We start from the raw sequence: 230,686 nt of genomic DNA, 5'->3' as shown, positions 1-230,686 counted from the left end.
CACGAGGGCGCCGGGTCGCCCAGCTCCCGCCATCCCATGGGCGGCTCGGCGCCGAACGGCAGCAGGGCGAGCAGCGGGATGGTGAACTCGGCGAGGGTCGCCCCGCCATGGTAGCCGGCCTTCAGCGCGGTGTACCGGGTGTCATGGTCCCGTAGCGCGACGATCTGTGATCCGGGCTCCGGCCAGACCACCCGCGGCCCGGCCAGCTCGATCTCGGCCGGTGTGACGGGACCGCCGGGGTTGCGGTGACGGGCCGAGCCGATCGTGGCGCCGGTCACATCAAGTTTGCGGCTGCGTCGCTCGATCACATGGCCGTGGTCGGAGGTGAGGAGCACGGTCATGTCGTTGGCGCGGGCGGCTCGCAGCAGCGGCTCCAGGCCACCGATCTCCTTTGCCTGCCATGTGCCATCACCAAGTTTCTGCTCCTGGGCGAGCCGGTCGTCCACGGTGTTGAGGACGACCGCGACATGGGTGTGCCCGTCGGCGAGCGCGTCGGTGAGAGCGGTGGAGAAGGGCGAGCCGGTATCGGGGCTGCGCAGGTCATCCTTATGGAAGATGGCTGCTGGGGCCCCGTTCCAGCAGGGGTGCTGGGGGAACAGTCGCTTCTCGTCGTTCTGGTCGCCGTTCATCAGGGTGCCTGCGAACAGCGAGGTGCGGGAGACTGCGGTCAGGGTGGGCAGCGCAGCGGCCACGGCACGCCGGGCCGGTACTCCGGTCGTCTCCTGCAGCGGATCGAACTCGGACCAGTGACCACGCAGTTCTTCGCCCAGTTCGGCTGCAATCGCCGCGCTCATCCCGTCGACGAGGAGGAGCAGGACGCGTCGGCCGGGGCAGGTCACGACAGGCGCGACGACCCGTTCCAGGAAGCTCTCCACGGTGAGCATGGCGCCGGGAGCGGTGCCGTCCGCAGTCCACACCGCTAGCCGTTCGGAGAATGCGTGGTCCAGCTCGCGGCGCTTAGCTCGCACCTGTGCGCCGATCTGGCTGTAGGCGTCGGCGAGTGCGTTGTCCGCGTCACCACCTGCTTCCAGGTGTTCCAATGCCCTGTCCACCCAGCCGAGTTCGCTGATTTGGCGGGCGGTACCGTCGGCCACCGAGGCGATGGCGGAGTCAGGCTGGGACGCGAGCCATCGCCGCAGCCGCGCCGCCATTCGAACCCGTTCGATACGAGCCTGGGTGGTCCTGTCGGAGGCCAGAGCGTGCTCGGCCAGCGCGGTGACGGCGGCCGTGACCTTCTCGGTACCGACATCGGCGAGGGCACGTCCCGCGGCGGTGAAGCGGGCGTCGAGTCCGGCCACGAGCAGCGGGCTGGCAGCAGCGGCGGTCTGCGCCCCGAACTGGGCAACGAGCTGCGCAGCCCTGTTCAGGACCGGGTCGGCGAGCCGGTGCTCGCCCCGGTCGACGAGGCCGCGGACGTACGCCTCGCCGTTGCGCCCGAAGGAAGTCAGGAGTCTGTCGAGTTCGTCGCCCTGGGCGGGCGGCTGATCGCCGAGCCATCGCTCGGCGCGCCCGCGTGCCCGGTACAGGTCGTGGTCGGCCTCTGCGTGCCCCCACAGAGCCGCGCAGACGACCGCGTATGCGGCCGCGTCCGCCCCGTGCTCGGCGTCCACCAGGGCGGTGACGATCCTGCCGGTGGAGCCTCCCTGCTCGGGTTCGGCGAGGAAACGTGCCAGGCCAGCTCGCTCCGGTCCGCGCAGGTCACGCAGGAGGTCAGGGCCACCGGCGGTGAGGGTCCACCGGAACAGTGCGACGGGGTCGATGCGGTCTCCGTCGTCTTGTGCGGCCGGCCCGCCCAACGCGTCCGTGTCGTGGCGGCCGAGCCTCAGCCGTCGCCTGGCCAGCCGCGTAAGGGCTTCGTCTCGGGAGAGCAGTCCCTTGCCGAGCGAGGGCCAGCCGCGGGTGGCCGCTGCGTCGAGGAGCGCTTCGGCCGCCCAGGTCTCGCTGCGAAGCCGCCCGTCGAGGCCGCGCGCGTCGAACGCCACCTGTACGACCTCCCAGTTGTCGACGGACCGTATCCTTCCGCCGTAGACGCGGGCGAGCAGCCCCGGGTCGAGGTCAGTGTCCTCGACGTCGGTGAGAACGACCAGGACCTTGGGGTCGGGGAAAGCTGCCGCATCGAGATGGCCCAGGATCTGCTCGTGCACGGCAAGGACCGACGGCGCGACGGCCACCCGCGCCTGCAGCCCGCCCGCTGTGCGCTGCACGGCCGGCCCGTCCCAGACGGGAGCGGCTCGCAGGAGCAGTACGCGGACCGCGCCGTCGCCGAGTCGGCTGCGGGCGGCGAGGTACTGGCGGACGGTTCCCGCGGACAGCCGGGCGGGGCCGGCAGTCGCAGAAGTTGTGGTGACGGTGTCGGGCATCAGTCGACGACCTTCCAGATGACCTCGACGGTGGCATTCGGGTGCTCGGCCGCGAGCGCCGCGATCTCCGCCTGCAGTTCGGCGGCGGCCCGTGCGGCGGTGGTCCGTCCCCCGCCGGAGCGGGCCGCGGGCCGCGACGATGTGCGCGGTCCCGGCCGCTGCGTCGACTCCGGCAGCACCAGCGGATGGGCGGAACCGCCGTTCAAGTCCACGCTCTCCGAGCTCGGCGGAGGAGTGGGCGACGGCTGGGGGCGCTCGCCCGTGCTCTGGCGAGACCTCAGCAGGGACAGCACTTCCCGGCCGCTGGCCTGCAGCACGCCCGGCAGGTCCGGGTAGTCGCCCGGGTCGCCAGCGGCGGCATCCCGCACCCGCTCCAGGACGGCCGCGCCGTTCACGCCGAGGGTGTCGGCCAGGCCCAGCTGATCCCAGCTGGTGCTCTGCAGCGCGCCGGCGACCTGCCCGGCGCTCTTCAACGACATGCCGCACCGGTGGGCGGAGAAATCGCCGAGATCGAAGCGGGCGAGCCGCTCCACGACAGTCTTTGCCTCGATGCCGGCTTCCGTCACCTCCTTGACCAGCTCCTGCGCCCGCCGTGCGAGGACGAGCCGGGGTGAACCGTCGTTCAGCTGGAGGAAGTCGCGATGCTTCTCCAGCTCCGCGACGAGCCGTCCTGCGTCCTGGGCGAGTGCGGCGGCGGCCCGCTTGATCTGCCCGGCGAACTGGTTGACGATCCGCCCGCGCCGCAGCTGCGGTGCTCGGTCGCCGAAAACGGTCTCGAACCGCTTGCGCGCCTCCGCCCAGTCGCTCTCGTCGGGCAGTTGCTGCTCGCGCAGGGCGTAGTCCCGCTTCAGCTCGTGCGGTGCCGGCGCGGGTTCGACGGGAACGCCGCCGCGCACCCACACCCGGTCGGTCATCTCCGCGTACGCGGCGGCGAGCAGCCGGCGCAGCGGCTCGGGCAGTCCGCGCGGCTCGGGAAGATCGCTCCAGTCGGAGAGCTTGACCAAAGTCGGCTCAGCGGTGCTGTTCCGGCGGGCCTGCGTATTGAAGTGGTCCGACCAAGCGGTGGACTGCCGGTAGTACGCCTCCCTCATGGCGCCGAGCCCGAGGCCGCCCGCTATCCGTGCCATGGTCTTGCGGTCCTTGGAGTCGACCTCGACCTGCCCGTCGCGGTCCTCGGCGGCCTTGCGCACGTACTCGAAGACGGTCCTGATCTCGGCAGCCTTTACGGGTTTACCCGTGCCGTCCGGGTCCAGGTCGGGGTGGGCAGGGTACTGGTGGGCGAGCAGCTTGCCGGCCAGGTCACGAGCGGCGGCATCCAAGGGCGCACCGAGCGGAAGCTGCAGCTCGGGGACGTCCTGCTGGGCGACCAGGTGGGTGTCGAAGCTGAGGTCGACGACCCCTTCCTGCTTCTGTGCGAGCCCGTACGCCTGCCGCAGCGCCTGGGTGACGCGCTCGGTGAGGATGGCCAGCTGCGACTGAAGCATGCCCTTGGCGCGTGCCTTGTCGTCAGCGTTGAGACTGCGTGCGAAGTCGGAGTCGAAGCGGACCTCGTCGGCGAGGGCCTTGTCGATGACGACGAGGCGTTCGAAGTCGCCGCGCGATGCATCGGTCAGGTGGGTGGGCAGCCAGGCCAGGGTGCGCGAGTCGCCGCCCGGCTTCTCCCGCAGGGCGCGCAGCCGCTGCAAGTCGTCCATCGGCCCGAACTCGCCCTCGTCGTACGGGAAGTCGACAACGAGTCGCCAGGCGTCGTCCTGGCTGGGCCGCAGGGTCGCCTCGGGCAGCGAGTCGACCTCGGCGACGTTACCGAAGACCACCTCAACCTGCCGTTCGGTTCCCCTCCACACCAGGTTGAGCACGTCGTACGCGTCGAAACCCCCGGGCCCATCGCTGACGCCGAGCGCCTCCTTGATCAGGCTGCGCATCTTGGCACGCCGGTTGCCCTGGTTGTTGTGGACCTGGGCGTTCGCGAGGACGGCGTCCAGGTCGACACCGGTGAGCTCCAGGCGCACCACCGCGCCGGGCCCGGTACCGATGACCTTAATCTCAGGGAAGGTCGCTGCCCACTCCTTGGCCTTCTGCTCGAGGCGGCCGACCTCGGTGCCCGCGATGCGGGTGGTGATGGAGCCGTGGTTGAGGGCGTGCAGCCGCGCCAGGGTGAGGTCGGCCAGCGCGGGCACGCTGGGCGCGAGTTCGGAGAGCAGCAGGGTCTGCAGCAGCCGACTGTCGCCGGTGAAGTCGCGGCAACGGGCGGCGAGCTGCGGGTCGTCGAGGGTTTCGGGACGGCGTCGGTACGCCTCGACCTGGTCCTCGGTGACCTGGTTGGTCTTCAGCAGGTACGGGCGAAGCTTGTCCCGGTACAGCTTGTCGGCGGCTTCGAAGTGAACACTGGTCTCGCCGCTGAACGCCTTGTCACCGCCGCCCGCGATCGCCGGGTACAGATCGCCCAGCGGTACGAGCTGCCCGAGCCGCCAGTCATCGCGGTGGTCAATGAGCAGCTGGCTCATCAGCTTCAGGCCGGTGCGTGAGCGCTGCAACGCGGCAGAAATGTGCACCAGGGTGTCCATGAACGCCGGCGGGAACGGGTACGTCCGCCTGAACGCACCCTCGTCCGCACCAGTGGTGGACTTGTCGTGGCCGAGCAGGGTGTCCCAGACGTCCGGGCCGAGCTTCTTGGCCTCGGCGAAGGCCGCCTCCACCTTCGCCTCGGCCTCCGGGCCGGTGGGCTGGAGCAGGCGGGCCTGCGCGATCTGCGGGAGGTTGCGGTCCTCCAGGACGATCTTGTCGAACCGTCCGCCGCTGAGCTTCAGGCTGTCCTGGACGGCGGCCTCGGCGGCCCCCGACATCTCCTCACCGACCAGCTCGCGCAAGTCACGCTGGCGGGCGATGAACGACACCACCGGGATGGCGCGCCGCTCGTCGCCACCCTCCACGAAGTTCGTGATCTTGTCAGCCTCGCGTGAGACGAATCTCTGATCGTGGATGCGGGAGGCCAGCCACAGGATCAGCTCGTCCATGAAGAGGACAAGACCGTCGTAGCCAAGGGACTTGGCGTGTGCGGCTATGATGCCGAGCCCCTTGTCCAGGGAGACGAATCCGTCGGCATCCTCTGAGGCGTTACGCGAGAACGACGGGAACAGGGTCTGGGTGAGGTCCTGCACGAGACGTGCCCGCAGTTCCCGCGGCGTGGAGGGATTCTCCAGGTCGAGGTCCTTGGTGTTCTCGTGCTCCTCCGGCGCGTTCACTGCTTGGTCGAGCAGTTCGGTGGTCCAGGCGAAGGAGTCACCCCACTCGTCCTCCTGGCCATCGCCGGCGTCGGCGAGCTGCTCGATCACCCGGTCGTCGCCGTTGCGGCGGCGCTGCTCGGCGAAGTCCTCGAAGAGTCCGTCGGTCCGGTAGACCTGCGGTAGCGGGCAGTCGGGGTGCAGTTTGCGTACGTGCTCCACGTACTTGCCAAGCACGCGCTGCTCCAGGGACTTGGAGCCCAGCATGTGGTAGGGCACCAGCAGGAACTTGCGGTCGTCCGCATCCAGCCAGGAGTGCCGGGCCCGCACCGGGTCGAAGTCGCTGCGCGCCCGGACGGCCTGGTTCCGCGACAGCAGCGCATAGAGCACCGCCATGAAGTGCGACTTACCGGAACCGAACGAGCCATGCAGGTAGGCGGCCTTCGACGAATGGCTGTCCAGTGCCGACTTGATCAGGTCGAGGGCCTCGTCGAAGTTGCCGAGCAGCCGGTCGGTGACGACGTAGTCCTTCAGCGCCGCCTCGGCCCCCTCGGGAGTGACCGCCTCGTTCAGCTTCAGCACGAAGTCGGAGGTGGACACCGACTCCGGAATGTCGATCAATTCCCGCAGTAGCGGGCGGTCCTCGGGGCGAGGGTTGTTCCTGCTCATGAACGCCATGGTGTGTCTGCTCCTCGCCCTGCTCAGGGGGACTCTGTGCCGCTGACGGCATCGGTGGTGAAGGATGTCTGGATGGCGGCCTTCGTGCCCGTGCGCTGCTTTGGCACAGCGGATTTCTTCGTGCCGCGTCCGCGCGTGACCGCGGACGGGCGCCAGGCCTGCAGCGCATCGTCGGTCAACCCGAACTCACCCTGTTTCTGCTGCCGGAACGCCAGGATCTCGGCGGCCGGCGACGCCCCGAACTCCGGGTCGTACTCGCCGTACCACTGCTCCAGCCACGGCTGCAGCTCAAGCAGTCCGGCCAGGTAGGGCACGAGCTCGTCATCGCCGAGCCCGGCCTGCTGGATGTACGAGGCGAGGGCGAGGGCTTGCTCCAGGTGGTCCCAGCCGGCCCAGCCATAGAGCTCCGGTGACTGCACGTTGACAGTGCCGTATGAAATGAACCGCTCCTTGGGCACGTCGAGCTTGCCACGCGCACGCCAGTAGCTCGGCTTCAGGAAGTCCGCCGAGGTGTACTTCGGCGGCACGGGCGTCCGCTCACGGACCTTCCGCTTCGCGGGCTCGTCGGGCGCGGCGTCTTCCTCGCGCTGGAGGTCCCACACGTGCTCCCAGTCGGCACGCTTCTTCAGACCGGTCGGCTTGTACCGCAGTGCGGACACGAACGGTACGTGTTCCTCGGACAGCAATTCGCGCACGGTCTTCGCGAGGTCCTGTCGGGGTGCGTACAGCTCGGCAACGGACGCGAAGTCCTCGTCAGTCGAGAGGTTTTCGGCAAGGCGGGCGAGGGTGGTGATGGTGGGGTTGCCACTGGCGTCGAACCAGTTCCTGCGGTCCTCGACCCGGTCGAGCAGCCAGCACTTCAGCGCCTTCTGCTGCATCGCATCCCAGCCGTCGCTGGCCCAGCGCCGCTTGTACTCAGGACGCTCCACCATGCCGATGGCGCGGTTCGACTCGATGACGTCGATCCGCTTCTGGACGAGGGCCTGGTAGTCGGAGGGCCAGTACGCGGGGATCTCCGTGATCGGAGTGGAGCCGTGCCGCTTGAACCACTCGTTGCTGGCTTCTCCAGCGGCAACCCGGCGCGCGAGCACGATCTCAAAGGCGCGCTCACCTAGGGCAAGTTCGGGGACCGTGGAGGCATCGGGCATACGTAGGTCCTCGGAGTGCAGGTTGTATAGGAAGTACACCTGCCAGTCCAGCTCTTCCTGGAGGGCGATCATTCGGGCACGCAGGAAGTCGTAGCGGGCTTCGGCGCCACGGAGGGCGTGAGCGGTGGGGACCGCTTTGGCCGTGAGGGCAGCGGGGGTCACTTCGGAAAGTTGCTGGGCGAGAGACTCCAGCTCGACCGCGAGGGCCGTGGGGTAATGGGCCGGGAGCGAGAGCTCGCCAACCTTGGCCCCATTGAACTGGTAAAAGTCTTCGAACGGCAACGTGGACTGTCGCGCCCCCTGCGTATCCACGGTGCTTCCCATATTGTGGCTTACCATCTTTAGCCACATCCCGACTGTGGAGCTATTGAGCAAGCCAAGCAGATTAACGTGGTCGACTTCGGTTGCATCCTTGTGTAGCTTAATGACCAGGGCCGACTGCTTGAATACCTTACCGCCTCGATCTAGTACGAAATGGTTGTGTGTAGCCACGAATGCGTATGAGATAGACCAGGCGTGACTCTTGGGGCTCGACGTTACTTGATGCCATTCATACCAAGGACGACCATCTGAGAAATAGGTTCCCTTCGAGAAGGTCGCACGGTTTCCCAGTGTGGTGCGTCCGGGCCACACCCATTTGTACGCGGCGGACGCCGGGTCCAGCGGAACAAGCTCAAAGTTTCCGCGCCGTTCCTTGTATGGAAAGAAGGTGTGAGTTTCCTCCGTGTGTACCCAATCGCGCAGTTCATCGCCCAGTACTACGGTGCAACCAAGCTCTGGCTCTCCGCCTCTACGAAGCCAGCTGCTCCGCGTGGTGAGCATGATGCTGTCAGCGTTCGTTTGGCCCGTATAGCCGATTCGCTGTGCGACCGCACGCAGTTTAATTCCGGTAGCCTCAAGTGAATTGGAGATTTCCTGGCCGCCGGCATTTAGAATCCAAGGGTGGAGCGCAAAATGATCGTGGCGCTTCAGGTCGTCAACCGCTACCCACTTGCTCGTGGAGCCTGGCGAATCGATCTGCTCAACGATTGCCTGCCATACCAGCCCTTCTTCCGCCTTCTCCGGCGCCGAAGGCTCCCCTTGTACGCCGCGCGCCGTCCGGATCGTCGCTTGCTGCTTCGATCCGTCCCTCGGTCGTCCCACAAGAATTACAGTCGGTGTCCCATGGCCGGGAATGTACGCGCCTGACGTGTCGATTACTTCGGTGAGCTCGACCTTGTGGGCGAAGTAATCCTCGATTAGCTTGGCGCCGAACTCGCGCTTCATAAAGGAACTCGCCGTGATCTGGCCGACCATGCCGTAGCCGTTCCCGTCGTCCCCTCCCTGCTTGGCCAGTTCGAAGAACCGCTGGGCGAAGGGGACGGACAGTGCGTACGTCCCCGCGCACGCGTCGTACAGTTCCCGGTACAACTGGTTGAGCTTCTTGTCCTTGACCGTGATGTACGGCGGGTTGCCCACCACCACGTGGTAGCGACCCTGCTCCAGGATCCCGGGGTACTCGTGCACGTCCTCCGTCGCGTACGAGAAGTCGGCCAGCGGGTCACCGGTCGCGTTGCCGCCCTCCTCCTCAAGAGCGAGGCCTAATTGCAGCTCCAGCTGCCGGTCCTTGATGAGGGAGTCGCCTACGGCGAGTTGGATGGGCCACTCGTAGCGCCGGGCCTCCTCGAAGGTCCGCATGCCGCTCGCGGCCATCGCCGCGACCAGCAGCCGGAAGCGGGCCACCGCAACCGCGAACGGATTGAGGTCCACCCCATGCACAGACTCCAGCGTCGCTCGCACCCGCTCGTACGGGCCCACCTCGGGCCGCTGCTCAGCCCACATCCGCACTAGCCGCCGGAATGCGCCGAGCACGAAGTGGCCGGACCCGCAGGTCGGGTCGATCATCTTCAACTCTTCGAAGCCGAACTCCCGCACCGCCGGGGTCATCGTCCGGTCGAGGATGAACTCCTCCACGAATTCCGGTGTCTGCAGCAGCGCGTATGTCTTGCGGGCTGCCTCGCTCAGGTCCTGGTAGAGGTCACCCAGGAACCGGGTGTCCCAGCCTTCGGTACCGTCCTCGCTCAGAGGGTCACTGAAGTCGTGCACGAGGACCGGACCGCTCGCCCCTTCGTCCCCGCTGCCCTCGCCGGCGCGCTGCTCCCGCCAGAACGCGAGCAGCGCGCCCGCTCCGTCGTGCGAGAGCGGGATCTGGTAGAGCGGGTTGTGGTCGCGGTCGAAGAGCAGCCGCCCGGCCTGACCGGCGCCCAATTCGGCGAACGCCGTCTCTAACCAACCTCGGTACGTCGGGTCGGCGTCCTTCTCCAAGTACTCCTCGTACCGAGCCTGCGCGGTCTCCCGCCCCGCCACATCGGGGGAGGTGATGTACGGCTCGGGGATCAGCCGGTTGTCCTCGCTGAACCGCACGAAGACCGTGCCGAGTACCCAGGCCACCGCGACCTGGGTGATCCGCTCACCAAGCCAGGCGTTCCACGTCGCCGCCGTACGGCCCAGCTTCCGGGCCTGCTCATACTCGCCGCGCAGCCGCTTCCCGACCTCGGGGACGGCTTTGACCTGTCGCTCAAGGTCGATCTCTGCCGCCTTGACCTGCTTCTGCAAGTCGGCGAGGAGGTTCTGACGGTCGATCACGAACGGCTCCAGTCGGGAATGAGAGAGGAAGGAGAAGATCAGGAGAAGGGCAGGAGACGGGTCAGGCGTTCGGCTCGAGATGTTTGCGTGCGACCCAGGCGTCGGGCACGACGATCCACTCGTCGAACCCCGCCTGGTACGGAACGCTCTGTCCGGACAGCCGTGGCGCCCGCGCTGGATCGGACTGGGCAACGAGCAGCCACAGCGGGCTGCCACCCTGCCGAGCCCCCTCCGCGAGCCGCTCGAGCAGGTCGAGCGCGTCATACCGGGCCAGGACTGCGGTGTCGGTGAGGAGCAGCGGGCCATGTCCCTCCGCCAACAGCTCCCGCAGCCTCGGCTCGATCCGCCCCCACGCCTTGTCGGTGCGGATACGCAGCTGCTGGTGGGCCCGGCTGCCCGGCTCGGCGGCGTCCGCCTTGAGGACGGTCTCCCAGGTCGGACGGGCGGCCTCGCCGACCACGCCACGCAGTTCGGTCACGAACAGCCCGGTCAGCGATACCGGCCGAGCCCCGTACGGCTCGCCGGTCAGCCACCGCACCGCATCCTCGGCACGCCGCTGGGGCACGGTCAGGACCCGGAAGCCGTCCTGCTGCGCCGAGTGGGTAAGCCGCTGGTCGGCCTTGACTGCGGCGGCGACGGCCGCGTCCGCGTCGTACTGAGTGGGAGCCGAGCGGCGCGCCGCCGAGGTGCCCCAGCTCGCCGAGGTGAGCCCGGTGGTGGCGTCTCCGTACGGGCGGTCCGGGACGAGCCGGAGCACCTTGTCGTAGCGGGTGGCGAGCTTCAACTCGAAGCCGGCCTGCTTCAGGTCGCGGACCAGGGCGCTGCCCGTGGGCAGCTCGCGCGGCGTCAGGGGATCGGTGCCCAGGTCGGGAAAGCGCGTGGTGACCCGTTTGTGCAGAGCCTCTACCGTCAGGCCCGGCTGCCGCTCCTCCTCGATGCCCGGCTGCACGGCGACGACACCGGCCTGGGTGATCCGCAGGGCGCGCACCAGGTCCAGGTCGCGCGGGTAGATCTCCAACCGCGGGGTGAGTGCGGCCCGGGTGGACGCGGCAACCGCGATCTCGGCAGTGCGCCGCTCGTCCCAGCCCAGGCTGCCCGGCGGCCGGCGCACTGCGTCCAGCTCGGTGAGGACCGTGCTCGCCGTCGGCAGGGACTCGAGTGCCGCGAGCCGGTCGGCCCGCGCGCCGAGGTTCAGCGCATATTCCTGAAGCGCGGGCAGCGCCGGGGTGTCCGGGCCGTCCACGTCCTCCCGGACGTCCAGGGCGAGCAGGCCGAGTACCGGATCGGCGCCTTTGGGCATTCGGGCGTGGAAGTAGCGGAAGAGCGGTGGGGACTCGTTGTCGTAACTCTCACGCTCCACCACCGCACGCAGCAGCGACAAGGCGAGCGCGCGCCGGTTACGCCGCTCCACGTGCTGAGTGCCGCGTCGAGCGATGAGCGCGTCGGCGAGCTCGATCACCGGGGCTACCCGGCCGCGCTCGACGAGGAGCTCCACCACCTGCTCACGCAGCAGCGCGAGGGCGGGGTCGTTGTACCAGCGCTCCCGCGCTTTCTTCACGATCTGCGGGATTCGGCCCGCGGTGAGACCCACCGCATCGGCGACGTCTAGCTGCCGGACCCACGCCAAGCCCCCGGGTAGCGTACCCGCGTCGTCGGGCAGCCGCAGCAGCAGCCGGACCGCTTCGCGCTCCTTGGCATTGGAACGGGCGCTGCCGCTGGACGGCTTCGGCACCAAGCGGGCGGCGAGCGCGTCCAGGCTCAGGCCACCCAGTACCTGCGGGTCGGTGACGTCGGCGTCGGCTGCGGCGATCGACTCCGCGACCGCCCGCTCCAGGTCGGAGAGCTCCTGGCCCGCCGCCTTGCGGGCCTCCGCGCTGAGCGGTGCGGGAGCCGCCTTGCCCAGGCGTGTGTTCCATTCCTTCTGCCGGCGTTGGATCTCCTCCCGGGTACGCGAGCCCATGCCGGGCGCAGTGAGGAACTTCTTCGCCGAGTACTCCAGGACGTCCCCGACGGTGTTCAGCCCCATCGCGAACAGCTGCGACTGCGCCGCGACCGTCAGACCGGCCACTGATAGCGGCGTCTTCCGGTCGGCGCGCTCGGCCTGCTGGTCGCGGACCCGCTCAGCGGAGACGTCGTCGTCCTCCCGCCCGATCCGCGGCTCCGCCGCTGACCCGGCAACCACGTCCGTGTCGCCTGTCGCTCCGCGCGCCGACCTTTCACCGTGCCCAGTGCTCGGAGCCGTCGTCTGCTGTGCGTCCAGGAAGATCTTCTGCCAGGCACGCTCCATCGGCTTCAGATCCGGGAAGCGGTCCTTCACGTCCCGGGCCAGGGCTTTGCGGAAGAACGCCACGAGGCCATCCCGGACGGCCGGCTCGAAGGCGTCGGCCGCAAGCTGCGGGTACGGCCACTCCTCCGCATCCGTCTGTCGGGCCGTGACCGAGCCATCACCCCAGCGGGGCAGCTCGTTCGACGCCATCTCGTGCAGTGTCACGGCCAGCGCATATCGTTCGGCGTGTCCGTCGTACGAGCCGCGCTTGATGATCCCTACGAAGGGGTCGAGATAGCCCTCGGTGCCTGCCTCGATCTCCTTCGCCGGATATCCGGCGAGCGAGAAGTCGATCAGCACCAGCTGCCGGGTGCCGTTGGGGCGGATCCGGATTGCGATGTTGTCCGGCTTCAGGTCGCGGTGCCAAATCCCCTCCGCCTCGAGGTGCTCCACCGCGCCGAACAGGTACTTCCCGTACGCCTCCAGCTGGTCCATGCCCAGTCGGCCGTTGTCCCGCAGCTGGCGGGCGACGGTGTCCTCACGGCGGCGCGGCCCCTTGCTCATACCCCCGTCCTGGTCCTTCACCTCCCGGCTGTCGCCCACGTACTCCAGGACCAGGACCCTGCGCCCGCCCAGCGTCAGCGGCTCCGCCTCGTACAGCGAGATGATGCTGGAATCCCGGTGGATACGGCCCAGGACCTCCGCCTCCCGATCCAGGACTGCGTGCTTGGCCTCGCTCAGCGCGACCTTCAGCACGGCCACCGGTAGGGAGCCGCTACGCCGCGGCTCGCCCTCCAGGTCCCGCACCAGGAATGCCCGGGCGGTCGAGCCCGTACCAAGCCGGCGCACGACCTCCCAGCGCCCGGCCAGCACATCCCCGGCCACCGCCTCCAGCGGATCCTTCTCCGGCTCGAGCCGCTTCTCGCCCCCGGCTGTGGCCGAACCGTCGTCCCCGCCTGCACGTGCAGCCGTATGCCTGTCGTCCGGGGCCTCCTCGACGAACGCCTGCTCGACGTACTCCAGCATTTCCAGGAAATCGTCGACCGTGGACAGACGCCGACCGGGTTCATACGCAGTGGATGCTTCCACCAGATCGTCGACGTCCGGATGGAGACCGTCGACCAGCGCGCTCGGACGCAGACTCTCGCCGGCCTCCAGACGTGCCATGACCTCGCTCTGGCTCGCGCCTGGTGCCTGCCCGGTGACCAGCAGGTACGTGAGAACGCCGAGCCCGTATACATCGAGGCGCACCGGATCGGCCTTCGGGATCCTCAGCTCCGGAGCCAGATACGGATCGGCCTGCTCCGCGATATGGAACCCCGACACATTGGTCGGAGCCAAGGTCAGCGGCCGACCGCGGCTGGTGCTTTCCCCGGTGGCGATCTGCCAGTCCGCGATCTGCGGCCACGGGCGCAGCCAGCGCTGCTCTTCGCTGAGCTCCCGCCCGCGTAGGCCGCGGTCACGCGGAATCACATGCACCGCATGCGCCGACAGCGTGCGGTGGTGGACCCGCCGGGAGTGCGCGGAGCGCACGGTCTCGGCAAGCTGCCGCACCAGGGCGAGGCGAGCCTTCAGGTCCAGACCGGCTCCGTGCTGGACCAGGTAGTCGTCCAGGCGCAGCGTCTCCGGGTGGTAGTCGAAGAGGATCGCGGGCCCGGCGGGGTGCCCCGACGGCAGATAGTTCTTCAGCTGCACTGCGCCCGGATGACGAAACCGGCTCAGTACCGATGCTTCGCGGGCGGCGGCTCGCTCCACCGAGCGCCGCTCGTCGTCGGAGGCGCCACGCTCGCTGAGAAAGACCCGCACCCGCGCCAGGTCATGCAGCTGGGAATGGCGGCCCAGATAGTCAGCCCAGGTAAGCCCGGAGTCGAATGCCTTCGCCTCCAGGAGGTAGGAGCCCACCTCGTACTGGCGGCGGATCGGCGCGATACGGAGCTTCTTCAGGGCCGCATCGACAAGGCGGGACGTCGCGGCTGTGGTCTGGTACCGGGCGTCTCCCGGCGGTATGGCCAGCATCTCCACGAGCTGTTTGACCGTGAACACGCCGTTCATGTCGGCGGCCGGAAGGTTCACCCGAAGCTTGTCGTCGGTGAAGCAGACCGCTTCACCCACCCAAATCTTCGTTCGATCCGCAGGTGGACCGGAGACACCGTTGATCAGACCGGACAGCTCCTTGGCCTTCCGGTTCGACAGGTGCAGCGGGTTGCCGTGCCGACGGCTGGTCCCGCCTGGCGTGGTCTGCACCCAGTCGTTGCCGCCGCCGTGGACCGAGCCGTGCCAATCCTTGAGCTCGACCAGGAACACTCCGGCCGGCGCTACGACCAGGAGATCGACCTCACGGACGTGCCCGCTGTTCGCGGTGAACTGGAAGTTCGCCCAGGCGCGCCACGGCTCCTCGTTCGGCAGGCGCTTGCGGATTGCCTCAAGACCGCGGCGCTCGTGCTCGTACTCGGACTCGGTGACCGTCGTCCACCGGCCTTCCAGCATGCGGCCCCCCGCCTGTGTCTGCTTGTGCGCGTGTGTGCAGCGTTCCTGTCATTGCGTCAGGAAGCCTGTCTCAACCGCCGGATGAATCTTAAAGGGTGATACTGACGCCAAGGGCGGCCTGAGCTTGTTGCGAGAGAGGCTCTGCAGCCCAGACCTGGCGGGGATGGATCGGGGCGGAGGGCGCGGCGAGAGGATTCGGCCAGGTGGAACGGAGTGATTTCTCAGCCTGCACGCACGGTTGTCGCCCGCCGCACGCAGCCAAGTCCTGCTGATGAGGGCTGTCAGTTACAGCAGGACGCCTCGCGGCCCAGCAGCTTAGTCGAACAGCGGATCCAATGCGTCTTTGCCGGAGAGGATTCGCCATGCCGCCACCCGCACTGTCCGATTGACCGGACAAGGCTTCGCCCCGTGCCCGCCGGACGGCAGTCCGGCCAGGAGGTCACCTCGTGCGTGCGTCAATCGAAGGTGTCGTGCCGGGTCCTGTCCGGACAGCGGACCCTGATCGATAAGCACGGCGGTGTTGCGGCCTGCTTCGGTGAACAGCAGGTCCACCGTGTGCCCACCGACCACGGCAGCCCGTTCCATGTCCGTGATGCCACGTGTACTGAGGTACTGCTGGAGCCGGTCGGCGAGCTCTACCTGGAAAGGGTCCGCTTGGACCGACATTGCGCCCGCAGGAGTGCCTACATCCTTGTACGTTTCCGTCTGGAGCAGCGCTGACCGTCGCGCCAGCAACGCGGGCAGCCCGGCCCGCTCCTGCCAGAAGGTGTTGCTGCCCACTGTGATGAGCTGAGATTTCGCGCGCGTGACGGCAACGTTCCACAGATTGACCTGGCTCGACACCCAATGCGTGGTCCCAGAAGGCATGTTGTCGGTCGCTACTGGGCTCAGGAGCATGATGTCCCGCTGCCCACCTTGGAAGGCATGCACCGTACCCACCCGTACCCGGTCGTCTCTCAGTACTTTTTCAAGTGCTTCCTTCTGCGCCCGGAACGGCGTGACGACTCCCACCGTGGCGTCCTGCGGAAGGTCCACGAGTAGCCTGCGCACCACGCGTCTTACTGCCTCGGCTTCCTCGGCATTGCGCCATGACTTGCCACCGGAGCCCCGCGCCGATTCGCCGTACGGTACGTCCACCCAGCCCAGCACAGGCGCCGGAGCGGCCGCTCCTACCGGATCAAGCGCCGGAATCTGTCGTCGTACATCCGTCAGTACCCGCAACTGCCCCGCGTAGCAGTAGCGGTTGATCACGTCCGCGATTGTCGGATGGCAACGGTAGTGCTCGTCGAGAAGCAGCGCGGAATCGCCGTGCTGAGCAGCAGCGTGGTACGAGGAGTACACGTGATAGGCGAGCCGGTGGTCCTCCAGCTGTGCCGCGCTCAGCCCCGTCCGGAGCCGGGCCTGGTGCTCCTGCTGTGGTGAAACGCCCGCGATGTGCCCCAACTGCATCGGATCACCGATGATCAGTGCCCGCCGGGCGCGGAAAAGCAGCGGCAGGACCGACGGAATGGAGCACTGGCTCGCCTCGTCAATGACGACGAGGTCGAAGAGCTTCGGCGTCAGCTCCAGCTGGCGCACCGAGTGGGTACTGATGGCCCATGCCTTGATGTGCGCCATGAGGTTCTTCTGGCTCTTCTGGAACCCCGAGCGGCGCCGCAGGGCCTGCAGCCGTTGCGTCATGAGCGCGTGGCCATGTGAGATCGCTTCGGTAGACACTGCCTGGGACAGCTCTGTCGACAGCTCCGACAGCATATGCGAGGTCGCCAGCCGTGAACGCTTCAGCGCCTCCTCGTCCCGGCCGAGGTGAACGGGCGTGAGCTCACGCAATTCCCGCTCGGTGCCGAGCATCTCGGCCAGCGAGGTCAGCAACTCGACGGACACCGGTCGTTCGGACAGCCACTCCGGCCGCGAAGTCCCGGGGTACAGCTCCGCGACCAACGCCCTGAGCGCCCGGCCCCTGCGCCAGCGTCCGACCCACCCCCTTGCTGCGGCTGCCTTGTGGGCCCGTTGCTCCCAACGGGCTAGGACGGAAGTGTTTTCACCTGCCCAGACTTCCGCCAGAAGCGCCACCGGCAGCCCGAGCGTGTTCGCCTGCTCCTGCCGCTTCGTGAGCAGTTCCAGCAGTTGCCCCTCCTCTTGAACGAGACGTGCCGCCTCCTCCTGCTGTCCGAGTGCCCGTCCGCGAGTGTTGCGCAGGTCCCCGGCCACGGTCGCCGATCCACGCCGCGGAGCCCGCACGGGCTCACCGAGGATCTGCTCCAGCTTTGCGGCCTCGCGCTCCAGAGCCTCCGCATTGCCGGTACGCAACATCAGACCTGGTGCGATGCTGTCGCAGCGCTCGGCGACGACATTCACCGCCTCGTTATTGGTCGAAGCGACGAGGACGGACTGGCCGGCAGCCACACAGGTGGTCACGACGGCCGTGACGACCTCGCTCTTCCCCGTGCCCGGCGGACCGGTGGCCACGGTGAGCGCTCTCGTCATCGCGGACGAGACGACCAGCTCCTGGCTCTCATTGCACGGTCCCGCAGCCACCACGACAGGAGCTGGCCCCTCCGTGCCCTCGCCACGGCCGGACAGCAGCGTGCCCAGCGCTGTGCCGGGAATCTCCCCGGTGCGCGCCGACATCTCCAGCAGGTTCCCTACCAGGGCATCTGTGGCAAAGCGCTCGACGCCTGAAGGGGCCAGCAGCACGGCCGCGTTGTGCGCACCCGGCCGCAGCGCCTGCATCACCGACTGGTCGCTCAGGGCGGAGGGGTTCAGAGGTTCGAGCTCCGGAAGGCCCAGTCTCTGCAGCAGCTCCCGTACAGCTCGTAGCATCTGTGTGTCGTTGCCCTCCTGCCACATCGGCTGCCAATGGGCGATGAGGTCGGCTGCCTCCTCCTCCGCGAGGAGCTGAGTGATGACACCTGTGTGAAGCGAAGGCACCCCGCTCGGGCGAAGCATGTCGCGACCGTCTTCGTCCGGCGCGAGTTCCATCTGCTGGATCAGCAACGGCGCAAGCTGCACGGTGGTGCCCCGCCCACCAGTTCCGCCGCGCGCGGGCAGGGTGACCGCCGGATAGCCGTACCAGTACTCGTGCTGGGCGCTTGTTCCGGACACCGTTCCGTTCGTCCCGACCGTCCTGCCCTTTGTTCTGGGCAGCAGCGGAGGGGCGGACAGCGTTCCGGCCCGTCCCGACTGGATCGTCTCCTCGCCGCTCTTGAGCAGGAAGTATTGGGAGTCGCGGCCCCTATCACGGTCGGGAAGCATCCCGGCGGCTGCCTCTGCGGTAAGGCAGTAGGCGTAGTAGCGCAGCAACCGTTGCCAGTCGATGCCGTTCCGGGCGTCGACGGCGGCCAGTTCTTGAGCTTTGAGCAGGGCGGAGGAGCGCTGCGCGGCCTCGGTCGCATCACCGGGAAGGGTCGGCAGGTGCACCGGACGTGCCACTGAACGTGCGAAGGGCAGGCTCTGTGTTGCGCGGATCGTGGACTTGGTCGGACGTTGTTCCTCTGGGACGCCCTTCCTCACCATCTGTGCCGTCAAGTACTCGAAGAGGTCGTCCGGTGTGATCCAGCCGCTGTCCTTGATCCGCCCGTTGCGCAAGCCCTCCACGATCTCTCCGGTGAACCGGGACGTGCCGAGCGAGGATCCGACCGGTGCCATGGCGGAGGCGCTCTGCAGGGCGTCCGACGCGGTGATGAAGTACACGCCGGTCGGTCGCAGCAAGGTGCTGGCGCGGGCCGCTCGTCCGTGTTCGGGGCACCCTTGGCTGTCCAGCCCTGTACGACGGAGCCGCTGGAACAGCAGTCCAGCAGCACGATCTTGGAGGATGCCCGGCAGGACTGGAGCATCCGCTCCAGAAACTCCGCAGGCACGGCTGTGCCCGGCAGGTCGTCGGGGGCGGTGTCGCGGGTCAGGAAGTACAGCTGGCCGTCGGCTTCGCAGAACTCGCCGTGTCCGCTGAAGTACAGCAGTGCCGTCTCGCTCTGCTGCCGCTCCTCCAGAAACGACTCGATGGCGTGCAACATCTCGGCGCGCGTCGGCTCGGCCACCATCGAGCAGTCGTTGTCCATGCCGATCTCGGTGCTCTCCAGCACCGCCTGCATGTAGTGCAGGTCTGCCCGGACCGGAGGGAGGTCGTGGTAGGCGTCGCTGTCGTACGTGGATACGCCGATGAGCATGGCGTACCGGTCGTTGTCGCTCATCCCGCGATCAGTCCATCGAGCCGTCAGCGCCGTCACCACTGCTGGTGTTGTGCCCACCGTCACCGCCTGCAAGGAACCGTTCGATCCGCTCGTCATCCGTGCGGGCCTCGCGGCCGGTGATGCGCAACGTTGAGCCGTCGGGCCGGGTGGCGATGATTGTCCGCTGGGGAACCCGGGCCAGCCAGACCTGCACGGCGGCAGCGACCAGCGAGCCTGCATTGAACACCAGTCCGACGGTGTCGACGATGTCCACACCCTTGCCCGTGTCGCCGGGTGCGTGCTGCCGGGGTATGTCCAGGGCGGCAGCGGCGTCGGTGCCGGCAACCTCACCCAGCAGCTCCCGGGCCTCACGACGTGCCCGCAGGGGGTCATCGTCGTTGATCGATATCCGATACCGAGCCCGGCTCTCCTGGGCGATCTGCACGCTTACCCCCTTGTTCCACCGTGCAGCGAACGCACGGGGCTGCGAGGCTAGTCGCGGTGGTGGGGTGCCGGGGCCCCGGATTCTTAAAATAAGTTTGTTATTGGCTTGAAATATGCGTGTCGAGGTCAGCACTCCGCATCGCGGGACCGGCTGCTGGAAGCTTTGACCCGTGGGGGCCGCTCGTGGCGGGACCGACTCGTCGTGCTGACGCTCGAATGACGCTGTTGGCCTTCCGGCGGCTTCTGGCTGAGCGCTGACCTCAGTGCCCCAGCCGCTCCAGGGCCTGGGCCGGGTAGCGGTCGCCGGCCACGGCCTCCTCGGGGACGGCCGCGCGCAGGAGGTCGAGGTCGGCCGGGGGCAGGGCGAGGTCTGCCGCGGTGGCGTTCTCCTCCAGGTACCGGCGGCGCTTGGTGCCGGGGATCGGGATGATGTCGTCGCCCTGGGCGAGCAGCCAGGCCAGCGCCGCCTGGGACGGGGTGCAGCCGATCCGGGTGGCGACCTCTCCCACGGCCCGGACGAGGGCCAGGTTCCGGTTGATGTTGTCGTCGGCGAACCTCGGCCAGCGGCGGCGGTTGTCGTCGGGGCCGAGGTCGTCGCGGGAGGACAGCGCCCCGGTGAGCATGCCGCGTCCCAGGGGGGAGTAGGCCACGACCGCGATCCCCAGCTCGCGGCAGGTGTCGAGGAGTTCGCCCTCCACCACGTTTCGGGTGAACAGCGAGTACTCGACCTGCACCGCGCTGACGGGGTGGACGGCGTGCGCCGTGCGGAGCGTGGCGGCGCTGACCTCGCTCAGGCCGACGTGGCGCACCAGCCCCTCGTCCACGAGGCGGGCCAGGGCGCCCATCGTCTCCTCGATCGGGGTGTCGGGGTTCCTGCGGTGCGCGTAGTAGAGGTCGATGTGGTCGATGCCCAGGCGCTGCAGGGAGGCGCGGCACGCCACCGGGACGTAGGCGGCCGAGGTGTCGACATCGCCCACCCGGCCGGTGGCGGCGTCGTGGCGCAGGCCGAACTTCGTGGCCACCACCACCCGGTCCCGGTCGCCGGTGTGCCGGTGCAGCCAGCGGCCCAGCAGTTCCTCGTTGAGGCCCTGCCCGTAGGCGTCCGCGGTGTCGAGCAGGGTCATGCCCAGCTCCAGGGCGCGGTCCAGGGTGCGCTGGGACTCCTCCTCGTCGGGGACGCCGTAGGCGATCGACATGCCCATGCAGCCCAGGCCGATCGCCGACACCTCGGGCCCGTGGGCGCCGAGCTTGCGGTACTTCATCGTTCGTTCCTTTCCAAGGCGGGAAGAGCGGTGTACTCCCGGGCGACCTTCAGCAGCCACGCCAGCTCGTCGGCGTAGCCCCCGCCGCCGGCCGCCTCGGGGCCGACGGGCGCGGGCTCCCCGGCCGGCTGCTTCCGGTTGTCGCGTTTGGCGCGCAGGGCTGCTGCGAGAGAGACGGCCTGGACGCGGGCGCGCAGCGCGTCGCCCGCCAGCCCCGCCTCGTGCGCCGACCGCTGGGCGGCGGAGACGACGTCCGGGGACATGTAGGGCCGCAGGGCGCGCAGGCCGTCCTGTATCTCGATGACCCTGCGGTAGAGCCGGAAATCGGTGTCCCTTGGCAGCAGACGGGCCAGGGGGTTGCCCGACTGGGGATCGAGCGCGATGCCGGGCACCGCCGTGGACAGCGCGTGCCACAGCGGATGCAGCCGCTGGTACGCGACGAAGCTGCGGGCCAGACGCCGCCCCTCGGACAGCCGGGGGCCCCACGAGGGCATCGTCAGCCCCGCCACCAGGAAGAAGATGCCCGTGCCGTTGGCGATCGGCGTCAGCAGCTCCCAGTCCAGCGGGTCCAGTCCGCACTGGACGCTGATCAGGACGAACAGGCGGTTCAGGCAGTAGACGAGGCACGCGCTCGCGCCGATCGCCGTGGTGTGCAGCCCCCTGCGCAGCCATTGCCGGCCCGCCACGCGCCCGTACCGCAGGCACAGCCGGATGATCTCGATCATCCCGGCGCCGAAGGCACTGACGTACAGCAGTAGATAGGCGGCCACGGCCGGGCGGTTCGCGTTCTGCAGGAGGTAATGGGCGCTGCGCTGATGGCTGCCGTTCTTCGCGGCGATCCACAGACCGACCATCACGACGGCCACCACGACCGCGGCCAGGAGACGGACGAGCGCCCGGCGACGCGCCTCCTCACGCGGGTACACCCAGTAGACGATCGCGGTGAGGAACGCGGCACTGGAGGCCACGCCGCCGAAGAGATGGATGCCCAGCGCCCCCAGATCGTTCACACCCACGGCGACGTCCACCGCCTGCGCGACGAGCGGCGTGGAGAGCGTGAAGGAGACGCCCTTGCAGAAGAAGGCGACGAGCAGAGCCCGCAGCGCAGGATCGTTCCGCCGGTGCCGCAGGTCGCGCACCTTGTAGAGGAAGGCCAGCGCACACAGGGCCGCACACGCCGGGAACACCACGGCCTTCACGTCACCCATGACAGCTCCCGCCGCCGCTTTGGCCGTTCCTGCGGCTCGGCAAGGTCAGCCGGAAGCGGACGTGCTGTGCACGCGCGAACCTCGCGACATGTCATTGTCCCTGACACACCAATCCACTGACGACGCTGCCCCCGTGCGACTGTCTGGCTGTCGGCGATAGTAGCTGGCAACTCCGACGACTCCTCGGTCGATCAGAGCCTTCACTTCTCCATGCATCGCACAGGTATTCTTGGGCTGATCTCGTCACTGCGGCCCGCCGGGCTTCCGGTCCGCCCGTCCTGATGCGGGCGTAACGGACACGCCCCCACCCGCACGAGTCTCTTCGTGCTGCTTGGGGGGCATTTCTTGTTGTTCCGTGCGTCCGCCGAGACCGTCGCCGTCATGGCGTTGGACGGCTCGCTCTTTCTGCACCTGAGCGAGCAGTACTTCCACGTGCTGGGGCACCGCCCCGGGCCGTCGGAGGCGCGCTCGTGGGAGCGGAGCATCCCCGTGCTGACCGCGGCCCTCAACGATGCCGGGCTCGGTGACGTCGAGGTCGTCCTCGAGTACGCGCTTCCCCTGAACAGCAGGCGTGTCGATGCGGTGCTCGCCGGAGTGCACCCCGTCACCGGCGCACCTTCCTATGTTGTGGTGGAGCTCAAGCAGTGGAGCCAGGCCATGCCGGACGAGGACGACGCCTCCCTGTGCCATGTCGACAGGTATGCACGGCCCGTTCTCAATCCCATCGAGCAGGTGCGCCGGTACTGCCAGTACATCGCCAACTTCAACGGAGCCGTGGCCGGGCATCCGGAGCGCGTCAGTGGCGTGGCGTACCTCCACAACGCCACCGAGTTCGGTGTCGCCGGGCTGCGCGACATCGAGTGTGACGATCACGGGCAGTTGTTCACCGCCGGCCGGCGCGGCGAGTTCCTCGACTATCTGCGCGCCAAGCTGAGCCCCACGGTTCCAGGTGCGCGAGCGGCCGACGAGCTGTTGAGCGGGAAGACGGCTCCGTCCCGCCAGCTGATGTCCGTCGCGGCGCAGGAAGTGCGCGAGCGAGAGCAGTTCGTTCTCCTGGACGAGCAGCAGGTCGCGTACCGGATGGTCCTCAATGCCGTACGCAAGGCGAAGGAGGCCGATCACAAGGAGGTCGTCGTCGTCACCGGTGGGCCGGGGACGGGCAAGAGCGTCATTGCGCTCTCCCTGCTCGGAGAGCTGTACAGGCAGGGGGTGCCGGCGCTCCACGCCACGGGTTCGCAGTCCTTCACCACCACCATGCGCAAGGTCGCGGGCGCGCGCAAGCGTGAGGTGCAGGATCTCTTCAAGTACTTCAACAGTTTCATGACCGCGGGCAAGAACAGTCTCGACGTCCTGATCTGCGACGAGGCGCACCGCATCCGCGAGACCTCCGCCAACCGGTACACCCCGGCCGCCCACCGCACCGGCAGGGCCCAGATCGAGGAACTCATCGACGTGGCGCGGGTACCCGTCTTCCTCCTGGACGAGCACCAAGTCGTGCGTCCGGGCGAGATGGGGACGGTGGCGGACATCCGGGCCGCTGCAGCGGTGAAGGGCCTGGGCTGCAGCGTGGTCCACCTCGACGGCCAGTTCCGGTGCGGCGGCAGCGAGGCCTACCTGCGCTGGGTCGTACGGCTCCTGGGACTGGAACCGGGCGGACCGACGCTCTGGGAGCCCGACGACCGGATGCAGCTGTGGGTTGCCGGCAGCCCCGAGGAGCTGGAGGAGTTCCTCGAAGAGCGCCGCGCCCAGGGGTACGGGGCGCGTATCTCCGCGGGGTACTGCTGGCCATGGTCGCAGGCACCGAAGTCGGGGGAGCCGCTCGCGGCGGACGTGGTGATCGGGGAGTGGGCCCGTCCCTGGAATGTGCGCGGTGACCGGGGTGTGGCCGGCGCGCCGCCCGCGGCCCTCTGGGCCACGGACCCGGCCGGATTCGGCCAGGTCGGATGCGTCTACACCGCGCAGGGCTTCGAGTACGACTGGTCGGGTGTCATCATCGGACCCGACCTGGTGTGGCGGGGCGACAGGTGGGTCGCGGACCGTACGGCGTCCAAGGACCCCGTGTTCAAGAAGTCGACTTCCGACGCCGATGTCGACCGCCTCATCCGCAACACGTACAAGGTGCTGCTGACTCGCGGGATGGTCGGCACCGTGGTGTACTCCACCGACCCCGAGACACGCGACAAGCTGAGGGAACTCGTGGGATCGAGGGAGGTTGTCGCAGCGCTGTGAGGCACGGCTGAGCCCGTCCTTCCTCCTCCGGCCGCGCGACTCTCTAAGATCGTCGCCATCGGTTGCGGCCCGACGGGCTTCCTGGACAGGACATGCCCCCACCCGCGCGAGTCACTCGTGCCCTGGGGGAACCACCTCGTGTCCATGCTCCTGCTGAAGCTCTCGGCCAATGATCTCCTGACGCTCAACACCAGGCGACGCATGGTTCCTCACTTGGCCGCACGGTGGCAGCACTTCCGCGGGAGCGAGGCGTCGGTCACCGAGCGGTTGGCGTGGGCCGAGAGCCTCGTTGCGCTGGCCGAGGACATGGTGGCCGCCGGCCGGGGAAACGTCGAAATGATCGTCGAGTGCTCGGCGACCGTGGAGGAGCCGGACGACCCCGAGGACAGGCACATCATCGATGTCGTGCTCGTCGGGCGGCACCCGGAGAGCGGTCATCTCTCGGTGCAGCTCGTCGAGCTGAAACGTTGGTCGACCGTCACGCGCGTGGAGGCGGCCGCATCCGACATGATCCATGTTCCTGGAATGGAGCCGAAAAAACATCCGGCCTTGCAGCTGGCTGCGAGCTTTGCGGCATTCGGCGGTGAGGAGGGCCCCCTTCACGGCCTGCCGTTCGAGTGCGGGGGGTTCACTTATCTGCACAATGCGACCGAGAGCACGGTGTGGCCGCTCATCGCTCCCGGCGCGCCCACCGGAGCCTACTCGCGCATCTACACACGGGACAGGCGCGACCGGTTGATGCAGGACCTGCGCCGGCACTTCGTCCACGACGAGGGGCAGTCGCACGCCGAGATTCTGCTCGCCCGTATGAACCTGCGGAACACGCCCCTCCTCGATGCCGTGATCAAGTCGAGGGGCGAGGACACCGTCTTCGCCCTGCGCAAGCAGCAGCGGGAAGTGGCGGACCACGTCATCGAGGCCTCCACCATGGTGCTCGACGGTCCCGATCAGGAGGCGCTCGTCCCGAACCCGAGGCGCGCGGTGTTCGTCATCACCGGAGGAGCGGGAACGGGCAAGAGCGCCATCGGTCTGCATCTCAAGGCGCAGTTCGAAGCCGAAGGGCGAAGCGTCAAGTACGCGAGCGGATCGCGAGCCTTCAACGGCGCCATGCAGGACCACGTGGGCTACGGCGACCGTGAGTTCAAGGAGAGCTTCACGTACTTCAGCAGCTTCGTCACCACCCCGGACGAGCCGCTGGACGTCCTGATCTGCGACGAGGCGCACCGGTTGCGGGAACGTTCCACCAACAGGCGTTGGCCGGCGGAGAAGCAGGGGAAACGCCCTCAGGTGGAAGAGCTGCTCGATGCGTCCCGCCTCAGCCTTTTCTTCTTGGACGAAGGGCAGTCCGTTCGGCCGAACGACGTCGGCACCGTGGCCCTGATCAAGGATGCCGCACGACGACGTGGAGCCGACTTCGCCCACTACGACCTCCGCCGGCAGTACCGGTGCGGCGGTAGCGAGGCGTACGTGCGCTGGGTTCAGGACCTTCTCGGCATCTCCGGCCGGGAACCCGGGCAGTGGGTGCCCGACGGGCTGATGCACATCGAGGTGGCGGACACCCCCGAGGAACTCGAGCGGATCATCGTGCAGGAGGCCCGGGCCGGGGCCTCCGCGCGCATGGTCGCGGGGTTCTGCTGGCCGTGGACCAAGCCCCGCGGAAAAGAGAAGCGCCTCGAGGCCGACGTCCGCATCGGGGACTGGCACAGGCCCTGGAACGCCGACAGCGAGAGCTTCTGCGAGAACGGCGCGCCCCCGTCCAGGATCTGGTCGGTGCACGAGGGCGGTCTCGGTCAGATCGGCTGTGTCTACACCGCTCAGGGCCTCGAATGGGACTGGTGCGGGGTCATCATGGGTGACGACATGGTCCGACGCGACGGTCGCTGGGTCTTCCGGAGGGGGAAGCAGCGCAGGGACAAGGAGGCGGGAGTCAACCGCGTTGCGGTCCCCGGTTCGCTCGACCCCGAAGTGCGGAAAAAGAACCTGGACGACGAAGACTTCGCCCGTTGCGTACGCCACGCGTACAACGTGCTGCTGACCCGCGCGAGCCGTGCCACGGTGCTGTACTCCACGGACGCGGAGACCCGGGAATATCTCGAGTGCATGGTCGGCGATGTGCAGATCCACGGTCTTCGTCCTACGTGGGACAGCCTTCCGCCCGAGGCTCGCGTGCCGCATCAGGGGCGTCCCGGCCGAGGCAGGGGGCGGCGGGCGCGGCGCAGGTCGCAGGCGAAGAAGGGACAGCAGACGCTGTTCTGAGAAGAAGCAGGGCGAGGTGGTGTGGCGGGCTCCCGGGCCCGCCACTGGCCTGGCTCAGAAGAGCAGGCGCGCTGCCGATGCCAGCACCGCCGCCAGAAGACTGGAAGCGGCGCCGGTCGCGACGTCGACCAGGATCCTACGGAACCGGATGCGACACTCGCACTTGTACTCGTCCAAGTTCATGCTTGGCCACTCCTGACAGTGAGTTGGGAATGGCAGGGACAGCCCCACCGGGCATCCGCACTCACGTCGCGTGCACGCACACGACGGATGACCATCCCTCACTCACGACCGGGCGAGCCAGCGCGTGAACGTGGACTGCGTACCCCTCCGGGTAGGCGGGCAGCGCAAGTGATCCTACCTCGAACGGAGTTGGGGCGCAGGCAGCGGCCTCTTGCTGGTGGTGGAGGGCCGCTGGTGCGCCCTCGACGCCCGTGGCCGGTCGGCCGGCTCCCGGAGGCGGCACCGAATATGCAGCCGGGGCTTTTCGCTCGCTCGCGTAATTCAATTTATCGCGCCCGCTTATCGCCTCGTTATCGGCCTCCTAAAGAATTCTCGGGGCGTTTTATCGGGCTGATCGGTGTTGACTCCGCAATCCGTGATCGTGTTAAGTACTGGTCATGAGCCACGGGGGGTGCGGCTCGCCGAGTGCGGTTCCCTCTGGTGCTCCGTCCCAATCAATCAAGACGGAAATGAGGTCCATCATGGACGCCACCATCGAGTTCGACGAGTTCGCCATCGACGAGATTTCCACCGAGGAGCTTCCCGACACCACCGGCCTGCCGGCCATGGGTGCTTCGAAGGGTGCTTCCTGCTGCGCGGCCAGCTGCTCCTGCTGCTCCAGCAGCAGCTGAGGTGTGACCCGGGGGCGGCGTTCGGCCGCCCCCCGGGCGCTTTTTTGGATGGAAGCCGCCGGATCTAGTGCAGGATGCCGTGGAATTCAGAGTCGATCAGCGTGTGGTGGTCAGGGCCAATCCGGTTCCTTTCGAGCACCTTGCACCGTCGTCCCACCGGAGTGCCTGGGAAGCTCTGGGCGCCGCCCATGAAGAGGTTCTCCGGGCCGCCGACGCGGCCGATGAATTCCTGCACCGGCGCATCGGGGAAGTCGGCGAGGCCGGTGATTCCGGTGTTCGTGCGGAGCTCGTGCGGTTGCGGCGGCGGATTCGGCAGAAGCCGGGTTCGGCGTTGGCCGCTTCCGTGGCCGGTATGGGGGAGCCCGTCGCCCGGTGGGAGTCCGCCGTTCGGGAATTCGCCGCGCTGCTCCAGCAATTCCTCTCCCGCATTCCCGATGTCACCGACTCCGAGCGTGCGCAGCTCGCCGCCGTGTGCCGGCACCAGGACTTCGCCTCCTCCCTCGCTCTCGTCAGCCTCGACCTGGACACCGCCCGCGCCCGTTACGCCGGCAACGTCGGGCGTTGGTCCCGCGGTGACCGCAAGAGTGAGGCCGGGCTTGTCGCCTATGCCCACCGGGCCATGCTGCGGACCAGTCCTCGGGCCCGGTTCACCGGGGTCGGGTTCGGTATGCCGGGTGCGGACCATGAAGAGCCGACTTCGCCCACCGTGCTCGTCAGTGCTTTCGACGTTCAGCGGGGGGCCGTTCAGACCATCAGTGAGAGTGCGCTCGACCTCGGCTCCGCCGCGTGCGTGCGTCTCGCCCCGCTGTTGCCCGCCGGTGACGGCCGGCTCGGGTTCCTGCGGGTGGGGGACGAGGGGCCGCGTCGGGTGACCGTCGGGCGTACGCCCCCTCTCGATGCCCTCGTCGCCGTTGCCCGTTTCGGCGTGCACGAGCGTCGTGACGTCGTCAAGCGGCTGGCCGTACGCCTCGGTTGTGCCGAGGGCGCGGCCGAGCGGGTCGTGGACGGCGCGCTGCGCGCCCAGGTCCTGCTGCCCGCGCTGCCGGTCGACGAGCAGTCGCCCCGCTTCCTCGACGACACCGTGGACGCCCTGCCGGACGGCTCCGAGGTGCGGGAGCCGCTGCAGCGCATCGCCGCCGCCGTCGGCGCGCTCCCCGAGCAGCGCAGGGCGCTGCTGGAGGACGTCGCGCAGGCCGCCCGGCAGTTGCCCCACGCACAGCAGCTGGGACTCGGGTTGTACGAGGACGCCGCGGTGGCCGTCGGTACGCCGCCTAAGCTGCCGGCATCCCTTCGGCACAGCATCGGCACGCTCCTTCCCGTCCTCAGCGCCTTCGACCTCAAGCACGATCTGCGGCTGGCGCTGCACGACGCCGTGCGCGCCCGCGGGACGCGGCTGTCCCTGACCGCGACCGCCGAGGACCTGGCCGCCGAGGCCGCCCGTGCCGTCACCGGTACCCTCACGCCCCGGCTCGCCGACCCCGCGCTCAACGAGGCGCTCGGACAGTTGTGGCGCTTCCGGCAGCGCGTGCTCACCGACATCGCCGAGCTCATCGGCGACAGCACGGACCACGACGACACGCACCACGACGACGTCGCCCTGCCCGACTCCCTCGTCGCCGCCTGGCGTGCCGCGCTTCCCGCCTGGACCGACCGGCCCGACGCCTCCTACGCCCTCATGCTCCAGCCCGCCACCACCGGGCCGCAGTGGGTCTGCAACGGCATCTTCGCCGGTGCCGGCGCCACCCTCGCCCGCTTCCTGCACCTGGACTCCCTCGCCGGGGGCCGGGCCACGCAGGAGCTCCGCGAGCGCCTGCACCGCTTCCTCGGCCCGCGCGTCCTGGAGGACCGCGGCTGCCACGGGCTCAACACCGGTGTCCATCCGCCGCTGCTGCGCGAGGCCATGACGGCCGACGACTGGGCGGACGCGGTGATCGAGAGCGGTGACGCCCCGGGCGACGTGCGGATCCGGGTCACCACCCGGGACGGCCACCGGCCGGTGGTGATCACCTCCACGCGCTGGGACCTGCTGCCCGCGCCCAGCCGGATCGCGCTGTGGCTGCAGGGCGGCGGGCTCGTGCAGCCCACCTTCGACCAGTACGTGCCCCGCACCGCCGGCATCACGCGCGTACCGCGCATCCGCTTCGGCGACCTCGTCCTGCAGCGGCGGCGCTGGTACCTGCCCGACCTGGACCTCCTGACCGGCGCGGCGGACGGCAGCGAGGCGGGGGTGCGCCGGCTGCTGGCCCTCGCCACCGAACACGGCGTGCCCGGCGAGGTCTTCTGCAAGCAACTCGCCGCATGGCAGCGCGCCGGCGGCTCGATGCCCGACCTGACGACGACCGCGCCCCTGCAGCCCAAGCCCCGCTATCTGCACCTGGCCAGCCCGCTGGGCCTGAAGTCGCTGGCCCGCGACGCGGCCGCCTTCACCCACCCCTTCCTGGAGGAGTGCCTGCCCGCGCCCCGCGAGGGCGCGCACGCCCGGGAGTACGTCTACGAGTTCGACCGCACGACAGGAGGCGCGGCATGCTGACCGTTCTGCGCGCGTACCACTACGCCCCGCGCAAGGCAGGGCTGCTCACCCGCGCGGTGCTGCCCCTCCTGGACGACCTGCGGCGGACGGACGGCCACGACGTCGCCTTCGTCACCCGCCACTGGGACGGCGGCTCCCACCTCGCCCTGCACCTCGGCCCCGGCCCCGTTCGCGCGGACGCCGCGGCCCTGCTGGGCGAGCGGGTGGCGGCGCTCGGCGAGCCGGGGGAGACCTGGAGCGAGGCGGAGTACGCCGCCCGGCGGCGGGAGTACGAGGCCGCCGAGGAGCGCACCGCCCGTCACGCGTCGCCCTTTGCGCACGGCACGGTACGCATGGAGGAGGCGGGCGACCCCGCACCGCTCGAAGCCGTACGGCACACGATGCTGACCGGCCTCACCCGCGTGCTCGCGGACGCCGCCGAGTCCGGCCCGGGCCTGGTGCTGCAGCTGCTGCTGGCGGCCGGTTCCGTCTTCCCCGGCGGGCTGCGGTTCGGTTCCCTGTCGTACCGCTCGCACGCCGAGGCGTACCTGGCCGCCTCACCCCACGAACACCCGCTGCGGGAACGCTTCGAGCAGGCGTACCAGCAGCGCGCCGAGGCACTGGACCAGCTCGTCGCCGACGCGCTCGCCACCCCCGCGGCGCTCCCGGCGTACGGGACGTTCGCGCAGGCGTACGCACGGCTGCGCGAGCCGGACATGGACGGCCCCGTCCGCGCGCTGCTCGGCGCCGCCGACGAGGCCGCCGCCCTGCCGCAGCCCGGCCGGATGAGCGCCTTCCACGCCACCTTGCAGCACAGCGGCTTCCACAGCAGGCCGCCCGAGGGCTTCCTGCCCTACCGCGTCCTGGTCAACTGGCTCTACGAGCTGCTCCCGGTGCTGGACGTCACCACTGTCCACCGTTACCTGTACTGCTACTGCACGGCCCGCGCCGTCGACGAACGGCTCGGCGAGGCATGGCAGGACCGCCTGAAGACGAGGCCCACCCGACATGCACCCCACTGACACACGGCGGCTCAAGCTGCGCCCGAGCATCCTGTACGGCACCACGGAGACGTCGGTGTTCGTGCAGTCGCCGCGGGGCGCCTTCACCCTCAACCTGCCCGCGCCGCTGATCGATCCGGTGGCCGCCTGGCTGGAGGCCCTGCAGCGGCCGGCCACCGAGCAGGAACTGCTCGCCGCCGCCGGCGGGCCCAAGGCGGCGCCCGCCCTGGAGAAGGTGCTGCGGCACCTGCGGGGCCACGGCGTGCTGCTGGACCTCCCCGCGCAGCCGGCACCCGAGCACGTCCCCGCCGCCGCGGTCGCCTACGCGGAGAGCCACTGCCCGGGCGACCCCTACGCCGCCCTGCACCGCCTGGCGCGGACCACGGTGACGCTGCGCGGCGAGGCGGACCTCGTCCGCGCCGCCGCCGACGCCCTGGCCGGCCGCGGCATCGCCCACACCACCGAGAGCCACACCACCGAGGGCGACGGCGACCGTGCGGGCCTGACCGTCCGCGACGCCGCCGGCCGCCTCGCGGTGGAACTGCGGTACGCCGGCGAGCGGCTGTGGGTCGCCTCCAGCGACCTCGGCGCCGACCCGCAGGCCGTGGCGGAGCTGGAGCGCCGGCTCGCCGTGCCGGGCCGGCCCCGGCCCGCCGCCCGCCGCCTGGCCGCCGGCCTCGCCGCCGAGCAGGCCTTCCGCGAACTGCTGGAGCTGACGGAGGCGTCCGGCACCGTGCACGTCGTCGACTCCGCGCCCCTGGGCTGGCGCAGCCGGCGCATCGAGCGGGCCGCGGGGCCGGTCGAGGACGTCCTCGACGCCCTCGACGAGCACGCGCACCCCGGCGCCGACGACCTGGTGGGCCGCTACCGCTGGGACACCCCCGACGACTGGCAGCAGATCCCCCTGGCCCTGGCCCGCGTCGTCCCCGGCCCCGGTACCGGCGCTGTCGAGCGCACGCCGGCCGCCGGCTGGGGCGTCATCCGCAACGAGGCCAAGGCCCGGGCCCTCGCCGCCTTCCTGCGCGGCGACGCCCCCCGCCGCGGCGCGGGCGTCACGCTGCAGGCCGCCGTCGTGGACGCCGCCCTGCGCGAAGCCGCCCGCCGCCTGCTCGACGCCCCGGACACCCCCTGGCACGAGGACGCGCCGGTGCCCGTCGTGGCCGCCGACGTCACCGGCCCGGCCTGCCGTACGTACCGGGGCCCGGCCGGGCTCGTCCTGGCCGAGGCCGCCGGGGAGCACGGGCGCGCCGCGGCCTGGGCCACCGACGCCGCCACCGCCCTGGACCACGCCGCCTGCGCCTACCTGGCCCTGCGTCAGGGAGCCGACGGCAACGGCGTGGTGCTCGACACCACCGGCGCCGCCGGCGTCACCGCCACCGCCGACGAGGCGTACGCCCTCGCCCGGACGCTGCTGGGCGCCCCGGTCGCCTTCCACCCCGACGCCGAGGACGTGCTCACCGGCCACGCCCCCCTGGTCGCGGGTGACTTGGCGGTACAGGAGGCCCGAGCATGACCGGTACGAGCAGCACCCTCACCGCCGCCGACGTGCACCTCCACCCCGCACTCCGCCTGCCGCCCGGCCTCGTCGAGGGCTGCCGCGCCCTGGCGGACCGCGACGACGCCCGCGTCCTGGTGATCGCCGGCCACGACCTCGCCTGGGAGTCGGAGGCCGTGCACGCGGCCACGCGCGACGGCCGCGCCCTGCTGACCGTCCGCATCTGGTCCGAGGAGGCCGAGGTCGGCCCGCTGTGGTCGCCCGGTACGGCCGTCGGCTGCCCGGTGTGCCAGGTCACCGCCCAGTTCCGCACCCGCGGCAAGGAGCAGGCGCCCACGGTGCTGCGGGCCTCCGGCGGCACCGCCGAGGCCGCCCACGTCCTGCTGCGCGACGCCCTCGCCCTCGCCGCACAGGAACCGCTGCCGCAAGGGGGCACGCTGACCGTCTCCGCGACCGGCAGCGGCCGGCACCGCCTGCTGCGCCAGAGCGGCTGCCCCGCCTGCACGCCCGCCGGCGCGACGGGAGCCACCGGACAGCCGCGCCTCGGCGACCTCGACGCCGAACTGCGCCACGTCGACGGCCCGGACCTGTCCCTGGAGCACCTGCGCCGGCAGCTCGTCGACCTGCGCTACGGCCCCGTCCTCGCCCTGCGCCCCATGCCCGACGTGCCGGCCGCCCTCGTCGGCGCCATGCACTCCCGCGAGGAGCGGGCCAAGGAGACCGCGGGGTACGGCCGCGGCCGCACCCTGGGCCGTGCCTCGCGCCTGGCGCTGCTCGAACGCCTGGAGCGCGCCGGCTCGCAGCACGTCGCCCGCACCGCCCGCCCGCTGGTGGCCGCCTACCGCGACATCGCCGAACAGGCCGTCGACCCGCGCCGCCTGGGCATGCTGTGCGCCGAGCAACTCGCCCACCCCAGCTGCCGCGTCGACCCCTTCACCGAGGACCAGCCGATGTCCTGGACGCGGGCCCGCGTCTGGGCCACCGGCCAGGAGCGCTACGTACCGCTGGAGTCGGCCTCCTACCACCTGCACCCCCGGCCGGTCCCCGGCCAGCGGTGGGGGCGTGTGGTCTACGAGTCCTCCAACGGCTGCGCCCTGGGCGCGAGCCTCGACGAGGCCGCCGTGCACGCGCTGACGGAGGTGGTCGAGCGCGATGCGTTCCTGCACACCTGGTGGTCCGGGCGCCCGGTCCCGCGCATCGACTGGCGGTCGGTGACCGACCCGACGAGCCGCGAACTGCGCGGCCTGATCCGCCGGGCCGGCTACGAGATCCATCTGTGCGCCGTCACCCAGGACATCGCGCTGCCCGTCGTGTGGGCGCTGGCGGTCAACCCCGCCTCCCGCGACAAGTACAGCCTCACGGCGGCCGCCGCCCACCCCGATCCGGTGAGCGCGGTCCGGGCGGCCGTGACGGAACTGGCCCCCATCGTGCTCGGCGACCTCATGGCGCCCGACCGGCAGCGCGCCCTCGCCCTGCGCGAGGACCCCTGGCAGGTGACCGACCTCGACGACCACGTGCGCTGGTACTCCGTGCCCGAGGCGGCCCCGGCACTCGAACCCTTCCTGTCCGGCCCCCTCGGCACGCTCGACGACGCCTTCCCCACCGCGCACCGGCTGCCGCGGCGCCGCCGGCCGCTCGCCGAGGTCCGCGAGGACCTCACCGCCCGGCTGGCCGCGGCGGGGCTGGGGGAGGTGCTGGTGCTCGACCAGACCGGGCCCGAACACCGGGCGGCCGGGCTGCACGCGGCCCGCGTCCTGGTCCCCGGCGCGATCCCGCTGTCCTTCGGCTACGCGCACCAGCGCGTGTTCGGCCTGCCCCGGCTGCCCCGGTTCGCCGGACCGCAGGACGGCGCGCTCGCCGACCGGCTCACGGTGCACCCCTTCCCGTAAAGCCCGCTGACGACCGTCCAGCCCGCCCGTCCCGTAGGAGCAGCGCAGACCATGTCCCACCCCACGCATCCGCCGTCCGGCCGCGTCCGGGCGCTGCGGGAGATCCTGGGCGCCCGGCCCAGCGGCGACACCCGCCGCGACCCGCAGGCGGCGCCCCACCTCAACCCCGTCCGCCGGGCCGTGGCCGGCGCGGCAGCGGGGCGCGACCTGCCCGCCCCGCAGCCGCGCTGGGACCTGCTGGACGAACTGCCCTGGCCGCAGCCCGGCCCGCAGCGCGCGGTGGACCTCGCGGACGTCGTGGCCACCGCCTGCGCGCCCGTCCGCTTCGAGACCGACAACCCCTACCCCGAGCACCGCCCCTACCCGTCGCCGCGCGCCAAGTTCCCCGTACGCGTCGTCGCCGACGGGCAGTTGCTGGCCCCCGAGGCCGACGCCTACCTGCCCCTGCCGCAGGACGTCCGGCCGCAGGGCCGGGCGATCGAGACCGGCTCCGCGCTGCGCACGCTGCCCGGCTTCTACGGGCCGCTGCGCCGGGTGCTGGCCGGGCTGGAGACCGGGCACCTGCTCGCCTCCGTGGCGCTGCTGGGCGCCGCCCTCGGCCGGCCGGTCGAGGTGACCGGCCGGGCGGGGGAGCAGTGGGCCGGCTGGCTGGAGGCCCTGACGGGCGGGGAGGTCGTACCGGGCTACCGCATGACGGACGCCGTCCCGCCCGCGTCCGCCGGCCCGGCCGGCTCCGGGCCGAGCTGGGCGCGAACGGTGTGGGCGCGCAACAGCGGCCGGGTGCCCCGGGGTTACGCCGGCTTCACCGCCACGCGCACCACCGTGCCCGGGGACGCCTTCCGCCGGGCGCTGGCCGCGCTGTCCGCCGCCGGCACCGGCCTGGGCGTGCTCGCGCAGGCCCGGTCCGTGCTGCACCTGTACTGCTGGGTGCGCGGCGTCGAGGGCCTGCGCGACGGGCTGTACCGCGTCGACGGCACCGAGGCCCACCGCGTGGGCGACTGCGCGCCCGCGAGCGGCGGGCTGCTGATCGACGCCGCCCCCGTCCCCTCGCTCGCCTTCGACCTCGACCGGTGCACAATGGTGTGGATGTTCGTCGCCGACCTCGACGCCGCCGCCGGCCTGCAGGCCACCGGCGCCGGGTCCGCCGGCACCGACCCCGACCCCGACCCGGCCCGCGTCGCCGACGACGTGCTGGCCGCCACCGGATGGCTGGCCCAGCACCTGTCCCTGGCCGCCGCGGCGCACGGGATGTTCGCCCGGCCGCTGCGCAGCTTCCACGGCGACCGCGCGGCCGACGCGCTGGGCCTGCCCCCGCACCACCAGGCGATCTACCAACTGGCCTGCGGCGTCGGCCGGTTCGACGAACCGGGGCTCGATGCCCGCCCCACGACCCTCGAAGGAGCAACGGCGTGAGCGTCGTTTCGTCCGAGCAGCGACCGGCGCCGGGATGGCTGTCCTGGCACGTCCACGTGGCCGCCGACCCGACCGGCACCGACCACCTCGCCCCGCTGATAGCCGGCCCCCTCGCGGAGCTGATCGCCGCCCAGCGCGCGGCGGGCCGCGTCCGGAACTGGTTCTTCATCCGTTACTGGGAGGGCGGCCCCCACCTGCGCCTGCGCATCCTGCCCGCCGCGGCGGACGACGCCGGCCCGCTGGACGCCGCCGTGCACGCCGCCTTCCGCGACGTGCCCACGGCCGGCCACGACCCCGCCGTCTACCTCGACGGCGTGCGCGACCTCGCCCGCGCCAGCCTGCGCGCCGACCCCACGGTCGACCCGCACCTCGCGGGCCTGGTGCGCGAGCCGGGAGTCCACCGCGCCGTCTACACCCCCGAGACCGACCGCTACGGCACCGGCGAACGGCTGGCCCTCTCCGAGGCCGCCTTCGCCGCCTCCAGCGACCTCGCCGTGCACTCCGCCGGGCAGTCCCCGAGCGCGGTGCAGCTGCGCCTGCTGGGCATCGAGACGATCTGCAAGGCCGCCCACCGCGCCCGCCCGCACGACGTGGACGGCTGGCTGCAGCGCTACGCCGCGTACTGGCGTACGTGGGCCGGGCCCGGCCCCACCGCCGTCTTCCCCGCCGACCGGCTGGCCACCGAGGCGGTCCAATGGGCCACCGTCCTGCGCGAGCGCGCCGGCGTCACCGCCGACCGGCTCATCCGGCGCGGCGGCCCGCTGGCCGCCTGGGACACCGCCCTGGCCGCCGTCCTGGACGGCGTCGCCGACGGGCCCGAGGCCGCCGCGCGGCGGGAGAGCCTGTGCATCTCCCACAGCCACATGACCCTCAACCGGCTCGGGCTGCTCGTGCACGACGAGTTCGCGCTCATCGAGACGGCCCGCTGCCTGCTGCCGGTGCCCGCGGGGGCCTGAGCCCCCGGCGCACCGACCGCCCCTTCCGTACCACCGACCGCAGGAAAGCTCCCCCATGCCTCCTTTGCTCCAGGCCGAAGACCTCACCGTCCACTACGGCGGCGCCCCCGTCGTCGCGGGCGTCAGCCTGCAGGTCGAACCGGGCAGATGCGTGGCCCTCGCGGGCGCGAACGGATCGGGCAAGTCCACCGTGCTGCGGGTGCTGGCCGGACGGCAGGAGGCCGACACCGGCACCGTGCTCCTCGACGGCGAACCCGTACGCGAGAGCGACCCCCGCTTCCGCCGCGACGTCGCGGTGTCGATGGACGGCGGCGAGTGCTTCCCCGACCTGACCGTCGCCGAGCACGTCCGCATGGTCGCCGCCGCCCACGGCCTCGGCCGCCGCGCCGCAGAAGCCGCCGCCGACGTCCTGGACCACCTCGGGCTCGCGGCGCACCACGACGCCTTCCCCGGCACCCTCTCCGCAGGGCAGCGCCAGGCCCTGCTGCTGAGCGCCGCCCTGGTGCGCCCGGCCCGGCTGCTCATGCTGGACGAACCCGAACAGCGCCTGGACGCCCGCGCCAAGGAACGGCTCGCCGCCGTCCTCGACGCGGCGAAACGGGCGGGCACCGGCATCGTCCTCGTCTCCCACGAACGCTCCCTGGTGGAGGCCGTCGCCGACCACGTCGTCCTGCTCGCCTCGGGGCGCTGCGTCGCCGAGGGCGAACCCGCCCGCGTCCTCGCCGAGGAGGCCGCGCCGTGGCGGTGAAGAACACGACCAGGACCTCCCCGAAGAACAACCGGAAGAACCACCCGAAGAACAACCTGAAGAACAACCGGAAGAACACGCAGTACGCCGCACCCGGAGCCCCCGATCCGCTGCTCGACCTGACCGGCGCCACCGCCGAGGCGCTGCGCGGGGTGCGCGACGCCCGGCGCGAGCGCGCGGGGCGCTCCGGCCGCCCCCGGTTCGCCGGCGGCTGGCAACTGCTCCTCGCCCTCACCGCCTTCGTGCTCGTCGCGGCCGGCGTCCTGCACACCGCGCCCGGCGCGGGACGGGCCGTGGGCGCCCCCGCCTCGGCCGCCACCGCCCTGGCCCTGACCACGGGCACCGGCGCGCTGCTGACGGCCGCCGCGATGTGGCTGGCGACCTGGCTGGGCCCGGTGCTGCTGAGCAGCCACGAGGTCACCTGGCTGCTGCCCCTGCCCGGTGACCGCGGCCGCATGCTGCGGCCGCGGCTGCTGGCCGGCCTCGGCGTGGCCGCCGCGACCGGCGCCGTCGGCGCCGTCCCGCTCGCCGCCGCCGCCCAGGCGGCCCTGGGCGCGGCCGAGCCGGCGGCCGTCCTGGTCGACGTCCCGGCGACGGTGGCCGGGGCCCTGCTCGCCGCCGCCCTCGGCGTCCTCACCCAGGCACGGCCCGCCCGCTGCCGCACGCTGCGCACCGCCGCGGCGCTCGTCGCCGCCCTCGGCGCGGTCACGGCCGCCACCAGCGCGTCCTTCCCGCTCCTCGGGAGCGTCCTCGCATGGAGCGGCCCGTGGGGCTGGACCGGCCGGGCGGTGGCCGACGCCGCCCGCGGCGACCTCCTGCCCGCCGCCCTCCTCACCACGGCCGTCGTCGGCAGCGCCGCAGCACTCCTGGCCCGCGCCTTCCGCCTGCTGGGCGAGCTGCCCGCGGCCGAACTCGCCGCCCGGGCGCAGCACGGCTCCCGCGCCGGGCAGGGCGCCGTCCTGCTGGACGTCCGCGGCATCGCCCTCGTCGCCCAGTCGGTGGCACGCGCCGGACGCGGCCGGGCCCGGTTCCGTCTGCCCCTGCCGGCCGGCCACCCGCGGCTCGTCCTGCTGTGGCGCGACGCGCTCGCGCTGCTGCGCCGGCCCGCGCGGATCGCCGCGGCCGTGGTCTGCCAGGCCGCGGGCGTGCTCCTGCTGCACCTGATGCAGCAGTGGGGGCAGGCTCCCGACCATCCGTCGGTGAGCGCCCCGCAGGCCGCGCTGTTCGGCTGGATCCTGGTCCTTCCCCTCTACCTTGCCGCCTGCGCCCTGACCGAGGGCGCCCGCCAGGACACCGACAACCTCACCCGCACCCGCCTGCTGCCCTTCGCCCCGCACACGGTGGCACTCGGTCACTTCGTCGTGCCCACCGCGGCCCTGTGCCTGCTCGGCCCCGCCGTCTCCTGGGCCACCTGCCTGCTGACGGGCCTGCCGGCATCCGCCTGGCACCTGTGGGCCCTGGTCAGCGCGATCGGCGCCCCGGCCGCGGTCGGTGCCGCGCTGATGACGGCGTACCGCGGCGCCATGCGCTACGACCTGATGTTCCTCTCGCCGGACTGGTACGCCGTCCTGCCCTTCCTCATCTGGTACGCGGCCCCCACCCTGATGTGCACGGCCGTCGCCGCGCCGCTGCTGTGGCAGTCCGTCGTCTCCCCGCACGCCGCGCTCACCGGCGCCGTCGTCCAGCTGGCGATCGCCTCCGGCCTGGCCCTCGCGCTGAGCGCCTGGCGCGTGCGCGCCCAGGCCCGCGCGATGAGCGGGACGACGCCCGCCGGCTGATACCGGCGGGCACCTTTTCAGAGGCGGGCCCGTTCCAGGACCTCGGTCAGGAGCGAGCCGATCAACCGGACGCCGTCCTCGGTGAGCACCGACTCGGCGTGGAACTGCAGGGAGGCGAAGTGCGGGCCGCGCAGCGCGTGCACCTCGCCCGTACCGGTGTCCCGGCTGATCTCGACCACGCCCACGCCCGGCGGCTCGGTCTTGTCCTCGGTCGAGCGGACGGCGAAGGTGTTGTAGAAGCCGACGCGTTCGCGGGCCCCGAAGAAGTCGATCTCCCGCTGGACGCCCTGGTTGGGGGCGTCCCGGCGCTCCAGCGGCAGGCCGAGCCGCAGCCCGAGCACCTGGTGGCTCAGGCAGACCGCGAGGAAGGGCCGCCGCTCGCGGAGCAGGGTGTCGATCGCCGAGGTCAGGTGGGCGATCTTGGGGTGGTCCGTGGCGCGGGGATCGCCGGGGCCGGGGCCCATCACGACGAGGTCGTGGCCGTCGAAGGCGTACGGCTCGTCGAAGCGCCGGACCGTCACCGCAAGGCCCAGCGAGCGCAGCTGGTGGTCGATCATCGAGGTGAAGGTGTCCTCGGCGTCCACGACCAGCACCCGGCGGCCGGCCAGCGCCGGATCGGGACGGTGCCGCCGCTGCTGCTCGGTGAGCCAGAACCCGGCGAGCGTCGCGTTGCGGCGTTCCAGGGCGGCGCGCACGTCGGGGTGCCCGCCGAAGCGGAGGGGGCCGTCCGCCGGCGCGGCGGGCGCCGGCTCGCCGCGCAGGGCGGCGAGCAGCCCGGCCGCCTTGGCGGTGGTCTCGGCGACCTCGGAGGCCGGGTCGGAGTGGCGGACGAGCGTGGCGCCCACCCCGATCCGCACCCGGCCGCCGGCGTCGATGTCGGCGGTGCGGATGAGGATGGCGGAGTCCATGGCCCGCTCGCCGTGCGCGTCGCGGCCGACGAGGGCCAGCACGCCGCTGTAGTAGCCGCGGCCCTGCGGCTCGTACCGGCCGATGACGCGGCACGCACTCTCCAGTGGGCTGCCGGTGACGGTGGGGGCGAACATGGCCTCGCGCAGGATCGCGCGCGGGTCGCGGGAGCTGCGGCCCTCGATGACGTACTCGGTGTGGGCCAGGCGCCCCATCTCCTTGAGGCGGGGCCCCACCACCCGGCCGCCCGCGTCGCAGAACCGGGCCGTCATCTTCAGCTCCTCGTCCACGACCATGTACAGCTCGTCGGCCTCCTTGCGGTCGGCGAGGAAGTCCATGACCCCCTGCAGGTCCGGCCCCGCCGGCGGGTAGCGGTAGGTGCCGCTGATGGGGTTCATCACGGCGGTGCCGCCGGTGAGGCTGACATGGCGCTCGGGCGTGGCGCCCACGAAGGTGCGCGAGCCGGTGTGGACGACGAACGTCCAGTACGCACCGGACTCGCCCTGCAGCAGGCGCCGGAAGAACGACAGGGCGCTGTGCGGCGTGTAGCCGGTGATGTCGGTGACGAACGAGCGCTTGATGACGAAGTTCGCGCCCTCGCCGCGGCCGATCTCGTCGGCGACGACCCGGCGGACGGTCTCGGCGTACGCGTCGTCGTCGACGTCGAAGCGGCCGCCGGACACCGTGATCGGTACGTCCGGCAGGCGCCGCAGCGCCTCGGGCACCGGCAGCAGGCCCTGGCCGGTGACGCTCATGGCGATCAGCGGCTCGCCGTCGTCGGCGCAGGCGAAGCCGCGCTCGGCGATCTGCCGGTACGGCACGAGCGCCAGCAGCTCGTGCCGGGCACCGCCGCCGGGGGCCTGCCCGGGCAGGGGGAGGTCGGCGAGCGCCGCCGGCGTGGAGATCTCGCCGACCAGGACGTCCAGGTGCCCGGGGCCGGTCGCCTCGGGGCGGTGGAGCAGGGCGAACGCGGGCGGGTCGGGGGACAGGACGCGCGCGAGGAGGTCCGCGGCCGCCCCGGGGGTGCCGGTCACGCGCCCACCTCCATCGCGGCCTGCGCATCGAGCCCGGCCAGCAGGGCGTCCGTCGTGCAGACGACGGCACAGCGCTCGGCGGCGTACTGCAGGGCCATCCGGTGGTGCTCGGCGGAGAAGTCCGCGACGGCGTCCGCCACCAGGAAGGTCTCGATGTCGTTGGTGAACGCCTCGACCGCCGTCATCAGGACGCCCACGTGCGCGTACACGCCGCACAGGACGAGCTGGTCGCGGCCGCGCCCGCGCATCCAGCGCAGCAGGCCGGAGCCGAAGAAGGCGCTGTAGCGCCATTTGGTGAACACCATGTCGTCGCCGCGCGGCGCCAGCACCTCGGCGACCTGCCGGTCGGCGGCATCCACGCGCATGCCCGGCCCCCAGAAGTCCTTGAGCAGACCGCGCTGTTCGTCGGTCATGCCGCCGGGCTGCGCCGTGTACGCGACGGGCAGGCCGGCCGCCGCGCCCCTCTCGCGCAGGGCGGTGGCGTTGCGCACGAGCGGGTCGCGGACGGCGGCGGGCAACGGCCGCAGGAAGTAGCGCTGCATGTCGTGCACGAGCAGCACGGCACGCCGCGGATCCACGCTCCAGGCGGCGGTGTTGCCGGGCAGGTCCCGCGCCGAGGGCAGGGGGTAGGGCTCGATGGGGGGTATGCCGGCCATGGCGGTGCTCTCCTTCGCTGTCGGGGGCAGGGGCCCGGGGGCCGGGGGCGGTGCGCCGGGTCAGGCGGCGGCGGCCGGGGCCGTCCGGCCGGCCGCCCACCAGGCGGAGACCACGGACAGGGCCTGGGCGGGGTTGAGCCGGGGGTCGCAGAAGCTCGTGTAGCGCTCGCCCACCCGGCCGGCCTGCTCCGCGCCGTGCACGCACTCGGTCACGTCGTCGGGGGTGGTCTCCAGGTGCAGCCCGCCCGCGACGCCGCCCGCGGCCAGCACCGCGCCCCGGAACTCCTCGGCCTCGCGCGCCACGGTGGCGAGGAAACGGGTCTTGAAGCCCTCCGGGGTGGCGACGGTGTTGCCGTGCATGGGGTCGGTGAGCCAGATCACCGGGTGGCCCGCGGCGCGGACGGCCGTGACGAGCGCGGGCAGGTGCCCGGCCGCGGTGCCGGCGCCCATCCGCGCGATGAGGGTGAGCCGGCCGGGCTCGCGGCGGGGGTCGAGGCGCTCGCACAGGGCCAGCAGCTCGCCGGGGGTCGTGCGCGGACCGACCTTGCAGGCCACGGGGTTGGCGACCGCGGCCAGCAGCCGCACGTGCGCCCCGTCGGCCTGCCGGGTGCGCTCACCGATCCAGGGCCAGTGCGTGGAGGTGAGCAGCAGCCGGTCCCGCTCGTCCCGGCGGACCATGGGCAGCTCGTAGTCGAGCAGCAGCGCCTCGTGGCTCGTCCACACGGGCGCGCCGATGCGCGCGGGCCCGCCCGGGCCGTGCCAGCCGAGGTGGCCCATGACCGCGCGGGCGGCCTCGTAGCCGGCGAGCAGGCGCTCGGGGTCGGGGCGCCGCACGGCGGGGTCGGGCTCCGGTCCGTTGACCATGTGACCCCGGTAGACGGGCAGGTCGGCGCCGCCGACGCGCTCGGTGGCCTTCGAGCGGGGCTTGCCGTACTGGCCGGCCATCCGGCCGGCGCGCACCACGGGCCGGCCCGTGTCCAGCTGCAGGGCGCCGGCGAGCAGGTTGAGCAGCCCCGCCTTGCGGGCCACGGCGGCCCGGGTCGACTCCGCGGGGTCCTCCGCGCAGTCGCCCGCCTGGACGACGTGGGCCTCTCCCGCGGCGACGCGGGCCAGCTGGGCGCGCAGCACGTCCACGTCGCCGGCGCCGACGAGCGGCGGGCGCATCGCCAGCTCCTTGCGCACCTGCCGGACGTGCTCGGCGTCCTCCCACGGCGGCTGCTGCAGCGCCTGTTCGTACCGGATGCCGGGAACGGCGTCGTCCACTGTTTTCTCCAATCGCGAAAGGGTCGGTGAAACAGCCGCACTCGGAGGGCGGTGAACCGGGAAATCGCAGGAAAGGACGGGAAGGAAGGACGGAAGGGAAGGACGCGCGCGGGGGCGAATGCCGGGAACCCGCCGCGACCGCGATCCTCCTCGACAGGACGCGGGGCGCCAAGCGGGCCGGCCGTACTCCGTCAGGTGATACGGCATGCGTCAGGTGACCGGTCATGCGTCAAGTGACCGGGCATGCGTCAGGTGCGCGGGTGTTTGTCAGGTGGACGGCAGTCCGTCATGTCGCAACGGGCCCCGCACGGGCCCCGAAAAAGCAGCAGGCAGACGGTGCGAGAACCGTCTGCCTGCAGAACCGGGGGAATTGCGGGGTGAATTGCCGGGGAAAGGTCGCCTAACTGCCGTTCGCGAGGGCGACCACCGCGTGGGCGGCCGAGGCGAGGGTGACGTGCCGGTGCCATCCGCCGAACGAACGGCCCGTGAAATCCCGGATCCCCACCCGGTCCGCGATCTCGGTGAAGTCCTGGTCCACCTTCCGGGTCAGGCGCGTCAGCCGGGCCAGGGACGCCGGCGAGGTCGTGGTCAGGTTCGTCAGCCACAGGCCCCCGGGCCAGGGGCCGCCCTCCTCCCCGACACCCAGCAGCACCAGCTGCTCGCGCGCGGCGGCGGCCGGGGACAGCGGCGGCAGCCCGACGCGGACGGCGGCGGCGAACCGCCGGGGCCGCGCCGCGCCGCCGGCGCGCTCGGCCTCCACGAGCGGCCGGCGCATGTCCTTGGCCAGGCCCATGATCTGCTGGGCGGACAGCGCCCGGCGGCCCCGGACGGGCAGGGCGGCGTCCGCCACGTCGAGGAGGAGGTCGCCCCGGATGCGCATCAGCAGCGGCACGCCGGCGGCGCCGAGCCGCTCGAACATCGTCGCCGTGTGCGCCTCGCAGGCGTCCAGCACCACCGGCCGCAGCGGCAGCTCCCACTCCGCCGAGGTCTCCCGCAACGCCTCGATGACGCACTCGGTGAGCGTCTCGACGTCCGCGGCGTCCGGGATCGAGACCTGGCTGCGCCGGATGTCGTCCTTGAGCCACGCCTTGGGCAGGTGCAGCCGCCAGTTGACGGGGGCGCTGACGTCCTCGGAGGCCGCCCAGACGCCGACGGCGCGCTGCGCGTTGAGCACTTGGCCCAGGTTGGGGAAGTAGTGCTTGTCGACGCCCACGGAGTGCCGTCCGGTCTTGGGGATGATCATTGTCCTCACCACCCAGGCCCGCGGGGGGAAGGCGCCGGTCAGGTGGTGGGCGAGGGCCCGGCGCAACGGGACCCAGTCCCAGGTGGAAGCGGAAATGAAATGGTGGAGGTTCTGCTCGGACACCTGCTCGCCGGCCAGCGTCGCCGCGATGTTGCGGACGGACTTGCGCCCCGGGGTCCGCAACAGACCGCGTATGTATTGCATTCCCTTTCGGCACTGGTCGCTGCGCGTCAGGGAGGTGAACAGCGTCGAGGAGAGTTCGGCGAGGACCGCGTCCTGGGAACCGGACCGCAGGGCGGACGCCGGAATGCGTGGTGCGGGATGCGCGAGGCGCAGGTCGGGATTGAGCATGGGTTCTCTTCACTCCTGCCCGGGCCGAATGCGTGGCCATTGCCGGAATGGCTCAGGTCCGTGCGGGACGGCCTGTCATTCCTTCACCCCCGTGGCCCGTGTCGGTGCTGGGGAGCCTGCGCCCGACAGTAAGGACCGGTGCCCGGGGTGACCACTGTCCGTCCTAGGAGAGTGTCAAGTTACCGGACGGTAGTTCTGTTGTTGTGGCCACCACCACCAGATGGGCCACCGAGGCGAGCGTGATGTGCCGGTGCCAGCCGGGGAACGAGCGTCCGGCGAAGTCCCGCACCCCCACCCGCTCGGAGACGGCGGCGAAGTCGCGCACGACGACGTCCGGCAGCCGGGTCAGCCGCAGCGCCGGAACGGGGGAGGGGGCGGCGGTGTTGGTCAGCCACAGCCGCCGCCGGCCGGCCGCGGTCCACTCGCACAGCAGCGTCATCCCCTCGACCTCCGCGGGCGCCGGCACCACCGGTATCGCCGCCGTCGTCGTGGGGCCGTCACCGGGGTCGACCCGCCGCCGCAGGCGCGGGAGGAACTCGGCGAGGTCCCCGGCGGTGCGCTCCAGGTCGCCGTAGCGGGGCAGTTCGGCGCGGTCGAGCCGCAACGGCGTCGACCGCCCCACGCGCACGAGGAACGGAAGCCCCAGCGACGACAGGAAGCGCGCGGTCGACGCGCCGTCCAGTCCGGGGATGTCCACGACGACCGGCAGGCGCAGTCCACCGTCGATGCCGAGGATGCTGACGACCGTCTCGCGCACGCACTCCTCGGTGCTGCACACCGCCGCGTCCTGCGGAACGCTCGCGCGCCGCCGCAGCGGATCGGCCATCCAGCGCTCGGAGAGGTGCAGTTGCCAGTCGACGGGCACGGCGGCCCGCGGCGAGACCAGCCAGGAACCCACCGCCCGCTGGGCGTTGACGCTGCCGTACGGCGTGGACTGCTGGTCCACGCCGACGGAGTGCGAGCCGACCTTGGGGATCAGGGTGGGCCGGATCACCCACGCCTCGGGCGCCAGCGTCCGGTGCACGTGACGGGCCAGCGCGTGTCGCACCGGCGTCCACTCCCAGGGGGAGGCGCTGATGAAGTGGTGCACGCTCTGCTGCGCCGCCGCACCGTCGAACTGGGCGGCGATGCTGCGCAGCGTCTTGCGGCCGGGCACCGACAGCAGGCCGCGCACGTACTGTTCGGCCTTTGCCCGTTGCCCGCTGCGCTGCAGCGAGGCGAACAGGTGCCGGCCGAGCGCGTCGTCCAGGGCCGCCGGTGCGTGCATCCCGGCCGCGGCGCGCGTGCGTCCACCCAGGTCTGGCATCGTGTAACCCCCCGTTGCCCGCCACCCGGCGGGTGGACGGAACGCCGTGCCGCCCGGTGCCGAAGACCCCGGGCGCCCCGAAAAACCGGACTCACGTCCTGTTTATTTATACCGGGACTTTGCCATGAGGGACCGAACCATTCAGGCCACGCGGGCGTCAGGGGCGCCCGGTCGCGGGGGAGCCGGCCTCCGGTGCCAGCAGGTGCGCCGCGCGCGTGGGGGAGGTGTCCAGCTTCGCCAGCACCCCGGGGCGGGCGATGTTGGGCAGCGTGAGCCGCAGGAAGCCGGAGACCTCCGTGGACAGGTCGCCGTCCGGCAGGGTCTCGGTGACCAGTTGTATGCCGGTCCAGGCGGCGACGAACATCCGGGCCGTCTCCTGCGGATCGACGTGCACGAGCAACTCCCCGCGCTCGCGGGCCGCGGTGAGCAGGTCCTGGCCGACGGCGATCCAGTCGGGCCAGCGGGTGCCGAACATGCCGCGCGCCTTGACGTCGACGGACAGCCGGATGGAGGCGCTGAGCAGCGGTTCCCTGGGCAGGCGGTGGGCCAGGAGCAGGGCCAGGTCCACCCACTCCTGCAGCTTGAACGTCTGCGGGGCGAGTCCCTCCATGGTCACCGCCTCGTCGAGCACGGCACGGGCCAGCTCTTCCTTGGAGGTGAAGTGGAAGTACAGTCCACCGCGGGTGAGCCGGGTCCGGTCGATGAGGCCGCCGATGGTCGTGGCGTCGTACCCGAGTTGGTCGAACATCTCGGCCGCCGTCTCAAGGATGATTCGGCGGGTCTGGATCGCCCGCTCCTGCCTCGGCACCGCACGCCTCCTGGACATTCCTTTACTAGTGCTTGAACTCACACTTACTCAAGGTCAAAACAGACCGGAGGGCCGGTACTTTAACAGCCCAAGGTATGGAGTTGCGCAGACCTGGCACACCTAGGGGGGGGCCTTGCCCGACGTCACTCTGGAACCACCGGCCACTGTGGAAGCCCAGTCCTCCACGCCACCGTCGCAGGCGCTCCTCGGGGCGTACGCACACCTCAGACGCCCGGAATCCCTCCTGGTCACCGACTGGGAACCCACCGGCGCCCACGAGTTCGCCCTCGCCGTCCGCTGGCCCGCGGCCGGCGGACCCCTTCCGTACGACCCGCGCGTGCTCGCGCAGACCGTCCGGCAAACCGGACTGGTCGTCGCGCACGGCGCCTACGGCGTCCCGCTCACGCACCAAACGATGCTCAGCACCCTGGAGTTCACCGTCGCCCCGGGCCTGCGCGCACCCGAACGGCCGTCCGCGCTCGCGGTCGAGGTCACCGTCGCGGAACCGGTCGACAACCGCAGCGCGGCCCGGAGCCTGCGCATGGGCTTCCACATCCTGCGCGACGGCGTGACGGCGGCCCGGGCGCACACCGAATTCCGCTGGATCCCGCCGCGGGTCTACGCGCGGGTGCGCGGCTCGCACGCGACCGTCGACTGGGGCTCCTGGCCGCTGCCCGAGCCCATATCCGCCGGCCTCGCCGGACGGGCCTCGGCCGCCGACGTCGTCCTCGCCCCCGGGGACGCGCCGCACCGCTGGCTGCTGCGCAACGACACGGCCAACACCGCGCTGTTCGACCACCCCGTGGACCACGTACCGGGGCTGGCCCTGCTGGAGGCCGCCGACCAGGCCGCCCACGCGCTGCTCGCGCCCGTCACCCCGGTCACCCTGAGGATCGCCGCGAGCTACCGGAAGTACGTCGAGTTCGACCGGCCGTGCCGCATCGAGGCGACACCGCTGCCGGCGGCCGCGCCGGGCCGCTACGCCGTGCGCGTCACCGGCACGCAGGACGGCGAGGAGGCCTTCGCGGTCGACTTCAGCGGGGTGAAGGGCAGTTGAGGCAACGGCTGCGGCCCCCGGCGCACACGAGCGTGCGCCGGGGGCCGCAGTGCCGGGGGATGCGTCAGGCGGGCAGGACCTCGAAGAGCTTGTACGTGACCTGCTCGCCCGCCAGCTCCCGGTCGGCCGTGCCCAGGGGCGCGAGCCGGGTGCCCGCCTGCGCGGCGACCCCGGTGATCCGGTCGGCGTCGCCGAAGCTGTTGAAGGTGACCAGCGCCCGGCCGCCGGGCAGCAGCCGCCCGTGCACCTGGGAGAGGTAGCGGCCGAGGGCGGAGTAGCCCCGGTCGAAGATCGCCCACTCGAAGTCCCGGGTGAACTCGAAGTCGGCCGGGGCCTCGAAGACGCTGCAGTTCCAGAAGACGGCGTCGAAGCGCTCGTCCGGGCCGAGCTCGTCGAACAGGTCGCTGCGCAGGGCCCGTACGCGGTCCGCGACGCCGTGCCGCGCGGCGTTGAGCAGGGTGGAATCGACCGCGCTCTGCACGATGTCGGTCGCGGTCACCTCGGCGCAGCCGTGCAGGGCCGCCCAGATCGCGGTGACGCCCGCCCCGCAGCCGATCTCCAGGAAGCGGCCGCCGGAGGGGTAGGGGATGGCGGTGGTGTACCACTCGGTGCCGGTGCCCGGGTGGGGCGCGTACGTCCCGGGGACCACGTCCCACTGCTTGCCCAGGAGGTCGAAGGCGGTGGGCCCGGGGCCGTCGGCGCCGCCCAGTTCCTCGACGAGCTTGCGCCCGAGGCGGTACCGGTCGGCGAAGTCTTCCGTGTGCTGCTCGGCGGACTGCATGGCTCTCCCTGTGCGATCGGGTCGGGTGCGGTTCAGGCGGACTTCAGGTGCTCCAGGTCGGCGGCGTACTTCGCGATGAGGGACGGCGTCAGGTGCGGGATGTCGCCGCCGGGGCCGAGCCCCGCGGCCCGTACGGCGGCACGGAAGCGGTCGGAGGGGACGACGGAACCGGCGACGGCCTCCTCGGGCTGCGCGAAGCCGTGCAGCAGCGGCAGCGCCGAGTGCCGGCGCTGGGCCTCGGGCAGTGCGCGCAGGGCGGCCTCGAAGCGGGTGAGCCAGTCGCCGTGGTCGTCGATGCGCGTGATCCTGTGGCCGGCGCCTTGGAGCCAGTCGACGAAGGTGTCGAGGGATATCCCGTCGTCGTGCGGGTTGACCAGGCTGAACGTCCGGTAACCGGGGGCGGCGGTGCTGCCGAGGGCCACGACGGCCGCCGCGGTGAAGTCGACGGGCAGGCCGTCGTAGTGGGCCCGCGGACGGGTGCCGCCGGCGTCCGAGCGGTAGAAGGAGCGCGGGGCCAGGCCGGTGGCGATGACGCTGAACAGCAGGCGGCTGAACATGTCCGGGACGTTCAGCTGCCCGCCGTACCGGCTGTGCGCGAGGATCATGTTCGACCGGAAGACGGTGACGGGCAGGCCGTGGCGGTCGTGGGCCTCCCGCAGCAGGACCTCGCCCGCCCACTTGCTCGTGGCGTACCCGGCCGCGTACCCGCCGTCGACCGGCTGGACGGGCAGGGCGGTCCGCACGTCGGCGTCCTCGCCGAGGGCCCCCTTCCCGGGCAGCGAGGTGGCGACGGCCACGCTGGAGATGTAGGTGAACGGCTTGATCCGCTCGGTCAGCGCGAGCCGGACGAGCTCGGCGGTGCCCAGCACGTTGGCGTCGAAGAGGTGGTGGTACGGCAGGACGTGGTTGACCAGGGCGCCCGCGTGGACGATCAGGTCGGTCTCGCGCGCCAGCCGCTGCCACGTCACCTCGTCCAGCCCCAGCCGGGGCTCGGCGACGTCGCCGGCCACGACCTCCAGGTGCCCGGCCAGCGCCTCGAAGGCGCGCACGAGGCCGGCGTCGCCGCCGGCGAAGGCGCCGGCGAGCCGCTCGCGGGCCGCAGCGGCGTCCTTGCCGCGCACCACGCAGGTCAGCCTCCCGCCCGTGGCGGCGAGCTTGTGCAGCCACTCCAGGCACAGGAAGCGCCCGAGGTAGCCGTTGGCCCCCGTCAGCAGGACGTGCCGGGGCTCCCCGGAGGGCCGGGGCAGCCCGCTCGCGCCGGCGAGCGTCGGCGCGTCCAGGAACGCCTCGAGCGTCAGGTCCGCGGCGCGGACCTCGGTGGCGTCCGCGCCGTGCACGGAGGCCGCGGTGGGCCTTTCGCTCCCGGCCGCGCGCCGGGATTCGATGTGGTTGGCCAGCTGCTGCAGGTCGTACGCCGGGCTGATGATCATGTCGACCGGGACCCGGACGGCGAAGATCTCCTGGAGCAGGTCGGAGAAGGACACCGCCGACAGGGAGTCCCCGCCGAGGTCACGGAAGCGGGCCGCCGGGCCCACCTCGGTCGTGGAGGTGCCCAGCAGCGCCCGGGCGGCGCGCTGCACCGTCTCCAGTACGGGCCGGTCCGCGGCGCCGCGGCGCACCTCCAGCAGCTCCTCGGCCTCGCGCTCGGCCGTCCGGACGTACAGCTCCTCCAGGCGCTCGCGGTAGCGCTCCAGCAGCTGGGGCCGCAGCAGCTTGCGGTGGTCCGACAGCAGGCCGTTGGCCTGGCCGAAGGGCTCGGTCTCGATCAGCAGGCCCCGCGGGACCTCGTAGGAGTTCAGCCCCGCGTCCTTGGCGATCTGCTGGAACGATGCGCTCAGCTGCTGCTCCAGGCTCTCCGGCGCAGCCCCCGCCTCCGCCAGGGCCTCGGCGGTGGGGACGACCACCGCGAGGAGGTAGGAGCGCTCGCCGTTGCCGTAGACGAAGATCTGCCGCACCAGCGGGCTCGCGGCGAAGACGGCCTCCAGCGTCGCGGTCGCCACGAACTCGCCCTGCGAGAGCTTCAGCACGCTGGAGCGGCGGTCGACGACGGCGAGCCGGTCGGGGCCGGTCTGCGCGACGATGTCGCCCGTCCTGTAGTAGCCGTCCTCGTCGAGGATCCCGGCGGACAGCTCGGGCTGCTTGTAGTAACCGGGCACCAGGGCCTCGGTCTTCAGCAGGAGCTCGCCGCGCGGATGCGGGGAGTCGGTGCGGAAGTAGCCGAGCTCGGGCACGTCGGCCAGCTTGTAGTCGGTCACCGGCGGGCGCAGCAGCACGCCGTCGACCCAGACGGCCGCCGCCTCCGTGGAGCCGTAGATGATGTGCAGCTCGATGCCCAGGAGGGACTCGACGAACGCGGCCAGCTCCGCCGACAGGGGCGCCGAGCCGCAGCTGGCCCAGCCGATGCGGCCGCCGAGGACGGCGGTGCGCATCTCCGCCTTGACCTCCTCCTCGGCCGCCTCGCGGTCGGCGCCGGCCAGCACCCGCCGGTCGAGCTCGCTGCGGTATTTCTGGTGGAGCATTTCGCAGACGCGCGGCACCAGGGACAACTCCGTGGGCCGGGCCAGCGCGATGTCCTCGAAGAAGGTCGAAAGGTCGCTGCTCGCCGTGAAATAGGTGATGCCGCCGCGGGCCATCGTGTTTTTGAGGGAGGAATGCCCGGCGACGTGGCTCATCGGCATGTAATGGAAGGTGATCGCGTGCTCGTCCGAGAAGAGTTTCGCCCACGCGCCGCCCCACATCGCCGCGGCCAGCCGGTTGGTGTACATGGCACCCTTGGGCGTTCCGGTGCTGCCCGAGGTGTAGACGAGCATGGCCAGCGGATCGTCGTCGTCCGCGGGGGTGTACAAGGGGGCGTCGGGCAGACCGGCGCCGCGCGCGACGAGGTCCGGCAGGACGTCGACGGGCACGTCGCGGCCGGCCCGGGCCAGGCGCTCGCGCGCGGCCGACAGCGTCTCGCGGTCGGCGTCGACCTGCTCGTGGAAGTCGAAGACCACCAGGCGCCGGACGGAGGCGTTCTTCAGTGTCAAGGAGACCGCGGCGTCCAGGCGTTCGAGGCTGGAGGCGACCATGAAGGGCTCGGTCTCCGCCACGATCGCCTCCAGCTGCGGCATGGGCGCGCTGGTCTGCAGGGGTACGGTGACCGCGCCGAGGTGGACGCAGGCCAGGTCGACGGTGGCGTAGTCGCCGCTCGCGAAGCCCAGGAGGGCGACGCGCTCGCCGGGTGCGAGGGGGTGCTCGCGGTGGTGGTGCCACGCGCGGGCCACGGCCCGTACGCGGCCCAGCACTTCGGCGAAGCTGGTCGTCTCGTACCGGGGCAGGAGGCGCAGCGAGACGCGGCCGGTCGCCGGGTCCGTCACGAATTCCTTGGCGCGTTCGCCGAGGGCGGGCCGCTCCGCGTAGCGCTCCAATACACTCGCCATCATTTGCGCAAGCCGCATTCCGCATCTCCGCATCGCATCAATGGCCGACTTCTGGGCTCGGAAAAGGACGGACGTGCGCCGGCGGAAGGAAGTCCGGGGGCGCGGCAGGATTCGGGAACGGATTGCCGTTGCCCTGTCCGTCGGGCGATGCTAACCACAGCCGGGGCGGGGCCAGGAGGAATGGAACGACGATCTGTCAGGTCGCGGAAGATACGTCAGACAGGGTCGTGAATACGGGCCGGTAATGGCGCGGGGAATGGGCTATGCTCCGTCGGCGGCCACCGGCCCGCGGCCGGGCCGGTGTCGCCACGGGCCGCGTCGCGTCAGTCGGTGGCGCGCAGGGGAAGGGACGTCAGGGCGTCGGCGAGCGGCGCCAGTTCCGGCAGGGCTCCGGCCCCCTCCAGGGCCTCGGCCAGCGATGCGTCGTGGGTCGGCCGGGCCCGGTCGAGCGCGGCGTGGCCGTCCGCGGTGACGCGCGTGTAGATGCCGCGGCGGTCCTCCTCGCAGATGTACCGCTCCAGCAGGCCGCGTTGCTCCAGCCGGGTCACCAGCCGGGTGGTGGCGGACTGGCTGAGCACCACGGCCTTGGCGAGCTGGTTCATCCGCAGGCGGTAGCCGCCCTCCTGCGACAGCGTCTCCAGGACCCCGTACTCGCTGACGGACAGGCCGTGTTCACGCTGCAGCGCCCGTTCGAGCGCGTCCTCGATCCGCGCGTGCAGTGCGGCCAGCGTGCGCCAACCCTGCGCGCGGGCCAGGGCTGAGTCGTCGTTGATCGACATCGGGCCCGACACCCCCTTGCGAAAGTCTGCCTGGATGCGCCAACATCAGGCTCCTGAAAAATAACGCGCGCGCAACTATCGCGGACGCGGGTTGTTGTGCGCTCTCCGGATCAGTCTATGGGGAGAGGACGTCCCACATGTCGGGCAGCTCGGCTCCGAGTGAACAGAAAACGGGAGGCGAGGCCTTGGCGGCTCCCGAGGCAGCGGCTCCGGGGCTCCAGGGCCCCGTGCGGTGGTCGGCCCGCTTATGGGTCTCACTGCTCATCTTCAGCGGGGTGATCCTGCTGGACGGCCTCGACGTCTCGATGATCGTCGTGGCCATCCCCGAGATCCAAAGCGAGTTCGGGATGAGCGCGGGCACCGCGCAGTGGCTGGCCGGCGCCTACATCCTGGCCTTCGGCAGCTTCCTGCTGCTCGGCGGGCGCGTCGCCGACCTCTTCGGCCGCCGGCGGGTGCTGGTGCTGGCCATGGCCGCCTTCGCGGTCGTCTCCACGCTCGGCGCCCTCGCCGACGACTCGACCCTGCTGATCGTCTCGCGGTTCGTCAAGGGCATGGCGGCGGGCTTCGCCGCCCCCGCGGCCATGTCGCTGCTGACCACGACCTTCCCCGAAGGCCCGCAGCGCAACAAGGCCTTCGGCATCTTCAACGTCTTCGAGGCGTCCGGCTACTCCTCCGGCCTGCTGGTGGGCGGCCTGCTCGCGGCACTGGACTGGCGCTCCATCTTCATCCTGCCGATCCCCCTCTCCCTGCTCATGCTCTTCGGCGCCCTGCGCATCCTGCCGCCGGACCCCCCGCGCACCGAGCGGCAGCGCCTCGACCTCGGCGGCGCCGTCACCCTGGTCGGCGGCACCCTCACGCTGGTCTTCACCACCGTCCGGGCCGCCGAGGTGGGCTGGGCGTCGTGGCGCACCATCGGCGGGTACGTGCTCTCCGCGCTGCTGCTCGGCGGCTTCCTGCTGATCGAGCGCACCGTCAAGGAGCCCCTGATCCGCCTCGACCTCTTCCGCAACCGGGGCCTGGTGACCGCGAACATCAGCATCGGCGTGCTGTACGGCGGTGCGATGGGCTTCCAGTTCCTCCTCGGCCTGTACCTGCAGGACCTGATGGGCTGGAAGCCGTGGCAGATGGCCCTGGTGCTGCTGCCGGCGGGCCTCATGGTGGTCGTCATCGGCCCCAAGCTGGGCGCGCTGATGGACCGGTTCGGTGTCACCAAGGTGCTGATGACCGGGCTCCTGGCCTTCCTCCCGTGCTACGTGCTCATGCTCTTCATCGGCTCCGAGCCGAACCTGTGGGGCGTGCTGCTGCCCGCCTCCGTGCTGTGGGGCGTCGGCTTCGCGCTGAGCATCGCCACGCTGATGGTCGCCGGCACCAACGGCGTGCCGGACGAGGAGCAGGGCCTGGCGGCCGGACTGCTCAACAGCTCGCTGCAGGTCGGTGGCGCCTTCGGGCTCGCCGTCGTCACCGCGACGATCCTGCCGGGCACCGAGCTGGACATGCTCTACCCGGGCCTGTGGCTCATCCTGGCCCTGGCCGTCCTGACGATCCTGGTGCAGCTCTCCCACAGGCAGAAGTGACGTCTCCGCGCCGCGGACCGGTGCCCGGCCCCCTGCGGCCGGGCACCGGTCCGCGGGCGGTCACTCCTGCAGCAGGCGCTGGAAGGCGACGGTGTCGAAGACGTCCTCCATCCGTACCGCCTTGCCGTCACGGACGGTCCACACATGCAGGAACTTCAAGGTCCGCGTGCGGCCGCGCTTGTTCGTCACGTCCCGGAGGCCCAGGACGACGACGCGGTCGCCGGAGACGATGAACTCCTGCGGGTCGAGCACCATCCCGCCGACGTGCTGCGGGACGCGGGCGAGGAACTCCTTGATGCCGGCGTGGCCCCGCTGGGTCCCGCCCAGGCCGTAGTCGGCCATGCCGTCGGGGTGGACCCACTCGGCGTCGGGGGCGAAGACGCCGAGGAAGGCGTCGAGGTCACGGTCGCGATGGGCGGCGTAGGCCGCGCGGACCAGTGCGAGGTTCTCGGACGAGGACAGGGGTGACATGGGTGGCCTTCCTCCTAGCCGGCGGTCGCGAGGCTGCGGACGTACCCCGGGTACAGGGCTTCGAGGGTGCTGCGGATCCCCTCGCGCCAGCCGACCGTGCACGGGCCGGTGAGCGAGCGGCGCAGGGTGGGGTCGAAGCGGTACGTCTCGCGCGTGACCGCGCTCGGCACGAGATGCGCATCGACGCCGGTGAGCTCCTGCAGATGACGTACGCAGTCGGTCATCCCCATCGCCTCGTCGCCGCCCCAGTTGACGAGCGTGGCCGGGATGCCGGCGGCCCGCCACAGGTGCGGCACCTGGGCCACGAGGTCGTCGGTGTGCAGGGGCGAGCACCAGTTCTGGCCGGTCAGAGGCACCGCGATGGGCTCGCCGGCGAGCATGCGGGCGAAGTACAGCATCGGCACGCCGCCGTAGCCGCCGGGGCCGTAGGCGATGTTCAGCCGGGCGATGGTGGTGGGCAGGCCCAGGACGCGGGCGAACGCACGGGCCGCGCCCTCCGCGGCGATCTTGCCGACGGGGTAGGCGGGCAGCCAGTCGGCGACGCCGTCGATGGGGTCGGACTCGGTGTAGGCGTGGTCCAGGGTGCTGCGGGCGTACAGGGCGCCGGTGGAGACGTACAAGAACGCCTCCGCGGTGCGGCAGTGGGTCATCAGGCGGCCGGTGGCCACCGCGTTGATCTCGACGGCGGCGGTGACGTCGCCGTCCTCGCCCCGGTGCACGGCGGAGTGCAGGACGTGGGTGAAGTCCTGCGGGACGCCCTTGAGGGCGTCGGGGGAGGCGTCGGCCATGTCCCAGTACCAGGTGGTCACGCCCTGCCGGGTCAGCTCCCGGGCCACGCCGGGGGTGCCGAAGCGGCCCAGGCACCACACCTCGTTGTGCCGGGCGAGGGCCTCGGCGACGGGGCGGGCGACCTGCCCGGTGCCGCCGGTGATCAGGATCTTCTTGCCGGTGAGTGCGGAGGTACCGGTGAGTGCGGAGAGGTTCATGCGGGCTGCCCCATGCGGTCGGCGTCGGCGGCGGCCAGGGCGCGGTCGAGCTCCCGGCGCAGGATGGACTGGAACGCGGCGACGTGCCGCGGTCCCATCAGGGTGTAGTGCTCCCCGGGGATGTCGAGGTAGCGGTTGGGGCCGGTGGTGAAGTCGTCCCAGCGGCGCAGCTCCCGCTCCACCCACTCCTGCTTGGTGCCCCGCAGGGGGACGGCGCAGAAGACGGTCATGGAGCGCACGCGCCCGCCGGGCTCGTAGCCGCGGCCGAGGTCGGTCAGGGCGTCGGCCAGCTCCGCCCAGGTGCCGAACCGCTCCTCGTCGAGGTCCAGTTCGGCGAGCCGCTCGGCGGGGGCGAGCTGCAGGATGCGGCGGGTCTGCTCCTCCCGGGGCAGGCCGCGCAGCGTGCCCGGCAGCTCCCGGGCCGTGCGCCGGTCGACCAGGTCCAGGAAGAGGGCCAGGTTGGCGGCGGTCTCGGGGAAGTCCAGCTCGTTCATGCGGTACTTGATGTGCGGGGGCAGGTTGAAGCTGCCGAGGAAGTCCACCCGCTCGCCGGCCGCCTCCAGCACCTTGGCGATCTCGAAGGCGACGGCGGCGCCGAAGGAGTAGCCGGCCAGCGCGTAGGGGCCGTGCGGCTGCCGGGCGCGGATGGCGTCCACGTAGGTGTCGACCATCTGCTCGAAGGTGGCGAAGGGCTTCTCGTGCTCGCCGAAGCCGCGGGCCCGCAGGGCGTAGAAGGGCCGGTCACCGGTGAAGTACTGGGCGAGGTTGGCGAAGACCAGGACCTCGCCCACCCCCGGGTGCACGCAGAACAGCGGCGTCCCGCCGCCGGACGTCTGCAGCGGCACCACCGGGTCGTACGCCTGCCCGGCCGCCTGCTCCGGCGTGCTCAGGCGGGCGGCGAGCGCCCGGACGGTGGGGGCGGTCAGCAGGGTGATGATCTCCGGCCCGGCGACGCCCAGGCGCTGGGAGACCTTGGCGCGCAGCCGCAGCAGGTCGAGCGAGGTGCCGCCGAGGTCGAAGAAGTTCGCGGTGGCGCTGACCGCGGCGGGCTCGGTGCCGAACAGCTCGGCGTAGATCTCCGCCAGGATCCGCTCGGTGCGCCCCTCGGGCTCGGTGTGCCCGCCGAGCATGCGCTCGGTCAGCTCCGCGACCGCGCGCTGCTCGGCGGCGTAGGCCCCCGACTCCAGCCGGCGGCGCATCAGCGCGCGCTGGATCTTGCCCAGGCTGGTCTTGGGGAAGGCCTGCGCGGGCAGCGGCAGGACGAGGGCGGGGCGGAACCCCCAGTGCATGACCACGGTGCTGCGCACGGCGATCAGTACGCGGTACAGCGCGCCCGGGTCCCCGGCGGGGACCTCCGGGTGGAAGGCGATCACCAGCTGCTCGGTGTCGCTGCCGGCCGGGCGCAGCGGGAAGGCCGCGACGTAGGAGGCGGCGACGCCGTCGAGCCGTTCGAGGGCGGCCTCGATGTCGTGGCTGAAGTAGTTGACGCCGTTGACGATGACGCTGTCCTTGCTGCGGCCGACCAGGGTGAGCCGGCCGTCGTCGAGGCGGCCCAGGTCGCCGCTGCGGAACCAGCCGTCGGCGGTGAACGCCTCGCGGGTGGCCCGCTCGTCGTTGTAGTACCCCGGGGTGATCATCGGGCCGGCCAGCTGGAGTTCGCCGGTCTCGCCGTCGGGCAGCGCCTCGTCGTCCTCGCCGGCGATGCGCAGGCGCAGGCCCTCGACGGGGGTGCCCAGGCAGGCGAACTCCCTGCCCCGGTCGACGGCGGGGAAGTCGCGGGAGTAGACGCTGCCGGCGCAGGTCTCGGTCATGCCGAAGGCCGGCCACAGCGCGTCGGGGGCCAGCCCGTGGGCCGCGTACCGGGCGAGGAACGCCTCGCCGGTGGCGCACACCACGGCCTCGCCGCCGCTGATGATGTGCCGCAGCCGGCCCAGGTCGAGGCGTTCGCCGCGGGCGTCGAGGCGCTCGGCGGCGGAAGTGAGCAGCCCGATCAGGAAGTTGGGCGCGAAGGTCATGGTGACCTGGTGCCGGGAGGCCAGGCGCAGGAACTCCAGCGGCTCGCCGAGGATCACGGGGGCGGGCACGTGCAGCTGGCGGCTGCCGGTGGACAGCGGCAGCAGGTGGCACTCCAGCAGTGCGGCCACGTGGTCGAAGGAGACCCAGTTCAAGGTGGTGTCGGCGGGGCCGAGGCGGTGGTGGCCGTTCTTGCCGGCCATGGAGGCCAGCAGGTTGGCGTGGCTGAGCATCACGGCCTTGGCCGCGCCGGTGGAGCCGGAGGTCAGGAAGAGCACCGCGGTGTCATCGGGGGCGGCGGCGTACGGGGTGGGGGTGCCGGCGGCGGGGCGGTGGCCCTCGCCGGTGGCCTGCAGCGCGCTCAGGGGGACGGCCACCAGGCCGTCCACGGCGGGCAGTTCGGCGGCCAGGTCGTCACCGGCGATCAGCAGGGGACCGTCGAGCAGCGCGGTGACGTGCGCCAGCTGGGCGGCCCAGCGCTCGGCGTCGCCGCGCAGCGGAACCAGGGGGCAGGGGACGAAGCCGCCGAGCACGGCGGCCCAGAAGGCGGTGAGGAAGTCGCGGGGGCGCTCGAGGACGAGGGCGACCCGGTCGCCGGGGCGCAGGCCGCGGGCGCGCAGCCCGTCCAGCAGGTGAGTGGCGTCGTCCAGCAGCTGGACGTGGGTCTGGTCCTGGTACTCGGCCCCGGCGCCGCCGGAGCAGTAGCGGATCCCCGTGTCGGGATGGTGCCGTGCCGCGTCGAGGAGCAGGTCGGCGACGCTCCGCGGGTGTGCAGTTGTCATGTTTTCCCCGTTGCTTCAAGGCGCGCCGGGACGTGCGGGTCCCGCGCGACGTCGAAGGAAGTGCTCTTCCGGTGATTGCTTTGGTCAACTACTCCGGAAGGAACCGAAAATGGCCACTGGTTGAATTCCGAATGTGGCTTGAATCAATCGGTGTGTTGCCGCTGATTCCGCACCACCGGACCGGATGGGCCCTCCTCGGGCCTGCGGTTCCGCGGACTTCGCCGGGCCGCTGTGGACTGCGGCGGTGTCGTGGTCACACCGCGACTGTAGGCGACACGCGGCCAGTATCAGCATGTGGATGGCCTTTACCGGACAGTGAAGTCACGGTGTGTGGTGGGGTGTTCGACGCCTCGTGACCCAACCGGCAAGGGGAGGTACCGCTTCCGAGGGTGCCGTGCAGCTTGTTGTCAGTGGGGATGGGAGAGGCTGGTGGGAACGTTGGGAAAACCTGCTTCACTGACCGGAATCCGGCCATCCCCATGATGGCTCGTTGACTGGGTCTCGCAATGCGAACTAATGTCTGCCCAGATCAAGACGATCTTCTCGTTGCCGCCGCCCGAAGCGAAAAGCCGTCATTCCGGTTGTCTGCGTAAAGGGGTGGGAAAACGTTCCCCGCCGAGTCCGCACCACGGCACTGCGGCGTCCACGCGCGGCTGCGGCGACGGGAGCGCCTGGGCACGCGAGGGGGACGTATGACAGGCTTGACAGTTGAACCACCATCGGGCGTCCGCGGGCCGGACGCCGGGACGGCCGCACCGGCCACGGTGGACGAGGAGCACGCCGCCCACCTGGAACAGGCACTGCTCCAGGCCCGCGCCCTGATCGAATCCACCGTCTCCCTGTACCGGCAACGGGCCGGCGCACCCTCCGCCGTCGAGCACACCGACGCCGCACTCATCGGCCACTCCCTCGACGAACTCATCGGGCGCGCCCGGCACACCGTCTGCGTCGCCCTCACCGGCGCCGGGGAGTTCGCCGACGCCGTCCTGCGCTCGCTCGCAGCGCTCCCGCCCCGGGTCTCCGTACGCGTGCTGTGCACCGCCGAGGCCCCCGACAGCGCACTCGAACGGCTCGGCCGGCTCCCGGAGAACCGCGTCGAGGCCCGCGTCTCCGAGCGGGAGCTGCGCGAGGTCCTCATCGTCGACGGCACCACCGCCCTCGTCCGCGCCGGCGCCGCCGGCCGCGAACAGGCCGCCGTGGTCAACGACACCGCCGCCGTCCGCGCCCTGGAACTGCTCTTCGCCGGTGCCTGGTCCCGCGGCCGCGACCTGACCGACCACCTGCGGCTCAGCCCGCGCCTGCGCACCGAGCTCGCCCGCAGCATCCTCGAACGGCTGCGCGCCGGCAAGACCGACGAGACCGCCGCCCGGGAACTGAACGTCTCCCTGCGCACCTACCGGCGCCACGTCGCCGAGATCATGCGCGAACTGGACGCCAACTCCCGCTTCCAGGCGGGCGTACGGGCCGTCGAGGCCGGTCTGCTGTCGGAGTGAGCAGCGTCCGCCGCAAGGGAAACGCCGACGGGCACACGAGAAAACGGATGGTGAGAGCAGGACGTGTCCAGCAGTGCAGAGGACGAACTGGAGCATGCCCTGCTCCAGGTACAGGCGTTGATCGAGTCGACCGTCGCCATCCACCGCGACCGCAGCTTCCAGGAACAGCTCATCACCGTCGTCGACAACGACTACGGCGTCGTCCTCGACACCGCGGAAGCACTCATCCGCGGTGCGCGCGAGAGCATCGACATCGTGCACGCCCGGCACCTGGCGGCCGAGGAGCAGACCGGCCGCTCGGAACGGGGCCTGATCTACGGCGCCACCGAGCGCATCACCGTACGGCTGCTGAGCTCGCCCGCCCTGCTGGACGAGGAGTTCGTGCGCGAACAACTCGCCCGTGAACGGCCGGTGGCCATCCGGGTGGCCAGGGTGCCGCCCCTGCAGGCCCTGGTCGTCGACGGCCGGGCCGCCCTCGTGGTGGCCGAGTCGGCCGTCGGACGGCGGGCGTCGGTGATCCGGCTGCCCGAGGTGCTGCACACCCTGCAGACCCTCTTCGAGAGCGTGTGGGCCAACGCCGTGCCCGCGGGCGAACCCTTGGTCTTCGGCGACCGCGACCGCGCCGCCCTGGCCCGGCAGGTGCTCGGCGCCCTGCGGGCCGGGGTCACCGACGAGGTCGCCGCCCGTGAACTGGCCGTCTCCGTGCGCACCTACCGGCGCTACGTCGCCGAGATCATGGCCCTGCTCGGCGCCAGTTCCCGCTTCCAGGCCGGCGTGCGCGCCGCCGAACTGGGCCTGCTGCCGCCCGCCGGCAGCCAATTCGGCGGCAACCGCAGGTAAGCACTGGCAGCTTCCTGTGCGCTGGCATCTTCCTGAAAGGGACGTTGCCGCGGGAGAGCACCGGCCAGTTGTATGACCCGTCAGGAAAGGGAGAGCGACGCCCCGCGGACGCCGTGCACACCGAGCACGCCCGAAGGGCCGCCTTCCTTCCCCGGCGGCTGATTCCCCCGTTATGCCGTCGGCGCACGGGGGCCGGATACTCCGGCGACGCACGTATCCGGCCCCCGTGCCTTTCGGCGGAACACCAGCGGGAAGAACCAGTGGAGGGCGTTCCATGAATCAGCTGCCGATCGGTCTCGTGTTCCCGGGCCAGGGAACACAGAAACACAACATGGGCGAGCCCTGGCGGGAGACCCCGTCGTGGGAGCTCACCGCGGAGATCTCCGCCGTCACCGGCGAGGACCTCCCCGAACTCCTCCTGGCCACCCCGGCCGAGCACCTGCGGCGCACCGACCTCGCCCAGATCACCGTCTTCACCGTCTCCTTGATCGCCCACGCCGAGGCCGTGCGCACCGGCTTCCTCGCCGGCCCCGTGGCCGCCCTGGCCGGGCACAGCCTCGGCGAGTACACCGCCCTGACCGCCGCCGGCGCCCTGACCGTCGCCGAGGGCGCCGCCCTGGTCGCCGCCCGCGGCCGGGCCATGCGGGAGGCGGCCCGGCACCGCGAGGGCACCATGGGCGTCCTGGTCGCCGCCCCCCTGGCCGAGGCCGTCGCCATGGTCCGCGAGGTGCGCGAGGAAGGCGCCGACGTGTGGGTTGCCAACGTCAATGCCCCCGGCCAGACCGTGGTCTCCGGCTCCCCCGAAGGGGTCGCGGCCGTCGCCGCCAAGGCGCCCGTCGTCGGCGCCCGCATGCTCGCCCTGCCCGTCGGCGGCGCCTTCCACAGCCCGTACATGGCCCCCGCCGCCGCGACCCTGAGCGGCGCCCTGCGCGCCGCCCGCTTCGCCCCCCGGCACCTGCCCGTGGTCGCCAACGCCGACGCCCGGCCTTACGACGGCGACTGCGACTGGCCCGAACTCGGAGTGCAGCAGCTCACCTCGCCCGTGCTGTGGGAACAGAGCGTGCACACCCTCACCGGACAGCTCGGCTGCCGCCGGCTCGTCGAGATCGGCCCCGGCCGCACCCTGGCCGGACTGATCCGCCGCATCGTCCCGGACACCGAGGTGACCAGCGTCGACGGGCCCGGCGCCCTGGAGCGGGCGGCGGTGCCGGCCCGATGAGCGTCACGACGACCCGGCAGCCGACCGTGAGCGGAGTCGGCGTGCTCGACAAGGCGTCCCTGCTGCTGAGCGTGGTCGAGAAGGGCCCGGCGACGCTCGCGGCCATGGTCGCCCACACCGGGCTGGCCCGCCCCACCGTCCACCGCATCGCCCTGGCCATGGAACGCCTGGACCTGCTCACCCGCGACGCCCGGGGCCGCTTCGTGCTCGGCGCACGCCTGAGCAGCGCCGCTGCCGAGGTCCAGCGGGACCGGCTGGTCCGCGCCGCGGGGCCCGTCCTGAACCGGCTGCACGCCCTGACCGGCCTGGACGCCCTGCTCTTCCGGCGCCGCGGCGGCATGCAGATCTGCGTCGCCGCCTCCAGCGACCCCCTCACCGGCGCCGAGGCCGTCCCCGTGGGCTCGGCCCAGCCGGCCACCGCCGGGCCCGTCGCCCAGGTGCTGCTGGCCTGGGAGGACCCCGAGGAACTCTACGAGGGCCTGCGCCGCGCCCGCTTCACCGCCGCCACGCTCGCCCTCGTCCGCCGCAACGGCTGGGCGCACGGCCCCGACACCGCCGTGCCCGGCGCCGTCGCCATCGCCGTACCGGTGCGCCCCGAGGGCACCCGCGGTGCGGCCGCCCTCGCGCTGACAGGGTCGCCCGCCCGGCTCGCCGTCACCCCCAGCCGGGTGCTGCGCGGGGCCGTCATCGACGCGGCGTGCGAGCTCGGCGACGCCACCGTGCGCGCCAAGGGAGCCCGCGACCGCGACTGAGGCCGCACAGCGCACCACGTACTGCACCACCACGTACTGCACCACCACGCACAGCCGCAACAGGTACGTCCGAAACAGGTACATCCGAAACGGGGTGAAGGTGTGTCCACTGCCGTGTGCGACGAGCCGGTGAGCCGTCCCATCGTCGGGATGGGGGCCGTCGCGGCCACCGGCGCCGGCGTCGACGAGCTCTTCGAGAGCCTGTGCGCCGGCCTGAGCGGCCGCGCCGAGTTCCGCGGCTTCGACGGCAGCCGCTTCCGCGGCCGGCACGCCTACGAGGTCGACGACCGGCCCGCCGCCGGCTGCGACGTGCCCGGGCGCGCCACCCGGCTGCTGCTGGACGCCGTCGGCCAGGCCGTGGCCGACGCCGGCCTCGGCGAGGACCTCGCCGGCATCCCCGTCCTGGTCGGCACGGGCATGCGCGAGCTGCGTTCCCTCGAACTGTGGTGGCGCGACGGCTCGCCCTTCGCCGACTCCGGCCTGGACTTCGGCACCGCGCTGCGCACCCGCTTCAACGCCGACGTCACGCACACCTTCTCCAACACCTGCGCGGCCTCGCTGTACGCCCTGGCCCTGGCCCTGGACCTGCTCGGCCAGGACGGGGAGGACGCCCCCGAGGTGGTGGTCGTCGCCGGGGTCGACGTGCTCACCGAGTCCCTGTACGGACTGCTCGAACGGGTGCGCCCCGCCGGCGGGCGGGCGGTGCCCATGGGCGACGGCGCCGCGGCGGTCGTGCTGCGCCGCACCGGCGACGGCGCCCTGCGCGTGCACGGCCGCCTGCGCGGCGTCGCCGTCAACTGCGACGCCCACCACGTCACGGCGCCCTCACCGGCCGGCATCGCCGAGGCCATGCGCGCCGCGCACCGCATGGCCGGCGTGGGCCCCGGCGACGTCGACCTGGTGATGCTGCACGGCGACGGCACCCTGGGCGACGACGAGGCCGAGGCCGTGGCCCTGGCCGACGTGCTCGGCGACGCGGCGGGCGGCCCGCTGATGACGGCCGTGCAGTCGATGACCGGGCACACCTCCGGCGCCTCCGGCCTGATCAACCTGATCGTGGGGCTGCGGGCGCTCAACGAGGGCCGGGTCCCGCCCACCGTCGGGGCGCGCCCCGCCTCCGGCCCCGCCGCCCCCTTCCGCTTCGTCACCGGCACCCCCGCCGGCGGGCAGCGGCTGAACGTCGCCCAGCTCAACGCCTTCGGGCTCGGCGGCATCAACGCCGTGGCCATCGTCGAAGGGGCGTGCTGAGAGAAGAGGCGGAACGCACCGGTGCCCCGCGGCGGACTCGCCACGGGGCACCGGCCGTACTGGGATCGGATCACTCGCAGCCGCGCTGCCAGTTCCAGCCGATGAAGGTGTGCCGCAGGTCCACGTCGAAGGTGCACGTCGCGGTCGCGTCCGGGTTGAGCTTGACGTACGAGTGGTGCGTGTTGGCGTACCACTTGCCGGTCACGTCGAAAATGCCCTTGTAGGCGAACTCCGCATGCGCCTCGGAGTTGACCACCGAGCAGTCGGTGAGGCAGTCGTCCTTGTGGTCGGCCGACTTCACCGACCAGCCCGCGTCCCACGGCTCGCGGTTGAACTCCTGGCGCGCCTCGGTGGACGCGCTGGTGATGCGGCCGTCCGCCGTGTTGACCGTCGAGGTCGTGTACAGGCCCGTCATCCGGATCTTGCAGCAGTCGAACATCTCGTTCCAGCTGCGGATCTGCCGCGTCGTGCCCGCGGCCGCGGCCACCGACTTCGCCCCGGCGGCCGCCTTCTTGGCGGCCGCGCCCGAGGCGGGCACGTACTGCACGGGGCCCAGCACCGGCTTGCAGTCCTCGCCGATCGTCACCTGCTGGGTCACCGCCATGCCGGCGGGCGGCGCCGGCAGAGTGCCGGACAGCTTCACGCCGTCACAGGACTTGGCGGCCGCGTCGGGGGCCCCCTGCGCCGTCTGCGCCTGGGCCGTGCCGCCCATGAGCGCCACCAGACCGGAAGCGGCCACCACGACGGATGCGAAACGCTTGCTCAATTCACGTGCCTTTCTTGATGTGCGTCGGCAGGAGCGTAAACGCCGAATGGTCCCCTCCAGCGGGCGCGAAGAAAGGTTGCATCTTCCTGCCATTTCTCTTGGCGCAGTTCAGGGGAGCCCGACATCGTTGCGCAGCACACCACGATTCCTAAAGGGGTTTCCCCGTGGGCCTGATTCACATGGACCCGGCCGCCGCAGCCGGTCCGGTGCCGCACCGTTCCTCCGGTATTCTCGGGCAACTCACGCTCGACGACGAGGAATTCGAAACAGCGATACGCGAGGGCCTGGCCGCCGCGGAGAAGGCCCTGCAGGACTGCGTGCGCAGCGCCCCCGACCCCCGCGTCGCCGACCTCACCGGCCACATCGCGGCCGCCGGCGGCAAACGCATGCGCCCCCTGCTCGTCCTGCTGGGCGCCCAGTTCGGCGAACCGTGGGACGAGGGCGTCACCGTCGCCGCCGTCGTGGCCGAGCTCGTCCACCTCTCCTCCCTCTACCACGACGACGTGATGGACCAGGCCGCCACCCGGCACGGCGTGCCCAGCGCCAACGCCCGCTGGGGCGAGCGCACCGCCGTCCTCGGCGGGGACTGGCTGCTCGCCCGCTCCGCGCAGCTCGCCGCCGGCCTCGGCGCCGACGCGCTGCGGCTGAACGCCGAGACCGCCGGCCGCCTGGTCGCCGGGCAACTGCGCGAACTGACCGGCCCCGCCCCCGACGAGGACCCGGTCGCGCACTACTTCTGCGTCACCGAGGGCAAGACCGCCGCCCTCCTGGCGATGTCCCTGGGCATCGGCGCCCTGCAGGCCGGCGCCCCCGAGCCGTACACCGCCGCCCTCGCCGCCTACGGCGAACACCTCGGCATCGCCTTCCAGATCGCCGACGACCTGCTCGACCTGGCCGCCCCGGCCACCCTCACCGGCAAGGAACAGGGCAAGGACCTGATGGCCGGCGTGCCCAGCCTGCCGGTGCTGCTGGCCCGCGCCGACACCGGGGCGCAGGGCGCCGAGCTGCGCGCCCTGCTCGCCGGCGGCGCGCTCACCGATCCGGCGGAGCACCGCCGGGCCCTGGAGCTGTTCCGCACCGCCCCGGCCCGGGCCCGGGCCGAGGAGATCCTGCACCAGCGGCTGGCCGACGCGCGTGCCGCACTCGCCGTCCTGCCGCCCCTGACCGCGCGCAGGGCCCTGGACGCCCTGTGCGACTTCGTCGCCCTGCGCACGTCCTAGGCGCCCCGAAGGGGCGCGGGGAACTGCGCGATCAGCCACCGACGGCCCGCAGCCGACGTGCCACCTCGACCTGCGGGCGCGTCGTGGCTTGTCGCGCAGTTCCCCGCGCCCCTATGGGGCGCCCCCTTCGGGGCGCCGTAGCCGCCGGGGTGCCGGATGTCGAGGGGGCCGGCACGGCAGCAAGCTGCCAGCGTCGTTGCCCGCCCCACAGTGCCTTGTTAAGCACTTGAAGCGGCATGAACCGGGTCGCACGGAGCCCGGGTGCGGCCGCGACATGGGAGGCAGCTCGTGCTACAGATGGTGTTCCGGATCCTGGGACCGCTGGACATCAGCGCCGGCGGGGCGCCGGTGACGCTCACCGGTGCCCGGCAGCGCACCATCATGTCGATGCTGCTGCTCGCCCCCAACCGCGTCGTCTCCGTCGAGACCCTCGCCGACGCCGTCTGGAACGGCCGCCCGCCCGCCACCGCCCGCAACCAGATCGCCATCTGCGTCTCCGCCCTGCGCAAGACCCTCAAGGCCACCGTCGGCGCCGACGACGTCCTCGTCACCAGCCACCCCGGCTACATGCTCTTCGCCGGTGAACACCGCATCGACGCCGTCGAGTTCGAGGAGCGCGCCGCCCTCGGCCGGGAGGCCGCCCGCAGCGGGCGCGCCGAGGAGGCCTGCGCCCACTTCGAGGAGGCCCTCGCCATGTGGCGCGGCCCCGCGCTGGAGGGCATCACCGCCGAGCGCGCCCAGGCCGAGGCCACCCGGCTGACCGAGATGCGCCTGGACGTCCACGAGGAGCACGCCGGGCTGCGCCTGGAGATGGGCCACCACCGCGAACTCATCGGCGAGCTCACCGCCTTCGTCCGCGAACACCCCCTGCGCGAGACCGCCACGGCCCACCTCATGCTCGCCCAGTACCGCTCCGGCCGCCGCGCCGAGGCGCTGGAGACCTACCGCGACGGCCGGCGGCTGCTGGCCGAGGAGCTCGGCATCGACCCCGGCCCCGCCCTGCAGGAACTGCACGAGGAGATCCTCGCCGACTCCCCCCGGCTGGCCCTGCCCGCCGAACCGGTCGCGCTCGTGCCCTCCGCCACCGTGCCGGCCCAGCTGCCCTCCGCCGTCGCCTCCTTCACCGGCCGCCGGCGCGAACTGGCCGCCCTCGACACCCTCCTGGACCACCTCGGCGGCCCCGCCCTGCCCGTGGGCTCCGTGACCGGCATCGGCGGCGTCGGCAAGACCGCCCTCGCCGTCCACTGGGCCCGCCAGGTCGCCGTCCGCTTCCCCGACGGGCAGCTCTTCGCCGACCTGCGCGGCTACGACGAGGAGGAGCCGCGCCGGCCGAGCGCCGTCCTCGACCGCTTCCTGCGCGCGCTCGGCGTACCCGCCCCGCAGATCCCCGCCGACCAGAACGAGCGCACCGCCCTCTTCCGCAGCGTCCTCGACGGCCGCCGCGTCCTGATCGTCCTCGACAACGCCCGCTCCTTCCAGCAGATACGCCCCCTGCTGCCCGGCTCCGGCCGCTGCTGCGTGCTGATCACCAGCCGCGACCCCATGGGCGGCGCCCTCGCCGGCGACTACGCCTTCGTCCCCCTGCACCTCGACGCCCTCGGACAGGACGAGGCCATCGCCCTGCTCTCCCGCGTCGTCGGCGACGACCGGCTCACCGCCGACCCCGTGGCCGCCGCCCGGCTCGGCGCGCTGTGCGACGGGCTGCCGCTGGCCCTGCGCATCGCCGCCGCCCGGCTCGCCGCCAAACCCCACTGGACCGTGCGCTCCCTGGTCGCCCGGCTGGAGGACCAGCATCGCAGGCTGGACGAGCTCAGCCCCGACGAGCGCGGCGTGCGCGCCGGCCTGCGGCTGAGCTACCGCGACCTGCCGGACGCCACGGCCCGGATGTTCCGGCTGCTGGCCACCGTCAACGTCCCCGACTTCGCCGCCTGGGCCGGAGCCGCGCTGCTCGACATCGACCCCCTGGACGCCGAGGACCTCATCGAGGAACTCGTCGACGCCCAGCTCGTGGTGCCCGTCGGCACCACCACCGGGCACGTGCGCTACCGCTTCCCGGGCCTGCCGCGCCTCTTCGCCCGCGAGCGCGCCCTCGCCGAGGACGCGGCACCGGACCTGCGCCGGGCCGTGCGGCGCGTGCTGGGCGCCTGGCTGGCCCTGGCCGCCGAGGCCCACCGGCGCGTGTACGGCGGCGACTACACCGTCCTGCACGGTCCGGCCCCCCTGCACCCGCTGCCCGCGCACCTGACCGACAGCCTGCTGCAGGACCCCATGGAATGGTTCGAGAGCGAGCGCGCCGCCATCACCGGCCTGGTCGAACAGGCCGCCCGCGACGGGGAGTCCGCCTTCGCCTGGGACCTGACCATGACCAGCGTCACCCTGTTCCAGAACCGGAACTACCTGGAGGACTGGCGGCACTCCTGCGAAGCGGCCCTCGCCGCCGCCCGGCAGGCCGGGGACCGGCTCGGCGAGGCCGTCATGCTGCACTCGCTCGGCACGCTGGAGATCGTGGAGTGGTCCTACGACCGCGCCGGCGACCACCTCACCGACGCCCTGCGGCTGTTCGAGGAGCTCGGGCAGGACCAGGGCCGCGCGCTGGTGCTGCGCAACCTCGCGCTGTGCGCCCGCCACCACGGCGAGCTGGACGACGCCCGGGACCTCGGACACCGCTCACTGGAGATCTTCCGGGCCGTCGGCGACCGGTACGCCGAGGCGCACGTCCTCGGCATGCTCGCCCAGATCGAGCTGGAACGCGGCGACCCCCGGGCCAGCCTGCAGCTGTCCTCCGAGGCCGTCGCCCGCAGCCGCGCGCTCGGTACGGCCCGCGGCGAGGCGCAGAGCACCGTCCGGCTCGCTGAGGCCCTGCTGCACCAGGGCAACGGGGAACGCGCCGAGGAGGCCGGCCGGCGGGCCCTGGACCTGGTACGGGCCGGCGGCGACCGCCGGGGCGAGGCCCACGCGCTGCGCGCGCTGGGCGAGGCGCTGTGGTGCCGGGGGCGCACCCTGGAGGCCGAGGAGGCGGTGCGCGAGGCGCTGCGGGTCGCCGGCAAGGTGCCGGACCGCTACCTGGAGGGCCGGGCCCGGATGGTGCTGGGGTGTCTGGTGCTGCTGCACGGCGACGCGGCCGGCGCGGCGGACTGCTTCACGGCCGCGGACGAGCTCTTCGCCGGGATCGGTGCGCCGTTCTGGCAGGAACGGGCGAGGCACCTGGGGGAGGTGGTGCGAGGCGGCGCGGTGCCGGGCTCGCAGGAGCTGTTCGCGCTGGTACAGCCATGAGGGACGGGCGCTGCGGCCGCCTCACGTCCAGGGGTCGTCCTTGACGGCGGCCGGGGCCACGGTCCACGGGTCGTCCTTGGTGCCGGCGGGCGCGACGGTCCACGGGTCGTCCTTCGCCACGGCCGGGCCCACCGTCCACGGGTCGTCGTGCGGCGCGGCCGCCACGGCACGGGCCGGGGACGCACCGGTCGCCTGGGCCGCCTGGGCCGCGGTCGTGCCGGCCGCCGACAGCAGCAGGACCGCCCCGGTCGTGGCGAGGGCCTTGAGGGTGGGGGAGAGGCGCTTCACGGGTTCCTCCTGGGACGCGACGGTGGTCTCGGCTGCTTCCGGAGCGCTCGCCCCGGTGTGCCCACCACGTTAGGAAGGCCCCTTTTCCCAGCGCTTTCGTCTCGCTTTCGCGGCCGCGAAACCGACTGCGAAATCGCCCCGACAGCCCCGAAAAAGCGCAGGTCAATAGCGTTTCGCGCATGGACTTCCAGATCCTGGGGCAGGTCGCGGCCACGGCCGGCGGCCGCGCGGTGGCCCTCGACGGCGCCAAGCAGCGCACCGTGCTCGCGGCCCTGCTCCTCGCCCACGGCAAGGTCATGCCCGACGAGCGCCTCACCACCCTGGTGTGGGGCTGGGAGCCGCCCGCCACGAGCACCAACCAGCTCTACACGTACGTCTCCCGGCTGCGCACCCGCCTCGGCGCGGACGTCGCCCTGGAGCGCGTGGGCGCCGGATACCGGCTGGACATCGGCGACGCGCCCCTCGACTGGGACGCCTTCCGCCGGCTCGCCGAGGCCGGCCGCGCCGACCTGGCCGCCGGGCGGTACGAGGATGCCGAGCGGCACCTGGCCGGCGCCCTCGCCCTGTGGCGCGGGCCCGCCCTCACCGGCGTCACCGAGCACCTCGCCGAGGCGGAGGGGCCGCGGCTGGAGGAGGCGCGGATCGCGGCACTGGAACACCACGCGGAGGCCGCTCTGGCGCTGGGCCGGCACGACGAACTGGTGCCCGGCCTGACCCGTCTGGTGCACCGGCACCCGGTGCGGGAGCGGTTGCGGTGCCATCTGATGACGGCGCTCTTCCGCAGCGGGCGGCAGGCGGACGCGCTGGCCGTGTACGAGCAGGGGCGGGCCGTCCTGGCCGAGGAACTCGGCATCGATCCGGGGCCGGAGCTGCGGGCGCTGCACCAGGCGGTGCTCACGGGGACGGTGCCCCCCAAGCAGGGGGCGGTGCGGGCCGGTGGGCCGGATGGTGCCCAGCCGTGCCGCCCCGCGGGCACGGCCGCCCACCAACCGGCCGGCGGGACCGTGCCCGCGACGCTGCCCGCACCTCCCGCCGACTTCACCGGGCGCGAGAACGAGACCGCGGAGGTCGTGGCCGCCCTGCGGGCCGGGCACACCGTCGTGGTCACCGGGGCGCCCGGCACGGGGAAGTCCGCGCTGGCCCTGTGGACCGCCGCACATCTCGCCGGCGACTTCCCCGACGGCCTGCTGCACGCGGACCTGCGCACCGCCCACGGCACGCCCCGCGAACCCGCCGAGGTCCTCGGCCTGTTCCTCGGTGCCCTCGGCGTCGGCCCCGACCGGCTGCCCGCCACCGCCGACGAGCGCGGGCAGCTCTACCGCACACTGCTGGCCGGCCGCCGGGTCCTGGTCGTCCTCGACAACGCCGCCGACGACGCCCAGGTCCGGCCGCTGCTGCCGGGCGCCGGCCCCGGCCGCACCCTGGTGACCGGCGTGCGCGCCTCGCTCGCCGCCCTGGAGGGCGCCCACCTCGTGCGGCTCGGCCCGCTGGAGCCCGCCGCGGCGGTGGGGCTGCTGGCCGCCGTCGCCGGGCCGGCCCGGCTCGCGCAGGACCCGGAGGCGGCCGCGCGCATCGCCGAGTACTGCGACCGGCTGCCCCTGGCCCTGCGCATCGCCGGCGCCCGGCTGGCCGCCCGGCCGCACTGGCCGGCCGCCCGGCTCGCCGCCCGCCTCGCGCCCGAGGACCGCCGGCTCGGCGAACTGCGCCTGGGCAGCCTGGACGTACGGACCGCCCTGCGCACCGAACTCGACCGGCTGCCCGCGCCGGCCGGCCGCGCCTTCGCCGTGCTGGCGGCGGCCGGCCTGGAGCGGCTGGACGCTGCCGACGCCGCCGCGCTGCTGGACACCGGCCCCGACGAGGCCGAGGAGCTGCTGGAGGAACTGGCCGACGCGGGGCTGCTGGAGGGCTGGCCGCTGTACGGCTGCGCCCCTCTCGTGCGGCTCCTCGGGCGGGAGAGGCATTGCGCCCCGGCGCTCGCCTCTTTCTGAACGTTCCCTCCGAACGTTCCTTCCGAACGTTCCTTTTCCCGCTCGCCTTTCGCGGGCCGGCCGCCTTTCGGCGCCGGCCCGCGAAGGCATTTCCGCGGTCCTCGCTCAGCCGCAGCCACCCGCGTGGGAGTCGTCGAGCCCGTAGTACTCGCGGGGATTGTCGAACTTCCCCTGCGCCGCGAGCTCGGTGAGCGCGTCGACGTACTGGGCCAGCAGTTCGGCCCACGGCGCCGCATTGTCACGCAGCAGGGTCTCCTGGGTCAGGGACGCCTGCTGCTCGATCTCCTTGAGGAACTCGAGCGGGTGCTGAACCTGGGCAGGGGCGTTCTGTGAGTTGTTCATTGCTCCTCCTCCGTATGGGGCCGGGCCCCTCTCAGGTCCCGCATCCACAGATTCGGCCCCGCTCCTGTACGCGATCCGGCGTCCTTCCGTATCGCTTTCCATAGCCGGGTGGAGGAGGAATACAGCTTTCGTACAGGCCTCTGGAAAAGCCTGCCCGCATGGGCGATCTCATTGAAAACGTCGTCGTGGCCGGCGGAGGGCGCGACGCGTGGACCGCGGCCGTCCGCCTGGCCGGCGCACTGGGCGGCACCGTCCGCGTCACCGTCCTCGACCCGGCACCGGGCCCCGGACCTGCGGGAATCGAGGCAATCGAGGCGGCCCGGCTCGCCCCGGGCGTCCAGCAGGCGCTCTTCGACGGCCTCGGGGTCCTGGAGAGCACATGGATGCGCGCCTGCGACGCCTCGTTCGACGTGGCCACGCGGTACGTCAATTGGCGCACCCCGCACGCGGCGAGTGCCGTGCCGCACACGCTCGCCGGCGGCTGGGCCGACCATTTCTACCGCCCGTACGCACCATTGCCGCTGTGCGAGGACGTTCCGCTGATCGACCACTGGCGTACGCGCCGGTACCACGGCGAGACGCTCGAACCGTTCGACTACGCGTGTTTCCGCGAGCCGCCGCTCATGGACGCGCGGAAATCACCGCGCTGGCTCGACGGGCGCGCCGCACTGCCCTACGGCTGGCACGCCGACGCCCATTCGTTCACCGCGTTCCTGCGGAAACTGGCGACCCGTACCCTCGGCGTACGCCGTGTCGTCGGCGTGCCGCAGTCCGCCGAACGCGACGAACACGGAATGCTGACCGCACTGCACACGGCGGACGGCCTGCGCATCGACGGCGACTTCTTCCTCGACTGCACCGGGGAACAGCGCCTGCTGATGGCCGCGATCCTCAAGGAACCCTTCGTCCCCGCACAGCACGAATTGCTGTGCGACAGCGCCGTCGTCGTCACCACCCCCCACGACCCCGCGCACGGCATCGAGCCGTACACCACCCTCGTCGCCGTGCCCGAGGGCTGGGCCTGGCGCACGCCCCTGGCCGGCCGCGTCGTCACCGGCCTCGTCCACGCCGGGGACCTCACCGGGCCCGACCGGGCCGCCCGGCGGCTGCGCGCGCTGTGGGGCCCGGACCCGGACCGCGCCACCGTGCACCACGTGCGCCTGGCCACCGGCCGCAGCCGCCGCTCCTGGGTGAAGAACTGCGTGGCGCTGGGCGCCGCCTCCTGTGCCCTGGAACCGCTGCCCGGCGCCGGCCCGGCCGACGTCCTGGACGCCGTGGACCTCCTGGTGCGCGACTTCCCGGCCATGGCCGGCCGCGAGGCCCCGGCCGCCCGCTTCGAGCAGGCCCTCGCCGAACGCTTCGCCCGCGCCCGCGACCTGGCCCGCCTCCACTACGCCGCCGGACCCCGCACCGACGCGCCCCTGTGGCGCGCCCAGCACGCCCTGCCGCTGTCCGCCGCCCTCGCCGAGAGCACGGCCGCCTACCACGCCGGCCTGACGCCCGCGCCCGGCGAACTCCCGTACCACGCCCTGCTCGCCGCCACCGCCGTGCGCCGCCCGGCCCCCTGCCCCGCGCTCGCCCACCGCCTCGACTCCCGCCGCGCCGCCGAGGACCACTTCACCCGCGTCCGGCGCCAGCAGCGCATCCTGCTGGAGACCCTGCCGTCCGCCGACGCCTACCTGAGACGGCTGCACGGCCTGCCCTCCCGGCAATTCCCGCGGCTGCATGAAGCTGCCACGGTGCTCGGTTCCGGCGGTGGCTTCGCCCTAGCCTGACCGGCGACCTACCCCGAGGGAGCCGTGATGACCCGACTGGCCGCCGCTGCGGTGGACGACATATCCGTGACCTTCCTCCTCGTCCTGGCGGCCGCCGTCGCCTTCGGCATCATCGTGCTCGGCGTCTCCGCCGCCTCGCGCCGGCTGCTGGGCATCCGGGTGGGGCCGCTGCGCGCCCTGTCGGCCGGCCTGGTGGGGCTGGCCACGCTCACCGTGACCGGGCAGGTGATCCGCGGCGAGGAGAACCGCGGCGCCCTGACCTTCCTGCAGTTCGCCCTGTCCCTCTTCGCCGCCATGGCCGCGCTCGTGCTCGCCGAGGTCTTCGTGCCGCACGGCAGCTGGGCCCGCCCGCTGCAGGCGGTCCGGGGCCTGGGCGACCGCCTGGCCCGGGTGCGCCGCTACTCGCAGATCAGCAGGATCTTCGTCCGGCACGGGCTCGGCCGGCTGGCGCGCGGCCGCACCGGCTGGGAGCGCGCCCTGGAACCGGGGGAATTCGGCGAGCGCTCCGCGCGCTCGCTGCGGCTGGCACTGGAGGAGTGCGGTGGCGCGCTCATCAAGCTCGGCCAGGTCCTGTCCACCCGGCGCGACCTGCTGCCGCCGCACTTCATCGACGAGCTGAGCCGGCTGCAGTCCGACGTGCCGGCCGCGCCCTGGCCGGAGGTGGAGGCCGTGCTCCGCAAGGAGCTGGGCAAGCCCGTCGACGAGGTCTTCGAGTGGATCGAGCACGTGCCGCTGGCCGCCGCCTCCATCGCCCAGGTGCACCGCGCCCGGCTGGCCGGCGGGCCCACCGTCGCCGTCAAGGTGCAGCGCCCCGGCATCCGCGAGACGGTCGAGCGCGACCTCGACATCGTGCTGACCGTCAGCCGGGGCCTGGCCGCCCGGGCCCGCGCGGCCCAGGCCCTGGGGCTGCGCGAGCTGGGCGACGGGTTCGCCGAATCGGTGCGCGAGGAACTGGACTTCCGCGTCGAGGCCCGCAACGCCGGCGCGGTGGCGGACGCCTGCGACGGCCACGCCCCCGAGGCACCGGTGCGCATCCCGCGCGTGTACTACGAGTACACCTCGGCCCGTGTCCTGGTGCAGGAGTGGCTGGACGGCGTCACCCTCGACCGGGCCGGACCGCTGGCCGACCGGGAGGGCTGGGACCGCGAGAAGCTGGCCCGCAGCGCCTTCGACGCCGTGCTCCACCAGATCCTGCGCGTGGGCACCTTCCACGCCGATCCGCACCCGGGCAACCTGCTGCTCCTGAACAGCGGGCACATCGGCATGCTGGACTTCGGCTCCGTCGGCCGGATCGACCCCTCCGTGCAGCTGGCCATCCAGGAACTGCTGATCGCCGTCGACCGCGGCGACCCGGCCGGGCTGCACGACGCCCTGCTCACCCTCCTGGGCACCCGGGCCACCACCGACGACGACCTCATGCCCGACCCGCTGCTGCTGGAGCGGGAACTGGGGCGCTTCATGGCCCGGCACCTGAGCGCCGGGGCCCAGCCCGACACCGAGATGTTCACGGCGCTGTTCCGGATGCTCGCGCGGTTCGGCCTCGCGGTGCCGCCCGAGGTGGCGGCCGTCTTCCGGGCCCTGGCCACCGTCGAGGGCACCCTCACCCGGCTCGCCCCCGGCTTCAAGATGCTCGAGGAGGCCCGCTCCTTCGCCATGGCGATGCTCACCGACCGCCTCGGGCTCGGCGGCCGGCGCGGCACCCCGGGCGGGCCGGGCGCCGAGCGGGCGGGCGGCTTCGTCCCGCCGGCCTTCTCCTCGCTCGCCCAGAGCGCCGCGCAGGAGTTCCTCTCCGTCCTGCCCATGCTGCGCCGGCTGCCCCGGCGGGCGGAGCGGATCAGCGCCTCCCTGGAGGAGGGCCGGCTGGGCGTACGGGTGCGGGTGCTCGCCGACGAGCGGGAGCGGCGCTTCGTCTCCGGCTTGATCCACCAGGTGACCATCACCCTGGTCGCCGCCTGCACCGGGCTGATGGGAGTCGTCCTGACCGTCTTCGGCACCGGCCGCGGCCCGCACCTGACCAAGGAGCTGGAGCTCTTCCCCGTCCTCGGCTACCACATGCTCGCGGTCAGCGCGATCCTCATGCTCAGGGCCCTGTACACGGCGATGCGGCGGCCGGTGTGACCGGTGCCGCCGCTCCTCGCCCCGCGGTCCTCACCACGCCACCGGCAGCTCCACCAGCGGGCGTACGACCACGTTCTGCTGGTAGCGCAGCTCGGCCGGGTCCACGGCCAGCCGCACGTCCGGGAAGCGCTCGAAGAGCCGCCGGGCGGCGATCTCGGTGATCACCTTGGCCAGGTGCGCGCCGGAGCAGTAGTGGATGCCGAAGCCGAAGCTCAGGTGGGCCGGCTTGGGCCGGTCCAGGTCGAGGCGGTCCGGGTGGTGCGGGAACTGCGCGGTGTCGCGGTTGGTCGACATCACGCAGATCACCACGACCTCGCCGGCCGGGATCGTCACCCCGCCCAGCTCCACCGGCTCGGTGGTCACCCGCTGCAGGGCGTTGCCGATCGGGCTCACATACCGGATCAGCTCGTCCATCGAGGCGCCCCAGCGGCCGGGCTCGCCCAGCAGCCGCGCCCGCTCCGCCGGATGGGTCAGCAGCGCGGCCAGCACCCCGCCCACCAGGCTGGCGGTGGTGTCGTTGCCGCCCGTCATCAGCGCGAAGCCGGTGGAGAGGATCTCGGTGGGGGTCAGCCGCCGCTCCTCGTCCGCGTGGACGAGCGCCGAGAGCAGGTCCTCGCCCGGCTCGCGCTCCTTGCGGGCGATCAGCTCGGACATGTACCGCGACAGCTCCTGGATGTTGCGGTCCAGCGCCCCCGAGCCGTCGGTGGGGGAGTACGTGCGCAGCGCCGCCGACCAGCGCAGGAAGTCCGGCCAGGCGTCCGCCGGCACGCCCATCAGCTCGGCGATGGTGATCACCGGCAGCGGGTCGGCGTACCCGCCGATCAGATCCGCCCGGGGCCGGCCGGCCAGCTTGTCCAGCAGGTCGTCGGCGATCGTCTCGACGCGCGGCCGCAGCGCCTCCGCCCGGCGCGGCGTGAAGGCGAAGCTGATCGCCCGGCGCAGCGGGGTGTGGCGCGGCGGCTCCAGGTTGGCCAGGTGGTTGGCCTCCTCCGGCGGCGGCGTCATCGTCCGCCCCGTGCGCTGCGACATCAGCCGGTAGTGCACATGGATGTCACGGCTGAGCCGGGGGTCGGCGAGGGCGGCCTTGGCGTCGTCGTACCGCGTGACCACGAACGCCCGGCTGCCGTCCGGAAGGGACAGCTCGCGCACGGGGCTCTCGCGGCGCACGTATTCCAGGACCGGATACGGATTCTGGGTGAAGTCGTTCGTCAGCATCCAGTATTTGGAGAGGGTCCGGGTGCCTGTCATGCGCGTCCTTCCGAGCGTCGCCGCGGGACGTGTCCCATCGGCCGGAACGCTAGGCGCGCTCTGCCATTCGGCGCAGGCGCGCATCGAAAAGTTCTATGCGCGCTGGGGGCACCCCGCCAACACCCGGAAGACTCTATGCCGTTTGGCAGATGTGGCTCCATCGGCCCGCTTCTAGTCTCCATTTCACCGTCCGAGGTCGAACCCCGTGGGGAGTGTGAGTCGTGTGACCGCGACTGTTTCCACCAAGCGCGCAATCGCCGCCCGAGCAGTTGGCGTAACGAAGTTGTACGGGGAGGGAGAGGCACAGGTGGCCGCCCTGAGGGGGGTGAGCGTCGACATCACCGCCGGTGAATTCACCGCGGTCATGGGCCCCTCCGGATCGGGCAAGTCGACGCTGATGCACAGCCTGGCCGGCCTCGACACCATCACCGAGGGCGCGGTCTACATCGGCGACGCCGAGCTCAGCGGCATGTCCGACAAGGAGCTCACCAAGCTGCGCCGCGGTCGCATCGGCTTCATCTTCCAGCAGTTCAACCTGCTGCCCACGCTGACGGCCGAGGAGAACATCCTGCTGCCGCTGAAGATCGCCGGTCGCAAGCCCTCCCCCGACTGGTTCGACCGGGTCGTGGAGACCGTCGGCCTCGGCCAGCGCCTGGGTCACCGGCCCACCGAACTCTCCGGCGGCCAGCAGCAGCGCGTCGCCTGCGCCCGCGCCCTGGTCAGCCAGCCCGAGGTCATCTTCGCCGACGAACCGACCGGCAACCTGGACTCCACCTCCGGCGCCGAGGTGCTCAAGTTCCTGCAGCACTCGGTGCGCACGCTGGGGCAGACCATCGTCATGGTCACCCACGACCCGGTCGCCGCCTCCTACGCCGACCGCGTCATCTTCCTGGCGGACGGCCGGATCGTGGACGAGCTCAGGGAGCCCACGGCCGACGCCGTCCTCGACATGATGCGCACCCTCGACGTCAAGGGCCGGTGACCGGCGTGCTGAGCGCAACCCTCAAGAGCCTGCTCTCCCGCAAGCTGCGGCTGCTGCTGTCGGGCCTGGCCGTGGTGCTGGCGGTGATGTTCGTCTCCGGCGCCATGGTCATCAAGGACACCCTCGGCCGTTCCATCGACGCCCAGTTCGCCGGCGCGTACGACGACATGGACCTGCACGTCGCGCACAAGCCCAAGATCGAGGCCGGGGCCGCGGACGACGCCGCGGTCGTCCCGCCGGCCGATGCGGCCACCGTCGCCCGCGTGGCGGCCGTCGGCGGCGTTGCCAAGGCGTACGGCCTGGTCAAGGCCGAGGGCGCCCGGGCCCTGGGCAAGGACGGCAAGTTGGTGCCCTCCACCGGCGGCCCCCGCTACGGCGAGGCCTGGCGCGGCGAGAGCTCCCTGCTGAAGCTGCGCGAGGGCCACGCCCCGCGCACCGAGGACGAGGTCGCCGTCAACGCGGCCCTGGCGAAGAAGGCCGGCTACCGGGCCGGCGACCGCATCGCCGTGCTGACCACCGAGCCGCGGCGTACCTTCACCGTCGCCGGCGTCTTCGGGTACTCCGGGGAGCGCGACTCCATCGGCGGCGAGCAGACCGTGGCCTTCACCGAACCGGTCGCCCAGCGCCTGGTCCTCGGCAAGGCCGGCGGATTCTCCGGCATCGCCGTCGACACCGCCCGCGGCACCTCCGCCGACAGCGTCAAGGAGGCCGTGGCCAAGCAGCTCGGCGACGACTTCGACGTCCTCACCGGCGAGGAACTCGCCAAGAAGGACTCGCAGAAGAACCGCGGCATCCTGGACATGATGAACATGATGCTACTCGGCTTCGCCGGCGTGGCGGTTCTGGTGGGCATCTTCCTCATCGTCAACACCTTCTCCATCATCATCGCCCAGCGCATGCGCGAGCTGGCCCTGCTGCGGGCCATCGGCGCCAGCCGCAAGCAGATGATCGGCTCGGTGCTGCTCGAATCCTTCGTCGTGGGCCTGGTCGCCTCCGCCGTGGGCCTCGCCGCCGGCATCGGCATCGGCGCGGCCGGCGCGGACATGCTGGCCGGTACGACCGACGGGCTGAAGGTCGCCTCCCTCGGGGTGCCCGCCGGCGCCGTCGTCACCGCCTTCGCGGTGGGCATCGTCGTCACCGTGCTCTCCGCCCTCTTCCCGGCGCTGCGCGCCTCCAAGGTGCCGCCCATCGCGGTGATCCGCGCCGCGGCCCTGCCGGACGGCAAGCACCGCAAGCAGACCTGGACCGGCGCGATCCTGCTCGGCCTCGGCGTGGTCCTGCTCGCCCTCGGCCTCTTCGGCTCCAGCGGCATCGGCACCATCCTCACCGGGGTGCTGCTGGCCTTCGTGGGCATCGCCCTGCTCACCCCGCTGATCAGCCGGCCCACCGTGTGGGCGCTCGGATCGCTGTTCGCCCGGTCGGTGCCCGGTGAGCTCGGGCGCAGCAACTCCGCCCGCAACCCGCGCCGCACCGCGGTGACCGCCTCGGCGATGATGATCGGCGTGGCGCTGGTCACCGCGATCAGCACCGTGGCCGCCTCCTCCGAGAGCAGCGTCTCCAAGGACATCTCCCAGGAACTCAAGGCCGACCTGGTCGCCATGGGCGATGCCGGCTCCGCCGGCTCGGCGGCCATCGACCCGGGCGCGCTGACCCGCGCCACCCAGGTGCCGGGGGTCAAGGCGGTGGCGGCCGCCATGTTCGACACCGCAACCGTCGGCAAGGAGACCACCACGGTCGCCGGCTGGCAGGACTGGGCCAAGGCTCGCGAGATCCTCGGTCTGCGCGCCGAGGACGGCGCGATCGACGCCCTGGCCGCGGGCACGGTGGTGATGAACGCGAAGGCCGCCGAGGACCAGGGCCTCAAGGTCGGCGACCGGGTCACCGTGCAGCTGCAGCGGGGCGAGCAGCACAACTACCGCCTCGCCGGCACCTTCCATGACTCCAGCCTCGCCAACAGCGTGGTCGTGCCCTTCGCCGATGCGCAGACCGGCTTCAAGGCCAAGCTGCCCTCGCAGGCGTTCTTCGAGCTCGCCGGCAACGCCGACGTCTCCGACGTCCAGCCGAAGATCGAGCAGCTGCTCAAGGACAGCCCCGAGGTCTCCGTGCAGACCAAGGACCAGATCATCGAGAAGTTCAGCAGCGGGTTCGCGGCCATGCTCATGATCGTGCAGGCGCTGCTCGGCGTGGCGATGCTCATCGCGGTCCTCGGGATCGTCAACACCCTGGCGCTGTCCATCCTGGAGCGCACCAAGGAGATGGGCATGCTGCGGGCCATCGGCCTCAGCCGGGGCCAGACGGTCCGCATGATCATGACGGAGTCCGTGGTGATCTCCCTCTTCGGTGCGGTCCTCGGCCTCGCGGTCGGTGCGGTCCTCGGCCTCGCCGTCGCCCACGCGATGAAGGACCAGGGCGTCACCGAGCTGGCCCTGCCCTGGGGGCAGATGATCGCCTACCTCGTCGGAGCCGCGGTCGTCGGCGTCATCGCCGCCATCGCCCCCGCCCGGCGCGGTGCCCGCCTCAACGTCCTGACCGCCATCAGTCACGGCTGAGCCGGGCCCACCCGCTCCGCATCCACCGAAGCGCCCCCGTCGACGAAGACGTCGCGGGGGCGCTTCGGTGTCCGCCGGACGCCGGACGGCAGCTTCCTGCATCATCCATTGCTCCGCACCGGCAAGTGAGCTGACATGGAAGGGAATTCATGGCCCCGTATCCGGTACGCCGGCAATCTTGCCGACCCGGTCGGGGTCCGCTCAAGACAGGGGGCCAGATGCACGAGCGGGAGTTCCGGGCTTTCGTCTCCGTGGCGGAGATCGGCAGGATGGACCAGGCCGCAAAGGTACTGGGATATTCGCAGCCCGCCATCAGTTACCAGATCAAGTGCCTGGAGCAGATGCTGGGCACCAAACTCTTCGTCCGCGATTCGACAGGTGCCCGGCTCACTCGTGAAGGGCGCATGATCCTGCCATCGGCCCGGGCCGTTCTGGCCCTGATCGACAGCATGAAGGGAGTCTGCGCCGCGTGAGGCGCGGCCTGGCCGACGTCAGTTCGCCAGGCCGCTGTCCCACACCCAGGCCGCGATGCCCACCCGATTGCGCACGTCGAGCTTGCGCTGGATGTTCGCGATGTGGGTCTTCGCGGTACCGGCCGAAATGAACAACTCGCTGCCGATCTCCGCGTTGGTGAGCCCCTTCGCCACCAGCCGGGCGATTTCCGTCTCCCGTTCCGTCAGCGCTTCGTGCGGCTGAGCGACCTGATGACGGGCGGGGCTTTGAAGGTGCTTCAGCAGCCGTACGGTGACGGACGGGCTGATCATGGTGTCGCCGGCCACCGCGGCCCGCACCGCCTCCACCAGCAGGGCCGGCCCGGACCGCTTCAGCAGAAAGCCACAGGCACCGTTGTGCAGGGCCGTGTGCACGTATTCGTCGAGGTCGAAGGTGGTCACCACCACGACCCGCAGCGGGTCGGCGACCCCGGGGCCCGCCAGCCGGCGGGTGACCTCCAAGCCGTCCAGACGGGGCATGCGGATGTCGGCCAGCACCACGTCCGGGCGGAGCCGGCAGGCGAGTTCGACGGCCTGCAGGCCGTCCGCGGCCTCGCCCACCACCTCCATGTCGGGCTGCGAATCCAGAATCAACCGGAAACCGACACGAACGGCTTCCTGGTCGTCGGCGAGAAGTATGCGAATGGTCACGGTGAGCACCGTATCCGCAGAAAGCAGCGGTGAACCACCGGACCGTATCGAAAGATTCACTGCGGACTTCGCCGTGGGAATCGGCCGCTGTCAGCATCTGGACGAATACAACCCCCCTTCGGTTCCAGGTGTTTGGAGTGGTGAGTGCTCATGGCTCACGCCGGAAGACGTAGAGCGCTGGTGGCGACCGCGGTGACCGCGGCGCTTTCCGGCACGCTGCTCGGGGCACAGGCCCCCGGGTCGGCACGGGCACCGGTCGGCGGTGCCCCCACTCGGGTGGCCATGCTGCCCACGGCTGCCGGTGCACCGACCGCTCCGGCCTGGCCGGAGGGATCCTTCGACGCCGCCCCGGTCACGGCGGCTGCCGGCGGCACCACCGCGCCGGCGCCGTCCGGGCCGGCGGACGGGGCCGTGCTGGCCGACGTCCGGCCCGAGCTGGCGGCCGGACGCCCCTCGGGCGCCGTGTCCTACGAATTCGTCATCGGTACCGGCGACGGTCCGCGCAGTGGACAGGTGACCTCCTCCGGCTGGCTGCGTTCCCCGCGTTGGCGGGTGCCCGCGGGCCTGCTCAAGGACGGCGGCGCCTACCGGTGGACCGTCCGGGCCAAGGACCGTTCCGGGCGGGTGAGTCACGACGCCCCGGCACGGTCCTTCACCGTCAACCAGCGGCTGGGCGCGCCCGCACCGGGCGGGCCCGTGACAGGCGACACGCTCGGTCCGGTCACGGTCGGCCTGGCCACCGGCAACGTCTCGCTGTCCGTGGCCACACCGCAGGTGAACACCGGCGCCGGGCCGCTGGGCGCCACCTTCTCCTACAACTCCCAGGCCGCAGGCGCCTCGGCCGGACTGACCGGCTCGTACTACGCGGGTGACGCCGAGTCGGGGATCGGCGCCGGCGAGAAGCCGGCGGCCGTGCGCACCGACGCCCGGCCCGACTTCCGCTGGGACGCCGGTCAGGCGGCCTACCCGGGCGCCGAACCCGGTGCTGCGTTCCGCGTCCGCTGGAGCGGCAGACTGCGGGTGCCCGCCGGCGGCACGTTCCGCCTGGGCGGAACCTTCGACGGCGGCGTGCGGATCCTGGTCGACGGCAAGCCCGTCCTCGACGACTGGCGCGGCAAGGGCACCGGCGGCAGGGTGTCGTACGGCCGGCAGGTCGTGCTCACGGCCGGCCGCGACCACGACCTGGTGGTCGAGTACCGCCGCCACGCCGGCGGCGGACAGGCGGCTCTTTGGGCCTCGGGTGCGGGCCGCAGTGCTCCCGTACCGGCGTCCTGGCTGCAGCCGTCCGGGGCAATCCTGCCGCCGGGCTGGACGGTCACTCCGCCGCCCGCGGCGGCCGCGGGCCCTGCATCCGCCGCCCCCGGCGCCGGGGGCGCACCCCGCACGAACGCAGCGGCAGCCTCTTCCCTCCCGGGCGGCACTGCCCTTGCGGCTGCCGCCGGAGCGGCGCCGGCCGTGCCCGTGCCGGCAGCAGGCGCCGCCCTCGCCGGTGCCGGAGCGGCGCCGGTCGTGCCACGTGCGCAGAGCGACGACCATGCCGCGGGCACACGAGGCCGCACCTCAGCGGCGCGGGGCTCCGCCGTCGGCGGCCCCGAGCGGCAGCGGGCCGGCCTTGCCGCCACCGCGGACACCGGGGTGACGTTCGCCTTCGGCGGCGACCGCACGTGCGCGGACGGCAGCGGTGCGCCTGCGGGCTACGTGTGCGCCGTCACCGTGCCCGGCGCGGGCACCACCCGGCTCGTCTACCGCGACGGCAAGCTCAGCCGCATCATCAACCCCGGTGACGAGATCACCGATCTCGGCTTCTCCGCCGACCACCGGCTGACCGCCGTGCGGCCCCCGCTCGTGATGGACTGGATCGCCGTGGACCGGGGGCGGCGCGACACCGACGCCGCCCGGTACCTGATCGACTACGCCGCCGGTTCCGCCACCGCGAGCTCGGTCACCGGTCCCGACCCGCAGGGCCGGCCCGGTCGCACGGACCAGCGGCCCCAGCACACCTACCGCATCGCCGCCGGCTCGGCCGAGGTCACGGTCACCGGTGCGGCCACGCCGCAGGGCTGGAACCGCAAGGTGACCCACGACGCGTCCGGCCGTCTGCTGACCGACACCGACGGCACCGGGCGCACGACCCGCTTCTCCTGGACCGCTGCCGATCAGCCCGCCTTCCGCACGGACGCCGGCGGGCGGATGACGACCACGGTGTACAACGAGGCGGGCCTGCCCACCGGCTCGTACGGGCCGGGCCCCGCCACGTGCTTCGGTGCGGACCTGCGCCTGCTGGATCCCGCCCCCGGCGGCTGTGCCAAGGTTCCCGCACAGACCACGGTCTACGGCCCGGCCGGCACGACCACCGAGCGTGCCGACAGCGACGGGGTGCCCCACCAGGTCGTCGAGACACGGCTCGGCGAGGCCGGGCTGCCCACCGCCACCGTCGTGGACCCCGGCGGCCTGGCGCTGACCACCGGTTTCGAGTTCGACGCCGCCTTCCGGCCCACCGCCAAGGTGCAGCCGGACGGCACCCGGCAGACCTTCACCGCCTACGGTCCCGACGAGAAGGCGGCAGACCCCTGCACCAGGAACGGTGACCCGGTGCCCCAGCGCGGCCTGCCCCGTTCCGTGGCGCTGCCTGAATCAGCCACCGGCACGGCCAGGGTGGAGAAGTTCGTCTACAACGAGCGCGGCCTGCCCGCCGCCGTCAACTTCGGCGGCGCCGAGTGGACCTGCGTCAGCTACGACGCGCGCGGCCGGATCAGCCGGATGGACATGCCGGGCAACAGCAGCCTGCCCGCCTGGACGGTGCGTTACGACACCGCTTACGGCGGCGACCCGCTGACCACGCGGGCCGACACGCGCGACGTCGCCATGGTCAACACCGTCGACCTGCTGGGCCGCACCGTCCGGTACACCGACGGCCTGGGCACCCGCACCGAGACCTCCTACGACCGGGCCGGCCGGCCGGAGACCGAGCGGGTCGTTCCGCCGTCCTCCGCCGACGCGGCCCAGGTCAAGCAGGTCCGTTACGACGCCGCCGGCCGCGTCCTCGCCGTTGCGCTGAACGGGCAGCGACTGGCCACTGCCGAGTACGACCCCGCCGGTGCGCTGCAGCGCGTGCAGTACGGCAACTCCACCCGGCTGTCCGTGGACCGCGACGAGGCCGGCCGGATCACCGCCAAGAGCTGGACCCTGTCCGACGGCCGCACGGTGACCGACAAGGTGACCCGCTCCCGGTCCGGCGCCGTCGTCGCCGAGCACGCTCCCGGTGACCCCGCCGGCAGCAACGGAACGGACTTCCGCTACGACGCGGCCGGCCGCCTGGTCCAGGCGCGCACCGGCGGGCGGGAGTACCGGCTGGACTTCACCTCGCCCGCTTCCGCGGACTGCCCCAAGGGCACCCGCGCCAACGCCGGTGCCAACGGCAATGTGATCACCCGGACCGAGCGCACCGCCAAGGGCACCACCGTCACGGGCTACTGCTACGACGACGCCGACCGGCTGCTGGCCACCACCGGTGACCGCCCCCTGACCGGCATGACCTACGCCCTCAACGGCCACCTCACCGGGTACACCACCGGCGACGGACGGAAGCTCACGCAGCGCCAGGACGCCGCCGAGCGCTACCGCGGCGCGGCCGTCACCGGCGACGGGGCGGCGGAGGTGACCTACACCCAGGACATGGCGGACCACCTGCTGGCGCGCGCCACCCGCACGGCACAGGGGGACTCCACGCTGTACTACGGCCACACCGGCATGGCCGCGTCCCCCGTCGACCTGGTGCTGGGGGCGGACAAGCGGGCGCTGACCCGAGTGGTCGACCTGCCCGGCGGCGTGATCGTCTCGGTTGCGCAGAAGGCGTACCGCGGCGGCCGCACCACCTGGAACCACCCGGCCGTCCGTGGTGACATCGTCCTGGTCACGGGCGGCGACGGCCGCCAGGTGGGGGACGTGTACCAGTACGGGCTCTACGGCGAACCGCTTGCACCGGACGGCACCACCGACGCCCGCCGGGTGCCGGACAACCTTCCCGGTGACTTCGACTACGGCTGGCTCGGTCGCTACCGGGTCGGCACCGAGCACCAGGGCGCGCTCTACAACGTCGTGCTGGACACCCGGGTCTTCAACACCTCCTTCGGCCGTTTCTCGGCCCCGGTCTCCGGCGGTCCCTTCCTCAACCCCTACGAGTACGCGGCCGGCGACCCGGTCAACCACACGAGCATCAACGGCTACAGCCTGGACGTGGAGCAGGAATGACGACGACCATCCGCACCGACTTCGACCTCGACCAGTCCTTCACCGACGCCTCCGTCGAACTGCTGGAGCACCACGGCACCCGCCTGGTCCGCGTGAGCCCGCGTCACGGCGGCGACCACAGGGCGTGGTTCACGGCCAACGCCGCCGCCCTGCGGTCGGCGATGTACCGGCACGCCGCGGTGATGGTGAAGGGCAGCGGGCTGGCCGAGCAGGCCGAACTCGCCCAGATCGCCGAGGAGGTCGGCGGCCGTACCCTGGAGTACAACGAGCGCTCCACCCCGCGCAGCCGGGTCACCGGCAAGGTGTACACCTCCACCGAGTACCCCGCCGACCAGAGCATCCCGCAGCACAACGAGAGCGCCTACTCGAACAACTGGCCGCACAACGTCTTCTTCTTCTGCGCGCTCGCGGCCGCCACCGGCGGCGAGACTCCGGTCGCCGACAGCGCCGCGGTGCTCGAGCGGCTGCCGGCCGACCTCGTCGCCCGGTTCGAGGACAAGGGCATCCTCTACACCCGCACCTACCGCACCGGCATGGGCCTGTCCTGGCAGGAGGGCTTCCAGACCGACGACAAGGCGCAGGTGGAGAGCTACTGCGCCGCCCAGGGCATCGAGACGGCCTGGGACGGGGACCTGCTGCGCACCCGCCAGCGGCGCCCGGCCACCGCCGTGCACCCCGTCACCGGCCGCAAGGTCTGGTTCAACCAGGCCCACCTCTTCCACGTCGGCGCCCTGCCGGAGGCCGTGCGCGAGGGCCTGCTGGAGATCTGCGGCGAGGACGGGCTGCCCCGCAACGCCTACCTGGGCGACGGCACGCCGATCACCCAGGACGAGCTGGCCGCCATCCAGGGCGTCTACGCCGAGACGACCCTCGCCGAGCCGTGGGACACCGGCGACGTGCTGATGATCGACAACATCCTCACCTCGCACGGCCGCAGGCCCTTCACCGGTGAGCGCAAGGTGCTCGTCGCGATGACCCGGCGCGAGGCGTGAGATGACCCTCACCGCCACCGATCCGACCGACCTGACCGCTCTGGCCGATCTCACCGATCCGCAGACGTTCCTGCGGCCGAAGGAGGAACTGCGCGCCATGTGGCAGCGGTTCCGCGCCGAGCGCCCGGTGCACTGGCATCCGGTGGAGGGCCGGCAGGTGCCCGGCTTCTGGGTGCTCTCGCGGTACCACGACGTGATGGCCGTCTACCGGGACAACAAGAACTTCACCTCCGAGCGCGGCAACGTCCTCGCCACCCTCCTGGAGGGCGGCGACTCCGCCGCCGGGCAGATGCTGGCCGTCACCGACGGCCGGCGCCACCGGGAGCTGCGCAACCTGCTGCTCAAGGCGTTCGCGCCGCGGGTGCTGCAGCCGGTGGTCGACGGGGTCCGGGCCCGGGCCGACCGGCTGGTGCGGCAGGCCGTGGCCCGGGGCGAGTGCGACTTCGCGCGCGACGTCGCCGAGCACATCCCGATGGCCACCATCGCCGACCTGCTGGGCGTGCCCGCCGCCGACCGCAGCTACCTGCTGTCGCTGACGAAGCAGGCGCTCAGCTCGGAGGAGGCCGGCCAGTCGGCCGAGGAGGCCGTGGTCGCCCGCAACGAGCTGCTGCTGTACTTCTCCGAACTGGCCGACGAGCGCCGGGAGGACCCCCGCGAGGACGTGGTCAGCGTGCTGGCCACCGCGCAGATCGACGGGGAGCCGCTGACCGAGCAGGAGATCGTCTTCAACTGCTACAGCGTCATCATCGGCGGCGACGAGACCAGCCGGCTGTCGATGATCTGCGCGCTGCACGAGCTGATGCAGCACCCGGAGCAGTGGCGCCGGCTGCGCAGCGGAGAGGTGGAGGTGGACACCGCCGTCGAGGAGGTGCTGCGCTGGGTGACCCCGGCCATGCACTTCGGCCGGCGCGCCGTGGCCGACGTGGAGATCGGCGGCCGGACGATCCGGGCGGGCGACGTGGTCACCCTCTGGAACAGCTCGGCCAACTACGACGAGGAGGTCTTCGCCGACCCCGGGGTCTTCGACCTCGGCCGCACGCCCAACAAGCACGTCTCCTTCGGCTACGGGCCGCACTTCTGCCTCGGCGCCTACCTGGGCCGGGCCGAGATCCACGCGCTGCTGACGGCGCTGCGCACCCACGTTGCCCACGCCGAGCCGGGCGGAGCGGCCCGGCCCATCCACTCCAACTTCCTGCACGGCTACAGCGCCCTGCCCGTCCGTCTGCATCCGGCCGGGTAACCCCCGAGCCCACCGGACGCATCCCTGCGCGTGCCCCGCTTCCCCCGGCGGGGCACGCGCGTTTTTCGTTCCTGTACAGGTCGATGCGAATTCTTCGATGGCGGAGCAGCGGCGGATCGAAGTTTTCCATGAGCTCGGGGAGCACTCCGACTTGATCCGTAGCGTGGGCCGGGTCGTCGATGCGTCTCATCAATCGGAGTGAATGGCACATGGCCGATCGGAATGGACTCCAATTGCCACTGACGGCCGCTCAGTACGGAATGTGGCTGGCCCAGCAGGTGAACCCGGAAAACCCGATGTACTCCATCGCGGAATGCGTGGAGATCGCGGGCGAGGTCGATGCGGCCGCCTTCGGCGCCGCCCTGCGCCGGACGGTCGACGAGACCGACGCGCTGCGCGTGCGTTTCCACGACGGTCCCGACGGACCGCTGCAGACCGTACTGCCCGAGCTGGATTGGCAGTTGCACAGCCTGGACGTCAGTGACCGCCCCGACCCTGCGGCCGCGGCCGAGGAATGGATGCGGGAGCGGGTGGCGGCGCCGGTCGACCTGAAGGCCGGGCCGCTGTTCACCTTCGCGCTGATCAAGCTCGGCCGCGAGCGCTGGACGTGGTTCAGCAAGGTGCACCACGCCCTCGTCGACGGCTACAGCTGGTCGCTGATCGCCGGCCGGGTCGCCGCCCTCTACACCGCCCTGGCCACCGGGCGCACCGCCCTGCCCGGCAGCTTCGGCACCCTGCGCGACCTGGTCGAGCAGGACGCCGCCTACCGCGCATCGCAGCAGTTCGCCCTCGACGGGCAGTTCTGGACCGGGCGCCTGGCCGGCGCCGGCGAGCCGGTGAGCCTGGCCCCGCGCCCCGAGCGCGTGCCCACCGACCACGTGCGGCAGGCCGGCGAGGTCGACGGCGCCGTCGCCGAGGCCCTGCGCGACCTCGCCCGCGAGGTGCGCGTCAGCTGGCCGGCCGTGGTCGTCGCCGGCATCGCCGGCTACCTGCACCGCCTCACCGGCGCCGACGACATCGTCCTGGGCCTGGCGGCCGCCGCCCGCAGCGGCGAGGCGGCCCGGCGCACCCCCGGCATGGTCTCCAACGCCCTGCCCGTGCGCGTGCGCCCCCGCCCGGACGCCACCGTCGCGGACTTCCTGCGCGCGGTCAGCGACGAGCTGCACGGCGCCCTGCGCCACCAGCGCTACCGCTACGAGGACATCCACCGCGACCTCGGCCTGGTCGGCGACCGCAAGCGGCTCTGGGGCCCCGAGGTCAACCTGATCATGTACGGCGAGCCGCTGGACTTCGCCGGCCACCCGGCCACCGTCCGCGGCTTCTCGGTCGGCCCGGAGGAGGACCTCTCCCTGATCGTCGACAACCGCGCCCCCGGTGACGGCTTCCTGATCGACTTCCACGCCAACGCCGACCTCTACACCCCCCAGGCCGTCGCCGCCCACGGCGAGGCGCTCACCGGCTTCCTCGCGGCCCTCGCCGCCAGTGAGCCGGGCGCCGCGCTGGAGAGCGTCCCGCTGGCCGTCCCCGCGCAGTGGACGCCACCGGCACAGCGGCCCGCGCAGGAGAGCACGACGGGCGCGCGCGCCGCCTACCGCGCCCCCGGCACTGCGCGCGAGGAAGCCCTGTGCGCCCTGCTGGCCGAGGTGCTCAAGGCCGACCGGGTCGGCATGGACGACAACTTCTTCGAGCTGGGCGGGCACTCCCTGACCGCCATCCGCCTGCTCGGCCGCATCCGCGAGGAGTTCGGCACCGAGCTGTCCATCCGCGCCGTCTTCGAGTCGCCCACCCCCGCGGGCCTGCTCGCCCTCCTGGACGGCTCCGGCACCCGCCGGCTGCCGCTCGCGCCGCTGGCCCGCCCGGCCGCGCTGCCGCTCTCCCTCACCCAGCAGCGGCTGTGGCTGGTCAACCGCCTCCAGGGCCCCTCCGGCGCCTACAACATGGGCCTGGCCCTGCGGCTCACCGGCCGCCTGGACCGCACCGCGCTCGCCCGCGCCGTCGAGGACGTCCTCACCCGGCACGAGTCGCTGCGCACCTACTTCCCCGAGACCGACGGCCGCCCCCGGCAGGAGATCCTCTCCCCGCAGGACGCCGCCCGCCGGGTCGCGCTGCAGGAGCGGGCCACCGACCCCGCCGACCTCGACGCCACCGTCGCCGAGGTCGTCGCCGAGGGCTTCGACCTCACCGCCGGCCTCGCCGTACGCCCCCGGCTGCTGGTCCTCGGCCCCGACGACCACGTCCTGCTCGTCGTGCTGCACCACATCGTCGCCGACGGGCTGTCGCTGGCCCCCCTCGCCCGCGACCTGGGCCGCGCCTACACCGCCCGTACGGACGGAAGGGCCCCGCAGTTCGCGCCGCTGCCCGTGCAGTACGCCGACTACACGCTCTGGCAGCACGAGGTCCTCGGCGACGACGGCGACCCCGACAGCCCCCTGGGCCGGCAGCTCGCGCACTGGACGCGCACCCTCGCCGGCCTGCCCGAGGAGCTCGACCTGCCGCTGGACCGGCCCCGGCCGAGCGTGCCGAGCCAGCGCGGCGACATCGTCCGCTTCGAGATCCCCCCGGCCCTGCACGGCCGCCTCGCCGAGCTGGCCCGCGCCCGCGGCGCGAGCCTGTTCATGGTGCTGCAGAGCGCGGTGGCCGTCCTGCTGAGCAAGCTCGGCGCCGGCACCGACATCCCGCTGGGCAGCGCCGTCGCCGGCCGCGGCGACACCCGCCTGGACGACCTCGTCGGCTGCTTCGTCAACACCGTCGTCTACCGCAACGACGTCTCCGGCAACCCCACCGTCGCCGAACTGATCGACCGGGCCCGCGAGATGGCGCTGGCCGCCCACGCCCACCAGGACGTGCCCTTCGAGCGGCTCGTCGAGGCGCTCAACCCCGAGCGCTCCCTGGCCCGCAACCCGCTGTTCCAGGTCATGATGGACGTCCAGACCCCGGCCGAGTCCACGCTGGAGCTGCCGGGCCTGGTCGCGACCCCCCAGCAGGTCGACCCCGGCGTCACCAAGATCGACCTGCTGTTCGGCCTCGACGAGCGGTCCGCCGGCCACGAGGCCCCGGCCGGCATCGGCGGGCGCCTGGAGTACAGCACCGACCTGTTCGACCGGGCCACCATCGAGGCGATGAGCGGCCGCCTGGTGCGGGTGCTGGAGGCCTTCACCGCCGACACCGGCACCCGCCTCGCCGACATCGACGTGCTGACCGCCGGCGAACGCCACCAGGTCACCCGCGAGTTCAACCGCGCCCCCGTGGTGGAGCCCGAGGCGGCGCTGCCCGTCCTCTTCGAGGCGCAGGCCGCCCGCACCCCCGGCGCCCCCGCCCTCGCCGAGGGCGCGCACACCTGGACGTACGCCGAGCTCAACGCCCGCGCCAACCGGCTCGCGCACGCGCTGATCGCCGCCGGCGCCGGCCCCGAGGAGCGCGTCGCGGTGCTGCTGCCCCGCTCGGCCGACCTGGTCGTCGCGCTGCTCGCGGTCCTGAAGTCCGGTGCCGCCTACGTCCCCGTCGACCCCGACTACCCGGCCGAGCGCGTCGCCTACATGCTCACCGACTCCGCCCCGGCCCTCGTCGTGGCCGCCCCCGCCACCCGCGACGCCGTCCCCGCCGGCCTGCCCGTCCTCGACGTGACCGCCGAGCACGCCGCACCCGGCCACGACGTGCGCGACGCCGACCGCACCCGGCCGCTCGGCCTCGACCACCCGGCGTACGTCATCTACACCTCCGGCTCCACCGGCCGCCCCAAGGGCGTCGTGGTGACCCACCGGTCGGTGGCCGTCTACCTCCAATACGCCCGCGAGCGCTACCCGTCGGTGGCCGGCGGCGCCCTGCTGCACTCGCCGGTCTCCTTCGACCTGACCGTCACCGCCCTGTACGCCCCGCTGATCACCGGCGGCCAGGTGCGCGTCAGTGCTCTGGAGGGCCCCGGCACCGGCGCGCCGCGCCCGGCCTTCCTCAAGGCCACCCCCTCCCACCTGGCCCTGCTGGGCGTGCTGCCCGAGGAGTTCGCCCCCACCGGCGAACTCGTCGTCGGCGGCGAGATGCTGCTGGGCGAGGTCGTGGACGAGCTGCGCCGGGTGCGGCCCGGGATCACGGTCGTCAACGAGTACGGCCCGACCGAGGCCACCGTCGGCTGCGTGGAGTACCGCATCGGACCGGACGAGGACGTCCCCGGCGGCCCGGTGCCCATCGGCCGGCCCATGTGGAACTCCACCATCCATGTCCTGGACGCGGCCCTCAAGCCGCTGCCGCCGGGCGTGGCGGGCGAGATCTACATCGGCGGCGGCCAGCTGGCCCGCGGCTACCTGGGCCGGCCCGCCCTGACCGCCGAGCGGTTCGTCGCCGACCCCTACGGCCCGCCCGGCGCCCGCATGTACCGCACCGGCGACGTGGGGCGCTGGCGCGCCGACGGCGAGCTGGAGTACCTCGGCCGCACCGACGACCAGATCAAGCTGCACGGCTTCCGCATCGAACTCGGCGAGGTCGAGGCCGTCCTGGCCCGCCACCCCGGCGTCTCGCGCGCCGCCGCCACCGTGCGCGAGGACACCCCCGGCCACAAGCAGCTCGTCGGCTACGTCGTGCCCGCCGAGGGCGCCGCCCTCGACGCGGCCGGCGTCCTCGCCCACGCCGCGGGCCCGCTGCCCGCCCACATGGTGCCGGCCGCCGTCGTCGTCCTGGACGACCTGCCGCTCACCCCCAACGGCAAGCTCGACCGCAGGGCCCTGCCCGCCCCGCAGTTCGAGGGCACGGACCGGCAGGACGCGGCGCCGCGCACCGCGCTGGAGGAGACCCTGGCCGGCCTGTTCGCCGAGGTCCTCGGGCGCGAGGAGATCGGCGTCGACGACAGCTTCTTCGAACTGGGCGGCGACAGCATCGTCTCCATCCAGCTCGTCGCCCGCGCCCGCCGGCTGGGCCTGCAGCTGACCCCGAAGGAGGTCTTCGAGCTCAAGACCGTCGCCGCCCTGGCCGCGGCGGTCGCCGAGGCGGCGCCGGCGGCACAGGCCGGGCAGGAGGCCGGCACCGGCCCGCTGCCCGCCACGCCCGTCATGCGCTGGCTGGAGGAGCGCGGCGGCGACGCCGACGCCTTCCACCAGTCGGCCCTGCTCCAGGTGCCCCCCGCCCTGGGCGAGGAGCACCTGGCCACCGCCCTGCAGGCCCTGCTCGACACCCACGACGCCCTGCGCACCCGCCGCGACCGCGGCGGCGAGCGCTGGACGTACGAGATCACCGCGCCCGGCAGCGTGGCCGCCGCCGGGCTCGTGCACCGCGTGGACGCCGCCGGCCTCGACGGCAGCGCCCTGCGCGCCCTGATCGCCCGCGAGGCCCGCGCCGCCTGGGGCCGGCTCGCCCCGGACGCCGGGGTGATGGCCCAACTCGTGTGGTTCGACGCCGGAGCGGCACCCGGGCGCCTGCTGCTGGCCGTCCACCACCTGGTCGTCGACGGCGTCTCCTGGACCGTCCTGCTGCCCGACCTGCGCGCCGCCTGGGAGGCGGCGGCCGAGGGCAAGACGCCGCAGCTCGCCCCCGTCGGCACCCCGCTGCGCCGCTGGGCGCAGCTGCTCACCGAGCAGGCCGGCAAGCGCTCGGGCGAGAGCGAGCTGTGGGCCGATGTCCTGCGCCTGCCCGCCCCGCGGCTGACCGACCGCGCGCTGGACGCGGAGCTCGACACCGCCTTCGCCGCCCGCCACCTGACCCACACCCTGCCGCCCGACGTCACCGGGCCCCTGCTGCACACCGCCCCCGGAGCCCTGAACGCCGGCGTCCACGAAGTGCTGCTGACCGCCCTGACCCTGGCCGTCGAGCACTGGCGCGAGCGCCGCGGCCAGGACGCCACCGACGGCCTCCTGGTCGACGTCGAGGGCCACGGCCGGCAGGACATCGCCGACGGCCTCGACCTCAGCCGCACCGTCGGCTGGTTCACCACCATCCACCCCGCACGCCTGGCCACCGGCGTCACCGACCGGGACGACGTCTGGGCCGCCGGCCCCGAGGCCGGCCGGGCCCTGCGCGCCGTGAAGGAACAGCTGCGGGCCGCGCCCGACGCCGGCCTCGGCCACGGGGTGCTGCGCCACCTCGACCCGCACACCGCACCGCGCCTGGCCGCCCTGGCCACCGCCGACGTGCTCTTCAACTACCTGGGCCGCAGCCAGGCCCCCGGCGGCGACTGGAGCCCGGCCCCCGAGACCGACGAGGTCCTCGCCGAGGGCGCCGACCTGCCCCTGTCCCACCTGCTGGAGATCAACGCGGTCGTCCACGACCACCCCGACGGACCGCGCCTGGTGGCCACCTGGACCTGGCCCGGCCGGCTGCTGCCCGAACCCGCCGTCCGCGAACTGGCGGACACCTTCTTCCGCGCCCTGCGCGCCCTGACCGACCACGCCGACCGGCCGGACGCCGGCGGCTGGAGCCCGTCGGACCTGGCGCTGGTGGAGCTTTCCCAAGACGAGATCGACGGCCTCGAAGCCGAGTGGAGGACGCTGTAATGACGAAGCCGGGTCCCGAGGACATCCTTCCGCTCTCCCCGCTCCAGGAGGGACTGCTCTTCCACGCGCTGTACGACGAGTCCGGCGACGACGTCTACACCGTGCAGGTCGTGCTCGACCTCGGCGGTGGCCTCGACGCACCGACGCTGCGCACCACCGCCCAGGCACTGCTGGACCGCCACGCCAACCTGCGGGTGGGCTTCCTGCACCCCAAGCAGAGCCGGCCCGTGCAGGTCGTCGCCCGGCGGGCCGACCTGCCCTGGCAGGAGGACGACCTGCGCGCCCTCGACGCCGCCGGGCGCGAGGCCGAGGCCGCCCGCATCCAGGCCGAGGAGAAGGCCCACCCCTTCGACCTCGCCCGCCCGCCGCTGATGCGCTACCGCCTGCTGCGGCTCGCCGACGACTCCTGGCGCCTGCTGTGCACCTTCCACCACATCCTGCTCGACGGCTGGTCCACCTCGGTCCTGCTCGGTGAGCTCTTCGAGACCTACGCGGCCGGCGGCGACACCTCCGTCCTGCCGCCGGTCACGCCCTTCCGCCAGCACCTCGCCCACCTCGCCCGGCAGGACCACGAGGCCGCCGAGAACGCCTGGCGGGAGGCCCTCGCCGGCATCGACGCCCCCACCCGCCTGGTGCCCTCCGACCCCGGCCGCGCCGTCGTCCACCCCGAGCAGCTGGCCGTGGAGCTGTCGGTGGCGGAGACCGAGGCGCTCTCCGCCCGGCTGCGCTCCAGCGACCTGACGTTCTCCAGCGCCGTGCACGGCTCGTGGGCGCTGCTGCTGTCGGTGCTCACCGGCCGCGACGACGTCGTCTTCGGCACCGTCGTCTCCGGCCGGCCGCCGGAGGCCCCCGGCGTCGAGCGCATGGTCGGCATGCTCATCAACACCCTCCCGGTGCGGGTGCGCCTGCACAACGGCGACTCGCTGCGCGACGTCCTGGCCCGGCTGCAGGCCGAGCACCTGGAGATGTCCGCCCACCAGTTCACCGGCATGCGCGACATCCACCGGCTCTCCGGCCACCCCGAACTCTTCGACACCTACGTGGCGTTCGAGAACTTCCCCTTCGACCTGCAGGACCTGCGCGACCTCGCCGGCGGGCTGACCATCGACGGCTTCGACGTCCTGGACGCCAACCACTACCCGCTGTGCCTGGTCTCCCACGTCCACGAGGGACGGCTGCGGCTGCTGCTGAACTACCGCCCCGACCTCTTCGACCGCGAGCAGGTGGAGGTCGTCGGCGACCGCCTGGTGCGGCTGCTGACCACCCTCACCGAGGACCCCGCCCGCACCGTGGCCGGCCTGAACCTGCTCACCGAGGGCGAGCGCGAGCGTCTGGTCGCCGCCCGGGACGCAGGCCCGGCCGTCACCCCCGCCACCTTCCCCCAGCTGTTCGCCGCCCAGATCGCCCGTACCCCCGACGCGGTCGCCGTCGAGGCGGCCGGCACCTCGCTGACCTACGCCGAACTGGCCGAGCGCACCGACGAGCTCGCCGCCCGCCTGGCCGCCCTGGGCGTGGGCCCCGAGCAGACGGTGGCCCTCGTGCTCGGCCGCTCGGTCGAGTCGGTCGTCGCCTCCCTGGCCGTGATGAAGGCCGGTGCCGCCTACCTGCCCGTCGACCCCGACTACCCGGCCGAGCGCATCGCGTTCATGTTCGGCGACGCCCGTCCGGCCGTGGCCCTGACCACCTCCGCGTACGCCGGTGCGGTGCCCGCCGGCACCCGGGCGGTCCGGCTCGACGAGCCGGCCGGCGCCGCCGGTGCGCCGGTCCCCGCCGGTCCGCCCTCCCTCGCCTCGCCCGCGTACGTCATCTACACCTCCGGCTCCACCGGCGTGCCCAAGGGCGTCGTCGTCACCCACGCCGGCCTCGCCGCGTTCGCCGCCACCGAGCGCGAGCGCTTCGCCGCGGACGAGGGCAGCCGCGTCCTGCAGTTCTCCTCGCCCAGCTTCGACGCCTCCGTCCTGGAGCTGTGCCTCGCGCTGACCAGCGGCGCCACCCTCGTCGTACCGGAGCCCGGGCCGCTGGCCGGCGAGCCGCTCGCCGACGTCCTCGCCACCCGCGCCGTCACCCACGCGCTGATCCCGCCGGCCGCGCTCGCCAGCGTGCCCGCCGCCGAACTGCCCGGCTTCGCCTGCCTGATCGTCGGCGGCGACGCCACCTCGCCGGAGCTCGTGGCCCGCTGGGCCCCCGGCCGCCGCATGGTCAACGCCTACGGCCCCACCGAGTCGACCGTCGCCGTCTCCATCAGCACGCCCCTTCGGGCCACCGGCCAGAACCCGCCGATCGGCGCCCCCGTGCACGACACCCGCGCCTACGTCCTCGACGGCGCCCTGCGCCTGGTGCCGCAGGGCACGGCCGGCGAGCTGTACGTCGCCGGGGCCGGCCTGGCCCGCGGCTACCTCGGCCGGCCCGCCCTGACCTCCGAGCGTTTCGTCGCCGACCCGTTCGGCGCGCCGGGGGAGCGGATGTACCGCACCGGCGACCTGGTGCGCCTCGGCGAGGACGGCCAGCTGGAGTTCGTCGGCCGCGCCGACGACCAGGTCAAGATCCGCGGCTTCCGCATCGAGCTCGGCGAGATCGAGAACGTGCTCGCCCGCCACGAGGCCGTCGCGGCGGCCGCCGTCGTCGCCCACGAGGCCCAGCCGGGCGTCAAGCAGCTCGTCGCCTACGCCGTGCCCGCCGCAGGTCCGCTGGACGCCGACGCCCTGCGCGAGCACGTCGCCGCCGTCCTGCCCGAGTACATGGTCCCCGCCCTCGTCGTCGCCCTCGACGCGCTGCCGCTGACCGCCAACGGCAAGCTGGACCGCAAGGCCCTGCCCGCCCCGCGGTTCGCCGCGGCCGCCGGCCGCGCCCCCGAGGGCGCGCGCGAGGAGCTGCTCGCCACGCTCTTCGCCGAGGTCCTCGGCCTGGAGAAGGTCGCCGCCGACCAGAGCTTCTTCGAGCTCGGCGGCGACAGCATCGGCTCCATCCAGCTCATCAGCCGCGCCCGCAAGGCGGGCCTGCGCTTCACGCCCCGCGACGTGTTCACCCACAAGACCGTCGAGGCGCTCGCCGCCGTCGCCACCGAGGCCACCGCCCCGGCGCGCCGCCGCGCCCCCTCCGACGGCGTCGGCGCGGTGCCCCTGACCCCGATCGTCCACTGGTTCAGCGAACACAGCGGCCCGGACCCCCGCTTCAGCCAGGCCATGTCGCTGCCGGTGCCCGCGGGCCTGGACACCGAGCGTGTCACCGCCGTCCTGCAGACCTTCCTCGACCACCACGACGCGCTGCGGCTGAAGCTCACCCGCATCGAGGACATCGGCGAGTGGACGCTGGAGATCACCGCGCCCGGCAGCGTCCCCGCCGCCGAGTGCCTGCACCGCGCCGACGTCGCCGGCCTGGACGCGGACGCCCTGCGCGCGGCCACCGAGCGGGAGTTCGCCGCCGCCCAGCAGCGGCTCGACGCCGAGGCCGGCCGCATGGTCCAGGCCGTCTGGCTGGACGCCGGGGCGGGCGAGCCCGGCCGGCTGCTGCTGGTCGTCCACCACCTGTCCGTCGACGGCGTCTCCTGGCGCATCCTGATTCCCGAGGTCTCCGCCGCCCTGCAGGCCGCCGCCCGGAACGCCGTCTTCACCCCCGAGCCCGTCGGCACCTCCTTCCGCCGCTGGGCCCAGCACCTGACCGCGGCCGCTGGCGAGAGCGCCCGCCTGCGCGAACTGCCCCTGTGGCGCGAGATCCTGGCCACCGAGGACCCGCTGCTGACCGACCGCCCGCTCGACCCGCAGCGCGACACCCTCGCCGGTGCGGCCCACCTCACCGTGCACCTGCCCGCCGAGATCACCGAGCCGCTGCTCGGCCGCGTCCCGGCCGCGTTCACCGCGCAGATCAACGACGTACTGCTCACCGCGCTCGCCGTCGCCGTCGCCGGCTGGCGCCGCGACCGCGGCCTGGGCGAGGGCTCCGCCGTGCTCGTCGGCCTGGAGGGCCACGGGCGCGAGGACATCCTCGACGGCGCCGACCTCTCGCGCACCGTCGGCTGGTTCACCAGTCTCTACCCCGTCCGCCTCGACCCGGGGGCGGCCGCCGCGGCCGGCACCCCCACGGCCCTCGTCGGCGCCCTGAAGGCCGTCAAGGAGCAGCTGCGGGCCATCCCCGACAACGGCATCGGCTTCGGCCTGCTGCGCTACCTCAACCCGCGCACCGCCGTGCAGCTCGCCAAGTACCCCGAGCCGCAGATCGGCTTCAACTACCTCGGCCGCATCGGCGGCGACGGCGAGGCGGGGGAGAGCGGCCTGGGCGGCGGCGCCGACGAGGCCACCCCGCTGCCGTACGCCCTGACCGCCAACGCCGTCACCGAGACCCACGCCGACGGCCCGCGCCTGGCCGCCACCTGGACCTGGCCGGGCGAGCTGCTCACCGAGCACGACGTGCGGCAGCTGGCCGAGGCGTGGTTCGCGGTGCTGCGTACTCTGGTCGAGGCTGCCGCCGAGCCCACCGCCGGCGGCCTGGTCCCCTCCGACCTGCCGCTGGTCGACCTCACGCAGGAGGAGATCGGCCGCCTGGAGCAGGCGCAGCCGCACCTGAGCGACATCTGGCCGCTCTCCCCGCTGCAGGAGGGCCTGCTCTTCCACACCGAGTACGACCAGCAGGCCGAGGACGTCTACATCACCCGCCTCGCCCTGGACGTGCGCGGCGAGCTGGACACCGAGGCGCTGCGCGCCGCCGTCGCCGCCCTGCTGGAGCGGCACGCCAGCCTGCGCGCCTGCTTCCACCGCACGGCCGACGGCACGCCCGTCCAGCTGGTGCCGGCCGCGGCCGAACTGCCCTGGGCCGAGCAGGACCTGTCCCACCTCGGCGAGCAGGAGCAGCGTGCCGAACTCGACCGGCTGCTGACCGCCGAGCGCGCCCACCGCTTCGACCCCGAGCACCCGCCCCTGCTGCGCTTCACCCTCATCAAGCTCGCCCCCGACACCCACCGGCTGCTGTTCGCCGCCCACCACCTGCTGCTCGACGGCTGGTCGGCGCCGGTCCTCGCCGGTGAGCTCTTCGAGCTGTACGGGCGGCGCGGCGACGCCTCCGCGCTGCCGCCGGTCGCCCCGTACAAGGACTACCTCGCCTGGCTCGCCGCCCAGGACCGCACCGCCGCCGAGGAGGCCTGGCGCACCGCCCTGGCCGGCGTCGAGGAGCCCACCCTCGTCGCCCCCGGCGCCGCCGCCCACCCCGCGGCGCTGCCCGGCCGCATCGCCGACGAGCTGCCCGAGTCGCTGCACACCGCCCTGACCGCGGCCGCCCGCAGCCACGGACTGACCGTCAACGCCGTCGTCCAGGGCGCCTGGGGCATCGTGCTGGCCGGCCTGACCGGCCGCGACGACGTGCTCTTCGGCGAGACCGTCTCCGGCCGCCCGGCCGAGCTGCCCGGCGTGGAGTCGATGGTCGGCCTGTTCAGCAACACCGTTCCGGTACGGGTGCAGGTCGACCCCGCCGCCTCCCTCCTGCACACGCTCTCCCGCGTCCAGGAACGGCGCGTGGACCTGCTCGCCCACCACTACCTGGGCCTGGCCGACATCCAGCGCACCGCCGGCCTGCCGACCCTCTTCGACACCGCCGTCGTCTTCGAGAACTTCCCCACCGACGACCGGCAGGAGGCCCACGGCCTGGCCCTGTCCGAGGTCGACACCAAGGGCGACAACCACTACCCGCTGGGCATGGTGGTCATGCAGGACGAGCAGCACACCGTCCTCAACTGGTACTACCGCGCCGACCTGCTGCCCGAGCCGCTCGTCGGCTCCCTGACCCGGCAGCTGCGCAGCGTGCTGGAGACCTTCGTCACCGCCCCGCACACCCCCGTCGGCCGGATCGCCCTGCTGGACGAGCAGGAGAGCGAGCGCATCACGGCCGCCGCGAGCGGCGTCGCCGTACCGGCCTCCACCGCCGTGGTGCCCGAGCTGATCGAGGCCCAGGCCCGGCGCACCCCCGACGCCGTCGCCCTGGCCGACGCGGCCGGCACCGAGCTCACCTACGCCGAGCTCGACGCCCGCGCCAACCGCCTCGCCCGCCTCCTCGTCGCCCGCGGAGCGGGACCCGAGCAGCTGGTGGCCGTGGCCATGCCCCGCTCGGCCGAGCTCGTCGTCACCCTGCTCGCCGTCCTGAAGTCCGGCGCCGCCTACCTGCCGGTGGACCCGGCCTACCCGGCCGAGCGCATCGCCTACCTGCTCGCCGACGCCCGCCCCCGCCTGGTGGTGACCACCCGCGAAGCCGCCGCCGCCCTTCCGGAGACCGGCACCGAACACCTCGTGCCCACCGAGGAGGACCTGGCGGGCCGGCCGGCCGCCGGCCTCACCGACGCCGACCGCACCGCGCCCCTGACGCCCGCCCACCCGGCGTACGTCATCTACACCTCCGGCTCCACCGGCCGGCCCAAGGGCGTGGTGGTCGAGCACCGCTCCGTCGTGGACTACCTGGGCTGGACCTCCCTGGTCTACCCCGGTGCGGCCGGCCGCGCGCTGCTGCACTCGCCGGTCTCCTTCGACCTCACCGTCACCGCGCTGTTCACCCCGCTCACCGTCGGCGGCACCGTGCTGATCGCCGCCCTGGAGGAGGACGCGCAGCTCACCGGCCGCCTGGCCGCGGCCCCCGTCACTTTCATGAAGGCCACCCCCAGCCACCTGCCGCTGCTGGGCGCCCTGCCCGAGGCGTACTCGCCCGCCGGCGAACTCCTCCTCGGCGGCGAGGCCCTGCTCGGCGAGGCCCTTGCGCCCTGGCGCGAGCGGCACCCGGACGCCACCGTCTGGAACGTCTACGGCCCCACCGAGGCCACCGTGAACGCCACCGAGTACCGCATCGAGCCCGGCGCGGCGCTGCCCGCCGGTGCGGTGCCCATCGGCCGGCCGCAGGGCAACGTCCGGGCGTACGTCCTGGACGCGGCGCTGCGCCCGGTGCCGGACGGCGTGACCGGCGAGCTGTACCTGGCCGGTGCCTGCCTGGCCCGCGGCTACCTCGGCCGCCCCGGCCCGACCGCCGAGCGCTTCACCGCCGACCCGTACGGGCCGGCCGGCGAGCGGATGTACCGCACCGGCGACCTGGCCCGCCGGCTGCCCGACGGCAACCTCGTCTTCGCCGGCCGCGCCGACGACCAGGTCAAGATCCGCGGCCACCGCGTCGAGCTCGGCGAGGTCTCCGCGGCCGTCGCCGCGCTGCCCGGCGTCGCCTCCCAGGCCGTCGTCGTGCGCGACGGCGGCGACGGCGGTGCCCGCCTGCTCGCCTACGCCGTGCCCGCCGAGGACACCCCGCTCGACGGCGCGGCGCTGCGCGAGCGGCTCGCCCTGACCCTGCCCGAGTACCTGGTGCCCGACGTCGTCGTGGTGCTCCCCGCGCTGCCGCTGACCGTCAACGGCAAGCTGGACCGCGCGGCGCTGCCCGAGCCGGAGTTCACCGCCGGCCCCGCCGCCCGCGCCCCGCGCACCCCGCAGGAGGAGATCCTGTGCGCCCTGTTCGCGCAGGTCCTCGACCTGCCGGAGACGGGCGTGGACGACGACTTCTTCGCCCTCGGCGGCAACTCGCTGTCCGCCGTACGGCTGCTGAGCCGGGTCCGCTCGGCCTTCGGCGCCGAGGTCGACGTGCGCGCCGTCTTCGAGGCGCCCACGCCCGCCCGGCTCGCCGCCCGCCTCGGCGGCGGGGCCGACACCGACCGCCCGGCCCTGGTCGCCGGGCAGCGGCCCGAGGAGATCCCGCTGTCCTTCGCCCAGCGCCGCCTGTGGTTCCTCGGCCGGCTGGAGGGCCCCTCCGCCGCGTACAACATCCCCATCGCCGTCCGCCTGACCGGCCACCTCGATGCCGGCGCCCTGGAAGCGGCCGTCGGCGACGTCGTCGCCCGGCACGAGAGCCTGCGCACCGTCTTCCCCGACACCCGGGGCGTCCCGCGCCAGCAGATCCTCGCCCCGGCGGACGCCCGCGTACCGCTGCAGACCGTCCGCACCGGCCCGCAGGAGCTCGGCCAGGCGCTGCGCGAGGAGGCCGCCCGCGGCTTCGACCTGGCCACCGAACTCCCGCTGCGGGCCGTGCTGTTCGCCGTCTCCGCCACCGAGCACGTCCTGCTGCTCAACGTCCACCACATCGCCTCCGACGGCTGGTCCAACGCCCCCCTCGCCCGGGACCTGTCCACCGCCTACGCCGCCCGGCACGCCGGACGGGCCCCGGCCTTCGCGCCGCTGCCCGTGCAGTACGCCGACTACGCCCTGTGGCAGCAGCGACTGCTCGGCGACGAGGGCGACCCCGGCAGCCTCGCGGCACGGCAGCTGGCCTTCTGGCGCGAGACCCTCCAGGGCGCGCCGGCGGCGCTGGAGCTGCCCACCGACCGGCCCCGGCCGGCCGAGGCCTCCCCCGAGGGCGCCACCGTCGAGTTCACCCTCGACGCCGCCCTGCACGCCCGCCTCGCGGACCTGGCCCGCACCCACCAGGTGAGCCTGTTCATGGTCGCCCAGGCGGCCCTGGCCGCCCTGCTCACCCGGCTCGGCTGCGGCACCGACATCCCCGTCGGCACGGCCGTGGCCGGCCGCGGCGACGAGGCGCTGGAGGAGCTCGTCGGCTTCTTCGTCAACACCCTCGTGCTGCGCACGGACGTCTCCGGCGACCCCGCCTTCACCGAGCTCCTGGCCCGGGTCCGCGCCGCCGACCTGGCCGCGTACGCCCACCAGGACCTGCCGTTCGAGCGGCTGGTCGACGCGCTCGCCCCGGTGCGCTCCACCGCGCACACCCCGCTGTTCCAGGTCTTCCTGGCCTTCCAGAACAACGCCGCGGCGCGCCTGGAGCTGCCGGGCCTCGCGGCCGGGCCCGCCGACATCGCCCTCACCTCCGCCAAGACCGACCTCGGCCTGGAACTGGCCGAGACCCTCGGCGAGGACGGCCGGCCCACCGGCCTGCGCGGCCTGCTCAGCTACCGCACCGACCTGTTCGACGAGGACACCGCCCACTCGCTCGCCGCCCGCTACGCCGCACTGCTCGACGCGGTCGCCACCGACCCGCAGCTGCCGGTCAGCCGCATCGACCTGCTCTCCGCCGCCGAGCGGCACCGGCTGCTGGACGAGGTGAACGACACCGCCCGCGAGGTGCCGGCCGCGACCTTCCCGGCCCTGTTCGAGGAGCGCGCGGCCGCCGCGCCCGGCCACCCGGCCGTGCTGGCCGGCACCGAGCAGCTGACGTACGCCGAGCTCAACGCCCGGGCCAACCGGTGGGCGCACTGGTTCATCGGCCGCGGCATCGGGCCGGAGGACCGCGTGGCCGTGGCCGTACCGCGCTCGCCGGAGTGGCTCGCCGTCACCCTCGGCGTCCTCAAGGCCGGCGCCGCCTACGTCCCGGTCGACCCCGGCTACCCGGCCGAGCGCATCGCCTACATCACCGGCGACGCCCGCCCGGCCCTCTTCCTGATCACCCGTGAGGCAGACGGCGGCATCGCCGCGGACGGCACCACACCTCTCGCCGCCGTCGACGCGCCCGAGGTGCGCGAGGCGCTCGCCGCCCTGCCCGCGACCGACCCGGCCGACGCGGACCGCACCCGCCCGCTGCACCTGGACCACCCGGCGTACGTCATCTACACCTCCGGCTCCACCGGCCGCCCCAAGGGCGTCCTCGTCACGCACCGCGGCATCGCGAGCATGGCCGGAGCGCACGCCGAGCGGTTCGCCGTCGACGCCGCCAGCCGCGTCCTGCAGGCCGTCTCGCCCAGCTTCGACGTCTCCGTCGCCGACCTGGCCACCGCCCTGCTCACCGGCGCCACGCTCGTCCTGCCGCAGGGCCACCGGTCCCCGGCCGGCGAGGAACTGGCCGCGCTCGTCACCGAGCACGGCATCACCCACCTGCAGGTGACCGCCGGCGTCCTGGCCACCCTGCCCCGCACCGAGCTGCCCACCCTGCGCACCCTCGCCGTCGGCGGCGAGGCCTGCCCGCCCGACCAGGTCGCCCACTGGTCGCAGGGCCGCCGGCTGATCAACGCCTACGGCCCCAGCGAGGCGACCGTCGCCGCCACCATGAGCCGGCCGCAGACCGGAGCGGTGCACCCGCCCATCGGAACGCCGCTGTGGAACACCCGGGCCTACGTGCTCGACGCCTTCCTGCGCCCGGTCCCGGCCGGCGTCACCGGCGAGCTCTACCTCGCCGGCGACGGCCTGGCCCGCGGCTACCTCGGGCGCCCCGGCCTGACCGCCCAGCGGTTCGTCGCCGACCCCTTCGGCCCCGCCGGCGGCCGGCTGTACCGCACCGGCGACCTGGTGCGCTGGAACGCCGACGGCGAGCTGGAGTTCGCCGGCCGCGCCGACGACCAGGTCAAGATCCGCGGCTTCCGCATCGAACTGGGCGAGATCGAGGCCGTCCTCGCCGGCCACCCCGAGGCCGCGCACACCGCCGTCAAGGTCCACCGCGACGCCACCGGCCGCGACCTGCTCGCCGCCTACGTCGTCCCGGCCCCCGGCACCGCGCCCACCACGGAGTCGCTGCGCGAGCACCTGGCGCGGCAGCTGCCCGAGTACATGGTCCCCGCCACCTTCACCCCGCTCGCCGAACTCCCCCTGAGCTCCAACGGAAAGGTCGACCGCCGGGCCCTGCCCGACCCCGAGCCCCTCACCCGCACCACCGGCCGCGCCCCGCGCGACGCCAAGGAACAGCTGCTGTGCGAGCTGATCGGCGACCTGCTCGGCATCGCCACCGTCACCATCGACGACGGCTTCTTCGACCTGGGCGGCGACAGCATCGTCTCCATCCAGCTGGTGAGCCGGGCCCTGGAGGCCGGTCTGGAGTTCACGGCCGCCGACGTGCTGCGCCACCGCACCATCGAGGAACTGGCCGCCGCAGCCACCGGCCCGGAGCCCGCCGCCGAGCCGCCCGCCGACGACGCCGGCACCGGCGAGGTCCCGCTCGGCCCGGCCGCGCACGCCCTGCGCGAACGCGGCGGCCCCGTCGGCCGCTCGGTGGCCACCGCCGTCCTCGCCCTGCCCCCGGGCGCCAGCCACGAGCTGGTCACCGGGGCCGTCCAGGCCCTGCTCGACCACCACGACGCGCTGCGGCTGCGCCTGCACCGCCGCGCCGGCAACCTCGTGTGGGGCCTGGAGGTCCTGCCGCGCACCGACGTCCGTGCCGAGGCCCTCGTCACACGCGTCGCCGCCGACGGCACGGACGCCGCCGCCCGGGCCGCCCTGCTCGCCGAGCAGGAGACCGCCGCCCGGACCGCCGCCGACCCCGAGCAGGGCGCCGCCCTGCACGCCGTCTGGCTCGACGGCGGTGCGACGCAGGAACACCGCCTGGTGCTCGCGGTCCACCACCTCGCCGCCGACACCGCCTCCTGGCGGATCCTCACCGAGGACCTGCGCACCGCCTACCGGGCCCTGGAGGCGGGCCGCACGCCCCAGCTGCCGCCCGTGGCCACCTCCTACCGGGCCTGGGCCGAGGCCACCGCCGCCGCGGCCGCCGACCCCGGCCTGATCGACGAGCTCGAGCGGTGGACCGAGGTCATCGGCACCGGCACCGCGCCCCTGGCCGACCGTCCCCTCGACGCGCGCCGGGACACCGCGGCCACCGCCCGCCACCACGACCTCGCCCTGAGCACCGAGGAGTCCCGCGCCCTGCTGGGCGCCGTCCCGGAGCGCTTCGGCACCGGCGTACGGGAGGTCCTGCTGGGCGCCCTGACCACCGCCGTCGGCCGGTGGCGCACCCGGCACGGCCGCCCCGGCGGCAGCGAGGTCCTGGTCGCGCTCGACGCCGACGACCGCACCCCGGCCGCCGGCGAGGTCACCCGCACCGTGGGCCGCGTCGGCGCCCCGTACCCCGTCCGCCTCGGCGACGCCGCCGAACCGGCGGCCACCGGCGCCGCGGCAGCCCTGGTCAAGCAGGTCAAGGAGCAGCTCGCCGCCGTCCCCGGCCACGGCCTGGGCCACGGACTGCTGCGCCACCTCAACCCGCAGACGGTCCCGCTGCTCGCCCCCCTCGGCGCGCCGCAGGTGCGCTTCGGCCACCGGGGCGCCTGCGCGGCGGCGCTCGCCGACGGATCCGTGCCGCTCGACGCCACCGGCGCCGTGCGCGAGACGGTCCTCGAGGATGCGGCCATGCCGCTCGCCCACGCCCTCGACGTCGACGTCCGCGTCGACGAGCACCCCGGCGGCCCGCGCCTCGCGGCCCGCTGGACGTGGCCCGCGGAGCTGTTCGCGGAAGGGGACGTCGAGGAACTGGCCGGCCTGTGGCGCGAGGCCCTCGAAGCGCTCGCCGCCGACGAGGGCACCACGGCCGGCCGCACGCCCTCCGACTTCCCGCTCGTCGACCTCGAACAGCGCGACATCGACCTGCTGGAACGCGACGGCCGCGCCCTGGCCGACGTGCTCCCGCTCGCCCCGCTGCAGGAGGGCCTGCTCTTCCACTCCCTCTACGACCAGCGCGGAGCGGACGTCTACACCGTCCAGTTCGGCCTGGACCTCGAAGGCGACCCGAGCACCGAGGTCCTGCGCGCGGCCGTCGGCGCCCTGCTGCGGCGCCACGCCAACCTGCGGGCCGGCTTCGCCCACGAAGGACTGACCCACCCCGTGCAGTTCGTCCCCGCCGAGGCCAAGCTGCCCTGGAGCGAGAGCGACCTGTCCACCCTGGGCGAGGCCGAGCGCACCGCCGAGGTCCAGCGCGTGATGCGCGAGGCCCGCACCGAACGCTTCGATCCCACCCGCCCGCCGCTGCTGCGCTGCGCCCTGCTGCGCCTGGGCGGCGGCCGGGCCCGGCTGGTGCTGACGCTGCACCACCTGCTGCTCGACGGCTGGTCCACGCCGATCCTGCTGGACGAGCTGATGCGGCTGTACGCCACCGGCGGTGACACCGCCGGCCTGCCCGAGGTCCGCCCCTACAGCGGCTACCTCGCCTGGCTCGGCCGGCAGGACGCGGCCGCCTCCGAGCGGGCCTGGCGCGCGGTGCTCGACGACACCGTCGAGCCCACCCTCGTCGCACCCGCCGACCCCGACCGGTCGGCGGTGGCCACCGAGAAGGTCTCCGTCACCTTCGGCGGCGACCTGGTGGCCGGGCTGACCGCCCTCGCCGGGCGGCACGGCACCACGATGAACACCGTGGTGCAGGCCGCCTGGGGACTGCTGCTGGCCCGGCTCACCGGCCGCGACGACGTGGTCTTCGGCGCGACGGTCTCCGGCCGGCCCCCGCAGGTGCCCGGCATCGAGCGGATGGTGGGCCTGTTCATCAACACCGTCCCCGTCCGCGTCGGCCGCCGCCCCGGCGAGAGCGCCGCGGACGTGCTGCCCCGCCTGTGGGAGCAGCAGGTGGACCTCACCGCCCACCAGCACATCCGCCTGGTCGACCTGCAGCGGATCGCCGGCAAGGGCGAACTCTTCGACACCCTGCTCGTCTTCCAGAACATCCCCGCCGACGGCGCCGGCTTCGGCGGCGAGCAGCAGGTGCGGGCGGTCGACCTGGAGATGAACGACGCCACCCACTACCCGCTCACCCTCGACGCCGGACTGGCCGGCGACCAGCTGCACTGCCGGCTGGGCTACCGCCCGGACCTGCTGAGCAAGGAGGAGGCCGAGGCCGTCACCGCAGCCCTGCGCGAGGTGTTCGAGGACCTCGCCGCCGACCCCGCGCGCCCCGCGGCCCCGGCCGGCGACGATCCGCTGACCGCCTGGTGGGCCGGCATCCGCACCCGGGCCGGCGACGGCACGACGGCACCCGAGGCCGCACCGCAGGCCGCCGCCCCGGCGGATCCCGCCGCATCCGCTGCCGCATCCACGGCAACGTCCGCTGCCGCGTCCGCCGCCGCCAAGGAGGCCGTCCTCGCCGCGCTCTTCGCCGAACTGCTCGGCGCCGAGGACGTCGGCCCCGACGCCGACTTCTTCGAACTCGGCGGCGACAGCATCGTCTCCATCCAGCTGGCCGGCCGCGCCCGCAAGGCGGGCCTGGTCATCAGCCTGCGGGACGTCTTCAAGCACAAGACCGTCCGTGCCCTGGCCGGGATCGCCCGCGAGGAGACGGCCGCACCGGCCGGCGGGGCCGGCGACGACGGCGTCGGCGACCTCGCCCCGACCCCGGTCATGCACGACCTGTACGAGCAGGGCGGCCCCACCGACGCCGTGCACCAGGCCGCCCTGCTGCAGGTGCCGGCCGACTGCGACGAGCAGAGGCTGGCCGCGACGCTGCAGGCGGTCCTCGACCACCACGACATGCTGCGCTCGCGGATCGTCACCGGCCCCGGCGGCCGGCGCCTGGAGGTCGCCCCCCGCGGCACCGTCGAGGCGGCCGGGCTGCTCGGCCGCATCGACATCACCGGTGTGCCGCAGGAAGAGCTGATCGACGCGGTCGCCGCGGCCCAGCGCCGGGTCCAGGGCGAACTCGCCCCGGCCGAGGGGGCGATGGTGCGCGCCGTCTGGTTCGACGCCGGCACCGCCCGGCCCGGCCGGCTGCTGGTCCTGGTGCACCACCTGGCCGTGGACGCGGTCTCCTGGCGGGTGCTGCAGGAAGACCTCAAGGCGGCCTGGGAGGCCGTCGCCGCCGGCCGCGAGATCGCGCTCGAGCCCGTCGGCACCTCCTTCCGCCGCTGGTCGCAGCTGCTGGCCGAACAGGCCGTCACCCCGGCCCGCACCGCCGAGCTGGACCTGTGGCGCGCGGTGCAGGACACCGCCGACCCGGTGCTCGGGCAGCGGCCGCTCGACCCCGCCGTGGACGTCGTGGCCACCGCCCGGCAGCTGACCGTGACGCTGCCCGACGCGGTGACGGCGCCGCTGCTGGGCCGGGTGCCCACCCTGTTCAACGCCACCGTCGACGAGGTGCTGCTCACCGCGCTCGCCCTGGCCGTCGGACGCTGGCGCGGCGAACGCGGCGGCCCGGGCGGGGGAGCGGTGCTGATCGGCCTGGAGGGCCACGGCCGGGAGGAGATCGCCGACGGCGTCGACCTCTCGCGCACCGTCGGCTGGTTCACCAGCGTCTACCCGGTCGCCGCCGACCCCGGCGACCTGGCGCAGGAGGAACTGTGGTCCGGCGGCCCGGCCCTCGGCACCGCGCTCAAGCGCGTCAAGGAGCAGCTGCGCACCGTCCCGGACAAGGGCATCGGCTACGGCCTGCTGCGCCACCTCAACCCGGACACGGCGGCCGAGCTGGCCGGCCGCCCCGCACCGCAGATCGGCTTCAACTACCTGGGCCGGTTCGCCGCGGTGGACGCCTCGGCCGCCCGCGCCGAGGACTGGGCGGCGCCGCCGGAGGCCACCGAGACCCTCGGCAGCGGCGGCGACGACGCACGGCCCCTGGCCCACGCGCTCGGCCTGAGCGCGGTGGCGCAGGACCGCCCCGACGGGGTCCGCCTCGTGGCCATCTGGTCCTGGCCCGGCGCGCTGTTCGCGCAGGCCGAGGTGCAGCGCCTGGCCGACCTGTGGTTCCGGGCCCTGGAACTGCTGGCCGAGTACGCCGACCGCCCCGGTGCCGGCGGCCTGACCCCCTCCGACGTCTCCCTGCTGGAGCTCTCGCAGGACGAGATCGACGAATTCGAAAGTGACCTGAGCTGATGGAAGGAAACAGCAACGTGGCAAAGCCTGGATTCGTCGACATCCTGCCGCTGTCCCCGCTCCAGAAGGGCATGCTCTTCCACGCCCTGTACGACGAGCAGGGCGCGGACGTGTACGTCATCCAGATGGCGCTGGACCTGCGGCGCGAGGTGGACGCGGACGCCCTGCGCGGCGCCGTCGCCGCCGTCCTGGGCCGGCACGAGAACCTGCGCGCCTCCTTCCGCAACCGCAAGTCGGGCGAGCCGGTCCAGCTGATCCTGCGGGACGCGGAGCCGGACTGGACCGAGAGCGACATCCGGCACCTGCCGGACGACGAGCGGGAGGCGGAGCTGCAGCGCCTGCTGGAGGCGGACCGCACCCGCCGGTTCGACCTCTCCCGTCCGCCTCTGCGCTTCTCCCTGATCAGGCTGGCGGACCAGGAGTACCGGTTCGTCTTCACCGCGCACCACATCCTGCTCGACGGCTGGTCCATGCCCCTGGTGCTCGGCGAGCTGATGGCCCTGTACACCAACGGCGGCGACACCGCGCAGCTGGAGCCGGTCGCGCCCTACAAGGACTACCTGGCCTGGCTGGCCCGCCAGGACCGCGGCGAGGCCGAACTGGCCTGGAAGCAGGCGCTGGCGGGGGCGGAGCCGACGCTGGTGGCCGGCCCGGCCGCGGGCGCCGCACTGCCCGAGACCCTGATCGAGCAGGTCGCGCCCGACCTGGCCCTCGCCCTCGGCGAGCGTGCCCGTGGCCTGGGCCTGACCCTCAACAGCGTCGTCCAGACGGCCTGGGGCCTGGTCCTCGGTGCGCTGACCGGACGCGAGGACGTCGTCTTCGGCGAGACCGTCTCCGGCCGCCCCCCGGAGCTGCCGAGCGTGGAGAAGATGGTCGGCCTGTTCATCAACACCCTGCCCGTGCGCCTGCGCATCGATGCGGCCCTGACCCTGGGGGAGCAGGTGCGCCGCCTGCAGGACGGGCAGGCGGACCTGCTGGCGCACAAGCACCTCGGGCTCGCGGAGATCCAGCAGATCGCGGGCACCGGCCCGCTGTTCGACGCCATCACCATCTTCGCCAACTACCCCATCGACACCGACACCCTGCAGAACTCCGCCGAGGGCATCGGGGCCGTGGCGGCCACCACCGTCGACGCCACCCACTACGCCCTCAACCTGGAGGGCACCGTCCGCGGCGACCGCATGACCGTCCGCCTGGACCACCGCCCCGACCTGTTCGCCGCCGGCGCCGGGCGCGAGGTCCTCGACGCCCTGCTGGCGGTCCTGGCGGCCTTCGCCGCCGACCCCGGCCGGCGCGTCGGCGAGGTGCCCCTGTTCACCGCCGCCGACCGGCAGCGCCTGATGCCCGCCCGGGCGGCCGGCCCCCAGGAGACGCAGGCCGGCGACGCCGCCGCGGGCGACGGCCGGCCCCGCACCGAGCGCGAGGAGCTGCTGTGCCGGCTGTTCGCCGAGGTGCTCGGCGTGGAGGCGGCATCCGTCTCCGTCCACGACAGCTTCTTCGAGCGCGGCGGCGACTCCATCGGCTCCATCCAGCTCGCGCACCGCGCCCGCAAGGAGGGCCTCGCCCTGAGCCTGCGCGAGATCTTCGAGCACCGCACCGTCGCCCGGCTCGCCGCGCTCGCCCCGGCCACCACCGCGCCCGGCACGCCCGTGGCCGCCGACGACGGCACCGGGCCGGTGGCGCCGACCCCGATCATGCACTGGCAGCTCGACCAGGGCGGCCCGCTGGACGCCTTCAACCAGACCATGACCGTGCCGGTGCCGGCCGGCCTCGACGAGGCACAGGTCGGCGCAGCACTGCAGGCCCTGCTCGACCACCACGACGCCCTGCGCCTGACACTGCGCAGCACCGGCGACGACCGGCAGCTCGAAGCCGCCGCCCGCGGCGCCGTGACGGCGGCGGACTGCCTGGTGCGCGTCGCCGGGCCGGTCACCGAGGAGGCCGCCGCGGCCGAGGTGCGGGCCGCCGTGCAGCGGCTGGCCCCGGCCGAGGGCCGCATGCTGCAGGCCGTCTGGTTCGACGACGCGGACGGCGGCGAGGGCCGGCTGGCCCTGGTCGTCCACCACTTCGCGGTCGACGGCGTCTCCTGGCGCATCCTGCTGCCCGACCTCCAGACCGCGCTCACCGCGCTGCGCGACGACGCCGAGGTGCGCCTGGAGCCCGTCGGCACCTCCTTCCGCCGCTGGTCGCAGGAGCTGGCCAAGGAAGCCGTCAGCGAGCGGCGCACCGCCGAACTCGACCTGTGGCGCACGATCCTGGACACCGACGACCCGCTGCTGGCCGACCGCAGGACCGACCCGGTGCGCGACGTGGTCGGCGTCGCGCGGCAGCTGAGCGTGACGTTGCCCGCCGAGACGACCGAGGCGCTGCTGGGCCGGCTGCCGGCGCTCTTCCGCGCCGGCCCCGACGAGGCCATGCTCACCGCCCTGGCCATCGCCGTGGCGCGCTGGCGGCGCGAGCGCGGCCGCGGCGACGGCTCCGCCGTCCTGGTGGGCCTGGAGGGCCACGGCCGCGAGGAGATCGCCGAGGGCGTGGACCTCTCCCGTACGGTCGGCTGGTTCACGAGCCTCTATCCGGTGGCCGTCGACCCGGGCCGGGCCGCGCAGGACGAGCTGTTCGCCGGCGGCCCCGCCCTGGGCGCCGCGTTCAAGGCGGTCAAGGAGCAGCTGCGCGCCATCCCGGACAAGGGCATCGGGTACGGCCTGCTGCGCCACCTCAACCCGCACACCGCGCCCGAGCTGGCCGGCCGTCCCGAGCCGCAGATCGGCTTCAACTACCTCGGCCGCATGGGCACCGCCGACGCCGCCGAGGCGGCCCGCGCCGACGAGGTGCGCGTCCGCGACCTCACCGGAGCCGGTGACGCCGCCATGCCGCTGGCGTACACCCTCGAACTGAACGCCGCCGCCGTGGAACACCCCGACGGGCAGCGGCTCGTCGCATCGTGGACCTTCTCCGGCGACCTGCTCACCGAGGACGAGGTCCGGCACGTCGCGGGGCTGTGGTTCGAGGCGCTCACCGCCCTGGCCGAGCACGCCGGCCGCCCCGGCGCCGGCGGCCTGACCCCGTCCGACCTGCCCCTGGTGAGCGTCACCCAGGAGGAGATCGAGCGGCTGGAGGCGGCTCCCGCCGGGCTCGCCGACGTCCTGCCGCTCTCCCCGCTGCAGGAGGGCCTGCACTTCCACGCCCAGTACGACGAGTCGGCCTCCGACGTCTACACCGTCCAGTCCGTCCTCGAACTGCACGGCCCGGTCGACGCCGACGCGCTGCACGAAGCCGCCCGCTCCCTGCTGTCCCGCCACGACAACCTGCGCGCCTTCTTCACCGAAGGGGAAGCCGGCCGCACCCTGCAGGTCGTCCCCCGCACGGTGGAGCTCCCCTGGGCCCTGGTCGACCTCGCCGGTCTGGACCCGCGGACGGCCGGTGCCCGGCTCGACGAGATCCTGGCCGCCGACAGCGCCCGGCGCTTCGTGCTCTCCGAGCCGCCGCTGATGCGCTGCACGCTCGTCCGGCTCGCCGAGGACCGGCACCGCTTCGTGCTGACCGTGCATCACATAGCCGTCGACGGCTGGTCGATGCCGCTGCTGGTGCGCGAGCTCTTCCAGCTCTACGGCATCCACCGGGACGGCGGTGACGCCGGCGCCCTCGCGCCGGCCGCCCCGTACAAGGACTACCTCGCCTGGCTGGCCGCCCAGGACCGCGGCGCCTCCGAGGAGGCCTGGCGCACGGCCCTGGCGGACATCGAGGAAGTCACGCTCCTGGTGCCCGGTACCGCCGCCGGCGCGCCGGCCGTGCCCGCGCGCCGCAGCACGGTCGTTCCCGACGCACTGGCCGCCGCCCTGACCGCCGCGGCCCGCGAGCACGGTCTGACGGTCAACACCCTGGTCCAGGGCGCCTGGGGCCTGGTGCTGGCCGCCGAGACCGGCCGGGACGACGTCGTCTTCGGCGCCACGGTCTCCGGCCGGCCGCCGGAGCTCCCCGGTGTCGAGGACATGATCGGCCTGTTCATCAACACCCTTCCCGTGCGGGTGCGCACCGCTCGGGGCACCACCCTCGCCGGTCTGCTGCGCACGCTGCAGGAACAGCAGGCGGGCCTCATGGCCCACCAGCACCTCGGCCTCGCCGACATCCAGCGCCTGGCCGGCACCGGCGAACTCTTCGACACCCTCGTGGTCTTCGAGAACTACCCGGTCGAGGAGGAGCCGCTGCAGCGCTCGGCCCAGGAGATCGGCCTCGTCGACGCCGAGGTCCGCGACGCCGTGCACTACCCGCTCGCGCTGCTCGCCGCCCAGCGCGGCGAGCGGCTCACCGTCGACTGGTCCTACCGCCCGGACCTGCTGGACGCCGGCCGCGTCGACGCCCTCGCCGAGCGCTTCGTGGCCGTGCTGCGCGCCTTCGCCGCGGACCCGGCCACCCCGCTCGCCGCCCTCGACCTGCTCACCCCCGGCGAGCGGCACAGCGTGCTCGACCAGTGGAACGCCACCGCACTCGAGGCGCCGGCCGAGCCGGTGACCGAGCGCTTCGCGGCGCAGGCCGCCCGTACCCCCGGCGCGATCGCCGTGGTGGCCGAGGACCGCGAGCTGACGTACGCCCAGCTCGACGCCCGCGCCGAGCGCATCGCCCACTGGCTGCGCGAGCAGGGCGCAGGCCCGGAGCGGTACGTCGCCGTACGGCTGCCGCGCACCTCCGACCTGGTCGCCACGCTGCTCGCCGTGCTCAGGACGGGCGCGGCCTACGTGCCCGTCGACCCGGAGCTGCCGGCCGAGCGCATCGCGTACATCCTGCAGGACGCCGCCCCGGTGCTCACCGTGACCGAGGAGGCGCTCGCCGGCGCCGGCCTGGAGGACCGCCCGGTCACCGGCCCGCAGGTGCGGCGCCGGCCCGGACAGGCCGCGTACGTCATCTACACCTCCGGCTCCACCGGCCGGCCCAAGGGCGTGGTCGTGCCCTGCGCAGCGATGGCCAACCTGCTCGCGGCGGTCCAGGCGCACCTGCGGCTGACCCCGGCCGACCGGTTCGCCGCCGTTGCCACCGTCAGCTTCGACGTCTCCGTGATGGAGATCTTCCTGCCGCTGCTGACCGGCGCCCGGCTCGTGCTGGCGGGCGACGGCGCCGCCAAGGACCCCGAGGCACTGGCCGCGCTCCTCGCCCGCACCGGCGCGACCGTCATGGAGGCCGCCCCCAGCCTGTGGCACGCGCTGGAGGCCGCCGTGCCCGACGCGCTGCGCGGACTGCACAAGGTCACGGCGGGCGAGGCGCTGCCCGCCGACCTCGCCGGCCGGCTCCTGGCCCTGGGCGGCGGCCTGACCAACCTCTACGGGCCCACCGAGACCACCGTCTACGCCACGGGCACCGCCGTCACCGCCGGCGAGCCCGTCACCATCGGCGGCCCGGTCGCCGGCACCCGCACCTACGTGCTGGACGCCCTGCTGCGCCCGGTGGCGCCCGGCGTCCCCGGCGAGCTCTACCTCGCCGGGGCCGGCGTGGCCCGCGGCTACCACGGGCGCCCCTCCCTGACCGCCGAGCGCTTCGTGCCCGACCCCTACGGCCGCGCGGGCGAGCGGATGTACCGCACCGGCGACCTGGTGCGGTGGACGGCCGAGGGGCACATCGACTACCTGGGCCGCACCGACTTCCAGGTCAAACTGCGCGGATTCCGCATCGAGCCCGGCGAGATCGAGCAGGTGCTCGGTGGCCATGCCGACGTGGACCGGGCCGTGGTGACCGTCCGCGAGGACCGGCCCGGCGACAAGCGCCTGGTCGCCCACGTCACCCCGGCCCCCGGCCGCACGGCCGACCCCGCCGTGCTGCGGGCCCACGTCGCGGCAGCCCTGCCCGGCTACATGGTGCCCGCCGCCTTCGTCGTCCTCGCCGAACTGCCGTTGACCCCCAGCGGCAAGGTCGACCGCAAGGCACTGCCGGCGCCGGAGCAGGGCGCGCCCGCCGGCGCCGCCGCCCCGCGCACAGCGGCCGAGGAGACGCTGGCCGCGCTCTTCGCCGAGGTGCTCGGCGTGGCCGAGGTCGGCGTCGACGAGAACTTCTTCGAGCTCGGCGGCGACAGCATCCTCACCATCCAGCTCGTCGGCCGGGCCCGCAAGGCCGGCCTGCGCTTCAGCCCGCGCGAAGTGTTCGCGCACAAGACCGTGGAGGCCCTGGTGACGGCAGTGGAAGCGGCGGAGGAACCCACCGCACGGCAGGAGGCGCCGGCCGGCGACGGAGTGGGCGACGTTCCCGTGACGCCCATCATCGACTGGTTGCGCGAACTGGGCGGCTCCATGACCCGCTTCAACCAGACCATGTCGATGCCCGCCCCCGCCGGGCTCACCGAGGAGACGGCCGCCCGGGCCGTCCAGGCCGTCCTCGACCACCACGACGCCCTGCGCATGACCCTCACCCGCATCGGCGGCGACATCGCCTGGAGCCTGGAGACCGCCCCGGCCGGCACCGTCCGCGCCGAGGACTGCCTGCGCCGGGTCGACCTGGACGTCCTGGTGCGCGCCGGGGCGAGCGAGGCCGACCTGGACGAGACCGGCGCCCGGGTCACCGCCGAGGAGCAGGCGCTGCTCGACCCCGACGCGGGCCGGATGCTGCGCTGCATCTGGTTCGACATGGGCCCCGAGGTGCCCGGCCAGCTGACCGTCGTCGCCCACCACCTGGTCGTCGACGGCGTCTCCTGGCGCATCCTCATCCCCGACTTCGAGGCCGCCTTCCAGGCCGTGCTCGCCGGCCACGCCGTCGAGCTCGAACCGGTGGGCACCTCCTTCCGCCGCTGGGCGCAGCACCTGAACTCCGCGGCCCTGGAACAGGCCAGGCTGCAGGAGCTGCCGCTGTGGAACGAGACCCTCTCCACGCCCGATCCGCAGCTCGCCGCCCGCCCGCTGGACCCGGCCCGCGACACCGTCGGCACCGCCTCGGTGCTCAGTCTGAGCCTGCCGCCCGCCGTCACCGAGCCGCTGCTCGGCCGGGTGCCGGCGGCCTACAAGGCGGGCATCAACGACGTGCTGCTCACCGCGCTGGCCGTCGCCGTGGCCGGCTGGCGGCGCGACCTGGGCGTCAGCAGCGAGTCCACCGTCCTCATCGACCTCGAGGGCCACGGCCGGGAGGAGATCGTCGACGGCGTCGACCTCTCCCGCACGGTCGGCTGGTTCACCAGCAAGTACCCCGTGCGCCTCGACCCCGGCGAGCTCCCTGCCGACGGCGCGGCCGACGACGGCCGGGCCCTGGGCGCCGCGGTCAAGCGGATCAGGGACCACCTGCGGACCATCCCCGACAACGGCATCGGCTACGGCCTGCTGCGCCACCTCAACCCGCAGACCGCCCGGGTGCTCGCCCGTCACCCGGAGCCGCAGATCGGCTTCAACTACCTCGGCAGGCTCAGCGACGCCGCCGAACCGGGTGATCCCACCGTTCCCGTGGTCCACGACCTGGCCGGCGCCCCCGACGCCGAGCTGGCCCTGCCGCACGTGCTGGACGTCAACTCCCGCACCGTCACCCGGGAGGACGGCCCCTGGCTCGCCGCCTCCTGGACCTGGCCCAAGGAGCTCTTCCCCCGGGAGTCCGTCGAGGAGCTGGCCCGGGCGTGGTTCGCCGCCCTGGAGGCGCTGGTCGCCCATGCGGAGGGCGGCTCGGCGGCCACCGGGCTCAGCCCCACCGACCTCGCGCTCGTCGACGTCACGCAGGAGGAGATCACCGCCCTGGAGAGCGAGCACCCCGGGCTCGTGGACGTCCTGCCGCTCGCGCCCCTGCAGGAAGGACTGCTGTTCCACGCCCGCTACGACGAGCGCGGCGCCGACGTCTACAACCTGCAGACCGTGCTCGACCTGCGCGGCGAGCTCGACCCCGGCCGGCTGCGCAACGCGGCCCGGGCGGTGCTCGGCCGGCACGACACCCTGCGGGCCGGCTTCCGGCCCGGCGCCCAGGGACAGTCCCTGCAGATCATCCCGCGCACCGGTGAACTCCCCTGGTCCGAGAAGGACCTGTCGACCCTCGACGAGGCCGCCCGCCGGGCCGAGCTGGACCGGCTGACCGCCGAGGACCTCGCCGCCCGGTTCGACCTCACCCGGCCCCCGCTGCTGCGCTTCACCCTCGTCCGGCTGTCGGAGCAGGAACACCGGCTGCTCTTCACCCACCACCACATCCTGCTCGACGGCTGGTCGGCGCCGCTGGTGATGGGCGAGCTGTTCGAGCTGTACGGGAACGGGGCCGACGCCTCGGCCCTGCCCCCGGCCGTCCCCTACCGCGACTACCTCGGCTGGCTGGCCGGACAGGACCGGCAGGCCGCCGAGCAGGCCTGGCGCACCGTGCTGGCGGGACTGGAGGAGCCCACGCTGCTCGCGCCCGGCACGGCCGCACGGGAGCCGGTGCGGCCCGCGGCGCTGGAGGTGCGCCTGCCCGAGGACGTCACCGCCGCGCTCGCCGCCCGTGCCCGGCGCCACGGCCTGACGCGCAACACCGTGGTCCAGGGCGCCTGGGGCCTGCTGATCGGCGGGCTCACCGGTCGGGACGACGTGGTGTTCGGCGAGACGGTCAGCGGCCGCCCGGCCGAGCTGCCGGGCGTGGAGTCCATGGTGGGGCTGTTCATCAACACCCTGCCCGTGCGGGTCCGCATCGACCGCGGCGACACCCTGCTGAGCCTGCTCACCCGCCTGCAGGAGCAGCAGGCCGACCTGCTGCCGCACAAGTACCTCGGGCTCGCCGACATCCAGCGGCTGGCCGGACTCGGCGAACTCTTCGACACCGCCACCGTCTTCGAGAACTTCCCCGTCGACACCGATGCCCTGCAGGAGTCCTCCCAGGGCCTGGGCGTGACCGACGTGCGCCTGGCCGAGGCCACCCACTTCGCCCTCGGCCTGTCCACCGCGGACAACGCCCGCTCCCTGGGCCTGACCCTCACCTACCGGCCCGACGTCCTCGACGAGGCACGGGCACGGGAGCTGGCCGGGCAACTGGTGGGCATCCTCACCGCCTTCGCGACCGATCCCACCCGGCCCGTCGCCGGCATCGACACCCTCCCCGGCACCCGGCGTCACCAGGTGCTCCAGGAGTGGAACGACACCGCGCACCCGGTACGGCACGAGACCTTCCCCGCCCTCTTCGAGAGGCAAGTGGCCCAGGACCCCGGCCGTACCGCGGTCCTGTGCGGTGGCACGACCCTGACCTACGGCGAGCTCAACGAGCGCGCCAACCGCTGGGCGCGCCTGCTCGCCGGCCGCGGCATCGGACCGGAGGACCGGGTGGCCGTCGCCGTACCGCGCTCCGTGGACTGGCTCGCCGTCACCCTCGGCGTCCTCAAGGCCGGTGCGGTGTACGTGCCGGTGGACCCCGCTCACCCCGCCGAGCGCATCACCCACCTCGTGCAGGACGCCCGGCCCGCCCTCGTGATCACCACCTCCGGTGACTCCGGCCGGCTCGCCGCCGCCGGCGTGAGCGGACCGCTGGAGACCGATGCCGCGCAGACGGCGGCGCGGCTGGCCGGGACGGGGGCGACCGACCTGAGCGACACCGACCGTGTACGGCCGCTGCTGCCCGCCCATGCCGCGTACGCGATCTACACCTCCGGCACCACCGGCCGCCCCAAGGGCGTCCTGGTTCCGCACACCGGCTTCGCGAGCCTGGCCGGCTCGCACGCCGAGCACCTGGGCGTCGACGCGGACGCACGCGTCCTGCAGCTCATCGCCCCCAGCTTCGACGTCTCCGTGGCCGACATCGCCATGACCCTGCTCAGCGGCGCGACACTGGTCCTGCCGGAAGGCAACGAACAACCCCTCGGTGACGACCTGACCACCCTGATCCGCGAGAGCGCCGCCACCCACGTCCAGCTGGCGGCCGGCACCCTGGCGACCCTGCCCGCCCACGACCTGCCCAGCCTGCGCACGCTGGTGACGGGCGGCGAGCCCTGCCCGCCCGACCAGATCGCCCTGTGGTCCGACGGCCGCCGGATGATCAACGCCTACGGGCCGACCGAGACCATGGTCTGCGCCACGATGAGCCGCCCCCTGGCGGGCCCCGTGCAGCCGCCCATCGGCCGGCCGTTGTGGAACCGCCGGGTCTACGTGCTCGACGCCCACCTGCGGCCGGTGCCCCCGGGGGTGCCGGGCGAGCTGTACATCGCCGGCGACGGCCTGGCCCGCGGCTACCTGTCGCGGCCCGCGCTCACCGCCGAGCGGTTCGTCGCCAACCCCTTCGGCTCGCCCGGCGAGCGGTTCTACCGCACGGGGGACACCGTGCGCTGGAGCGAGGACGGCGAACTGGAGTACCTCGGCCGGACCGACGGCCAGGTCAAGATCCGCGGCTACCGGGTCGAACCCGGCGAGATCGAGGCCGTCGTCGCCGCGATGGACGAGGTCGAGCGTGTCGTGGTCCAGGCTCGTGACAGCGCCCACGCCGGCCGCCGGCTCGTCGCCTACGTGGTGCCCGCCGACCCGGCCTCCTTCGACCCCGGGACCGTGCGCGAGCACTGCGCCGCCGAACTGCCCTCCTACATGGTCCCGGCCGCCGTCGTGCCGCTCGAGCGGATACCGCTGACCGGACCCGGCAAGGTCGACCACCGGGCCCTGCCCGAACCGCAGTTCCCGGGCGCCGACAGCGGCCGGGCCCCGCGCAACGAGCGGGAGGAGACGCTGGCCGCCCTCTTCGCCGAGGTGCTCGGCCTGGCCGAGGTCGGCATCGACCACGGCTTCTTCGATCTCGGCGGGCACTCGTTGCTCGCCACCAGGCTGGTCAACCGCGTCCGCAGCGCCCTCGGCGTGGAGCTGCCGGTGCGCGCGGTCTTCGAGGCGCCCACCGTCGCCGCCCTGGCCGAGCGCCTGCAGGACGCCGGAGCCGCCCGTCCGGCGCTGCGTCCCGCCCCGCGCCCGGAGGTCGTACCGCTGTCCTACGCCCAGCGCCGCCTGTGGTTCATGGACCGCACCGGCGACGACCCCGCGGGCTACAACATCCTGCTCTCCTTGCGGCTGCTGGGCGAACTCCGCACCGACGCCCTGCACCTGGCCCTCGCGGACGTCGTCGAGCGCCACGAGAGCCTGCGCACCCTCTTCCCCGTCACCGACGGCGTCCCGCGCCAGCACGTGCTCGCCCCCCACGAGGCCCAGGTGCCGCTGGCCGTCGCGCCGGCCGCCCCGCACGAGCTGGACGACGCCTTGGCCGCGGCCGCCGCCGAGGGCTTCGACCTGACCACGGCCCTGCCGCTGCGGGCCCACCTGTGGCAGCTCGGCGAGCGCGAGCACGTCCTGCTGCTGGTGCTGCACCACATCGCCGGCGACGGCTCCTCCATGGCGCCCCTCGCCCGCGACCTGCAGACCGCCTACCGTGCCCGGGTCGAGGGCCACGCCCCGCGGTTCACCCCGCTGCCTGTCCAGTACGCCGACTACACCCTGTGGCAGCGGGCGGTCCTGGGCGACGAGGAGGAAGCCGGCAGCGCCGTCTCCCGGCAGCTGGAGCACTGGCGCAACACCCTGGCCGGCCTGCCCGAGGAGCTCGCCCTGCCCTACGACCGCCCGCGTTCGGCGGCCTCCGGCAGCCGCGGCGGCGAGGTTCCCCTGGAGCTGTCCGCCGCACACGTCCGGGCCCTGGAGGACCTCGCCCGCCGCGCCGACGCGAGCGTCTTCATGGTCCTGCAGGCCCTGGTGTCCGCCCTGTTGACGCGGCTCGGCGCGGGCACCGACGTCCCGCTGGGCTCCGTCGTCGCCGGGCGCACCGACGAGGCCCTGGACGAACTCGTCGGCTTCTTCGTCAACACGCTGGTGCTGCGCACCGACACCTCCGGCCGCCCCGGGCTGCTGGAGCTGGTGCGGCGGGTCCGGGCGGCGAACATGGAGGCGTACGCCCACCAGGAGGTGCCCTTCGAGCGGGTGGTCGAGGACCTCAACCCCGTCCGCGTGGCCGGCCGCAACCCGCTGTTCCAGGTTGCCATCAGCTACCAGAACAACGAGGAGGCCACCCTCGAACTGCCGGGGCTGACCGTGGCCCCCCAGCCGCTCGGCGCGGGCCGGGCGAAGTTCGACCTCTCCTTCAACTTCGAGGAGGAGCGCGACGGCAGGGGCGCCCTGGCGGCACTCGGCGGTGTGCTGGAGTACAACAGCGCCCTCTTCGACGCCGGCACCGTCCGGTCCGTCGCCGAGCGGCTCGTCCGCCTGCTGGAGGCGGCCGTCGAGGACCCGCAGCGGCCCTTGGACGACCACGACCTGATGTCGCAGCAGGAGCGCGTCCTGCTGCTCGAGAAGGTCAACGACACCCGCCGGGAGTTCCCCGAGGGCACCGTCGCCGACGTCTTCGAGTCCTGGGTGCGACGGACCCCGCAGGCCGTCGCGGTGACCGGCGGGGGCGTCTCGCTCGACTACGCCGGGCTCGACGCCCGCGCCAACCGCCTGGCGGGCCATCTGCACGCGGCCGGCATCGGCCCCGGCTCCCGGGTCGCCGTCCTGCAGGAGCGCTCCGTCGCCCTCATCGTCTCCCTGCTGGCCGTGGTCAAGCTGGGCGCCGCCTACGTTCCGCTCGATGCCCGCCACCCGGCCGCCCGCCTGGAGCTCATCGTCCGGGAGGCCGGCTGCGGTGTGCTCCTGACGGACACGGCCTCGGCCGGTACCGTCTTCGAGCACGACGCACGGGTCGTGATGGTCGACGACCCGGCGATCGCCGCGCAGGAGCCGGTGCCGGCACCCGTCAGGCGCCACCCGGACGAACTCGCCCTGGTCATCTACACCTCCGGGTCCACCGGACGCCCCAAGGGCGTCGGTGTCACCCACCGGGACGTCGTGGCCATGGCGAGCGACGACCGCTGGCGCACCGACCACGACCGGATCCTCGTCCACTCGCCCCAGGCCTTCGACGCCCTGTCCTACGAGGTGTGGGCCGGCCTGCTGGGCGGCCACGAGCTGGTCGTCGCGCCGCCCGGGCAGCTGGACCAGCAGGGGCTGCGGAAACTGGTGACCGAGCACGGGCTGACCGCCGTCTTCCTGACCACCGCCCTGTTCAACCTGATGGCGGAGGAGGGCCCGGACTGCTTCGCCGGGCTGCGGATCGTCCTCACCGGCGGTGAGCAGGCCTCGCCCGCCGCCATGCAAAAGGTGCTGGACGCCTGTCCCCAGCTGGAGCTGGCGCACATGTACGGGCCCACCGAGACCACCACGTTCGCCACCCGCCACAGCATGCGCGCGCCGCTGAGCGTCCCGCGCAACGTGCCCATCGGCCGGCCAGTGGAGAACCTGCGCGCCTATGTGCTCGACGAGCGGCTGCGCCCGGTGCCGCCGGGCGTGCCCGGCGAGCTGTACGTGGCCGGCACCGGTGTGGCGCGCGGCTACGTGGAGCGCCCGGGGCTGACCTCGGAGCGGTTCGTCGCCGACCCGTTCGGTCCCGCCGGCGGGCGGATGTACCGCACAGGTGATCTCGTGCGGTGGGACGCCGCCGGCCGGCTCGTCTTCGTCGGACGCGCCGACCAGCAGGTCAAGATCCGCGGCCTGCGCATCGAGCTCGGCGAGATCGAGTCCGTGATCGCCGCCCTGCCCGAGGTCGCCCAGGTCGTGGTGGGCGTCCGCGAGGACGCCTCCGGCAGCCGCCGGCTGGTGGCCCACGTGGTGCCGGCCGGCGACGCGAAGGAGCTGGACGTGGCCGTCCTGAAGAAGGAGGTCACCCGGCACCTGCCCGAATACATGACGCCCGCCGCCTTCGTGGTGCTCGACGCCCTGCCGCTGACGGCCAACGGCAAGGTCGACCGGGCGCAGCTGCCGGATGCGCAGTCCGCCGGCCAGGCCGCCGGCAGGGGGCCGCGCAACCCGATGGAGGAACTGCTGTCCCAGATCTTCGCGGAGGTCCTCAAGCTGCCGCGGGTGGGCATCGACGACAGTTTCTTCGAGCTGGGCGGTGACAGCATCGTCTCGATCCAGCTCATGAGCCGCATCCGCGCGGTCTTCGGCACCGAGCTGCCGAACCAGACCATCTTCCAGACGCCGACCGTGGCGGGCATCTCCGAGCTGCTGGGCACCGGCAGCCAGGCGCAGGGCCACGGGTTCGAGGTGCTGCTGCCCCTGCGCACCGGCGGATCGCAGCCGCCGCTGTTCTGCCTGCACCCGGTCGGCGGCGTCGGCTGGATGTACACCGGACTCATGCGCCACCTCCACCGCGACTACCCGCTCTATGCCGTTCAGGCGAGGGGACTGGCGAAGGAGGAGCCGCTGCCGGCCACGCTGCCGGAGATGGCGGCGGACTACCTCGAGCGGATCCGCGAGGTGCAGCCCCAGGGGCCCTACCACCTGCTGGGCTGGTCCATGGGCGCGCTGCTGGCCCAGGAGATCGCCGTGCGGCTCACCGCCCAGGGGGAGGAGGTCGCGCTGCTGGTCAACCTCGACCAGCCGCCCATGACCGAGGAGATGATCGGCGGAGGCTTCGTGGCGGCCGACGACCAGAAGGTCCTCGGCGCGCTGCTGGACTTCGTCGGGCGTGACCCGGGCATGTTCGGCGACGGACCGCTCGAGCACGACGAGGTGATGAAGGTGCTGCGCGAGGAGGGCAGTGCGCTCGCCACCTTCGACGAGGCCCAGATCATGAGGATCGGCCGGGTGACCAACAACAACTGGGACCTCACCGTCGGGTACGTGCCCCCGGTGTACGACGGGGACATGCTGCTGATCGCCGCCACCGAGTCCGAGGACGGCGGCGACCGGGTGGCGGACACCGTCGCGGGCATCGCCCCGTACGTCTCGGGGAATCTCGAGGTGGCCCGCATCGCCTGCGAGCACCGGCAGTTGCTGCAGCCCGGCCCGGTCGCGGAGATCGGCCGCATCCTGCGCGAGAAGCTGCGCGAGGCCCAGGACTGACGGACGGCCCACGCACCTGACGGCAGCCGCCGGCGGCAATGCCTTTCGAACTCCTGATACGGCATTGCCGCCGCCGGCTGCCCCTGCTTTGACTGACCTCGCCCCGCACGCCCGGCACCGGATCTCCCGATCGGCAGATGTGCCAGGACGCGCCCGGCGGCAGCCTTGTACCCACGACGACGACTACCGCCGACGGCGGTGAGGAAGAGGAAGTCCGCCATGGCCAATCCAGCCACCGAAGCGCCCATCCGGCAACAGGGCCCGGCCCACCCCGGGCAGGTCGTGCACCGTCACTGGTGGTCCCGGTGGCCCGACTGGGCCGGCTACCTGGCGGTGACCTGGTCGTTGCTGTACGGGCTGGCCGCGCTGTACTGGGCCCTGGGCGGCGACGGCTACCCGTTCGCCAAGACCATCGACGACCGGGCCTCGGCCTCGATTCTGGAGCCCAGCAGCGCCTCGGTGGTGGCGCCGGTGCTCGCCGCGTTCTGCGCGGTCGGCGTGGTCGTGGGCGTGGCGATGCTGCGCGGTCTGGGCACCGGCCGGGTGCGCAAGGCCATGCTGGGCTTCGGCTGGGTGGCCGCCTGCGTGCTGGCCTTCGTGATCCCCGACTACTCACTGCTGGGCCTGCTGGTCTTCTCCCCGCTGATGCTGGTCTTCGTCTTCACCGGCGTGCCCGGGGACCAGGGCCTGGGCGACATCCTCTACTGGCACCGCGGCAACCTCATCATCGTCTTCCTGGGCGGCCTGCTGTGGGCCGCGATGACCCTGGCCTACCAGCGGCGTACAGGCGGTCAGTGCGTGCGCTGCGGGCGCGGTCCGCGGGCTGCGGCGGCCTGGAGCGACCCGGCCACCGCACTGCGCTGGGGCCGCTGGGCGGTGTGGACGGCGGTGGTCTCCACCCTGCCGTACGACATCACCCGCATCGCCTGGTACTTCGGCTGGCCGCTGGGCGTGACCGACGCCTTCCTCAAGGAGATGCAGGACACCCCGCGGATGCTGGGCATCGGCCTCGGCCTGGGCGTCGTCTCGACCCTGGGCAGCCTGCTCACCCACGGCCTGGTCAGCAAGTGGGGCGAGATCTGGCCGCGCTGGGTGCCCTTCAAGCGGGGCAAGGTCATCCACCCGGCGACCGCGATCGTCCCGGCCTCCGTCGTCGCCGTCGTGCTGATCCCCGGCGGGCTGATGAACGCCCGCCACTACGACCCCCAGATGTGGGGCACCACCGGACCGGGCATCTTCTGGCTGGTCTGGGGCGCGGCCCTGGGAGTGGCCGCCTACTCCTATCACCTGCGGCGCCGCGGGCAGTGCAAGCACTGCCACCGGGGCTGAAGGAACCCCCGCTCCCGACCGGAGGACTGCTCGGGACAGGAGAACGCGCCGGCCCGGAACCGTGAAGGACGGTTCCGGGCCGGCGCGTTGTCGGCAGGACGAGCGGATTCAGCGGGCGCGGCGGAAGCTGCGTACGGCCAGCGGCGCGGCGACGGCCGCGATCACCGCGCAGATGGCGAGCGGGGCCAGCAGGGTACCCGCCCCCCAGTGCCCCGCGGACAGGTCGCGGGCCGCGGTGATGGCCCGGGACATCGGATTGACCTCGGCGACATGCCGCAGCCAGGACGGCAACCCGTCCGCGGGCACGAAGGCGTTGGAGGCGAACAGCAGCACCAGGTTGATGATGCCGCCGACCGGCTGCAGCGCCTCCGGACGCCGCAGCCACGCGGACAGCGCCATGAACACCCAGCCCAGCGACCAGCTCAGCACCGTGGCGATCAGCAGGCAGCCGGCCGCGCCGGCCACGCCCCCCGCGGGGTCGAAGCCGAAGACCAGCGCACCGGACACCAGCAGCACCACCATGTTGACGGTGCTCAGCGCGGTGTCGGCGATACTGCGGCCGATGAGGATCGAGGAGGTGCGGATGGGCATGGAGCGGAACCGCGCGATGATGCCGTTGTTCAGCTCCGTGGTCAGCGCCACACCGGACTTCAGACCCGTGCTGACCGCACTGGTGACGAGGAAGGCCGGCAGCAGATAGTCGATGTAGCTGACGCCCGCCGGGAACGCGGAGGTTTGCGAGACGCTCTTGAACACCTGACTGAAGACGGTCAGCATCAGGATCGGCTCGAGCACACCCGGCAACACCAGGGCGGGATCGCGCAGGGCGCGCAGCGAGCGGCCGGCCAGGACCCGTATCTGCCGGACCGTGCCCGCGCCGGCGTACTCCGGCGGGCGCGGCCCGGCCTGCTGAACGGCGCCCGGGGCCGGCCGGCGCCCGGTCACCGGACCGGTGACGATGCTCATGAGGAACTTCCCTGCCTAGCGGGGGCGGTGACGTGGTTCAGGGCCAGGTACACGTCGTCGAGGGTGGGCTCGGCGTAGGCGAGACCGGCGATCTCGACGTTCGCCTCGTCCGCGGCCCGCACGACCGCGGCGATCTGCGTGGAGTCCCGGACGGGCACGGTCAGGGCCGGGCCGTCCGCGTCGTGGGGCACGGGCATCAGGCCCGCGCGGCGCAGGGCGTCATCGGTACGGCCGCGGTCCGCGTCGCTGTGCAGCAACACGCTCACCTGCCGGTGGCCCGCCCGGGACTTCAGCTCCTCGGCCGTGCCGGAGGCCACGATCCTGCCGCCGGACAGCACGGTGATCGAGTCGGCCAGGTGGTCGGCCTCCTCGAGGTACTGAGTGGTCAGCAGGACCGTGACGCCGTCGCCCACCAGGCGCTCGACGACGGTCCACAGATCGCGCCGGGCCGCCGGGTCCAGGCCCGTCGTCGGCTCGTCGAGGAAGATCACCTCCGGACGCCCGACCAGGCCGGCCGCCAGGTCGAGCCGGCGGCGCATGCCGCCCGAATAGGTCTTCGCGCGCCGCCCGGCCGCGCCGGTCAGCCGGAAGACCTCCAGCAGCTCGTCGGCCCGGGTGGCCGCCTGTGCCCGGCTCGCCCCCAGCAGACGGGCGATCAGGACCAGGTTGTCCCGGCCGGAGAGGGTCTCGTCCACGGCCGCGTACTGCCCCGTCAGGCCGATGCGGCGGCGCACCTCGACGCCCTGCCGGGCCACGTCGAAGCCGGCGACGCGTGCCCGGCCCTTCGAGGGCTGCTGCAGAGTGCTGAGGATGCTCACCAGCGTCGTCTTGCCGGCCCCGTTGTGGCCGAGGAGACCCAGCACGGACCCCCTCGGCACGGTCAGGTGCACGTCGTCGAGCGCGACCATGGAGCCGAAGGCCTTGGTGAGGCCCTCGACCTCGATCATCACGCCGTCCATGCGCCGGCCTTCGGCTCGCGGTCGGCGCCCTCGGCCCCGGCCCCGGCCGCCGGCGCCGTGCGCGGGCGGCCCGAACGCCCGCCGAGGCGGCGGGCCAGCGGGCGCTCGACGCCGTGGCACAGCGCCCAGGCCACCGCGAGCGAGAGCACGTAGGTCAGGGCGATCAGACCCAGCCCCTGGCCCAGCGACCAGGGGTGCCCGGACCGGCCGATGGGACCGAAGATGATCAGCAGGGTGTGGGTGAGGTAGAAGGCGAAGGAGATCTCGCCCATGCGCACCATGGCCCGCCCCTGGAAGCCGGTCGGCCGCCCGGCGAGGTCGGCGGCCGCAGCCGAGGTGACGATCAGCGCCAGCGGGACGACGGTGGGTGCCACCATGCCGAAGGTGTCGGGCAGCCACAGGTCCAGCAGGTACCCGGGCACGATCGTGGCGGCCGCGACGGGGAAGGGGAGGCGGATCCAACGGCCCGTCTGCAGGATGCGCGCCATGACGATGCCGAGGGTGAAGTCCAGCATGCGCGCGGCCGGGTGGTTGAAGACGGTCCACTGCTGCTCCCAGGACGCCTTGATGAACGGCGTCTGCGGCTCGCCCGAGACCGTCAGGTGGGCCACCAGGGCCACCGCGACCACCGCGCCGACCAGGCCGCCGGCGCACAGCCACAGCCGGCGGGCCGGGATCCTGCGCACCAGGCGCAGGAGCAGGGGGAAGGCCAGGTAGAACAACACCTCGCCGGCCAGCGACCAACTGGGGCCGTTGATCCCCCAGAAGACCGTCTCGTTCGAGGTCCAGGCCTGGACGAGGAAGATCGAGGGGATGACGTCACCGGCCTTCGGCTCGGTGCCGCGCTCGGCCAGCAGGGCGAGGGCGGCCGCACAGACCAGCAGGTGGCTGGGGTAGATCCGGGCCAGGCGGCGGCGCCAGAAGCGCAGGGGACGGTCGCCCTCGCGGGCCGACCAGGTCAGGATGAAGCCGCTGAGCAGGAAGAAGAAGCCGACGCTGACGAAGCCGATCTTGCAGAAGTACGTGTTGAGGTTCTCGCTGAGGGCGACGTCCGAGAACACCCCTACCTGGATGATGTGGAGGACGAACACGATCGTCGCCGACACGGTGCGGATACCGACGAGCGAGGGGAGCAGCGGCCCGCCGGCCCGGCGGTGCCGGGCGGGGGAGGGGGACAGCCCGGAGGACATGGAGGAGCCCTTTCGTGACAGGGGAGGGAGGGAAGGGCGGTTGCCTCAGGCGGTCGGCGTCCAGCGCACCGGCAGCGTGCGCACGCCGCGGATGAGCAGGCCCGACACCCACGGCAGCTCCGCCGGATCGGCGTCGAGCTCCAGGGTCGGCACGCGCTCGACGAGCGCGCGGAAGGCGATCTGCGCCTCCAGGCGGCCCAGCGGGGCGCCCAGGCAGTGGTGGATGCCGTGCCCGAAGGCCAGGTGCCCCCGCGCGTCGCGGCGGATGTCGAACCGGTCGGGGTCCGCGAAGCGCTCCGGTGCGCGGTTGGCCGCATTGAGGGCGATGAGCACCTTCTGGTGCGGCGGGATGGTCACCCCGCCGATCTCCACGGTTTCGGTGGTGAAGCGGTCCGTGGACGTCTCGACCGAGCCGTCGTACCGCAGTACCTCCTCGACCGCGCCCGGGATCAGTGAGGGGTCCTTGCGCAACGCCTCGAACTGGTCCCGGTTCTGCAGCAAGGCGCGTGCGCCGTTGGAGATGAGGTTGATGGTGGTCTCGTGTCCGGCGATGAGCAACAGGAAGCACATGCCGAGCAGTTCGTCCTGGGAGAGCATGTCCTCCTCGCCGTCCACCACCCGGACCAGGCCGCTGAGCAGGTCGTCGCCGGGCGTGACGCGCTTGTCCTCGGCCAGCTTGACGAGGTAGGTGCCCAGGTTCTGGGCGGCCTCGGCCTCCGCCTGGGGGCTCTGGGGCGTCATGAGGTCGGTGGACCAGGCGTGCAGGGTCGCCGCGTCCTGCGTCGGCACGCCCAGCAACTGGAAGATGACGGTGATCGGCAGCGGGAAGGCCAGCGCCTGCACCAGGTCGGCCCGGTGGTCCGGCGCGGCCAGCATGGCGTCGAGCAGTTCGTGCGTCACCCGCTCGATGCCTGCCCGCATCGACTCGATCCGGCGGGCGGTGAACTCGCGGGTGACCAGCTTGCGCAGCCGGGTGTGCTGCGGAGGGTCGCTCTGCAGCATGTTGCTGAAGGCGCCGGCGCCCTCGACCATTCCGAGCAGGACCGGCAGGGGCCGCTTGCTGAGCCGGGGGTCGGTGAGCGCCTCGCGCCCCTCCTCGTAGCCGACCACCAGCCACAGTTCCTCGCCCTCGAGACTGCGGATCCGGTGGACCGGTCCCTTCTCGCGGAGTTCGGCGTAAATCGGATACGGATCCACAGTGAAACGTGAACCGTACTCGGCCAGATCAACGATTGTCTGCATCAACAGCTCCTGACGGCATTGGCTTCCGTCACCCTGGAGCCTTTCCGTGGCGACGGGCACCGCTGTATCGAAATATTCGTTGCGGAGTGTCCGTACCTGTCCGGCCGGTGCTGATACTGGCCGACGATCCCCTTTCTGCCACAGGCATTTCCGGCCGTGCGGAATCCAGCGTGCACTGAGAGGAACCGATGACTTCCAGCAGTCTCGACCACGCCGTATTCGGCGTGTTTTCGACCCATGCGCTGCACCTGGCGGACAAGCATGGCGTCTTCACCCATCTGATCACCGAAGGACCGGCCACTTCCGCGAGCATTGCCGCGGCCCGGGGGATCGACGAGGAGACCCTGGAGCGGCTGCTGCTCGTCCTCGCGGCGGTGTCCGTCGTCGAGCGGGCCCCCGGCGGTACCTACCGTGTCCCGGACGGACATGCGGCCCTGCTCGACCCCCGGAGCCCCCGCTACCTCGGTGACTTCGTCCGCCACCTGGTCACCAACACCACCGGCCAGCTGACCCGGCTGGACGACTACCTCGCGCGGGGGAAGGCGGTGGCGGACGCGGGCCGTCCCGCACCGTTCGACTCCATCTACCGCGACGAAGCGGCCACCGGGGAATTCCTGGAGGCCATGTGGAACCTGAGCTTCGAGGTCTCGAAGGAACTCGTGCGGCTCGCCGGCCTGGAGGACGTACGCACCCTGGTGGACGTCGGGGGAGCCAGCGGGGCCTTCGCCGTGGCGGCCCTGCGCCACTACCCGCAGCTCGCCGTCTCCGTCCTCGACCTGCCCGAGGTCGGGCCGTTCCTGGATCGCACCAGGCAGGCGGAGGGACTCGGGGAGCGGCTGTCCTTCGTGGCCGGCGACTTCTTCCGCGACCCGCTGCCGGCCGCCGACTGCCTCTCCTTCGGCTACATCCTCTCCGACTGGGAGGACAAGACCTGCGTCGAGCTGCTGCGCAAGGCGTACGACGCGTGCTCGCCCGGTGGTCGGGTGCTGCTGATGGAGCGCCTCTTCGACGACGACGGCGGACCCATGGCGACCGCCGTGATGAACCTGTCGATGCACGTGGAGACGCAGGGCCGCCACCGCACCGCGGCCGAGTACACGGCCCTTCTGCAGGAGGCCGGCTTCGGCGACTGCTCGGTGCACCGCTCCAGCTGGGACAAGCACCTCGTGGTGGGGAGGAAGGCATGACCGCGGCCACGAGCACGATCGAAGCCCTGCTGACCGCCGAGCAGCGCGAGGCGGCGCAGCTGCAGCGCACGCGCGGCCGGGCCCGGCTGGAGCCGGCCGAGGCCGAGGCGCTGGCCGCCCTCCACGACGAGCTGCCCGCCGGCGCGATCGGCGCCGACGAGGTCACCCGGCTGCTGACCCGCTCCCTCAGCCGCGAGCTGGAGATACCGGAGTACTACCGCTACACCTGCATGCACGTCTACGGCTGGTTCCTCGACCTCTTTCCCGACGATCCGGTGGCCGGGGCGCTGCTGGCCCTGCACACCACGCTGACCGATCTGGCCGAGATCGAGCGCGCGGCCTGGGACACCGGCCGCCACCCGGGCGCCGGCGACGAGCGCATCAAGCGCCTGGAGGACGTCGCCCTGGCCGTGCGGGCCATCGTGGTGGACCCCCTGCTGCAGGTGCGCATCGGCGACCTCGTCGACCGGGCGGCGGTCGACCCCGTGATGGGGCGGCGCACTGCACTGCTCGCCGAGTGCACGCGCTTTCCCCGTTCCGACCAGCACGAGGAATACGTGTTCCTGCGCTCGGTCCAGGCCTGCGAGAACCTGTTCTTCCTGGTACGGCGTCTCGCAGTGGAAGTGGCCGCGACCAAGGAGGAGTTCCCGGCGCGCGCCGCGACCCGGCTGGAGCTGGCCGTGGCCTGTGCCCGGCTGCTCGGCGAGGTCTTCGGCGTGCTGCTGACGCTCACCCCGGCCGGCTTCATGACCTTCCGGGACTACACCGGCGCGGCGAGCGCGGTGCAGTCCCTGAACTACCACGCCATGGAGATCTCCGTATACGGCTTCGACCCGCGCAAGGAGCAGATATTCGGCTCCATCGGCCACCTTCAGGTGCTCAACGACCCCGAGGTGCGCAACCACCAGCCGCTGTCCGCGGTGCTGCAGGAGACCTCCGACGAACGGCTGGAGGCGTCCTGGCACGAGCTGGACCGTGCGCTGTCGAAGTGGCGGGGCGCCCACTACCGCTTCGCCCGGACCTATCTCCCGCCGGACAAGCCGGCTTCCGGCGGCACCGACGGGGCCGCCTACGTCAAGCGGTTCGTCAAGAAGGACGCCTGCGTGGCCGGTGCCGACCCCTTCGGGGGACTGCCCCTGTTCTCCGGCTTCCTCTACCACTGACGGCGACCACCGGCGAGCATCACCGGACGGCCCCCGCCAGCGGGAACGACGCCCGGACCTGCCAGCCCGTGGTGCCGTGCGGGCCCGCCCCGAGAGTGCCGCCCAGGGCGACCACACGCTCCTCGAGGCCCGCCAGTCCCGTACCACCGCCGAGCCGGCTGCTGCCCAGGGCGCCGTCGGTCAGCGCCCGGTTCCCGTTGACGACGCCGACCAGCAACGTACGGTCCTGCCCGGCGCCCTCCATGCGCACGAAGACGCGTACCCGCATGGCCGAAACGGCGTGCCGGCGCACGTTCGTCAGCGCCTCGGCCACCAGGCGGTGGGCGGTGGCGGCCACCTCGCGCGGCACCGCGTCGGCCGCCTCGCCGGTGACATCGCAGTCGTACTCCACCTCCGAGCGGCTGGAGGACCGGAAGCGCTCCACCAGGTCGGTGATGTCGGCCAGCCCGTACGGGCTCGGGCGCACCTCGCCGGGCTCGGCAGCCGTCCGGGCGGGGGAGTCGTTCAGCATCAGCACCGTGCGGTCGAGCGAGGCCAGTGCCTGCAGGCCGGCGGCCTCGATGCGCTGCAGCAGCGGCAGCAGCTGCTCCGGCCGGGCCGCCTCCCCCATGACCTGACCGGCCTGGGCCAGCACCACGATCCCCGAGACGTCGTGCGCCACGAAGTCGTGGAGATCGGCCGCGAGCTGCATGCGCTGCGCCTTGCGGGCCTCGCCGACGGAGCGCAGCCGGCGCGCGTCCAGCGACCGCAAATAGCTGCCGACCAACGCCGCCACCCCGCCGGCCAGCATGAACAGGGCGCACTGGCCCAGGGCCGCGGTGAGGTTCGCCGGGGTCTCCAGGCGCAACGTCACCGTCGACTCGCTCAGGGCCAGCGCCGTGGCGGCGGCCGCCGAGCGCCGGGGCGTCGCGAACCGCACCACCATGAAGATCATGAGCAGCGAGACGGCGATCTCGACCAGCGCCATCAGACCGGTGGCGCCCAGCGAGCGGGGAGAGCCGGTGACGGCGGTCGCGGCGCCGGTCGTCGAGGCCACCACAAGAGCCGCAGGCACGAGCCGGGGCCGGGTCCGCGGCCACCAGCCCAGGAGCGCGAACGTCACCACGACTGTCGTGGCCATGGGCGTGACGGTCCGCCAGCCGGCCTCGGTGAACAGGAGCGCGGCGACGAGCAGAGCGGCGGCGCACACCGTCGCGCATAAGACCTGGACGGCCCGTCTGCGCAGCGGGCCCCGGGAATTCATGAGCATTGCTGCAGTGTAGGCGGGCGTCGGCGGTGCCGGCCCGGGCCCGCTTCCAAGGATTCGATACGCGGTTGTCGCAGGTCGCGGCCGGCTCATTGAATGGCCCCCCGCCCCGGTTGCCGCTCGGCAGCCGGGGCGGGTTTCGTGGCGTCACCGATCTCCAGGAGCCGGCATGAGCCGCAACCCCCCTTCCGCGCTGGACCGGCTGCTGCCCCGATGGCACTTCCGGGAAGTGCACCGCCTGCCCGTCCACCTCCCGCCGGAACCGGTGATGGCGGCAGTCCACGCCACGACCTGGGGCGAAGCACCGCTGGCCAGGGCCCTGATGGCCGTGACGGGCGCGGATGTCGCAGCCGGGCGCCGCATTGTGGAGGACTCCCTCGGCGCAATGGGCGAGGTCGTTCCGGCGGGCGAGGACGAGTTCCTCTTCGTGGGCGTCGACACGATGGACGAGGGACGCCCCCGGCCCGAGGGCGGCACGGCCGACCTCGTCGCCCATCACCACGGACCGGGCCTACTGAAGATCGGGATGAACGTCCGCTACGCCGGCGGGGTGCTCAGCACCGAGACCCGCATCCTCGCCACCGACGAGGCCACCAGGCGCCGGTTCCTGCGCTACTGGCTCGTCGTGCGCTGCGGCAGCGGGCTGACCCGCAGGTCGATGCTGCGCGCGATCCGTGCCCGCGCCCGGCGGGCGGCGGCCCCAAGGTAACCGCGCCGGGCCGCGGGCGCGTCCGGCTGCCGAGAAATTTCTTGATGCCGAAGGTGACCCGTGGTGCCGGAGCCCACGGAACCGGGTGAGCACCGGCGGCCGCGGGGCCCGGCCCGGCCGGGGCGACGGCCCGGCGGACCGGCCGGGAGGGGTCCGGCGGAGCAGTGGCCGAAAACCGTGCAACGCATTATCGAAGTCCTTTCATTGGAATATCTCAAACACCGGGCGCGGCGCTTTCCTCAACAGCCCTTGTCGCCGCGATCCCAAGCTGCATAAGGTCGACCGCAATTGACTGACCGCGTCACGGAGGGAAGTCTCGATGGCCAATCCATTCGAGGACGAGAACGCCGAGTACAACGTGCTCGTGAACGACGAGGGCCAGCATTCCCTGTGGCCCGCTTTCGCCGCGATTCCGGCGGGCTGGAATGTCGTGCACGGCACGGCGAGCCGCCAGGAATGCCTGGACTACGTGAACGAGAACTGGACCGACATGCGTCCGCGCAGCCTCGCCGCGGCCATGGCCGCCGAGGCTTCCTGAAGCGTCCCCCGCCCCATCGCCCCATTTTTTCGCGTCAATTCGCCGTCAAGGAGAAGAACCATCATGTCGACCCTCACCGATGAGCGCCGCACCGCCGTCAAGGAGATCGTCTGCGACATCCTCGAGCTCGAGGAGGACGAGGTGACGGACACCAGCCTCTTCATCGAGGACCACGGCGCCGACTCGCTGCGCGCCATCGAGATCCTGGCCTCCCTGGAGAAGGAGTTCGGCATCAGCATCGACCAGTCCGAACTGGCCCAGATGGTCAACCTGGAGCGCGTCTACCAGGTCGTCGCGGAGGCCCCCGTCCGCTGACCCGGCGCACGCTGCCGCCGATCCGCAGGTCCGAAGGTCTGAAGGGGAACAGCATGTCCGCACAACGCCCCGGTGCCGCAGCCGGGAGACGCCGGGTGGTGCTCACCGGTTTCGGCGTCATATCCAGCATCGGCATCGGTGCCGAGGAGTTCACCGCCAGCCTGCGGGCCGGCCGCAGCGGGGTCAGCCCGATATCGGTGTTCGACGTCGAGGGCTTCGCCCACGTCAACGGGTGCGAGGTCAAGGGGTTCGAGCCCGGGCGGTGGATCTCGCGCACCCCCGTCGAGGAGCTGGGGCGGGCCAGCCGCTTCGCCGTCGCCGCCGCGCGGATGGCGGTCGAGGACGCCGGCCTGGACCCCGCCGACCTGGCCGGCCGGCGGGGCCTGGTCTCCGTCGGCACCACCGACGGCGAGTCCTACGAGCTCGACCGGCTGGTCGCGGCCGAACTGGCCGACGGACCCGAGCGGATGGACCCGCAGATCGTGCGCCGGGTCTCCGCCGCCCGGCTGTCCACCGCCATCGCCCAGGAACTGGAGCTCACCGACGTCGAGGCGCCCACCATCGCGACCGCCTGCTCCGCGGGCAACTACGCGATCGGCTACGGCTTCGACGCGGTGAGCTCGGGCGAGGTGGAGTACGCCCTGTGCGGCGGCGCCGACGCCATGTGCCGCAAGACGTTCACCGGCTTCTACCGGCTCGGCACCATCGCCCCCGAGTGCTGCCAGCCCTTCGACGTCGACCGCAAGGGCATCCTCACCGGCGAGGGCGCCGGCGTCCTGGTCCTCGAAAGCCTGGACTCGGCGCTGGAGCGCGGCGCCACCATCTACGCCGAGGTCCTCGGCTACGGCCTGAACTGCGACGCCTACCACCAGGTCGCCCCCAACGGCGACAGCGTCGCCCAGGCCATGGCCCTCGCCCTGGACAACGCCGGCGTCAAGCCCGAGGAGGTCGACCTGATCTCCGCGCACGGCACCGGCACCAAGGCCAACGACATCACCGAGGCCGGCGCCATCCGCAAGGTCTTCGGCGCCGCCACCCCGCGCACCATCTCGCTCAAGTCCATGCTCGGCCACACCATGGGCGCCGCCAGCGCCCTGGGCGCCATCGCCTGCGGCCTGGCCATCACCCACGGCTTCATCCCGCCCACCATCAACCACCACCGCACCGACCCCGAGTGCGAGATCGACTGCGTGCCCAACCACGCCGTCGACGCCGACCTGCGCGTCGTGCAGAACAACGGCCTCGCCTTCGGCGGCAACAACGCCATCGTCATCCTCGGCAAGTACACCGCCGGCGACCGCGCCGGGGCGGCGGCATGACGTACGCCATCACCGGCACCGGAGCCGTCGCCAGCATCGGGGCGGCTCCCGAGGAGATCTTCCGCAGCCTGTGCGACGGCCGCAGCGGACTGGCACCGCTGCGCGCCTTCGACCGCGGCCGCTTCAACGCCCAGCAGCTCTTCGAGATCGACGACCGGCCCGCCGAGGGCGTGGACGAGCCGGGGCGGGCCACCCGCTTCCTCATCGAGGCCGTCGCCCAGGCCGCCGAGGAGGCCGGGCTCGGCGAGGACCTCGCCGGCATCCCCGTCCTGGTCGGCACCGGCCTGCGCGAGCTGCGCTCGCTGGAGCTGTGGTGGCGCGACGGCGTCCCCTTCGACGCCGACGGCCTGCACTTCGAGGCCGCCCTGCGCCACCGCTTCGGGGCCGTCGACACCCACACCTTCGCCGGTGCCTGCTCCGCCTCCCTGTACGCCCTGGCCCTCGGCTGGGACCTGCTGGAGCTCGGCGAGGCGGAGACGGTGATCGTGGCCGGCTGCGACGTGGTCACCGAGTCGATGTTCGGCCAGGCCGACCGCGTCCAGTTCGACCCGCCGCCCGCCGTGCGCCCCTTCGACACCGCGCGCCAGGGCACCATCCTCGGCGAGGGCGCGGCCGCCGTCGTGCTGACCCGCAATCCCGTAGCCGGCCGCCCGGTGCACGGCCGGCTGCGCTCGGTGGCCGTCAACTGCGACGCCCACCACCAGACCGCGCCGGAGCCGGGCGGCGTCACCGCGGCCGTGCACCAGGCCCACCAGCGGGCCGGGCTGACCCCGGCCGACATCGACCTGGTCGTCCTGCACGGCACCGGCACCCCGCTCAACGACCGTACGGAGGCGCTCGTGACCGCCGAGGTCTTCGCCGGCAGCCGGCCGGCGCTGACCGGCATCAAGTCGCTGACCGGGCACACCTCGGGCTCCGCCGGCCTGCTCGGGCTGATCACGGCCCTGTCCGCACTGCGCTCCGGCGTCGTGCCGCCGATCGCGGGCCTTTACGACCCGCTGCCCGAGGGCGCGGACCTGCACCTGGTCACCGGCCGGCCGCTGACCGCGCCGCTGCGCACCGCGCAGGTCAACAGCTTCGGCTTCGGCGGCGTCAACGCCGTCGCGATCGTGGGAGGTGCCGCATGACAACCGCCGTGACCGACGTCGCCGGGAGTGAAGTCGTCGTCAGCGGGGTGGCGGTGGCCCTGCCCGGCGCCGCCGACCCCCGCGACCTGCTGCGGCCCGTACCCGAGGGCGCGCCCCCCGTGGACGCGGCCGAGCGCATCGGCAGGAAGGGCCTGCGGTTCAAGGACCGCGCCACCCAGGTCGGCCTGCACCTGGCCCACGCCGCGCTCACCGACGCCGGCCTGCTCGCCGACGGGCGACCGACCGTGCCCGGCGACCGCATCGGGGTCGTCGTCAGCTCCAACCTCGGCAACGCCGACACCGTCTGCCGGGCGGTGGAGACCATCGCCAAGGAGTCCACCGGCGCCCTGAGCCCCATGGACACCCCCAACGCCTCCAGCAACATCATCGCCTCGGAGACCGCCATCCGCTACGGCCTGCGCGGCCCCAACCTCACCGTCTGCAACGGCACCGGCTCCGGCCTGGACGCCGTGCGCTGGGCGGTGCTGATGGTCCGCTCCGGCCGCGCCGACCACATGCTCGTCACCGGCGTCGAACCCGACAACGAGGTCACCCGCCGCCTGGTCGGCGGGCCCGTCGCCGACGGCGGCGCCGCCCTCGTCGTCACCCGCACGCCCACCGCCCCCGTCAAGGCCCTGCTCGGCCCCGTCGTGCGCACCGCCGATCCCGCCGGCACCGCAGGCGAGCTCGGCCGGCGCGCCCCCGGCGGCCGGATGTGGCTGGCCGGCGACGGCCGGGCCGTGCCCGGCGACGCCGAGCACCTCGCCCTCGACGGCTGGGGCGAACTCTCCGGCGCCCTGGGCGTCGTGCAGTGCGCCGCCGCGGCCGGCTGGTTCGCGCAAGGCCGCCCCGGGCCCGTCTACGCCCTGGCCGGCGGCGCCGGCGCGGCCCTGCTCGCCCCGAAGGAGGCGGCATGACGCGCGTGGTCCTGCTGCACGGCCTGGGCAACAACGAGATGATCTTCCAGCCCCTGGCCGCCCACTGGCGGCCGGGGACGCAGGTCCACGCCCCCCGCCTGCCCTGGCACAGCGAGGGCATCGCCGCCTGGCGGCACGAGACCGACTCCGCCAGCCGCCTCCAGGACGTCCTGGAGGCGGCGCCCGGCGGCGCCGACGTCGTGGTGGCCCACTCGTTCGCCTCCGTGGTGCTGCTGGACCTGCTCAGCCGCAGAGCCGCGGCCGGCGACCCGCTGCCCGTGGCCGGCGTCGTCCTGGTCAACCCCTTCTACCGCAGCGACGCGGACGACTTCCACTGGAACATGATCGCGCCGACCCTGGACGACTTCCCGCGCACCATGACCGAGTCCATCCGCCTGCGCACCACCGGCCGTCCCATCGACGCCGACCTGCTGGCCGACATGGCACGCCGGATGACCGAGTGGATCGGACCCTACGGCTGGCTCCGCTTCTTCGAGGCGTACCTGCGCACCCCGCTCCTGCCCGTGGCCGAGGTGACCACCCCGGCCCTGGTGATCGGGTGCGAGCAGGACCGCTCGGCCCCGGTCGCCGAGGCCCGCCACCTGGCGGCCCGGCTGCCCGCCGCCCGGGCACTGATCGAGCCCGGCTGCGGCCACTTCCCGATGCTCGAACGGCCCGCCTGGTTCGCCGGCGCCGTGCAGGACTTCGCCGAGCGGGCCGGCCCCGCACCGCGACCCCTGTCCGCCGCCGCCCCGGCGGCCGGCATCTGAACGACCCCACGCCCGACGAGAAGGAGTCCGTGATGGGCCCGACGCCCCATCCCGCCGTGACGGCACTGCTGGAGAACCCCACCACGGGGCGGCTGCGCCCCGGCTTCGAAGGCAACAACATCAGCTTCGCCATCGGCTTCAAGCACATCAGCTACCTGGCCGAGGCCGCCGTGCTGCACCACTTCCGCGAGGCCGGCCTGAGCGCCGGCGAGCTCTACCGGCGCCACGGCCTGGGCTTCGACGTGGTCGACGTCCACTCCCGGCTCGGCGCCCTGCTGGCCGTCGACGACGAGGTCGAGGCCCAGGTCACCCCCACCACCAAGGACGGCGAGGACCGCCTGCGCTTCAAGGTGGAGATGTTCGTCGAGCGCGACGGCAAGCGCGTCAAGTGCGCCGGCTCCACCGTCCGGGTGGCCCTGCGCATCGACGACCACATCAAGGCCGAGGAGCCCTGGCCGGCCGGGCTGGAGCGCTTCGCCACCGCCCGCCTGGGCACCGGCGAGCGCCGGGACGTCGCCGCCACCCCGCTGCCGTACGGCGAGTTCACCGCCGGCCGCGGCACCACCGCCGACCCCGTCCTTGCCGAACTCGTCGGCGACACCAACGCCTTCGGCTGGCGCTGGCGGATGCCGTACTTCTACTGCCACTTCAACGAGCGCGTCCAGATGTCCGGCTTCCTGCGCATCATGGAGGAGGCCGAGGACCTCTTCCTCGCCGACCGGGGCCTGGCCATCAAGCAGGTCCTCGACGGCCGCGGCTGGATCCCGGTGGTCACCCAGTCCCGCATCGAACTCCTCGACGAGACGGTGATGGAGGAGGAGCTCTACACCGTCTACACGGTGGAGAACATCTTCAAGTCCCTGCTCTACACCCACCGCATGGACTGCTACGTGCTGCGCGACGGACAGCTCGTGAAGACCGCCACCGGCACCATCACCCACGGCTACCTTACCGAGACCGCCCCCAACCAGTGGGAGATGGCCGACATGGACGAGGCCACCCTCGCGGCCCTGTCCACACCCCGCAAGGCGGCGGCATGAGCGCCCCCGCACCCGCCCGCGCCGTCATCACCGGCTGGTCGGCGGTCTCCCCGTACGGCATCGGCGCCGAGGCGTTCACCGAAGGGCTGCGCGACCGGCGCACCACCGTCGCCCCCGTCGACACCGAACGCTGGGGCGTGCCCACCACCCGCGCCCACCTCGTGCCCGGCTTCGAGACCCGCGAGGTGCTCGGGAAGAAGGGCACCCGCTCCATGGACCGCGTCACCGGCCTCGCCGTCGCCGCCGTCGGCTCCCTGCTGGGGCAGCCCGGCAGCGCCGAGGAGAGCGAGACCGGCGAGCGCGCCGCCCTGGTGCTGGCCACCACCACCGGCAGCGCCGCCAGCATGATGGACTTCACCCGCAGTTCCCTCGAGGGCGAGCGGCCCTACGACGTCGACCCGGCCGTGATGCCCAACGCCGTCATGAACTGCGCGGCCGGCCAGTGCGCCATCTGGTACGGCATCAAGGGCCCCAACACCACCCTCGCCGGCGGCCGCGCCGCGGGGCTGCTGTCCTTGAACTACGCCACCCGCCTGCTGTCCTCCGGCCGCGCCGACACCGTGCTGTGCGCCGCCGCCGAGGAGTACTCCGCCGCCCGCTACTGGCTGGAGCGGCACAGCCGGGGCGCCGAGGCCCCCGGCGTACCGCTGGGCGAGGGCGCCGCCGTCCTGCTCGTCCAGCCCGCCGGCAGCCACCGCCCCGAGCGGCCGCCGCTGGCCGAAGTCCTCGCCGTGCGCAGCCGGGTGGCCACCGGCGCCCGCGTCCGCGACGTCCTCGCCGACTGCGTGCGCGACGCCCTGGCCGCCGCCGGCACCGACCCCGCCGAGGTCTGGGCCGCCGCCCCGGGCGACGCCCCCGGCCGCCTCGGCCACCTCGAACACGAGGTGCTGGAGCAGATCTGCGGCACCGAGGCGCTGGGCCGCGTGCCCGCCGTCGCCCGCATCGGCGACGTCTCCGCCGCCTCCGGCTCCTTCCAGATCGCCATGGTCCTGGCCACCGCCGCCGACGACCCCGCGGCCGCCGGCCGCGTCGCCGTCATCACCTCCGCCGACCGCGACGGCTCCCTGGCCTGCGCCGTCCTGAGGCTGGTGGGCCGATGAGCAGCACCGTGCCCGTGCGCGGCGCGAGCCCCGTCAGCGCCGACGTGCACGTCCTGGCCCGCACCGAGGACGGCCTGGCGAGCAGTGCCCGCGCCGAGATCGGCCCCGGCGAGCCCGTCTTCGCCGGCCACTACCCCGACTTCCCCATCTTCCCCGGGGTCTGCGTCCTCGAATGCGTGCAGCGGGCCGCCACCGACGGGAGCGCCGCCCCCGCCGCCGGCGACCTCGCCGCCGTGGAGTCCGCCCGCTTCGCCGGCGCCGTCTACCCCGGCGACACGCTCACCCTCGACCTCGCCTGGCGCCGCACCCCGGCCGGCCTGGTCTGCCGCGCCACCGCCACCACCGAGCGCGGCAGGGCCGCCTCCGTACGGCTGCGCTTCGCGACCGAAGGAGACGCCCGGTGACCACCGCCGCCCCCGCCCTGCCGCAGGTCACCGACCTGCTGCCGCACCGCTACCCGATGCTGCTCGTCGACCGCGTCCTCGACATGGTCCCCGGCAGCAGCATCCGCACCGTCAAGGCCGTCACCCTGGGCGAACCCTGGTACGCCCACCTGCCGGCCGGCGCCCCGCTGGACTACCCGCGCTCCCTGCTCGTGGAGTCCTGGGGCCAGAGCGCCGGCCTGCTCGCCTCCGCCATGGCCGACACCCCCCAGGGGCAGGTCATGCTCTTCGGCTCCGTCGCCGACGCCGTCTTCCACCTGCCCGTGCACCCCGGCGACGTCCTCGAACACCGCGTCCGCATCAGCAGGGCCCTGGCCGACTCCGTCGTCTTCGAGGGCACCAGCCACCGCGGCGAGGAGACCGTCATGACCGTCTCCAGCATGGTCATGGCCTTCCGCCCCGCCACCCTGCTGCGCCCCGAGGCGCCCGCAACCGACCCCGTAAGGAAGGCCGACCGATGACCGACAACAGGCCCGTGGCGCTCGTCAGCGGCGGCTCCCGCGGCATCGGCCGGGCCGTCGTGCTGAGGCTCGCCGCCGACGGCTACGACGTGAGCTTCTGCTACCACTCCAACCAGGACGCCGCCGACCTCGTCGCCAAGGAGGCCGAGGCACTCGGCGCCCGCGTCCTGCACCACCGCGTCGACGTCGCCGACGGCGCCGCCGTCCGCGCCTGGGTCGGCGCCACCGAGAGCGAACTGGGCGCCCCGGACACCGCCGTCACCTCCGCCGGCATCACCCGCGACAAGGGCCTGGTGCTGATGAGCGACGAGGAGTGGCGCGCGGTCGTGGCCACCAACCTCGACGGCGTCTTCCACGTCTGCCGCGCCGCCGCCTTCGCCATGATGAAGCGCCGCCGCGGCAGCATCGTCAACATCTCCTCCGTCGCCGGCATCTACGGCAACGCCAACCAGACCAACTACGCCGCCACCAAGGCCGGCATCATCGGCTTCTCCCGCTCCCTGGCCAAGGAGACCGGCCGCTACGGCGTGCGCGTCAACACCGTCGCCCCCGGCTTCGTCGACACCGACATGGTCACCGCCGTCCCCGAGCGGCAGCGCGAGGCGGCCCTCGCCGGCGTCGCGCTCGGCCGGATGGGCACCGCCGAGGAGGTCGCCGAGCTCGTCGCCTTCCTCGCCGGCGACCGCGCCGGCTACATCACCGGATCCGTCTTCCAGATCGACGGGGGGATATCCCTGTGAGCACCGGACGGCGCAAGAAGAACCCCAGGTGGTACTTCTCGCTGCGCAGCCCCTACTCGTGGTTCGCCTACCGCGACCTGAGCGAGAACCACCCCGACGTCCTCGACGAGATCGAGTGGATCCCCTACTGGGAGCCCGACGAGGAGTCCACCCGCCTGCTGGACGAGGCCGGGGTCACCCTCCCGGTCATGCCCATGCACCGCTCGAAGAACTTCTACATCCTGCGCGACGCCCGCCGCTGGGCCCACGCCCGCGGCTGGCAGGTCACCTGGCCCGTCGACCGCGACCCGCACTGGGAGGTCGCGCACCTGGCCTACATCGCCGCCGAGGAGGCCGGCTGCGGCCGGCAGTTCGTCGACCTCGCCTACCGCGCCCGCTGGCACGAGGGCCGCGACCTGTCCGACCGCGCCACCATCGCCGCCATCGCCGCCGACCTGGGCCTTCCCGCCTCCCTCGGCGACGCCGTCGACGACCCGGTGCTGCGCCTGAAGGGCGTCGCCTGCCTGATCGCCGCCTACCACGACGACGCCTTCGGCGTCCCCTTCTTCCTCAACGGCCGCGAGGCGTTCTGGGGCGCCGAGCGCGTCTCCGCGTTCGTCGCCGCCGTCCGCGGCGAGGAGTGGGACGGCCTCAGCGACGCCCCCTTCACCGCCACCCCCTACGCCGCCCAGGCCGCCGAAGGGAGCACGCCATGACCACCACCGCAGCCCCCCAGCGGCTCGTACCCCGCCGGGTGGTGCCCGGCACCACCGAAGCCCGCTGGGCCGAGGTGAGCGTGCCGGCCCCCGCCCGGCTCGCGGCCCGCGTCCGCCTGCTCGCCCGGCGCACCGGCACCGGCTGGGGACCGGTCCTGCTCGCCGCCCACGCCGCCGTCCTCGCCGCCCTCGGCGGCGAGAGCACCGTGCTCACCGGCTACGCACCGCCCGCCGCGGCCGGGCCCCTGCGGCCGCTCGCCCTGACCGCCGACGGCGGCACGTGGGAGGAGCTGCTGGCCGGCGCCGCCCGCGCCGCCGCCGGCGAGGCGGCCGCCGGCGCCTTCGAGACCGCCCTGGACCTCGCCCACCCCGAGGGCACCCTGCCCGAGCCGCACCCCGGCACCGTCCTGGCCGCCGTGCTGCGCCTGACCCCCGCGGGCCCCGCCCTGCTGCTGCGCTACCGCACCGACGTCCTCGACGCCGAGGCCGCCGGCCGCATCGCCGGCTACCACCTCACGGCGCTCGACCACCTCACCCAGCACCCCGCCTCCGCCGTCCGCGAGCGCAGCCTGCTGACGCCGCAGGAGCACCACCACCAGATCCACGAACTGGCCGGCCCCGTACGCCCGGTGCCCGACCGGCGCTTCCACGAGCTGTTCGAGGAGCAGGCCGCCGCCCGCCCCGACGCCGTCGCCGCCGAGCACGCCGGCGCCACGCTGACCTACGCCGAGCTCAACGCCCGCGCCAACCGCCTCGCCCACGCGCTGCTCGCCCGCCGGATCGGCCCCGAGGCCGTCGTGGCCGTCGTCACCGAACGCAACCTCGACTGGCTCACCGCCGTCGTCGCCATCCTCAAGGCCGGCGCCGCCTACCTGCCGGTCGAGCCCGCCGCCCCCGTCGACCGCATGGCCCGCGTCCTGCGGCGCAGCGGCTGCCGGCTCGTGCTGACCGAGGACGCGAGCACCACGCACCTGCGCCTCGCCGCACCCGACGACCTGCCGACGCTCACCGTCGCCGCGGGCGCGGCCGAGGACCACCCCGCCACCGACCCCGGCGTGCCCGTGGCCGCCGACCACCTCGCGTACCTGTACTTCACCTCCGGCTCCACCGGCGAGCCCAAGGGCGCGATGTGCGAGCACGCCGGCTTCGTCAACCACCTCTACGCCAAGATCGACGACCAGGGCATCGCGGCCGGCCAGGTGGTGGCCCAGACCGCCCCGCAGTCCTTCGACATCTCCCTGTGGCAGCTGCTGGCCGCCCTCGTCGTCGGAGGCCGCACCCTGATCGTCGAACAGGACGCCATCCTCGACGTCGACCGCTACCTCGACACCATCGAGCGCGGCGAGGTCGCCGTCCTGCAGGCCGTCCCCTCCTACCTGGAGGTGGTCCTGGCCCGGCTGGAGGAGAGCCCGCGCGCCCTGCCCGCCCTGCGCTGCGTGTCCGTCACCGGCGAGGCGCTGAAGAAGGAACTGGCCGTGCGCTGGTTCGAACGCTTCCCGCACATCACCCTGATGAACGCCTACGGCCTGACCGAGACCTGCGACGACACCAACCACGAGGTCATGACCGCCGCACCCGTGTGGGACTCCGTCCCGCTCGGCCGGCCCGTCGCCAACGTCTGCGTCTACGTCGTCGACGAGCAGCTGCGCCCGGTGCCCCTCGGCGCCCCCGGCGAGATCGTCTTCTCCGGCGTGTGCGTCGGCCGCGGCTACGTGGGCGACCCCGAGCGCACCGCCGCCGCCTTCGGCGAGGACCCGCACCGCCCCGGGCAGCGCCTGTACCGCTCCGGCGACTTCGGCCGCTGGCTGCCCGGCGGCACCCTGGAGTTCCTCGGCCGGCGCGACGCCCAGGTCAAGATCCGCGGCTTCCGCATCGAGATCGGCGAGATCGAGAACCAGCTGCTGCGCCTGCCCGGCGTGCGCGACAGCGCCGTCGTGGTCGTCGAGAGCCCCGACGAGGGCCGCCACCTGGTCGGCTTCCACACCGGCTCCGACCTGCCCGCCGACGAGCTGCGCCGCGCCCTGGCCCGGGCGCTGCCGCCCTACATGGTCCCCGGCCGGCTCGAACGCCTCGACGCCCTGCCGCTCACGCCCAACGGCAAGACCGACAAGCGGGCGCTCACCGCCCTCGCCGCCGAACTCGCCGCGCCCGAGGCGACCGTGGCGCACGAGCCGCCGAGCACCGACGCCGAGCGCCGCCTGGCCGACGCCTGGGCCGCCGTGCTCAAGCTGCCCGTCGCACAGATCGGCCGGTACGACGACTTCTTCGACCGCGGCGGCACCTCCCTGTCGGCGGTGCAGCTCGTCGTCCGCATGGCCCGCGCCTTCACCCTGCAGGACGTACGGCGCAACCCGACGCTGACCGCACTCGCCTCCCTGCTCGACGGCGGACCCGCGCAGGAGACCGCCGCACCCGTGCAGGAGACGGCGGCACCGGCGGCCCGTACGACGAACGCCACCACCCCCGCCACTGCCACCGCGGCGCCGCGCACCACGGACGCCGCCGCCCCCTTCGACGTCGTGCGCACCGAGGGCCGGCCCGCCGTGCTCGTCCTCGACGGCCCCGCACCGGCCGACCCCGCCGCCTGGGCCGCGGAGCACCGCGCCCGGCTGCAGGCGACCGTCGCCGAGCACGGCGCGCTCCTCGTCCGCGGCCTGGGCCTGACCGACGCGCGCAGCGTCGGCCGCGTGGGCCGGGCGCTGCTGCACGAGGTGATGACCGAACGCGAGGGCTTCGCCACCCGGCAGACCCTGGCCGAGGGCGTGTACTCCTCCTCCGAGTGGCCCGCCGACCAGCCCATGTGCATGCACCACGAACTCTCCTACGCCCGCGAGGTGCCCGGCACGCTGCTCTTCGCCTGCCTGAGCGCACCGGAGTCCGGCGGCGTCACCGGGGTCGCCGACTCCCAGGACGCCCTGCAGGCGCTGCCCGCCGGCCTGGTGGCCCGCTTCGAGGAGCTCGGCTGGCTGCTCGACCGCAACTACACCGAGACCGTCGGCGTCTCCCTCGCCGAGTCCTTCGGCACCGCCGACCGCGCCGGCATCGAGGCGTACTGCGCCGAGCGCGGCATCAGCTGCACCTGGCGGCCCGACGGCGACCTGCGCACCCGCCAGCGCGCGGCCGCGGTGCTGACCCACCCCGTCACCGGCCGGCGGGCCTGGTTCAACCAGATCGCCTTCCTCAACGAGTGGACGCTGGACCCGGTGATCCGCGAGTACCTGAAGTTCGAGTTCGGCGACGACGGGCTGCCGTTCAACAGCCGCTACGGCGACGGCTCCGCGCTCGACGAGGACACCGTGCTCGCCATCAACGAGGTGTACGAGAAGCACACCCTGCGCGAGGCCTGGCAGCGCGGCGACCTGCTCGTCGTGGACAACCTGCGCATGGCGCACAGCCGCGAGCCCTACGAGGGCCGGCGGGAGATCGCCGTCATGCTCGGCGACCCCGTGACCGTACCCGCCCTCGACTGACGCACCGCACCCGCACACCCACCCACAGATGGAGCACGTCATGTCCCCCCAGCCCCTCGTGCCGCCCTTCGCCGTCATCACCGGCGCCCAGGTCGCGGACGTCCTCACGGGCCACGAGAAGCAGGTCCTCGACCTGGTGGAGGAGGTCTACACGCTGCACGGCCGCGGCAGCTCGGTGAACCCGCCCTCGTACTTCCTGCGCTTCCCCGACCGGCCCAGCGCCCGCATCATCGCCCTGCCGGCCTCCGTCGGCGGCGAGAAGCCCACCGACGGCCTGAAGTGGATCTCCAGCTTCCCCGAGAACGTCGCCGCCGGCATCCCCCGCGCCTCCGCCGTGCTCATCCTCAACGACCACGTCACCGGCTACCCGTTCGCGTGCCTGGAGAGCTCCATCATCAGCGCCTCGCGCACCGCCGCCTCCGCGGCGCTGGCGGCCGACCGGCTCAGCCGCGGGACGCGCCCGCGCCGCATCGGCTTCGTCGGCACCGGGCTCATCGCCCGCTACGTCCACCACTACCTGCAGGCCACCGGCTGGACCTTCGACGAGCTGGGCGTGCACGACCTGTCCGCGCACCACGCCGAGGCCTTCGCCGACTACCTCACCTCCGCCCCCGGCGACGCCCCGGTGGTGGTGCACGGCAGCGCCGAGGAGCTCATCACCTCCAGCGACCTGGTGGTCTTCGCCACCGTGGCGGGCACCCCGCACGTGCACGACCCCGCCTGGTTCTCCCACAACCCGCTCGTGCTCAACGTCTCGCTGCGCGACCTCGCCCCCGAGATCCTGCTGGCCTCCACCAACATCCTCGACGACGTCGAGCACTGCCTGAAGGCCGACACCTCCCCGCACCTGGCCGAACAGCTCACCGGCAACCGCGACTTCATCGACGGCACCCTCTTCGACGTCCTCGAAGGCCGCGTGGAGCTGCCGGCGGACCGGCCCGTGGTCTTCTCGCCCTTCGGCCTGGGCGTCCTCGACATCGCCCTCGGCCGCTACGTGCACGACCGGCTGCGCGAGGAGGGCCGCCTCGCCCACGTCGAGGGCTTCTTCCACGAGACCGACCGCTACGGCCGCACCACCGGCTAGCGGCGGCCCGACCCCTACCGACCCCAGGGAACTGGTGATCCCGTGACGATCATTACCGCCCCCTACGAGATCAACGCGGACGACGTCTTCGTCGACCTGCGCCCGGTCCTCGACGTGCCGCTCCACCTCAAGTACGAGGGCATCAACCTCGCCGGCTCCGTCAAACTGAAGGCGGCCCTGGGGATGGTGCTCGCCGCCGAGCGCGAGGGCCTGCTCACGCCCGGCGACGTGCTCGTGGAGTCCTCCTCCGGCAACCTCGGCGTCGCCCTCAGCATGATCGCGGCGCACCGGGGCTACGGCTTCCTGTGCGTCACCGACTCCCGCTGCAACCCCGCGAGCAAGCGGCTGATGGAGTCCTTCGGCGCCCGCGTCCTGGTCATCTCGCGCCCCGACAAGGAGCGCGGCCTGCTCGGCGCCCGGCTGGACTACGTCCAGCGGCTGTGCGACTTCGACCCGCGCTACGTCTGGCTCAACCAGTACGTCAACCCGCACAACTGGCTCGCGCACTACCGCAGCACCGGACCCGCCATCGCCCGGCAGTTCCCCGAACTCGACGTGCTCTTCGTCGGCGCCGGCACCACCGGCACGCTCATGGGCCTCGCCCGCTACTTCCGCGAGCAGGAACGGCCCGTACGCATCGTCGCCGTCGACAGCATCGGCTCGGTGACCTTCGGCGGGCCCGCCGTGCCCCGCTACATCCCCGGGCTCGGCGCGGGCGTGCGCCCGCAGCTGCTGGACTCCTCCCTCGTCGACGAGGTGGTGATGGTGCCCGAGCGCGACACCCTGGAGTGCTGCCACACCATGGCCCGCCGGGGCTTCCTCTTCGGCGGCTCCACCGGCACCGTCGTCAGCGGCGCCCAGCGCTGGCTCGCGGGCCGCCCGCGCGGCGAGCAGCTCACCGCCGTGGCCCTCTCCCCGGACCAGGGCGACCGCTACCTCGACTCGCTCTACGACCCCGAGTGGGTGGAGCGGCACTTCGGCGACCCGCGCACCTGGGACACCGAGATCCCGGCCACCCCCGCCGAGCTGGTCACCAGCTGACGGCTGAGGCATCACCCCACACGAAAGGCCAACACGTCATGGACAAGCCAGTGGTGCTGATCGCCGAGGAGCTCTCCCCGGCCACGCTCGCCGCCCTGGGCCCCGGCTTCGAGACCAGGCACTGCACCGGTGCCGACCCGCGGGCCCTGCGGGCCGCGCTGCCCGGGGCGGACGCCGTGCTCGTGCGCAGCGCCACCCGGCTCGACGCCCGGGCCCTGGCCGCCGGCACCCGACTGAAGGTCGTCGCCCGGGCCGGCGTGGGCCTGGACAACGTCGACGTCGACGCGGCCACCCGGGCCGGGATCCTGGTGGTCAACGCGCCCGACGCCAACGTCGTCAGCGCCGCCGAGCACACCGTCGGCCTGCTGCTCGCCCTCGCCCGCCACATCCCGCAGGCCCACGCGGCCCTCACCGCCGGCCACTGGGCCCGCAGCCGCTTCGGCGGCACCGAACTGGCCGGCAAGACCCTCGGCATCGCCGGCCTCGGCCGCATCGGAACGCTGGTGGCCCGCCGCATGGCCGCCTTCGACATGCGCGTCCTCGCCTACGACCCGTACGTCACCCCCGCGAGCGCCGCCCACGCCGGCGCCCTGCCGGTCTCCTTCGACGAACTGCTGGCGGAGTCCGACTTCCTCACCGTCCACCTGCCCCGCACCCCGCAGACCGCCGGCCTGTTCGGGCCCGCCACGCTGCGCCGCGTCAAGCCCGGGGTGCGCATCGTCAACGCCGCCCGCGGCGGCATCGTCGACGAGAACGCGCTGTACCGGGCGCTGACCGAGGGCCGCGTCGCCGGCGCCGCCCTCGACGTCTTCGCCGCCGAACCGTGCACCGACTCCCCGCTGTTCGCCCTGGACAACGTCGTCGTCACCCCCCACCTCGGCGCGAGCACCGCCGAGGCGCAGGAGAGGGCCGGGGTGGGCGTGGCCACGGCCGTCCGGCGGGCCCTGACCGGGCTGCCCGTGCCCGAGGCCGTCAACTTCGCCGCCCTGGTCGCCACGGCCGGCGCGCAGCCGGTGGAGTACGCCCGATGAGCGCGGCACGGACGCAGGCCGGCAGCATGCACAGCACCGACAGCATCCGGTGGTTCCGCCGCTACGCGGTGACGGCCGCGCCGCGCAGGCGGCTGCTGGTCCTGCCGCACGCCGGCGGCTCGGCCAGCTTCTTCCACCCCTGGGGAGCGGCCTTCGACGACGACACCGAGGTCCTCGTCGCGCGCTACCCCGGACGGCACGACCGCATGGCCGACCCCTGCATCGACGACATGGCCGAGCTCACCGACAGCGTCACCGCCGCGCTGCTGCCCTTCCTGGACGTGCCGCTGACCCTCTTCGGCCACAGCATGGGCGCCTCGCTGGCGTACGAGCTGGCACTGCGGCTGGAGAGCCGGCACGGGGTGCGCCCCGCCGCCCTGCACGTCTCCAGCCGCAAGGCCCCGCACCGGCTGACCCCCCGGCCCCTGCACACCCAGGGCGACGCCGCCCTGATCGCCGAGGTCCGCCGGCTGGGCGGCACCGACGACGCGCTGCTGGACGACCCGGACCTGGTGGAGCTGCTCCTGCCCGCCATCCGGGCCGACTTCACCCTGGTCGGCACCTACGGCCCGCGCAGCGCCGTGCCGGTGGGCTGCCCCGTGCACGCCTACGTGGGCGACGAGGACCCCGCCGTCACGCCCGCCGACATGGCGGCCTGGGCCGACGTGGCACCGCACGGCTTCACCCTGGACGTGCTGCCAGGCGGCCACTTCTACCTCGTCGAACAACGCACGGCCCTCGTCGGCGCCCTGGCCGAACACCTGGTGACGAGCTAGGACGCGCCCCGAAGGGGCGCGGGACAGCGTCTGATCTGCGGCTGCCGCCGCGTGGGCGCGATCGGCCGGCGACGGCCCGCAACTGACACACCATCCCGGGGTCCGGGCAATCTGCGGGCGCGTCGTGGCTTGTCGCGCAGTTCCCCGCGCCCCTACGGGCGCCGTGGTGGCGCCTGACGAAGATCCGCCGGACACGGCCCAGGGCCTCTCCGGCGGATCTTGGTCGTGCCCCGTCAGGGGCGCGGGGAACTGCGCGACAAGCCACGGCGCGCCCGCAAACGAAGTGCCGTGCTGCGCCCGGCGCTCCCGGGGCGGCAGCCGCAGATCGACACTGCCCCGCGCCCCTACAGGGCGCCGCGCACAAGGCGGGCGTACGCGTCCGCCAGGGCGCGGGTGACCGGTCCGACCTCGTACGGCCTGCCGTCGACGGCCCGTACCGGCTGCACCTCGTAGGCCGTGCCGGTCAGGAACACCTCCTGCGCCCGCTCCAGCGCCTCCGGCGGCAGATGGCCCTCGTGCACCGCGATGCCGGCCTCGCCCGCCAGCGCGATGACGGTCTGCCGGGTGATGCCGTCGAGGAAGACGTCGGCCAGCGGCGTGTGCAGGGCCCCGTCGACGACGAGGAAGAGGTTGGCGCCGGTGGCCTCGGCCAGGTAGCCGCGGTAGTCCAGCAGCAGGGCGTCGTCGTACCCGTCCGCTTCGGCCGCGTCCCGCGCCAGCGTGCAGATGTTGTACAGCGACGCGGCCTTGGCGCGTACGGGCGCGGTGTCGGGCGCCGGGCGGCGCCACTTGGACGTGCCCAGGGCGATGCCGCGCTCCTGCGCGGCGGAGGAGAAGACGTTCGGCCACTCCCAGGCCGCGACGGCCACGTGCACCGAGGTGCCCGCCCCGGAGACGCTCAGCTGCTCGCTGCCCCGCCAGGCGACCGGCCGGACGTAGCCGTCGGCGATGCCCGCGCGCTCCACGAGCTCCTCGGCGGCCCGGTCCAGCTCGGCCGGCTCGAAGGGCAGGGCGAAGCCCAGCTCGCGGGCGGAGGCGGCCAGCCGGCGCGAGTGCTCGGCCAGGCGGAAGATGCGCCCGCCGTACACGCGCATGCCCTCGAAGACGCCGCCGCCGTAGTGCAGGCCGTGCGTGAGCACGTGCAGGCGCGCCTCGCGCCAGGGGACGAACGCCCCGTCGAGCCAGATCAGGCCGTCGCGGTCGTCGAAGGGGAGGGGGGTGGTCATCGGGTGCCCTCCTCGGGCGCGTAGTCGATGCGGATCGCGCTCTCCAGGTGCCGGTGGAACTCCTCCGCCTCCGCGGTGCTCGCGTGCCGGGAGAGGACGAAGGCCGGGTAGCCGGTGAAGTCGGGGTAGGGCCGCACGACGTCGCCGGGGTGCAGCATCTGCACCACGTGGTCGACGCGCGGGTCGGCCCGCACCGCGTCCAGGCCGTGGATCGCGGTGATGCGGCCGTGGCCGCCGCACGGCACGATGTAGTTGGCCGCCGCGCCGATGGCGGTGACCGGCGCGCCCGCGGAGGCGGGCGGCAGGCCGGCGGCGACGCGCAGCGCGTCGGCCGCCAGGTCCACGCCGGTGACGTGCGAGGCGATGTAGTGGGAGACGCCGGAGCCGCCGACGCGGGCGCCCATCTCCAGCAGGTACGGCTCGGTGCCGCCGCGCAGGCGCAGCTCGGTGTGGGTGGGGCCGTCGGTGACGCCGAGGGCCCGGTGCGCGGCGGTCACCTCGCGCACCACCGCCTCCTGCACCGCGGCCGGCAGGTCCGCGGGGGCGCGGTAGACGGTCTCCTCGAAGTACGGGCCCTTGGGCTCGCCCTTGTAGCCGATGGACAGCACCGTCACCTCGCCGCGGTGGGCGAGGGACTCCACCGCGTACTCCGGCCCGTCGAGGTACTCCTCGACGACCAGCGCCGGCTCGGCCCCCAGCACCCCGCGGCAGACCTCGCGCACCTCGGCCACCACGGCCGCGAGCCGCCCGGGGTCCTCCGCCCGGGTCACCCCGAGGCTGGAGTAGCCGTGGGCCGGCTTGACCACCACGGGGAAGTCCAGGCCCGCGGCGTCGGCCGGCGCGCCGTCGTCGAGCTTCAGGAAGCGGGGCACGTTGAGCCCGGCCGCCGCCAGCCGCTCGCGCATCAGGCGCTTGTCCTGCACGCCCGCCGCCGTCGACGGGGGGATGCCGGGCAGCCCCAGCGCCCGGGCGGCCTCGGCGACGAAGGGCACGGCCGGGTCGTACAGCGTGGTGATCCCGTCGAACGGGTGCGCGCGGTGGTACTGCTGCAGGGCCGCCAGGGCACCGGCAGGGTCGCCCTCCACGTCCAGCGGCAGCACGTCGGCGACCGCGGCCGGCAGCCGGCCGGGCTCCACGGTCTCGTCCGGCCGCGGCACCAGCACCAGGCGGATGCCGGCCCGCTGCGCGCTGTCGAACACCCACGGCAGGGAGGTGCGCTGGTAGACGAGGACGACGGTGGGGTGGGGAGAGTTCACGACGTTCCTTGTTCGTGGAGGGCGGCATCCTTCCCGTGCGCGCCGGCGGGCGCCCGGGCAGGGGAGGGAGCGGGAGCCTTCCCGCCGACGGTGAGCCACACGCCGGCCGAGCACAGGCAGATCAGGGCGACGGGGAGCGGGCCCGGGGCGCCGGCCCAGCCCAGGGCCCACTCGCCCAGGCGCACCAGGAAGGGCACGACCAGGGCCAGGGCCGAGGTGTACAGCGGGCCCTTGAGCAGGATGAGCTGGTGGGAGATGAGGAAGACCGGCGCGGTCAGCACCGCCCCCAGCAGGGCGATCCCGCCCCAGTCCGCCCAGGACACCGCGCCCAGGGGGACGAAGAGGGCGGCCGCCGTCCCCAGCATGAGCGTGCCCGCGCCCGTGACGGCCGGCAGCGCCGCGAGCGGCGAGACGTCGGCCATGCGGTGGCGGTAGACGTAGCCGTACACCGCGTACGCGAACGTGCCGCCCAGGGCGAAGAGCGCACCGGTCAGCAGCGAGCTGCCCGCTGCGTTCACCGTCTTCGACGCGTGGCCGTCGGCCGCCGCGTAGCCCAGGGCCGCGGCCACCGCGACCACCGTGCCCAGGGCCTTGCGCAGGCTGGAGCGCTCGCGGAAGGCGGTGATGCCGATGAGGAAGGTCAGGCAGGGCAGCAGCGAGACGATCAGGCCGACCCGGGAGGCCCCGATGCGGCCGATGCCCAGCAGCGTGCCGGTGTAGTAGGCGAAGAAGCCCAGGAACGCCAGCACCGCCACCGCCCCCACCCGGCGGCTGCCGGTGCGCACGTCGGCCCAGGCGCGCGGGCGCAGCGCCGCGACGACGACGAGGGTGGCGAAGCTGGCCGCGGTGCGGCCCGCGGCCACCGCCAGCGGGGGCGCGTCGCTGACCAGGCGGCCGGAGAGCAGCCAGCCGGCGGCCAGCAGGAGCACCATGAGCGCGGACAGGGCGGGGACGGCGAGCCCCCCGCCCTGCTGGGGGCCGTCACTCACCACTCGGCCGTTCCGAACCGCAGTGCCGGCAGCCGGTCGAGCCCGCCCTTGGCGCGCAGCAGGGTGCGCTGGTCCTCGGTGAAGGCGTAGCGCTGCTTGTACGCGCCCTCGGGCAGGTGCTCGCGCACCAGGGCCTTGGCCGCCGCCTTGTACTCCTCGTCGGTGGTGACCTGCTCCTCCAGGCGCTCGACCGTCGCGACGAAGGCCCGCAGCGCGTCGAGGGCCTTGTCGTGGTCCAGGTGCAGCAGCCCGCCGCCGGCCGGGGAGCCGGTCAGCGCGCCGTGCTCGCGCAGCCAGGAGTAGAGGAAGACGCCCGTGCCGGAGTCGAAGTTGCGGGTGGCGTCGTCCGCCTGCGGGTAGCGGAAGATGCGCTCCAGCAGCACCATGGCCATCAGTTCCCGTGCGTACGGGATGTCATCGTCGATGCAGGTCAGCACGGTCTTGGCATCGACCTTGATCTCCTCCAGCAGGCCGACGAACCAGTTCATCTTCAAGGAGATGTGCTGGTCGAACGGCCAGGAGCCCTGGTAGTGCAGCGAGTCGTGCAGGTAGCCCCAGATCGCGCGGATCTCGAAGCACACGTCCGGCGCCAGGCCGGTGGAGGCGCGCGGCAGGGACTCGGGCGTGAGCACGGCGGCGGCGCCCGGCAGCGCGTACGTCTCGTGGATCCTGCGGAACTTGTTGTAGAAGAACATGGCGTAGGGCTGCTCGCGCACCTTGTCGTGCGCGGCCACGTTCTCGGGGAAGAAGACGATGCAGTTGCCCTCGGCGAAGCCCGCGCTGCCGGCGATCAGCACCAGCGACTGGCAGTTGTTCTTCGGGTGCGGGTGGGTCAGCGCCAGGGCGGGCAGCGCCTCGGGCTCCTTGCGCAGCGCGAAGAACAGCTCCAGCCGCTTGCCCACGGGCGGGGCGCTGTTGGTCGACTGCAGCGGGGCGAGGAAGAAGACCGCCTCGCCGTCCGCCGGTGCCTTGAGCGCGTCCCGGGAGCGGGCGAAGTGCGGCGGGCTGTCCAGACCGGCCGCCAGCCAGCCGTCGATGTCCGCCGCGAGGGCCTCGCCCCGATGGGCCAGGCGGTGCCGGGCGTACCAGGCGCAGGCCCCTTCGCGCACCGCCAGCAGCAGCTCGCGGTCCTCGGGCGTGGGCTGCGCGACGGTGCCGTCGTCGCCCTGGCGGGTGCGGAAGCGGTCGACCAGGGGGATCAGGGTGCGCTGCAGCTCCTCGGCCTCGGCCAGCAGGCCCGGCGCGACGGGGGCTGCGGGGGCTGTGCTCACCGGGGCGTTCACAGCGCCGGCTCCAGGACGCGGTCCTGCTGCGCCGGCTCGCCGGCGGCCAGGACCTGGTGGACGGTGAAGACCATGGGCACCGGCCCGAAGTCCCGGACGACCTCCAGGCCGTGGGCCTGTGCCGCGACGATGGTGGTGATGCAGCCCTCGACCAGGCCCTCGGCGCAGTCGATGGCGGCCTGGGAGTTGCTGAGCACCTCGCGGATGCGCGCGCCCTCGGGCACGAGCCCCTTGGGTGCCGGGTGCGAGGCCACCGAGGCGGGGTGCTGGGCACCGGTGGAGGCGAGCACCATGTTGTGCGTCGGCATCACGAAGCTGTCGACCATGCGCAGCCGGTGCAGGTTGCCGAAGACGAGCGTGTGCAGGGCCGGGTAGACGGCGCAGGCGGTCAGGGCGTGGCGCCCGTCCGCGGGGACGGCCTCGAGCGCGGATTCTATGGACGAGTGGAGCTCGACCGTGCCGTCGGTGATGCCGCGCCTGCGCAGCCATTCGTGGGAGGCGGCCTCCAGGTTGGTGCCCTGCGGGCCGAGCGTGTGCAGGTGACGGACGTGATCGGGTCCGATGTGGTTCTGGCTCAAGGGTCCCCCTCGTACGCGGTGCAAAGTGGTGCAAACGCGACCGGCGCCCCGAAACGGGCGGCCGGTTCCCCTTCAAGATCCAAACAGTGGGTGGGAGCCGGGGCAATGGTTCCCGGCCGGCGTCCCGCATCACGAGACGCCGGCCGGCCTCACAAGGTTGCCCGGATCCTTTCGAACGCCTCGCCCAGGACGGCGGGGTGGGCGCCCGCGTTGAAGCGGAAGCAGTGGCCGAACTCCGTCCCGCCGAAGCTCGCCCCCGGCAGCACGTGCACCCCGCTCGCGGCCAGCGCCCCGGCCAGCCGCAGTGCGTCCTCGCCCTCGGGCAGTTCGGCCCACACCAGATAGGTGGCCTCGCACTCCGGCTGATGCACCGTCAGCGGCAGGGCGGCCAACGCATCGGCCACCAGACGCACGTGCTCGGCCAGCCGGCCGCGCAGCGCCGCCAGCCAGGCGTCACCGCGCTCGTAGCAGGCCACGGTGGCGATCGCACCGAAGCTGCCGGGCCGGCCCAGCAGGCTCTGCGGCACCCCGGTGAGCCGGTCCGCCGCGCGCTCGGAGGCGTACAGCGTGGCGCTCTTGAGCCCGGCGATGTTGAACGCCTTGGAGGCGGAGGTGAATCCGTACGCGCGCACCCGGTGGACGCCCGCGTCGGCGAAGGCCGACGGCAGCGGGTCACCGGTCAGGCCGAGCGGGATGTGCACCTCGTTGGCGAGCAGCAACAGGTCGTGCTCCAGCGCCAGGGACACCGCCCGGCCCTGCTCCTGCTCGGTCCACGCCCGGCCCACCGGGTTGTGGGGCTGGCACAGGATCCAGCCCCGCGCCCCGGACGCCGCCGCGGCCTCCAGCGCCCGCCAGTCGTGCTCGTAGCCGCGCTCACCGCGCAGCAGCGGCACCGCCACCGGCTGCAGCCCCGCCTCCCGTACGACGGTGAACAGGTCGCCGTACACCGGCGTCTCCACGATCACCCGGCTGCCCGGCAGCAGTTCCTGCTCCAGCACCGTGCGCAGGCCCGTGAGCACGTCGGTCGTGGAGCGCAGCGCCGCCACCGAGGCGCCGTGGTGGCGGGCCAGGTACGCCTCGCAGGACGCCTCCTGCTCCTCGCACAGCCCGTACCCGCTCTCGCCGAGCGCGACGGCCTCCTGCAGGACGTCGCGCAGGAAGGCCGGGGTGTACAGGTCCATCTCGGCGACGCCCAGGCAGATGCGCCGCGGATCGTCGCCCGCGGCGCGCCACTTGAAGGTGCGGCGCCGGCGCAGGACGTCGAGGTCCGCTATGAAGGCCGGTTCGCCCGGGCCGGCCGTGTCGTCAGCCGGTCGCATCACGGTCGAGCTCGATGTAGAGGCGGGTGCCGTTGCGGCCCTTGGTGCGGCGGCGCACGGTGACCGTGCCCTGGATCTCCTTCGGGTGGTTCACGTGCGTGCCGCCGCAGGGGATGACGATGTCGCCGGAGCGCCAGACGAACACGTCGTGCGTGTCCGGCAGCGCAGTGACGACCGCCTCGGGGGAGGAGGCCAGCAGTGCCACCACCCGCTCCTGGATGACCGGCACGGCCTCGCTGGGGATGGAGCAGCCGAAGTCGAAGCGGGCGGAGCTGTCGCTGATGTGGCAGCCGCGGGTCGAGCGGGTCTGCCCGTTGGCCTCCAGGTACTCGCCGGTGGCGTGGAAGAGGAAGTGCGCGAGCGTGTGCATCTGCATGTTGCGGAAGCGCCGCTCCCAGTCGATCTCCATCGTCACGCTCTCGCCGACCGTGAGGGTGCACGGCTCGGCGAACTCGTGGCAGAAGACCGACTCCACCGTGGCGACTTCACCGTTGGGCAGCTGGAAGGGCCGGCCCCCGGCCTTCTGCACGTCCACCACGCGGGCGCCGTTGATCGTCCCCTGGTCGGCCACCTGCCCACCGGACTCGGCGTAGAACAGCGACCGGTCGAAGACCGCGAAGTGGCCGCTGACCGACAGCACGGTCGCGGTCGCGGTGGTGGCGTACGGGTCGTCGTGGTACAGCTGGTGCGTGGGAGGACAGGAGCTCCACAGGGCTGCTTCCATCATGGCGTTGACTTCTCTCCGCAGTTCAAGAGCGTGGTGCCGTACAGTTCGCCGCGGTCGGCGAAGAAGGTCAGGATCTCCCCGTCCGCGCCCGGCTGCCCGGTGCCGCCGGCCCCGGTGAGCCGCACCAGGTCCGCGGCCAGGCGCTGGGCACCCACGTAGCACACGCCGGACGAGCCGCCGACGCTGATGCCGCGGGTGCACAGCTGCCGCACACCGGCGCAGGCCTCGTCGTCCGACACGCGGTAGACACCGGCCACCCGGGAGCGGGCGGCCTCGATCACGGCGGGGATGCGGTTCTGGTTGCCCGTGCCGCGCAGGATACTCGGTGCGGGCTCGCCGCCGAAGGTGATCGAGCCGTGCCGGTCGGCCACGTACGAGGGAACGCCCTTGCCGTCGAGCATCGCCGACAAGGCCGAGAAGTGACCGCCGCTGCCCACGCAGAAGATGCCGGCGACGATGCGGGAGAAGTCCAGGGTGCGCATCAGGTGCGGCACCACCCAGCGGGTGTAGACCTCGGGGTTGAGCGGGCTGTCGTTCTGGTTCGTCCAGTAGAACTCGGGGTGCTGCTCCAGCATCGACTGCAGCAGGTCGTCACGGGCCTGCTGGGTGCCCAGGACCGGGTGCGGACGCTCGATCAGGTGCACGGTGGCGCCGGCCAGTTCTATCTTCAGCCGGGTGACCTCGGGTATGCCCGGGTCGGACACCAGGTGGACCGGGTGCCCGAGCATCCGGCCCGCGACCGCCAGGCCCAGGCCCAGCGAGCCCGAGGTGGACTCGATCACCGGCTGGCCCTCGGCGAGCAGCCCGCGCTCGCGGGCCAGGAGCAGCAGGCCCAGGCCCAGGATCGACTTGAAGCTGGTCTCGGTGGCCGGGCTGCCGTGCACGGCACGCAGCCGCAGGCCCTGGGCCAGGGGGCCGGCGTCCAGGGTGGTGAGCCGGCCGAGCTCGTCTATGACCTCGTACGGGTCGCGGTACGGGGGGTGATTCACTTGCGGCCTTCCAGGAGGTTCTTGGCCCAGAAGATGGAAACGAGCAGGATCGCGATTCCCGCCATCTGGACCAGGCTCAGGTGCTGGTCGAACAGGGCGAATCCGTAGACGGCCGCAGCCACCGGCTGCAGCAGGACGAAGAGGGCGGCGAGCTGCAGCGGCAGGAACTTCACCGCGTGCGCCATGAGCGTCTGGCCGAAGACCTGCGAGGTCACGGCCAGGGCGATGAGCACCAGCCAGCCCTTGGCGCTGGTGGGCAGGAGCTTCTCGTCGAGCACGGCCGCCACCGCGAAGCAGGCGATCGCGCACACCAGGCTCAGGCCCGCCATGATGCGGGTGGCCTCGTGGCGCTCGCGCAGGCCCTTGGCCACGACGAGGAACAGCGCGTAGAACACCGCCGTGCCCAGGGCCAGCAGGTCGCCGCGCAGGTGCTTCGGGTCCAGGCCGGTGCCGAGGATGACGAGGACGTACAGACCGGCCAGGGCCAGCAGCGCGGGGAAGGCCAGCTTCCACGGCAGCCGGTCGCCGAAGAGGAAGAAGGCCAGCGGCGCGATGATGAACGGCACCAGGTTGGCCAGGAGGTTGGCCTCGGCGAGCGAGGTGTAGAGGAAGGAGATGTTCCACAGGCACAGGTCGGCCGCCAGGAACAGCCCGCCCAGCGCCGTGATCAGCTGGTCGCGCATGCCGATCCGGGTCCGCTGCGGGGCCGCGCCCGCCTCGCCCTTGCCGCGCCGCGCCATCCCCATCGACATGCCCAGCAGCAGGGGCACGGCGAACAGCGAGCGGTACGCACCGGTGGCCACCGGCCCGACCTCGCTGACCCGTACGAAGACCCCGCCCAGCGCCAGGCAGCACACGGCCGCGAGGACCATCAGCTGGTGGCGGGCGCCCTTGAAGGGGGACGCCTTGGGGGTCTGCGCGGTCTGCGGGACGCCGCCGGTGTCCTCCGGGGCGTGGCCGGGGTTCGGTGACGCGGTGACGCGGCTCATGGACGCTTCGCTTCCTTCAGGGTGTACGTGCTGCCGGTGTAGCCGAGGTCGTCCAGGGCACGGCGGCACTGCGCGACGCGCTCGTCGTGCTCGCCGTCGTGCCGGGAGAAGATCAGGCCGGCCAGCGTGCCGCTGTGGGCCACGCAGATGCCCAGCGCGCCGAACTCCTCCTTGAGGCCCTGCAGGTCCTCCAGGGACTTCTTCGGCAGGCGGTCGTTGTGCAGCTCGGCGCTGTGCGTGGCGATCCGGGCGGCGGCCGCGCCGTCGTCGGCGCGCAGCGCCGCGTCCAGCTCGGCGAACAGCTGCTCGTAGACGCGGGCCTTGCCGGCGTCCTCCGGCACCTCCCGGTGGAACTCCTCGGTGCGGACGAAGCCGCCCTCGTCGACGCCGACGATGGTCCACCGGAGGTCCGTCTCGTACGTCGCCAGCAGCGTCTGGGAGCGCTGGGCGCACGCCGCGACGCCGGGGTGCAGCAGGTAGTCGCCGTACTCCAGGCGGCGGGCCACCGACAGGGCCAGGGCGTGCGCCACCGGCTCGGGGGTGTCGGGGTAGGCCTCGGCGACGCACAGCAGGGCGGTGGCCAGGATGTCGGCGGTCGAGCTCGCATGGCCCTTGGCCACCGGAATGTTGGAGTCGATCTCGATGGTGCCGCCGTGGGCCGGCTGCCGCAGGTCGGTGCCGAGCAATTCATAGGCGCGCAGCGCCTTGACGCGATCGGCGGGGCTGACGGTCAGGGCGGTGGCCGGGGCATTTCCGGTGCGTTGCAACCGGGCACGGCAACGGAGTTCCTCGACCGGTGCGGTGAAGAGAAAGTGTTCAAATCCACTCGGCCCGAGGGTGTAACCCTGGAGTATTTCTCCGAAGGCGCCGTGGATCGTGCGAGCGATCGGGGCGGACATGGAGAAGTTGTACCCGGCGTTGATCAGTGGTGACAACCCCAAGAATTCCTTTCGCCTTGCATAATGGCGAATTGGGGGGAGGGAAATGTCCGTTGTCGGCGGCACCGTGCGGGCCGTGATCGTGCGATGTGTGGCGGTTTGCGGGGGCCGCTCGGCGGGGGCCCGCCGGGCACGGTGCGCGGACGGCCGGTATCAGCGGTTGTCGACGGGGCGTCAACTCCGTACGTTTGGCGCATGATCGAGGCCCGCCATCTCCGTGTTCTGCGAGCCGTCGCACAGTCCGGCTCCCTCACCGCGGCCGCCCGTGCGCTGGGCTGCAGCCAACCCGCGGTCAGTCAGCAGATAAAGGCGCTGGAGAATTCCGTGCAGACGCCGCTGCTCGCCCGTACGGGCCGTTCCGTGCGCCTTACCGAGGCCGGAGAAATTCTGGTCCGGCATGCCACGGGAATCCTTGCCGGACTCGCCGCGGCGGAGGAGGAGGTGGCGAATATCGTGGGTCTGCGCACCGGCCGCGTCCGGCTCGCGTCCTTCCTCAGCGGCACCTCGGAACTGCTGCCCTCGGCGCTCGCGGCGTTGCGCGCCAAGTGGCCGAATATCGATGTTTCCTTCACCGAGGCCGCACCGCCGCGCGCGGTCGAGATGCTGCGCGGCGGCGACTGCGAGATCGCCCTCGCCTTCCACTATCCCGGCATCTCCCGGGGCGACGGCGACGACCCGTGGGACGGCCTGGTCGTCCGTCCGCTGCTGAGCGACCGGCTGGTGATCCTCGCCCCCGCGCAGCACGCGCTCGCCGCGGAGCGGGAGACGGAGCTGGCCGCCCTCGCGGCCGAGTCCTGGGTGGCCGGCTGCCCCAGCTGCAGCCGGCATTTGGTGGAGATGTGCGAGGCCGAGGGCTTCTCGCCGCGGATCGACCTCGTCACCGACGACTACCTGGCGGTCATCGCGCTGGTGGGGGCGGGGCTGGGCATCGCCACCCTGCCCGAGATGGCCTTCGACGCCTCGACGGAGACGGTGCGGCGACTGGACCTGGAGCCGGCCGTGCACCGGGAGATCGTGGCGCTGACGCTGCCGGAGTACCGCTCCGTCCCGGCGGTGGGCGCGATGCTGGGGGAGCTGGAGGTGGCGGCCCGGTCCTTCGGAAAGGCGCGGGCCGCCTGCTGAAGACCCCTCGCAGGGGCGGTTTCAGGCCAGCGGACGGTAGGCGGTCAGCGTGACGGACAGCGTGACCTCGCACGTCGGCGGCAGCGCGGCGACGCGCCGCGCCAGCTCCTCGCCCGCCAGGTGCCGGGCGTTGGGGCCCATGCCCACGAGCAGGGCCAGGGCGGCGTGGTCGAGCGTCATCGGCGAGGTCAGCCGCTCGGAGACCGCCACCGAGAAGTACGGCGAGAGCCGGTCGGCCAGCCGCTCCTCCTTGCGCTCGTCGACCCGCATCAGCCCCAGCGCACCGGTCAGCTCCTGCAGGTGCCCGGGCTCGGGGGTGACGACCAGCAGGACGCCGCGGGGGTCGAGGATCCGCCGCAGCTCCGGGCCGTTGCGCGGGGCGAAGGTGTTGAGCACCACCCCGGCCGCGCCGTCGCGCAGCGGCAGTTCGCGCCAGGCGTCGGCCACCACCGCACCGATGCGCGGGTGCGCGCGCGCCGCGCGGCGGGCGGCGAACTTCGACACGTCCAGCAGGACCCCGTCGGCGCCGGGGAACTCCTCCATGACCCGGGCCTGGTGGTGCCCGGTGCCGCCGCCGACGTCCACCACGCAGCCGGGCAGCGGCTCGGGTGCCGTACGGCGGGCCAGCGCGGCCAGCGCCGCGGAGAGCGGGGCGTAGTGGCCGGCGTCCAGGAACGCGGCACGGGCCGCGACCATCTCCTGGCTGTCGGCGCTGTGCGCGGACGCGTGGGGCAGGAGGTTGACGTAGCCCTGCTTGGCCACGTCGAAGCTGTGGCCCGCCGGGCAGACCAGGCTGCGCTCGCGCAGCGACGTCTCACCGCGGCAGTGGGGGCAACGCAAGTACTGCGCGACTGTGTTCAGCATGGGGACCGTTCGTTCGCTTCGGTGCTGGGGGTGCCTCGGCGTGCGCCGCGCCCGCCGGGCGCATCAGCCCCGCGGGCGCAGGCCGGCGAGCACGAGGTCGACGAGGGAGTCGGTGAAGGCGTGGGACAGCGGCTGGTTGCGCATCAGCCAGCGCTGGGCGAAGGGGGCCAGGAGCGCCTCCGCGGCCAGGCGGGCGTCGCACCCGGGGTCTGCCTGGCCGCACGCCTGGGCGGCGCGGATCCGCTCGGCGTAGGCCCGGGCGCCGGGTTCGAGCACCTTGGCCGTGAAACCGGCGGCGAGTTCGGCGTCGTCGGCCATGGCCACGTACAGGGCGCGGTACGGCGCGTGGAAGCCGGGGTCGGCGAACTCGTCGACCGTCGCGCGCAGCACCGTCTTCAGATCGGCCGCGAGGTCGCCGGTGTCGGGCAGCGCCCACTCGCCGGCCACCATGGTCTCGGTGAACGCGTCCAGCAGCACCGCCCCCTTGGACGGCCACCAGCGGTAGATCGTCTGCTTGCCCACCCCCGCGCGGGCCGCGATGCCCTCGACGGTGAGCCTGTCGTAACCGGATTCGGCCACCAGCGACAGGGCGGCTTCGCAGATCGCCAGACGCGAGCGCTGGGAGCGGCGCGTGGCGTCGGGGGCATGCTTGTCGGCCATGGCGGGCAGTCTAATGGCAGTCGAGTCGAGACGTATCGTTCCGTTGGTGTGGTACCGCTCGCGAGGCCCTTGTCGCACAGTGCGTGTCATTGGGTCTAACGGGCGTTTTTGTCACTAGAATTGCCTGATGTACACCGCCAGCACGTTCCCCGGAGGGGTGATCCGGTGAACCGGTCCGAGGCCGCAGACGAGCAATGGGAGGGGCTGGCCGAGGTCGTGCCGCTGAGGGGGCACCAGCCATGGCCGTCCTGGCCCGATCACAGGGCACTGCCCGAGGAGGAACCCCAGGAGAACCGACGGCGCATGGTCGTGCTGCGCGTGCAGTTCTTCGCGGACGCGCGCGAGGTCGCCGAGTACCTGATCGAGCGGGTGCCGGTGCTGCTCGACCTGACCGGCGCCGAGCCGGAGATCGCCAAGCGCATCCTGGACTTCGCCAGCGGCGTCGTCTTCGGGCTGGGCAGCGCGATGCACCGCGTCGACAGCAACGTCTTCCTGCTCACGCCCGAAGGGACCGAGGTGGCCCCCGGGTACCCCGATCGTAGGAAGGGCGGAGGGCTGAAACGGTTTGGCTGACCGGGGCCCGCCTACGGTCCCCGGCATGGACGCCCCCACCCCGCCCCAGCGCCCCGCCGTGACCGAACTGCGGCTCTCCGCCTTCAAGTCCCACCGGGGCGCCGTCTTCCCGCTCGGGCCGCTCACCCTCTTCCGGGGCGGCAGCGGCACGGGGAAGTCCAGCGCCCTGCAGGCGTACGAGGCGCTGGCCCGGCTGGCCGGCGGCGACACCCTGGCCGAGGCGTTCGCGCCGGTGCCCGGGGGACCGCAGGCGTGCGTGCCGCAGCAGGCCCGGCCCGACGCGCAGGGCCGGCGCGGCTTCCGCATCGGCTGCACCGTCGAGGGCCCGGCCGGCCCGGTCCGGCTGGACGTCGCGGTGCAGGCCGAGCCCGAACTGCGCGTCGTCGGCGAGCGGCTGACCGGCGCCGGGCGCACCCTGCTGTCCACCGCGCTGCGCGACCCGGGCCTGCCCCGGGTGGAGGCGGCCTGGCACACGGCCGGCTCGGTGCCCGTGACCCGGGCGCCGCTGCCGGACGACCGGCTGGGCACGGCGCTGCTGCCGCTGCGCGTCGCGGGCAAGACCGCCGGGCAGCGGATGGTGCTGGAGGCGGCCGAGCAGGTGGTCCTCGCGCTGCGGTCCGTCTTCGCCTGCGACCCGCGGCCGGAGCTGATGCGGGCGCCGGTCGGCGCCCGCGACGGGCGGCTGCGCGGCGGCTGCGACAACGTTGCCGCGGTGCTCGGGCGCACCGGCAACGAGTGCGTCACCCGGCACGCGGCCCTGGTCGCGGCGGCGGGCGCCGGCTGCCGGGGCCCGGTGGCCGGGCTCAGCGCCGAGCACCTGACCGGCGGGTTCGTACGGGCCGTGCTGGAGCGGCACGGCGGGCCGGCCACGCCGCTGGAGCGGCTCGGCGACGGCGAGTTGCGCTACCTCGCCCTGTGCCTGGTGCTGCTGACCGGCCCCGGGGTGCTGGCGGTGGACCCGGTCGCCGAGGTGCTGCCGGCCCGGCAGGTGCTGACCGTCCTCGCGGACGGCCTCGACCGGTGCCTGGACGCCCGGCAGGCGAGGGAACTGCTGGAGCTCGCGGCCCGGATGTGCGAGCGGGGCCACATCCGGCTCGTGGCGACGGTGCGGGGGGAGGCGGCGCAGGCGGCGGGGGAGACCGGGGAGGCGTCGGTGGTAGACCTGGGGGCATGACCGCAACCCCCGACCTGCACGCCCTGCAGGAGCGCCTGGCCGCCTTCGCGGCGGCCCGCGACTGGCAGCCCTTCCACACCCCCAAGAACCTCGCCGCGGCGCTCAGCGTCGAGGCGTCGGAACTGCTGGAGATCTTCCAGTGGCTGACACCCGAGCAGTCGGCGCAGGTGATGGCCGACGCGCGGACCGCGGCGCGGGTCGAGGACGAGGTCGCGGACGTCCTGGCGTACCTGCTGCAGCTGTGCCGGGCACTGGGGATCGACGTGCTGGCCGCGCTGTCGGCGAAGATCGACCGCAACGAGCGGCGATTTCCGGTGCCGGGAACGGGGGACGACGGGGCGGCGGAGGGCCGTGATCGTCACTCTCCGGAGTGAGAAGGTTATCCACACCGTAACTTGTGTCCACAGATTTCTGAATTCCTCTGGCCTTTCGGTCCGTTGTTCATCACTCTGGGTAGTGAGAGAGGGTGGACGGAAAAGCATGGGGGACGGGCATGGAGGCTGTGCGGCTCATCGCCGCCACCAAACACGCGCTGGCGCGGACGGTTGCGCTGCACCGCGTGGAGGACATCGTCGCCGAGACCTGGCAGGCCCAGGCCCTGGCCGAGGCCATCGGCAGTCACATCGCGCTCCACGGGCCCGTGGAGGCCCGGGCGGCAGCCCTCGGCCTGAGCGAGGCCGGCGGCCGGGCCGCGCTGCGCACCGGCGGATCACGGGCCACGCAGCTCACCGAAGTGCGGGACCCCTGGGCGGCGTTGACGGAGCTCGCCGCGCTCTTCGGCGAGGTGGGCACGGCGCTCGTCGGCGTCGCCGGCGCCTGCGAGGAGGACGCCGTCTACTGGCAGTGCATAGAGGCCATCGACGCCGCCGACGAGACCGGCGACCGCATCGGCGGCCTCCTCAGACGCCTGGCCCTGCGAGCCCACGGCGGCGCGGCATGACCCCGGGGTGCGGGACAGCGTCGCTCTGCGGCTCCGCCGCGTGGGCGCGACATGCCACGGCGCCCCGTAGGGGCGCGGGGAACTGCGCGACAAGCCACGACGCGCCCGCAGACGAAGTGCCGTGCTGCGCCCGCCCCCCGGGGGGGGCGCGTCGGCCGCAGGCCGCCGCCGGATCCCCAGGAGCTCAGCCGGTGCCGGTGCCGGCGTCGGTGCCGCCATCGCCGGAGGCCTCCGGCGCGGCGCCCGGGCCGGCCTCCGGCCCGGCCGCACGCGAGCGGTCCGCCGACTGCAGGTCGGCGTCCAGCTGCGTCAGATCGGCGTTGAGCGCCGCCATCAGCTCCTCCATCTGCTGCAGCAGGCCCTTCGGCGCGGCCTGCCGCGGGGAACCGGCCTGGGCGGGCACGGCCTCGTCGGGCACGGCTTCCTGGGTCATGATGGCCTCCTCGGCCCTCGCCCTCCCGGTGCGGGCGGGCGGCATCGCGATCGTCGCCCCCGGCGGCGGACACCGGTGCGCGGGCCGGGCGGTCCGGCTCCGCCCGAGCCAACGACCACCGGCGGCGCCGGACACTGACCGGGCCCACCGGGCCGGGCCAAGTTCACCCGGCCGGAGTGAGCCGGGGCACGCGAAGGGCCGCCCATTGACGCCTGTTCGAAAGGAAGCCTCCCGATGGCCCTGCCCGCGGTTCCCCTCGCCACCGCCCTCGCGCGCGGACCGCTCGTGCTCGACGGCGGGCTGTCCAACCAACTGGCCGCCCAGGGCTGCGATCTGTCCGACGCCCTGTGGTCCGCCCGGCTGCTGGCCGACGGTCCCGCGCAGATCGAGGCGGCCCACGCCGCCTACCTCCGGGCCGGCGCCCAGGTCCTGATCACCGCCAGCTATCAGGCGACCTTCGAGGGCTTCGCCCGCCGGGGGCTCGCGCCGCAGGAGGCGGCGGCCCTGCTGCGGCGCAGCGTGGAACTGGCCCGCACGGCTGCGGCGCGCACCGAGCGCGAGGTGTGGGTGGCCGCCTCCGTCGGCCCCTACGGGGCCATGCTCGCCGACGGCAGCGAGTACCGCGGGCGCTACGGGCTGACCGTGGCCGAGCTGGAGCGCTTCCACCGGCCGCGCATCGAGGCCCTGGCCGGTGCCGGGCCGGACGCCCTGGCCCTGGAGACCGTCCCCGACACCGACGAGGCCCGCGCCCTGCTGCGGGCGGTGCGCGGCTCGGGGCTGCCCGTGTGGCTGTCGTACAGCGTGCGCGGCGAGCACACGCGCGCCGGGCAGCCGCTGCGGGAGGCCTTCGCGCTCGCTGCGGACGACGATCAGGTCGTGGCCGTCGGCGTCAACTGCTGCGCCCCCCAGGACGCCGCGCCCGCCGTCGAGCTCGCCGCCCGCGTCACCGGAAAACCGGTGGTGGTCTACCCCAACAGCGGGGAAGGCTGGGACGACCGCACCAGGCGCTGGCAGGGGAGTGGCACCTTCGACCCCGCCATGGTCGCCTCGTGGCAGGAGGCCGGCGCCCGGCTGATCGGCGGCTGCTGCCGCGTGGGCCCGGACCGCATCGCCGCATTGGCCGCCCTGCTGAAAGCACCTCCTTGCTGAAAAACCCGTAGGAATCCGGCCAAAGGTGAAGGGATAATCGAGCGCGTGTTCCTGACGATCAGTACCACCGGTACGCCCGACCAGCCCGCGACCGACCTCGGCTTCCTGCTGCACAAGCACCCCGGCAAGGCGCAGCAGTTCTCCACCTCCCACGGCACCGCCCACGTCCTGTACCCCGAGGCGGACGACGAGCGCTGCACGGCGGCCCTGCTGCTGGAGGTCGATCCCGTGGCGCTGGTCCGGCGCGGCAGGGCCGCGTCCCGGCACGGCCGCGGCGGCGCCCCCGACGCGGCCCTGGCGCAGTACGTCAACGACCGGCCCTACGCCGCCTCCTCGCTGCTCGCCGTCGCCATCGGCAGCGTCTTCTCCAGCGCCGTCAAGGGACAGTGCGCCGCCCGCCCCGAGCTGCCCGGCCGCACCCTGCCGCTGCGCATCGCGGTGCCCGCCCTGCCCGCCCGCGGCGGCGCGGAGCTCGTCCAGCGGCTGTTCGCCCCCCTGGGCTGGACCGTCACCGCCACCCCCGTGGCCCTGGACGAGCGCTTCCCCGAGTGGGGCGCATCGCGCTACGTCTCCCTCGTCCTCCAGGGCGAGCAGCGACTGTCCGACGCCCTGCGCCACCTCTACGTCCTGCTGCCGGTGCTCGACGACGCCAAGCACTACTGGGTCGCCCCCGACGAGGTGGACAAGCTGCTGCGCCTGGGGGAGGGCTGGCTGACCGGCCACCCCGAGCAGGGGCTGATCACCAGCCGCTACCTCGCCCGCCGCCGGTCCCTGACCCGCGACGCCCTCGACCGGCTGGCCCTCGCCCGGCTCGCCGAGGCCGACGACACCCGGGCCGAGGAGCTCGACAACGCCGTGGACGAGAGCGCCGACACCGACGAGCGGCCCGTGCCGCTGGCCGTCCGGCGCCGCGCGGCCATCACCGACGCCCTGCGCCGCGCCGGCGCGGCCCGGGTGCTCGACCTCGGCTGCGGCCAGGGCCAGCTCGTCGGCGACCTGCTGAAGGACCCGCGCTTCACCGAGATCGTCGGCCTCGACGTCTCGATGCGCGCCCTGCAGGAGGCCTCCCGCCGGCTGCGCACGGAGCGCATGACCGAGCGCCAGGCCGCCCGCGTCACCCTGCTGCAGGGCTCCCTCGCCTACACCGACCGCCGCCTGACCGGCTACGACGCGGCCGTGCTCAGCGAGGTGATCGAGCACGTCGACCCGCCGCGGCTGCCGGCCCTGGAGCACGCCGTCTTCGGCGCCGCCCGCCCCGCCACCGTCGTGGTCACCACGCCCAACGCGGAGTACAACGTCCGCTGGGAGACGCTGCCGGCCGGGCACGTGCGCCACCACGACCACCGCTTCGAGTGGAACCGCAAGGAGTTCCGCGACTGGGCGGCCCGGGTGGCCGAGCGCCACGGCTACGACGTCGCCTTCGAGCCCATAGGCCCCGACGACCCGGAGGTCGGACCGCCGACCCAGATGGCCGTCTTCCGTAAGCACTCCACCGCCACCACCGCCCCGACCCCCACCGCGAAGCAGGCGAAGACCGCATGACCGACACCAGCACCACCCCGCCGGCCTCCGCCGCGCCGCGCACGCCCCTGGCCGTGCCCGACCTGTCGCTCGTTGTCCTCGTCGGCGCCACCGGCTCCGGCAAGTCCACCTTCGCCGCCCGCCACTTCAAGCCCACCGAGACGGTTTCCAGCGACTTCTGCCGCGGCCTGGTCAGCGACGACGAGAACGACCAGAGCGCCAGCAAGGACGCCTTCGACGTCCTGCACTACATCGTCGGCAAGCGCCTGGCCGCGGGCCGGCTGACCGTCGTCGACGCCACCAACGTCCAGTCCGACGCCCGCAAGCAGCTCGTGGCGCTGGCCCGTGAGCACGACGTGCTGCCCGTCGCCATCGTCCTCGACATGCCCGAGGAGGTCTGCGCCGAGCGCAACGCCGCCCGCCCCGACCGTGCCGGCCTGCCCCGCCGCGTCATCCAGCGCCACCAGCGCGAGCTGCGCCGCTCGCTGCGCCACCTGGAGCGCGAGGGCTTCCGCAGGGTGCACGTCCTGCGCGGCACCGCCGCGGCCGAGGCCGCCGAGGTCGTCCGCGAGCGCCGCTTCAACGACCTGCGCCACCTGACCGGCCCCTTCGACATCATCGGCGACATCCACGGCTGCCGCTCCGAGCTGGAGGCCCTGCTCACTGCCCTCGGCTACGGTCTCGTCCGCGACGCGGCCGGCCGCCCGGTGGACGCCGTCCACCCCGAGGGCCGCACCGTCGTCTTCGTCGGCGACCTCGTCGACCGCGGCCCCGACAGCCCCGGCGTGCTGCGCCTGGCCATGGGCATGGTCGACGCCGGCCACGCCCTGTGCGTCCCGGGCAACCACGAGAACAAGCTCGGTCGTTACCTCGGCGGGCGCCAGGTCAAGGTCGCGCACGGCCTGGCCGAGACCATCGAGCAGCTGGAGCGCGAGGACGGGCGGGACCCGGCCTTCCGCGAGCGGGTGCGCGCCTTCATCGACTCGCTGGTCAGCCACTACGTCCTCGACGGCGGCGCGCTCGTCGTCTGCCACGCCGGCCTGCCCGAGAAGTACCACGGCCGCACCTCCGGCCGCGTCCGCTCCCACGCCCTGTACGGCGACACCACCGGCGAGACCGACGAGTTCGGCCTGCCCGTGCGCTACCCGTGGGCGGAGGACTATCGCGGCCGCGCCGCGGTCGTCTACGGCCACACCCCCACCCCGACGGCCACCTGGCTCAACAACACCATCTGCCTGGACACCGGTGCCGTCTTCGGCGGCCGGCTGACCGCGCTGCGCTGGCCGGAGCGCGAGCTGGTGGACGTGCCCGCCGAGCAGGTCTGGTACGAGCCGGTGCGCCCCCTGGCGTCCGAGGCCCCCGGCGGGGCCGACGGCCGCCCGCTGGACCTCGCCGACGTCGCCGGCCGCCGCGTCGTGGAGACCCGGCACCTGGGCCGCATCGCCGTGAAGGAGGAGAACGCCGCCGCTGCCCTGGAAGTCATGAGCCGTTTCGCGGTCGACCCGCGGGCGCTGGTGTACCTGCCGCCCACCATGGCACCCTGCGCCACCTCGAAGGAGGAGGGCTACCTGGAGCACCCCGCAGAGGCGTTCGCCGCCTACCGCGCCGACGGCGTACGGCAGGTGGTGTGCGAGGAGAAGCACATGGGCTCGCGCGCCGTGGTGCTGCTGTGCCGCGACGCCGACGCCGCCCACGAGCGCTTCGGCACCCACCCCGGCGTGCCCGGCGCCGTGTACACCCGCACGGGCCGGCCGTTCTTCGACGACACGGCCGTGACCGCCCGGCTCCTGGAACGGCTCGGCCGGTGCGCCGAGGACACCGGGCTGTGGGAGGAGCTGCAGACGGACTGGCTGCTGCTGGACGCCGAGCTCATGCCCTGGTCCCTCAAGGCCCAGGGACTGCTGCGCAGCCAGTACGCGGCCGTGGGCGCCGCCTCCGGCGCCGTCCTGCCCGAGGTGGTCGCCGCCCTGGAGGCCACCGCCGCCCGCGGCGTCGACGTCACCGGCCTCCTCGGCCGCCAGCGCGAGCGCGCCGCCGACGCGGCCGCCTTCACCGAGGCGTACCGCCGCTACTGCTGGACGGTCGCCGGCCCCGGCGACATCCGGCTGGCGCCGTTCCAGATCCTGGCGGCCCAGGGCCGCACCCTGGCCACCCTCCCGCACGACGAGCAGCTGGCCCTGATCGACCGGCTCGTCGCGCAGGACCCCCTGCTCCACCCGACGCGCCGCATCGTCGTCGACACGCACGACGAGGAGTCCGTCGCCGCCGGCACGCGCTGGTGGCTGGAGCTGACCGCGGAAGGCGGCGAAGGCATGGTCGTCAAGCCGCTCGGGGCGTACGTGCGCACCCCGGACGGCAAGCTCGTCCGGCCGGGCATCAAGTGCCGCGGCCGGGAGTACCTGCGGATCATCTACGGCCCGGAGTACACCCGCCCGGAGAACCTCTCCCGGCTGCGGATACGCCACCTGGGCCACAAGCGGTCGCTGGCCCTGCGCGAGTACGCCCTGGGCCTGGAGGCCCTGGACCGCCTCGCCACCGGCGAACCGCTGTGGCGCGTCCACGAGGCGGTCTTCGCCATCCTGGCCCTGGAATCGGAGCCGGTGGACCCGCGCCTGTAGCCCCTCAAACGGCGGGCGGGGGGGTTCGCCCCGCCCGGCGTTTGAGGACACCGGGCGAAGCCCGGTCCGGGGGTCCGGGGGCTTGCCCCCGGGAAACGGTGAAAGGGCGGGGCGGGGGACAGCGCCGCAGGCTCACCCCAGTGGCATCGCGTGAACCGGCCCCCCACGGGCCAGGATGGAAGGATGGGATTCCACGTCGATTCCGAGGCCGGCCGCCTGCACCGCGTCATCCTGCACCGCCCCGACCTGGAGCTGAAGCGCCTGACCCCGTCCAACAAGGACGCCCTTCTCTTCGACGACCTGCTGTGGGTGCGCCGCGCCCGCGCCGAGCACGACGGTTTCGCCGACGTGCTGCGCGAGCGCGGCGTGGAGGTGCATCTGTTCCAGGACCTGCTGGAGGAGAGCCTGCGCCTGCCGGCGGCCCGGGGCCTGGTGCTGCAGCGGGTGTTCCACGAGAGGGAGTACGGTCCGCTGGCCACGGATCATCTGCGGGCCGCGTTCGAGGGGATGCCGGCGGGGGAGCTGGCGTCGTGGCTGATCGGTGGCATGACGAAGCGGGAGTTCCTGGAGCGGCATCCGGAGCCGGTCTCGGTGCGCTTCCATGTGATGGATCTGGACGATTTCCTGCTCAATCCGTTGCCGAACCATCTGTTCACCCGGGACACCTCGGCCTGGGTGTACGACGGGGTGTGCATCAACGCGATGCGCTGGCCCGCGCGTTGGCACGAGACGGTGCACTACGAGGCGGTGTACCGGCATCATCCGCTCTTCGCTCAGGGCGGCTTCCACGTGTGGAGCGAGGGCCAGTCGGCGTACCCGTCGACGATCGAGGGCGGGGACGTGCTGGTGATCGGCAATGGGGCGGTGCTGATAGGGATGAGCGAGCGCACCACGCCGCAGGCGGTGGAGATGCTCGCCCACCGGTTGTTCTCCACGGGTTCGGCCCGCACGATCGTGGCCCTGGACATGCCGAAGGCGCGGGCGTTCATGCACCTGGACACGGTGATGACGATGGTGGACGGGGACACGTTCACCCAGTACGCGGGGCTGGGGACGCTGCGTTCGTACACGATCGAGCCGGGCGCGGCGGCCGGTGAGCTCAAGGTCACCGATCATCCGCCGGAGCACATGCACCGGGCGATCGCGGCGGCCCTGGGTCTGGACGGCATCCGGGTGCTCACCGCCCGGCAGGACGTGCACGCGGCCGAGCGCGAGCAGTGGGACGACGGCTGCAACGTGCTGGCGATAGAGCCGGGGGTGGTCGTCGCCTACGAGCGCAACGTGACCACCAATACGCATCTGCGCAAGCACGGCATCGAGGTGATCACGATTCCGGGGAGCGAGCTGGGTCGTGGTCGCGGTGGGCCGCGCTGTATGAGTTGTCCGGTGGAGCGGGATCCGGTGCCGGGACTTTAGGGGCCCGGCGGTACCGGGGGGCTGTCACCAGGGGAGGGTCTGCATAATAATGTGGAACGTTGAATATGTTTTCCATTGTGCCTTGTGCGCCGACGAACCGGGAGCCCCACCATGGCGACTGACCTCAAGGGCCGCCATCTCCTCAAGGAGACGGACCTCACCGCCGAAGAGTTCCACAGCCTGATCGAACTGGCCGCCGAGCTGAAGGCCGCCAGGCGGGCGGGCACCGAGGAGCGCCGGCTCGTGGGCCGCAACATCGCGCTGATCTTCGAGAAGACCTCCACCCGGACCCGCTGCGCCTTCGAGGTCGCCGCCGCCGACCAGGGCGCCCACACCACGTACCTCGATCCGGCGGGCTCCCAGGTCGGGCACAAGGAGTCGGTCCGCGACACCGCCCGGGTGCTGGGCCGGCTGTACGACGCCATCCAGTACCGGGGGCACGGCCAGGACGCCGTCGAGGAACTGGCCGCCTACGCCGGCGTCCCCGTCTACAACGGGCTCACCGACGAGTGGCACCCCACCCAGATGCTGGCCGACGTGCTGACCATGAGCGAGCACACCGCCAAGCCGCTGGAGCACGTCGCCTACGCCTACCTCGGCGACGCCCGCTACAACATGGGCAACTCCTACCTCGTCACCGGCGCCCTGCTCGGCATGGACGTACGGATCGTGGCCCCGGAGGACCTGTGGCCCGCCCCCGAGGTGGTGGCCCAGGCCCGCCGGCTCGCCGAGGCCAGCGGCGCCCGCATCACGCTGACCGCCGACGTCGCCGAGGGCGTGCGCGGCGCGGACTTCGTCGCCACCGACGTGTGGGTCTCGATGGGCGAGCCCAAGGAGGTCTGGGACGCGCGCATCGCCCTGCTCACCCCGTACGCGGTCACCATGGACGTGCTGCGGGCCACCGGCAACAAGGCCGTGAAGTTCCTGCACTGCCTGCCCGCCTTCCACGACCTGGGCACCTCGGTCGCCCGCGAGATCCACGAGCGGCACGGCCTGACCTCCCTCGAAGTGACCGACGAGGTCTTCGAGTCGGTCCACTCGCTGGTCTTCGAGCAGGCCGAGAACCGGATGCACACCATCAAGGCGGTGCTGGTGGCCACCCTCGGCCGCTGAGGAGGACCGCCGAGGGCTATCGCGGAGTCGTGACGGCGGTCACAAAGCGGTGATAGCTTCACCGGGCAGGCACCAGCCCCCCGGCTGAAGGAGGCCGTGCACATGAGTCCGTTCACCGGCTCCGCGTCCCGCACCCAGGAATGGCGGCACCTGCGCCTGTCCGTCGACGCCGGCGTCGCCACCGTCACCCTCGACCGGCCCGGCAGGCTCAACGCGCTGACCTTCGGCGCCTACGCCGACCTGCGCGACCTGGTGCCCGAACTCGCCCGCGACGGCTCCGTACGGGCCCTGGTGCTCGGCGGCGAGGGGCGCGGCTTCTGCTCCGGCGGTGACGTCGACGACATCATCGGCGCCACGCTGGGCATGGACACCGGCCGCCTACTGGAGTTCAACCGCATGACCGGCCAGGTGGTCAGGGCGCTGCGGGAGTGCCCGTTCCCCGTGGTCGCCGCCGTGCACGGGGTGGCCGCCGGGGCCGGCGCCGTCCTCGCCCTCGCCGCCGACTTCCGCATCGCCGACCCCACCGCCCGCTTCGTCTTCCTCTTCACCAAGGTCGGCCTGTCCGGCGGCGACATGGGCGCCGCCTACCTGCTGCCCCGCGTCGTCGGCCTCGGCCACGCCACCCGCCTGCTCATGCTCGGCGAGCCCGTCGCCGCCCCCGAGGCCGAGCGCATCGGCCTGGTCAGCCGGCTGGTCGAGGAGGGCGGCGCCGACACCGCCGCCCGTACCCTCGCCCGGCACCTGGCCACGGGTCCCGCCCTCGCCCACGCCCAGACCAAGGCCCTGCTGACCGCCGAACTCGACATGCCGCTCGCCGCCTCCCTCGAACTGGACGCCGCCACCCAGGCGCTGCTGATGACCGGCGCCGACTACGCCGAGTTCCACGCGGCCTTCCGCGCGAAGCGCCCGCCGGAGTGGCAGGGGCGGTGACCGCCGTGCCCGCGGTCACCGCCGCCCGCATCGCCGTCATCGGCGGCGGCCCCGGCGGCCTGTACGCCGCCGTCCTCCTCAAACGCCTCGCCCCCGACCGCGAGGTCACGGTCTGGGAGCGCAACGCCCCCGACGACACCTTCGGCTTCGGCGTCGTCCTCTCCGACGAGACCCTCGGCGGCATCGGCAGCGCCGACCCGGACGTCCACGCGGCCCTCGCCCGGGAGATGGTGCGCTGGGACGCCATCGACGTCGTCCACCGCGGCCGCACCCTCACCTGCGGCGGCCACGGCTTCGCCGCCCTCGGCCGCCACCGGCTGCTGCACCTGCTGCACGAGCGCTGCCGCGCCCTCGGCGTGACGCTGCGCTTTCGCACCCCGGCCCCGCCGGCCGCCGAACTCGCCCGCACGCACGACCTCGTCATCGCCGCCGACGGCGTCAACAGCCGCACTCGCGACGCCCACCGGGCACACTTCCGCCCCACCGTCACCACGCACCGCTGCCGCTACATCTGGCTCGCCGCCGACCTGGCGCTCGACGCCTTCCGCTTCGAGATCGCCGAGACCCCCCACGGGGTCATGCAACTGCACGCCTACCCCTACTCCCGCACCGCCGGCACCGTCATCGTCGAAATGCGCGAAGAGGTCTGGCGGCGCGCCGGCCTCGACCGCTGCGACGAGAAGAGCGCCCTCGACCAGTGCGCCGACCGCTTCGCCGCCACGCTCCGCGGCAGCCCCCTGCGCACCAACCACTCCGCCTGGACCGCCTTCCGCACCGTCGTGAACGCCCACTGGTCCCACGGCAACGTCGTCCTGCTCGGCGACGCGGCCCACACCGCCCACTTCTCCATCGGCTCCGGCACCAAGCTCGCCGTCGAGGACGCCGTCGCCCTCGCCGCCCACCTCGACCGCGCCCCCGACGTGCCCACGGCGCTGGCCGCCTACGAGGCCGAACGGCGCCCGGTCGTCGCCTCCACCCAGCGCGCCGCCCGCGCCAGCATGGAATGGTTCGAGAACCTCGCCGTCCACACCGGCGGCCCCCCGCACCGGTTCGCCTTCGACCTCCTCACCCGCAGCCGCCGCGTCACCCACGACAACCTCCGCCTGCGCGATGCCGCCTTCGTCGCCGCCGTCGAGGACGAGGTCGGCGTCCCGCCCGGCACGCCCCCGATGTTCACCCCCTTCCGGCTGCGCGGCCTGACCTTGCGCAACCGCGTCGTCGTCTCCCCGATGGACATGTACTGCGCCACCGACGGCACCCCCGGCGACTTCCACCTCGTCCACCTCGGCGCCCGGGCGCTCGGGGGAGCGGGCCTGGTGATGACCGAAATGGTCTGCGTCAGCCCCACCGGCCGCATCACCCCCGGCTGCACCGGGATGTACACGCCCGAACACGAGCGCGCCTGGGCCCGCATCACCGCATTCGTCCACGACCGGGCCCCCGGCACCGCCCTCGGCATCCAGCTCGGCCACTCCGGCCGCAAGGGCTCCACCCGCCTGATGTGGGAGGGCATCGACCAGCCCCTTCCCCACGGCAACTGGCCCCTCGTCGCCGCCTCGCCGCTGCCCTACCGGCCCGGCGTCAACCAGACCCCGCACGCCCTGACCGCGAGCGGCCTCGCGGAAATACGGCAGCAGTTCGTACGCTCCGCCGAGGCCGCCGCCCGCGCCGGCTTCGACCTCCTCGAACTGCACTGCGCCCACGGCTACCTGCTCTCCGGCTTCCTCTCCCCCCTCACCAACCACCGCGACGACGCCTACGGCGGCGACCTGGCGGGCCGGCTGCGCTACCCCCTGGAGGTCTTCGACGCCGTCCGCGCCGCCTGGCCAGCCGACCGGCCCATGACGGTGCGCATCTCCGCCACGGACTGGGCCGAGGGCGGCACCACCGCCGACGACGCGGTCGCCGTCGCCCGCGCCTTCGCCGCCCACGGGGCCGACGCCATCGACGTCTCGACGGGACAGGTCGTCCCCGACGAACGCCCGGACTTCGGCCGCTCGTACCAGACGCCGTACGCGGACCGCATCCGCAAGGAGGCGGGCGTCGCGGTGATCGCGGTCGGCGCCATCTCGTCGTGGGACGACGTCAACTCCCTGATCCTGGCGGGCCGGGCCGACCTGTGCGCCCTGGGCCGCCCCCACCTGTACGACCCCCACTGGACCCTGCACGCGGCGGCGGACCAGTCCTACACGGGCCCGGGCGCCCCCTGGCCCACCCCCTACCAGGCCGGCAGCCGCAAACCCCCAACGGGCCGCCGTGCGTGAGCCAGGCGCCGCCGGTTTGTGGGCAGGCGTTCCGCAGGGCGGAACGGGTGGGCACAAACCCGCCCACCGGCCCGCACCGGACCGCGCAGCTCAGCCCGCCGCAGGTGCACCCGCCATCACCGGCGCGACATACCGCGCCCCCGCATCCCGCAACCGCGCATGCAGCGCCCCGAACACCCGCGCCGCCCGCCCCCCGGGCCACTCCGGCGGCAGCAGCGCCACCGGCAGCCCCGGATCCGCGTACGGCAGCCGCCGCCACGAGTCGAGCGCCAGCAGGTAGTCGCGGTAGGCCTCCTCCGGGCGCGGCACGGCCTTGCGCCGCCCCCACCGCCGCAGCACCGGTTCGTGGGCGTCCAGGAACGCCCGGTGCTGTGCGGCGAGCGCTTCCAGGTCCCACCACCGGGCCACCGCCTCCGCCGTCGGCTCGAACCCCAGGTGGTGGCCGCGGAAGAGGTCCACGTACGCGTCCAGCCCCAGCCGCTGCAGCGTGTGCCGGGTCTCGTCGTGGACGTGGGCGGGGGCGATCCACACGCCGGGGGCGGCGGTGCCGAAGCCGAGCCGGGCCAGGCGGGAGCGCAGGAGGTGTCGTCTGTGGCGTTCCTCCTCGGGCACGGAGAAGACGGCCAGCAGCCACCCCTGTCCGGCGCGGGCCGTGGGGTGCCCGTAGATGCGCCGGTCGCCGTCCTCCAGCAGTTGCCGCCCGGCTTCGGACAGGCCGTAGCCGGCGGCGCCGCCGGCCGTGCGGTCGGCGACGAGCAGTCCGCGCCGCTTGAGCCGGGAGACGGCCGAGCGGACGGACGGCGAGTCGACGCCGACCGCGGCGAGCAGCCGGATGAGGGCGGCGATGGGCACGGGCCCGGCGGGGGCGCCGCCGGTGCCGCGTCCGTACGCGCCGTAGAAGGTGACGATGAGGGACCGAGGGGTGTGCTGGTCAGTCACGGGGAAACTGTAAAGGGCCCGGCGGGCCCCGAACGCAGCCGGAAACGCTGCAACTTGCCCGTGGGCGTGCGCGGCAGCGCGTCGAGGAACACGATCTCGCGAGGGCACTTGTAGGGAACGATCTCCTTTTTGGTGAACTCGCGCAGCGCGGTGACGGTCTCCGGTCCGCGCGGCACGCCCTCCCGCAGCACGACGTGCGCGACGACGACCTGGCCGCGCTCGGCGTCGGGCCGTCCCACGACGGCGGCCTCCAGGACGTCCGGGTGGCGCAGCAGCGCCTCCTCGACCTCGGGCCCGGCGATGTTGTACCCGGCCGAGACGATCATGTCGTCGGCGCGGGCCACGTAGTGGAAGTAGCCGTCGGCGTCGCGGACGTAGGTGTCGCCGGTGAGGTTCCAGCCGTCGCGCACGTACGCGCGCTGCCGTTCGTCGGCCAGGTAGCGGCAGCCGGTGGGGCCGCGCACGGCCAGCAGCCCGGGCCGGCCGTCGGGCACGTCGGCGCCGTCGGGGCCGACGACGCGGGCCTCGTAGCCGGGTACGGGCAGGCCGGTGGCGCCGGGGCGGATGCGCTCGTCGGCGGCGGAGATGAAGATGTGCAGCATCTCGGTGGCGCCGATGCCGTTGATCAGGTCCAGCCCGGTCGCGCGCCGCCAGTCGTGCCAGAGGGCGGCGGGCAGGTGCTCGCCGGCGGAGACGCATCTGCGCAGCGAGGAGACGTCGTGGCCGTCGAGGGCGCCGAGCATGGCGCGGTAGGCCGTGGGGGCGGTGAACAGGACGGAGACGCGGTGGCGCCCGATGTCGGCCAGCAGTTTCCGGGGGCCGCCCCAGTCGGTCAGCAGGGTGCGGGCGCCGGCGCGCAAGGGGAAGACGAGCAGTCCGCCGAGTCCGTAGGTGAAGCCCAGCGGCGGGCTGCCGGCGAAGACGTCGTCGGCGCGCGGGCGCAGCACGTGGGCCGAGAAGGTGTCGGCGATGGCCAGGACGTCGCGGTGGAAGTGCACGCAGCCCTTGGGCCGGCCGGTGGTGCCGGAGGTGAAGGCGATGAGCGCCACGTCGTCGGCGGAGGTGGCGAGGGCGGTGTGGGCGGCGGGCTTGCGCGCGGCCAGCCGCAGCAGGTCGTCGTCGGCGCCGGAGCCGTACAGCGTCGTCCTCAACTGCGGTATGCCGGCGGCCAGCAGGTCGTCGGCGGAGCGGGCGTCGCACAGCGCGTGCCGTACTCGGGCGAGCCGGCAGATGGTGGCCAGTTCGTGCGGGCGCTGGGCGGCCAGGACGGTGACCGCCACCGCGCCGGCCCTGAGCACCGCCAGCCAGCAGGCGGCCAGCCAGGGCGTGGTGGGGCCGCGCAGCAGCACCCGGTTGCCGGGCACGACGCCGAGGTCGTCGGTCAGCACGTGGGCGATGCGGTTCGCGTGCGCGCGCAGCAGTCCGTACGACCACACCGTGCCGGCGCCGCTCACGGTGGCGGCACGGTGGGCGCCGAGCCGGCCGATCGTGCCGTCCAGCAGCTCGGCCGCGCAGTTGAGGCGGTCGGGGTAGGGGAGCGGGGCGGCCCCGGGGCCGTCGCCGGCGCTGCGCAGCAGCGGCCACTGGTCGGCCGGGGGAAGGTGCTCGCGCGGAAAGGTGTCGATGTGGGCCGACGGCTTGAGCTCCATCGCGGATGTGCCCCCTCGCGCCGGAGGATTGGGAGGTGGACGGGGTCCTGAGGGGAGGTGGACGGGGGGTCTTGCCAGCGCCGTGGATCCACTGTCAGCGTAACGAGTCGGTGACGGCAGTCAACGGAGCGCGATAAGCCGCGTGGGAGAAGGGTGGGGTCGGATGGGCACACCGTTCACACTCGACGAGCAACAGCGCAAGTGGTGTGCCGAGGTGCGCCGGGTCGCCGCCGGCTCCTTGCGCCCCCTCGCCCGCGCCGGCACACCCGGCCGTGTCAACCGGCCCCTGCTCGCCGCCCTCGCCGAACACGGCCTCATCGCCCGGGCCCTGCCCGCCCACGGCCCCGTACGCGCCATGGACCTCGTCCTGCTGCGCGCGTCCCTGGCCCGCGAGTGCACCGAGGCCGAGACCGCCCTGGCCCTGCAGGCCCTGGGCATCCACCCCGTCCTGCGCGCCGGCACCGACGCCCAGCGCTCCCGCTGGCTGCCCGAGGTGGTCGCCGGCCGCGCCGTCGCGGCCTTCGCGCTCAGCGAGCCCGGCGCGGGCTCCGACGCCGCCGCCCTCGCCCTGCACGCCGCACCCGACGGCGACGGCTGGCGCCTGACCGGCGAGAAGTGCTGGATCTCCAACGCCCCCGAGGCCGACGTCCACACCGTCTTCGCCCGCACCGGCCCCGGGGCCGGTGCCCGCGGCGTCACCGCCTTCCTCGTCCCCGGCGACCGGCCCGGACTGGGCGGCGACCACCTCGACATGCTCGCCCCCCACCCCCTGGGCACGCTCACCTTCGACGGCGTACGCGTCGGCCCGCAGGACGTCGTCGGCGACGTGGGCGGCGGCTTCCGCATCGCCATGGCCACTTTGGACCTCTTCCGGCCCAGCGTCGGCGCCTTCGCCGTCGGCATGGCCCGCGCCGCGCTGGACGCGGCCCTCGCCCACGCCGCGGAGCGCCGGGCCTTCGGCGGGCCGCTGAAGGACCTGCAGGCCGTCTCCCACACCCTCGCCGAGATGGCCACCCGCACCGAGGCGGCCGCCCTCCTCGTCCTCGCGGCCGCCGCCGCGTACGACGCGGGCGAGCCCGGCGTCGCCCGCCGCTCCGCCATGGCCAAGCTCTTCGCCACCGAGACCGCCCAGTACGTCGTCGACGCGGCCGTGCAGATCCACGGGGCCCGCGCCCTGCGCCGCGGCCACCTCCTGGAGCACCTCTACCGCGAGGTGCGGGCACCGCGCGTGTACGAGGGGGCCACCGAGGTGCAGCGCACGATCATCGCGAAGGAGCTCTTCCGGTGAGCGGCGGCATCGAGCGCATCGACCCGGCAGGGCTGAGCCCGGCGCGCGGTTTCAGCCACGCGGTCGTGGCCACCGGCTCCCGCCTGGTCCTCCTGGCCGGCCAGACCGCCCTGGACGCCGGCGGCCGGATCGTGCCCGGCGACCTGGTGGCGCAGTTCGAGACGGCCCTGGCCAACCTGACGACCGCCCTGCGCGCCGCCGGCGGCGCGCCGCACCACCTGGCCCGGGTCACCGTCTACGCCACCGACGTCGCCGCCTACCGGGCGCGCTCCCGCGAACTGGGCGCCGTCTGGCGGCGCCTGGCCGGCCGCCACTACCCGGCCATGGCCGTCGTGGGCGTGGTGCGGCTGTGGGACGCCGAGGCGCTGGTGGAGCTCGACGGCCTCGCGGTCCTGCCGTGACGGTGGACCGGTGTACGGTGAGGAGCCGGCCGGCGGACCGGCCCGAGCGGACAGTACGGGGAACAGGGAGAGGTGGCGCTTCGATGGCTCCCCGGCGCGGCGCCGAAGCGGGCAGCGGCACGCCCACGGACACCGGCACGAAGACCGGCACGGACACCGGCACGCCGACCTTCACCGAACAGGCCCGGCGCCGCCAGATCATCGAGTGCACCATCGACCTGATCTCCACGCGCGGCTACCCCGCCACCTCCCTGGCGGCGATCGCCAAGGAGGCCGGCATCTCCAAGGCCGCCGTCCTCTACCACTTCTCCTCGAAGGACAACCTCACCCAGGCGACGTTCCAGCACGTGCTGGAGCGGTTCCGCGCCCACGTCACCGAGCGCGTCGAGCGCGAGAGCGACCCGCGGGCCGCGCTCGTCGCCTACGTCCGGGCGATGATCGGTTACCAGCAGGCCAACCGCCGCCACGTGCGCGTCATCACCGAGTTGCTGCTCGACGACAAGGGCGGCACCGAGTTGAAGACGCCCGGCTCCCACGACACCCACGGCCGCTGGCAGCACCTGGCCGGGCTGCTGGAAGCCGGCCGGCAGGCCGGCCGGCTGCGGGTGTCCGACACCCGCACCACGGCACTGGCCATCGGCGGCGCCATCGACAACGTCGTCTCGCACTGGCTCGTCCACCCCGACTACGACCTCGACGCCGCCGCCGACGAGCTCGTGACCTTCACCCTCGGCGCGGTCGGCGCCCGGGACTGACCCGGGCCGCCGCCGCAGCAGCATCAGCGCCGGGCGAAGTCCGGGGCGCGCTCGGGCCGCAGCCCCACCCCGCCGACGTACCCCAGCAGCGAGGGCAGCCCCGGCACGCGCCGCATCATCCGCAGCGGCACCGGCAGCCGGTCCGGGTCCAGCCCGGTCGTCAGGGCCGGGCGCAGCACCGCCTCGTGCTCGCTCACCTGTGCCTTCTGCACCGCCGCCGCGGGCATCAGCCGGCGCTTCTGCACCCGGGCCAGATCGCGTACGTCCACCCTCCCGGTGCGCAGCGGCCCCGCGAGGATCCGCGCGGCCGCGACCGCGTCCTGCACGGCGAGGTTGACGCCGACCCCGCCGGTGGGCGACATGATGTGCGCCGCGTCCCCGATGCACAGCAGCCCCGGCCGGTACCACTGCCGCAACCGTCCCATCGTCACCTCCAGCAGCTTGACGTCGTCCCACGAGGTGACCGCCTCCGTCACCTCCGGCCCCCAGCCGAAGAGTTCGCCGAGCCGGTCGCGGAACCACTGCACGCCCTGGGCGCGCAGCTGTGCGTCCGTACCCTTGGGGATGAGGTAGGAGGTCTGGTAGTACTCCCCGCGGTCCATCGTCGCCGCGAACTGGCGGCCTTCGGACCGCATGAAGATCCGTCCGTCCCGGGCACTGCCGGGCTGTGCGGGCACGCGCACCTGCCAGAGGTCCATGGGCACGTCGACGTACTCGGGCCGCAGCCCCGCGGCCTCGCGCACCAGCGAGTCCCGCCCGTCACAGGCGACGACGAGCGCCGCCGCGAGCTCCCCGGGCTCCCCGTGCTCGTCGGTGTACCGCACACCGGTCACCCGCCCGCCCTCGGTGAGCAGCCCGGTCACGGCGCTGCTCATGCGCAACGTGAACGAGGGCTCCTCGGCGGCGGCCTCGGCGAGCAGATCGAGGAAGTCCCACTGCGGAACCATCGCGATGTAGTTGCGCGGGCCGGGGATGCGCCGGAAGTCGCTGAGCGTCAGGGCGGTACCGCCGATGTGCATCCGCACCTCGCCCAGCCGGGTGGCGGGCAGCCGGTCGAACCGCTCGCCCAGCCCGAGTTCGTCCAGCAGCCGCAGGGTGGACGGGTGGACGGTGTCCCCCCGGAAGTCGCGCAGGAAGTCCTTGTGCTTCTCCAGCACGGTCACCCCGACCCCGGCCCGCGCGAGCAACAACCCCAGCATCACCCCGGCCGGCCCACCGCCCACGACGGCGCACGTCGTGCGTTCCATGTCCCGCCCCTCCCGTTGCGTCTGACCGCACGGTCAATTGTCTGACCGATCGGTCAGGAGTGTACGCACGCCCCTCCCGGAAACGCCAACGGCCCCCGTGCCCGGGGCGATGAACCCGGGGCGCGGGGGCCGCTTCAGTTTCTGTTGTCAGTCGGTGACGTCGACGGCGTAACCGCGTGCGAGCCCGTCCAGGCCGTGGTCGTGGATACGTCGCTTCGGACGGTCCCTCAGATGTCGCGGAAGGTCTCGATCTGGGCGCCCACGGAGTTCAGGCGCTCGGCCAGGTCCTCGTAGCCGCGGTTGATGACGTAGACGTTGCGCAGCACCGAGGTGCCCTCGGCGGCCATCATCGCCAGCAGGACCACCACGGCCGGCCGCAGCGCGGGCGGGCACATCATCTCGGCGGAACGCCAGCGGGTGGGGCCCTCCACCAGGACCCGGTGCGGGTCGAGGAGCTTGACGTCCGCACCGAGGCGGTTGAGGTCGGTGAGGTAGATGGCGCGGTTGTCGTAGACCCAGTCGTGAATGAGGGTCTGGCCCTGGGCGGAGGCGGCGATGGCCGCGAAGAACGGGACGTTGTCGATGTTCAGGCCCGGGAACGGCATCGGGTGGATCTTGTCGATCGGCGCCCGCAGCTTCGACGGCCGCACCGTGAGGTCCAGCAGCCGCGTACGGCCGTTGTCCGCCCGGTACTCGGCGCTGCGCTCGTGGTCCAGGCCCATCTCCTCGAGCACCGCCAGCTCGATCTCCATGAACTCGATCGGCACCCGGCGGATCGTCAGCTCCGACTCGGTCACCACGGCCGCGGCCAGCAGGCTCATGGCCTCCACCGGGTCCTCGGAGGGCGCGTAGTCCACGTCGCGGTCGATGGTGGCCACGCCGTGCACCGTGAGCGTCGTGGTGCCCACGCCCTCCACCCGTACGCCCAGCTCCTCCAGGAAGAAGCACAGGTCCTGGACCATGTAGTTGGAGCTGGCGTTGCGGATGACGGTCACGCCGTCGTGCCGGGCGGCGGCCAGCAGGGCGTTCTCGGTCACGGTGTCGCCGCGCTCGGTCAGCACGATGGCCCGCACGGGGGCGACGGAACGATCCACCTGCGCGTGGTACATGCCGTCCGTGGCCGTGATCTCCAGCCCGAAGTGGCGCAGCGCCGTCAGGTGGGGCTGGACGGTACGGGTGCCCAGGTCGCAGCCGCCCGCGTAGGGGATCTTGAACAGGTCCATCCGGTGCAGCAGCGGCCCCAGGAACATGATCACACTACGGGTGCGCCGCGCCGCCTCCAGATCCATGGCGGCCAGGTCCAGCTCGGCCGGCGGCACGATCTCCAGGTCGTTGCCGTCGTTGATCCAGCGGTGGCGCACGCCGATGCTGCCGAGCACTTCGAGGATCCGGTAGACCTCCTCGATCCGCGCCACGCGCCGCAGCGTCGTGCGGCCGGCGTTCAGGAGCGTCGCGCACAGCAGGGCCACACAGGCGTTCTTGCTGGTCTTGACGTCGATGGCCCCGGACAGCCGGCGCCCGCCGACCACCCGCAGATGCATCGGCCCCGCGTACCCGAGCGAGACGATCTCGCTGTCGAGCGCCTCACCGATACGGGCGATCATATCAAGGCTGATGTTCTGATTTCCCCGCTCAATGCGGTTCACAGCACTCTGGCTGGTGCCGAGAGCGTCCGCAAGCTGCGACTGAGTCCAGCCACGGTGCTGGCGGGCATCGCGGATGAGCTTGCCGATGCGGCCGAGGTAGGCGTCTGTCATAAGCAGACCGTATCTCAGATATGAGATTTGTGCCGCGCACGCCATGGGTCCTCCACCCCTTCTTCGGCTATCCGGAGGCAGGGGAAGGAATGCGCGGAAGACGGCAGGGTTTGCGAAGACGTGGCGAGGGGGGCTCCCGCCCGGCGGGCCCTGCCCGGCCGCGTCGGCCGGCGGGGCCGGGCCCGCCGGCTGCAGGGACCGGGGCCGGCCCGGTCAGTTCGGCGCCGCCTCCACCAGGGAGAAGCCGATGTGCGGCGGGAGGGGGACGACGTCCGTGACCGTCAGGCCCGCGGCCGCGCACAGCTGGTCGAAGTCGGCCCGGGTGCGTTCGCGGCCGCCCACGAGGACCTGCATCTGCAGGTCCTTCAGGTACGGGTCGAGTTCCGCGGCGTCGTCCGGAGCCGCCCGGTCCGGCAGGACCACCTCGACGATCAGCACCCGGCCGTGCGCCGGCATGGCGGCGCGGCAGTTGCGCAGGATGGTGGTGGCGTCTTCGTCGTCCCAGTTGTGCAGGACGCTCTTGATGAGGAACAGGTCGGCGCCCTGCGGCAGGCTCGCCAGGAAGTCGCCGGTGGCGACCGTGGCCCGGCCGTCGAGGCCGGCGGCCTTGAAGGTGTCCGCGGCCTGGGCCGCGCCCTCGACGGTTTCGAACACCACCCCCTTGAGTGCCGGGTGGTGGGCGAGGACGGCGGCCAGGAGCGTTCCGTCGCCGCCGCCGACGTCCATGACCGTGCGGAACCGGCCGAAGTCGTACGCCCCGGGCAGCGTCTGCGCCGTGCGGTGGGTCTCCTGGCTCATGGCCGCGTTGAAGACGGCCGACAGTTCCGGCTCCCCGGCCAGGTACTGGTACAGCGGTACGCCGAAGTGCTCCTCGAAGGCCGTGCGACCGCTGCGCAGGCTGGACTCCAGCCGGGTCCACGGCTGCAGCGTCTGCGGCGCGGTGTGGAAGCGCGCGAAGTCGTACAGCGAGTCGGGGTGGTCCTTGCGCAGCAGCGCGCCGGCCGGGGCGAGCGCGAAGGTGCCGGGGGAGGGCTCCGTACACAGCCCGAGGCTCGCCAGGGCCCGCAGCAGGCGGGTCATCTGCCGTGGTGGGAAGCCGTGCCTGCGGCCGAGGTCCTCGGCCCGTGCCGTGCCGTCGCCGATGGCGTCGGGAAGGCCCAGTCTCACGGCCAGGGCCACCGTCTCGGTGGCGCGTGCGCCGAAGACCCACTGCATGATCGCGCGGCGGCCGTCGTGTTCCGGGCCTGCGGTGCCTAAGCCTGCGGATTCCGTCATGCCTGTTCTCTCCTCTTCTGGAAGAGTCCGGTCCGGATTGCTGCTTGATCCTCTCCGCGGGCGCGAGCCGGAGTCAACCGGAAGAAAGGCCCGTAAATGGGGCGTCGCGCCCCGCACGGCCCATCCGGGCATGACCGCGAGGCCGCCATGTACTAGAGTTATCTCGACATCGAGATATTTGCCGAGAGGCGTACCGCTGACGCTCCAGTAAGGCGAGCCTAACTAAGGCTCACCTTAGCGGATCAGCGCGGCGTGTGAGCGGCAGGATGGCCGCAGTACGCGATTTCATGCATGAAGGAGACTGTCGTGTCGGCGAACAGCTTCGACGCCCGCAGCACGCTGCAGGTGGGCGACGAGTCGTACGAGATCTTCCGGCTGGACAAGGTCGAGGGCTCCGCGCGCCTTCCCTACAGCCTGAAGGTGCTGCTGGAGAACCTGCTCCGCACCGAGGACGGCGCGAACATCACCGCCGACCACATCCGCGCGCTCGGCGGCTGGGACTCCCAGGCCCAGCCGAGCCAGGAGATCCAGTTCACGCCGGCCCGCGTGATCATGCAGGACTTCACCGGCGTCCCCTGCGTCGTCGACCTCGCCACCATGCGCGAGGCCGTCAAGGAGCTCGGCGGCGACCCGGCGAAGATCAACCCGCTGGCCCCGGCCGAGCTGGTCATCGACCACTCCGTCATCGCCGACAAGTTCGGCACCCCGGACGCCTTCGGCCAGAACGTCGAGCTGGAGTACGGCCGCAACAAGGAGCGCTACCAGTTCCTGCGCTGGGGCCAGACCGCCTTCGACGAGTTCAAGGTCGTCCCCCCGGGCACCGGCATCGTCCACCAGGTCAACATCGAGCACTTGGCCCGCGTCGTCATGGTCCGTGACGGCAAGGCCTACCCCGACACCCTGGTCGGCACCGACTCGCACACCACCATGGTCAACGGCCTCGGCGTCCTCGGCTGGGGCGTCGGCGGCATCGAGGCCGAGGCCGCCATGCTCGGCCAGCCGGTCTCCATGCTCATCCCGCGCGTCGTCGGCTTCAAGCTCACCGGCGAGCTGCCCACCGGCACCACCGCCACCGACCTCGTCCTCACGATCACCGAGATGCTGCGCAAGCACGGCGTCGTCGGCAAGTTCGTCGAGTTCTACGGCGAGGGCGTCGCCGCCACCTCGCTGGCCAACCGCGCCACCATCGGCAACATGTCGCCCGAGTTCGGCTCCACCGCCGCGATCTTCCCGATCGACGACGAGACGCTGAACTACCTGCGCCTGACCGGCCGCTCCGAGCAGCAGGTCGCGCTCGTCGAGGCGTACGCCAAGGAGCAGGGCCTGTGGCTCGACCCGGCCGCCGAGCCCGACTTCTCCGAGAAGCTGGAGCTCGACCTGTCCACGGTCGTCCCCTCCATCTCCGGCCCCAAGCGCCCGCAGGACCGCATCGTCCTGGCCGAGGCCGCCTCCCAGTTCGAGCGTGACGTCCTCAACTACGTCTCCGACGGCGACGAGGCGGGCGAGGAGTCCTTCCCGGCCTCCGACGCCCCGGCCGCCACCAGCGGTGCCCCGTCCCGCCCGACCACGGTCACCGCCCCCGACGGCTCGACCTACGAGATCGACCACGGCGCCGTCACCGTCGCCGCGATCACCTCCTGCACCAACACCTCGAACCCCTACGTCATGGTCGCCGCCGCGCTCGTGGCCAAGAAGGCGGTCGAGAAGGGCCTGTCCCGCAAGCCGTGGGTCAAGACCACCCTGGCGCCGGGCTCCAAGGTCGTCATGGACTACTACGACAAGGCCGGCCTGACCCCGTACCTCGACAAGATGGGCTTCAACCTCGTCGGGTACGGCTGCACCACCTGCATCGGCAACTCCGGCCCGCTGCCGGAGGAGGTCTCCAAGGCCGTCAACGAGCACGACCTCGCCGTCACCTCGGTCCTCTCCGGCAACCGCAACTTCGAGGGCCGGATCAACCCCGACGTCAAGATGAACTACCTGGCGTCCCCGCCGCTCGTCGTCGCCTACGCGATCGCCGGCTCGATGAAGGTCGACATCACCCGCGACGCCATCGGCACCGACACCGAGGGCAACCCCGTCTTCCTCAAGGACATCTGGCCGACCGAGGCCGAGGTCAACGAGGTCGTCGCCAGCGCCATCGGCGAGGACATGTTCTCCAAGTCCTACTCCGACGTCTTCGCCGGCGACGCCCAGTGGCAGGCCCTGCCGATCCCGACCGGCAACACCTTCGAGTGGGACGCCGAGTCCACCTACGTCCGCAAGCCCCCGTACTTCGAGGGCATGACCATGGACCCGGCCCCGGTCACCGACATCACCGGCGCCCGCGTCCTGGCCAAGCTGGGCGACTCGGTCACCACCGACCACATCTCCCCGGCCGGCGCCATCAAGGCCGACACCCCGGCCGGCAAGTACCTCACGGAGCACGGCGTCGAGCGCCGCGACTTCAACAGCTACGGCTCCCGCCGCGGCAACCACGAGGTCATGATCCGCGGTACGTTCGCCAACATCCGCCTGCGCAACCAGATCGCGCCGGGCACCGAGGGCGGCTACACCCGCGACTTCACCCAGCCCGACGCGCCGGTGTCGTTCATCTACGACGCCTCCCGCAACTACATCGAGCAGGGCATCCCCCTGGTCGTCCTCGCCGGCAAGGAGTACGGCTCCGGCTCCTCCCGCGACTGGGCCGCCAAGGGCACCGCGCTGCTCGGCGTCAAGGCCGTCATCGCCGAGTCCTACGAGCGCATCCACCGCTCCAACCTCATCGGCATGGGCGTCCTGCCCCTGCAGTTCCCCGAGGGCGCCTCGGCCGAGTCCCTCGGCCTGACCGGCGAGGAGACCTTCTCCTTCACCGGCGTCACCGAGCTCAACGAGGGCCGCACGCCGCGCACGGTCAAGGTCACCACCGACACGGGCGTGGAGTTCGACGCGGTCGTCCGCATCGACACCCCCGGCGAGGCGGACTACTACCGCAACGGCGGCATCATGCAGTACGTGCTGCGCTCGCTGATCCGCAAGTAAGCAGTACCGCTGACGCGGCGAGCATGCTGTGAGGGCCGCACCCCGTTCCGTACGGGGTGCGGCCCTCACATGTTGTGCTTGACGGCGCGGACGAAGGCGGCCCAGGCGCCGGCCGGGAAGACGAGGGCCGGGCCCTCGGGGGCGGTCTTGCTGTCGCGGACGGGTACGGTGCCGGGGATGCCGTCGGCGACCTCCAGGCACATGCCGTTATCCCCGTTGCTGTGGGACGACTTGCGCCAGCCCGTGGTTAAGTCAGGTGTGGTGCTCATACAGCGCCCAGTCCTTCGCCGCCGACTCGACCAGGGCGAGGGACGCCTCCGGCGACATTGCGGCAGCCCTGGCCAGATCGTATGCCGAGTGAAACTGTGCGACCAGTGCCGGCTCGTCGATGAGTTGGCCCGTGTAGGCCGTCTCCGTGTAGACGACGGCGGGAGCGTCTCGGAAGCCCATCAACGCAAGGCTCGTGCCCAGGAACGGATGGGGCCCTGCGGTGAACGGCATCACCTGAACGACGATGTTCGGTCGGTCCGCGGTCGCTTCGGCAAGGTGGGTGAGCTGCGCGCTCATGGTGGCTGGATTGCCGACCGGCAGACGGAGCGCGGCCTCGTGAACGATGATCCACAGTACGGGAGTGCTCGGGCTGTCGAGCAGCTGCACGCGTTCCATCCGATTGCGCACGTAGTCGTCCACGACCTGCTTCGGCGCAAAGCGTTGTGCAGCCCGGATGACGGCGCGCGCGTAGGCCTCCGTTTGCAGCCAGCCCGGCACGACCATGGGCGCGTACTCGCTGATCGTCGTCGCCTGCTGTTCCAGCTCCGCCGCGTCGGCGAAATAATCGGCGACCTTCGTCCGGCGTGCCAGCCGGCACAGCCGCTGAAGGTGCTCACCGCTGCCCAGTACCTCGTCCAGCAGCTTCGACAGCTCCAGCTGCGGCCGTCTGATCGCACTCTCGAACTGGCCGATGTACGAACCGGAGCAGAAGACGCGCTCACCGAGCCGCTCCTGCGTCAGGCCGGCCTCCTCGCGCAGGCGGCGCAGTTCGGATCCGTAGAAGGCGCGGGCGTCACTGAACGGGTCCATGCCGGTGGGCTTGCTCATCCCACGCAGCGTAGTGCGGAAGTACCGGTCGGTGAGGCGAGTTGGGGGTCGCGCACTCGAAAGGAGGCGCGACCCCCGGCAGGCTCAGAACAGGTTGACGAACTGGTCCCAGCCGCCGCCGATGCGCGTGCGGTTGGCGAACGGGTCCGTCTCGTTGCCGTTGCCCCGGTAGAGCCACAGGACGCCGGACTTGTCGCGGGCCAGCAGGTCGCTGCGGCCGTCGCCGTCGACGTCACCGGTGGCGACGAGGGCGTTGTAGATGTTCCAGCCGCCGCCGACCTTCACGCGGCTCTCGAACGGGTCGTTGGTGTTGCCGGTGCCCTTGTAGAACCACAGGTTGCCACTGCGGTCCTTGGCCAGAATGTCCGTCCGGCCGTCGTCGTTCAGGTCACCGCGGCCGACGATGTCGGTGTACTGGTCCCAGCCGCCGCCGACGCGGACGCGGTCGGTGAGCGTGCCGTCGGGGTAGGCCAGGTAGACCCACAGCACGCCGTCGCGGTCGCGCGCGAGGAGGTCGGGCTCCTTGGCGCCGCCGAGGTTGCCGGGGTTGAAGATGCGGTCGTAGATGTTCCAGCCGCCGCCGATCCGGGTGTGGACCACGTCTGCCTCGGTTTTGCCCCCCACAGTGAGGTGCAGCACGCCGTCGAGCGTGCGGAAGTAGTGGCTGTCCTGCCAGCCGTCCTGGTTGAGGTCGGCCTGCGTGACGGCGGTGATGTACCGCCAGTTGTCCGTCTCCTTCTTGGGGTCCTTGAACCCGCCGTGACCGTCGCGCCAGTAGCTGTAGAGCTCACCGTTGCTCTTGGCGGCCATCAGCGGGAAGACCGGGGACTCCGCCCGCGCCTCACCGGGCGCGGCCGCGGCGGTTCCGGCGGTGGTGCCGACCACCGCGGCGGCTATGGCAGCGGTGACCAGACGCGAGAGCGTGCGTCTGTGCCTGCGGCCGGGACTCTTGGTCATGGTGCGTACTCCTTCTGTGAGTTGGTTTCAGGATCTTTGCACACGGGTCCGACAAGACGGAGGGCCACACCCCGTCAGGAGTGCGGCCCAGGCGTTCCGTCCGTCGGTACCGGGATCGGACCGGGATCAGAACAGGTCGTTGTACTGGCCCCAGCCGGGCCCGATCTTCACGCGGCTCTCGAAGGGGTCGGTCTGCTTGCCGTTGCCCTTGTACAGCCACAGCACGCCGGCCTTGTCGCGGGCGAGCAGGTCGCTGCGGCCGTCCAGGTTCACGTCACCGGTGGCGACGAGCTTGTCGAAGATGTTCCATCCGCCGCCGACCTTGACGCGGCTGGCGAAGGGGTCGTTCGTGTTGCCGGTGCCCTTGTAGAACCACAGGTCGCCGTTGCGGTCGCGGGCGAGCATGTCGGCTTTGCCGTCGCCGTTGAGGTCGCCCTTGCCGACGATGTCGGTGTAGGTGTCCCAGCCGCCGCCGACGCGGATGCGGTCGCCGAGCGTGCCGTCGGTGCGCGCCAGGTAGAGCCAGAGCACGCCCGACTTGTCCCGGGCGAGGAGGTCGGCCTCCTTGGTACCGCCGAGGTTGCCGGGGGACAGGAGGCGGTCGTAGATGTTCCAGCCGCTGCCGATCCGGACGGGCTCGGGGTCGTCCGTGTCGCTCTTGGCGGCGGGAACGTAGTGCATCGTGCCGTCGGGCGAGCGGAAGTAGGCGCTGTCGTAGTACCCGTTCTGGGCGTGGTCGACGTTCACCAGGGCGGTGACGTCCCGCGAGTCGGCGTCGGCGACCCGCTCACGGTCCCCGAAGCCGCCCTGGCCGTCGGGCCCGTAGACGAAGACCTCACCGGTCGACTTCGTCGCGTACAGCGGGAAGAGCGGTGCGGCGGGCGTCGGACGGTAGTCCGGCGAGGGGGCTGCCTGGGCGGTGCCCGCCAGGACGCCCGTGAGAGCCGCGGCTATCGCCGCGACAGTGAGACGCGAGAGGGCGCGTCCGCCCTTACGGCCGGAGGTGTGGGCCACGTAGTGCTCCTGAAAGACAAAAATGACGCGAAACAGTCGTAGTCTGTCGCGATTTCGTCTAGATCATCGCATGGGCCTGTGACACCGAAACAGGGCCACGCCCCCTGCGCGGGGACGCGGCCCTGTGAGCGCGCCGGACGGTGTTCCGGCGCTGCCGGTCAGAACATCGTGACGTACTGGTCCCAGCCGCCGCCGATCTTCGTGCGGTTGTCGAAGGGGTCGGTCTGGTTCCCGTTGCCGTGGTACAGCCACAGCACGCCGGCCTTGTCGCGCGCCAGCAGATCGCTGCGCCCGTCACCGTCGACGTCACCGGTGCCGACGAGCGTGTTGTACGTATTCCAGCCGCCGCCCACCTTCACACGACTGGCGAAGGGGTCGTTCGTGTTGCCGGTGCCCTTGTAGAACCACAGGTCACCGTTGCGGTCCTTCGCCACCATGTCGGCCTTGCCGTCGCCGTTCAGGTCGCCCTTGCCGACGATGTCGGTGAACATGTCCCAGCCGCCGCCGACACGGATGCGGTCGCCGAGCGTGCCGTCCGGGTGCGCCAGGTAGAGCCACAGCACGCCGGCCTTGTCCCGGGCCAGGATGTCGGACTCGCCGGCACCGCCGACGTCACCGACGGACAGCAGGCGGTCGTAGATGTCCCAGCCGCCGCCGATGCGCTTCTCGCCGAGGTCACCGTTGTACCAGAGCGAACCGTCCTTCTCGCGGGTGTAGAGCCCGTCGGAGACGCCGTTGCGGTCGTGGTCGACCTGCAGTGCGGCGGTGATGTCCTGCCACCCGAAGGTGACGTAGGTGGCGTCCTCGAAGTTGCCGCTGCCGTTGGGCTTGTAGGAGTAGAGATTCCCCGCTCCGTCGGCCCCGAACAGCTTGTAAACGGGTGCTTCGGGGGTGGGTTCAACGATCGGGCGGGGATCGGCGACGGCAGTGCCCGCCGCCGCGGTGGCAAGAGCCGCAGCTATCGCCGCGACGGTGAGGCGCGTAAGGGAGCGACCGCTCTTACGGCTGGAGGTGTGGACCACTGATGCTCCTGAGGAGGCGGAAGGGACGCGACAACAGTAATGAGGCGCTGCGCATGCGCGAGAGCCGCGCCCCGGAGTGGGGGCGCGGCTCATGGGCGTTTTCTGAAAGCCTGCCGAGCAGACCGGTCAGAACATCAGGCGGAACTCGTTCCAGCCGCCGCCGATCTTGGTGCGGTTGTTGAAGGGGTCGCTCTGGTTGCCGTTGCCGGAGTACAGCCACAGGACGCCGGACTTGTCGCGGGCGAGCAGGTCGCTGCGGCCGTCGTGGTCCACGTCGCCCGTACCGACCAGGGTGTTGTAGATGTCCCAGCCGCCGCCGACCTTGACCCGGCTCTCGAACGGGTCGTTCGTGTTGCCGGTGCCCTTGTAGAACCACAGGTTGCCGCTGCGGTCCTTGGCGACGATGTCGTTCAGGCCGTCGCCGTTGAGGTCGCCCCGGCCCGCGATGTCGGTGTACTGGTCCCAGCCGCCGCCGACACGGATGCGGTCGCTCAGGGTGTTGTCCGGGCGGGCCAGGTAGAGCCACAGCACGCCGGACTTGTCCCGGGCCAGGATGTCGGACGGGGAGGCCCCGCCCAGGTCACCCGGGGAGAGCATGCGGTCGTAGATGTTCCAGCCGGGGCCGATGGCCTGCTTCGGCGCATCGCCGCCCGGGTAGAAGAGCAGCTTGCCGTCGAAGCCGCGGAGGTACTGCCCGTCGGTGCGGCCGTCCCGGTCGGTGTCGACCTGGATGGCGGCGGAGACGCCGTCCCAGTTGCTGCCGGAGAGCGAGCGGTCCTCGAAGTTGCCCCGTCCGTTGGGCTCGTAGTCCCAGAGGAGGCCGAGGTCGTCGACCGCGAGCAGCGAGAAGGACGGGTTGCTGCCCGAGAGGATGCCCTGCGGCGCGGCGATGCCCTTGCGGGGCGCGGCCTTGGGCTTGGCGGTGCCCGCCTTGGCGGTGGCCTTGGCGGCCGTGCCGGCCGGGGCGGTGGTCGCCGGGGCGGCGACGGCGGTGCCGGCGGCCGTGCCCATGAGGGCGACGGCAATGGCGGCGGTCACGACACGCGACATGACACGACCGCGCTTACGGCCCGAAGTGTGGGTCACATGGACTCCATCAGAATCGAAAGACAAATAGGGGTTTAAGTCGCTGAAAGCGTGGCTCTCACCCGATGTGGTGATCTTTTCATACCCCCAAGGGTCCGCAAACAGCTTTTGCGTCACATTGCTCCCGGCCGCCCCAGCAGCTCAACCTCCGCCAGCCGCGCCGGTGCCCCGCCCTCCGGCAGCAGGCGGTAGTGGCGGTACGTTGCCGGCGTGCGCAGGGCGAAGACGCGCGTCTGGTGGTCCCACGTGAAGGGCTCCGCCGTGCGGTGGTCGACCTCCGTCCACGTCCTGCCGTCCGGCGAGCCCTCCAGTACCCACCCCCGTGGGGCCTTCGTCCGGTCCGACGACGTCAGGGTGTACGACGTGACCTGCGACCCCTCCCGCACCGTGACATCGGCCGCAGTGAACGACGCGTCCGTCAGTGACGTGTTGTCCGTCAGTGCCGAGCCGTCCGGCACCGTGACGTCCACCGGTGGCGCCGGGGGTTCGTTCCCCCGGGTCAGGGACGTCGGGCCCGCGTCCGGGCCCGTTGCCCAGCGGGACGGGCGCGGGCCCATGGTGAAGTCCAGGACGGCACCCGCGGCCAGGAGGGAATGCGGCAGGGCCGTGGAGTTCCAGGGGCGGCCGTTGACGCGCAGGCCCTGCACGTAGAGGTTGCGGGCGCTGTTGTGCGGGGCGCGGACGACGAGGGTGCGGCCGTTGTCCATGCGGACGGTGGCCTTCGTGAACAGCGGTGCCCCGATCGCGTACTCGCCCTGGCCCGTCACCAGCGGGTGGAAGCCCAGCGCGCCGAAGACGTACCAGGCCGACATCTCCCCGTTGTCCTCGTCTCCCGGATACCCCTGGCCGATTTCGCTGCCGAGGTAGAGCCGGGTGAGGACCTCGCGGACCTTCTCCTGCGTCTTCCACGGCTGACCGGCCGCGTCGTAGAGGTACGCGATGTGGTGCGGCACCTGGTTGTTGTGGCCGTACATGCCCATGCGGACGTCCCGGGCCTCGGTCATCTCGTGGATGACGCCGCCGTAGGAGCCGGCGAACTCCGGCGCGCCGGTCTCGGGGGTGGCGAAGTAGGCGTCGAGTTTGACGGCGAGGGCGGCGCGGCCGCCGTACAGGTTCGCCAGGCCCCGCGTGTCGTGGGGGACGGCGAAGGCGAAGTTCCAGCCGTTGCTCTCGGTGTAGTCGTGGCCCCACACGCGGGGGTCGTACGCGTCGGGCGCGAGCCGCCAGGCGCCGGAGGCGTCGCGGCCCTGGAAGAAGCCGATGCGCTTGTCGAAGAGGTGGACGTAGTTCCGTGCCCGCCCGAGGAAGTACTCCGCTTCCTCGCGGTAGCGCTCCTTGTGCGTGCGCGCGTACAGGGCCTGTGCCATGCGTCCGATGCCGAAGTCGTTGAGGCAGCCCTCCAGGGCCCAGGACAGGCCTTCGCGGGTGCGGGTGCTCGTCCAGCCGAGGAAGGGGGAGGTGTCCATGCCCTTGCGGCCGGTGCCGGGGTCGGCGGGGAGGACGGTGGCGTTCTTCAGGGCCGCCTCGTACGCCGCCTCCGCGTCGAAGGGCACGCCCTTGACGGCGAGGTCGGCGAAGGCGACGTCCGAGCTGGTGCCGGTCATCAGGTCGGCGTAGCCGGGGGAGGACCAGCGGGAGATCCAGCCGCCGTCCTTGTACTGCTGGACGAAGCCGTCGGCGAGCTGCCCGGCCCGGCGCGGGGTGAGCAGGGAGTAGGCGGGCCAGGTGGTGCGGTAGGTGTCCCAGAAGCCGTTGTTGACGTAGACCTGCCCGTCGACGACCTTCGCGCCGGTGCGCGTCGGGGTGGCCTCGCCGGCCGGCGGGGAGAAGGGGCTGGCGTAGCGCGGGCGGGGGCGGGCGGGGGTGCCGGTGTTCTCGGAGCCGGAGTTGGGATACAGGTACAGGCGGTAGAGGCTGGAGTAGAGGGTGGTGAGCTGGTCGCGGGTGGCGCCCTCGACCTCGACGCGGCCGAGAATTGCGTCCCAGGCGGCGCGGGCCCGGTCGCGGACGGCGGCGAAGGCGCTGCCGGCGCTCCCGGCGGGTATCTCCTGGTGGAGGTTGGCCTTCGCCTGGTCGAGGCCGATGAGGGAGGTGGCGATGCGCAGCGTCACGGTGCGGTCCCGGCCGGGGGCGAAGCGCAGGTAGCCGGTGACGCCGTCGCCCGCGTCGCCGCGCAGCATGCCGCTCGCCGTGACGGGCGCGTCGAAGACGCCGTACACGAAGAGCCGGCCGGCGCCCGTCGACAGGCCGCTGCGGACATCCGACCAGCCGCCGAAGGAGGCGTGGGCGGGGTCGAGGGTCAGCCCGCCCTGGTTGCGCACGTTGTCCAGCAGGACGGACGCGTCGTCGCCGGGGAAGGTGAAGCGCATGATCGCCGCGTGGTCGGTGGGGGCGATGTCCGCCTTCAGACCGTTCTCGAAGGTCACGCCGTAGTGGTGGGGGCGGGCGCTCTCGCGCTCGTGGCGGAAGGGCAGGGCCCTGGCCGCGCGGCCGGCGGGTGGCGTGCCCGCGGCGGCCGAGGGCATGACCTGGAAGGTCTGCCGGTCGCCCATCCAGGGGCTGGGTTCGTGGCTTGCGCTGAACGCCTGGATCGCCGGCAGGTTGTCGGCGTTGTTGGCCGCGGCGTACTGGTAGAGCCAGTCGGTGGAACCGGCGTTGGTGACCGGGGTCCAGAAGTTGAAGCCGTGGGGCACGGCAGTGGCTGGAAAGGTGTTGCCGCGGGAGAAGTTGGGGCCGGAGTTGGTGCCGCGCGTGGTGAGGGCCCAGTCCGCCGGGTGGGCCGGGGGCCGCTCGGCGGGGGCGGGGGCGAGCACGATGTCGTCCACCCAGCCGCGGAACGTCGCGGGGCCGGTCGGCGCGTCGTACGCGAGCAGGATGCGCTCGACGGTCCTGCCGGCGGCGACGGCACCGATGTGCGCCTCCTTGTTGTTCCACTGGTTGGGGTAGAGCGTCTTGGAGGCCGCCTGGCCCTGCGGGGTCAGCGGGGCGCCGTGCCGGTCGACGGCGCCGAGGTCGCTGAGATACGTGCCGTCGCTGAAGGCGAGGTCGACGGCGACGTGCGTGGCCGGGTAGCGGGCGTCGGCCTCCGGCATGGCCGGGAAGATCTTGTACGACAGCACGGTGCGCGCCGTGACCTTGGTGTGCACGGCGAAGACGCGGTTGTACGAGTAGGCGCGCCCGGTGGCCAGGTGGGTGCCCCCGTAGCGCAGGGCGTGGGTGCCGGTGAAGCCGGCCCGGGCCTTGGCCGTGGGGGAGCCGGTGGGGCCCCGGTCGGGGCGGGTGCGCATGTCGGCGGGCGGCGGCGTGCCCGCGGCGTCGGTGGCCAGCTGCACCTCGGCGAGCTGGGTGAGGGGCTCGCCGCCGTTGCGGGTGATCTCCAGGCGGTAGTGGCGGTACGGATGGCCGCCCCCGCCGGGGCCGGGGGAGCCGCCGGGGCCGGGCGAGCCGTCGCGCCCGGGGGAGCCGTTGCGCCCGGAGGATCCGCCGGGGCCGGAGGAGCCGTTGCGCCCGGGCGAGCCGCCGGTGACAGCGAACTCCCGCGTCTGCAGCCGCTTTTCGAAGGTCTCGTCGCGGCGCGAGTCCAGCGTGGTCCAGCTCCGGCCGTCGTCGGATCCGGCGAGCGTCCAGGCGCGCGGGTCGCGGCCGGGGGCGTCGTTGGCGGAGGTCAGGGCGTAGCGGACGGCAGCGACGGGCTCGCTGAGGTCGAACTCCAGCCAGGCAGTGGGCTGGAAGGCCAGCCACTTGGTCGTGGGCTCGCCGTCGACGAGGTTCTCCTTCACCTCACCGGCCTCGGTGTTCTCACCGCTGGCCCGGACCGCCACGACCTTGTCGGTGACGTTGCCCGGTATGCCGTGCGCGTCGTCGCCGTTCACGCCGGAGGCGCGCCGGCGGCCGTCCGGGCCGGTCTCGACGGTGTCGAGCCAGTCGGGTTGCGGGTCGCCGGGCTCGAAGGAGGAGGCGAAGCGTTCGGTGGCGGTGTGCTCGGCCGCCATTGCGGGAAGTGCCTGAAGGGACGTCATCGCCACCACCGCGGTGATGAGCAGAGCGAGGGGGCGGGTGGTTCCGTGGTGCCGGTTGCGTCTGCGGGGTCTGTGGGGCATCCCATGCCTCTCCGCCGTCGGACAACGTTGTCAGTCATCTCGCGCAGAGACCAGTAGGGCGTGAGGGGCCAGAGGTGTCAAGGGTCGGGAAAGCCCGGAGAGAGGTCTCAACTCGGGAAAGACTCACGGTCGAAGATGCTTACGATCTTGCCCAGTTGATCGGAGTGGACTATACCTGTCGAACAGTCCGGGGCGGCGTATCGGCCGCCCCGCGGACCCCGGGGGAGAGCGGCGGGCGGAAGCGCCGCGGGGGATTCCCCGGCGCACACCCAGCACCCAGCACCCAGTACTCAGCACCAGGCTTCAACCGATCCGCGGTGTCCGGCCCTTCGGCGGTGGCGAGATGCGCAAGGGAGACCGCTGCACCGCCCGAGTCGCCAAGAAGGCGAGGACTTGAGCATGGGAGACACCCCCGCATTCAGCCGGCGCGACCTCATTCGCAGGGCCGCGGCCCTGGGAATCGTCGCGGTGCCCACCGTGAGCCTGCTGACCGCCTGTGCCAGCGGTGACAGCGGAAGCGGCAACCAGGTCGACAAAGGGCACAAGAGCGCGCGCAATCCGCTCGCCGTCAACGAGTCCGCACCGCTGGAAGTCGTCATCTTCGACGGCGGGTTCGGGCAGCAGTACGCCAAGGACGCCGAGGCCGAGTACAAGAAGGCCTTTCCCCAGGCCCAGGTGAAGCACTCCGCCACCCAGGAGATCCAGACCCAGCTCCAGCCCCGCTTCAACGGCGGCACCCCGCCGGACCTCATCGACAACTCCGGTGCCAAACAGATGGACAGCGGCACCCTGGTCGCCAAGAAGCAGCTCACCGACCTCAATGCCCTGCTGGACGCGCCCTCCTACGACGACCCGTCGAAGAAGGTCCGCGACACCCTGCGCCCCGGCGTCGTGGAAATGGGCCAATTCGACGGCGACGAGACGTGGATCCTCTACTACGCCTACACCGTCTACGGCGTCTGGTATTCGAAGACCAACCTCGCCAAGCTCGACGCGCAGTACCCCGAGACCTGGGACGAGATGCTCAAGGTCTGCGAGGCGGCGAAGAAGAAGGGCATCGCCGGCTGGACGTACGCCGGGAAGTACCCCTATTACATCCCCTTCAGCCTCTACCCCTTCATCGCGAAGATCGGCGGCGTGGAGGTGCTGAACCGCATCGACAACCTCGAGCCGAACGCCTGGAAGGACCCGGCGGTCAAGGCGGCCTTCGAGGCGTACTACGAGCTGTACAAGAAGGGGTACATCCTCCAGGGCTCCCCGGGCCTGACCCACATCGAGTCGCAGACCGCCTGGAACCAGGGCAAGGCCCTGTTCATTCCCAACGGGTCCTGGGTGGAGCACGAGTCGCAGAAGACGACGCCCGAGGACTTCCGGATGGCCGTCGGCGCGCCGTCGGGCCTCGACAAGAGCGACAAGATGCCGTTCGGCACCATCTGGGCCTCCGGCGGCGAGCCGTTCATCGTGCCGAAGAACGCGAAGAACCCGCAAGGAGGCATGGAACTGCTGCGCATGATGCTGGGCAGGCAGTCCTCGCAGAACTTCATCAAGTCCGTCTCCTCCCTGACCTCCTTCAACGGCGGCACCGACGGCCTCACCCTGCCGCCCGGCCTCGCCTCCTCGCAGGAGGCCCTGGCCAAGGCCGGCAAGAACGTCGTCAACCCCCGCATCCAGGACTGGTACGTCGCCCTGCAGAAGGAGAAGATCGGGGTGGCGGCCCTCGGCGAGATGATGGCCGGCCGGCTCACCCCCGACGAGGCCATCGTCAAGATCCAGCGCTTCGCCGACGACACCGCGAAGGACAGCTCCGTCAAGAAGTACCGGCACAAGTGAGCGGCGGCAGCCATGCAGCACGGTAAGTACCGCTTCATCGCGGGGTTCCTCGCCCTGCCGCTCGCGATCTACGGCGTCTTCGTCGTGTCGCCCTTCCTCCAGGCCATCTACTACTCCTTCACGGACTGGACGGGCCTCAGCCCCGACTTCACGGTGACCGGGCTGGAGAACTACCGGCGGCTGTGGAACGACGACATCTTCTGGACGGCCGTCGGGCACAACGTCGTGCTGCTGCTGGTGCTGCCGCTGGTGACGCTCGGGCTGGGGTTGTTCTTCGCCTTCATGCTCAACGTCGGCGGCCGCCGCAGGAGGAACGCGGCGATCGCCGGCGTGCGCGGCTCGAACGTCTACAAAATCGTCTACTTCTTCCCGCAGGTCCTCTCGATCGCCATCGTCGCCCTGCTCTTCCAGTTCGCCTACAACCCCAACAGCGGCGCCCTGAACTCCTTCCTCGGCGCCGTCGGCCTCGACTCCGTGCGCCCGGAATGGCTGGGCGATCCGGACCTCGCGCTGTGGTGCGTGATGGTGGTGATGGTCTGGAGCAACGTCGGCTTCTACGTGGTGCTGTTCTCGGCCGGCATGAGCGCCATTCCCCGGGACTTCTACGAGGCCGCGCTGCTGGACGGCGCGAACCGCCTGCAGACCTTCTTCCGCATCACCCTGCCCCTGCTGTGGGACACCGTGCAGACGGGCTGGGTCTACATGGGCATCATGGCCCTGGACTCCTTCGCCGTCGTCCAGATCATGACCATCGGGCCCGGCGGACCGGACTACTCCACCGAGGTCCTCTCCTTCTACCTGTACACCAAGGCGTTCCGCGACGGGCAGGCCGGCTACGCGACCACGCTCGGCGTCGCGCTGCTCATCGTCACCCTCCTCTTCGCGGGCATCGTCCTCAAGCTCGGCCGGCGCGAAAGGCTGGAGTACTGATGGCCGTCACCACCAACGGGGCCGGGGAGCCGGCGGACAAGCGGGGGACCGGGCGCGGGCGCCGTCGCGGCGACGGCGAGGGCGGCGTGCTGAACGTCTTCTCGCACGGCGTGCTGCTGCTGTGGGCGCTGATGGTGACCATGCCGCTGCTGTGGGCGGTGATGAGCGCCTTCAAGACGGACAAGGAGATCTTCACCTCGCCCTGGTCGCTGCCGGGCGGCCTGCACGTCGACGCCTGGGGCCGGGCGTGGTCCGAGGCGCACATGGGCGAATACTTCCTCAATTCGCTGATCGTGGTGGCCGGTTCGCTCTTCGGGACGATGCTGCTCGGCTCGATGGCGGCCTATGTGCTGGCCCGGTTCACCTTCCCGGGAAACCGTTTCGTCTATTTCCTCTTCGTCGGCGGGATGAGCTTTCCCGTCATCCTGGCGCTGGTGCCGCTGTTCTTCGTCATGAAGAACCTGCAGCTGCTGAACACCTATCCCGGGCTGATCCTGGTCTACATCGCCTATTCGCTGCCGTTCACGATCTTCTTCCTCAGCGGCTTCTTCCGGACCCTGCCGACGTCCGTGGCCGAGGCGGCGATGATCGACGGGGCCTCGCACACCCGGACCTTCTTCCAGGTCATGCTGCCGATGGCCAAGCCCGGACTGATCAGTGTCGGGATCTTCAACTTCCTCGGCCAGTGGAACCAGTACCTGCTGCCCACCGTGCTCAACGTCGGCGACGACCGGATGAAACTGCTGCCCCAGGGCCTGGTCGCGCTGGCGGTCAGCCAGGGGTACAAGGGCGACTGGTCAGGGCTCTTCGCGGGCCTGGTCATGGCGATGCTGCCGGTCCTCGCGGCCTACATCGTCTTTCAGCGGCAGGTGCAGGCGGGGCTGACGGCTGGTGCGCTGAAGTGATCCCCGGCGGTGGGCCATGTCCCCGGGCCGCCCCCCGGCATGGCCGGGGCGTGGCCCAGCCCTTACGCTGTGACGTCAAGCCCTTGACGGGTTGAGCGCCCGGCGGCTGAGCTTAGAGTTCACATGTTGTAGGGATGGCCGGGCTCCAGAGCCGTAGCCCGGCCCCGGGGGCGGCGGTCGTGCCGGCCCCGGCGAGGCGGGAGTGGATGGGCGTGGAGACTCCGGGGTCGCAGTCGTCGCTGCACCGGGCCAACCTGGAGCGGGTGGTCCGGGCCGTACGGATGGCGGGCTCGCTGACCCAGGCGGAGATCGCCCGGACCACCGGGCTGTCGGCCGCAACGGTCTCCAACATCGTCCGCGAGCTCAAGGACGGCGGCACGGTCGAGGTCACCCCGACCTCCTCCGGCGGCCGGCGGGCCCGCAGCGTCTCGCTGGCGGGCGACGCCGGCATCGTGGTCGGCGTCGACTTCGGCCACACCCACCTGAGGGTGGCCATCGGCAACCTCGCCCACCGGGTGCTGGCCGAGGACGCCGAGCCGCTGGACGTGGACGCCTCCGCCGAAGCGGGCCTGGCCCGGGCCGAGCACCTGGTCCGGCTGCTGATGACCAAGGCCGGCATCGACCCGTCCAAGATCATCGGAGTGGGGCTGGGCGTCCCCGGTCCCATCGACGTGGAGTCCGGAGTGCTGGGCTCGACCGCGATCCTGCCGGGCTGGGCCGGCACCAACCCCCGCGACGACCTCAGCGCGCGGCTCGGCGTCCCCGTCCACGTCGACAACGACGCCAACCTCGGCGCGCTGGGCGAGCTGGTGTGGGGCGCGGGCCGCGGCGCGAGCGACCTGGCGTACATCAAGGTGGCCAGCGGCGTGGGCGCAGGGCTGGTGATCAACGGGCAGATCTACCGGGGCCCGGGCGGCACCGCCGGGGAGATCGGCCACATCACCCTCGACGAGTCCGGGCCGGTGTGCCGCTGCGGCAACCGCGGCTGCCTGGAGACCTTTGCCGCCGCCCGCTACATCCTGCCGCTGCTCCATTCGGCCCACGGGCCCGACCTGACCGTGCCGCGGGTGGTCGAGCTCGCCAAGGACGGCGATCCCGGCTGCCGCCGGGTGATCGCCGACGTCGGGCGGCACATCGGCAGCGGCGTGGCGAACCTGTGCAATCTGCTCAATCCCCGCCGGGTCGTCCTCGGCGGCGACCTCGCCGAGGCGGGCGAGCTGGTGCTCGCGCCCATCCGCGAGTCGGTCTCGCGGTACGCGATCCCCAGCGCCGCCCGGCAGGTGGAGGTCGTCCCCGGGGCCCTGGGCGGGCGCGCCGAGGTGCTCGGGGCGCTGGCGCTCGTGCTCAGCGAAATGGGCGACTCCTCCCTTTTGGACGACACTCCTCCCGCGCAGGCGCCGCAGTCGGCCTGAGCAGGATCCCCACCCGGACCGCGCGCCTGTTGAGTTCACGCAGATAACGAATGGCATCGTTGCCATCTCGTTAAGGATTTACTTCTTGACGCTTCTTTGGCGTCCGAGTTGACTTCCAGCCACCTCGGCCGCAACGACGCGGCCTCGTCAGGGAGGTATCTGCAAGTGAACGCACACCTGCGTCGCGCGGCCGTCGCCGCCGCCACCGTGTCCTTGGCCCTGGGAATGGCCGCCTGCGGCAGCGCCAAGGAAGCCGGTGGCGGTGGGAAGAAGGCGGACAAGAAAGGCCCGATGACCATCGGCCTGCTGCTGCCGGAGAATCAGACCGCACGGTACGAGCGCTTCGACCGGCCGCTGATCGAAAAGAAGATCAAGGAACTCGCCGGCTCGGACGCCGTCATTCTTTACGACAATGCCAAGCAGGACGCCTCCGTCCAGCAGCAGCAGGTCGACACCATGATCACCAAAAAGGTCGACGCGCTGATCATCGACGCGGTGGACGCGAAGTCGATAGCGAGCTCGGTGAAGAAGGCGAGCGACAAGGGCATTCCGGTCGTCGCCTACGACCGCCTCGCCGAGGGCCCGATCAAGGGATACACCTCCGTCGACAACGAGCGCGTCGGGAAGATCCAGGGCGAGGCCCTGCTCCAGGCGCTCGGCGACAACGCCGGCAAGGGCCAGATCGTGATGATGAACGGCTCGATCACCGACCCCAACGCCAAGATGTACAAGGACGGCGCCCACTCCGTGCTCGACGGGAAGGTGAAGATCGGCAAGGAGTACGACACCAAGGAGTGGAAGCCGGAGAACGCCAACGAGAACATGAAGGGCGCGATCTCCGCGCTCGGCAAGGACAACATCGTCGGCGTCTACTCCGCCAACGACGGCATGGCCGGCGGCATCATCACCGCCCTGCACAGCGCCGGCTTCGACACCCTCCCGCCCGTCACCGGCCAGGACGCCGAGCTCGCCGCCGTCCAGCGCATCCTGACGGGTGAACAGTTCATGAGCGTCTACAAGCCCTACAAGCCCGAGGCCGACGCCGCCGCCGAGCTGGCCGTCGCCCTCGCCCGCGGCAAGGACGCCGCCTCCGTCGCCAAGTCCACCGTCGACAGCGGCACCCAGAAGAAGGTCCCCGCCGTCATCGTGACCCCCTTCTCCCTGACCAAGGCCGACATCGCCAAGTACGTGGGCCAGGAGGGCTTCTTCACCAAGGACGAGATCTGCACCGAGAAGTACAAGGCGCAGTGCGACGCGGCCGGACTGAAGTAAGGGGATGACGCACATGTCCGCTACGCCCGTGCTGGCGTTGCGCGGAATCTCCAAGCGGTTCGGCGCCGTCCAGGCCCTCACCGACGTAGAACTGGAGATCCATGCCGGCGAGGTGGTCGCCCTCGTCGGCGACAACGGCGCCGGCAAGTCCACGCTCGTCAAGACCATCGCCGGAGTCGGCCCCGCCGACGAGGGCGCCATCGAGTGGGAGGGCCGGCCGGTCACCGTCGACCGGCCGCACGCCGCCCAGGAGCTCGGCATCGCGACCGTCTACCAGGACCTCGCGCTCTGCGACAACCTCGACGTCGTCGGCAACCTCTTCCTCGGCCGCGAGATCACCCGCGCCGGAGTGCTCGACGAGGTCGAGATGGAGCGCCGCGCCCGGGAGCTGCTCGCCACTCTCTCCATCCGCATCCCCAGCGTCCGCATCCCCATCGCCTCCCTCTCCGGCGGCCAGCGGCAGACCGTGGCCATCGCCCGGTCGCTGCTGGGCGAGCCCAAGATCGTCATCCTCGACGAGCCCACGGCCGCCCTCGGCGTCGAGCAGACCGCGCAGGTCCTCGACCTCGTCGAGCGGCTGCGCGAGCGCGGCCTGGGAGTGATCCTCATCAGCCACAACATGGCCGACGTCAAGGCCGTCGCCGACCGGGTCGCGGTGCTGCGCCTCGGCCGCAACAACGGCACCTTCGACGTGGCCACGACCACCCAGGAAGAGATCATCTCCGCCATCACCGGAGCCACCGACAACGCCGTGACCCGTCGCCGGGCCCGTCTCGCCGACGGCGCGGGAGAGGAGGTCGGCCGATGACCGCCGACCTCGCCAAGGACGCCGGCGCCCCCGAGGAGCCCCGCGACACCCCGCCCGCCGCCGGGGACGCCGTCACCGCCGTCGACCCCCGGCTGCTGGTCCGCGAGGAGGGATTCGCCGGTTACTGGAGCGAATTCCGCCGCAAGCTGCGCAGCGGCGAGCTCGGCTCGCTGCCCGTGGTCGTCGGGCTGGCGATCATCGCGCTGGTCTTCCAGCTGCGGGACTCCGCCTTCCTCGGGGCCGAGAACCTCTCCAACCTCTTCGTCACCGCCGCCGGCACCGGCCTGATCGCCGTCGGCATCGTCTTCGTCCTGATCCTCGGCGAGATCGACCTGTCGGTGGGCTCCGTCAGCGGCCTGGCCGCCGCCGTCCTCGCCGTGCTCAACGTGAACCACGGCGTGCCCGAATGGCTCGCCCTGGTCGCGGCGGTGCTCTCCGGCACCCTCATCGGCGCGCTGCACGGCTTCTTCTTCGCCCGCATCGGCGTACCCGCCTTCGTCGTCACCCTCGCCGGCCTGCTCGGCTGGAACGGGCTGATGCTCCAGGTGCTCGGCTCCAACGGCACCATCAACCTCGACGACTCCGGGCTGGTCGCCGCGCTGACCAACCACTACTTCGCCGACGTCTCCGCCGCCTACGGCCTGGCCACGCTCGGCGTGGTGGTCTTCTTCCTCGCTTCCCTGCGCGACAGCAAACGGCGGGAAGCCGCCGGGGTGCCCAGCCGCCCGCTGAGCGAGGTGGCCCTGCGCACCGCGGCCCTGGCGGTGCCGGCCTTCGTGGTGGCCTGGCTCTTCAACCAGTACAAGGGCCTGCCGCTGGCCGTGGTGATCTTCCTCGGCGTCGTGGTCGCCCTCGACCTGGTGCTGCGCCGCACGTCCTACGGGCGCAAGGTCTTCGCCCTGGGCGGCAGCGTGGAGGCGGCCCGCCGGGCCGGCATCAACGTCGCGGCGGTACGGATCTCGGTCTTCGCGCTCTCGGGCACGATGGCGGCGCTCGGCGGCATGTTCCTGGCCTCCCAGATCAACGCCGCCAACCAGTCCTCCGGCGCCGGCAGCCTGCTCATGAACGCCATCGCCGCGGCCGTCATCGGCGGCACCAGCCTCTTCGGCGGCCGGGGCAGGACCTGGTCGGCGCTGCTGGGCGTGCTCGTGATCCAGTCCATCGCCTCGGGGATGGCGCTGCTGGGCATCGCCTCGGCCGTGCAGTACATGATCACCGGTGCGGTGCTGCTCGCCGCCGTCGTGATCGACTCGGTCTCCCGCAAGACGCAGAAGACCGCCGGCCGCGCCTAGCGGAGCCTGTCCGGCGGATCTTCGTTACGGGGCACCACGGTGCCCCGTAGGGGCGCGGGGAACTGCGCGATCGGCCACTGCCGGCCCGCAGCCGACGCGCCACCCCGGGCGGCCCGGGTACCGCACGGCATTCCGTCTGCGGGCGCGTCATGGCTTGTCGCGCAGTTCCCCGCGCCCCTGGCGGGGCGCTGCATGATCCGCCGGACACGCCCTGGCCGGGGCCTGTCCGGCGGGTCTCTGGAAGCGGGTCGCTGGAAAGGGAAAGGGGCCCGGACCGCCGTGCGGTCCGGGCCCCTTCTCGTGCCGCCGGTGCTCAGCTCACGTCGAGCGCCGCGTCGTCGACGACGAAGTCGGTGGCCAAGGAGGAGTCCTCGGTCCCGGTGAACTTCAGCGTCACCGTCCGCCCCGCGAAGGAGGACAGGTCGAAGGACTTCTGGACGTAGCCGGAGGCGCTGTTCGCGTTGGGCCACGAGGCCAGGGTGGTCGAGTCGGCCTGGAGGGTCAGCTTGTCGTAGGCGGTGCTGCCGCTCTCCTTGGTGTCGATGTGCAGCCAGAAGCTCAGCCTGGCGTGGCAGCCGGCCGGGATCGTCACGGCCTGCGCGAGGGTGTCGGTGTGGCTGCTGCCGTAGCCGTCGAGCCAGGCCTTCCAGGAACCGGAGTGCGCGGGCTGGGAGGAGCCGTTGTCGATCACGCCGGAGGTCGCGGTCCACGGGCTCGCGGTGCCGGTCTCGAAGCCGGGGTTGCCCAGCAGCTGGGCGGGGGTGCAGCCGCCGCCGGTGCCGGTGACGGTCCAGGTGAAGGACGCGCTGCCGCTCGCCCTGGTGCCGTCCTGGGCGGTGACGGTGACGGCCGAGGTGCCCGGCGTGGTGGGGGTGCCGCTAATGACGCCGCTGGAGGCGTTGATGGCGAGCCCGGCGGGCAGCCCGGTGGCGCTGTAGGTCAGCGTCTGGGACGTGTCGGAGTCGGTCGCCTTGATCGCGAGGGAGACGGCGGTGCCGGCGGCCGAGGTCTGGTTGCCCGGGTTGGTCACCGTGACGGTGTTGCCGCCGGTGGTGCCGGGGGCGAAGGCGGCCGTGCCGTTGGGCGTGCCGAGCCCGGTGGGGCCGTCGTACCCGGACCCGGCGGTGCACAGGTAGGACGGGGAGCAGCTGCCGTTGGCGCCGGAGGTCACGTCGTTGAGCGCCGCGGGGTAGGCGTAGGGGTACGAGGCCGGGTAGCTGCCCGCGGCGGGGGTGCCGGCCAGGGCGTAGACGGCCGCGACGATCGGTGCGGAGGCGCTGGTGCCGCCGTACACGTTCCACCCGCCGTTCTGGTAGCTGTCGTAGACGGCCAGGCCGGTGGCCGGATCGGCGACGGCCGAGACGTCGGCGACGGTGCGCTTGGCGCAGCCGCCGTCCTGCTGCCAGGAGGGCTTGGCGTCGTAGGCGGAGCAGCCGGAGCCCGCGCCCTGGCCGCCCGCGCCGGAGCCCCATACGGACTCGCTCCAGCCGCGGCTGTTGCCGGCGCGGCTCAGGGTGGTGCCGCCGACGGCGGTGACGAAGCGGGAGGCGGCCGGGTACTCCACGCCGTAGCCGCTGTCCCCGGAGCTGACGGTGATCGCGACGCCCGGGTGGTCGAAGTAGGCGGAGTCGGACGTGGGGTCCGTCGCGTCCTCGCCGCCGCCGTAGCTGTTCGAGACGTACTTGGCGCCCATGGCGACGGCGCGGTTCACGGCCGCGCCCAGGTCCTCCATGGTGGCGCTGTTCGCCTCGACCAGCAGGATGCGGCACTGCGGGCAGACGGCGCTGACCATGTCCACGTCGAGGGATATCTCGCCGGCCCAGCCGGAGTCGGCGGTGGGGTAGTTCGTCCCGCCGTTCTGGTCGACCTTGCGGAAGCAGCCGTTCGCGGTGGTGCAGGCGGGCAGGCCGTACTGCTGGCGGTACGTCGCGAGGTCCGCCTCGGCGTTGGGGTCGTCGTACGCGTCGATGATCGCCACCGTCGCGCCGGTGCCGGCGCCGGCCGGCAGGGCGTAGGCGCTGCGCAGGTCGGCGGGGCCGTAGCCGGAGGGTGCGGCGTTCGCGCTGAGGCCCAGGTGGTGGGCGACGTCGGTGCGCGCCAGGGCCAGGCAGGCCATCCGGCCGGCGGTCGTGGGCCGGGCGCACAGGCGCTGGGTGGGGACGGTCGAGGAGGCGGTGGCCTGCGATGCCGATGTCGCGGGGGTCGCGGCGGCACCGGGGGAGGCGGCGATGAGGCCGCCGGTGACCAGTGCCGCGAGGGAGAGGAGTGCCGTGGTGGCCCGGCCGTGGGGCCGGCTGGTGCGGAAGGATCTCTTCTTGTGCACGGAAAGCCCTCCATCGGGGGGTGTGGGGTGCCCTGGGGTGCGGGCGACGGCGTGGAAAGGCCGCGAGAACGGATCAAGAAAATGTCGCGAGCATGACAAATTCCGCGCCGGAAAAGTGCCACCTCGGTAGGCGGTGGCATGGCTCGAACGTAACGACATCCGTTCCCAAGAAACAACTGACCCGATGGCAAAGGCTTGCTATCGAGCGCCCCGGTGCCGACTCCTACGCCGATTGCGTGACATACCTCCCATCACCCGTTCACCGGCACCGGGAGCGGAACATTAGACTCGACGGATCTAGAAGCTTCAGGCTTCTTTCGCAAGCTTCTACAAGCCGACAGCTCGATGAAGGAGGCACGGGTGGCCCTGCTGACCCGCATCAGGGAACCACGCGACCTGGACCGGCTGAGCCCGGAGCAGCTCGACCGGCTGGCCGCGGAGATCCGCTCCTTCCTGGTCGAGGCGGTCTCCAAGACCGGCGGTCACCTCGGTCCCAACCTCGGCGTGGTGGAGCTCACCATCGCCATGCACCGGGTCTTCGACTCGCCGCGGGACAAGGTCCTCTTCGACACCGGCCACCAGGCCTACGTCCACAAGCTGCTCACCGGCCGCCAGGACTTCTCCAAGCTGCGCGGCAAGGGCGGCCTGTCCGGCTACCCCTCGCGGGCCGAGTCCGAGCACGACGTCATCGAGAACAGCCACGCCTCCACCGTGCTGGGCTGGGCCGACGGCCTGGCCAAGGCCAACCAGGTGCTCGGCCGCAAGGACCACGTCGTCGCCGTCATCGGCGACGGCGCCCTGACCGGCGGCATGGCCTGGGAGGCGCTCAACAACATCGCCGTCGCCAAGGACCGCCCGCTCGTCATCGTCGTCAACGACAACGAGCGCTCCTACGCGCCCACCATCGGCGGCCTCGCCAACCACCTGGCCACCCTGCGCACCACCGACGGCTACGAGCGCTTCCTCGCCCGCGGCAAGGACCTCCTGGAGCGCACCCCCGTCGTCGGCAAGCCCCTCTACGAGACGCTGCACGGCGCCAAGAAGGGCCTGAAGGACTTCATCGCCCCCCAGGGCATGTTCGAGGACCTGGGCCTGAAGTACGTCGGCCCCATCGACGGCCACGACATCCAGGCCCTGGAGTCGGCCCTGCAGCGCGCCAAGCGCTTCAACGGCCCCGTCCTCGTGCACTGCCTCACCCAGAAGGGCCGCGGCTACAAGCACGCCGAGCAGCACGAGGCCGACCGCTTCCACGGCATCGGGGCCATCCACCCCGACACCGGCCTGCCCGTCGCCTCCGGCGGCGCCAGCTGGACCTCGGTCTTCGCGGACGAGATGGTCAAGCTCGGCCACGAGCGCGCCGACATCGTCGCCATCACCGCCGCCATGATGCAGCCCGTCGGCCTGGGCAGGTTCGCCCAGGAGTTCCCCGACCGCGTCTACGACGTCGGCATCGCCGAGCAGCACGCCGCCACCTCCGCGGCCGGCCTGGCCACCGGCGGCCTGCACCCGGTCTTCGCCGTCTACGCCACCTTCCTCAACCGCGCCTTCGACCAGGTCCTGATGGACGTCGCCCTGCACAACTGCGGCGTCACCTTCGTCCTGGACCGCGCCGGCGTCACCGGCGACGACGGCGCCTCCCACAACGGCATGTGGGACATGTCGATCCTGCAGGTCGTCCCCGGCCTGCGGATCGCCGCCCCGCGCGACGCCGACCAGCTGCGCGCCCAGCTCCGCGAGGCCGTCGAGGTCGAGGACGCCCCCACCGTCGTGCGCTACTCCAAGGGCACCGTCGGCCCGGCCGTCGAGGCCGTCGGCCGCATCGGCGGCATGGACGTGCTGCGCCGGCCCGCCGAGGACGTCGTGCGGCCGGACGTCCTGCTCGTCTCCGTCGGCGCCCTCGCCCCCATGTGCCTGGAGATCGCCGACCTCCTCGACAAGCAGGGCATCTCCGCCACCGTCGTCGACCCCCGCTGGGTCAAGCCCGTCGACGAGGCGCTGCCCGCCCTCGCCGCCGAGCACCGCGTCGTCGTCACCGTCGAGGACAACGGCCGCGTCGGCGGCGTCGGCTCGGCGGTCGCCCAGGCCCTGCGCGACGCCGGTGTCGACCTGCCGCTGCGCGACTTCGGCATCCCGCCGCGCTTCCTCGACCACGCCTCCCGCAAGGAGATCATGGCGGAGATCGGGCTCACCGCCCCCGACATCGCCCGCCAGGTCACCGGCCTCGTCGCCACCCTCGACGGCCGCCTGGAGCAGCCCGCCCCCGGCGACACCGACACCGCCGAGGTCGTGCGCGACTGACGTCCCCCCACCGCCGTGCACCCCGGGGCCGGCCGGTACCACCTCGCGTGGTCCGGTCGGCCCTTTCGGCATGGACGGCCCTGCCCTCCATCGGGTGAATCCGCGGCGGCGTGGCCGTGCTCACCCCTTCCGGGCCCGGATCATCGCGGACACTCGCCCAGTTGCGGGTGGACGAGCGATGCCGACCAGGTGGAGGTGAGCCGATGAGCGCACAGCACGGTCCGACGGGCGCGCGGGCGGGCCGCGGCGGGTGGGGCCGCAGCGGCCTGTTCCGTACGAAGACGGTGGAACAGTCCATCCAGGACACCGAGGAGCCCGAACACACCCTGCGCCGGGACCTCTCGGCCTTCGACCTCACCGTCTTCGGCGTCGGTGTCGTCATCGGCACCGGCATCTTCGTCCTCACCGGGAAGGTCGCCAAGGAGAACGCCGGCCCCTCCGTCGCCCTGGCCTTCGTCGTCGCCGGCGTGGCCTGCGCGCTGGCCGCCCTGTGCTACGCCGAGTTCGCCTCCACCGTGCCGGTCGCCGGCTCGGCGTACACCTTCTCGTACGCCTCGCTGGGCGAGCTGCCCGCCTGGATCATCGGCTGGGACCTCATCCTGGAGCTGGCGCTGGGCTGCGCCGTGGTCGCCGTCGGCTGGTCCAGCTACATCCGCTCGCTGCTGGACAACGCCGGCTGGCACCTGCCCCGGGCCCTGACCGGCTCGCACGGCGGCGGCTTCGGCTTCGACGTGCTGGCCTGCGTGCTCGTCCTGGTCCTGACCGGCATCCTCGTCGCCGGCATGAAGCTCTCCTCGCGCGTGACCGCCGTGGTCGTCGGCGTCAAGGTCACCGTGGTGCTCATCGTCATCATCGCCGGCTCCTTCTTCATCAGCGGGGCCAACTACCACCCGTTCGTGCCGCCCTCGAAGCCCGCCGTCGGCGGCAACGGGCTCGCCGCCCCCCTGATCGAGCTGATCTTCGGCTTCACCCCGTCCGACTTCGGCGTCATGGGCATCTTCGCCGCGGCGGCCGTCGTCTTCTTCGCCTTCATCGGCTTCGACATCGTCGCCACCGCCGCCGAGGAGACCCGCAACCCCCAGCGCGACGTGCCCCGCGGCATCCTCGGCTCGCTCGCCATCTGCACCGTGCTCTACGTGGCCGTCTCCATCGTCGTCACCGGCATGCAGAAGTACAGCGAGCTGTCCACCGACGCCCCGCTCGCCGACGCCTTCAAGGCCGCCGGCGCCCCCTTCTGGGCCGGGCTGATCAGCTTCGGCGCGGCCGTCGGCCTGACCTCCGTGTGCATGATCCTGCTGCTCGGGCAGAGCCGGGTGTTCTTCGCCATGAGCCGCGACGGGCTGCTGCCCCGCTTCTTCTCCACCGTCCACCCCCGCTACGGCACGCCGTACCGCTCGACCGTCCTGCTCGGCGTCGTCGTCGCCGTCGTGGCCGGCTTCACCTCGATCGACGTCCTGGCCGAGCTCGTCAACATCGGCACCCTCTTCGCCTTCGTCGTCGTCGCCCTCGGCGTGATCATCCTGCGCCGCACCCGTCCCGACCTGCCGCGGGCCTTCCGCACCCCGTTCGTGCCCGCCGTCCCCGTGCTCTCCGTCCTGGGTTCGCTGTGGCTCATGCTCAACCTGCCCGCCGAGACCTGGCTGCGGTTCGCCGTCTGGATGGCCCTCGGCGTCGCCGTGTACTTCGCCCACGGCCGGCGCCGCAGCCGGCTGGGCCAGGGCGAGAGCCCGACGGCGCCCACGCTCTGAAGACCTCTCCCCGCGCGCGGTACGGCCCTACGCCGGCCGCACCGCGCGCGGGCCGAGCACCTGCGCGCCCCGCGCCCGCACCCGTTCGCGCAGCTCACGGTCCGCCGTGACCACCGCGCAGCGCCGCCCCGGCTCCCGCTGCGCCACCAGCGCCACGATGCGGTCGTCCCCGCTGCCGTCCGCCGCCACCACCCGTACCCCGGGCACGGACGCCACGCCCCGGGCCGCGCCCTCCACCACGAGCACCACCTCCAGCGGGCCCGGCAGCGGCGGATCGGCGACCGGCCCGGGCAGCCCCGCCGCGGCGTACGCCACCAGGCGCTCCCGCAGCCGCTCGGTCGCCCCACGCCGGTCGCGCCACCAGCCGTCGGGCACCGAACCCACGACATTTGCCGCATCCACGATGAGAAGAGCACGCATGCACATCAGCCTTCCATGGCCCTCGCCGGCCCCAAAACCCCAGCTCAGGACAGTGTTATCGTCAGGGTTCGGCAACATCGCGACGATGAGGGCATCACGGTCCCGAGGAAGGCTGGTCAGCGAGTCATGGCAGTGCGCACGGCCATCACCACCGGCTGGTTGCTGCGGGGCGGGGACGGCCGCCTGACGGCCTACGCCCCGGCCTCCGGCGGGCTCCTGCGCTGGACCCAGAACCGGCCCGGCGGCCCCGAGTGGACCGGCCCCCAGCATCTGGAGGTGCCGGGCCTGGAGCCGTACCTGTCCATAGCCCGGACCGCCGAGGGCTACGTCTACGTCGCCGGCCTGCGCCGCCGTACGCACGAGGACGGCCGCACCGAGACGGATGTGGTGTACTCCACGCAGTTCCAGCCGGGCCGCGCCATGACGAACTGGCGCACCATCGGCACCCCGTACGGCCGCGACTGGGACAAGGCCGGGCGGATCGGCTTCCCCGTCGCCGCCGCCGACACCACCGGCCTGCACCTGTACTTCCGCAACGCCGGCGGCGGGGTGAGCGGCCGCCGCCAGGACGCCCGCGGCATCTGGGGCCCCTGGCTGGACCTCGCCGGCAGCCGCGTCGCCGACTCCGGCTCCGCCGCCGTCACCGACGACGGGCGCATCGAGCTGGCCGTGCCCGGGCCCGACCACGTCCTGCGCTGGCGCCAGGAGGAGCCCGGCACCCAGCCGCAGCGCACCGCGAACACCGCCGTGAAGGCGGTGCCCGGCTCCTTCTCCTCCGCCCCCGTGGGCGAGGGCCGCATCGCCCACTTCTGGCGCACCGAGGGCGACGGCGTCCTGCACGTCCGCATCGGCGACGACGTCCGCGCCCTGCCCTCCCTGGGCGGCGGCAGCGGCCCGGTGGCGGCCCTCGGGGGCGTCCTGGCCCAGCGGGCCGACTCCGGCCGCGTGCAGGTGGCCGCCTACCGGCCCGGCAGCGAGCCGGGCGACGTCTCGTGGACCGACACCGGGGCCGACTGCGTCGGCGCCCCGGCCCTCGCCCACGACGGTGCCGGCCGCCTGACCCTCGCGGCGATCGCCCCCGACGGCGGCCTGTGCCTCACCCACCGGCAGGGCGAGGACGGCGCGGCCTTCGGCGCCTGGGCGCGGGTCCAGCAGACGGGCTGATCATGCAGCGCCCCTATGGGGCGCCATGGTGCCCCGCGAGGAAAATCCGCCGGACAGGTCCTGGGCGGCGGGCGCCGGAGAGGGGGTCGGGCGCGGGCGCGTGGCGCGTCCGGCCGGATGCGCCCGTCCCTTCGGGCGCATCCGGGCCGACATCGCAGCGCGGTGCTTTACTTCGCCAACTGGCGATTCGACTATCCCTTTTGTCGTATTTCATATGAAGGGATAGTGCCCCGTGAGAGCAGCAGTCCTGTACGGAACCCTCGGATCCCTCCTCCTCACCGGGCTCACCGGCGTCCCCTCCGCCCCGGCGCACGGTCTCGACACCGCCGAGGCCCGCGGCGTCGCCCTCGCCGCCAAGCGGGCCGCGGACCGGGGCATCGACTTCGACGACTGCCCCGCCGTCGAGGGCCTGCCCGCCCCCATCGAGTGCGGCACCGTCACCGTTCCGCTGGACTACGCCCACCCCGACGGCAAGCAGATCAACCTCACCGTCAGCCGCACCCGCGCCCTGGGCGGGGGAGCCCCCCGGCAGGGCGCCGTCGTCTTCAACCCCGGCGGCCCGGGCGGCAACGGCATGTTCTACCCGCTGCTCGCCCGCCTGCCCCAGTGGCGCGCCGTCGCCGACGCCTACGACCTCGTCGGCTACGCGCCGCGCGGCGTCGGCCGCTCCGCCCCGCTGACCTGCCTCGGCTCCTCCCGCTCCGGCGGCAGCCTGCAGGCCCCGGAGCACCCCAGCGAGGAGTACAAGAAGCGCCAGATCGCCAAGGCCCGCGCCTACGCCGGCGCCTGCGCCCGGCGCAACGGCTCCGCCCTGCAGCACTTCAACAGCCTCAACAACGCCCGCGACCTCGACGTGCTGCGCGCCGCGCTCGGTCAGAAGAAGCTCACCTACGTCGGGGCCTCCTACGGCACCTACTTCGGCGCCCTGTACGCCGCGATGTTCCCCAAGCACGTGCGCCGCATGGTCTTCGACAGCGTCGTCAACCCCGACCCCCGCAAGATCTGGTACGGCAACAACCTCGACCAGTCCCTCGCCTTCGAACGGCGCTTCGGCGACTGGCGCCGCTGGGCCGCCCGCCACGACTCCGTCTACCGGCTCGGCCGCACGGCCGAGGAGGTGCTCGACTCCTACGAGGACGCCGCCGACGACCTCGCCGAGCACCCCGCCGGCGGCATCGTCGGCCCCGCCCAGCTGCAGGCCGTCTTCCTCAAGGCCGGCTACTCCGACAGCTACTGGGCGCGCGACGCCGACGCGCTCGCCGCCTACCTGGACGGCGACGAACGGCCCCTGCTCGCCCTGGCCGGCGGGGCCGCGGGCCACTCGGCGGACAACGAGAACGCCGTCTACACCACCGTCGAGTGCAACGACGCGCCGTGGCCGCACGCGTGGGAGCGCTGGAACCGCGACAACACGCGCGTCGCGGCCCGCGCGCCGTTCGAGACGTGGAGCAATGCCTTCCTGAACCTGCCCTGCGCGTTCTGGCAGGCACCGCGGCAGCGCCCCCTCGACATCCGCATGCCGCGCGGTTCGGGCCTGCCCCCGACCCTGCTGCTGGCAGCCGACCGGGACGCGGCGACCCCGTACAAGGGAGCGCTGGAGCTGCACAAGCGACTGGCGGGCTCGGCGCTGGTGACCGAGCGCGGCGCCGGGACGCACGGCATCGGCGGCGGTCCCAACACCTGCGTCAACCGGCACCTGGAGCGCTACCTGCTCACCGGCGAAGTGCCCACCCACGACGTCACCTGCGCCGGACGGCCGGAGCCGCACCCGGCGTGACCACGGCGCCGCGTAGGGGCGCGGGGAACTGCGCGACAAGCCACGACGCGCCCGCAGACGGAGTGCCGTGCGGTTGCCCGGGCGCCGGGGTGGTGCGTCGGCTGCGGGCCGGCGGTGGCCGCTCGGGCAGTTCCCCGCGCCCCTGACGGGGCGCTGCACAAGTCGACGGACAGGCGTCAGGCCAGGCCGGCGATCAGGTCGGCCACGGCCTTGCGGCGGCCGGTGTAGAAGGGGACCTCCTCGCGCACGTGCATGCGGGCCTCGGAGGCGCGCAGGTGGCGCATCAGGTCGACGATGCGGTACAGGTCGTTCGCCTCGAAGGCCAGGATCCACTCGTAGTCGCCCAGGGAGAACGAGGCGACCGTGTTCGCGCGGACGTCGGGGTAGCCGCGGGCCATCTTGCCGTGGTCGGCCAGCATGCGACGGCGGTCCTCGTCGGGCAGCAGGTACCAGTCGTACGAGCGCACGAACGGGTAGACGCTGACGTAGTCGCGCGGGATCTCGTCGGCGAGGAACGCCGGGATGTGCGACTTGTTGAACTCCGCCGGACGGTGCAGGGCCATGTTCGACCACACCGGCTCCAGCGCCCGGCCCAGCCGCGTGCGGCGGAAGCGGTTGTAGGCGTCCTGGAGGGCGTCGGAGGTCTCCGAGTGCCACCAGATCATCACGTCGGCGTCGGCCCGCAGGCCCGACAGGTCGTAGGTGCCGCGCACCGTGACGTCCTTCTCGGCGAGCTGGGCGAAGAGCTCCTCGACCTCGTCGGCCCAGCCGGCGCGGTCCTGCGGCAGCACGTCGCGCAGCTTGAACACCGACCAGAGGGTGTAGCGGATGACCTCGTTGAGGTCCTTGGCCTTCTTGCCGGCGTTCGGGATCTTCTGCGCGTCAGTCATGGCTCCTATTGTCCCCCCTCGTCCCGCGCGCCCTCGGCCAGGGTCGCCAGAAGCCCGTCCGCGGCGCGGTGGGCGCTGGAGATGCAGGCGGGGATGCCCACGCCGTCGTACACCGCGCCGCACACGGCCAGGCCGGGCAGGCGGCCGACGTGCTCGCGGATGCGCGCCACGCGCTGCGGGTGGCCGACCGGGTACTGCGGAAGACCGCCGTGCCACCGGGTCACCCGCGTCTCCACCGGGGCGGCCGTCAGGCCGACGGCGTCGTCGAGATCCTTGAGCGACATCGACACCAGCTCGGAATCCTCGCGCTCGAGGTCCTCCTCGTCGCCGTACCGCCCGACCGAGGTGCGCAGGACGAAGAGGTCCGGGTCGGCGTCGGCGTTCCAGCGCCACTTGTTGCTGGAGAACGTGGACGCCTTGATCGTGCGGCCGTCGACCGGCGGCACCAGGAACCCGCTGCCCTGCAGCAACCCCTCCACGTCCGAGCGGCGGAAGGCCATGGTGACCAGCGCCATCGAGGCGTACTCGACACCGGCGAGGTCGGCGGAGGCGGCCGGGGCCGCGGCGCGCAGGATCCGCGCGGCCTCCGGCGCGGGCGCGGCCAGCACGACCGCGTCGGCCTCCATGGTCCAGTCGGAGGAGTGGACCTCCCACACCTCGCCGGTCCACCGGAGATCGTGCACGGAGGTGTTGAGGGAGATCTCACCACCCCGCGCCCGCACGGCGTCCGCGACGGCCAGCGGCAGCCGGCCGACGCCGCCCTCGACGCCCACGAACACCGGCCCGCCCGGGGCGGGCGCGGCAGCAGCCCTCGCCTGCAGGGCACGGACGGCGGCCGTGAGCGAGCCGTGCGCCTTGGCGGCCTCGAAGAGCTGGGGGACGGCGCTGCGCAGCGAGATGCGGTACGCGTCACCGGCGTACACACCGCCCAGCAGCGGTTCGACCAGCCGGTCCACGACCTCGCGGCCCATGCGCTCCGCCACGTACGCGCCGATCGCCACGTCCTCGCCGAGCTCGGCGGGCGGCAGCTCCTCGTCGCGCGCGACGCGCGCCAGGCCCTCGGCGGAGAGCACGCCCGAGGCGGCCAGCGCGCCGAGGTCGCCGGGCACGCCCATCATGTGCCCCGTCGGCAGCGGCCGCAGCACGCCGCGGCTCCAGATCGCCGCGGTGGCCGACGGCTGCCGCAGGGCGTCGCCCAGACCCACGGCGCGGGCCAGGTCCACCGCCTCCGGGCGGCGCGCCAGCACCGACTCGGCCCCCAGGTCCACGGGCATGCCCGCGACGTCCCCGGCCAGCAGCTTGCCGCCGACCCGCCCCGAGGCCTCCAGGACGGTCACGCGCACCCCCCCCTCGAGCAGCCGGTGGGCCGCCGCCAGGCCGGAGATCCCGCCACCGATGACCACCACGTGCCGCGAAGGGATGTGCGCTGCGCTCATGTGCCCACTGTCTCAAACCCCCGGTCGGCGGCCGCCGGCACCCCATTGACAGCACTGTGCGCCCCGCGAAGACTCGCGCGCACGAGTCGTCCCACCCGCCCCGACCGTTTACGGAGAACCCTTGGCTTCTGCTCCCTCTGATAGAGGGGGATTCCTACGGCTCGCGCCGTGGGGATTCCTGCTTCGTCGCCAGCCGCCCCGTCCGGGAGGACTCCCGTTGAGGTCTTATACCGGCTCCACAGGCCGACACCGCCAGCCCGGCGGCCTTGATGGTGCGTGCGGCGTTTACGTCCCGGTCGTGGACTGCGCCACAGCCATGACAGGTCCAAGTGCGGACGTGCAGCGGCATTCTCTCTGCGAGCGCTCCGCAGACGGAGCACAGCTTCGAGCTGGGAAACCAGCGGTCCACCGCGATCACCTCGCGGCCGTACCACTGGGCCTTGTACTCCAGCAGACTCCGGAACTCGCCCCACCCTGCGTCGCTGATGGCACGGGCGAGCTTGGCGTTCTTCAGCATGTTCCGGACAGACAAGTCCTCGATCACGATCGTTTGGTTCTCACGAACGAGCCGAGTGGTGATCTTGTGCAAGTGGTCGCGCCGCCGGTCGCAGATGCGGCTGTGGATGCGGGCCACCTTCCGGCGGGCCTTGGCCCGATTGGCTCCGTTGCCCCTGGCCTTGCGGGACAGCTCGCGCTGGGCCTTCGCCAGCCGGGCACGGTCGCGGCGCTCGTGCCGGGGATTGGCGATCTTCTCCCCGGTCGAGAGTGTCAGCAGGTGGTCCAGCCCGGCGTCCACGCCGACCGCTGTGTCGTTGGCAGCCAGGGGCTTCACGGACGGGTCTTCGACCAGAAGGGACACGAACCAGCGTCCCGCGCTGTCCTGGGAGACGGTCACCGTCGAGGGCTTCGCTCCCTGCGGGAGCGGACGGGACCACACGATGTCCAACGGATCGCTCATCTTCGCCAGAGTCAGCTTCCCGTCCCGGAACCGGAACGCCGAGCTCGTGTACTCGGCCGACTTCCGCGACTTCTTTCTGCTCTTGAAGCGCGGGTACCGCGCACGCCCGGCGAAGAAGCCGGTGAAAGCCGCCTGCAAGTGCCGCAGGCACTGTTGAAGCGGGACCGACGACACCTCGTTGAGGTAGGCCAACTCCTGCGTCTTCTTCCACGCCGTCAGCATCGCCGACGTCGCGTTGTAGCCGACATGCTCCTGCCGCAGCGTCCACGCCTCCGCTCGGGCGGCGAGTGCCATGTTGTAGACCTTCCGCACACATCCGAACGTGCGCGACAGCTCGGCTGCCTGCGCACTGGTCGGATGGAAGCGGTACTTGAACGCCCGCTTCACATGCGTGGGCACGATCACAAAGTACTACGCCACCTTGCGGCCACGCAGCGAATCGACTGTCCCCGTTGTGCGCTGCAATGGTCCTTTTCCTCTCGGCCGGAAGGCCGGGGTTTCTTCGGAGGATTCAGATGAACGACCGCATCCGGGATGTGTACATCGTCGACGCCGTCCGCACCCCGGTCGGCAAGTACGGTGGTGCCCTCGCCGGCGTGCGCCCCGACGACCTCGCCGCGCACGTCGTGCGCGCCCTGGTCGGGCGGGCCCCGCAGCTGGACCCGGCGCGCGTCGACGACGTGGTCCTCGGCAACGCCAACGGCGCGGGGGAGGAGAACCGCAACGTCGCCCGCATGGCCGTGCTGCTGGCCGGCCTGCCCGTCTCCGTGCCCGGCGCCACCGTCAACCGGCTGTGCGCCTCCGGCACGGAAGCCGTCGTCCAGGCGTACCGGGCCATCGCCCTCGGCGACGCCTCCGTGATGATCGCCGGCGGCGTCGAGTCGATGAGCCGCGCCCCCTGGGTGCTGCCCAAGCCCGAGCGCGGCTTTCCCGCCGGCCACCAGGACCTGTACTCGACCACGCTCGGCTGGCGCATGACCAATCCGGCCATGCCGCCGCGCTGGACGGTCTCCCTCGGCGAGGGCGCCGAACTCGTCGCCGACAAGTACGGCATCACGCGCGCGGAGCAGGACGCCTTCGCCCTGGCCAGCCACCGCAAGGCCGCCCGGGCCTGGCAGGACGGCGCCTTCGACGCCGAGGTCGTCCCCCTGCCGGACGTGACCGCCACCCGCGACGAATCCATCCGCGACACCACCTCGCCCGAGGCGCTCGCCGCCCTCAGGCCCGCCTTCCGCAAGGACGGCGGCACCGTCACCGCCGGCAACTCCTCGCCCCTCAACGACGGCGCCGCCGCCCTGCTGCTGTGCGACGAGGAAGGCCTGCGCACCACCGGCCGCGAACCGCTCGCCCGCATCCGCGCCACCGCCGTCACCGGCATCGAGCCCGACCTGTACGGCCTCGGGCCCGTCGAGGCCGTACGCCGGGCCCTGGGCAAGGCCGGCCGCGGCTTCGCCGACCTGACGGACGTCGAACTCAACGAGGCCTTCGCCGCCCAGGCGCTCGGCTGCCTCGCCGAGTGGCCGGAACTCGACCCCCGCCTGGTCAACCCGTACGGCGGCGCCATCGCCATCGGCCACCCCCTCGGCTGCTCCGGCGCCCGCCTCACCGGCACCCTCGCCCACCGCCTCGCCGCCGCCGGCACCGGCACCGGCCTGGCGGCCCTGTGCATCGGGGTGGGTCAGGGACAGGCGCTGGTCCTGGAGCGCTGAGCGGCGCCCGGTCCCGGAACGGCGGAAATCGAACGGGAGGCGCGCCGCGGCGCGGGGTAGGCCAGCCGCATGACAGCGCCCGGTACGTCCCCGGACCACAGACCGTCCCGCCCGCCGGGCGGGACGGTGCCGCCCTACACGGGGCTGGCCGCACGCCGGCCGCGCCACGCGCCCGTGCCGCTCCCGCTCGACCCCGACGCGGTCGAGCTCGGCGGGCCCGTCTTCGGCAGCGCCGACCTCGGGCCGTACGACGACGACCTGACGCGGCAGCACACCGGCGAGCCGCTGGGGCAGCGCATCACCCTCCACGGCCGCGTCACCGACCGCCGCGGCCGGCCCGTGCGCGGGCAGCTCGTCGAGGTGTGGCAGGCCAACGCCGCCGGCCGCTACGCCCACCCCGCCGACCGCAACCCCGCGCCGCTCGACCCCCACTTCACCGGCGCCGGCCGCTGCCTGACCGACGCCGAGGGCCGCTACCGCTTCACCACCGTCCGCCCCGGCCCCTACCCGGTGCCCGGGCCCGGCGACTGGTGGCGCCCGGCCCACGTGCACTTCTCCCTCTTCGGCACGGACTTCACCCAACGCCTGGTCACCCAGATGTACTTCGCCGGCGACCCGCTGCTCGGCCAGGACGCGATCCTCGCCGCCGTGCCCGACCCGGCCGCGCGCCGGCGCCTGCTGGCCGTGCCCGACCCGGCCGAGGGGTGCGCCTTCCGCTGGGACGTCGTCCTCGACGGGCCGTACGCCACCTGGCGCGAGGGGGAGCGCTGACATGTCGCTGCCGGTCACCCCGGGCCAGACCGTCGGCCCGTTCTTCACGCTCGGCCTGGCCCTGCCCGCCCGCCCGGGCGCGCTCGTCGTGCACGGGCACGTGTACGACGCCGACGGCGCGCCCGTGCCCGACGCGCTGCTGGAGTTCTGGCAGACCGGGCCCGGCCTGGTCCGGGCGGCCACCGGCCCCGACGGCCACTACGAGGCGCGCACCGCGCTGCCCGGGGACCGGCCGTACGCGGCGGTGTGCCTGTTCGCCCGCGGGATGCCGGGGCACCTGTTCACCCGGGCCTACTTCGGCGTACCGGACGGCGACGCGCTGCTGGCCGGCCTGCCGGCCGGGCGGCGGGCCACGCTGCTGGCCGTGCGCGAGGCCGCGGACCGGTTCCGCTTCGACGTACGGCTCGGCGGCGCCGCCGAAACGGTCTTCCTCCGGCCGGCGCCCGGCCCGTAACGTGATGATCACCGAAGGACGAGGGGAGCGGCGATGACGCAGCGGCGGATGGTGGTCGTGGGCGGCGACGCGGCGGGCATGTCCGCCGCGTCGGCGGCCCGCCGGCTCAAGGACCCCGGGCAGCTGGCCATCACGGCGTTCGAGCGCGGCCGCTTCTCCTCGTACTCCGCCTGCGGCATCCCGTACTGGACGGGCGGGCTCGTCGACGGGCCCGGCGCCCTGGTCGCCCGCACCCCCGAGGAACACCGCCGGCGCGGCATCGACCTGCGCATGCGCACCGAGGTGACCGAGCTCGACCTGCCCGGACAGCGCGTACGCGTCCGCGACCTGACCTCCGGTCAGGAGTCCTGGCACGGCTACGACGACCTGGTCCTGGCCACCGGCGCGCGGCCGCTGCGCCCTGCGCTGGAGGGCATCGACGCGCCCGGGGTGCACGGGGTGCAGACCCTCGACGACGGGCAGGCGCTCCTCGCCGGGCTCGACGGGCCGGACGGGGGCCGGGCGGTCGTCATCGGCGCCGGCTACATCGGCGTGGAGATGGCGGAGGCCCTGCTGCGCCGCGGCTACGCGGTCACGGTCGTCGAGAAGGCGTCCCAGCCCATGTCCACCCTCGACCCCGACATGGGCGCGCTCGTGCGCAAGGCGATGTGCGGCATGGGCATCGACGTGGTGACCGGCACGGCCGTCACCGGCGTGCGCACCGGCCCCGGCGGACGGGTCGCGGCCGTGGCCACGGCCGCCGGTGAGTACCCGGCCGACGTCGTCGTCCTCGGCCTCGGCGTCCGCCCCGAGACGACCCTGGCGGACGCGGCCGGACTGCCGCTGGGGGAGTACGGCGGACTGCTGACGGACCTCGCGATGCGGGTGCGCGGACACGAGAACGTCTGGGCCGGCGGCGACTGCGCCGAGGTCCTCGACCTGGTCTCCGGGCGCATGCGGCACATCGCGCTGGGCACGCACGCCAACAAGCACGGACAGGTCATCGGCACCAACATCGGTGGCGGCTACGCCACCTTCCCGGGCGTGGTGGGCACCGCCGTCAGCAAGGTCTGCGACCTGGAGATCGCCCGCACGGGCCTGCTGGAGGCCCAGGCGAGCGCCGCGGGCCTGGCGTTCCACGCGGTGACCGTCGAGTCGACGAGCCGGGCCGGCTACTACCCCGGCGCCGCGCCGATGACGGTCAAGATGCTCGCCGAACGGCGGACGGGACGGCTGCTGGGCGTCCAGATCGTGGGCCGCGAGGGCGCGGCCAAGCGCGTGGACGTGGCGGCGGTGGCGCTGACGGCGGGCATGACGGTGGAGCGCATGACGGCCCTGGACCTGGGCTACGCACCGCCGTTCTCCCCGGTGTGGGACCCGGTCCTGGTAGCGGCACGCAAGGCCGCGGCGGCGGTGGCGGCGGGGTGACCAGCGCCCCGTAAGGGGCGCGGGGCCGTGTCGATCTGCGGCTGCCGCCGCGTGGGCGCGACAAGCCACGACGCGCCCGCAGGCGGGGTGCCACATCGACTGTCGACTGCGGGCCGTCGGTGGGGCGCCGTAGAGCCGCCGCAGGGCTACCGCGCCGTGCGCTCGTGGACGTACTCGACGAGGTGGGTCAGGGCGTCCGGGTCCGTGGACGGCATGACGCCGTGGCCCAGGTTGAAGACGTGGCCCTCCAGGTCGCGGGCCGCGGCCAGCACCTCGTCCGTCTTGGTCTCCACCGCCTCGCGCGGGGCGAAGAGCACGGTCGGGTCCAGGTTGCCCTGCAGGGCCTTGCCGGGGCCGATGCGGCGGGCGGCCTCGTCCAGGGGGACGCGCCAGTCGACGCCCACGACGTCCGCGCCGGCCTCGCCCATGAGGGCGAGCAGTTCGCCGGTGCCCACGCCGAAGTGGATGCGCGGGACGCCGTAGCCGGCGACGGAGGCGAAGACCTCGGAGGAGGCGGGCATCACGTAGCGGCGGTAGTCGGCGGGGGCCAGGGCGCCGGCCCAGGAGTCGAAGAGCTGGACGGCGCTCGCGCCGGCCTCGATCTGCACGCGCAGGAACGCCGAGGTGATGGCCGACAGGCGCCCGACGAGGTCGGCCCACAGCTGCGGGTCGCCGTACATCATGGCCTTGGTGCGCTCGTACGTCCGCGACGGGCCGCCCTCGATGAGGTAGCTGGCGAGGGTGAACGGCGCGCCGGCGAAGCCGATGAGGGGGGTGGCGCCGAGCTCGGCGGTGAGCATGCCGATGGCCTCGGTGACGTACGCCACGTCGCCGGGCTCCAGCGGCCGCAGGCGGTCGAGGTCGGCGCGGGTGCGCACCGGGTCGGCCACGACGGGGCCGACGCCCGGCTTGATGTCGAGGTCGATGCCGATGGCCTTCAGCGGCACGACGATGTCGCTGAAGAAGATCGCCGCGTCGACGCCGTGCCGGCGGACCGGCTGCAGAGTGATCTCGGTGACCAGCTCCGGGCGCATGCACGACTCCAGCATCGGCACGCCCTCGCGGACCTTGCGGTACTCCGGGAGCGAGCGGCCGGCCTGGCGCATGAACCACACCGGCGTGTGCGGCACCGGCTCACGCCGGCACGCCCGCAGGAAGGCCGAGTCGTGGGCCGCTTCGTGTGCCGCGGTGCGGCCGGTCTGCTGGTGGCTGCGCTCACTCATGCCCCAAATCTTCGCACGGGCCGAACGAGTGACCCGCCCGTGTGGGTGTCCTACCCGGAACCGCGGGTCCTTCCGCCTAGTCTTCCGGGCATGGCTGCGGCGCAGGGACACCTCTCGGACGGTCCGGACGACGCGGATGGGGAGGGCACCCCGTCCGTCTTCCGGCAGGCTGTCGCAGGGCTGCAAGCAGTACGCCTGCGGCCCGAGATCGAGCTGGACGCGACACCGCCGCCCCAGCGGCTCGCCCCGTATTCGTACGCGCTGGAGGCGGCGGTCGTCGTGGACGACGAGGAGCTGGCGGACGGGCGGCTGATCCTGCTGCACGATCCCGCCGGGCACGAGGCGTGGGGCGGCACCTTCCGCCTGGTGACGCTGGTGCACGCGGAGCTGGAACCGGAGATGGCGGCCGATCCGCTGCTGCCGGAGGTGTGCTGGTCGTGGCTCACCGGCGCCCTGGAGGCGCGCCGGGTGCCGTACGTGGCGCCCAGCGGCACCGTCACGCGCGCCGGCTCCCACTACTTCGGGGGACTGCGCGAGCGGGAGCCGTCCACGCGCATCGAGATCCGGGCCTCGTGGTCGCCGGCTCCCTCGCCCGGCACGCGGCCGGGCGGCCAGGCCGGGGCGCGGGGCGCGGAGCCGGTGGTGCCGGACACCGGCGCGCATCTGGCGGCGTGGTGCGACCTGCTGTGCCAGATCGCGGGGCTGCCGCCGGGCGGCGGCCCGGAAGCGGGCATCGTGACGCTGCCGCAGCGCCGGGGGCCGCACCCCCGCTGAGCGCCGCCCCCCATCCACCCCTTCCGACCCGCCGGTCGCGCCCGCGACCGGCGGGTTTCGGTCATGCGGGTGACGAACACGATCGGGCAATCGTCTGAATTGCCCGAATTGTTACTCACCAATTCGTGATCATTCCCTAAAGCCGGGCGGTTCGGTTGCCGAAGCACCTTGTGACCCTTCCGATACGGAACGCCCCGGCTTATCCCCAAGTCGGCACCCGTCCCCGCCACTCCCCCCACCTGGAGGCCTGGTGTCCGTTCTCCTCGAGCAACCCGCTAGCCTCGCCTACCGCCCGAACAAACCGACGGCCATGGTCGTCGTCGCCGACCCCCGGGTCCGCTCCACGGTCACCCGCCACCTGTGGGCGCTGGGCGTGCGCGACGTGATCGAGGCGTCGTCCATTGCGGAGGCCCGGCCGCGCATCGGCAGTCCGCGCGACATCTGCGTCGCCGACGTCCACCTTCCCGACGGCTCCGGCCTGACCCTGCTCTCCGAGACCCGCGCCGCAGGCTGGCCCAACGGGCTCGCCCTGTCCGCCGCCGACGACATCGGCGCCGTACGCAACGCCCTCGCCGGCGGCGTCAAGGGCTACGTCGTCACCGGCACCCGCACCAACCTCGGCGTGCCCGGCCGCCCCGGGGCCGCCCCCATCGGCTCCGCCGCCGCGCGGATGCAGCGCCGCCCCCCGGGCGCCCCCGGGCACCCCGGCGGCTACCGCGAGCTCTCCGGACGCGAGGTGGAGGTGTTGCGGCTGGTTGCGGAGGGCCAGTCCAACAAGGCCATCGGCGTCTCCATGGGCCTGTCGGCGCTCACCGTCAAGAGCCACCTCGCCCGCATCGCCCGCAAGCTCGGCACCGGCGACCGGGCCGGCATGGTCGCCGTCGCCCTGCGCACCGGCATCATCCACTGAGCCTGCTGAGTCCGCTGAGTCCGCTGCGTCCACGAGTCCGCTGCGTCCGCTGAGTCCGCTGGGCCCACTGGGCCCGCGCACAGCGGGCACCGGGGGTGCGCACAGCGCGCCACGAGACGGCCGCGCCCGTCGCCGGAACGTTCCGGCGACGGGCGCTTGCCATGCACAGATACCCTTGACCAGTGACCGACGCCCAAGAGACCGCAGCAGACACGACACTGCGAACCACCGGGGGCGGCCCCCCGGACGACGTCGAACCGGCGCCGATCCCTCTGCTGGAGCCGCGCGAGGGCATCCCCCCGGTGGTCGCCGACGCCGACGCCCTGGACCGGGTGGTCGCGGCCTTCGCCGCGGGCACCGGCCCGGTCGCCGTCGACGCCGAACGCGCCTCCGGCTACCGCTACGGCCAGCGCGCCTACCTCGTCCAGCTGCGCCGCGAAGGCGCCGGCACCGCCCTGATCGACCCCGTCGGCTGCCCCGACCTCTCCGCCCTCGGCGAGGCCGTCGGCGACGCCGAGTGGGTGCTGCACGCCGCCACCCAGGACCTGCCGTGCCTGCGCGAGATAGGGATGACGCCGGCCCGGCTCTTCGACACCGAGCTCGCCGGCCGGCTCGCCGGCTTCGCCCGCGTCGGCCTCGGCGCCATGGTCGAGAACGTCCTCGGCTACGCCCTGGAGAAGGGCCACTCCGCCGTCGACTGGTCCACCCGCCCGCTGCCCGAGCCGTGGCTGCGCTACGCCGCCCTCGACGTCGAGCTCCTGGTCGACCTGCGCGACGCGCTGGAGGCGGAGCTCGAGCGCCAGGGCAAGCTGGAGTGGGCCCGCCAGGAGTTCGACGCCATCGCCTCGGCGCCGCCCGCCCCGCCCCGCAAGGACCCCTGGCGCCGCACCTCCGGCATGCACAAGGTGCGCCGGCGCCGGCAGATGGCCGTCGTGCGCGAGCTGTGGACCGTACGCGACCGGATCGCCCAGCGGCGCGACGTCTCCCCGGGCAAGGTGCTCGGTGACGCGGCCATCGTCGAGGCCGCCCTCGCCCTGCCGGCCACGACGCAGGCACTGGCGGCACTGCCGGGCTTCGGGCACCGCACCAGCCGTAAGCAGCTGGAGCAGTGGATGGCCGCCGTCGAGCGGGCCCGCGCCCTGCCGGAGGCGGAGCTTCCGCAGCCGGGCCAGCCGCTGACGGGGCCGCCCCCGCCGCGCGCCTGGGCCGACAAGGACCCGGCCGCCGCGGCCCGCCTGGCCGCCGCGCGCACGGCGGTCTCCGAGCTCGCGGAGCGGCTGTCCATGCCGCAGGAGAACCTGATCACGCCGGACACGGTGCGCAGGCTGTGCTGGGAGCCGCCGCGGGTGGTGACGGCGGAGGCCGTGGCGGAGATCCTCGTCGGGTACGGGGCGCGGCCGTGGCAGGTCGAGCAGGTGACCCCGGTCCTGGCGAAGGCGCTGGCGACGCGCTGAGCGGAAGTCCTCGAACGGCGGGGGGGGGGGGGGGCAGCCCGGCCCGGGTTCG

Annotated in this window: 150 protein-coding genes and 2 pseudogenes (1 of these 152 cut by a window edge); 87 read left to right on the top strand and 65 right to left on the bottom strand. The window is 73.0% G+C overall.

The window, feature by feature from the left end:
- The 10 genes and pseudogenes from pglZ to ABD361_RS06630 form a co-directional block, all read right to left on the bottom strand.
- On the bottom strand, positions 1 to 2,360 hold the 5' portion of the coding sequence (gene pglZ / locus ABD361_RS06670) for a BREX-2 system phosphatase PglZ (protein ID WP_344433837.1). The gene continues 556 nt to the left of window position 1, outside the view; only the first 2,360 of its 2,916 coding nucleotides appear in the window; it begins with the start codon at positions 2,358 to 2,360; its stop codon lies off the left edge, out of view.
- Positions 2,360 to 6,259 (bottom strand): BREX-2 system ATPase PglY, encoded by a 3,900-nt coding sequence (gene pglY, locus ABD361_RS06665; protein ID WP_344433836.1) that lies wholly within the window; start codon positions 6,257 to 6,259, stop codon positions 2,360 to 2,362. Before pglY ends, pglZ begins: the two co-directional genes overlap by 1 nt.
- Before the next feature lie 23 nt (positions 6,260 to 6,282).
- A complete protein-coding gene (gene pglX / locus ABD361_RS06660) occupies positions 6,283 to 10,032 on the bottom strand; it encodes a BREX-2 system adenine-specific DNA-methyltransferase PglX (protein WP_344433835.1) in 3,750 nt (1,249 codons plus the stop codon).
- A gap of 61 nt (positions 10,033 to 10,093) precedes the next feature.
- Positions 10,094 to 14,785, bottom strand: a complete 4,692-nt coding sequence (gene pglW / locus ABD361_RS06655) for a BREX system serine/threonine kinase PglW (protein WP_344433834.1) — start codon at positions 14,783 to 14,785, stop codon at positions 10,094 to 10,096.
- Positions 14,786 to 15,100: 315 nt separating this feature from the next.
- The gene (locus ABD361_RS30625; RefSeq protein ID WP_425583174.1) at positions 15,101 to 16,234 is read right to left on the bottom strand and encodes a DEAD/DEAH box helicase; all 1,134 of its coding nucleotides are present in this window, start codon (positions 16,232 to 16,234) and stop codon (positions 15,101 to 15,103) included.
- Positions 16,235 to 16,285: 51 nt separating this feature from the next.
- Positions 16,286 to 17,269, bottom strand: a pseudogene (locus ABD361_RS30620) (AAA domain-containing protein); the annotation flags it as partial.
- Positions 17,270 to 18,306: 1,037 nt separating this feature from the next.
- A complete protein-coding gene (locus ABD361_RS06645) occupies positions 18,307 to 18,972 on the bottom strand; it encodes a caspase family protein (RefSeq protein WP_344433833.1) in 666 nt (221 codons plus the stop codon).
- Positions 18,973 to 18,979: 7 nt separating this feature from the next.
- Positions 18,980 to 19,396, bottom strand: coding sequence for an effector-associated constant component EACC1 (locus tag ABD361_RS06640; protein ID WP_344433832.1), 417 nt, complete (start codon positions 19,394 to 19,396; stop codon positions 18,980 to 18,982).
- Positions 19,397 to 19,655: 259 nt separating this feature from the next.
- A complete protein-coding gene (locus ABD361_RS06635; protein WP_344433831.1) occupies positions 19,656 to 20,657 on the bottom strand; it encodes an aldo/keto reductase in 1,002 nt (333 codons plus the stop codon).
- Positions 20,654 to 21,865: an MAB_1171c family putative transporter gene (locus ABD361_RS06630; protein ID WP_344433830.1), complete on the bottom strand. Its 1,212-nt coding sequence runs from the start codon at positions 21,863 to 21,865 to the stop codon at positions 20,654 to 20,656. The genes ABD361_RS06635 and ABD361_RS06630 overlap by 4 nt, the downstream gene beginning before the upstream one ends.
- A gap of 345 nt (positions 21,866 to 22,210) precedes the next feature.
- Here ABD361_RS06630 and ABD361_RS06625 point away from each other — a divergent pair, with 345 nt between their 5' ends.
- Positions 22,211 to 24,094, top strand: coding sequence for a DNA/RNA helicase domain-containing protein (locus ABD361_RS06625; protein WP_344433829.1), 1,884 nt, complete (start codon positions 22,211 to 22,213; stop codon positions 24,092 to 24,094).
- A gap of 144 nt (positions 24,095 to 24,238) precedes the next feature.
- Positions 24,239 to 26,350 (top strand): DUF2075 domain-containing protein, encoded by a 2,112-nt coding sequence (locus tag ABD361_RS06620; protein ID WP_344433973.1) that lies wholly within the window; start codon positions 24,239 to 24,241, stop codon positions 26,348 to 26,350.
- 54 nt (positions 26,351 to 26,404) lie between these two features.
- Here the strand turns inward: ABD361_RS06620 and ABD361_RS06615 are convergent, their stop codons facing one another.
- A complete protein-coding gene (locus tag ABD361_RS06615) occupies positions 26,405 to 26,533 on the bottom strand; it encodes a DUF6408 family protein (protein WP_344433828.1) in 129 nt (42 codons plus the stop codon).
- Between the two features lie 509 nt (positions 26,534 to 27,042).
- On the opposite strand from ABD361_RS06615, the gene ABD361_RS06610 reads away from it, so the two are divergent.
- Complete coding sequence (locus tag ABD361_RS06610) at positions 27,043 to 27,204, top strand: thiazolylpeptide-type bacteriocin (protein ID WP_344433827.1); 162 nt, start codon at positions 27,043 to 27,045, stop codon at positions 27,202 to 27,204.
- 64 nt (positions 27,205 to 27,268) lie between these two features.
- On the opposite strand, the gene ABD361_RS06605 is transcribed toward ABD361_RS06610, so the two are convergent.
- Complete coding sequence (locus tag ABD361_RS06605) at positions 27,269 to 27,817, bottom strand: hypothetical protein (protein WP_344433984.1); 549 nt, start codon at positions 27,815 to 27,817, stop codon at positions 27,269 to 27,271.
- On the opposite strand from ABD361_RS06605, the gene ABD361_RS06600 reads away from it, so the two are divergent.
- Genes ABD361_RS06600 through ABD361_RS06565 form a run of 8 tightly spaced genes read left to right on the top strand, consistent with a single transcriptional unit; the run spans position 27,725 to position 38,993 of the window.
- Entirely contained in the window at positions 27,725 to 29,734 is a 2,010-nt protein-coding gene (locus ABD361_RS06600) for a lantibiotic dehydratase (RefSeq protein WP_344433972.1), read from the top strand. The two genes, ABD361_RS06605 and ABD361_RS06600, sit on opposite strands and share 93 nt — an antisense overlap.
- The gene (locus ABD361_RS06595) at positions 29,728 to 30,735 is read left to right on the top strand and encodes a lantibiotic dehydratase C-terminal domain-containing protein (RefSeq protein WP_344433826.1); all 1,008 of its coding nucleotides are present in this window, start codon (positions 29,728 to 29,730) and stop codon (positions 30,733 to 30,735) included. The genes ABD361_RS06600 and ABD361_RS06595 overlap by 7 nt, the downstream gene beginning before the upstream one ends.
- A complete protein-coding gene (locus ABD361_RS06590; RefSeq protein ID WP_344433825.1) occupies positions 30,722 to 32,227 on the top strand; it encodes a hypothetical protein in 1,506 nt (501 codons plus the stop codon). The genes ABD361_RS06595 and ABD361_RS06590 overlap by 14 nt, the downstream gene beginning before the upstream one ends.
- Positions 32,224 to 34,098: a YcaO-like family protein gene (locus ABD361_RS06585; RefSeq protein ID WP_344433824.1), complete on the top strand. Its 1,875-nt coding sequence runs from the start codon at positions 32,224 to 32,226 to the stop codon at positions 34,096 to 34,098. The genes ABD361_RS06590 and ABD361_RS06585 overlap by 4 nt, the downstream gene beginning before the upstream one ends.
- A 51-nt stretch (positions 34,099 to 34,149) precedes the next feature.
- A complete protein-coding gene (locus ABD361_RS06580) occupies positions 34,150 to 35,511 on the top strand; it encodes a hypothetical protein (RefSeq protein WP_344433823.1) in 1,362 nt (453 codons plus the stop codon).
- Positions 35,508 to 36,467: a thiopeptide-type bacteriocin biosynthesis protein gene (locus ABD361_RS06575; RefSeq protein WP_344433822.1), complete on the top strand. Its 960-nt coding sequence runs from the start codon at positions 35,508 to 35,510 to the stop codon at positions 36,465 to 36,467. Before ABD361_RS06580 ends, ABD361_RS06575 begins: the two co-directional genes overlap by 4 nt.
- Positions 36,468 to 36,522: 55 nt before the next feature.
- The gene (locus tag ABD361_RS06570; protein ID WP_344433821.1) at positions 36,523 to 37,215 is read left to right on the top strand and encodes an ABC transporter ATP-binding protein; all 693 of its coding nucleotides are present in this window, start codon (positions 36,523 to 36,525) and stop codon (positions 37,213 to 37,215) included.
- Positions 37,206 to 38,993, top strand: coding sequence for a DUF6297 family protein (locus ABD361_RS06565; protein ID WP_344433820.1), 1,788 nt, complete (start codon positions 37,206 to 37,208; stop codon positions 38,991 to 38,993). The genes ABD361_RS06570 and ABD361_RS06565 overlap by 10 nt, the downstream gene beginning before the upstream one ends.
- 17 nt (positions 38,994 to 39,010) lie before the next feature.
- Here ABD361_RS06565 and ABD361_RS06560 read toward each other — a convergent pair whose 3' ends face one another.
- The 6 genes from ABD361_RS06560 to ABD361_RS06535 form a co-directional block, all read right to left on the bottom strand.
- Positions 39,011 to 40,933, bottom strand: coding sequence for an anthranilate synthase family protein (locus tag ABD361_RS06560; protein WP_344433819.1), 1,923 nt, complete (start codon positions 40,931 to 40,933; stop codon positions 39,011 to 39,013).
- Complete coding sequence (locus ABD361_RS06555) at positions 40,930 to 41,589, bottom strand: isochorismatase family protein (protein WP_344433818.1); 660 nt, start codon at positions 41,587 to 41,589, stop codon at positions 40,930 to 40,932. Before ABD361_RS06555 ends, ABD361_RS06560 begins: the two co-directional genes overlap by 4 nt.
- Positions 41,590 to 41,649: 60 nt before the next feature.
- Positions 41,650 to 42,852 (bottom strand): 3-deoxy-7-phosphoheptulonate synthase, encoded by a 1,203-nt coding sequence (locus ABD361_RS06550; RefSeq protein ID WP_344433817.1) that lies wholly within the window; start codon positions 42,850 to 42,852, stop codon positions 41,650 to 41,652.
- Between the two features lie 400 nt (positions 42,853 to 43,252).
- Positions 43,253 to 44,446 carry an IS701 family transposase gene (locus ABD361_RS06545; RefSeq protein WP_344433816.1) on the bottom strand — a complete coding sequence of 398 codons (1,194 nt, stop codon included), beginning with the start codon at positions 44,444 to 44,446 and terminating at the stop codon, positions 43,253 to 43,255.
- A gap of 163 nt (positions 44,447 to 44,609) precedes the next feature.
- Positions 44,610 to 45,752: an IS701 family transposase gene (locus tag ABD361_RS06540; RefSeq protein WP_344433815.1), complete on the bottom strand. Its 1,143-nt coding sequence runs from the start codon at positions 45,750 to 45,752 to the stop codon at positions 44,610 to 44,612.
- A gap of 157 nt (positions 45,753 to 45,909) precedes the next feature.
- A complete protein-coding gene (locus tag ABD361_RS06535; RefSeq protein ID WP_344433814.1) occupies positions 45,910 to 46,560 on the bottom strand; it encodes a ScbR family autoregulator-binding transcription factor in 651 nt (216 codons plus the stop codon).
- 133 nt (positions 46,561 to 46,693) lie between these two features.
- Here ABD361_RS06535 and ABD361_RS06530 point away from each other — a divergent pair, with 133 nt between their 5' ends.
- The gene (locus ABD361_RS06530) at positions 46,694 to 47,617 is read left to right on the top strand and encodes a ScbA/BarX family gamma-butyrolactone biosynthesis protein (RefSeq protein ID WP_344433812.1); all 924 of its coding nucleotides are present in this window, start codon (positions 46,694 to 46,696) and stop codon (positions 47,615 to 47,617) included.
- 64 nt (positions 47,618 to 47,681) lie between these two features.
- On the opposite strand, the gene ABD361_RS06525 is transcribed toward ABD361_RS06530, so the two are convergent.
- From ABD361_RS06525 to ABD361_RS06515, 3 genes are all read right to left on the bottom strand, one after another.
- Positions 47,682 to 48,398, bottom strand: a complete 717-nt coding sequence (locus ABD361_RS06525; RefSeq protein ID WP_344433811.1) for a methyltransferase domain-containing protein — start codon at positions 48,396 to 48,398, stop codon at positions 47,682 to 47,684.
- A 32-nt stretch (positions 48,399 to 48,430) separates the two neighbouring features.
- Entirely contained in the window at positions 48,431 to 51,859 is a 3,429-nt protein-coding gene (car, locus tag ABD361_RS06520; RefSeq protein WP_344433971.1) for a carboxylic acid reductase, read from the bottom strand.
- Positions 51,860 to 52,140: 281 nt separating this feature from the next.
- Positions 52,141 to 52,596 carry a MarR family winged helix-turn-helix transcriptional regulator gene (locus tag ABD361_RS06515; RefSeq protein ID WP_344433810.1) on the bottom strand — a complete coding sequence of 152 codons (456 nt, stop codon included), beginning with the start codon at positions 52,594 to 52,596 and terminating at the stop codon, positions 52,141 to 52,143.
- A 275-nt stretch (positions 52,597 to 52,871) separates the two neighbouring features.
- Here ABD361_RS06515 and ABD361_RS06510 point away from each other — a divergent pair, with 275 nt between their 5' ends.
- A complete protein-coding gene (locus tag ABD361_RS06510) occupies positions 52,872 to 54,170 on the top strand; it encodes an MFS transporter (RefSeq protein WP_344433809.1) in 1,299 nt (432 codons plus the stop codon).
- 60 nt (positions 54,171 to 54,230) lie between these two features.
- Here the strand turns inward: ABD361_RS06510 and ABD361_RS06505 are convergent, their stop codons facing one another.
- Genes ABD361_RS06505 through ABD361_RS06495 form a run of 3 tightly spaced genes read right to left on the bottom strand, consistent with a single transcriptional unit; the run spans position 54,231 to position 58,422 of the window.
- A complete protein-coding gene (locus tag ABD361_RS06505; protein ID WP_344433808.1) occupies positions 54,231 to 54,641 on the bottom strand; it encodes a nuclear transport factor 2 family protein in 411 nt (136 codons plus the stop codon).
- 14 nt (positions 54,642 to 54,655) lie between these two features.
- Positions 54,656 to 55,627, bottom strand: coding sequence for an NAD-dependent epimerase/dehydratase family protein (locus ABD361_RS06500; RefSeq protein WP_344433807.1), 972 nt, complete (start codon positions 55,625 to 55,627; stop codon positions 54,656 to 54,658).
- A complete protein-coding gene (locus ABD361_RS06495; protein WP_344433806.1) occupies positions 55,624 to 58,422 on the bottom strand; it encodes an alpha/beta fold hydrolase in 2,799 nt (932 codons plus the stop codon). The genes ABD361_RS06500 and ABD361_RS06495 overlap by 4 nt, the downstream gene beginning before the upstream one ends.
- Positions 58,423 to 59,114: 692 nt before the next feature.
- On the opposite strand from ABD361_RS06495, the gene ABD361_RS06490 reads away from it, so the two are divergent.
- The 5 genes from ABD361_RS06490 (at position 59,115) to ABD361_RS06470 (ending at position 63,974) form a co-directional block, all read left to right on the top strand.
- Entirely contained in the window at positions 59,115 to 59,915 is an 801-nt protein-coding gene (locus ABD361_RS06490; RefSeq protein WP_344433805.1) for a helix-turn-helix transcriptional regulator, read from the top strand.
- 63 nt (positions 59,916 to 59,978) lie between these two features.
- Positions 59,979 to 60,755, top strand: a complete 777-nt coding sequence (locus ABD361_RS06485; RefSeq protein ID WP_344433803.1) for a LuxR family transcriptional regulator — start codon at positions 59,979 to 59,981, stop codon at positions 60,753 to 60,755.
- A 274-nt stretch (positions 60,756 to 61,029) separates the two neighbouring features.
- Complete coding sequence (locus tag ABD361_RS06480) at positions 61,030 to 61,974, top strand: ACP S-malonyltransferase (RefSeq protein WP_344433801.1); 945 nt, start codon at positions 61,030 to 61,032, stop codon at positions 61,972 to 61,974.
- On the top strand, positions 61,971 to 62,726 hold the full coding sequence (locus tag ABD361_RS06475; protein WP_344433800.1) for an IclR family transcriptional regulator: 756 nt from the start codon (positions 61,971 to 61,973) through the stop codon (positions 62,724 to 62,726). Before ABD361_RS06480 ends, ABD361_RS06475 begins: the two co-directional genes overlap by 4 nt.
- Before the next feature lie 129 nt (positions 62,727 to 62,855).
- Positions 62,856 to 63,974 (top strand): beta-ketoacyl synthase N-terminal-like domain-containing protein, encoded by a 1,119-nt coding sequence (locus ABD361_RS06470; protein WP_344433970.1) that lies wholly within the window; start codon positions 62,856 to 62,858, stop codon positions 63,972 to 63,974.
- 70 nt (positions 63,975 to 64,044) lie between these two features.
- Here the strand turns inward: ABD361_RS06470 and ABD361_RS06465 are convergent, their stop codons facing one another.
- Entirely contained in the window at positions 64,045 to 64,740 is a 696-nt protein-coding gene (locus ABD361_RS06465) for a hypothetical protein (protein ID WP_344433798.1), read from the bottom strand.
- A 164-nt stretch (positions 64,741 to 64,904) separates the two neighbouring features.
- Between ABD361_RS06465 and ABD361_RS06460 the strand changes: the two genes are divergently transcribed.
- Together ABD361_RS06460 and ABD361_RS06455 are read left to right on the top strand one after the other, a co-directional pair.
- On the top strand, positions 64,905 to 65,960 hold the full coding sequence (locus ABD361_RS06460; protein WP_344433797.1) for a polyprenyl synthetase family protein: 1,056 nt from the start codon (positions 64,905 to 64,907) through the stop codon (positions 65,958 to 65,960).
- A 297-nt stretch (positions 65,961 to 66,257) separates the two neighbouring features.
- A complete protein-coding gene (locus ABD361_RS06455) occupies positions 66,258 to 69,233 on the top strand; it encodes an AfsR/SARP family transcriptional regulator (protein WP_344433969.1) in 2,976 nt (991 codons plus the stop codon).
- A gap of 21 nt (positions 69,234 to 69,254) precedes the next feature.
- On the opposite strand, the gene ABD361_RS06450 is transcribed toward ABD361_RS06455, so the two are convergent.
- Positions 69,255 to 69,521 (bottom strand): hypothetical protein, encoded by a 267-nt coding sequence (locus ABD361_RS06450; protein ID WP_344433794.1) that lies wholly within the window; start codon positions 69,519 to 69,521, stop codon positions 69,255 to 69,257.
- A 179-nt stretch (positions 69,522 to 69,700) separates the two neighbouring features.
- On the opposite strand from ABD361_RS06450, the gene ABD361_RS06445 reads away from it, so the two are divergent.
- A complete protein-coding gene (locus tag ABD361_RS06445; protein WP_344433793.1) occupies positions 69,701 to 71,509 on the top strand; it encodes an AfsR/SARP family transcriptional regulator in 1,809 nt (602 codons plus the stop codon).
- 105 nt (positions 71,510 to 71,614) lie between these two features.
- On the opposite strand, the gene ABD361_RS06440 is transcribed toward ABD361_RS06445, so the two are convergent.
- Positions 71,615 to 71,851: a DUF6269 family protein gene (locus ABD361_RS06440; protein ID WP_344433792.1), complete on the bottom strand. Its 237-nt coding sequence runs from the start codon at positions 71,849 to 71,851 to the stop codon at positions 71,615 to 71,617.
- A gap of 158 nt (positions 71,852 to 72,009) precedes the next feature.
- Between ABD361_RS06440 and ABD361_RS06435 the strand changes: the two genes are divergently transcribed.
- A complete protein-coding gene (locus ABD361_RS06435; RefSeq protein ID WP_344433791.1) occupies positions 72,010 to 73,626 on the top strand; it encodes a tryptophan 7-halogenase in 1,617 nt (538 codons plus the stop codon).
- Between the two features lie 27 nt (positions 73,627 to 73,653).
- Positions 73,654 to 75,744, top strand: coding sequence for an ABC1 kinase family protein (locus ABD361_RS06430; RefSeq protein ID WP_344433790.1), 2,091 nt, complete (start codon positions 73,654 to 73,656; stop codon positions 75,742 to 75,744).
- A 30-nt stretch (positions 75,745 to 75,774) separates the two neighbouring features.
- Here ABD361_RS06430 and ABD361_RS06425 read toward each other — a convergent pair whose 3' ends face one another.
- Positions 75,775 to 76,992, bottom strand: coding sequence for a cytochrome P450 family protein (locus tag ABD361_RS06425; protein WP_344433789.1), 1,218 nt, complete (start codon positions 76,990 to 76,992; stop codon positions 75,775 to 75,777).
- Positions 76,993 to 77,215: 223 nt separating this feature from the next.
- Between ABD361_RS06425 and ABD361_RS06420 the strand changes: the two genes are divergently transcribed.
- The 3 genes from ABD361_RS06420 (at position 77,216) to ABD361_RS06410 (ending at position 80,996) form a co-directional block, all read left to right on the top strand.
- Positions 77,216 to 77,974 (top strand): ABC transporter ATP-binding protein, encoded by a 759-nt coding sequence (locus tag ABD361_RS06420; protein ID WP_344433788.1) that lies wholly within the window; start codon positions 77,216 to 77,218, stop codon positions 77,972 to 77,974.
- Between the two features lie 5 nt (positions 77,975 to 77,979).
- Positions 77,980 to 80,523: an ABC transporter permease gene (locus tag ABD361_RS06415; protein ID WP_344433787.1), complete on the top strand. Its 2,544-nt coding sequence runs from the start codon at positions 77,980 to 77,982 to the stop codon at positions 80,521 to 80,523.
- 218 nt (positions 80,524 to 80,741) lie between these two features.
- Positions 80,742 to 80,996, top strand: a complete 255-nt coding sequence (locus ABD361_RS06410) for a LysR family transcriptional regulator (protein WP_344433786.1) — start codon at positions 80,742 to 80,744, stop codon at positions 80,994 to 80,996.
- Positions 80,997 to 81,014: 18 nt separating this feature from the next.
- Here ABD361_RS06410 and ABD361_RS06405 read toward each other — a convergent pair whose 3' ends face one another.
- Positions 81,015 to 81,665: a response regulator gene (locus tag ABD361_RS06405; RefSeq protein WP_344433785.1), complete on the bottom strand. Its 651-nt coding sequence runs from the start codon at positions 81,663 to 81,665 to the stop codon at positions 81,015 to 81,017.
- 282 nt (positions 81,666 to 81,947) lie between these two features.
- Here ABD361_RS06405 and ABD361_RS06400 point away from each other — a divergent pair, with 282 nt between their 5' ends.
- The 7 genes from ABD361_RS06400 (at position 81,948) to ABD361_RS06370 (ending at position 126,260) form a co-directional block, all read left to right on the top strand.
- Complete coding sequence (locus ABD361_RS06400) at positions 81,948 to 85,916, top strand: PA14 domain-containing protein (RefSeq protein ID WP_344433784.1); 3,969 nt, start codon at positions 81,948 to 81,950, stop codon at positions 85,914 to 85,916.
- A complete protein-coding gene (locus ABD361_RS06395) occupies positions 85,913 to 86,908 on the top strand; it encodes a TauD/TfdA family dioxygenase (RefSeq protein WP_344433783.1) in 996 nt (331 codons plus the stop codon). Before ABD361_RS06400 ends, ABD361_RS06395 begins: the two co-directional genes overlap by 4 nt.
- 1 nt (position 86,909) lies before the next feature.
- Positions 86,910 to 88,148 carry a cytochrome P450 gene (locus ABD361_RS06390; RefSeq protein WP_344433782.1) on the top strand — a complete coding sequence of 413 codons (1,239 nt, stop codon included), beginning with the start codon at positions 86,910 to 86,912 and terminating at the stop codon, positions 88,146 to 88,148.
- A gap of 209 nt (positions 88,149 to 88,357) precedes the next feature.
- Positions 88,358 to 94,624 carry an amino acid adenylation domain-containing protein gene (locus tag ABD361_RS06385; protein WP_344433781.1) on the top strand — a complete coding sequence of 2,089 codons (6,267 nt, stop codon included), beginning with the start codon at positions 88,358 to 88,360 and terminating at the stop codon, positions 94,622 to 94,624.
- Complete coding sequence (locus ABD361_RS06380) at positions 94,624 to 110,124, top strand: amino acid adenylation domain-containing protein (protein WP_344433780.1); 15,501 nt, start codon at positions 94,624 to 94,626, stop codon at positions 110,122 to 110,124. The genes ABD361_RS06385 and ABD361_RS06380 overlap by 1 nt, the downstream gene beginning before the upstream one ends.
- The gene (locus ABD361_RS06375; RefSeq protein ID WP_425583159.1) at positions 110,124 to 124,931 is read left to right on the top strand and encodes an amino acid adenylation domain-containing protein; all 14,808 of its coding nucleotides are present in this window, start codon (positions 110,124 to 110,126) and stop codon (positions 124,929 to 124,931) included. The genes ABD361_RS06380 and ABD361_RS06375 overlap by 1 nt, the downstream gene beginning before the upstream one ends.
- 219 nt (positions 124,932 to 125,150) lie before the next feature.
- Entirely contained in the window at positions 125,151 to 126,260 is a 1,110-nt protein-coding gene (locus ABD361_RS06370; protein ID WP_344433778.1) for an NYN domain-containing protein, read from the top strand.
- Between the two features lie 108 nt (positions 126,261 to 126,368).
- On the opposite strand, the gene ABD361_RS06365 is transcribed toward ABD361_RS06370, so the two are convergent.
- Genes ABD361_RS06365 through ABD361_RS06350 form a run of 4 tightly spaced genes read right to left on the bottom strand, consistent with a single transcriptional unit; the run spans position 126,369 to position 130,617 of the window.
- The gene (locus ABD361_RS06365; protein WP_344433777.1) at positions 126,369 to 127,226 is read right to left on the bottom strand and encodes an ABC transporter permease; all 858 of its coding nucleotides are present in this window, start codon (positions 127,224 to 127,226) and stop codon (positions 126,369 to 126,371) included.
- Positions 127,223 to 128,185: an ATP-binding cassette domain-containing protein gene (locus tag ABD361_RS06360; RefSeq protein WP_344433775.1), complete on the bottom strand. Its 963-nt coding sequence runs from the start codon at positions 128,183 to 128,185 to the stop codon at positions 127,223 to 127,225. Before ABD361_RS06360 ends, ABD361_RS06365 begins: the two co-directional genes overlap by 4 nt.
- Positions 128,173 to 129,375: an acyltransferase family protein gene (locus ABD361_RS06355; protein ID WP_344433774.1), complete on the bottom strand. Its 1,203-nt coding sequence runs from the start codon at positions 129,373 to 129,375 to the stop codon at positions 128,173 to 128,175. Before ABD361_RS06355 ends, ABD361_RS06360 begins: the two co-directional genes overlap by 13 nt.
- 45 nt (positions 129,376 to 129,420) lie before the next feature.
- Positions 129,421 to 130,617 carry a cytochrome P450 family protein gene (locus ABD361_RS06350; protein WP_344433773.1) on the bottom strand — a complete coding sequence of 399 codons (1,197 nt, stop codon included), beginning with the start codon at positions 130,615 to 130,617 and terminating at the stop codon, positions 129,421 to 129,423.
- Between the two features lie 188 nt (positions 130,618 to 130,805).
- Between ABD361_RS06350 and ABD361_RS06345 the strand changes: the two genes are divergently transcribed.
- Entirely contained in the window at positions 130,806 to 131,804 is a 999-nt protein-coding gene (locus ABD361_RS06345; RefSeq protein ID WP_344433772.1) for a methyltransferase, read from the top strand.
- A complete protein-coding gene (locus tag ABD361_RS06340) occupies positions 131,801 to 132,967 on the top strand; it encodes a tryptophan 2,3-dioxygenase (protein ID WP_344433771.1) in 1,167 nt (388 codons plus the stop codon). The genes ABD361_RS06345 and ABD361_RS06340 overlap by 4 nt, the downstream gene beginning before the upstream one ends.
- Positions 132,968 to 132,986: 19 nt before the next feature.
- Here ABD361_RS06340 and ABD361_RS06335 read toward each other — a convergent pair whose 3' ends face one another.
- Positions 132,987 to 134,216, bottom strand: a complete 1,230-nt coding sequence (locus tag ABD361_RS06335) for a sensor histidine kinase (protein ID WP_344433770.1) — start codon at positions 134,214 to 134,216, stop codon at positions 132,987 to 132,989.
- Between the two features lie 166 nt (positions 134,217 to 134,382).
- Between ABD361_RS06335 and ABD361_RS06330 the strand changes: the two genes are divergently transcribed.
- The 18 genes and pseudogenes from ABD361_RS06330 to ABD361_RS06245 all read left to right on the top strand — a co-directional run bounded on the left by ABD361_RS06330 (position 134,383) and on the right by ABD361_RS06245 (position 151,789).
- Positions 134,383 to 134,922: a hypothetical protein gene (locus ABD361_RS06330; protein WP_344433769.1), complete on the top strand. Its 540-nt coding sequence runs from the start codon at positions 134,383 to 134,385 to the stop codon at positions 134,920 to 134,922.
- A 319-nt stretch (positions 134,923 to 135,241) separates the two neighbouring features.
- Positions 135,242 to 135,460, top strand: coding sequence for an MbtH family protein (locus ABD361_RS06325; RefSeq protein WP_344433768.1), 219 nt, complete (start codon positions 135,242 to 135,244; stop codon positions 135,458 to 135,460).
- A gap of 63 nt (positions 135,461 to 135,523) precedes the next feature.
- The gene (locus ABD361_RS06320) at positions 135,524 to 135,775 is read left to right on the top strand and encodes an acyl carrier protein (RefSeq protein WP_344433767.1); all 252 of its coding nucleotides are present in this window, start codon (positions 135,524 to 135,526) and stop codon (positions 135,773 to 135,775) included.
- Between the two features lie 53 nt (positions 135,776 to 135,828).
- Positions 135,829 to 137,094 carry a beta-ketoacyl-[acyl-carrier-protein] synthase family protein gene (locus tag ABD361_RS06315; protein ID WP_344433766.1) on the top strand — a complete coding sequence of 422 codons (1,266 nt, stop codon included), beginning with the start codon at positions 135,829 to 135,831 and terminating at the stop codon, positions 137,092 to 137,094.
- Positions 137,091 to 138,221: a beta-ketoacyl synthase N-terminal-like domain-containing protein gene (locus tag ABD361_RS06310; protein WP_344433765.1), complete on the top strand. Its 1,131-nt coding sequence runs from the start codon at positions 137,091 to 137,093 to the stop codon at positions 138,219 to 138,221. The genes ABD361_RS06315 and ABD361_RS06310 overlap by 4 nt, the downstream gene beginning before the upstream one ends.
- Positions 138,218 to 139,138, top strand: a complete 921-nt coding sequence (locus ABD361_RS06305) for a beta-ketoacyl synthase N-terminal-like domain-containing protein (RefSeq protein WP_344433764.1) — start codon at positions 138,218 to 138,220, stop codon at positions 139,136 to 139,138. The genes ABD361_RS06310 and ABD361_RS06305 overlap by 4 nt, the downstream gene beginning before the upstream one ends.
- Positions 139,135 to 139,908, top strand: coding sequence for an alpha/beta fold hydrolase (locus ABD361_RS06300; protein WP_344433763.1), 774 nt, complete (start codon positions 139,135 to 139,137; stop codon positions 139,906 to 139,908). Before ABD361_RS06305 ends, ABD361_RS06300 begins: the two co-directional genes overlap by 4 nt.
- Before the next feature lie 32 nt (positions 139,909 to 139,940).
- Positions 139,941 to 140,948 (top strand): acyl-CoA thioesterase family protein, encoded by a 1,008-nt coding sequence (locus ABD361_RS06295; protein WP_344433762.1) that lies wholly within the window; start codon positions 139,941 to 139,943, stop codon positions 140,946 to 140,948.
- Positions 140,945 to 142,048 carry a beta-ketoacyl synthase N-terminal-like domain-containing protein gene (locus tag ABD361_RS06290; protein WP_344433761.1) on the top strand — a complete coding sequence of 368 codons (1,104 nt, stop codon included), beginning with the start codon at positions 140,945 to 140,947 and terminating at the stop codon, positions 142,046 to 142,048. The genes ABD361_RS06295 and ABD361_RS06290 overlap by 4 nt, the downstream gene beginning before the upstream one ends.
- Positions 142,045 to 142,452: a 3-hydroxyacyl-ACP dehydratase FabZ family protein gene (locus ABD361_RS06285; protein ID WP_344433760.1), complete on the top strand. Its 408-nt coding sequence runs from the start codon at positions 142,045 to 142,047 to the stop codon at positions 142,450 to 142,452. The genes ABD361_RS06290 and ABD361_RS06285 overlap by 4 nt, the downstream gene beginning before the upstream one ends.
- Entirely contained in the window at positions 142,449 to 142,952 is a 504-nt protein-coding gene (locus ABD361_RS06280; RefSeq protein ID WP_344433759.1) for a 3-hydroxyacyl-ACP dehydratase FabZ family protein, read from the top strand. The genes ABD361_RS06285 and ABD361_RS06280 overlap by 4 nt, the downstream gene beginning before the upstream one ends.
- The gene (fabG, locus tag ABD361_RS06275) at positions 142,949 to 143,692 is read left to right on the top strand and encodes a 3-oxoacyl-ACP reductase FabG (RefSeq protein ID WP_344433758.1); all 744 of its coding nucleotides are present in this window, start codon (positions 142,949 to 142,951) and stop codon (positions 143,690 to 143,692) included. Before ABD361_RS06280 ends, fabG begins: the two co-directional genes overlap by 4 nt.
- Positions 143,689 to 144,387: a 2-hydroxychromene-2-carboxylate isomerase gene (locus ABD361_RS06270; protein ID WP_344433757.1), complete on the top strand. Its 699-nt coding sequence runs from the start codon at positions 143,689 to 143,691 to the stop codon at positions 144,385 to 144,387. The genes fabG and ABD361_RS06270 overlap by 4 nt, the downstream gene beginning before the upstream one ends.
- Complete coding sequence (locus tag ABD361_RS06265; protein ID WP_344433756.1) at positions 144,384 to 147,857, top strand: non-ribosomal peptide synthetase; 3,474 nt, start codon at positions 144,384 to 144,386, stop codon at positions 147,855 to 147,857. Before ABD361_RS06270 ends, ABD361_RS06265 begins: the two co-directional genes overlap by 4 nt.
- Positions 147,858 to 147,897: 40 nt before the next feature.
- Positions 147,898 to 148,941, top strand: coding sequence for a 2,3-diaminopropionate biosynthesis protein SbnB (sbnB, locus tag ABD361_RS06260; RefSeq protein WP_344433755.1), 1,044 nt, complete (start codon positions 147,898 to 147,900; stop codon positions 148,939 to 148,941).
- 42 nt (positions 148,942 to 148,983) lie between these two features.
- Positions 148,984 to 149,982, top strand: a complete 999-nt coding sequence (gene sbnA / locus ABD361_RS06255; protein WP_344433754.1) for a 2,3-diaminopropionate biosynthesis protein SbnA — start codon at positions 148,984 to 148,986, stop codon at positions 149,980 to 149,982.
- Positions 149,983 to 150,020: 38 nt separating this feature from the next.
- Positions 150,021 to 150,995 (top strand): annotated as a pseudogene (locus tag ABD361_RS06250) (hydroxyacid dehydrogenase); the annotation flags it as partial.
- 14 nt (positions 150,996 to 151,009) lie between these two features.
- Complete coding sequence (locus ABD361_RS06245; RefSeq protein ID WP_344433753.1) at positions 151,010 to 151,789, top strand: thioesterase II family protein; 780 nt, start codon at positions 151,010 to 151,012, stop codon at positions 151,787 to 151,789.
- Positions 151,790 to 152,133: 344 nt separating this feature from the next.
- On the opposite strand, the gene ABD361_RS06240 is transcribed toward ABD361_RS06245, so the two are convergent.
- The 10 genes from ABD361_RS06240 to ABD361_RS06195 form a co-directional block, all read right to left on the bottom strand.
- Entirely contained in the window at positions 152,134 to 153,015 is an 882-nt protein-coding gene (locus ABD361_RS06240; protein ID WP_344433752.1) for a branched-chain amino acid aminotransferase, read from the bottom strand.
- Positions 153,012 to 154,271, bottom strand: a complete 1,260-nt coding sequence (locus ABD361_RS06235; protein WP_344433751.1) for an ATP-grasp domain-containing protein — start codon at positions 154,269 to 154,271, stop codon at positions 153,012 to 153,014. Before ABD361_RS06235 ends, ABD361_RS06240 begins: the two co-directional genes overlap by 4 nt.
- Entirely contained in the window at positions 154,268 to 155,260 is a 993-nt protein-coding gene (locus tag ABD361_RS06230) for a DMT family transporter (RefSeq protein ID WP_344433750.1), read from the bottom strand. The genes ABD361_RS06235 and ABD361_RS06230 overlap by 4 nt, the downstream gene beginning before the upstream one ends.
- Positions 155,257 to 156,531 carry a DUF6421 family protein gene (locus tag ABD361_RS06225; RefSeq protein WP_344433749.1) on the bottom strand — a complete coding sequence of 425 codons (1,275 nt, stop codon included), beginning with the start codon at positions 156,529 to 156,531 and terminating at the stop codon, positions 155,257 to 155,259. Before ABD361_RS06225 ends, ABD361_RS06230 begins: the two co-directional genes overlap by 4 nt.
- A gap of 8 nt (positions 156,532 to 156,539) precedes the next feature.
- Positions 156,540 to 157,121, bottom strand: a complete 582-nt coding sequence (locus ABD361_RS06220) for a type 2 periplasmic-binding domain-containing protein (protein ID WP_344433748.1) — start codon at positions 157,119 to 157,121, stop codon at positions 156,540 to 156,542.
- Positions 157,122 to 157,270: 149 nt separating this feature from the next.
- Complete coding sequence (locus ABD361_RS06215) at positions 157,271 to 158,440, bottom strand: aminotransferase class I/II-fold pyridoxal phosphate-dependent enzyme (protein WP_344433747.1); 1,170 nt, start codon at positions 158,438 to 158,440, stop codon at positions 157,271 to 157,273.
- The gene (locus ABD361_RS06210) at positions 158,427 to 159,167 is read right to left on the bottom strand and encodes an alanine--tRNA ligase-related protein (protein WP_344433746.1); all 741 of its coding nucleotides are present in this window, start codon (positions 159,165 to 159,167) and stop codon (positions 158,427 to 158,429) included. Before ABD361_RS06210 ends, ABD361_RS06215 begins: the two co-directional genes overlap by 14 nt.
- On the bottom strand, positions 159,164 to 160,156 hold the full coding sequence (locus ABD361_RS06205; RefSeq protein WP_344433745.1) for a pyridoxal-phosphate dependent enzyme: 993 nt from the start codon (positions 160,154 to 160,156) through the stop codon (positions 159,164 to 159,166). The genes ABD361_RS06210 and ABD361_RS06205 overlap by 4 nt, the downstream gene beginning before the upstream one ends.
- Entirely contained in the window at positions 160,153 to 161,145 is a 993-nt protein-coding gene (locus ABD361_RS06200) for a DMT family transporter (protein WP_344433744.1), read from the bottom strand. Before ABD361_RS06200 ends, ABD361_RS06205 begins: the two co-directional genes overlap by 4 nt.
- Positions 161,142 to 162,044 carry a GHMP family kinase ATP-binding protein gene (locus ABD361_RS06195; protein ID WP_344433743.1) on the bottom strand — a complete coding sequence of 301 codons (903 nt, stop codon included), beginning with the start codon at positions 162,042 to 162,044 and terminating at the stop codon, positions 161,142 to 161,144. The genes ABD361_RS06200 and ABD361_RS06195 overlap by 4 nt, the downstream gene beginning before the upstream one ends.
- 234 nt (positions 162,045 to 162,278) lie before the next feature.
- Here ABD361_RS06195 and ABD361_RS06190 point away from each other — a divergent pair, with 234 nt between their 5' ends.
- Entirely contained in the window at positions 162,279 to 163,205 is a 927-nt protein-coding gene (locus ABD361_RS06190; protein ID WP_344433742.1) for a LysR family transcriptional regulator, read from the top strand.
- Positions 163,206 to 163,226: 21 nt separating this feature from the next.
- Here the strand turns inward: ABD361_RS06190 and ABD361_RS06185 are convergent, their stop codons facing one another.
- Both ABD361_RS06185 and ABD361_RS06180 read right to left on the bottom strand, forming a co-directional pair.
- A complete protein-coding gene (locus ABD361_RS06185; RefSeq protein WP_344433741.1) occupies positions 163,227 to 164,069 on the bottom strand; it encodes a putative RNA methyltransferase in 843 nt (280 codons plus the stop codon).
- A 63-nt stretch (positions 164,070 to 164,132) separates the two neighbouring features.
- Positions 164,133 to 164,729, bottom strand: coding sequence for a TetR/AcrR family transcriptional regulator (locus ABD361_RS06180; protein WP_344433740.1), 597 nt, complete (start codon positions 164,727 to 164,729; stop codon positions 164,133 to 164,135).
- 165 nt (positions 164,730 to 164,894) lie between these two features.
- Between ABD361_RS06180 and ABD361_RS06175 the strand changes: the two genes are divergently transcribed.
- From ABD361_RS06175 to ABD361_RS06160, 4 genes are all read left to right on the top strand, one after another.
- Complete coding sequence (locus ABD361_RS06175; protein ID WP_344433739.1) at positions 164,895 to 165,302, top strand: cell division protein SepF; 408 nt, start codon at positions 164,895 to 164,897, stop codon at positions 165,300 to 165,302.
- A gap of 25 nt (positions 165,303 to 165,327) precedes the next feature.
- The gene (locus tag ABD361_RS06170) at positions 165,328 to 166,476 is read left to right on the top strand and encodes an AAA family ATPase (RefSeq protein ID WP_344433738.1); all 1,149 of its coding nucleotides are present in this window, start codon (positions 165,328 to 165,330) and stop codon (positions 166,474 to 166,476) included.
- The gene (locus tag ABD361_RS06165) at positions 166,473 to 166,850 is read left to right on the top strand and encodes a nucleotide pyrophosphohydrolase (protein ID WP_344433737.1); all 378 of its coding nucleotides are present in this window, start codon (positions 166,473 to 166,475) and stop codon (positions 166,848 to 166,850) included. The genes ABD361_RS06170 and ABD361_RS06165 overlap by 4 nt, the downstream gene beginning before the upstream one ends.
- 119 nt (positions 166,851 to 166,969) lie before the next feature.
- A complete protein-coding gene (locus tag ABD361_RS06160) occupies positions 166,970 to 167,416 on the top strand; it encodes a DUF6099 family protein (RefSeq protein ID WP_344433736.1) in 447 nt (148 codons plus the stop codon).
- Between the two features lie 184 nt (positions 167,417 to 167,600).
- Here ABD361_RS06160 and ABD361_RS06155 read toward each other — a convergent pair whose 3' ends face one another.
- The gene (locus tag ABD361_RS06155; RefSeq protein WP_344433735.1) at positions 167,601 to 167,849 is read right to left on the bottom strand and encodes a hypothetical protein; all 249 of its coding nucleotides are present in this window, start codon (positions 167,847 to 167,849) and stop codon (positions 167,601 to 167,603) included.
- Positions 167,850 to 168,083: 234 nt separating this feature from the next.
- Here ABD361_RS06155 and mmuM point away from each other — a divergent pair, with 234 nt between their 5' ends.
- From mmuM to ABD361_RS06120, 7 genes are all read left to right on the top strand, one after another.
- Positions 168,084 to 168,998 (top strand): homocysteine S-methyltransferase, encoded by a 915-nt coding sequence (gene mmuM, locus ABD361_RS06150; protein WP_344433734.1) that lies wholly within the window; start codon positions 168,084 to 168,086, stop codon positions 168,996 to 168,998.
- A gap of 45 nt (positions 168,999 to 169,043) precedes the next feature.
- Positions 169,044 to 170,540: a 3' terminal RNA ribose 2'-O-methyltransferase Hen1 gene (locus ABD361_RS06145; RefSeq protein WP_344433733.1), complete on the top strand. Its 1,497-nt coding sequence runs from the start codon at positions 169,044 to 169,046 to the stop codon at positions 170,538 to 170,540.
- Positions 170,537 to 173,137, top strand: coding sequence for a polynucleotide kinase-phosphatase (locus ABD361_RS06140; protein ID WP_344433732.1), 2,601 nt, complete (start codon positions 170,537 to 170,539; stop codon positions 173,135 to 173,137). The genes ABD361_RS06145 and ABD361_RS06140 overlap by 4 nt, the downstream gene beginning before the upstream one ends.
- Before the next feature lie 183 nt (positions 173,138 to 173,320).
- Entirely contained in the window at positions 173,321 to 174,553 is a 1,233-nt protein-coding gene (locus tag ABD361_RS06135) for an arginine deiminase (RefSeq protein WP_344433731.1), read from the top strand.
- A gap of 111 nt (positions 174,554 to 174,664) precedes the next feature.
- Positions 174,665 to 175,666: an ornithine carbamoyltransferase gene (gene argF / locus ABD361_RS06130; RefSeq protein ID WP_344433730.1), complete on the top strand. Its 1,002-nt coding sequence runs from the start codon at positions 174,665 to 174,667 to the stop codon at positions 175,664 to 175,666.
- A 102-nt stretch (positions 175,667 to 175,768) separates the two neighbouring features.
- Positions 175,769 to 176,596 (top strand): enoyl-CoA hydratase family protein, encoded by an 828-nt coding sequence (locus ABD361_RS06125; RefSeq protein WP_344433729.1) that lies wholly within the window; start codon positions 175,769 to 175,771, stop codon positions 176,594 to 176,596.
- Positions 176,593 to 178,860 (top strand): bifunctional salicylyl-CoA 5-hydroxylase/oxidoreductase, encoded by a 2,268-nt coding sequence (locus tag ABD361_RS06120; RefSeq protein ID WP_344433727.1) that lies wholly within the window; start codon positions 176,593 to 176,595, stop codon positions 178,858 to 178,860. Before ABD361_RS06125 ends, ABD361_RS06120 begins: the two co-directional genes overlap by 4 nt.
- 90 nt (positions 178,861 to 178,950) lie before the next feature.
- On the opposite strand, the gene ABD361_RS06115 is transcribed toward ABD361_RS06120, so the two are convergent.
- A complete protein-coding gene (locus ABD361_RS06115) occupies positions 178,951 to 179,799 on the bottom strand; it encodes a PaaX family transcriptional regulator (RefSeq protein WP_344433726.1) in 849 nt (282 codons plus the stop codon).
- Complete coding sequence (locus tag ABD361_RS06110; protein WP_344433725.1) at positions 179,796 to 181,448, bottom strand: AMP-binding protein; 1,653 nt, start codon at positions 181,446 to 181,448, stop codon at positions 179,796 to 179,798. Before ABD361_RS06110 ends, ABD361_RS06115 begins: the two co-directional genes overlap by 4 nt.
- A 163-nt stretch (positions 181,449 to 181,611) precedes the next feature.
- Here ABD361_RS06110 and ABD361_RS06105 point away from each other — a divergent pair, with 163 nt between their 5' ends.
- The 3 genes from ABD361_RS06105 to ABD361_RS06095 all read left to right on the top strand — a co-directional run bounded on the left by ABD361_RS06105 (position 181,612) and on the right by ABD361_RS06095 (position 183,892).
- Positions 181,612 to 182,736 carry an acyl-CoA dehydrogenase family protein gene (locus ABD361_RS06105; RefSeq protein WP_344433724.1) on the top strand — a complete coding sequence of 375 codons (1,125 nt, stop codon included), beginning with the start codon at positions 181,612 to 181,614 and terminating at the stop codon, positions 182,734 to 182,736.
- The gene (locus ABD361_RS06100; RefSeq protein WP_344433722.1) at positions 182,733 to 183,137 is read left to right on the top strand and encodes a RidA family protein; all 405 of its coding nucleotides are present in this window, start codon (positions 182,733 to 182,735) and stop codon (positions 183,135 to 183,137) included. Before ABD361_RS06105 ends, ABD361_RS06100 begins: the two co-directional genes overlap by 4 nt.
- 83 nt (positions 183,138 to 183,220) lie before the next feature.
- On the top strand, positions 183,221 to 183,892 hold the full coding sequence (locus ABD361_RS06095; RefSeq protein WP_344433721.1) for a TetR/AcrR family transcriptional regulator: 672 nt from the start codon (positions 183,221 to 183,223) through the stop codon (positions 183,890 to 183,892).
- 23 nt (positions 183,893 to 183,915) lie between these two features.
- Here ABD361_RS06095 and ABD361_RS06090 read toward each other — a convergent pair whose 3' ends face one another.
- The 3 genes from ABD361_RS06090 to ABD361_RS06080 form a co-directional block, all read right to left on the bottom strand.
- Positions 183,916 to 185,139 (bottom strand): FAD-dependent oxidoreductase, encoded by a 1,224-nt coding sequence (locus ABD361_RS06090; RefSeq protein ID WP_344433719.1) that lies wholly within the window; start codon positions 185,137 to 185,139, stop codon positions 183,916 to 183,918.
- 227 nt (positions 185,140 to 185,366) lie between these two features.
- Positions 185,367 to 186,896, bottom strand: coding sequence for a helix-turn-helix domain-containing protein (locus ABD361_RS06085; RefSeq protein ID WP_344433718.1), 1,530 nt, complete (start codon positions 186,894 to 186,896; stop codon positions 185,367 to 185,369).
- A 213-nt stretch (positions 186,897 to 187,109) separates the two neighbouring features.
- The gene (locus ABD361_RS06080) at positions 187,110 to 188,171 is read right to left on the bottom strand and encodes a methyltransferase (protein ID WP_344433717.1); all 1,062 of its coding nucleotides are present in this window, start codon (positions 188,169 to 188,171) and stop codon (positions 187,110 to 187,112) included.
- 306 nt (positions 188,172 to 188,477) lie between these two features.
- Between ABD361_RS06080 and acnA the strand changes: the two genes are divergently transcribed.
- Positions 188,478 to 191,192, top strand: coding sequence for an aconitate hydratase AcnA (gene acnA, locus ABD361_RS06075; RefSeq protein ID WP_344433715.1), 2,715 nt, complete (start codon positions 188,478 to 188,480; stop codon positions 191,190 to 191,192).
- A gap of 65 nt (positions 191,193 to 191,257) precedes the next feature.
- Here the strand turns inward: acnA and ABD361_RS06070 are convergent, their stop codons facing one another.
- The 7 genes from ABD361_RS06070 to ABD361_RS06040 form a co-directional block, all read right to left on the bottom strand.
- The gene (locus ABD361_RS06070) at positions 191,258 to 191,461 is read right to left on the bottom strand and encodes a DUF397 domain-containing protein (RefSeq protein WP_344433714.1); all 204 of its coding nucleotides are present in this window, start codon (positions 191,459 to 191,461) and stop codon (positions 191,258 to 191,260) included.
- Positions 191,445 to 192,290, bottom strand: a complete 846-nt coding sequence (locus tag ABD361_RS06065; RefSeq protein ID WP_344433713.1) for a helix-turn-helix domain-containing protein — start codon at positions 192,288 to 192,290, stop codon at positions 191,445 to 191,447. The genes ABD361_RS06070 and ABD361_RS06065 overlap by 17 nt, the downstream gene beginning before the upstream one ends.
- 84 nt (positions 192,291 to 192,374) lie before the next feature.
- Positions 192,375 to 193,247, bottom strand: a complete 873-nt coding sequence (locus tag ABD361_RS06060; protein WP_344433712.1) for an FG-GAP repeat domain-containing protein — start codon at positions 193,245 to 193,247, stop codon at positions 192,375 to 192,377.
- A gap of 126 nt (positions 193,248 to 193,373) precedes the next feature.
- On the bottom strand, positions 193,374 to 194,261 hold the full coding sequence (locus ABD361_RS06055) for an FG-GAP-like repeat-containing protein (RefSeq protein ID WP_344433710.1): 888 nt from the start codon (positions 194,259 to 194,261) through the stop codon (positions 193,374 to 193,376).
- A 158-nt stretch (positions 194,262 to 194,419) separates the two neighbouring features.
- Complete coding sequence (locus ABD361_RS06050) at positions 194,420 to 195,283, bottom strand: FG-GAP repeat domain-containing protein (protein ID WP_344433709.1); 864 nt, start codon at positions 195,281 to 195,283, stop codon at positions 194,420 to 194,422.
- Between the two features lie 126 nt (positions 195,284 to 195,409).
- Positions 195,410 to 196,333 carry an FG-GAP repeat domain-containing protein gene (locus ABD361_RS06045; protein ID WP_344433708.1) on the bottom strand — a complete coding sequence of 308 codons (924 nt, stop codon included), beginning with the start codon at positions 196,331 to 196,333 and terminating at the stop codon, positions 195,410 to 195,412.
- Between the two features lie 149 nt (positions 196,334 to 196,482).
- Positions 196,483 to 200,469, bottom strand: a complete 3,987-nt coding sequence (locus ABD361_RS06040; protein ID WP_425583156.1) for a GH92 family glycosyl hydrolase — start codon at positions 200,467 to 200,469, stop codon at positions 196,483 to 196,485.
- A 399-nt stretch (positions 200,470 to 200,868) separates the two neighbouring features.
- Here ABD361_RS06040 and ngcE point away from each other — a divergent pair, with 399 nt between their 5' ends.
- The 7 genes from ngcE (at position 200,869) to ABD361_RS06005 (ending at position 208,918) form a co-directional block, all read left to right on the top strand.
- Positions 200,869 to 202,299 carry an N-acetylglucosamine/diacetylchitobiose ABC transporter substrate-binding protein gene (gene ngcE / locus ABD361_RS06035; protein WP_344433707.1) on the top strand — a complete coding sequence of 477 codons (1,431 nt, stop codon included), beginning with the start codon at positions 200,869 to 200,871 and terminating at the stop codon, positions 202,297 to 202,299.
- A gap of 12 nt (positions 202,300 to 202,311) precedes the next feature.
- Positions 202,312 to 203,229 carry a carbohydrate ABC transporter permease gene (locus ABD361_RS06030; RefSeq protein ID WP_344433706.1) on the top strand — a complete coding sequence of 306 codons (918 nt, stop codon included), beginning with the start codon at positions 202,312 to 202,314 and terminating at the stop codon, positions 203,227 to 203,229.
- On the top strand, positions 203,229 to 204,134 hold the full coding sequence (locus ABD361_RS06025) for a carbohydrate ABC transporter permease (RefSeq protein WP_344433705.1): 906 nt from the start codon (positions 203,229 to 203,231) through the stop codon (positions 204,132 to 204,134). The genes ABD361_RS06030 and ABD361_RS06025 overlap by 1 nt, the downstream gene beginning before the upstream one ends.
- 212 nt (positions 204,135 to 204,346) lie before the next feature.
- Complete coding sequence (locus ABD361_RS06020) at positions 204,347 to 205,546, top strand: ROK family transcriptional regulator (protein ID WP_344433703.1); 1,200 nt, start codon at positions 204,347 to 204,349, stop codon at positions 205,544 to 205,546.
- Between the two features lie 165 nt (positions 205,547 to 205,711).
- Positions 205,712 to 206,818 carry a substrate-binding domain-containing protein gene (locus ABD361_RS06015; protein ID WP_344433702.1) on the top strand — a complete coding sequence of 369 codons (1,107 nt, stop codon included), beginning with the start codon at positions 205,712 to 205,714 and terminating at the stop codon, positions 206,816 to 206,818.
- 4 nt (positions 206,819 to 206,822) lie between these two features.
- Complete coding sequence (locus ABD361_RS06010; protein WP_344433701.1) at positions 206,823 to 207,626, top strand: ATP-binding cassette domain-containing protein; 804 nt, start codon at positions 206,823 to 206,825, stop codon at positions 207,624 to 207,626.
- Entirely contained in the window at positions 207,623 to 208,918 is a 1,296-nt protein-coding gene (locus ABD361_RS06005) for a sugar ABC transporter permease (RefSeq protein WP_344433700.1), read from the top strand. The genes ABD361_RS06010 and ABD361_RS06005 overlap by 4 nt, the downstream gene beginning before the upstream one ends.
- A 313-nt stretch (positions 208,919 to 209,231) precedes the next feature.
- On the opposite strand, the gene ABD361_RS06000 is transcribed toward ABD361_RS06005, so the two are convergent.
- The gene (locus ABD361_RS06000) at positions 209,232 to 211,241 is read right to left on the bottom strand and encodes a putative Ig domain-containing protein (RefSeq protein ID WP_344433699.1); all 2,010 of its coding nucleotides are present in this window, start codon (positions 211,239 to 211,241) and stop codon (positions 209,232 to 209,234) included.
- Between the two features lie 360 nt (positions 211,242 to 211,601).
- On the opposite strand from ABD361_RS06000, the gene dxs reads away from it, so the two are divergent.
- Positions 211,602 to 213,539, top strand: a complete 1,938-nt coding sequence (gene dxs, locus ABD361_RS05995) for a 1-deoxy-D-xylulose-5-phosphate synthase (RefSeq protein ID WP_344433698.1) — start codon at positions 211,602 to 211,604, stop codon at positions 213,537 to 213,539.
- A gap of 203 nt (positions 213,540 to 213,742) precedes the next feature.
- On the top strand, positions 213,743 to 215,287 hold the full coding sequence (locus ABD361_RS05990) for an amino acid permease (RefSeq protein WP_344433696.1): 1,545 nt from the start codon (positions 213,743 to 213,745) through the stop codon (positions 215,285 to 215,287).
- 27 nt (positions 215,288 to 215,314) lie between these two features.
- Here ABD361_RS05990 and ABD361_RS05985 read toward each other — a convergent pair whose 3' ends face one another.
- Positions 215,315 to 215,707 (bottom strand): PIN domain-containing protein, encoded by a 393-nt coding sequence (locus tag ABD361_RS05985; protein WP_344433695.1) that lies wholly within the window; start codon positions 215,705 to 215,707, stop codon positions 215,315 to 215,317.
- Positions 215,708 to 215,833: 126 nt separating this feature from the next.
- Between ABD361_RS05985 and ABD361_RS05980 the strand changes: the two genes are divergently transcribed.
- Entirely contained in the window at positions 215,834 to 216,871 is a 1,038-nt protein-coding gene (locus tag ABD361_RS05980; protein WP_344433693.1) for a PLL family lectin, read from the top strand.
- A gap of 232 nt (positions 216,872 to 217,103) precedes the next feature.
- Positions 217,104 to 218,648, top strand: coding sequence for an alpha/beta hydrolase (locus ABD361_RS05975; protein ID WP_344433692.1), 1,545 nt, complete (start codon positions 217,104 to 217,106; stop codon positions 218,646 to 218,648).
- Between the two features lie 176 nt (positions 218,649 to 218,824).
- Here ABD361_RS05975 and hemQ read toward each other — a convergent pair whose 3' ends face one another.
- From hemQ to ABD361_RS05960, 3 genes are all read right to left on the bottom strand, one after another.
- Positions 218,825 to 219,538, bottom strand: coding sequence for a hydrogen peroxide-dependent heme synthase (gene hemQ / locus ABD361_RS05970; RefSeq protein ID WP_344433691.1), 714 nt, complete (start codon positions 219,536 to 219,538; stop codon positions 218,825 to 218,827).
- A 5-nt stretch (positions 219,539 to 219,543) separates the two neighbouring features.
- Positions 219,544 to 220,974, bottom strand: coding sequence for a protoporphyrinogen oxidase (gene hemG / locus ABD361_RS05965; protein WP_344433690.1), 1,431 nt, complete (start codon positions 220,972 to 220,974; stop codon positions 219,544 to 219,546).
- Positions 220,975 to 221,128: 154 nt separating this feature from the next.
- Positions 221,129 to 222,334, bottom strand: a complete 1,206-nt coding sequence (locus ABD361_RS05960; protein WP_344433967.1) for an RNA-guided endonuclease InsQ/TnpB family protein — start codon at positions 222,332 to 222,334, stop codon at positions 221,129 to 221,131.
- Between the two features lie 113 nt (positions 222,335 to 222,447).
- On the opposite strand from ABD361_RS05960, the gene ABD361_RS05955 reads away from it, so the two are divergent.
- The 4 genes from ABD361_RS05955 (at position 222,448) to ABD361_RS05940 (ending at position 226,273) form a co-directional block, all read left to right on the top strand.
- A complete protein-coding gene (locus ABD361_RS05955) occupies positions 222,448 to 223,641 on the top strand; it encodes a thiolase family protein (protein WP_344433689.1) in 1,194 nt (397 codons plus the stop codon).
- Positions 223,642 to 223,710: 69 nt separating this feature from the next.
- The gene (locus ABD361_RS05950) at positions 223,711 to 224,412 is read left to right on the top strand and encodes a dioxygenase family protein (RefSeq protein ID WP_344433687.1); all 702 of its coding nucleotides are present in this window, start codon (positions 223,711 to 223,713) and stop codon (positions 224,410 to 224,412) included.
- 1 nt (position 224,413) lies between these two features.
- Positions 224,414 to 224,866 (top strand): peptidase associated/transthyretin-like domain-containing protein, encoded by a 453-nt coding sequence (locus ABD361_RS05945; RefSeq protein ID WP_344433686.1) that lies wholly within the window; start codon positions 224,414 to 224,416, stop codon positions 224,864 to 224,866.
- Between the two features lie 33 nt (positions 224,867 to 224,899).
- Complete coding sequence (locus ABD361_RS05940; protein WP_344433685.1) at positions 224,900 to 226,273, top strand: FAD-dependent oxidoreductase; 1,374 nt, start codon at positions 224,900 to 224,902, stop codon at positions 226,271 to 226,273.
- A 146-nt stretch (positions 226,274 to 226,419) separates the two neighbouring features.
- On the opposite strand, the gene hemE is transcribed toward ABD361_RS05940, so the two are convergent.
- Positions 226,420 to 227,496: a uroporphyrinogen decarboxylase gene (hemE, locus tag ABD361_RS05935; protein ID WP_344433684.1), complete on the bottom strand. Its 1,077-nt coding sequence runs from the start codon at positions 227,494 to 227,496 to the stop codon at positions 226,420 to 226,422.
- Between the two features lie 90 nt (positions 227,497 to 227,586).
- Between hemE and ABD361_RS05930 the strand changes: the two genes are divergently transcribed.
- The 3 genes from ABD361_RS05930 (at position 227,587) to ABD361_RS05920 (ending at position 230,634) form a co-directional block, all read left to right on the top strand.
- The gene (locus ABD361_RS05930) at positions 227,587 to 228,270 is read left to right on the top strand and encodes a DUF3000 domain-containing protein (protein ID WP_344433683.1); all 684 of its coding nucleotides are present in this window, start codon (positions 227,587 to 227,589) and stop codon (positions 228,268 to 228,270) included.
- 250 nt (positions 228,271 to 228,520) lie between these two features.
- Positions 228,521 to 229,180 carry a response regulator transcription factor gene (locus ABD361_RS05925; RefSeq protein ID WP_071963467.1) on the top strand — a complete coding sequence of 220 codons (660 nt, stop codon included), beginning with the start codon at positions 228,521 to 228,523 and terminating at the stop codon, positions 229,178 to 229,180.
- 182 nt (positions 229,181 to 229,362) lie between these two features.
- Complete coding sequence (locus ABD361_RS05920) at positions 229,363 to 230,634, top strand: HRDC domain-containing protein (RefSeq protein ID WP_344433681.1); 1,272 nt, start codon at positions 229,363 to 229,365, stop codon at positions 230,632 to 230,634.
- Positions 230,635 to 230,686: the final 52 nt, after the last annotated feature.

Origin of the sequence: Streptomyces luteosporeus (assembly GCF_039532865.1) — a bacterium.
In the GTDB taxonomy this organism is placed as follows: Bacteria; Actinomycetota; Actinomycetes; order Streptomycetales; family Streptomycetaceae; genus Streptomyces; species Streptomyces luteosporeus.
Note: the sequence above shows the minus strand (reverse complement) of the source record. Positions and strands in the feature narration are given on the sequence as shown.

Excerpts from the sequence above, each read along its gene's own strand:
- ABD361_RS06445 (WP_344433793.1), top strand. The coding sequence starts at position 69,701 with ATGGACTTCCAGATCCTGGGGCAGGTCGCGGCCACGGCCGGCGGCCGC.
- ABD361_RS06345 (WP_344433772.1), top strand. The coding sequence starts at position 130,806 with ATGACTTCCAGCAGTCTCGACCACGCCGTATTCGGCGTGTTTTCGACC.
- ABD361_RS06610 (WP_344433827.1), top strand. The coding sequence starts at position 27,043 with ATGAGGTCCATCATGGACGCCACCATCGAGTTCGACGAGTTCGCCATC.
- argF (WP_344433730.1), top strand. The coding sequence starts at position 174,665 with ATGGCGACTGACCTCAAGGGCCGCCATCTCCTCAAGGAGACGGACCTC.
- ABD361_RS06165 (WP_344433737.1), top strand. The coding sequence starts at position 166,473 with ATGACCGCAACCCCCGACCTGCACGCCCTGCAGGAGCGCCTGGCCGCC.
- ABD361_RS06335 (WP_344433770.1), bottom strand. The coding sequence starts at position 134,216 with ATGCTCATGAATTCCCGGGGCCCGCTGCGCAGACGGGCCGTCCAGGTC.
- ABD361_RS05940 (WP_344433685.1), top strand. The coding sequence starts at position 224,900 with ATGACGCAGCGGCGGATGGTGGTCGTGGGCGGCGACGCGGCGGGCATG.
- pglY (WP_344433836.1), bottom strand. The coding sequence starts at position 6,259 with ATGGCGTTCATGAGCAGGAACAACCCTCGCCCCGAGGACCGCCCGCTA.
- ABD361_RS06365 (WP_344433777.1), bottom strand. The coding sequence starts at position 127,226 with ATGAGCATCGTCACCGGTCCGGTGACCGGGCGCCGGCCGGCCCCGGGC.
- ABD361_RS06290 (WP_344433761.1), top strand. The coding sequence starts at position 140,945 with ATGAGCGCCCCCGCACCCGCCCGCGCCGTCATCACCGGCTGGTCGGCG.
- ABD361_RS06435 (WP_344433791.1), top strand. The coding sequence starts at position 72,010 with ATGGGCGATCTCATTGAAAACGTCGTCGTGGCCGGCGGAGGGCGCGAC.
- ABD361_RS05985 (WP_344433695.1), bottom strand. The coding sequence starts at position 215,707 with ATGCGTGCTCTTCTCATCGTGGATGCGGCAAATGTCGTGGGTTCGGTG.
- ngcE (WP_344433707.1), top strand. The coding sequence starts at position 200,869 with ATGGGAGACACCCCCGCATTCAGCCGGCGCGACCTCATTCGCAGGGCC.
- ABD361_RS06080 (WP_344433717.1), bottom strand. The coding sequence starts at position 188,171 with ATGACGGAATCCGCAGGCTTAGGCACCGCAGGCCCGGAACACGACGGC.
- fabG (WP_344433758.1), top strand. The coding sequence starts at position 142,949 with ATGACCGACAACAGGCCCGTGGCGCTCGTCAGCGGCGGCTCCCGCGGC.
- ABD361_RS05980 (WP_344433693.1), top strand. The coding sequence starts at position 215,834 with ATGGCAGTGCGCACGGCCATCACCACCGGCTGGTTGCTGCGGGGCGGG.
- ABD361_RS06195 (WP_344433743.1), bottom strand. The coding sequence starts at position 162,044 with ATGTCCGCCCCGATCGCTCGCACGATCCACGGCGCCTTCGGAGAAATA.
- ABD361_RS06375 (WP_425583159.1), top strand. The coding sequence starts at position 110,124 with ATGGAAGGAAACAGCAACGTGGCAAAGCCTGGATTCGTCGACATCCTG.
- ABD361_RS06555 (WP_344433818.1), bottom strand. The coding sequence starts at position 41,589 with ATGGCCGGCATACCCCCCATCGAGCCCTACCCCCTGCCCTCGGCGCGG.
- sbnB (WP_344433755.1), top strand. The coding sequence starts at position 147,898 with ATGTCCCCCCAGCCCCTCGTGCCGCCCTTCGCCGTCATCACCGGCGCC.
- hemG (WP_344433690.1), bottom strand. The coding sequence starts at position 220,974 with ATGAGCGCAGCGCACATCCCTTCGCGGCACGTGGTGGTCATCGGTGGC.
- ABD361_RS05990 (WP_344433696.1), top strand. The coding sequence starts at position 213,743 with ATGAGCGCACAGCACGGTCCGACGGGCGCGCGGGCGGGCCGCGGCGGG.
- ABD361_RS06110 (WP_344433725.1), bottom strand. The coding sequence starts at position 181,448 with ATGGAGCTCAAGCCGTCGGCCCACATCGACACCTTTCCGCGCGAGCAC.
- ABD361_RS06540 (WP_344433815.1), bottom strand. The coding sequence starts at position 45,752 with ATGCCAGACCTGGGTGGACGCACGCGCGCCGCGGCCGGGATGCACGCA.
- ABD361_RS06475 (WP_344433800.1), top strand. The coding sequence starts at position 61,971 with ATGAGCGTCACGACGACCCGGCAGCCGACCGTGAGCGGAGTCGGCGTG.
- ABD361_RS06085 (WP_344433718.1), bottom strand. The coding sequence starts at position 186,896 with ATGACAGACGCCTACCTCGGCCGCATCGGCAAGCTCATCCGCGATGCC.
- ABD361_RS06135 (WP_344433731.1), top strand. The coding sequence starts at position 173,321 with ATGGGATTCCACGTCGATTCCGAGGCCGGCCGCCTGCACCGCGTCATC.
- ABD361_RS30625 (WP_425583174.1), bottom strand. The coding sequence starts at position 16,234 with ATGCAGTTGGGGCACATCGCGGGCGTTTCACCACAGCAGGAGCACCAG.
- ABD361_RS06155 (WP_344433735.1), bottom strand. The coding sequence starts at position 167,849 with ATGACCCAGGAAGCCGTGCCCGACGAGGCCGTGCCCGCCCAGGCCGGT.
- ABD361_RS06490 (WP_344433805.1), top strand. The coding sequence starts at position 59,115 with ATGACAGGCTTGACAGTTGAACCACCATCGGGCGTCCGCGGGCCGGAC.
- ABD361_RS06430 (WP_344433790.1), top strand. The coding sequence starts at position 73,654 with ATGACCCGACTGGCCGCCGCTGCGGTGGACGACATATCCGTGACCTTC.
- ABD361_RS06200 (WP_344433744.1), bottom strand. The coding sequence starts at position 161,145 with ATGAGCCGCGTCACCGCGTCACCGAACCCCGGCCACGCCCCGGAGGAC.
- ABD361_RS06500 (WP_344433807.1), bottom strand. The coding sequence starts at position 55,627 with ATGAACCTCTCCGCACTCACCGGTACCTCCGCACTCACCGGCAAGAAG.
- ABD361_RS06325 (WP_344433768.1), top strand. The coding sequence starts at position 135,242 with ATGGCCAATCCATTCGAGGACGAGAACGCCGAGTACAACGTGCTCGTG.
- ABD361_RS06385 (WP_344433781.1), top strand. The coding sequence starts at position 88,358 with ATGGCCGATCGGAATGGACTCCAATTGCCACTGACGGCCGCTCAGTAC.
- ABD361_RS06570 (WP_344433821.1), top strand. The coding sequence starts at position 36,523 with ATGCCTCCTTTGCTCCAGGCCGAAGACCTCACCGTCCACTACGGCGGC.
- ABD361_RS06240 (WP_344433752.1), bottom strand. The coding sequence starts at position 153,015 with ATGACCACCCCCCTCCCCTTCGACGACCGCGACGGCCTGATCTGGCTC.
- ABD361_RS05930 (WP_344433683.1), top strand. The coding sequence starts at position 227,587 with ATGGCTGCGGCGCAGGGACACCTCTCGGACGGTCCGGACGACGCGGAT.
- ABD361_RS06005 (WP_344433700.1), top strand. The coding sequence starts at position 207,623 with ATGACCGCCGACCTCGCCAAGGACGCCGGCGCCCCCGAGGAGCCCCGC.
- ABD361_RS06505 (WP_344433808.1), bottom strand. The coding sequence starts at position 54,641 with ATGTCACCCCTGTCCTCGTCCGAGAACCTCGCACTGGTCCGCGCGGCC.
- ABD361_RS06215 (WP_344433747.1), bottom strand. The coding sequence starts at position 158,440 with ATGCGACCGGCTGACGACACGGCCGGCCCGGGCGAACCGGCCTTCATA.
- mmuM (WP_344433734.1), top strand. The coding sequence starts at position 168,084 with ATGGCCCTGCCCGCGGTTCCCCTCGCCACCGCCCTCGCGCGCGGACCG.
- ABD361_RS06090 (WP_344433719.1), bottom strand. The coding sequence starts at position 185,139 with ATGGAACGCACGACGTGCGCCGTCGTGGGCGGTGGGCCGGCCGGGGTG.
- ABD361_RS06545 (WP_344433816.1), bottom strand. The coding sequence starts at position 44,446 with ATGCTCAATCCCGACCTGCGCCTCGCGCATCCCGCACCACGCATTCCG.
- ABD361_RS06595 (WP_344433826.1), top strand. The coding sequence starts at position 29,728 with ATGCTGACCGTTCTGCGCGCGTACCACTACGCCCCGCGCAAGGCAGGG.
- ABD361_RS06300 (WP_344433763.1), top strand. The coding sequence starts at position 139,135 with ATGACGCGCGTGGTCCTGCTGCACGGCCTGGGCAACAACGAGATGATC.
- ABD361_RS06380 (WP_344433780.1), top strand. The coding sequence starts at position 94,624 with ATGACGAAGCCGGGTCCCGAGGACATCCTTCCGCTCTCCCCGCTCCAG.
- ABD361_RS06480 (WP_344433801.1), top strand. The coding sequence starts at position 61,030 with ATGAATCAGCTGCCGATCGGTCTCGTGTTCCCGGGCCAGGGAACACAG.
- ABD361_RS06045 (WP_344433708.1), bottom strand. The coding sequence starts at position 196,333 with ATGTCGCGTGTCGTGACCGCCGCCATTGCCGTCGCCCTCATGGGCACG.
- ABD361_RS06070 (WP_344433714.1), bottom strand. The coding sequence starts at position 191,461 with ATGAGCACCACACCTGACTTAACCACGGGCTGGCGCAAGTCGTCCCAC.
- ABD361_RS06170 (WP_344433738.1), top strand. The coding sequence starts at position 165,328 with ATGGACGCCCCCACCCCGCCCCAGCGCCCCGCCGTGACCGAACTGCGG.
- ABD361_RS06105 (WP_344433724.1), top strand. The coding sequence starts at position 181,612 with ATGGGCACACCGTTCACACTCGACGAGCAACAGCGCAAGTGGTGTGCC.
- ABD361_RS06210 (WP_344433746.1), bottom strand. The coding sequence starts at position 159,167 with ATGATGGAAGCAGCCCTGTGGAGCTCCTGTCCTCCCACGCACCAGCTG.
- ABD361_RS06295 (WP_344433762.1), top strand. The coding sequence starts at position 139,941 with ATGGGCCCGACGCCCCATCCCGCCGTGACGGCACTGCTGGAGAACCCC.
- ABD361_RS06310 (WP_344433765.1), top strand. The coding sequence starts at position 137,091 with ATGACGTACGCCATCACCGGCACCGGAGCCGTCGCCAGCATCGGGGCG.
- ABD361_RS06060 (WP_344433712.1), bottom strand. The coding sequence starts at position 193,247 with ATGACCAAGAGTCCCGGCCGCAGGCACAGACGCACGCTCTCGCGTCTG.
- ABD361_RS06190 (WP_344433742.1), top strand. The coding sequence starts at position 162,279 with ATGATCGAGGCCCGCCATCTCCGTGTTCTGCGAGCCGTCGCACAGTCC.
- ABD361_RS06425 (WP_344433789.1), bottom strand. The coding sequence starts at position 76,992 with ATGACAGGCACCCGGACCCTCTCCAAATACTGGATGCTGACGAACGAC.
- ABD361_RS06615 (WP_344433828.1), bottom strand. The coding sequence starts at position 26,533 with ATGAACTTGGACGAGTACAAGTGCGAGTGTCGCATCCGGTTCCGTAGG.
- ABD361_RS06140 (WP_344433732.1), top strand. The coding sequence starts at position 170,537 with ATGACCGACACCAGCACCACCCCGCCGGCCTCCGCCGCGCCGCGCACG.
- ABD361_RS06580 (WP_344433823.1), top strand. The coding sequence starts at position 34,150 with ATGTCCCACCCCACGCATCCGCCGTCCGGCCGCGTCCGGGCGCTGCGG.
- ABD361_RS06410 (WP_344433786.1), top strand. The coding sequence starts at position 80,742 with ATGCACGAGCGGGAGTTCCGGGCTTTCGTCTCCGTGGCGGAGATCGGC.
- ABD361_RS06315 (WP_344433766.1), top strand. The coding sequence starts at position 135,829 with ATGTCCGCACAACGCCCCGGTGCCGCAGCCGGGAGACGCCGGGTGGTG.
- ABD361_RS06645 (WP_344433833.1), bottom strand. The coding sequence starts at position 18,972 with ATGAGCGACAACGACCGGTACGCCATGCTCATCGGCGTATCCACGTAC.
- ABD361_RS06305 (WP_344433764.1), top strand. The coding sequence starts at position 138,218 with ATGACAACCGCCGTGACCGACGTCGCCGGGAGTGAAGTCGTCGTCAGC.
- ABD361_RS05950 (WP_344433687.1), top strand. The coding sequence starts at position 223,711 with ATGACAGCGCCCGGTACGTCCCCGGACCACAGACCGTCCCGCCCGCCG.
- ABD361_RS06320 (WP_344433767.1), top strand. The coding sequence starts at position 135,524 with ATGTCGACCCTCACCGATGAGCGCCGCACCGCCGTCAAGGAGATCGTC.
- hemQ (WP_344433691.1), bottom strand. The coding sequence starts at position 219,538 with ATGACTGACGCGCAGAAGATCCCGAACGCCGGCAAGAAGGCCAAGGAC.
- ABD361_RS06585 (WP_344433824.1), top strand. The coding sequence starts at position 32,224 with ATGACCGGTACGAGCAGCACCCTCACCGCCGCCGACGTGCACCTCCAC.
- ABD361_RS06455 (WP_344433969.1), top strand. The coding sequence starts at position 66,258 with ATGGTGTTCCGGATCCTGGGACCGCTGGACATCAGCGCCGGCGGGGCG.
- ABD361_RS06095 (WP_344433721.1), top strand. The coding sequence starts at position 183,221 with ATGGCTCCCCGGCGCGGCGCCGAAGCGGGCAGCGGCACGCCCACGGAC.
- ABD361_RS06635 (WP_344433831.1), bottom strand. The coding sequence starts at position 20,657 with ATGAAGTACCGCAAGCTCGGCGCCCACGGGCCCGAGGTGTCGGCGATC.
- ABD361_RS06285 (WP_344433760.1), top strand. The coding sequence starts at position 142,045 with ATGAGCAGCACCGTGCCCGTGCGCGGCGCGAGCCCCGTCAGCGCCGAC.
- ABD361_RS06265 (WP_344433756.1), top strand. The coding sequence starts at position 144,384 with ATGACCACCACCGCAGCCCCCCAGCGGCTCGTACCCCGCCGGGTGGTG.
- ABD361_RS06185 (WP_344433741.1), bottom strand. The coding sequence starts at position 164,069 with ATGCTGAACACAGTCGCGCAGTACTTGCGTTGCCCCCACTGCCGCGGT.
- ABD361_RS06180 (WP_344433740.1), bottom strand. The coding sequence starts at position 164,729 with ATGGCCGACAAGCATGCCCCCGACGCCACGCGCCGCTCCCAGCGCTCG.
- ABD361_RS06525 (WP_344433811.1), bottom strand. The coding sequence starts at position 48,398 with ATGCAGTCCGCCGAGCAGCACACGGAAGACTTCGCCGACCGGTACCGC.
- ABD361_RS06245 (WP_344433753.1), top strand. The coding sequence starts at position 151,010 with ATGAGCGCGGCACGGACGCAGGCCGGCAGCATGCACAGCACCGACAGC.
- ABD361_RS06400 (WP_344433784.1), top strand. The coding sequence starts at position 81,948 with ATGCTGCCCACGGCTGCCGGTGCACCGACCGCTCCGGCCTGGCCGGAG.
- ABD361_RS06390 (WP_344433782.1), top strand. The coding sequence starts at position 86,910 with ATGACCCTCACCGCCACCGATCCGACCGACCTGACCGCTCTGGCCGAT.
- pglW (WP_344433834.1), bottom strand. The coding sequence starts at position 14,785 with ATGCTGGAAGGCCGGTGGACGACGGTCACCGAGTCCGAGTACGAGCAC.
- ABD361_RS06355 (WP_344433774.1), bottom strand. The coding sequence starts at position 129,375 with ATGTCCTCCGGGCTGTCCCCCTCCCCCGCCCGGCACCGCCGGGCCGGC.
- ABD361_RS06370 (WP_344433778.1), top strand. The coding sequence starts at position 125,151 with ATGGCCAATCCAGCCACCGAAGCGCCCATCCGGCAACAGGGCCCGGCC.
- ABD361_RS06350 (WP_344433773.1), bottom strand. The coding sequence starts at position 130,617 with ATGCAGACAATCGTTGATCTGGCCGAGTACGGTTCACGTTTCACTGTG.
- ABD361_RS06630 (WP_344433830.1), bottom strand. The coding sequence starts at position 21,865 with ATGGGTGACGTGAAGGCCGTGGTGTTCCCGGCGTGTGCGGCCCTGTGT.
- ABD361_RS06340 (WP_344433771.1), top strand. The coding sequence starts at position 131,801 with ATGACCGCGGCCACGAGCACGATCGAAGCCCTGCTGACCGCCGAGCAG.
- ABD361_RS06040 (WP_425583156.1), bottom strand. The coding sequence starts at position 200,469 with ATGCCCCACAGACCCCGCAGACGCAACCGGCACCACGGAACCACCCGC.
- ABD361_RS06125 (WP_344433729.1), top strand. The coding sequence starts at position 175,769 with ATGAGTCCGTTCACCGGCTCCGCGTCCCGCACCCAGGAATGGCGGCAC.
- ABD361_RS06030 (WP_344433706.1), top strand. The coding sequence starts at position 202,312 with ATGCAGCACGGTAAGTACCGCTTCATCGCGGGGTTCCTCGCCCTGCCG.
- ABD361_RS06160 (WP_344433736.1), top strand. The coding sequence starts at position 166,970 with ATGGAGGCTGTGCGGCTCATCGCCGCCACCAAACACGCGCTGGCGCGG.
- ABD361_RS05955 (WP_344433689.1), top strand. The coding sequence starts at position 222,448 with ATGAACGACCGCATCCGGGATGTGTACATCGTCGACGCCGTCCGCACC.
- ABD361_RS06495 (WP_344433806.1), bottom strand. The coding sequence starts at position 58,422 with ATGACAACTGCACACCCGCGGAGCGTCGCCGACCTGCTCCTCGACGCG.
- ABD361_RS06330 (WP_344433769.1), top strand. The coding sequence starts at position 134,383 with ATGAGCCGCAACCCCCCTTCCGCGCTGGACCGGCTGCTGCCCCGATGG.
- ABD361_RS06440 (WP_344433792.1), bottom strand. The coding sequence starts at position 71,851 with ATGAACAACTCACAGAACGCCCCTGCCCAGGTTCAGCACCCGCTCGAG.
- hemE (WP_344433684.1), bottom strand. The coding sequence starts at position 227,496 with ATGAGTGAGCGCAGCCACCAGCAGACCGGCCGCACCGCGGCACACGAA.
- ABD361_RS06515 (WP_344433810.1), bottom strand. The coding sequence starts at position 52,596 with ATGTCGATCAACGACGACTCAGCCCTGGCCCGCGCGCAGGGTTGGCGC.
- ABD361_RS06395 (WP_344433783.1), top strand. The coding sequence starts at position 85,913 with ATGACGACGACCATCCGCACCGACTTCGACCTCGACCAGTCCTTCACC.
- ABD361_RS06010 (WP_344433701.1), top strand. The coding sequence starts at position 206,823 with ATGACGCACATGTCCGCTACGCCCGTGCTGGCGTTGCGCGGAATCTCC.
- ABD361_RS06360 (WP_344433775.1), bottom strand. The coding sequence starts at position 128,185 with ATGGACGGCGTGATGATCGAGGTCGAGGGCCTCACCAAGGCCTTCGGC.
- ABD361_RS05945 (WP_344433686.1), top strand. The coding sequence starts at position 224,414 with ATGTCGCTGCCGGTCACCCCGGGCCAGACCGTCGGCCCGTTCTTCACG.
- ABD361_RS06590 (WP_344433825.1), top strand. The coding sequence starts at position 30,722 with ATGCACCCCACTGACACACGGCGGCTCAAGCTGCGCCCGAGCATCCTG.
- ABD361_RS06065 (WP_344433713.1), bottom strand. The coding sequence starts at position 192,290 with ATGAGCAAGCCCACCGGCATGGACCCGTTCAGTGACGCCCGCGCCTTC.
- ABD361_RS06025 (WP_344433705.1), top strand. The coding sequence starts at position 203,229 with ATGGCCGTCACCACCAACGGGGCCGGGGAGCCGGCGGACAAGCGGGGG.
- ABD361_RS06620 (WP_344433973.1), top strand. The coding sequence starts at position 24,239 with ATGCTCCTGCTGAAGCTCTCGGCCAATGATCTCCTGACGCTCAACACC.